176 protein-coding genes, 3 pseudogenes and 1 CRISPR repeat array (2 of these 180 cut by a window edge) are annotated in these 230,686 nt (G+C 71.0%); of the genes and pseudogenes, 106 read left to right on the forward strand and 73 right to left on the reverse strand.

From position 1 onward, the window contains the following. Both GTY96_RS15540 and GTY96_RS15545 read right to left on the reverse strand, forming a co-directional pair. Window positions 1-1,378, reverse strand: partial view of a TonB-dependent receptor domain-containing protein gene (locus GTY96_RS15540; protein ID WP_143903837.1) — the start only. 1,487 nt of this gene lie to the left of the window's left edge; 1,378 of the gene's 2,865 nt are visible here — the first part of the coding sequence; it begins with the start codon at window positions 1,376-1,378; its stop codon lies beyond the left edge, outside the window. Between the two features lie 93 nt (window positions 1,379-1,471). After that, window positions 1,472-1,915: an HIT family protein gene (locus GTY96_RS15545; protein ID WP_161665135.1), complete on the reverse strand. Its 444-nt coding sequence runs from the start codon at window positions 1,913-1,915 to the stop codon at window positions 1,472-1,474. Window positions 1,916-2,055: 140 nt separating this feature from the next. On the opposite strand from GTY96_RS15545, the gene GTY96_RS15550 reads away from it, so the two are divergent. The 10 genes from GTY96_RS15550 (at window position 2,056) to GTY96_RS15595 (ending at window position 21,210) form a co-directional block, all read left to right on the forward strand. Then, complete coding sequence (locus GTY96_RS15550) at window positions 2,056-3,696, forward strand: carboxypeptidase-like regulatory domain-containing protein (RefSeq protein ID WP_161665136.1); 1,641 nt, start codon at window positions 2,056-2,058, stop codon at window positions 3,694-3,696. Between the two features lie 306 nt (window positions 3,697-4,002). Beyond that, on the forward strand, window positions 4,003-5,832 hold the full coding sequence (locus GTY96_RS15555) for an Ig-like domain-containing protein (protein WP_161665137.1): 1,830 nt from the start codon (window positions 4,003-4,005) through the stop codon (window positions 5,830-5,832). 164 nt (window positions 5,833-5,996) lie between these two features. Further along, window positions 5,997-6,464 (forward strand): response regulator, encoded by a 468-nt coding sequence (locus tag GTY96_RS15560; protein WP_161665138.1) that lies wholly within the window; start codon window positions 5,997-5,999, stop codon window positions 6,462-6,464. A 120-nt stretch (window positions 6,465-6,584) separates the two neighbouring features. Next, window positions 6,585-10,400 (forward strand): nSTAND1 domain-containing NTPase, encoded by a 3,816-nt coding sequence (locus GTY96_RS15565; RefSeq protein ID WP_161665139.1) that lies wholly within the window; start codon window positions 6,585-6,587, stop codon window positions 10,398-10,400. 186 nt (window positions 10,401-10,586) lie between these two features. Next, on the forward strand, window positions 10,587-11,555 hold the full coding sequence (locus tag GTY96_RS15570; RefSeq protein ID WP_161665140.1) for an ADYC domain-containing protein: 969 nt from the start codon (window positions 10,587-10,589) through the stop codon (window positions 11,553-11,555). A 259-nt stretch (window positions 11,556-11,814) separates the two neighbouring features. Then, complete coding sequence (locus GTY96_RS15575) at window positions 11,815-13,692, forward strand: hypothetical protein (protein WP_161665141.1); 1,878 nt, start codon at window positions 11,815-11,817, stop codon at window positions 13,690-13,692. Between the two features lie 257 nt (window positions 13,693-13,949). After that, entirely contained in the window at window positions 13,950-15,212 is a 1,263-nt protein-coding gene (locus GTY96_RS15580) for an efflux RND transporter periplasmic adaptor subunit (protein WP_161665142.1), read from the forward strand. A 51-nt stretch (window positions 15,213-15,263) separates the two neighbouring features. Beyond that, complete coding sequence (locus GTY96_RS15585) at window positions 15,264-18,449, forward strand: efflux RND transporter permease subunit (protein WP_161665143.1); 3,186 nt, start codon at window positions 15,264-15,266, stop codon at window positions 18,447-18,449. A gap of 72 nt (window positions 18,450-18,521) precedes the next feature. Then, on the forward strand, window positions 18,522-20,480 hold the full coding sequence (locus GTY96_RS15590) for a 4-alpha-glucanotransferase (RefSeq protein WP_161665144.1): 1,959 nt from the start codon (window positions 18,522-18,524) through the stop codon (window positions 20,478-20,480). Window positions 20,481-20,802: 322 nt separating this feature from the next. Beyond that, window positions 20,803-21,210, forward strand: a complete 408-nt coding sequence (locus GTY96_RS15595) for a hypothetical protein (RefSeq protein WP_143903859.1) — start codon at window positions 20,803-20,805, stop codon at window positions 21,208-21,210. 14 nt (window positions 21,211-21,224) lie between these two features. Here the strand turns inward: GTY96_RS15595 and GTY96_RS15600 are convergent, their stop codons facing one another. Then, window positions 21,225-21,878, reverse strand: a complete 654-nt coding sequence (locus GTY96_RS15600) for an AMIN-like domain-containing (lipo)protein (RefSeq protein WP_161665145.1) — start codon at window positions 21,876-21,878, stop codon at window positions 21,225-21,227. Between the two features lie 173 nt (window positions 21,879-22,051). On the opposite strand from GTY96_RS15600, the gene GTY96_RS15605 reads away from it, so the two are divergent. From GTY96_RS15605 to GTY96_RS15650, 10 genes and pseudogenes are all read left to right on the forward strand, one after another. Next, window positions 22,052-23,350: a pyridoxal phosphate-dependent aminotransferase gene (locus GTY96_RS15605; protein WP_143903863.1), complete on the forward strand. Its 1,299-nt coding sequence runs from the start codon at window positions 22,052-22,054 to the stop codon at window positions 23,348-23,350. 66 nt (window positions 23,351-23,416) lie between these two features. Then, the gene (locus GTY96_RS15610; protein ID WP_143903865.1) at window positions 23,417-24,706 is read left to right on the forward strand and encodes an NTP/NDP exchange transporter; all 1,290 of its coding nucleotides are present in this window, start codon (window positions 23,417-23,419) and stop codon (window positions 24,704-24,706) included. Beyond that, window positions 24,703-25,872: an NAD-dependent epimerase/dehydratase family protein gene (locus GTY96_RS15615; RefSeq protein WP_143903867.1), complete on the forward strand. Its 1,170-nt coding sequence runs from the start codon at window positions 24,703-24,705 to the stop codon at window positions 25,870-25,872. The genes GTY96_RS15610 and GTY96_RS15615 overlap by 4 nt, the downstream gene beginning before the upstream one ends. A 116-nt stretch (window positions 25,873-25,988) precedes the next feature. Next, window positions 25,989-27,323, forward strand: coding sequence for an NAD(P)/FAD-dependent oxidoreductase (locus GTY96_RS15620; RefSeq protein WP_143904268.1), 1,335 nt, complete (start codon window positions 25,989-25,991; stop codon window positions 27,321-27,323). Between the two features lie 64 nt (window positions 27,324-27,387). Beyond that, window positions 27,388-27,659, forward strand: a pseudogene (locus tag GTY96_RS15625) (hypothetical protein); the annotation flags it as partial. Between the two features lie 653 nt (window positions 27,660-28,312). Beyond that, window positions 28,313-28,642 (forward strand): hypothetical protein, encoded by a 330-nt coding sequence (locus GTY96_RS15630; RefSeq protein ID WP_143903869.1) that lies wholly within the window; start codon window positions 28,313-28,315, stop codon window positions 28,640-28,642. A gap of 6 nt (window positions 28,643-28,648) precedes the next feature. Next, window positions 28,649-29,143, forward strand: coding sequence for a hypothetical protein (locus GTY96_RS15635; RefSeq protein WP_143903871.1), 495 nt, complete (start codon window positions 28,649-28,651; stop codon window positions 29,141-29,143). A 535-nt stretch (window positions 29,144-29,678) separates the two neighbouring features. Beyond that, window positions 29,679-34,577, forward strand: a complete 4,899-nt coding sequence (locus tag GTY96_RS15640; RefSeq protein WP_235685629.1) for a DNA topoisomerase 3 — start codon at window positions 29,679-29,681, stop codon at window positions 34,575-34,577. A gap of 534 nt (window positions 34,578-35,111) precedes the next feature. Continuing rightward, on the forward strand, window positions 35,112-36,506 hold the full coding sequence (locus tag GTY96_RS15645) for an MBL fold metallo-hydrolase (RefSeq protein ID WP_161665146.1): 1,395 nt from the start codon (window positions 35,112-35,114) through the stop codon (window positions 36,504-36,506). 325 nt (window positions 36,507-36,831) lie between these two features. Then, window positions 36,832-37,647 carry a M57 family metalloprotease gene (locus GTY96_RS15650; RefSeq protein ID WP_143903875.1) on the forward strand — a complete coding sequence of 272 codons (816 nt, stop codon included), beginning with the start codon at window positions 36,832-36,834 and terminating at the stop codon, window positions 37,645-37,647. 106 nt (window positions 37,648-37,753) lie between these two features. Here GTY96_RS15650 and GTY96_RS15655 read toward each other — a convergent pair whose 3' ends face one another. The 4 genes from GTY96_RS15655 to GTY96_RS15670 form a co-directional block, all read right to left on the reverse strand. Next, window positions 37,754-38,131, reverse strand: a complete 378-nt coding sequence (locus GTY96_RS15655) for a DUF5335 family protein (RefSeq protein WP_143903877.1) — start codon at window positions 38,129-38,131, stop codon at window positions 37,754-37,756. A 140-nt stretch (window positions 38,132-38,271) separates the two neighbouring features. Beyond that, on the reverse strand, window positions 38,272-39,420 hold the full coding sequence (locus GTY96_RS15660; RefSeq protein WP_161665147.1) for an AAA family ATPase: 1,149 nt from the start codon (window positions 39,418-39,420) through the stop codon (window positions 38,272-38,274). Window positions 39,421-39,520: 100 nt separating this feature from the next. After that, window positions 39,521-39,958, reverse strand: coding sequence for a hypothetical protein (locus tag GTY96_RS15665; RefSeq protein ID WP_235685630.1), 438 nt, complete (start codon window positions 39,956-39,958; stop codon window positions 39,521-39,523). 8 nt (window positions 39,959-39,966) lie between these two features. Then, complete coding sequence (locus tag GTY96_RS15670; RefSeq protein WP_328700896.1) at window positions 39,967-40,515, reverse strand: hypothetical protein; 549 nt, start codon at window positions 40,513-40,515, stop codon at window positions 39,967-39,969. A 437-nt stretch (window positions 40,516-40,952) separates the two neighbouring features. Between GTY96_RS15670 and treZ the strand changes: the two genes are divergently transcribed. The 4 genes from treZ to GTY96_RS15690 all read left to right on the forward strand — a co-directional run bounded on the left by treZ (window position 40,953) and on the right by GTY96_RS15690 (window position 46,509). Continuing rightward, on the forward strand, window positions 40,953-42,800 hold the full coding sequence (treZ, locus tag GTY96_RS15675) for a malto-oligosyltrehalose trehalohydrolase (protein ID WP_161665149.1): 1,848 nt from the start codon (window positions 40,953-40,955) through the stop codon (window positions 42,798-42,800). Between the two features lie 361 nt (window positions 42,801-43,161). Then, window positions 43,162-44,439, forward strand: a complete 1,278-nt coding sequence (locus GTY96_RS15680; protein WP_161665150.1) for a discoidin domain-containing protein — start codon at window positions 43,162-43,164, stop codon at window positions 44,437-44,439. 152 nt (window positions 44,440-44,591) lie between these two features. Next, window positions 44,592-46,022, forward strand: coding sequence for a M20 family metallopeptidase (locus GTY96_RS15685; protein WP_143903889.1), 1,431 nt, complete (start codon window positions 44,592-44,594; stop codon window positions 46,020-46,022). A 67-nt stretch (window positions 46,023-46,089) separates the two neighbouring features. After that, on the forward strand, window positions 46,090-46,509 hold the full coding sequence (locus GTY96_RS15690; RefSeq protein WP_143903891.1) for a VOC family protein: 420 nt from the start codon (window positions 46,090-46,092) through the stop codon (window positions 46,507-46,509). 92 nt (window positions 46,510-46,601) lie between these two features. On the opposite strand, the gene GTY96_RS15695 is transcribed toward GTY96_RS15690, so the two are convergent. The 3 genes from GTY96_RS15695 to GTY96_RS15705 form a co-directional block, all read right to left on the reverse strand. Next, the gene (locus tag GTY96_RS15695; RefSeq protein WP_143903893.1) at window positions 46,602-48,203 is read right to left on the reverse strand and encodes a serine/threonine protein kinase; all 1,602 of its coding nucleotides are present in this window, start codon (window positions 48,201-48,203) and stop codon (window positions 46,602-46,604) included. Between the two features lie 131 nt (window positions 48,204-48,334). Continuing rightward, window positions 48,335-49,096: an ABC transporter permease gene (locus tag GTY96_RS15700; RefSeq protein WP_143903895.1), complete on the reverse strand. Its 762-nt coding sequence runs from the start codon at window positions 49,094-49,096 to the stop codon at window positions 48,335-48,337. 24 nt (window positions 49,097-49,120) lie between these two features. Continuing rightward, window positions 49,121-50,062 (reverse strand): ABC transporter ATP-binding protein, encoded by a 942-nt coding sequence (locus GTY96_RS15705; protein ID WP_143903897.1) that lies wholly within the window; start codon window positions 50,060-50,062, stop codon window positions 49,121-49,123. Window positions 50,063-50,247: 185 nt separating this feature from the next. Between GTY96_RS15705 and ettA the strand changes: the two genes are divergently transcribed. The 3 genes from ettA (at window position 50,248) to GTY96_RS15720 (ending at window position 54,695) form a co-directional block, all read left to right on the forward strand. Continuing rightward, window positions 50,248-51,927 (forward strand): energy-dependent translational throttle protein EttA, encoded by a 1,680-nt coding sequence (gene ettA, locus GTY96_RS15710; RefSeq protein ID WP_161665151.1) that lies wholly within the window; start codon window positions 50,248-50,250, stop codon window positions 51,925-51,927. A gap of 25 nt (window positions 51,928-51,952) precedes the next feature. Next, window positions 51,953-53,410 carry a MocR-like pyridoxine biosynthesis transcription factor PdxR gene (gene pdxR, locus GTY96_RS15715; protein WP_161665152.1) on the forward strand — a complete coding sequence of 486 codons (1,458 nt, stop codon included), beginning with the start codon at window positions 51,953-51,955 and terminating at the stop codon, window positions 53,408-53,410. Between the two features lie 124 nt (window positions 53,411-53,534). Beyond that, complete coding sequence (locus tag GTY96_RS15720; RefSeq protein ID WP_161665153.1) at window positions 53,535-54,695, forward strand: ATP-grasp domain-containing protein; 1,161 nt, start codon at window positions 53,535-53,537, stop codon at window positions 54,693-54,695. A gap of 3 nt (window positions 54,696-54,698) precedes the next feature. Here the strand turns inward: GTY96_RS15720 and GTY96_RS15725 are convergent, their stop codons facing one another. Both GTY96_RS15725 and GTY96_RS15730 read right to left on the reverse strand, forming a co-directional pair. Continuing rightward, window positions 54,699-55,277: a DUF2378 family protein gene (locus GTY96_RS15725; RefSeq protein WP_328700897.1), complete on the reverse strand. Its 579-nt coding sequence runs from the start codon at window positions 55,275-55,277 to the stop codon at window positions 54,699-54,701. A gap of 10 nt (window positions 55,278-55,287) precedes the next feature. Further along, window positions 55,288-56,061 carry an alpha/beta hydrolase gene (locus GTY96_RS15730; RefSeq protein ID WP_143903905.1) on the reverse strand — a complete coding sequence of 258 codons (774 nt, stop codon included), beginning with the start codon at window positions 56,059-56,061 and terminating at the stop codon, window positions 55,288-55,290. A gap of 194 nt (window positions 56,062-56,255) precedes the next feature. Between GTY96_RS15730 and GTY96_RS15735 the strand changes: the two genes are divergently transcribed. The 3 genes and pseudogenes from GTY96_RS15735 to GTY96_RS15745 all read left to right on the forward strand — a co-directional run. Further along, window positions 56,256-58,457: a hypothetical protein gene (locus GTY96_RS15735; protein WP_201756101.1), complete on the forward strand. Its 2,202-nt coding sequence runs from the start codon at window positions 56,256-56,258 to the stop codon at window positions 58,455-58,457. A gap of 12 nt (window positions 58,458-58,469) precedes the next feature. Then, on the forward strand, window positions 58,470-60,236 hold the full coding sequence (locus tag GTY96_RS15740; protein WP_328700899.1) for a hypothetical protein: 1,767 nt from the start codon (window positions 58,470-58,472) through the stop codon (window positions 60,234-60,236). Window positions 60,237-60,238: 2 nt separating this feature from the next. Beyond that, window positions 60,239-60,673: pseudogene (locus GTY96_RS15745) on the forward strand (thermonuclease family protein); the annotation flags it as partial. A 63-nt stretch (window positions 60,674-60,736) separates the two neighbouring features. On the opposite strand, the gene GTY96_RS37205 reads toward GTY96_RS15745, so the two are convergent. Then, window positions 60,737-61,444: a hypothetical protein gene (locus GTY96_RS37205; RefSeq protein WP_201756140.1), complete on the reverse strand. Its 708-nt coding sequence runs from the start codon at window positions 61,442-61,444 to the stop codon at window positions 60,737-60,739. 450 nt (window positions 61,445-61,894) lie between these two features. Between GTY96_RS37205 and GTY96_RS15750 the strand changes: the two genes are divergently transcribed. Next, the gene (locus tag GTY96_RS15750) at window positions 61,895-64,156 is read left to right on the forward strand and encodes a PAS domain-containing protein (RefSeq protein ID WP_143904276.1); all 2,262 of its coding nucleotides are present in this window, start codon (window positions 61,895-61,897) and stop codon (window positions 64,154-64,156) included. Between the two features lie 162 nt (window positions 64,157-64,318). Next, on the forward strand, window positions 64,319-65,140 hold the full coding sequence (locus tag GTY96_RS15755; protein WP_143903907.1) for an erythromycin esterase family protein: 822 nt from the start codon (window positions 64,319-64,321) through the stop codon (window positions 65,138-65,140). A gap of 15 nt (window positions 65,141-65,155) precedes the next feature. On the opposite strand, the gene GTY96_RS15760 is transcribed toward GTY96_RS15755, so the two are convergent. Beyond that, window positions 65,156-66,079, reverse strand: coding sequence for a TerC/Alx family metal homeostasis membrane protein (locus tag GTY96_RS15760; protein WP_143903909.1), 924 nt, complete (start codon window positions 66,077-66,079; stop codon window positions 65,156-65,158). 206 nt (window positions 66,080-66,285) lie between these two features. On the opposite strand from GTY96_RS15760, the gene GTY96_RS15765 reads away from it, so the two are divergent. The 11 genes from GTY96_RS15765 (at window position 66,286) to GTY96_RS15815 (ending at window position 82,542) form a co-directional block, all read left to right on the forward strand. Next, a complete protein-coding gene (locus GTY96_RS15765; protein ID WP_143903911.1) occupies window positions 66,286-66,693 on the forward strand; it encodes an arsenate-mycothiol transferase ArsC in 408 nt (135 codons plus the stop codon). A gap of 283 nt (window positions 66,694-66,976) precedes the next feature. Further along, entirely contained in the window at window positions 66,977-67,885 is a 909-nt protein-coding gene (locus GTY96_RS15770) for a DUF2135 domain-containing protein (protein ID WP_161665154.1), read from the forward strand. Between the two features lie 43 nt (window positions 67,886-67,928). Beyond that, window positions 67,929-68,693 (forward strand): DUF1175 family protein, encoded by a 765-nt coding sequence (locus GTY96_RS15775; RefSeq protein ID WP_235685632.1) that lies wholly within the window; start codon window positions 67,929-67,931, stop codon window positions 68,691-68,693. Further along, window positions 68,690-70,285 (forward strand): hypothetical protein, encoded by a 1,596-nt coding sequence (locus tag GTY96_RS15780; RefSeq protein WP_186001982.1) that lies wholly within the window; start codon window positions 68,690-68,692, stop codon window positions 70,283-70,285. The genes GTY96_RS15775 and GTY96_RS15780 overlap by 4 nt, the downstream gene beginning before the upstream one ends. Then, complete coding sequence (locus GTY96_RS15785) at window positions 70,282-74,997, forward strand: alpha-2-macroglobulin family protein (protein ID WP_161665155.1); 4,716 nt, start codon at window positions 70,282-70,284, stop codon at window positions 74,995-74,997. The genes GTY96_RS15780 and GTY96_RS15785 overlap by 4 nt, the downstream gene beginning before the upstream one ends. A gap of 3 nt (window positions 74,998-75,000) precedes the next feature. Beyond that, entirely contained in the window at window positions 75,001-77,247 is a 2,247-nt protein-coding gene (locus GTY96_RS15790; protein WP_161665156.1) for a SpoIID/LytB domain-containing protein, read from the forward strand. A gap of 143 nt (window positions 77,248-77,390) precedes the next feature. Continuing rightward, entirely contained in the window at window positions 77,391-78,419 is a 1,029-nt protein-coding gene (locus GTY96_RS15795; protein ID WP_143903921.1) for a hypothetical protein, read from the forward strand. Between the two features lie 131 nt (window positions 78,420-78,550). Beyond that, entirely contained in the window at window positions 78,551-79,225 is a 675-nt protein-coding gene (locus tag GTY96_RS15800; protein ID WP_143903923.1) for a DUF4142 domain-containing protein, read from the forward strand. A 78-nt stretch (window positions 79,226-79,303) separates the two neighbouring features. Continuing rightward, window positions 79,304-80,284: a hypothetical protein gene (locus GTY96_RS15805; RefSeq protein WP_143903925.1), complete on the forward strand. Its 981-nt coding sequence runs from the start codon at window positions 79,304-79,306 to the stop codon at window positions 80,282-80,284. Between the two features lie 15 nt (window positions 80,285-80,299). Further along, the gene (locus GTY96_RS15810; protein ID WP_143904280.1) at window positions 80,300-81,049 is read left to right on the forward strand and encodes an ATP-binding cassette domain-containing protein; all 750 of its coding nucleotides are present in this window, start codon (window positions 80,300-80,302) and stop codon (window positions 81,047-81,049) included. Then, window positions 81,046-82,542 carry an ABC transporter permease/substrate-binding protein gene (locus GTY96_RS15815; RefSeq protein WP_143903927.1) on the forward strand — a complete coding sequence of 499 codons (1,497 nt, stop codon included), beginning with the start codon at window positions 81,046-81,048 and terminating at the stop codon, window positions 82,540-82,542. Before GTY96_RS15810 ends, GTY96_RS15815 begins: the two co-directional genes overlap by 4 nt. 6 nt (window positions 82,543-82,548) lie before the next feature. Here GTY96_RS15815 and GTY96_RS15820 read toward each other — a convergent pair whose 3' ends face one another. Then, entirely contained in the window at window positions 82,549-83,523 is a 975-nt protein-coding gene (locus GTY96_RS15820; protein ID WP_161665157.1) for a COX15/CtaA family protein, read from the reverse strand. Window positions 83,524-83,670: 147 nt separating this feature from the next. On the opposite strand from GTY96_RS15820, the gene GTY96_RS15825 reads away from it, so the two are divergent. After that, the gene (locus GTY96_RS15825; RefSeq protein ID WP_143903931.1) at window positions 83,671-84,804 is read left to right on the forward strand and encodes a coiled-coil domain-containing protein; all 1,134 of its coding nucleotides are present in this window, start codon (window positions 83,671-83,673) and stop codon (window positions 84,802-84,804) included. A gap of 6 nt (window positions 84,805-84,810) precedes the next feature. On the opposite strand, the gene GTY96_RS15830 is transcribed toward GTY96_RS15825, so the two are convergent. The 5 genes and pseudogenes from GTY96_RS15830 to GTY96_RS15850 form a co-directional block, all read right to left on the reverse strand. Next, window positions 84,811-86,217: an NAD-dependent succinate-semialdehyde dehydrogenase gene (locus tag GTY96_RS15830; protein ID WP_143903933.1), complete on the reverse strand. Its 1,407-nt coding sequence runs from the start codon at window positions 86,215-86,217 to the stop codon at window positions 84,811-84,813. Between the two features lie 106 nt (window positions 86,218-86,323). Further along, window positions 86,324-86,800 (reverse strand): SMI1/KNR4 family protein, encoded by a 477-nt coding sequence (locus GTY96_RS15835; RefSeq protein WP_161665158.1) that lies wholly within the window; start codon window positions 86,798-86,800, stop codon window positions 86,324-86,326. 23 nt (window positions 86,801-86,823) lie between these two features. Beyond that, a pseudogene (locus GTY96_RS38720) lies at window positions 86,824-87,081 on the reverse strand (HNH endonuclease); the annotation flags it as partial. A 207-nt stretch (window positions 87,082-87,288) separates the two neighbouring features. Continuing rightward, window positions 87,289-87,648 (reverse strand): Imm10 family immunity protein, encoded by a 360-nt coding sequence (locus GTY96_RS15845; RefSeq protein WP_143903937.1) that lies wholly within the window; start codon window positions 87,646-87,648, stop codon window positions 87,289-87,291. Window position 87,649: 1 nt separating this feature from the next. Further along, window positions 87,650-88,258, reverse strand: coding sequence for a polymorphic toxin-type HINT domain-containing protein (locus tag GTY96_RS15850; RefSeq protein WP_161665159.1), 609 nt, complete (start codon window positions 88,256-88,258; stop codon window positions 87,650-87,652). A 287-nt stretch (window positions 88,259-88,545) separates the two neighbouring features. Between GTY96_RS15850 and GTY96_RS15855 the strand changes: the two genes are divergently transcribed. From GTY96_RS15855 to GTY96_RS15890, 8 genes are all read left to right on the forward strand, one after another. Beyond that, window positions 88,546-88,962: an ExbD/TolR family protein gene (locus tag GTY96_RS15855; RefSeq protein ID WP_161665160.1), complete on the forward strand. Its 417-nt coding sequence runs from the start codon at window positions 88,546-88,548 to the stop codon at window positions 88,960-88,962. 11 nt (window positions 88,963-88,973) lie between these two features. Continuing rightward, window positions 88,974-89,414, forward strand: a complete 441-nt coding sequence (locus GTY96_RS15860) for an ExbD/TolR family protein (RefSeq protein WP_161665161.1) — start codon at window positions 88,974-88,976, stop codon at window positions 89,412-89,414. A gap of 68 nt (window positions 89,415-89,482) precedes the next feature. After that, window positions 89,483-90,211 (forward strand): phosphatase PAP2 family protein, encoded by a 729-nt coding sequence (locus GTY96_RS15865; protein WP_143904282.1) that lies wholly within the window; start codon window positions 89,483-89,485, stop codon window positions 90,209-90,211. Between the two features lie 100 nt (window positions 90,212-90,311). Continuing rightward, a complete protein-coding gene (locus GTY96_RS15870) occupies window positions 90,312-92,072 on the forward strand; it encodes a histone deacetylase family protein (protein WP_143903943.1) in 1,761 nt (586 codons plus the stop codon). 27 nt (window positions 92,073-92,099) lie between these two features. Beyond that, window positions 92,100-92,768, forward strand: coding sequence for an acyltransferase (locus GTY96_RS15875; RefSeq protein WP_143903945.1), 669 nt, complete (start codon window positions 92,100-92,102; stop codon window positions 92,766-92,768). A gap of 152 nt (window positions 92,769-92,920) precedes the next feature. After that, window positions 92,921-95,020 carry a PAS domain S-box protein gene (locus GTY96_RS15880; protein ID WP_328700902.1) on the forward strand — a complete coding sequence of 700 codons (2,100 nt, stop codon included), beginning with the start codon at window positions 92,921-92,923 and terminating at the stop codon, window positions 95,018-95,020. Window positions 95,021-95,257: 237 nt separating this feature from the next. Further along, window positions 95,258-97,363 (forward strand): neutral/alkaline ceramidase, encoded by a 2,106-nt coding sequence (locus GTY96_RS15885; protein WP_143903949.1) that lies wholly within the window; start codon window positions 95,258-95,260, stop codon window positions 97,361-97,363. 165 nt (window positions 97,364-97,528) lie between these two features. Next, on the forward strand, window positions 97,529-98,041 hold the full coding sequence (locus GTY96_RS15890) for a gluconokinase (protein ID WP_143903951.1): 513 nt from the start codon (window positions 97,529-97,531) through the stop codon (window positions 98,039-98,041). A 9-nt stretch (window positions 98,042-98,050) separates the two neighbouring features. Here the strand turns inward: GTY96_RS15890 and GTY96_RS15895 are convergent, their stop codons facing one another. Then, a complete protein-coding gene (locus GTY96_RS15895; protein ID WP_161665163.1) occupies window positions 98,051-98,677 on the reverse strand; it encodes a phenylalanine--tRNA ligase beta subunit-related protein in 627 nt (208 codons plus the stop codon). A gap of 81 nt (window positions 98,678-98,758) precedes the next feature. Here GTY96_RS15895 and GTY96_RS15900 point away from each other — a divergent pair, with 81 nt between their 5' ends. Next, window positions 98,759-99,121, forward strand: coding sequence for a cupin domain-containing protein (locus tag GTY96_RS15900; protein WP_143903955.1), 363 nt, complete (start codon window positions 98,759-98,761; stop codon window positions 99,119-99,121). 162 nt (window positions 99,122-99,283) lie between these two features. Then, window positions 99,284-100,906 carry an ABC-F family ATP-binding cassette domain-containing protein gene (locus tag GTY96_RS15905; RefSeq protein ID WP_143903957.1) on the forward strand — a complete coding sequence of 541 codons (1,623 nt, stop codon included), beginning with the start codon at window positions 99,284-99,286 and terminating at the stop codon, window positions 100,904-100,906. A gap of 46 nt (window positions 100,907-100,952) precedes the next feature. Here the strand turns inward: GTY96_RS15905 and GTY96_RS15910 are convergent, their stop codons facing one another. The 6 genes from GTY96_RS15910 to GTY96_RS15935 all read right to left on the reverse strand — a co-directional run bounded on the left by GTY96_RS15910 (window position 100,953) and on the right by GTY96_RS15935 (window position 105,835). Further along, window positions 100,953-101,210 (reverse strand): hypothetical protein, encoded by a 258-nt coding sequence (locus GTY96_RS15910; protein ID WP_143903959.1) that lies wholly within the window; start codon window positions 101,208-101,210, stop codon window positions 100,953-100,955. Between the two features lie 170 nt (window positions 101,211-101,380). Continuing rightward, window positions 101,381-101,986: a nucleotidyltransferase family protein gene (locus GTY96_RS15915; RefSeq protein WP_161665164.1), complete on the reverse strand. Its 606-nt coding sequence runs from the start codon at window positions 101,984-101,986 to the stop codon at window positions 101,381-101,383. Then, a complete protein-coding gene (locus GTY96_RS15920; RefSeq protein ID WP_143903963.1) occupies window positions 101,983-102,189 on the reverse strand; it encodes a hypothetical protein in 207 nt (68 codons plus the stop codon). The genes GTY96_RS15915 and GTY96_RS15920 overlap by 4 nt, the downstream gene beginning before the upstream one ends. 13 nt (window positions 102,190-102,202) lie before the next feature. Further along, on the reverse strand, window positions 102,203-103,642 hold the full coding sequence (locus GTY96_RS15925) for an aldehyde dehydrogenase family protein (protein WP_161665165.1): 1,440 nt from the start codon (window positions 103,640-103,642) through the stop codon (window positions 102,203-102,205). Between the two features lie 27 nt (window positions 103,643-103,669). Then, window positions 103,670-105,121: an aldehyde dehydrogenase family protein gene (locus tag GTY96_RS15930; protein WP_161665166.1), complete on the reverse strand. Its 1,452-nt coding sequence runs from the start codon at window positions 105,119-105,121 to the stop codon at window positions 103,670-103,672. 39 nt (window positions 105,122-105,160) lie between these two features. Further along, window positions 105,161-105,835: a TetR/AcrR family transcriptional regulator gene (locus GTY96_RS15935; protein ID WP_161665167.1), complete on the reverse strand. Its 675-nt coding sequence runs from the start codon at window positions 105,833-105,835 to the stop codon at window positions 105,161-105,163. A gap of 126 nt (window positions 105,836-105,961) precedes the next feature. On the opposite strand from GTY96_RS15935, the gene GTY96_RS15940 reads away from it, so the two are divergent. The 3 genes from GTY96_RS15940 to GTY96_RS15950 are packed head-to-tail and all read left to right on the forward strand — an operon-like array spanning window position 105,962 to window position 108,598. Next, window positions 105,962-106,588 carry a phospholipase D-like domain-containing protein gene (locus GTY96_RS15940; RefSeq protein ID WP_161665250.1) on the forward strand — a complete coding sequence of 209 codons (627 nt, stop codon included), beginning with the start codon at window positions 105,962-105,964 and terminating at the stop codon, window positions 106,586-106,588. Further along, window positions 106,585-107,193 carry a glutathione S-transferase family protein gene (locus GTY96_RS15945; RefSeq protein ID WP_161665168.1) on the forward strand — a complete coding sequence of 203 codons (609 nt, stop codon included), beginning with the start codon at window positions 106,585-106,587 and terminating at the stop codon, window positions 107,191-107,193. The genes GTY96_RS15940 and GTY96_RS15945 overlap by 4 nt, the downstream gene beginning before the upstream one ends. A gap of 40 nt (window positions 107,194-107,233) precedes the next feature. Further along, window positions 107,234-108,598: a sensor histidine kinase gene (locus GTY96_RS15950; protein ID WP_143903973.1), complete on the forward strand. Its 1,365-nt coding sequence runs from the start codon at window positions 107,234-107,236 to the stop codon at window positions 108,596-108,598. A 25-nt stretch (window positions 108,599-108,623) separates the two neighbouring features. On the opposite strand, the gene GTY96_RS15955 is transcribed toward GTY96_RS15950, so the two are convergent. Further along, window positions 108,624-108,998, reverse strand: coding sequence for a helix-turn-helix transcriptional regulator (locus tag GTY96_RS15955; protein WP_143903974.1), 375 nt, complete (start codon window positions 108,996-108,998; stop codon window positions 108,624-108,626). Between the two features lie 447 nt (window positions 108,999-109,445). Continuing rightward, window positions 109,446-110,327 carry an NAD(P)H-dependent flavin oxidoreductase gene (locus GTY96_RS15960; protein WP_161665169.1) on the reverse strand — a complete coding sequence of 294 codons (882 nt, stop codon included), beginning with the start codon at window positions 110,325-110,327 and terminating at the stop codon, window positions 109,446-109,448. A gap of 239 nt (window positions 110,328-110,566) precedes the next feature. On the opposite strand from GTY96_RS15960, the gene GTY96_RS15965 reads away from it, so the two are divergent. Genes GTY96_RS15965 through GTY96_RS37645 form a run of 3 tightly spaced genes read left to right on the forward strand, consistent with a single transcriptional unit; the run spans window position 110,567 to window position 115,879 of the window. Further along, window positions 110,567-112,975, forward strand: coding sequence for a HEAT repeat domain-containing protein (locus GTY96_RS15965; RefSeq protein WP_161665170.1), 2,409 nt, complete (start codon window positions 110,567-110,569; stop codon window positions 112,973-112,975). Window positions 112,976-113,023: 48 nt separating this feature from the next. Next, window positions 113,024-113,986 (forward strand): ParA family protein, encoded by a 963-nt coding sequence (locus tag GTY96_RS15970; RefSeq protein WP_143903980.1) that lies wholly within the window; start codon window positions 113,024-113,026, stop codon window positions 113,984-113,986. 9 nt (window positions 113,987-113,995) lie between these two features. Next, on the forward strand, window positions 113,996-115,879 hold the full coding sequence (locus GTY96_RS37645) for a hypothetical protein (RefSeq protein WP_235685633.1): 1,884 nt from the start codon (window positions 113,996-113,998) through the stop codon (window positions 115,877-115,879). 34 nt (window positions 115,880-115,913) lie between these two features. Here the strand turns inward: GTY96_RS37645 and GTY96_RS15980 are convergent, their stop codons facing one another. From GTY96_RS15980 to GTY96_RS15990, 3 genes are read right to left on the reverse strand one after another with little or no spacing between them, the layout of a single operon-like run. Then, window positions 115,914-116,909: a M48 family metalloprotease gene (locus GTY96_RS15980; protein ID WP_143903981.1), complete on the reverse strand. Its 996-nt coding sequence runs from the start codon at window positions 116,907-116,909 to the stop codon at window positions 115,914-115,916. Next, window positions 116,909-117,496: an SH3 domain-containing protein gene (locus GTY96_RS15985; RefSeq protein WP_161665171.1), complete on the reverse strand. Its 588-nt coding sequence runs from the start codon at window positions 117,494-117,496 to the stop codon at window positions 116,909-116,911. Before GTY96_RS15985 ends, GTY96_RS15980 begins: the two co-directional genes overlap by 1 nt. A gap of 30 nt (window positions 117,497-117,526) precedes the next feature. Beyond that, window positions 117,527-119,881 carry a CHASE2 domain-containing protein gene (locus GTY96_RS15990; RefSeq protein WP_161665172.1) on the reverse strand — a complete coding sequence of 785 codons (2,355 nt, stop codon included), beginning with the start codon at window positions 119,879-119,881 and terminating at the stop codon, window positions 117,527-117,529. Between the two features lie 254 nt (window positions 119,882-120,135). Between GTY96_RS15990 and GTY96_RS15995 the strand changes: the two genes are divergently transcribed. Further along, on the forward strand, window positions 120,136-120,666 hold the full coding sequence (locus GTY96_RS15995) for a TspO/MBR family protein (RefSeq protein ID WP_143903987.1): 531 nt from the start codon (window positions 120,136-120,138) through the stop codon (window positions 120,664-120,666). Window positions 120,667-120,693: 27 nt separating this feature from the next. Here the strand turns inward: GTY96_RS15995 and GTY96_RS16000 are convergent, their stop codons facing one another. From GTY96_RS16000 to GTY96_RS16010, 3 genes are all read right to left on the reverse strand, one after another. Further along, window positions 120,694-120,873 (reverse strand): hypothetical protein, encoded by a 180-nt coding sequence (locus tag GTY96_RS16000; protein WP_143903989.1) that lies wholly within the window; start codon window positions 120,871-120,873, stop codon window positions 120,694-120,696. A gap of 144 nt (window positions 120,874-121,017) precedes the next feature. Further along, on the reverse strand, window positions 121,018-122,961 hold the full coding sequence (locus GTY96_RS16005; RefSeq protein ID WP_161665173.1) for a PAS domain-containing sensor histidine kinase: 1,944 nt from the start codon (window positions 122,959-122,961) through the stop codon (window positions 121,018-121,020). 202 nt (window positions 122,962-123,163) lie between these two features. Then, the gene (locus tag GTY96_RS16010) at window positions 123,164-125,773 is read right to left on the reverse strand and encodes a M1 family aminopeptidase (protein ID WP_161665174.1); all 2,610 of its coding nucleotides are present in this window, start codon (window positions 125,771-125,773) and stop codon (window positions 123,164-123,166) included. 164 nt (window positions 125,774-125,937) lie between these two features. Here GTY96_RS16010 and GTY96_RS16015 point away from each other — a divergent pair, with 164 nt between their 5' ends. Next, window positions 125,938-126,798, forward strand: coding sequence for a J domain-containing protein (locus GTY96_RS16015; protein WP_161665175.1), 861 nt, complete (start codon window positions 125,938-125,940; stop codon window positions 126,796-126,798). 7 nt (window positions 126,799-126,805) lie between these two features. Here GTY96_RS16015 and GTY96_RS16020 read toward each other — a convergent pair whose 3' ends face one another. The 3 genes from GTY96_RS16020 to GTY96_RS16030 form a co-directional block, all read right to left on the reverse strand. Beyond that, window positions 126,806-127,777 (reverse strand): endonuclease/exonuclease/phosphatase family protein, encoded by a 972-nt coding sequence (locus GTY96_RS16020; RefSeq protein ID WP_143903997.1) that lies wholly within the window; start codon window positions 127,775-127,777, stop codon window positions 126,806-126,808. Between the two features lie 150 nt (window positions 127,778-127,927). After that, window positions 127,928-128,353, reverse strand: a complete 426-nt coding sequence (locus tag GTY96_RS16025; protein WP_143903999.1) for a DUF3037 domain-containing protein — start codon at window positions 128,351-128,353, stop codon at window positions 127,928-127,930. Beyond that, a complete protein-coding gene (locus GTY96_RS16030; RefSeq protein WP_143904000.1) occupies window positions 128,331-129,113 on the reverse strand; it encodes a HipA family kinase in 783 nt (260 codons plus the stop codon). The genes GTY96_RS16025 and GTY96_RS16030 overlap by 23 nt, the downstream gene beginning before the upstream one ends. Window positions 129,114-129,260: 147 nt before the next feature. Here GTY96_RS16030 and GTY96_RS16035 point away from each other — a divergent pair, with 147 nt between their 5' ends. Further along, on the forward strand, window positions 129,261-129,695 hold the full coding sequence (locus GTY96_RS16035; RefSeq protein WP_143904002.1) for a MarR family winged helix-turn-helix transcriptional regulator: 435 nt from the start codon (window positions 129,261-129,263) through the stop codon (window positions 129,693-129,695). 40 nt (window positions 129,696-129,735) lie between these two features. Further along, the gene (locus GTY96_RS16040; protein ID WP_143904004.1) at window positions 129,736-130,182 is read left to right on the forward strand and encodes an organic hydroperoxide resistance protein; all 447 of its coding nucleotides are present in this window, start codon (window positions 129,736-129,738) and stop codon (window positions 130,180-130,182) included. Window positions 130,183-130,244: 62 nt separating this feature from the next. Here the strand turns inward: GTY96_RS16040 and GTY96_RS16045 are convergent, their stop codons facing one another. Then, window positions 130,245-131,645 carry a rhodanese-like domain-containing protein gene (locus GTY96_RS16045; protein ID WP_161665176.1) on the reverse strand — a complete coding sequence of 467 codons (1,401 nt, stop codon included), beginning with the start codon at window positions 131,643-131,645 and terminating at the stop codon, window positions 130,245-130,247. Continuing rightward, window positions 131,626-132,522 carry a bestrophin family protein gene (locus tag GTY96_RS16050; RefSeq protein WP_161665177.1) on the reverse strand — a complete coding sequence of 299 codons (897 nt, stop codon included), beginning with the start codon at window positions 132,520-132,522 and terminating at the stop codon, window positions 131,626-131,628. The genes GTY96_RS16045 and GTY96_RS16050 overlap by 20 nt, the downstream gene beginning before the upstream one ends. 167 nt (window positions 132,523-132,689) lie before the next feature. Between GTY96_RS16050 and GTY96_RS16055 the strand changes: the two genes are divergently transcribed. After that, a complete protein-coding gene (locus GTY96_RS16055; protein WP_161665178.1) occupies window positions 132,690-134,519 on the forward strand; it encodes a patatin-like phospholipase family protein in 1,830 nt (609 codons plus the stop codon). 12 nt (window positions 134,520-134,531) lie between these two features. Here the strand turns inward: GTY96_RS16055 and GTY96_RS16060 are convergent, their stop codons facing one another. Then, entirely contained in the window at window positions 134,532-135,770 is a 1,239-nt protein-coding gene (locus GTY96_RS16060) for a DUF6068 family protein (protein WP_143904012.1), read from the reverse strand. A 313-nt stretch (window positions 135,771-136,083) separates the two neighbouring features. Between GTY96_RS16060 and GTY96_RS16065 the strand changes: the two genes are divergently transcribed. Continuing rightward, window positions 136,084-138,099 carry a hypothetical protein gene (locus GTY96_RS16065; RefSeq protein WP_161665179.1) on the forward strand — a complete coding sequence of 672 codons (2,016 nt, stop codon included), beginning with the start codon at window positions 136,084-136,086 and terminating at the stop codon, window positions 138,097-138,099. A gap of 21 nt (window positions 138,100-138,120) precedes the next feature. Here GTY96_RS16065 and GTY96_RS16070 read toward each other — a convergent pair whose 3' ends face one another. Then, window positions 138,121-139,827: an amidohydrolase gene (locus tag GTY96_RS16070; protein ID WP_161665251.1), complete on the reverse strand. Its 1,707-nt coding sequence runs from the start codon at window positions 139,825-139,827 to the stop codon at window positions 138,121-138,123. A 165-nt stretch (window positions 139,828-139,992) separates the two neighbouring features. On the opposite strand from GTY96_RS16070, the gene GTY96_RS16075 reads away from it, so the two are divergent. Then, a complete protein-coding gene (locus GTY96_RS16075) occupies window positions 139,993-140,649 on the forward strand; it encodes an HAD family hydrolase (RefSeq protein WP_186001985.1) in 657 nt (218 codons plus the stop codon). 9 nt (window positions 140,650-140,658) lie between these two features. Here the strand turns inward: GTY96_RS16075 and GTY96_RS16080 are convergent, their stop codons facing one another. Both GTY96_RS16080 and GTY96_RS16085 read right to left on the reverse strand, forming a co-directional pair. Beyond that, window positions 140,659-142,065: an NAD(P)/FAD-dependent oxidoreductase gene (locus tag GTY96_RS16080; RefSeq protein ID WP_143904018.1), complete on the reverse strand. Its 1,407-nt coding sequence runs from the start codon at window positions 142,063-142,065 to the stop codon at window positions 140,659-140,661. Between the two features lie 115 nt (window positions 142,066-142,180). Continuing rightward, the gene (locus tag GTY96_RS16085) at window positions 142,181-142,954 is read right to left on the reverse strand and encodes a rhomboid family intramembrane serine protease (RefSeq protein ID WP_143904020.1); all 774 of its coding nucleotides are present in this window, start codon (window positions 142,952-142,954) and stop codon (window positions 142,181-142,183) included. Window positions 142,955-143,168: 214 nt separating this feature from the next. Between GTY96_RS16085 and GTY96_RS16090 the strand changes: the two genes are divergently transcribed. Continuing rightward, window positions 143,169-143,693, forward strand: coding sequence for a hypothetical protein (locus tag GTY96_RS16090; protein ID WP_143904022.1), 525 nt, complete (start codon window positions 143,169-143,171; stop codon window positions 143,691-143,693). A 40-nt stretch (window positions 143,694-143,733) separates the two neighbouring features. Here GTY96_RS16090 and rnz read toward each other — a convergent pair whose 3' ends face one another. Beyond that, window positions 143,734-144,657, reverse strand: a complete 924-nt coding sequence (gene rnz, locus GTY96_RS16095; protein ID WP_161665180.1) for a ribonuclease Z — start codon at window positions 144,655-144,657, stop codon at window positions 143,734-143,736. 125 nt (window positions 144,658-144,782) lie between these two features. Here rnz and GTY96_RS16100 point away from each other — a divergent pair, with 125 nt between their 5' ends. The 4 genes from GTY96_RS16100 (at window position 144,783) to GTY96_RS16115 (ending at window position 150,588) form a co-directional block, all read left to right on the forward strand. Continuing rightward, window positions 144,783-145,484: a DUF2293 domain-containing protein gene (locus tag GTY96_RS16100; RefSeq protein ID WP_161665181.1), complete on the forward strand. Its 702-nt coding sequence runs from the start codon at window positions 144,783-144,785 to the stop codon at window positions 145,482-145,484. Between the two features lie 58 nt (window positions 145,485-145,542). Continuing rightward, window positions 145,543-146,301 (forward strand): TetR/AcrR family transcriptional regulator, encoded by a 759-nt coding sequence (locus GTY96_RS16105; RefSeq protein ID WP_143904028.1) that lies wholly within the window; start codon window positions 145,543-145,545, stop codon window positions 146,299-146,301. Further along, window positions 146,298-147,404: an efflux RND transporter periplasmic adaptor subunit gene (locus tag GTY96_RS16110; RefSeq protein ID WP_143904030.1), complete on the forward strand. Its 1,107-nt coding sequence runs from the start codon at window positions 146,298-146,300 to the stop codon at window positions 147,402-147,404. The genes GTY96_RS16105 and GTY96_RS16110 overlap by 4 nt, the downstream gene beginning before the upstream one ends. A 64-nt stretch (window positions 147,405-147,468) precedes the next feature. Then, window positions 147,469-150,588 (forward strand): efflux RND transporter permease subunit, encoded by a 3,120-nt coding sequence (locus tag GTY96_RS16115; protein WP_161665182.1) that lies wholly within the window; start codon window positions 147,469-147,471, stop codon window positions 150,586-150,588. 251 nt (window positions 150,589-150,839) lie between these two features. Here GTY96_RS16115 and GTY96_RS16120 read toward each other — a convergent pair whose 3' ends face one another. Together GTY96_RS16120 and GTY96_RS16125 are read right to left on the reverse strand one after the other, a co-directional pair. Further along, complete coding sequence (locus tag GTY96_RS16120; protein ID WP_235685634.1) at window positions 150,840-151,196, reverse strand: hypothetical protein; 357 nt, start codon at window positions 151,194-151,196, stop codon at window positions 150,840-150,842. 258 nt (window positions 151,197-151,454) lie between these two features. Then, the gene (locus GTY96_RS16125) at window positions 151,455-151,658 is read right to left on the reverse strand and encodes a cold-shock protein (RefSeq protein WP_120537647.1); all 204 of its coding nucleotides are present in this window, start codon (window positions 151,656-151,658) and stop codon (window positions 151,455-151,457) included. 279 nt (window positions 151,659-151,937) lie between these two features. Here GTY96_RS16125 and GTY96_RS16130 point away from each other — a divergent pair, with 279 nt between their 5' ends. Beyond that, a complete protein-coding gene (locus GTY96_RS16130; protein ID WP_143904036.1) occupies window positions 151,938-152,486 on the forward strand; it encodes a hypothetical protein in 549 nt (182 codons plus the stop codon). 94 nt (window positions 152,487-152,580) lie between these two features. Here GTY96_RS16130 and GTY96_RS16135 read toward each other — a convergent pair whose 3' ends face one another. Beyond that, window positions 152,581-155,088, reverse strand: a complete 2,508-nt coding sequence (locus tag GTY96_RS16135) for a sodium-translocating pyrophosphatase (protein WP_143904038.1) — start codon at window positions 155,086-155,088, stop codon at window positions 152,581-152,583. A gap of 250 nt (window positions 155,089-155,338) precedes the next feature. Continuing rightward, on the reverse strand, window positions 155,339-156,748 hold the full coding sequence (locus GTY96_RS16140; protein ID WP_328700905.1) for a hypothetical protein: 1,410 nt from the start codon (window positions 156,746-156,748) through the stop codon (window positions 155,339-155,341). A gap of 586 nt (window positions 156,749-157,334) precedes the next feature. Here GTY96_RS16140 and GTY96_RS16145 point away from each other — a divergent pair. From GTY96_RS16145 to GTY96_RS16160, 4 genes are all read left to right on the forward strand, one after another. Continuing rightward, on the forward strand, window positions 157,335-158,324 hold the full coding sequence (locus tag GTY96_RS16145; RefSeq protein ID WP_161665183.1) for a type 2 periplasmic-binding domain-containing protein: 990 nt from the start codon (window positions 157,335-157,337) through the stop codon (window positions 158,322-158,324). A gap of 119 nt (window positions 158,325-158,443) precedes the next feature. After that, window positions 158,444-159,484 (forward strand): Vgb family protein, encoded by a 1,041-nt coding sequence (locus tag GTY96_RS16150; RefSeq protein WP_143904042.1) that lies wholly within the window; start codon window positions 158,444-158,446, stop codon window positions 159,482-159,484. 196 nt (window positions 159,485-159,680) lie between these two features. Further along, the gene (locus GTY96_RS16155; RefSeq protein WP_255442424.1) at window positions 159,681-162,410 is read left to right on the forward strand and encodes a hypothetical protein; all 2,730 of its coding nucleotides are present in this window, start codon (window positions 159,681-159,683) and stop codon (window positions 162,408-162,410) included. 49 nt (window positions 162,411-162,459) lie between these two features. Then, the gene (locus GTY96_RS16160) at window positions 162,460-164,229 is read left to right on the forward strand and encodes a DUF4397 domain-containing protein (RefSeq protein ID WP_161665184.1); all 1,770 of its coding nucleotides are present in this window, start codon (window positions 162,460-162,462) and stop codon (window positions 164,227-164,229) included. An 81-nt stretch (window positions 164,230-164,310) separates the two neighbouring features. On the opposite strand, the gene GTY96_RS16165 is transcribed toward GTY96_RS16160, so the two are convergent. After that, on the reverse strand, window positions 164,311-164,811 hold the full coding sequence (locus tag GTY96_RS16165) for a hypothetical protein (RefSeq protein WP_143904046.1): 501 nt from the start codon (window positions 164,809-164,811) through the stop codon (window positions 164,311-164,313). A gap of 125 nt (window positions 164,812-164,936) precedes the next feature. Then, window positions 164,937-166,283: a short-chain fatty acid transporter gene (locus GTY96_RS16170; RefSeq protein WP_161665185.1), complete on the reverse strand. Its 1,347-nt coding sequence runs from the start codon at window positions 166,281-166,283 to the stop codon at window positions 164,937-164,939. A gap of 79 nt (window positions 166,284-166,362) precedes the next feature. On the opposite strand from GTY96_RS16170, the gene GTY96_RS16175 reads away from it, so the two are divergent. The 8 genes from GTY96_RS16175 to GTY96_RS16210 all read left to right on the forward strand — a co-directional run bounded on the left by GTY96_RS16175 (window position 166,363) and on the right by GTY96_RS16210 (window position 174,168). Beyond that, window positions 166,363-167,835 carry an ATPase domain-containing protein gene (locus GTY96_RS16175; protein ID WP_161665186.1) on the forward strand — a complete coding sequence of 491 codons (1,473 nt, stop codon included), beginning with the start codon at window positions 166,363-166,365 and terminating at the stop codon, window positions 167,833-167,835. Between the two features lie 14 nt (window positions 167,836-167,849). Continuing rightward, window positions 167,850-168,239: a response regulator gene (locus tag GTY96_RS16180; protein ID WP_143904052.1), complete on the forward strand. Its 390-nt coding sequence runs from the start codon at window positions 167,850-167,852 to the stop codon at window positions 168,237-168,239. 32 nt (window positions 168,240-168,271) lie between these two features. Beyond that, entirely contained in the window at window positions 168,272-169,093 is an 822-nt protein-coding gene (locus tag GTY96_RS16185) for a hypothetical protein (protein ID WP_143904054.1), read from the forward strand. Between the two features lie 127 nt (window positions 169,094-169,220). Next, the gene (locus GTY96_RS16190; protein WP_143904056.1) at window positions 169,221-169,628 is read left to right on the forward strand and encodes a hypothetical protein; all 408 of its coding nucleotides are present in this window, start codon (window positions 169,221-169,223) and stop codon (window positions 169,626-169,628) included. Beyond that, on the forward strand, window positions 169,621-169,878 hold the full coding sequence (locus GTY96_RS16195) for a DUF5985 family protein (protein WP_143904058.1): 258 nt from the start codon (window positions 169,621-169,623) through the stop codon (window positions 169,876-169,878). Before GTY96_RS16190 ends, GTY96_RS16195 begins: the two co-directional genes overlap by 8 nt. A gap of 13 nt (window positions 169,879-169,891) precedes the next feature. Further along, window positions 169,892-170,167: a DUF5985 family protein gene (locus tag GTY96_RS16200; RefSeq protein WP_255442427.1), complete on the forward strand. Its 276-nt coding sequence runs from the start codon at window positions 169,892-169,894 to the stop codon at window positions 170,165-170,167. 31 nt (window positions 170,168-170,198) lie between these two features. Next, entirely contained in the window at window positions 170,199-171,152 is a 954-nt protein-coding gene (locus GTY96_RS16205) for an aldo/keto reductase (RefSeq protein WP_161665187.1), read from the forward strand. Window positions 171,153-171,309: 157 nt separating this feature from the next. Then, window positions 171,310-174,168, forward strand: a complete 2,859-nt coding sequence (locus tag GTY96_RS16210; protein WP_161665188.1) for a GAF domain-containing protein — start codon at window positions 171,310-171,312, stop codon at window positions 174,166-174,168. 29 nt (window positions 174,169-174,197) lie between these two features. On the opposite strand, the gene GTY96_RS16215 is transcribed toward GTY96_RS16210, so the two are convergent. After that, entirely contained in the window at window positions 174,198-174,587 is a 390-nt protein-coding gene (locus tag GTY96_RS16215; protein WP_143904063.1) for a DUF779 domain-containing protein, read from the reverse strand. Between the two features lie 8 nt (window positions 174,588-174,595). Continuing rightward, window positions 174,596-176,122: an aldehyde dehydrogenase gene (gene adh, locus GTY96_RS16220; protein ID WP_161665189.1), complete on the reverse strand. Its 1,527-nt coding sequence runs from the start codon at window positions 176,120-176,122 to the stop codon at window positions 174,596-174,598. A gap of 213 nt (window positions 176,123-176,335) precedes the next feature. On the opposite strand from adh, the gene GTY96_RS16225 reads away from it, so the two are divergent. From GTY96_RS16225 to GTY96_RS16260, 8 genes are all read left to right on the forward strand, one after another. Then, window positions 176,336-178,639, forward strand: a complete 2,304-nt coding sequence (locus GTY96_RS16225; RefSeq protein ID WP_235685635.1) for a CRISPR-associated endonuclease Cas3'' — start codon at window positions 176,336-176,338, stop codon at window positions 178,637-178,639. Window positions 178,640-178,667: 28 nt separating this feature from the next. Beyond that, window positions 178,668-179,336, forward strand: coding sequence for a type I-C CRISPR-associated protein Cas5c (cas5c, locus tag GTY96_RS16230; protein ID WP_161665190.1), 669 nt, complete (start codon window positions 178,668-178,670; stop codon window positions 179,334-179,336). Further along, window positions 179,333-181,051 (forward strand): type I-C CRISPR-associated protein Cas8c/Csd1, encoded by a 1,719-nt coding sequence (cas8c, locus tag GTY96_RS16235; protein WP_161665191.1) that lies wholly within the window; start codon window positions 179,333-179,335, stop codon window positions 181,049-181,051. Before cas5c ends, cas8c begins: the two co-directional genes overlap by 4 nt. A gap of 60 nt (window positions 181,052-181,111) precedes the next feature. Further along, a complete protein-coding gene (cas7c, locus tag GTY96_RS16240; protein WP_161665192.1) occupies window positions 181,112-182,059 on the forward strand; it encodes a type I-C CRISPR-associated protein Cas7/Csd2 in 948 nt (315 codons plus the stop codon). Then, on the forward strand, window positions 182,056-182,715 hold the full coding sequence (gene cas4, locus GTY96_RS16245; RefSeq protein WP_161665193.1) for a CRISPR-associated protein Cas4: 660 nt from the start codon (window positions 182,056-182,058) through the stop codon (window positions 182,713-182,715). Before cas7c ends, cas4 begins: the two co-directional genes overlap by 4 nt. Further along, entirely contained in the window at window positions 182,712-183,740 is a 1,029-nt protein-coding gene (gene cas1c / locus GTY96_RS16250) for a type I-C CRISPR-associated endonuclease Cas1c (protein WP_161665194.1), read from the forward strand. The genes cas4 and cas1c overlap by 4 nt, the downstream gene beginning before the upstream one ends. A gap of 4 nt (window positions 183,741-183,744) precedes the next feature. Beyond that, window positions 183,745-184,035, forward strand: coding sequence for a CRISPR-associated endonuclease Cas2 (cas2, locus tag GTY96_RS16255; RefSeq protein WP_143904076.1), 291 nt, complete (start codon window positions 183,745-183,747; stop codon window positions 184,033-184,035). 183 nt (window positions 184,036-184,218) lie between these two features. Then, window positions 184,219-187,797: a CRISPR direct-repeat array (repeat unit 37 nt; unit sequence GTCGCTCCGCTCTCCGGGGCGGAGCGTGGGTTGAAAC). Between the two features lie 716 nt (window positions 187,798-188,513). Then, window positions 188,514-189,059, forward strand: coding sequence for a hypothetical protein (locus GTY96_RS16260; RefSeq protein ID WP_161665195.1), 546 nt, complete (start codon window positions 188,514-188,516; stop codon window positions 189,057-189,059). Between the two features lie 95 nt (window positions 189,060-189,154). Here the strand turns inward: GTY96_RS16260 and GTY96_RS16265 are convergent, their stop codons facing one another. From GTY96_RS16265 to GTY96_RS38270, 4 genes are all read right to left on the reverse strand, one after another. Further along, window positions 189,155-189,652, reverse strand: a complete 498-nt coding sequence (locus tag GTY96_RS16265; RefSeq protein ID WP_161665196.1) for a hypothetical protein — start codon at window positions 189,650-189,652, stop codon at window positions 189,155-189,157. A gap of 258 nt (window positions 189,653-189,910) precedes the next feature. Then, window positions 189,911-190,441 carry a cupin domain-containing protein gene (locus GTY96_RS16270; protein ID WP_201756103.1) on the reverse strand — a complete coding sequence of 177 codons (531 nt, stop codon included), beginning with the start codon at window positions 190,439-190,441 and terminating at the stop codon, window positions 189,911-189,913. A gap of 51 nt (window positions 190,442-190,492) precedes the next feature. Beyond that, a complete protein-coding gene (locus GTY96_RS16275) occupies window positions 190,493-191,326 on the reverse strand; it encodes an aldo/keto reductase (protein ID WP_161665197.1) in 834 nt (277 codons plus the stop codon). Between the two features lie 217 nt (window positions 191,327-191,543). Beyond that, window positions 191,544-192,509, reverse strand: coding sequence for a dioxygenase family protein (locus tag GTY96_RS38270; RefSeq protein ID WP_268903946.1), 966 nt, complete (start codon window positions 192,507-192,509; stop codon window positions 191,544-191,546). An 850-nt stretch (window positions 192,510-193,359) separates the two neighbouring features. On the opposite strand from GTY96_RS38270, the gene GTY96_RS16285 reads away from it, so the two are divergent. After that, window positions 193,360-195,219, forward strand: a complete 1,860-nt coding sequence (locus tag GTY96_RS16285) for a serine/threonine-protein kinase (protein WP_235685636.1) — start codon at window positions 193,360-193,362, stop codon at window positions 195,217-195,219. A gap of 75 nt (window positions 195,220-195,294) precedes the next feature. Beyond that, window positions 195,295-196,605: an ABC1 kinase family protein gene (locus GTY96_RS16290; protein WP_143904085.1), complete on the forward strand. Its 1,311-nt coding sequence runs from the start codon at window positions 195,295-195,297 to the stop codon at window positions 196,603-196,605. A gap of 15 nt (window positions 196,606-196,620) precedes the next feature. Here the strand turns inward: GTY96_RS16290 and GTY96_RS16295 are convergent, their stop codons facing one another. Then, on the reverse strand, window positions 196,621-197,016 hold the full coding sequence (locus tag GTY96_RS16295) for a response regulator (RefSeq protein ID WP_161665198.1): 396 nt from the start codon (window positions 197,014-197,016) through the stop codon (window positions 196,621-196,623). 291 nt (window positions 197,017-197,307) lie between these two features. Further along, the gene (locus GTY96_RS16300) at window positions 197,308-198,555 is read right to left on the reverse strand and encodes a sensor histidine kinase (protein ID WP_161665199.1); all 1,248 of its coding nucleotides are present in this window, start codon (window positions 198,553-198,555) and stop codon (window positions 197,308-197,310) included. A gap of 425 nt (window positions 198,556-198,980) precedes the next feature. Here GTY96_RS16300 and GTY96_RS16305 point away from each other — a divergent pair, with 425 nt between their 5' ends. Continuing rightward, window positions 198,981-199,670: a LuxR family transcriptional regulator gene (locus tag GTY96_RS16305; protein WP_143904091.1), complete on the forward strand. Its 690-nt coding sequence runs from the start codon at window positions 198,981-198,983 to the stop codon at window positions 199,668-199,670. A gap of 19 nt (window positions 199,671-199,689) precedes the next feature. Here GTY96_RS16305 and GTY96_RS16310 read toward each other — a convergent pair whose 3' ends face one another. The 9 genes from GTY96_RS16310 to GTY96_RS16350 all read right to left on the reverse strand — a co-directional run bounded on the left by GTY96_RS16310 (window position 199,690) and on the right by GTY96_RS16350 (window position 212,583). Continuing rightward, a complete protein-coding gene (locus GTY96_RS16310) occupies window positions 199,690-200,355 on the reverse strand; it encodes a dienelactone hydrolase family protein (protein WP_255442430.1) in 666 nt (221 codons plus the stop codon). A gap of 322 nt (window positions 200,356-200,677) precedes the next feature. Next, window positions 200,678-201,724 (reverse strand): methyltransferase, encoded by a 1,047-nt coding sequence (locus tag GTY96_RS16315; protein ID WP_143904093.1) that lies wholly within the window; start codon window positions 201,722-201,724, stop codon window positions 200,678-200,680. Further along, window positions 201,721-202,866, reverse strand: a complete 1,146-nt coding sequence (locus GTY96_RS16320; protein WP_143904095.1) for an aminotransferase class V-fold PLP-dependent enzyme — start codon at window positions 202,864-202,866, stop codon at window positions 201,721-201,723. Before GTY96_RS16320 ends, GTY96_RS16315 begins: the two co-directional genes overlap by 4 nt. Further along, window positions 202,863-203,804 carry a tryptophan 2,3-dioxygenase family protein gene (locus tag GTY96_RS16325; protein ID WP_143904097.1) on the reverse strand — a complete coding sequence of 314 codons (942 nt, stop codon included), beginning with the start codon at window positions 203,802-203,804 and terminating at the stop codon, window positions 202,863-202,865. The genes GTY96_RS16320 and GTY96_RS16325 overlap by 4 nt, the downstream gene beginning before the upstream one ends. A 212-nt stretch (window positions 203,805-204,016) precedes the next feature. Continuing rightward, a complete protein-coding gene (locus tag GTY96_RS16330; protein ID WP_143904099.1) occupies window positions 204,017-204,436 on the reverse strand; it encodes a response regulator in 420 nt (139 codons plus the stop codon). Continuing rightward, complete coding sequence (locus tag GTY96_RS16335; protein WP_143904101.1) at window positions 204,429-207,395, reverse strand: response regulator; 2,967 nt, start codon at window positions 207,393-207,395, stop codon at window positions 204,429-204,431. Before GTY96_RS16335 ends, GTY96_RS16330 begins: the two co-directional genes overlap by 8 nt. Window positions 207,396-207,401: 6 nt before the next feature. Then, window positions 207,402-208,565 carry an FIST signal transduction protein gene (locus GTY96_RS16340; protein WP_143904103.1) on the reverse strand — a complete coding sequence of 388 codons (1,164 nt, stop codon included), beginning with the start codon at window positions 208,563-208,565 and terminating at the stop codon, window positions 207,402-207,404. 28 nt (window positions 208,566-208,593) lie between these two features. Beyond that, on the reverse strand, window positions 208,594-210,462 hold the full coding sequence (locus GTY96_RS16345) for a cytochrome c3 family protein (RefSeq protein ID WP_161665200.1): 1,869 nt from the start codon (window positions 210,460-210,462) through the stop codon (window positions 208,594-208,596). A 270-nt stretch (window positions 210,463-210,732) separates the two neighbouring features. After that, complete coding sequence (locus GTY96_RS16350; RefSeq protein ID WP_161665201.1) at window positions 210,733-212,583, reverse strand: sensor histidine kinase; 1,851 nt, start codon at window positions 212,581-212,583, stop codon at window positions 210,733-210,735. Between the two features lie 368 nt (window positions 212,584-212,951). Between GTY96_RS16350 and GTY96_RS16355 the strand changes: the two genes are divergently transcribed. From GTY96_RS16355 to GTY96_RS16375, 5 genes are all read left to right on the forward strand, one after another. Continuing rightward, window positions 212,952-215,999, forward strand: a complete 3,048-nt coding sequence (locus GTY96_RS16355) for a helicase-related protein (protein ID WP_161665202.1) — start codon at window positions 212,952-212,954, stop codon at window positions 215,997-215,999. 103 nt (window positions 216,000-216,102) lie between these two features. Further along, window positions 216,103-216,897 carry a TadE/TadG family type IV pilus assembly protein gene (locus tag GTY96_RS16360; RefSeq protein ID WP_143904111.1) on the forward strand — a complete coding sequence of 265 codons (795 nt, stop codon included), beginning with the start codon at window positions 216,103-216,105 and terminating at the stop codon, window positions 216,895-216,897. Further along, window positions 216,876-218,414, forward strand: a complete 1,539-nt coding sequence (locus GTY96_RS16365) for a pilus assembly protein TadG-related protein (protein WP_143904113.1) — start codon at window positions 216,876-216,878, stop codon at window positions 218,412-218,414. The genes GTY96_RS16360 and GTY96_RS16365 overlap by 22 nt, the downstream gene beginning before the upstream one ends. Before the next feature lie 3 nt (window positions 218,415-218,417). Then, window positions 218,418-219,398, forward strand: coding sequence for a hypothetical protein (locus GTY96_RS16370; protein ID WP_143904115.1), 981 nt, complete (start codon window positions 218,418-218,420; stop codon window positions 219,396-219,398). Further along, on the forward strand, window positions 219,395-220,075 hold the full coding sequence (locus GTY96_RS16375) for a hypothetical protein (protein ID WP_235685637.1): 681 nt from the start codon (window positions 219,395-219,397) through the stop codon (window positions 220,073-220,075). Before GTY96_RS16370 ends, GTY96_RS16375 begins: the two co-directional genes overlap by 4 nt. Window positions 220,076-220,077: 2 nt before the next feature. On the opposite strand, the gene GTY96_RS16380 is transcribed toward GTY96_RS16375, so the two are convergent. After that, window positions 220,078-220,632 carry a hypothetical protein gene (locus GTY96_RS16380; RefSeq protein ID WP_186001986.1) on the reverse strand — a complete coding sequence of 185 codons (555 nt, stop codon included), beginning with the start codon at window positions 220,630-220,632 and terminating at the stop codon, window positions 220,078-220,080. Window positions 220,633-220,634: 2 nt separating this feature from the next. Further along, the gene (locus GTY96_RS16385) at window positions 220,635-221,399 is read right to left on the reverse strand and encodes a hypothetical protein (protein WP_143904119.1); all 765 of its coding nucleotides are present in this window, start codon (window positions 221,397-221,399) and stop codon (window positions 220,635-220,637) included. A gap of 209 nt (window positions 221,400-221,608) precedes the next feature. Here GTY96_RS16385 and GTY96_RS16390 point away from each other — a divergent pair, with 209 nt between their 5' ends. Next, entirely contained in the window at window positions 221,609-222,274 is a 666-nt protein-coding gene (locus GTY96_RS16390; RefSeq protein WP_235685638.1) for a hypothetical protein, read from the forward strand. Here GTY96_RS16390 and GTY96_RS16395 read toward each other — a convergent pair. The 3 genes from GTY96_RS16395 to GTY96_RS16405 all read right to left on the reverse strand — a co-directional run bounded on the left by GTY96_RS16395 (window position 222,258) and on the right by GTY96_RS16405 (window position 225,614). Further along, window positions 222,258-223,172 carry a hypothetical protein gene (locus tag GTY96_RS16395; RefSeq protein WP_143904123.1) on the reverse strand — a complete coding sequence of 305 codons (915 nt, stop codon included), beginning with the start codon at window positions 223,170-223,172 and terminating at the stop codon, window positions 222,258-222,260. The genes GTY96_RS16390 and GTY96_RS16395 overlap by 17 nt on opposite strands. 80 nt (window positions 223,173-223,252) lie before the next feature. Continuing rightward, window positions 223,253-223,648, reverse strand: a complete 396-nt coding sequence (locus GTY96_RS16400; protein WP_143904125.1) for a hypothetical protein — start codon at window positions 223,646-223,648, stop codon at window positions 223,253-223,255. A 202-nt stretch (window positions 223,649-223,850) separates the two neighbouring features. Then, a complete protein-coding gene (locus tag GTY96_RS16405) occupies window positions 223,851-225,614 on the reverse strand; it encodes an ABC transporter ATP-binding protein (RefSeq protein ID WP_161665203.1) in 1,764 nt (587 codons plus the stop codon). A gap of 159 nt (window positions 225,615-225,773) precedes the next feature. Between GTY96_RS16405 and GTY96_RS16410 the strand changes: the two genes are divergently transcribed. The 4 genes from GTY96_RS16410 to GTY96_RS16425 form a co-directional block, all read left to right on the forward strand. After that, window positions 225,774-226,214, forward strand: coding sequence for a hypothetical protein (locus tag GTY96_RS16410; protein WP_143904129.1), 441 nt, complete (start codon window positions 225,774-225,776; stop codon window positions 226,212-226,214). Between the two features lie 123 nt (window positions 226,215-226,337). Continuing rightward, window positions 226,338-227,459 carry a molecular chaperone DnaJ gene (gene dnaJ / locus GTY96_RS16415; RefSeq protein ID WP_143904131.1) on the forward strand — a complete coding sequence of 374 codons (1,122 nt, stop codon included), beginning with the start codon at window positions 226,338-226,340 and terminating at the stop codon, window positions 227,457-227,459. 176 nt (window positions 227,460-227,635) lie between these two features. Next, window positions 227,636-229,774 carry a penicillin-binding protein activator gene (locus GTY96_RS16420; RefSeq protein WP_235685639.1) on the forward strand — a complete coding sequence of 713 codons (2,139 nt, stop codon included), beginning with the start codon at window positions 227,636-227,638 and terminating at the stop codon, window positions 229,772-229,774. Next, window positions 229,771-230,686: the 5' portion of a WD40 repeat domain-containing protein gene (locus GTY96_RS16425; protein WP_161665204.1), read on the forward strand. The gene runs 734 nt beyond the window's last position; 916 of the gene's 1,650 nt are visible here — the first part of the coding sequence; the start codon lies at window positions 229,771-229,773; its stop codon lies off the right edge, out of view. Before GTY96_RS16420 ends, GTY96_RS16425 begins: the two co-directional genes overlap by 4 nt.

Here is a 230,686-nt window from a genome sequence, read left to right on the forward strand (position 1 = left end):
TCTCGCGCGGGACGACGTTGATGACGCCGAAGAACGCGCCCGTGCCGTACAGCGCGCTGCCGGGGCCGCGCACGACTTCGATGCGCTCCACCTCCTCCAGGTCCACGCTGAGGTCGTGCGCCGCGTAGCCCTGGCCGGCCCACACGTCATTCATCGCGTGGCCGTCCCAGAGGATGAGGATGCGCGTGTTGAGGTCCCCGGGCGGGGAGAAGCCACGCACGCCCACGTAGGTGTACGTCCGGTCGTCGGTGAGGAAGAAGCCGCGCACGCCGGCCAGGGCCTCCGCGAGCGTGCGCCAGCCGAAGGCGCGCAGCTCCTCCGGGGTGAGCACGGTGGTGGAGGCGGGGGCCTCGTCCACGGACAGGAGGCTCTTGGACGCGGCGCGGACCGGGGGCGGCTCGTAGCGCAGGGTGGCGTGGACCTTCACTTCCTGATCGGGAATGACGGTGACCTTCTGGCGCACCGGGCGCACGTCGCGGCTCTCCACCTCCAGGACGTGTTCGCCCTCGGGGAGGGTGACGACGGTGGGGGTGAAGCCGGCGGGCCGGCCGTCCACGCGCACGGTGGAGCCGTCGTGGTTGGAGGTGACGACGACGCGGCCGGTGGGGCGGGTCTGGGCGCTCAGGGTGACGGCGAGCGGCAGGGTGCCTTCCGCCGGCACGTCGATGACGTACTGGCCGGGCGCGTGGCCGGGCGCGCGCACGTGGAGCACGCGCTGGCCTGGCGACAGGCGCAGCTTCGCGGGGATGCGGCCCAGCACGGGGCCGGTGGGGTTGTCGCGGATCTCCGCGCCCTCGGGGGTGCCGCTGATGTCCACCACGCCGGTGATGAGGGAGAGGTCCAGATCCACGGGGACCTCGCGGCCCCGGGTGACGGTGACGGTGGATTCAGCGGGGCGGTAGCCGTCCTTGCGGACCAGGACCTTGTGGCGGCCTGGGGAGAGCGCGAGCGTCTGGGGCGAGCGGCCCCGGCTGCCCAGGTCGGTGCGGTCGACGAAGACGTCCGCGCCCCGGGGGTTGGTGGTGACGCGCACCAGGGCGACCTTGGGGCGCAGCCGCTCCAGGGAGCGGTTGACCTCCGAGGCGTCCTCGGCGGGCAGGTCCTCCCCGAGCAGGTCATTGTAGTAGCGGTACGCCTCGTTGAACTTGCCCAGGGCCTCGAAGCAGCGCGCGATGTTGAAGAGCACGTTGCGGTTGGGCACCAGCCGGTAGCTGGTGAAGTACGAGCGCAGCGCCTCCGTGTAGTTGCCGTGGGAGTAAGCGTCGTTGCCCAGTTCGAAGGCGATGTCGGCTTCGTCCGCCGTGTTGTCCGCGAGTGCGGGACTGGCGGCGAGGAGCCACAGGGAGAGCAACCAGGGACCGAGGGGGAACGCACGCATGAGGACCCCGGCATTCTTCCCCCGATACGGTGTCAGGTCCATGACAGTGGAACCCGGCGGGGAAAGTCGGGGTGGGAGCACGCCGGGAGTGGGTCAGCGGGCGAGCGCCGCCGCCAGCCGCCGGGCCGAGGCTTCCAGTGTTTCCGTTGAAAGGTGCTCGCCGGGGGCGGCGTCGAACGCGCCCCGCCCCCGCAGGTGGGGCGGCGTGTCCGCGAAGCGGGGGACGAGGTGCAGGTGGAAGTGGCGGAGCACGTCACCGATGGCGAAGGCATAGACATGCTCCGCGCCCAGGGCCTCCCGCTGGGCGCGCATCACCCGGGCGGCGAAGGGGCCCAGCTCCCGCGACACCTCCTCCGCCAGGTCATACCAGCCGCGCACGTGCTGATCGCTGGTGAGCACCACCCAGCCGGGGACGGGGCTGCCCGAGGCCACCCCATGGAGCACCAGGCCGGGGACGCGCGCCAGGACGCCACCCGGTGGGTGGACCTCTCCTCGAACGATGGCGCAGCCCAGGCAGGGGTCGTTCACGTCTGACATGGCGAGTCATCCTCCTCGAAGGCGTTGGGTCGAAACTACCCCACCTTGACGTCACCGCCCTGGGTCGGGGAGTGTCCGATATCCGCCCTTGGGAAGCAGCTGGGGTGTGAAAATTCCGTCATAAATTCAAGGTGGGGACGATGAAGAAGCATGTGCTGATGGCCGTGTTGCCGCTGCTGGCTTGGGGGTGCGGTAGCCCGACTGACGCGGACAACGATGGTGTCGCGGACGGCATCCGGACTCCGAACAACGTGTCGGTGGTGGTGCCTTCGACGCCGAAGGGGACCGTGTCGGGCCAGGTGCTGGGCACGAACCTGCAGCCGCTGGAAGGCGTCACGGTGGCGATGACGATTGGCAGCCAGGCCACTGGCAAGACGGCGACCACGGATCCGAGCGGCAACTTCGTGATGACGGACGTGCCGGCGGGCGCGCAGGTGCTGCTGACGTTCAGCAAGAGCGGCTTCGCGACGCTGCGTGCGACGTCGACGGTTCCGTCGGCGGCGGGCACGGTGCCCATCAACAACGGCAACGCGAGCTTTGGTCCCGTGACGCTGGCGCAGCTGAACAGCACGCTGCGCTTCCAGGTGGTGACGCCGCAGGGTCGCCCGGCGGTGGGCGCGAAGGGCACGCTGGAGGTGGACCGCGCGGGTTCCATCCTCCTGAGCAACTACGACCAGGCCTCCTCCGTGGTGAGCCGGGTCATCGTGGAGGCCACGTCGGACGGTGAGGGCGTGCTGACGTTCAACGGCGTGCCCAGTGGTACGGAGATGGCGCGGCTGAACGGCAACTTCAACCTCTACGTGGCCCCGCTGGATGCGAACGGCGATGGCATCCCGGAGTCGGGTGGCTACGTGAAGAGCTACTCGGGCGCGGCCATCGTGGGCACCAGCGTGACGACGCTCGTCCCGCTGCCGTACGCGAAGCCGTCGAACGTGGCGCTCGCGGTCGAGGGTGGCAACGTGGCCAGCCTGAAGGGCGTGGACAATGACCCGCTGCGGAACATGGTGCGTCCGGGCGAGTCCATCTACGTGTACTTCAACCAGCCGGTGCAGCCGGGCTCGCTGCTCGTGCGCCTGACGGACGAGTACGCGAAGGAGTCGCTGCCGGTGACCTCCTCGGTGACCCTGGGTGGCTACTCGGCGATCATCACGCCGACCGGCGGCATCATCCAGGAGGGCAAGGAGTACAACATCTTCGTGCGCGCGGTGTCCGCCGAGGGCGGCACCAACTACAGCCGCACGGGCTTCTTCTTCGGGGGTGATCAGTCCACCCCGAAGGCCGTGAGCATCGCGGAGCTCCGTTACCAGGAGCAGTCCCTGCCGCCCGCAGCTGCAGCGACGCAGCTCAACACCGGCGAAGTCGTCTACGTGAACTTCAGCGTGCCCATCACGAAGCAGACTGGGACCTCCGTTCAGGTCTTCTTCGGTTCGGACATCGACAACAATGGCACGGTGGGTGGTAACTCCTACGGCGAGATCGGCAACTACAGTGGCCAGGGCTTCCCCCTGGACATCGCGGAGCCCGTGAAGCCCTACGCGACGCGCACTCCCGCCGAGCTGCCTGTCTTCACGATCCAGCCGTCTGGCTACAGCACCCGTTACTCATTCACCTATGGTGGTTCCGTCGCTCTCAACCCGAGCCAGATCCGGCTCGTCGTCGCGTTCAGCTACCTGGGGCCAGTTCAGGGCATCAACGATGTCTACGAGACCATCTGGGGACAGCCCCTCAACGTAGACCTGGAGGCGACGGGCATCGCCCAGCAGGCCGCGCCGACCCTGTAATCCAAATCACGACATCGTGAAGTAGTCGGGTTGAGCCATCACGGATGCCCCTGCGAAGCCCTGACTTCGCAGGGGCATTTTCGCTTCAGAGAGGCTCTCCTCTTCAGTGATGAGTCGCTGAAGACAAGCTTTGCGACTCCTATGGACGCCTGGGTGGGCATCCTGGTGCCTGCCACCTCGCAGGGGAGTTCATTGCGTGTCACTGGACGGATGAGATGTCTCGCGGATAGGACGCCCAGTCCCCGCGTAGAGACCCTAGGGATTCATCCGCTGCGGTATGCTCCGGCGAGAGACGCTGGGAGCATCGTGGATACGATCTTGCTTCAGGTGGGATTCATGCTCCCAAATCGGCTTTGCCTCGCGTTGTTCCTGTGGCTCCTTTCGTGTGCCTGCATCCAGATTCCTGATCTGGTGCAAGGTACTTCGCCGGATGCAGGAAGCCCGTATACGGGTCCCGTGCAACTCGATTGGTTGTCGCCCGCCTCGGATACCACCACCAACGGAACGCTCCAGATTCAGGTGGAGGTTTCCGGGCCCGCCCCGAACCGTGTGGAACTGCTGGTGGATGGTGCTCCTGTCACGATGCTTGAATCCCCATACTCATGGAAGTGGGAGACTTGGCTCGTTTCAGAAGGCACGCATGTGCTCGCCGTACGCGCGCTGAGAAACGAGCAGGTCTTCCTGAGTCCCACGAGGACAGTGACTGTTGACAGGACGCGTCCCAGGATGATCGCCCAAAGTCCTACCACGGGTGCTTCTGCGGTTCCCGTGTCGACGCCCATTCAAGCAACTTTCTCCGAGCCGTTGGATGCCTCGACCGTGAACAGGCAGTCGATCCAGTTGATGACGAATCGTGGGAGCTTGGAGGCGGCTGTCCATCTTTCGGAGGACGGAAAGATGTTGACCTTGAGTCCCACCTCTCCGTTGCCGGTCGACCAGCGAGTTCGGGTGGTGGTAGCCGACACGGTGGTTGATTTCGCCGGCAATAAGCTCGAATCGATGTTTGGGGATTGGGAGTGGTTCGTTCCTCCTTATCTGCTCTTGGGCGACCCGTTGTTCGCAGGGAAAATTGAAGAGAGCAGCATCAATGACTCTGCGCTCCGTATGGGGAAGGATTCCCGTCCTGTGGTGGCTTGGACACAAGACAGGAGTGTTCATGCGAAACGTTGGAGTGGTGATGGCTGGGAGTACCTTGGCGGTCCCTTGGCTGGAAGCACGAGCTATAGCATCTGGGGACATGACTTACAGATAGACGCTGAAGGGCGCCCAATGTTGGCATGGCGGGAGTATTCCGAGAGTGCCCCGGATCAAATTCATGTCAGGCGATGGAATGGGGCTGCTTGGGATTTCATGAACTCCCCTATGGCAACCACGCTGTCCAAGGGGAATATCCGGTGGTTGGGATTTGCATCAGGCTCCCAGGGACTGCCTATTGTGGCATGGCGCGAAGAGAACTCCACGCAGGCGCAAGTTGTTCTGCGTCAATGGGACGGGAGTGCTTGGATTGTGAAGGCTGCGCCATTGCCTCTGAATAGAAACTTGGTAGTTAACTACATGGGGTTTGATGTTGATGGTTCGGGAAGGCCTGTTTTTGTGTTTCGCGAGACCGACTCGAACGCTAGCGAAGCCGGGCGCGTAGTACAGTGGAATGGATCCTCTTGGACGGATATCCCAGCGGGCCTACTGGGGCTCCCAACGACTTGTTTTGTTGATGGCAACGGGAATGTGTTGGTGGGTGTGACCGCTTTGGTGGACGGGGAATGGAGGAATCTTGTCAAAAAATGGGATGGGCGGAGTTGGCTTACAATGGGTGGTCCTCTGGAGAAGATCGCCAACGGGATAGACGGAACCGTCGAGTCTATTGAGCTTGACTCTCAAGGGCTGCCTGTCGTTTTGGCCAGTGTGGCGACGTCCTCTACGGATAGCTCGATCCGAGTTGGGCAGGCGCAACGCTGGACGGGAGTTCAATGGGAGCCCCTGGGTGGCGTCCTGATGCCGAGCCCTGGCAAAGCGACCTTGGGACGGCCCGCCTTTGCTCTAGCGGCGGATGGCGAGCCCGTCATTTCATGGACGGAGCGAATCCACCCAGCCACCACAAGCATGTCGATGGTCCACGTCTACCGCCTCAACCAATAACCCCAGTCCCATCGCCCACCTACACCGTCCTCCAGCGTTCCCATGTTTCACACCGGACACCGGGCTCACCCTCCCGTCCCGTCCAGGGAAATCTTGCGAGAACGGGCGCTTTGCCGGGGACGTGTTTAGATTCGCCCCTCCCCTGCATGCGAGGCCTCTGCTCCATGAAGAACGCGGTCACGACATCCCAGGAGGGCGAGCCGACCGCGAGCGGTGGGACGGCTCCCACGAACGCCAAGCAGCGCGTCCTCGTCGTGGACGACTTCGACGACGCTCGCGAGATGTACGCGGAGTACCTGGAGTTCTGCGGGTTCGAGGTCGACACCGCCCGCAATGGCCTGGAGGCCGTGGAGAAGGCCCAGGAGGGGGAGCCGGACATCATCCTCATGGACCTCTCCCTGCCCGTCATGGATGGCTGGGAGGCGACGCGGCGCATCAAGCAGGACACCCGCACCCGCGACATCCCCGTGATGGCCCTCACCGGCCACGTGCTCGCCGGCAACGCCGAGCACGCCCTGTCCGTGGGCGCGGACGAGTTCGTCGCCAAGCCCTGCCTGCCCCAGGACCTGGAGAACAAGATCCGCAACATGCTCAAACCCAGCAAGGCGAAGCCCCGCTCCAGTCAGGAGTAACCCCCAGCGCGTTCCCGGGAGTGTCCACGGGTGGACACTCGGGTGGGGCCCTCTGTGCTGGCGCGGCCTCGGGCGTGGCCCCGAGTTGACCCCCGGTCGCGGGATGCGTAGGCAGCCCCGGTGGGCTCCCCCGCATCGTCCCCACCCCCCGACGCGTGGACTCCCCCCGAGGAGTTCGACGAGTACCGCATCGTGCGGCCGCTCGGACGGGGCCGCACGGGCCGGGTGTACCTGGCCCATGACACGCTCCTGGAGCGCCCGGTCGCGGTGAAGTTCATCCCGTCGCTGGGCTCCAACGCGCTGGCGCGCTTCCTGGTGGAGGCCCGCGCCGCCGCCCGCATCCAGCACCCCAACGTCGTCACCCTGTACCGGGTGGGCCAGCTGGAGGATCAGCCGTACCTCATCTCGGAGTTCATCCGGGGCGTCAGCCTGGACCGGGTGGCCCGGCCCGTGCCCTGGGAGCGCGCGCTCGGCATTGGCCGGGACCTGGCGCGGGGCCTGGGCGCCGCCCACCGCCGGGGCGTGCTCCACCGCGACATCAAGCCCGGCAACGCCGTCCTCACCGAGGGCGGCGAGGTGAAGCTGCTCGACTTCGGCCTGGCCAAGCTGCTCGACCGGGCCGAGAGCGGTGAACCCTCCGCCCCGCGCGCGCCCATGCCCCCGCCAGAGCTGCCCGCGGACTGGGACCCGGAATCCAGCCCCGCCTTTGGCGCCCGCTCCCTGGACGGCGTCTTCCTGCCATCCCTGCCCAGGGGCGCGCTGGTGGGCACGCCCTATTACATGTCCCCGGAGGCCTGGGCCGGCGAGGAGCTCACCGCGCGCAGCGACGTGTACTCGCTGGGCGTCGTGCTCTATGAGCTGTGCGCGGGCCGGGGCCCCTTCCGCGACGTGCCCTGGCGCGAGCTGCCGGAGGCTGTCCGCACCCGCGACGTCCGGCCCCTCCTGGCTGTGGCCCCGTCGGTGGATCCCGCCTTCGCCGCCGCCATCGACAAGTGCCTCCTCCGCGACCCGGCCCAGCGGCACGCGTCCGCCGCGCAGCTGCTCGACGCGCTGGAGGCCCTGACGCGCGAGGAGCCGTCCGCAGCCGTTCCAGAAGGCAACCCCTACCGCGGCCTCCAGGCCTTCGAGGCCGAGCACCGGGCCCTCTTCTTCGGCCGCCGACGCGAGCAGCGCGCCGTGCTGGAGCGGCTCAAGGCGGAGGCCTTCCTGTTGATGACCGGCGACTCCGGCGTCGGCAAGTCGTCCCTGTGCCTCGCGGGCATCCTCCCCGCCGTGAGCGACGGGGCCCTGGAGGATGGTCGGCGCTGGCGCACCGCGCGGCTCGTGCCCGGACGCAGGCCCGTGTCCGCGCTCGCGGTGGCGCTCGCACCCGTGCTGGAGGTGGACGAGGAGCCGCTCGCGGAGACGCTGCGCCAGGACCCCACGTCGCTCGGCCGCAGGCTGCGCGCGAAGCTGGGCGCCCAGGGCGGGCTGCTCCTCTACATGGACCAGCTGGAGGAGCTGGTGACGCTGTCCCCGCCGGAGGAGGCCGCGCTCGCGGGCACCGCGCTGGGGTCGCTCACGGAGGCGGCCGGAGGGCTGCGGCTGCTCGCCACCGGGCGCAGCGACTTCCTCACCCGCCTCACCGCCGTGCCCGGCCTGGGACCGGAGGTGCCCCACGCGCTGTACCTCCTGCGCGCCCTCACGCCGGAGGAGACGCGCGAGGCCATCGTGGGCCCGGCTCGCGTCAAGGGTGTGTGCTTCGAATCCGAGGCCGTGGTGGACGCGCTCGTCGCCTCCACGGCGGCCTCCGACGGGGGCCTGCCGCTGCTCCAGTTCGCGCTGGCGGAGCTGTGGGACGCGCGCGACGAGGCCCGAGGGGTGATGACCCAGGCGGCGCTGGACTCGCTGGGCGGCGTGTCCGGGGCGCTCGCGCGGCATGCCGACGCCGCGGTGGCCCGCCTGCTGCCCGACCAGCGCTCGGCGGCGCGCGGGGTGATGCTGCGACTGGTGACGGCCGACGGCACCCGCGCGCGCAAGACGGACCGGGAGCTGGTGGGCGACGACCCCCGCTACCGCGCCGCGCTGGAGGCCCTGGTGCGCGCGCGCCTGCTCGTCGCGCGCGAAGGGGAGGGCGGCACCGCGTATGAGCTGGCCCATGAGGCGCTGCTCACCGGGTGGGCCACGCTGGCCCGCTGGCTGGTGGAGGCGGGCGAGCGCCGCGAGGTGCAGGCCCGGCTGGAGGCCGCCGCGGCGCAGTGGGAGCGGCTGGGCCATGCGCGCGAATCGCTCTGGGGCCCGCGTCAGCTGGCGGAGACCGCGGTGCTGGAGCCGTCCGAGCTCACCCAGCGCGAACAGTCCTTCCTGAACACCTCGCGCCGCACCGGCGTGCGCAGCCAGCGCATGAAGGTGGGGCTGGCGCTGGGCTTCCTCGTGTCGCTGGGCCTGGTGTACGTGGGCCTCCAATGGCGTGAGCGCCACATCCTGGATGCGCGCGTGCGGGGAGACCTGCGCGCGGCCCACGCGGACCTGGAGGCCGTGCGCCGCGAACGCGACGGGCTCCAGGCGGAGCGCGCCGAGGCCTTCCAGCTCTACGACACCGGGCACAAGGCGGACGGCGACCGCGGCTGGGCGAAGACGGCCGGGCACGCCTCCCAGCTCTCCCACCACTTCGACGCCGTGGCGGACCGGCTGGAGCGCGCCCTGGCCCTGGCGCCCGCCCGCGACGACGTGCGCGACGCGCTGGCGGACTTCCTCTACGAGCGCGCCTTGTGGGCTGAAAACGAGCGCGAAGCCGCGCTGCCCGCGCTGCTCCAGCGCCTGCGGCTCTACGACACCGACGGCGTTCGCTGGCGGCGCTGGAACACGCCCGCGCACCTGTCCCTCCAGGTGGACGCGCCCGGCGCCTCCGCGGAGCTCCGGCCCCTGACGCGCGAGCCCGGCGGCCCGGAGCTCGCGGGCGAACCCCTGCCCTCCGTCGACGCGCTGCTCGGCTCCGGTGTCGCCCTGCCCCCCGGGGCCTACCAGCTCACCGTGCGCGCGCCAGGACACGAGGAGGCAGTGCAGCCGCTGCTGCTCCAGCGAGGGGAGGCGCGTCGCGTCGCCGTGCCGCTGCCCCGCGCGGGCACGCTCCCGGAGGGCTTCGTCTATGTGCCCCCGGGAGAGGTGCGCTTCGGCAGCGCCGCCGAGTCCAGCGTGCGCGACTTCTTCAACGCCAGCCCGCTGCACGCCGTGCCCGTGCCGGGCTTCCTCGTCGCCCGTCATGAGACGACCTACGCGGACTGGCTCCAGTACCTGGAGGCCCTGCCCCCCGCGGAGCGCGCCCCGCGCCAGCCCCACGTGGGCACGGGCGGCTATGCCGGAGGTCTGTCCCTGGAGCCGGAGGGCAACGGCTGGCGGCTGCGCTTCCAGCCCGGCGGCGTGCGCTACACGGCGAGGACGGGCGAGCTCCTGAAGTACGCCCGGCGCACCCAGCGCACGGAGCAGGACTGGCGGCTGTTCCCGGTGAGCGGCATCTCCTTCGCCGACGCGGAGGCCTACGTAGGCTGGCTGTCCGTGTCCGGGCGCGTGCCGGGGGCGCGGCTGTGCTCCGAGCTGGAGTGGGAGCGGGCCGCGCGCGGGGTGGACGGCCGCGAGTACCCCCACGGTGGCCGCCTGGGCCCGGACGAGGCCAACGTGGACATCACCTACGGCAAGGACCCGGGCGGCTTCGGCCCGGACGCCGTGGGCAGCCACCCCGCGTCCCGCAGCCCCTTCGGCGCGGACGACATGGCGGGCAACGTGTGGGAGTGGACCCGCTCGTGGCTGGAGCCGGGCCGCCCGGTGGCTCGGGGCGGCAGCTACTCCTTCAACGTGACGACCGCGCGCTCCTCCAACCGCGAGCTGCCAGAGAGTTCGCTGCGCGACGTGACCGTGGGCCTGCGCGTCTGCGCGGACGTCCCCGTGTCCGAGCGCTGAGCACCACCGGACACTCGAACCCCTGGGAACCGCTGGCCTTGCCCCGCGGTCGCGCCCAAGTGGGAGCCACCGGACGCTGCAAGTGCCCGGTGTGACTCGCCGCGGTTGCCGCGCTCTGACTCCAGACAGACCTTGTGTCGTGGAAGACGGTTCGGGTCGGGGTCGGGGCAGGGAAGGGGCATCCAGATGAGGACGTTGCAGCGGCTGTTCGCGGCGAGTGTCGCCGCCATGGCGGTGGGATGTGGCGTGGAGTCGACGGGGCTCGAGGCGCCGACCCTGCGCACGCGGATGGCGGAGGTCGTGTCGCCGAACGGGCGCAACCTCAATGGACGGAACCTCAACGGGCGCAACCTCAACAACTCCGAGCTGGGCGGCATGCTGGTGTCCGTGGCGTACGCCGGAGTCCACGCCGCCACCGGCAAGCCGCTGACCGGCGTGCGGCTGGAGGGCTCCGCCTTCGTCGGCCTGGAGGGCGCCAACCCCGTCGTGGGCAACGGCTTCGCTGGCGCGCGCTTCGTCGGCACGCGGGGCGACGGCGCCTCCGTCGACCTGCGCGTGGACAGCATCACCCAGGGCAGCGGCGCCGACAGCGACCTGTGGTCCTACCGCGTCTCCTACCAGGACGAAGCCGGCGGCTGGCGCCCGGTGTGTCAGGACGCCAGCGGCGCGGCGGCCTCCGCCATCGCCGTGGCGGGCCGCTGGAACTATCTCCAGGGCGTGCGGGGCGGCGGTGAGAAGGTCGACGATGCCAGCGCCTTCACCTTCGCCTGCGAGGGCGCCGCCATCGCGAAGTGCATGCACTTTGGCTACAAGCCCTGGGCCACCGACGCCAGCGGCCAGAGCCTCGCGGGCCACCACCAGGCCTGCACCCGCATGGTGCGCGCGGACTTCTGTGGCGACGGCGAGTCCCACACCTCCGATGGCCAGTGGGTCAATCTCTACGACGGCGCGGGCATCCAGGCCGACTCCGAGTCCTGGGGCCTGGAGGCCGAGTGGAACGAGGCGGGCGCGCGCTGCTTCACCTCCGAGACCCGCGCCCATGTGCCCGTGACCTGCTCGGGCTTCACCGCCATCCCCGACTGCGGGGACACCGCCCACTTCCAGTCCGGCACCCGGCTCATCAGCGAGTCGCCGTACGGGGCCAGCGGCTTGTAGCCTGACAGGCTACGGCAAACCCAGACTTGTAGCGGATTACGCTACAAAATCTGCAAGTCGATAAATGTCAGTGATTCATGGTATGAGAAACGCCTGATTCGCCTCCGTGTCGCAAGGACCGGAGGGGGGTGGGGTGTTTTTCCGCATTCACGGAGGGGGGACGGGACCGGTGTGTCCGGAGCCCGGCGAACGGTGAGGGGGGAGGGGTGCCCCATCGATGCCTGTCGTCGCGGTATCCCCGTCGTGAGTGGAGCACCCCATGAAGCCTGAGCTGTCGTTGTGGTGGAAGTCTTCCTGGAGCGTGCGGCTGCGTCTGCCGTTCGCGCTCCTGGCCTCGTCGTTGGCGGTGGGCTGTGGTCAGCCCGCCCCCGAGTCCTCCGAACCCCCCGCGCCTTCCGCGCCCGTGGCGAATTCCTCCGCCATGGCCACGGTCCCATCCGGCAACCAGGAGGTGGCGCTGGCGGACTCGGAGGAGGAGGCGCCCGCGCGCCCCGTGGTGGAGTCGCTCTTCGCCATCCCGAAGGACGTGACCAGCAAGACCACGGCCACGGTGTTCGAGCTGAAGCTGGAAGAGAAGCGCGAGCAGAACGAGCAGTTCCGGGGGAAGACCCTGACGATGCTGGACGGCACCCAGCAGCTGCTCTTCCGCGACGACGGCGAGGGTGGCGACGCGGTGGCGGGGGACCTGCTGTTCACCGCGAGCGGCACCTTCGACTTCGTGGCGCTCCAGGCGGAGCAGGACCGCATCACCAAGGTGCAAGCCCAGTCGCAGGCGCAGCTGACGACCGATGTGTTCGAGGGCCGCGAGCTGGTGCGCACCGTCCCGGTGGTGGCGCTGTCCAAGCAGTTCCCGACGGGCCAGCGCGTGCCCATCCGTCCCATCGGGCTGGCGACGCTGGTGGACCCCGCGCGCTCGCTCATCATCCGGGCGCCCTCCGTGGTGAAGGACCCGACGCGCACGTGGGACCCGTGCACCAACACGGGCAACCCGAACGGGAAGTGGACGTTCAACTACCTGATGACGGAGATGGCCAACCAGCCGTTCACCGGCGTGGCCCCGTCCACCTTCGTGCGCGAGTGGCTGCGGCAGTGGGAGACCGCGAAGACGGTCAACTCCTTCACCACGCCGCCGCGCACGTCCATCGTGACCAAGCTCATCAACCCCTGGCCGAAGGTGGCCGGCGAGCTGGACCTGACGAAGTCGCCGTTCACGCTGGTGGCCGTGGTCAACCGGCTGGACCTGGCGGGCAACAACCCCGCGTACGGCTCCGGGCGCGCGGGCGAGGGGCGCTTCATCTTCGCCGCCACCGAGGGCACGGGCACCTCCTGCCACACGGTGCCCTTCCTGGTCATCCTGGAGTACGGGGTGGACAAGAACGACTGCGTGTCCATCAAGACCTATGCGCAGCAGTGGCAGGCCCTGTCGTCCATGACGCTGGGCAGCGCGTCGTACAACGCGGCGCTGGAGGCCCTCACGGAGCAGTTCGCCAGGCGCGACCTGTCTCCGCGCAAGCCCAACCGCAGCTCCATCAACCAGGTGCGCACCAACGAGAACTGGCTGCAGACGTCGCCCTGGGAGCTGAGGGAGTCCCGCCTGTGGAACGCGTCGGTGAGCCCGGCGTCGTTCGCCGCGCCCGGACCGGTGCTGGGCCTGCTCAACAGCCACACCGTGGCCCAGACGCCGGACCGCGCCACGAAGGCCTCCCTGTTCCCGGCGTATGTGAACGCCAACGTGCCGCCCATCGTCGCCGTGCCGCCCACGTACACCGTGCCGCTCGCGTGGGGCAGCGGGGCGTTCCGCGGGGGACGCGCCATCGTGACGTCCACGTCCGCCAGCCCTCCGTTCTGGAGCCAGCCCCCGGCGACCATCCCCAACCGTCAGGCCCGCCATGTGTTCTCGCTCAACACCTGCGACGGCTGCCACGGCGATGAGCTTGGAACGCCCTTCACCCACGTGAACCAGACGGGAGCGCTGTCGCCCTTCCTGAGCGGCGCGCTCGTCGTGCCGGACCGGGCGGACGGCGCGCCCACGCGCACCTTCAACGAGGTGCTCGCGCGCCAGACGTTCCTGGATCAGGTGGCGAACCAGAGCTGCCTGACGCTGCCGTTCCTCAGCACCAGCGCGGCGGTCCACTAGTCCTCCCGGGACGTGCCCCGCTGGAGGCGGGCCCGCGGCCTCCGTCCCCACGTCCGGGGGCGGAGGCCGTCGTCGTCCAGGGCCCCGTGCGCATGGCTCCCCGCCTGCCGTGAGGACGAGCCCGGGGTGTTCTCCATCCTTTCGGGTGGGCGCGGCGCGACTTCCCCGGGCGGGGGGGCGGCACCACGTTTACCCGGCCCCGGGGATGCCCCCGGGTGGGACCCTGGAGTGGCAGTGGGGGCCGGGGGAGGCACGCCGTGGGACGAGCCGAAACGACAACGGGACGCCGGGCCCCGCGCACGGGCCCGCGACTGGGGGGGCTGCTGGCCATCGCCTGGCTGGTCGGTGCCTGTGGGCAGCGCTCCGAGCAGGCGGTCGCCTCCACCGCGCCCGTGGTGGTGTCGCTGGGGCCGGAGAACGTGGTGCGCGTGGAGCCCCAGCGGCTGGAGACCGGTCCCGTCATCTCCGGGTCGCTCCAGGCGCGGCGGCTGGCCAGCGTCCGCGCGGAGGTGGGGGGCAGCATCGTGGAGGTGAAGGCGGACCAGGGGCAGGCGGTGAAGGAGGGGGACCTCCTGGCTCGCGTGGAGGAGGGCACGCTGCGCGAGCAGGTGCTGGCGGCCAGCTCCACCGTGCGCGTGGCGCGCAATGCCTTGCAGGTGGCGAAGGAGGATGAGCAGCGCAACCAGCTGTTGGTCAAGCAGGGCGTCATCACCCGCCGCGACTTCGACCGCATGCAGCTGGCGCGGACGCAGGCGGAGGGTCAGCTGGCGGACGCGCAGGCGCGGCTGAAGCTGGCGCAGGACCAGCTGGGCCGCACGAAGGTGGCCGCGCCCTTCGCGGGCGTGGTGAGCGAGCGGCAGGTGCACACGGGCGACATCGTCCAGCCGGGCGCGCCGCTCTTCACGGTGGTGGACCCCGGCACGCTGTGGCTGGAGGCCTCCGTGCCCGCGGCGCAGCTGGCCCAGGTGAAGGTGGGCACGTCGGTGGACTTCCGCGTCAACGGCTACGCGGACCGCGCCTTCCGGGGCCAGGTGGAGCGCATCAACCCGGCGGTGGATCCCGCCACGGGCCAGGTGCGCATCTACGTGAACATCCCCAACAGCGAGCAGGTGCTCCTGTCCGGCCTGTTCGCCCAGGGGCGCGTGGCGTCGCAGTCGAAGGAGGCGCTGGCCGTCCCCCTGGACGCGCTGGACACGCGCCAGGAGCCGCCCACCGTGCAGCGCATCGCCGATGGCAAGGTGGAGGAGGTGGCGGTGACGCTGGGCCTGCGAGACGACGTGGCGCAGACCGTGGAGGTGCGCTCGGGGTTGAAGGCCGGGGACGTGGTGTTGCTCGGCTCCGCGCGCGACCTGACGAGCGGCACGCCGGTGAAGCTCACCGCGGCGCCTGGAGCCCAGCGCAAGCCCGCGGCCCCGCGGGAGGGGCAGGGCGTGGGGGGCGCTGGCGGCGCGTCCGGCGCGCCCGTGCAGGCCCCGGATGCGGGCACGGCCGCGACACCCGCCCAGGCCCCGGCGAAGTGACAGCGGGCGCGGCCGCGCGCCCCCACCCTTGCATCAGCGCAGGAGTCGTCCGTGTTCATCTCCGACTTCGCCATCAAGCGTCCCATCATCACCATCACGGCGATGGTGGCGCTCGTCGTGTTCGGCATCGTCGCGCTCTTCAACCTGGAGACGGACGAGTTCCCGGACATCCAGCAGCCGGTCATCAACGTCACCATCGCCTACCCGGGCGCGGCACCCGACACGGTGGAGCGCGAAATCGTCGAGCCCATCGAGGACGCCATCTTCGCCATCTCCGGCGTGGACGGGAAGAAGACGACCTCCAGCTCCACGGACAGCCTGGCGAACTTCACGGTCTTCTTCGACTTCGAGAAGGACATCCAGGAGGCGTCGCAGGACATCCGGGACGCCATCTCCAGCAAGCGCGCGGACCTGCCGCAGGAGATGGAGGAGCCCATCCTCACGCGCTTCGACCCCGCGGACCAACCCATCGTGTCGCTGGTGCTCACGTCGGACTCGCTGGACGTGCCCGCGCTGTCGCTCATCGCGGACCCGCTGGTCGTGGGGGACCTGCGCTCGGTGCCCGGCGTGGCGCAGGCCACGGTGGTGGGCGGCGTGAAGCGGGAGATGACGGTGCAGGTGCGGCCCGCGGCGCTCCAGGCGGCGGGCCTCTCCGTGGCCCAGGTGGTGGCCGCGCTCCAGGCGCAGAACCTGGCGGCGCCGGTGGGCCGGCTCAACACCGAACTTCAGGAGCGCACCATCCGGCTCAAGGGCCGGCTGGAGACCCCCGTGGACTTCGCGCAGGTGCCCATCGCGGAGCGCAACGGGCGCATGCTGCGGCTGGGGGAGGTGGCGGACGTGTTCGCGGGCACGGAGGAGCCGCGCACGCTGTCGCTCTACAACGGCGCGCAGGCCGTGGGCATCGAGGTCATCAAGGCCAAGGGCCACAGCACCACCGAGGTCGCGGACGGCGTGCGCGAGCGCGTGAAGCTGCTCCAGCAGCGGCTGCCCGCCAACGCGAAGCTGGAGATCGTCCGCGACGCGGGCACCCGCGTGGAGAACTCCGTCGTCAACGTGCAGCAGGCGCTGATTGAAGGCGCGCTCCTCACGGTGCTGGTGGTGTTCCTGTTCCTCAACTCGTGGCGCTCGACGGTCATCACCGGCCTGGCGCTGCCCGTGAGCGTGCTGGCGTCCTTCGTGAGCGTGTGGGCGTTTGGCTTCACGCTCAACACGATGTCGCTGCTGGGGCTGACGCTGGCCATCGGCATCCTCATCGACGACGCCATCGTGGTGCGTGAGAACATCGTGCGGCACGTGGAGATGGGGAAGGACCACTACACGGCGTCGCGCGAGGGCACGAACGAGATTGGCCTCGCGGTGGCGGCGACGACGTTCTCCATCGTGGCGGTGTTCGTCCCGGTGGCGTTCATGTACGGCGTCGCGGGACAGTGGTTCAAGCCGTTCGCGCTCACCATCGCGTGCTCGGTGCTGGTGTCGCTGTTCGTCAGCTTCTCGTTGGACCCGATGCTCAGCGCCTACTGGCCCGACCCGCAGGTGGAGAAGGGCGAGCGGCGCAACTTCCTCTCGCGAGGGCTGGCGCGCTTCAATCACTGGTTCGACCGTCAGGCGGACCGCTACAAGCGGTTGATCGCGTGGGCGCTGGACCACCGGCTGGCCATGGTGCTGCTGGCGGTGGGGTCGCTGGTGGGCGCGGTGGCGCTGCAGGGCGTCCTGGGCGGCGCGGGCTTCGTGCCGGTGAGCGACCGCTCCGAGATCGAGATGCTGGTGGAGACGCCCGCGGGCTCCAGCCTGGACTACACGCGGCGCAAGGTGGAGGAGGTGTCCCGCATCACGCGCGCGCACCCGGAGGTCGCGTACACGTACACGACCATCGGCGTGCCGCTGCCGCTGCGCTCGCCGGGCGTGGACCAGGCGCTGGTGTACGTGCGGCTCAAGCCGAAGACGGAGCGCAAGGCGAGCCAGGAGACCCTGGGCAAGACGCTGCGCCAGGAGCTGCTCGCGGTGGGCGGCGCGTCGGTGTCGGTGTTCACCAGCGGCTTCGGCGGGGCCATCAAGTCCATCCAGCTGGAGCTGCGCGGGCCGGACGCCAAGGGGCTCAACCAGCTGGCGCAGCAGGTGATGAAGGCGGTGAAGCAGGTGCCGGGCGCGGTGGACGTGGGGCTGTCCACGCGCGGCGAGAAGCCGGAGCTGGAGGTGGAGCTGAACCGGGGCGTCGCGGGGCAGCTCAACGTGACGGTGGGGCAGGTGGCGCAGTCGCTGCGGCCGGCCTTCGCGGGCCTGGACTCCGGCGACTGGGTGGACCCCATTGGCGAGACGCGCAAGGTGATGGTGCGCCTGGCGCCGCAGTTCCGGGAGAACCCGGCCGACCTGGCGCGGCTCCCGCTGGTGGTGGGCACCGGGCCCACGGGCGTGCCGGTGGTGGTGCCGCTGGGGCAGGTGGTGACGGTGAAGCAGACCGTGGGTCCGGCGCAGATCGACCACCTGAACCGCGAGAAGGTCATCAACGTCCAGGCGAACGTGGCGGGGCGGTCGCTGTCGGAGGTGATGCGCGACGTGCAGGCGCGGCTGAAGGCCGTGAAGGTGCCGGCGGGCTACGAGGTGTCCACGGGCGGCGAGTCCGCGGACCAGCAGGAGGTGTTCAGCCGGGTGTTCCTGGCGCTGGGCGTGGCGGTGATGCTGATGTACCTCATCCTCGTCATCCAGTTCGGCTCGTTCCTGGATCCGCTGGCCATCCTGGTGTCGCTGCCCCTGTCACTCATCGGCGTGGTGCTGGCGCTGGTGCTGACGGGGGACACGCTGAACATCATGAGCCTCATCGGCGTCATCCTGCTGATGGGCATCGTGGCGAAGAACGCCATCCTGCTCATCGACTTCGCCAAGTGGCAGCACGAGAAGGGCATGCCGTTGCGCGAAGCGCTCATCGAGGCGGGGCGCATCCGCTTGCGGCCCATCATCATGACGACCCTCGCGCTCATCGCCGGCATGGTCCCGGTGGCGCTGGGACATGGCGAGGGGGGCGACTTCCGCGCGCCGCTGGGACGCGCGGTGATTGGCGGCGTCATCACGTCCACGCTGCTCACGCTGCTGGTGATTCCGACGGTGTATGAAATCCTGGCGGATGGCCGCACGTGGATGACCGGCAGGCTGCGCAGGACGTTCAAGGAGAAGGGCGGCGCGCACGAGCCGGTGCACGGGGGCGGTGAGGCGCGTCCCCAGCCGCAGGCCCGGCAGGACTGACGCCCGGAGGAAGCTCGCGTCATCCCAAAGGAACGGTTGGCGCATCGGGTCCGGAGCCATAGGGTCCGGAGTGTGGAGTCCCTGTTCCCCTGGCCTGATTCGCAGCGCTCGCTCATCGCCGAGGCCCTGGAGGCGCTGGGCGTCACCCGCTGGGTCCTGAGCATCCATGACCCCAGCTTCCCCGGCCTCCCTGGCGAGGACACGGGCCGGGGCTCGCCGTACTCCGAGGGTGCCGCCCGCTTCCTCGACTTCGCCCGGGCGCTGGGCTTCACCGGCATCCAGCTGGGGCCGCAGGGGCAGACCACCGCGCACAACCCGTCGCCGTATGACGGCACGCTGTTCTCCCGCAACACGCTCGACGTGGCGCTCGCGCCGCTCACGGAGCCGGACGGCCCCTGGGGGCGGCTGCTGTCCTCCGAGACGCTGGCCCGGCTCGTCGCGGGGGCTCCCGAGGGCGCGGGGCCAGAGGCGCGCTACCAGTATGCGAGCCGGTCCCAGGCGCTGGCGCTCCAGGAGGCCTGGGACACGTTCCGTCGCGAGCGCGACCGCGCGGAGGCTCCCGCGTCCATCCTCGCGCTCGTCCGGCGCTTCGCCGACTTCCGCCTGGAGCACCGCGAGTGGTTGGAGCCGGACGCGCTCTTCGACGTGCTCGGCGCCCAGAAGCACACGCCGGATGACTGGCGCGGGTGGGCGGATTCGTTGGAGGGGCGCCTCTTCGCTCCGCGCCCAGGGGAAGAGGCCGCGGCGGAGGCCCGCATCCGCGAGCTGCTCGCGAGCGAAGCCGACGCGGTGGAGGCGTACGCCTTCCGCCAGTTCCTCGTGCATGAGCAGCATGGGTTGCTCCGGGAGCGCGTGGCGGCGTGGGGCCTCAAGCTGTACGGCGACCTGCAGATTGGCTTCTCGCCTCGGGACACCTGGGCGCGGCAGGGGCTGTTCCTCCGCGACTACCTCATGGGGGCGCCGCCCAGCCGTACCAACCCGGAGGGCCAGCCGTGGAACTACCCCGTGCTCGACCCGGAGCGGTTCATCGCTCCGGATGGCAGCGGGCCCGGGCCGGTGCTCAGCTACATGGACGCGCGGCTGGGCAAGATGCTCTCCGAGTACGACGGGCTGCGCATCGACCACCCGCATGGGCTCGTGTGTCCGTGGGTGTACCGCGCGGGTACGTTGGATCCGCTGCGCGCCGTGCAGGGGGGCGCGCGCCTCTTCTCCTCACCGGACCTGCCGGACCACCCGGAGCTGGCTCGCTACGCCATCGTGGCTCCGGAGCAGCTGGACCGCACGGTGCCGCGCTACGCGGATGGCTGGGTGAAGTCGCTCACGCCCGAACAGGTGCGGCGGTACGCGCTCCTCTTCGACTCCGTGGTGCGCATGGCCCGCGAGCACGGCCGGGCCCGGGAGGACGTGCTGTGCGAGGTGCTGAGCACGCTTCCCCATGAGCTGTCGCGGGTGATGGCCCGCGATGGCCTGGGCCGCTTCCGCGTCACGCAGAAGGCGGACCTGAACAACCCCGCGGACGTGTACCGCAGCGAGAACGTGGCCCCCGAGGACTGGGTGATGGTGGGCAACCACGACACGAAGTCACTCTGGCGGCTGGTCGCGGAGTGGCAGTGGAGGCACGCCCTGCGCGCCCAGGCGGATTACCTCGCGGAGCGGCTGCATCCCGAAGGGGAAGGACGGGAGGCCTTCGCGCGACAGCTCGCGGAGGACCCGGGGCTGCTCGCGCAGGCGAAGTTCGCGGACCTGTTCGCCAGCCGCGCGCGCAGCGTGATGGTGTTCTTCGCGGACCTGCTGGGCATGCCCGACACGTACAACACCCCGGGCTCCGTGGACGCGCGCAACTGGTCGCTGCGCATTCCCCAGGACTGGGCCGAGCAGTACCAGCAGCGCCTGCGCGCGGGGGCCGCCCTCAACCTGCCGCAGGTGCTCGCGCTGGCCCTGCGCGCGGGGGGCGCCGAAGCCCGGACCCGTCACGCGCAGCTGCTGGAGCGGCTGGACCGTGCGGCGTCGCGGCTTCGTCATGGCGCCTAGCGCGCCATGCCACGACCGCGTCACGGCTCCCCGGGCTTCGCCGTCCACTTCGAGCCCGGAGCCCTCCGTCCGGCGTGACGCGGACGGACTTCCTCGCGCAGCGGTGGTCGTCGCTCCCGCGCCTCGCCCGCGTACCGCACCCGGTCACGACCCGGGTCCGCTGTGACAGACGTCGCGCTCGACCCGAGATGACGCGCTCGCTGTCACCCAGAGCAGGTCCCTTTTCACGGTGAGAGGAATCAGCCCAGGAACCTTTTTGAAATACGCGTTCTGAATGCTATCCGGCCTAAGCACTTCTTGATCTGGATGAGGAAGGGACCGCGTGGCGAATCTTCGTGAGTGGGAATTCGGGACGCATCGCGCGTACTTCGAAGCGCCGGACCTGTTGGTGATGAAGTTCAACGGGCCCTCGAAGCTGGAGGACTCGAAGAAGGTGTTGGAGATCTGCAAGGAGGTGTCGGCGGACGGGCCGGTGTACCTCATCTCCGACGTGTCGAACTCCAACATCGAGAAGGACTCGCGCGAGCTGCTGGTGTCACAGGCGAAGGCGGAGTGGTTCCGGGGCCACGTCTACCTGGGCACGGGGCCGCTCCAGCGCGCGGGCGCCAAGGCGCTGATGCTGGCGCTGTACTTCACCGGGAAGTGGACGGTGGACGTGGACTTCGCGGACTCGGAGCGCGACGCGCGCGAGCTCATCGCGAAGAAGCGCGCGCAGCCGCCGAAGAAGTAGCCGCTCGTCGCGCCTCAGTGCCGCACGTCCAGCACGAGGCGCATGGGGTCCTTCAGCTCCAGCACGCGGAAGGGGGCCCGGCGCGCGGTGCCCAGCACCCACGTCACCTCGCCCTCGAAGTCGCACAGGCGCTCCAGCGCCAGCACGGACGGCAGCACGGGCTTGAGCGTGCGCTGCGCCACCGTGGCCTGCCCCTGGTCGTCGTGCGCCCGGGCCGGAGTGAAGCGCACCTCCAGCGCGGCCTCCCCCGGGGGCGTCACGTCGTCTCCGGAGCCGCACTGCTGCACCGGGGTCTTCACGTACGCCACGTGGTAGCCCGGCAGGCGGGGGCCGTCGAACTCGAACACGGTGCGGTCGTAGCCCTCGTGGGTGCCGATGCGCACCGCGCGCAGCGTGACGGCGGGCGGCTCGCCGCGTGGTGTCTCCACCGGCTCCGTGGTCCACGTGGAGTCCGTCGCGCCGGCCGCGTTCGCTGGGGCCGCCACCGCGTCCAGCACCCGGTGCACCGGCGGCGCCGCGGCGGCCGGGCCCTCCCGGGGCACGGTGTTGGCGGGCGGAGGCACCGCCGGGACGTCCATGGGCACGGTCGGCGGCTCCTGTTTCTGGCAGCCCGTGCCCAGCAGTCCGCAAGCCAGCCCCAGCGCGTACAGCCCATGTCGCAGGCGCATCCCGTTCCTCCGGTCTTCCACCTCGGCCACGTCCCCCAGGGACTTCCCGCTTCCTCGCACACCGGGGCCGCTGGGAACATGGAAGATGCGCCGGCTTCGTCCGGTTGCGTATAGGGTCCGCCGGGCCCCGACCCCCGTGGGCCCCCCTCTCGCGCACTGGAGACCTCCGCCCCATGGCCCTCGACCTGACCTCCCTCCCGCGTCCCTCCCGCGACGACACCACCGTGGGCACCATGGTGCGCGGACTCGTGGGCAGCGAAATCCTCCGCATCGCCGCGGAGATCCGCGAGCTCGTGGCGAAGGGCAACAAGGTCTGCAACCTGACAGTGGGCGACTTCAGCCCGCGTGAGTTCCCCGTCCCGGACGGCCTGCGCGACCAGATTGGCACCGCGCTCCAGGCCGGTGAGACGAACTACCCGCCGTCCGACGGCGTGCTGGAGCTGCGCCAGGCCGTGCAGCGCTTCTACGAGCGCTCGCTGGGCCTGAAGTACCCGCTGGAGGGCATCGTCATCGCGGGCGGCGCGCGGCCCATCATCTACGCCACGTACCGCGCGGTGCTCGACCCGGGCGACGTCGTCGTCTACCCGGTGCCGTCGTGGAACAACAACCACTACGCGCACATGCTGGGCGCGAAGAGCGTGGTGGTGACCACGGACGCGGACGCGGGCTTCATGCCCACGCTGGCGCAGCTGGAGCCGCACCTGTCCACCGCGCGCCTGCTGTGCCTGTGCAGCCCGCTCAACCCCACCGGCACCATGGTGGATCCGGCCGCGCTGCGCGCCATCTGCGAGCGCATCGTGGCGGAGAACCGCGCGCGCGAGGGCCGGGGCCAGAAGCCCCTCATCCTGATGTACGACCACATCTACTGGGTGCTCAGCTTCGGGGGCACGAAGCACGTGACGCCCGTGGAGCTGGTGCCGGAGATGGCGCCCTACACCGTGTTCGTGGACGGCATCAGCAAGGCCTTCGCCGCCACCGGCGTGCGCGTGGGCTGGGGCGTGGGCGCGCCCACCCTCATCGCCCGCATGCGCGACGTGCTGGGCCACGTGGGCGCCTGGGCCCCCAAGGCCGAACAGGTCGCCACCGCGCGGTATCTGGACGACACACAGGCCACCGAGTCCTTCCTCGACACCATGCGCCAGCGCGTGGATGCGCGCCTGGAGGCCCTCTACAAGGGCTTCCAGCGCATGAAGGACGCCGGCTTGCCGGTGCGCGCCATCGCGCCGCAGGGCGCCATCTACCTCTCCGTCCAGTTCGACCTGGTGGGCCGGGATGGCCTCGCGACCAATGACGCCATCCGCAAGCGCCTCCTGGAGAAGGCCCGCTTCGCGGTGGTGCCCTTCCAGGCGTTCGGTCTGGCGGAGGAGTCCGGCTGGTTCCGCCTCTCCGTGGGCGCCACCTCCGTCGCCGAAATCGAGGAGGCCCTGCCCCGCGTGGAGGCCGCCGTGCGCGAAATCCTCGCCGCGAAGTAGCGCCCCCTCCCCAGCCGGGGGGACAGGGAATAGCCTGCCCACGCGGGCGTTGAGGGCGCCGCCATCATGCTCAAGCGCTTCGTGGACGTCCGTGACGAGGAGGTGGGGGCGGTCCTCGGAGCGTTCCTCTACTTCTTCACGCTGATGTGCGGCTACGCCATCCTGCGGCCCATCCGAAACGAGATGGGCACCGCGGGGGACGTGAAGCACCTGCCCTGGCTCTTCACGGTCACCTTCGTCGTGATGCTGCTGGCGGTGCCGGCCTTCTCCGCGTTGGTGGCGCGCTATCCCCGGCGGGTGGTGGTGCCGCGCGTCTACCGCTTCTTCCTCTTCAACCTGCTGGCGTTCTTCGCGCTGCTCAAGTGGGGCGTGGCGCGCGAGGGCGTGGCGCGGGCCTTCTACGTCTGGCTGAGCGTCTACAACCTGTTCGTCGTCTCCATCTTCTGGAGCTTCATGGCGGACGTGTTCGCCAGCGACCAGGGCAAGCGGCTCTTCGGCTTCATCGCGGCGGGCGGCACGACGGGGATGATTGTCGGGCCGTTCCTGGTGGGGCGGCTGGCGGAGGGCGTGGGGCCGGTGAACCTCATCCTCCTGTCCGCGGTGATGCTGGAGGTGAGCGCGCAGTGCGTGCGCCGCCTGGGCCACTGGGCGCGGGACGTCCAGCACCAGCCCGCCACGCGCGAGGGCCCGGTGGGCGGCGGGATGCTGGCGGGCCTGAAGCTGCTGGTGCGCTCGCCGTTCCTGCTCGCGCTGGGACTCCAGGTGTTGCTGTACGCGGCCACCTCCACGTTCCTGTACTACCAGGAGGTGCAGCTGGTGGCGTCGATGGCGAAGGACGCGGCGGCGCGCACGGCGGCCTTCGCGGACATCGACTTCTGGGTGCAGGTGCTGACCCTGGGGCTCCAGACGCTGGTCACCGGGCGGGTCATCTCCCGGCTGGGGCTGGGCGTGGCGATGGCGGTGGCGCCGGTGCTCACGCTGGTGGGCTTTGGCGTGCTGGCGTTCGCGCCGGTGCTCGCGGTGCTCATCGGCGTGAAGTCGCTGCGGGGCGCGAGCCACTACGCGCTGGAGCGCCCGTCGCGAGAGATCCTCTTCACCACCGTGGACCGCGAGGCCCGCTACAAGTCCAAGAGCTTCATCGACACGGTCGTGTACCGCGGCAGCGACACGGTGAGCGCGTGGCTGCAGGGCGGCCTCACCGCGCTGGGCCTGGGCATGACGGGCCTGTCCCTGGCGGCGCTGCCGGTGGCCGCGCTGTGGCTGGCGGTGGCCTTCTACCTGTCGCGCCAGCAGCGCGCGCGCGTCCCGGAAGCAGTGCAACAGCAGGCGACCCTCCCTGGAGGAACCACGGCATGAAGCTGTCCCGAAGAAGCGTGATGCAAGCGGCGGCCGCGTTGGGCGCGGTCCAGGCATTGGGCTGTGCGTCGTCCTCGAAGGCGGGCCTCGCGCCCAGCCCCGACAAGGAGGCGGACAGCGCTCCGGGCAAGCCCCTGCGCATCCTCATCCTGGGAGGCACGCGGTTCCTGGGGCCCGCGCTGGTGCAGGTGGCGCAGGCCCGAGGCCACACGCTCACGCTCTTCAACCGCGGCAAATCCAACCCGGGCCTCTTCCCGGACGTGGAGAAGTTGCAGGGCGACCGCGACCCCAACAAGGGCGAGGGCCTGAAGGCATTGGAGGGCCGCGAGTGGGACGCCGTCATCGACACGTCCGGCTATGTGCCGCGCATCGTGAAGGCCTCCGCGGAGCTGCTCGCCCCGCGCGTGGGGCAGTACGTCTTCATCTCCAGCGTGTCCGTCTACAAGGAGATGACGAAGAAGGACCTCAACGAGTCGGACGCCGTCGCCACCATCCCGGATGAGACCACCGAGGTGGTGAATGACGAGAGCTACGGCGCGCTCAAGGCGCTGTGCGAGAAGGCCGCGGAGGCCGCGCTGCCCGGCCGCGCCCTCAACATCCGCCCCGGCCTCATCGTGGGGCCGGACGACGGCTCCGACCGCTTCACCTATTGGCCGCTGCGGGTGGCCAAGGGCGGCGAGGTGCTGGCCCCCGGCGACGGAGAGGATCCGGTGCAGGTCATCGACGCGCGCGACCTGGCGGCCTTCATCATCCGGAACGTGGAGCGCCGCTCCATGGGCATCTTCAACGTCACCGGTCCCCTGAGGACCCTGAAGATGCGCGGCATGTTGGAGGACATCCGCGCGGCCACCGGGAGCGACGCGCGCTTCACCTGGGTGGACGCGGCCTTCCTGGAGCAGCAGAAGGTGACGGCCTTCGGAGACATGCCCGCGTGGGTGCCGCGCACGGGGCCGGAGAGCGGCATCGGCTGCGCGAGCATCGCCCGCGCCACCCAGGCGGGCCTGACCGTCCGCCCGCTCGCGGACACGGTGCGCGACACGCTGACCTGGTTCCATGCGCTGCCCGCGGACCGGCAGCAGCAGCTGCGCTCGGGCCTCTCCGCCGAGCGCGAGCGCGAGGTGCTGGCTGCCTGGCATCAGGCGAAGGGCACGGCTCGGGCGGGCTGAGGTCCCTGGGGGACGCCTGTCCGTGGGGTGGGCAGGCGTCCGGTCGTGGGCCGTGGGGCAGGCGGGGCCAGGGGAGGTGCTGGCCGGGCGCGTCATGCGTCCGCACCTTGTCCACCATGGAACGCGACCGGGACAGCAGGCATCACGTGGTCATCGTGGGGGCGGGCTTTGGAGGGCTCCAGGCGGCGAAGGCCCTGGGCAAGGCCCGCGGTGTGCGGGTGACGGTGGTGGACCGCTACAACCATCACGTCTTCCAGCCGCTGCTGTACCAGGTGGCGACGGCGGTGTTGAACCCGGCGGACATCTCCGCGCCCATCCGCAGCGTGCTGCAGTCGCGCAACACGCGGGTGCTGCTGGCGGAGGCGCAGTCGGTGGATGTCGAGCGCAAGGTGCTGCGCGTCGAGGGCGGAGAGCTCGCGTACGACTCGTTGATCATCGCGACGGGCGCGGCGCACTCGTACTTCCAGCATCCGGAGTGGGCGCAGGTGGCGCCCGGCCTGAAGACGCTGGAGGACGCGGTGCGCATGCGCGAGCGCATCCTCACGGCGTTCGAGGCCGCCGAGCGCGAGACCGACCCCGAGCGCCAGCGCGAGTGGCTGACCTTCGTCATCATTGGCGGGGGGCCCACAGGGGTGGAGCTGGCGGGGGCGCTCGCGTACATGACGCGGCACTCGCTGCCCCGGGACTTCCGGCGCATCGACACGCGCAAGGCGCGGGTCGTCCTGGTGGAGGGCATGCCGCGCGTGCTGACCGCGTATCCGGAGACGCTGTCCGAGGACGCGCGGCGCGACCTGGAGCGGCTGCACGTGGAGGTGCACACCGGGGCGATGGTGACGGGCGTGGACGCGACGGGCGTCACGATGGGGGAGGAGCACATCCCCACGCGCACGGTGCTGTGGGGCGCGGGCGTGGCGGCGTCTCCGCTGGTGCGCTCACTGGGGGGGCCGCTGGACCGGGCGGGGCGGGTGAAGGTGACGCCGCTCCTGACGGTGCCGGGCCGCGACGACGTGTATGTGATTGGGGACGTGGCGGCGGTGCAGCAGCATGGCAAGCCGGTGCCGGGCATCGCGCCGGCGGCGATGCAGATGGGGCGGCACGCGGCGAGGACGGTGCGGGACCGGCTGTCGCGCCGTCCGCTGCGCGCGTTCCGCTACCACGACAAGGGCAACTTCGCGGTGATTGGCCGAGGCTACGCGGTGGGGGTGCTCCTCGACCGGTGGCGGATGCGGGGCGCGCCGGCGTGGCTGGTCTGGGCGGGGGTGCACATCGCCTACCTGATCGGCTTCCGCAACCGGCTGTCGGTGATGCTCAACTGGGCCTACACGTTCCTCACCAAGGGCGGCCGGGACATGCGGCTCATCACCGGCAGGGTGGCCCCCCACATGCCGACCCTGCCGGCGCCCGTCGCGCGGCCGGAGCTGCCGGCCTCGCAGGTCGCGCCCGTGCACTGAGGGCGTGAGAAGAAACTAACGTCCCTGATGCGTCCGATGGATGCATGGGCGCCGCACTGCGCTCATGGGTCGCCATGGCGGGGGCAGACGGCCGCGAGTGCGTGTGCTTCAGCCGAAACGGAAGCAGGTGCTGGTGCGAAACGGAAGCAGGTGCTGGTGGCTCGGACCTACGAGCAGTTGGTTGACCGAGGTCATCCGGTACGCGCCATATTGGCGGCTGTCGAAGAGCTGGACATGTCGGACTTCGAGCGCTCCGTCCGTGCGCGTCAACATCACGTGGGTCGTTCGACGGTGGACCCGCGGCTGTTGCTGGCGTTGTGTGTGTATTGGCAGAGGTAGGGCCTCTCCAGCGCTCATGCGTAGCTCCTTGCTGGAGCCCATCGTGACAAACGAATCGCGAGGAGAGGAGGTTGTCGCTCGATTGGTGGGATGAGGCTTGACGGCATGGAATTGGAGCAGACGAGGGATATGTTGAGCGCGCAGGCGAAGGCACAGGCGGGAGTGCGAGTGCGGCTGTGATTCGATGGGACCTTCCGTGACCTCGGCCTGGCGGCCTCTCCCAGGATGAGCCGATGGACCTCTACGAGGTGGTCCGCCAGTGATATGAGCGTTACAGCACAGTCATCACCTCCACCACATCATTGAGAGAGGCCGCCCCTCCTCGGTGCCCCGCGGATGGCCAACGCCGCCATGGACTGGCTTCTCCACTACGCCCACGTCCTCGTCATTGAAGGCGACAGCCACTGCAATCCGCCCCCTGCCCGGCGTCGCAAGCCTTCAGCCGCCGACGCCAGGTCGTCCGCAGTGGATCCGTTTGCCGCCCCGACCGCGTCAGCGCTGCGAACTCGAATCGCTGCATCTCACCAGGGCGATCTGCTTGGCCGAACCTCATGCAATCCACGGCCCGGCCCCTACGGTCTCGGGCCACAATTCATCCCAGGCCCCGCACATCGAGAGACTTTTCTGTGTTTTAGAGTGTTTTCTTGACAATGTCCGAGAGGATCATGTTTAGGACTTCAGAAAATAGGAGGAGTCCGACCCCTGAGTTGCTGAACGGAAACCTCTTTTGCAAGGAACTCTATTCGGAGAAGGAGCTCAGAAAGAGGCCTGGAACTGACTCCATCATCTGGTGTGAGAGAAAGTTCGACAAGGACAGGTCGCGAATCAGTGAGCCTGAGTGCCTCATTAAGATCCTGGTTCATGAATTCTCCCACACCTGTGGCATGAAACATCTCAATGACGGTGGCGACCCAAGAAGAGCCCCTGGCATCCCCGGTATTGCCGGTAACGGTATTGAGGGCTGTTTTGCAAAGAACTAGGGTGGCATGAAAAAGTTTCTCGCTCTCTTGGCACTCCTCAGTGGTTGTTCTCACTCATCAATCCTCAAGCTCAATGAGTACGGACTTGGCCCGGCCGACACCGCACTGATCGACCTGACCTTCAGGGACGTCAAATACGATGGCTCCATGCTGGAGGGGCGGGTTGAGTTGTATGCAATGGAGGACGTAGACGTCCCGAACATCCTGGGATGGAAGACGCTCATCCTTGATAGGGCGTGGACATGCGACACGCATGAAGACATTGGCTTGGCACATGTCGACTACGCTGCGAACCCAGACGATCGACAGGATGTCCTGCGCCTCAGGAAGGGCGACATCTATGGCGGCCAGATGAACTTCCCTGTATCGCTTGCTAAAGAGGGCGGGCCCAATTGCATCCGCTACGAGATCGTGTATGCGCCGGACGGTCAGTTTCACGGCAACCTCGCCATTAAAGTCGCTGGCACGGCCAAGCGAGAGCCCACCGCTCCAAGCCCGTGAGGACTCCGACCAACACCAAGCCCGGTTGAGTGAAGGGCGGAGACTGAAGCATCCCCTCATTTTCGATTTTCCCTCAGAGCTTGCTCGCTCGCCCGCCGATGCGCTCTCCAAGGGGAATCCTCAAATGAGGGGATAGCTCAGAGGTGGAGGGGCAGTCGCTCACTGGCGATAGCCCCTCCATCAAGGCCAGGATGTAGTGGGCGAGCAGGCTTTCAAAGCCATCACGCCCCGGGAGGAGAAGGTCCCAACAGCATCTGCTACGTGTACGGTACTGCGTCCTACCTGTTCCTCCCATGGCGTCGTTTGCTCGGCACGTCAGTAGAGGCGGCAACTTCCCTGACACAGGGGGGCGGAGTGGATCGCGACAAGCCTGAGAGGCGGGTCCTTCTGGCTCCCCGGTGGGCATGCGGGCATGACGGAGCGGGACACGCGGGCCCTGGCCATGTCAGCCTGCCGCGATAGGGATGGGTAGGGACGCACGGCGTGGGGGGCCCGACCCCGCGGGTGGGCGGCCGGGGCGGGGAGGGGACAGGCCATGAGGTGGGATGCGATGGGCGAGTCGCCCGGATGGGACAGGACGGTGTCGCGGGACGGGGGCGCGGAAGGCGGCGCGGCTCGCGGTGGGCGGGGCTCCGTCCTCGCCGTGGTGGCGGAGAAGCCGGCCGTGGCGCGCGACATCGCCCGGGTGCTGGGCGCCACCGAGCGCGGTGAAGGCTGCCTGCGCGGCAACGGCTACGTCGTGACGTGGGCCCTGGGCCACCTGGTGGGGCTGGCCCAGCCGCATGAAATCCGGCCCGAGTGGAAGCGCTGGCACCGCTCGCACCTGCCCATGCTGCCGGAGGACTGGCCGCTGGTGGTGTCCCCTCAGACGAAGGACCAGTTCGAGGTGGTCCGCCGCGTGATGAACGCGCCGGAGGTGGCGGCGGTGGTGTGCGCCACCGACGCCGGCCGAGAGGGCGAGCTCATCTTCCGGTACATCTACGCCGCCGCCGGGTGCCGCAAGCCGGTGCGGCGGCTGTGGGTGTCGTCACTCACCGAGCGCGCCATCCGCGACGGCTTCCAGCACCTCAAGGACGGGAAGGCCTACGCGCCCCTGGCCGACGCCGCCATGGGCCGCAGCCGCGCGGACTGGCTGGTGGGCATGAACCTGTCGCGCCTCTACACGCTGGCGAGCGGCACCTACGGGAACATGCTGTCCGTGGGCCGCGTGCAGACCCCCACGTTGGCCATGGTGGTCGAGCGCGAGCTGGCCATCCGCGACTTCGTGCCCCGCGACTACCTGGAGGTCGTGGCCACCTTCGCGCCGCGCGGCAAGGGCATCCCCGCGGGGACGCGCTACCAGGGCACGTGGTTCCGCTCGGGGCCGGACGGCAAGCCCGTGATTCCCCCCGGGTTCGACAGCGTGCGCGAGGCGCGCCGGCTGGACGCGGACGGCGCGGAAGCGGGGCGCATCATCGACCGCGTGCGCGGCGGCAGCGCGGTGGTGGAGTCGCTCGACGCGGAGACGAAGCGGATGCCGCCGCCGCTGCTCTACGACCTGACGGAGCTCCAGCGCCACGCCAACCGCCTGTTCGGCTTCAGCGCGCAGCACACGTTGGAGGTGGCGCAGGCGCTCTATGAGAAGCACAAGCTCTTGAGCTACCCGCGCACCGCCAGCCGGCACCTGTCGGAGACGGTGGCGGACACGCTGCCGGAGGTGGTGCGCGCCATCCAGGCGCCCTACGCGGAGGACCTGGCGCCGGGCACCGGCGAGCGTCCCCTGGGCAAGCGCTACGTGGACGACGCGAAGGTGACGGACCACCACGCCATCATCCCCACGCTCACGCCGCCGTCCGGCGTGCGACTGTCGCCGGATGAGCAGCGCATCTACGACCTCGTGTGCCGGCGGGTGCTCCAGGCGTGGCATGAGGACCACGTCTGGAAGGTCACCACGGTCATCACCGCGGTGACGTCGAAGGGGGCCGCGGGCGCGGTCGTGGACCGCTTCCACAGCTCGGGCACGCAGGTGGAGCGGGTGGGGTGGAAGGTGCTGGACCTGGGCGGTGGGCAGAAGGCGCCTCGCTCCCGGACCGAGGGCCGCAAGAACGAGGACAAGGAGGAGGAGCCGGAGGATGAGCCGCAGACGCTGCCTCCCGAGCTCCAGCGCGGACAGGCGCAGACGGTGGAGGACGTGGAGGCGGTGAAGAAGCGCACGCGCCCGCCTCCGCGCTTCACGGAAGCGACGCTGCTCACGGCGATGGAGTCGGCCGGACGCACCCTGGATGAGAAGGAGCTCGCGGACGCCATGCGCGACACGGGGCTGGGCACGCCCGCCACGCGCGCCGCCATCATCGAAGTGCTCCTCGAGCGCGAGTACCTCATCCGTCAGGGCAAGCGGCTGGAGGCCACGGAGAAGGGCATCCAGCTCATCGGGGTGGTGCATCCGGACGTGAAGTCCCCCGTGATGACCGGCCAGTGGGAGGCGTGGCTCCAGCGCATCGAGCGGGGTCAGGGCGCGCTGGACGCGTTCCTGAGCGGCATCGAGGCCTACGTGCGGGAGGTCGTGGGGCAGGCGCCCACGTCGTTGCCCCCCGCGCCCGCCGCGAGCAGCGCCGGACCGGGCAGCCCTGGTGGTGTCAGCCGTTCCGCTGAACGAGCGCCGTCACCGGCGGGCGGACGCTTCGAGGCCACCCGGCAACATCCCGCGCAGGGCGCCGCCGAAGAACTCTTCCGGGCGCGGGAGGCCGCGTCCGCCACCGTGCGAAGCGCCACCCGCTCCACTGCGCGGAACGAAGTCGATGCGTCCGCGGGCCCGTCTCATGGAGGCGGCCCTGGCGCGCGGCATGAAGGGAGCACGGGCGGCACCTTCGGTGCTGGCGCCGAAGCTCGGACCATTCAGGGACCTCCCTCGGGACGCACCTTCGCTCAGGGAGCCGAGGGACACTCTCCGGTGGTGGGCCTCTCCTCGGCTCCGGTCGCTGGCGCGGCTCCGGCGCACTCCGCCCCGGTGGCCTCACGGCCCGCGTCGCTCCGGGGCCAGGAGCCTCCTCCCACGATTCCCTCCGCGGAGGTGCGCTCCGCGTTCGTGCAGGCCTCCTCCGAGGGCTTCGGCCGGGCCCGCCGCCAGCCCCAGGGTGTGACGCTGGGCAGCGGCCGTCCGGAGCGGGTGCACCGCGCGCCCACGCCGCCGGACCAGCTGCGGGGCCTGCTCAAGGCGGCGTTCGGCTTCTCCGACTTCCGTCCGTACCAGGAAGAGGTGTGCCGCGCGGCCACGTCCGGCGAGGACCTGCTGCTGGTGATGCCCACGGGCGCGGGCAAGTCGCTGTGCTACCAGCTCCCGGGGCTCGCGCGCGCGGGCACCACGGTCGTCGTCAGTCCGCTCATCGCGCTGATGGAGGACCAGGTGCTGCGGCTCCAGTCGCTGGGGTTCGCGGCGGACCGCATCCACTCCGGCCGGGACCGGGCCACCTCCCGGCAGGTCTGCGCCGAGTACCTCGAAGGCCGCCTGGACTTCCTCTTCATCGCGCCCGAGCGCCTGGGGGTCCCTGGCTTCGTGGAGCTGCTGGCCCGCCGCACGCCCTCGCTCATCGCCATCGACGAGGCGCACTGCATCTCGCAGTGGGGCCACGACTTCCGTCCGGACTACCGGCTGCTCGGCTCCCGCCTGCCGCTGCTGCGCCCGGCCCCGGTGGTGGCGCTCACCGCCACCGCCACGCCGGACGTGCAGAAGGACATCGTCCAGCAGCTGGGGCTGAGGGGTTCCCGGGGCGGCGCCGCGCACACCTTCATCCACGGCTTCCGCCGCACCAACATCGCCATCGAGGTCCGGGAGCTGAACCCCGGCGCGCGCGGCGACGCCATCCTGTCGCTGCTCAAGAACCCGGAGCACCGCCCCGCCATCGTCTACGCGTCCACGCGCAAGCACGCGGAGCAGTACGCGGAGCTGCTCGCGCACGACTTCCACACCGCGCCGTACCACGCGGGCCTCCAGCCCTCGGACCGCGACCGCATCCAGGCCGCCTTCCTGAAGGGCCACCTGGAGGTCATCGTCGCCACGACGGCGTTCGGCATGGGCATCGACAAGCCGGACGTGCGCACCGTCATTCACGCGGCGCTGCCCGCGAGCCTGGAGGGCTACTACCAGGAGCTGGGCCGCGCGGGGCGCGACGGGAAGGACTCGCGCGCGGTGCTGCTGCACGCGTTCGTGGACCGGCGCACGCACGAGTTCTTCCACCGCCGCGACTACCCGGACCCCTCGCTCCTGGAGCGCATCTACCAGGCCACGTCCAACGAACTGGAGCCCAAGGCCTCCATCCAGGCCCGCGTGCGGGGGGACCCGGAGCTGTTCGACAAGGCGCTCGAACAGCTGTGGATCCACGGCGGCGTGGAGATGACGCCGGACGAGGACGTGCGGCGCGGGCGCGCGGGCTGGGCGGTGGCGTACATCGCGCAGCGCGAGCGCAAGCAGCTGCACCTGGAGCAGATGGGTCGGTACGCGGAGGCGCACGACTGCCGCATGCGGCACCTGGTCGCGCACTTCGGCGATGTGCAGGACTCCGGCGCGGCGTGCGGCCTGTGTGACGTGTGCGCCCCGGAGACGTGCGCGGTGGTGCGCTTCGAGGAGCCCTCCGCGCTGGAGTCGCACGCGCTGGGCCGCATCCTGGAAGCCCTGCACGCGCGCGACGGACAGGCCACCGGACGGCTTCACCGGGAGCTGTTCGGGGAGCAGCTCCACCGGCGCGACTTCGAGCGGCTCGTGGGGGGACTGGTGCGCGCGGGGCTGGTGCGCCTGGACTCGGACTCCTTCGACAAGGACGGCCAGGTCATCCTCTTCCAAAGGCTGTCCCTGACGGACGCGGGCCGCCGCGCGCGCGTCATCGCGCCCGGACAGGTGGTGCTGCCACAGGCGCGCGAGGTCGCCTCCAAGAAGCGCAAGGGCCGCACCGCCTCCGCTGCCACGAAGCGCACCTCGCGCAAGCGCGCGGGCGCCAGTGCGGAGGCCGCGCCCCGGGGACGCGGGAAGCGCGCCACGGCCACGACGGCTCGCCGCGGGGCCGAGCCGTGGGCGCCGCGCGCCGTCCCCAGCGACGCGGACCTCCACCAGGAGGCCTTCCCCACGCAGGCGGGCCGGAGCGGCTGGAAGGCCCGCGCCACGCCGGAGTCCTCCGCCGGTCCCCGGGCCTCGTGGAACGCCTCCCGCCACACCCCCGAGCCGAACTACTCGGCACCGCCCGCGTCCCCCGCCCTGGTGGAGACCCTCAAGGCGTGGCGCCTCACGGAGGCCCGCAAGCGCAAGGTCCCCGCCTTCCGCATCCTCACCGACCGCGTGCTGGATGCCATCGCCAGTGCCCGGCCCTCCAGCGGCGCGGAGCTGCTGTCCATCCACGGCGTGGGCCCCGCCCTCACCGAACGCTACGGCACGCAGATCCTCTCCCTGGTGTCCCGCCGCCGCTAGGACGTCCGCCCCCAGACCCGCGTGTCGCGCCGCGGACAAGGGGTGGCCGGCCCGGGCTCACAGGGACGCCGATGGCTCGCCCAACATCCTCCCGGTGGCGCCACGAGGGGCGGTGCGCGTGCGCGACCTGGACACGGCGGCGCACTGGGTGACGCGCTCACGGTCCTCCTCGGACCCGAGGCCCGGCCCGGCGGGGAACAGCGCTCTCGACACGGAGGCGCTCGTCAGGGGCGAGCAAGGCTTCACCGTGCCCCTGGACGCGCCCCCTCCACACCCGGGTGACCTGCTCCCGCACCGCGCGCCGCGACCTCCGGCCTTGCGTGGGCAAGCACGTCGTCCGACAGGCCCCGCCCCGGGTTGGCCGCCCGCCGCGAACCACCTGGCAAGGGAAAGCCCTTTCCTGGGCCGCAGGCGCGGAGGGCGGCCAGCCGGGCGTGAAGGTTGTTTCCCAATCTTGTTGGCGGGTGAGCGGGTGCCACCTTCTCAACCACACGCGCAATGGAAGCGGCGTGAAGGCACAAGGGGGCGCGCACAATGGAACTGGGTTTCGAAACGATCGGCAACGCCACGCTCATCTGCCACGACAAGGGGCCCGTGCTGGTGACGGACCCCTGGACGGATGGGGACGCGTACTTCGGCAGCTGGACGCTGTCCCATGAGATTCCGGACGAGCAGCGCCAGTCCATCCGCGACTGCGCCTACGTCTGGCTGTCGCACGGCCATCCGGATCACCTCAGCATGGAGTCGTTGGAGAAGTTGCGGGCGAGCACCCTGCTGGTGCCGAACCACGTGGGCCACCGCATCCTCGACGACCTGCGCGGCGCGGGCTTCCGCGTCCAGGTGCTGACGGACCGCGAATGGACCCGGCTGTCCCCGCGCATCCGCGTGCTGTGCCTGCCGGACGTGAATCAGGACGCCGTGCTGCTCGTGGAGGTGGGCGGCCGCCTCATCGTCAACCTCAACGACGCCGGCGACCGCGGCCAGGGCCACTTCGTGCGCCGGGTCATCAAGGAGTACGACGAGACCTTCCTCCTGGCCCTGTCCGGCTACGGCGACGCGGACATGATGAACTTCTTCACCGAGGACGGGAACCGCATCCTCCCGTACGCGGCGGCGAAGACGCCCGTGGGGCAGACCATCGCGCGGCAGGCGGAGATGTACGGGGTGCGCTACTTCGTCCCCTTCAGCTCCATGCACAAGTACCAGCGCGCCGACAGCATCTGGGCCTCCGAATACACCACCACGCTGCCGGACTACTCGCGCGGCTTCGCCTCCACCACCTGCCAGATGCTCCCGGCGTTCCTGCGCCACGACTTCACCAACGACGCCTCGGTGTCCATCAACCCGAAGGAGCGCGTCCTCAAGCCGGTGGACCCCAAGCAGTTCGGTGATGACTGGAGCGAGTGCCTGGACGTGGACGAGGTGAAGGCGCTGGAGCGCTACTTCCGCGCCGTGGAGCACCTGGGCACCGTGATGGACTTCCTGCGCTTCCGCGTGGGCGGCAGAGAGCACGTCATCGAGCTCAACAGGCGCCGCTTCCACAAGGGCATCACCTTCGACGCCCCCCGCAACTCGCTGATGACCGCCGTGAAGTACCAGGTGTTCGACGACCTGCTCATCGGCAACTTCATGAGGACCACCATCCACGGTGGCTTCGGCAAGGGCAGCCTCTACCCGGACTTCAGCCCCTACGTGGCCAAGTACGCCGACAACGGCAAGGCCCGCACGGAGGCCGAGCTGCGCAACTACTTCAACGAGTACAGGAGCCGCGACATGGTCGGCTATCTGCGCCACCAGCTGGATGCCCACTGCGTCCGCCCCATCCAGCTCCAGTCCGCGGAGCTGCTGCGCACCCTCCTGCCCTCCGACTCCAACGCCTTCCGCATGGCCAAGGAGACCTATTGGAAGGTGCGCCGCGCCATACTCTAGGGAATTCAGGCAATTGCGGGCGATGGGTGCCCGGAACCAGGACACCTTGCTGTCCCTTTCTCAGACAGCAAGAGTCTTTCGTGTAAACCTTCGTGTTTCTAGGTATTTACGCACGAGGGTGTCACAGAAGGTGACAGTCAGGTGGCGGGACTCTGGAGCGCTGCTGCTCCAGCGGTCCCGCGTTTCCTGATTTTCTCCTCTAGGGAGACCCCTTCGGAGGGCTTGGCCCGGGAGTTGCTCAAAGGCCCGGCGCGCGACATCGCGGCTGGCGGGAAGGCCAGGCGTGGACGCGCATCCCCCGAAGAACGACAGGAAGAGTCTCCCGATGCTCAAGTTCCGCTCTGTTGCGATGCTGGCCGGTGTTTCGCTGCTCGGTGCTGCCTGTGGTGGTCCGGAGTCCGCGCCGGAGTCCGAGGCGAAGCCCACGTGGGAGGAGTTCAAGGCCAACGCCTACCGTGAGCCCTGGGAGGGCGGGAAGATCATCGTCAACGGTGACGAGGCGCTGGAGTCCGAGGAGGAGCTGGCGGCCTACTTCCACAACGTCGTCGAGTCCCAGCTGGGCCAGTCGCAGAACGGCCTCGCCGTGTACTACATCGGCGGCGACATCAAGTGGAGCAGCACCCAGAAGCTGAACCTCACCTACTGCATCAGCAACAGCTTCGGCACGAACAAGGCGAAGATGGTGAGCGCGATGGAGAGCGCCACGGCGGCCTGGGAGGCCACGGCGAGCGTCAACTTCACCTACCTGTCCCAGTACGACGCGTCCTGCACCGCGTCCCAGACGGGCGTGCTGTTCGACATCCGTCCGGTGAGCGGCCAGTCCTACGTGGCGCGCGCGTTCTTCCCGAACTCCGCTCGCTCCGGCCGCAACGTGCTGGTGGACAGCAGCGCGTTTGGCAGCCTGGGCGCCTGGACGCTCACGGGCGTGCTGCGCCACGAGCTGGGCCACACGCTGGGCTTCCGCCACGAGCACACCCGCTCCACCGCGAGCGGCTGCTACGAGGACAGCCAGTGGCGCGCGCTGACCAGCACCTACGACCGCGCGTCCGTCATGCACTACCCCCAGTGCAATGGCACCCAGACGGGCGACCTCGTGCTGACCAGCCTGGACAAGCAGGGCGCTCGCGCGCTGTACCCGTGAGCTGACGTCCGGCCCCGGCGCGGCGGCGAGCCGCGCGGGGGCGGGTGAGGCAGGGCCGGTGGGAGCGTCTTCGCTCCTGTCGGCCCTGGTTCGTTTCCGGTGGGCGCTAGAAGCGGGCGGAGGCGCTGTCGGACTCGGAGGGCCGTTCGAAGAACACCAGCGTCTTGCCGCCCTTCTCGCCAATCTCCAGGCACTCCAGCGCGCCGCTCTGCTCATCCAGCTCCGCGAAGAGGCGGTCTGGTTCGAGGATACGGTGGGTGATTTCTCCGCCCTCGCGGCCGACGATGATCTGCACCGCGCCCGCGTCGCTGCCCTTGGTCTCCAGGGAGATTTCGATGAGGGGCAGGCGGTCGGCCAGGGGCTGGTCGCCGGTGTCGGAGTCGATGGACTCCACGCGCACCCACTGGGTGGGGTCCTTCTTGCTGAGGTTGGCGAGGTAGCTCGCCCACTGCTCCCGGGGGATTTCCTGGTTGGTGTGTGCCATGGGCCGCCTCCACGCGACTGTCGTGTGCCTCAACCGTAAGGCGTCCGGAGCGCGGGTGAAGGACAGGCCCGGCTGACCGACGCTCCGGGGACCCCTCGGACCGGGCCCCGGCACGTCGGCTGCTGAAGGGCAGGCGTCGCTCAGTCGCGCAGGGCGTGGACCGCGTCGTCCTGGAGCACCAGGCGCACGGTGGCGGCGCGGCCGTGGCCGAAGTGTTCGTAGGCGGCCTGCTCCAGCACGGGGGCCAGGGCGGTGCGCAGGCCGCGGGCGCCCGTCTCGCGCTTGAGGGCGCGCGCGACGATCCACTCGCGCACGGCCGGGTCCACGGTGAGCTGGAGGCCCTCGTGGGTGAACTCGCGCTCCCAGGCGCGCAGCACGTTGTTCTGGAGGATGTCGGCCAGGGTCGCCGCGTCCAGCGGGGAGAAGGACACCAGCCGGCTGAAGCGCCCGATGAGCTCCGGGATGAAGCCGTAGCGGGAGAAGGCGGTGGTGTTCTCCAGGTGCTCCTCGGTGATGCGCGTGGCGATGGACTCCAGGTCCTTCTGGCCGCCCCTGCCGGGTTCGCGGCCGAAGCCCACGCGCTCCACGTGGGCGAGGGTCTCCGCGGTGCCGCGGAAGCCGCTGAAGGCGCCGCAGGCGATGAAGGTGATGCAGCCCATGTCCAGGGATTCGGGGCGGATCCGGCTGGTGAAGCCGAAGTCGGGCGGGAAGGTGGCCTGGGGGGCGGAGAGCAGGTGGAGGAGGCTGCGCTGGACGCCGAAGCCGCTCACGTCCTTGGTGGTCTGTTGCCCGGAGAAGCGGCTGTCGGAGCGGCTGGTGGCGAGCTTGTCGAACTCGTCCATGCAGATGGCGCCGCAGGCGGCCCATTGCGCGTCGCGCTCGGCGGCTTCGTAGAGGCGGGACAGGAGGGTGCTGACGTCGTCTCCCACGTAGCCGGTTTCGGAGAACTGGGTGGCGTCCGCGAGCACGGTGGGCACGCCGAGGACTTCGCGGAACAGCAGCTCCACGAGGAACGTCTTGCCGGAGCCGGTGGGGCCCAGGAAGAGGGCGTTCTCGCGGGTGCCGGGTTCGGGCTCCAGGCCCTCCAGGTAGAGGCGCCGGATGCGGCGCAGGTGGCGGTAGGCGAGGACGGAGGCCGCGCGGCGGGCCTCGGTCTGGCCGCGGTAGCCCAGGTCGCCCAGGCGCGCGTCGATGTCTTGGGGTGACAGCACCTCCAGCGCGGCCACGCGCTCCTGGATGGATGGACCTTCGGGGAGGGAGGAGGGTTCAACGCCAGAACGGGCAGACATCGCGAGGGGACTCCAGGACGGCGCGGACGCGCGCCGCGCCCATCATCCGGGACACCTCCAGGCGCGACAAGACACCCTGAAAGCGGGCGCATGGACGGTCCTAACGGATGTCGAGGATGCGGCCCTGTCCGTCGATGAGATAGGTCGCGCCCGCGTCCAGCACGATGGAGCCGGGGGGCAGGCCGCAGCGATCGAGGTTGGCCGAGAACGAGATGACGTACAGGTCGTCACTGGCCTTGTCGATCCGGACATCGAAGGCGTCACTGCGGTTGAAGCAGGCGACCAGCCGTTCGTCGTTGCCTGTCGCCTTCTGACCCGGAGGCATGAAGTCCGTCAGCGCGACCTGGAACGCGGCCAGGGTGGGACCATCCATCCGAAGCGATGTCACGAAGGTCTGAGGATCCCTGATGCGTTCGCCGACCTCGGGAGGAAGGCGCTCGGGCCGCTGGTACTTGTAATAGCCAAAGAAGCCGCATCCCTGCGTCAGGGCGGAGGGGGCCATCGCGAGGAAGGCCAGCGCCAGCCTCCTCATGCGCATGCGTCCTTTCATGGCGCCCAGTCCTGCCCTTCGTAGAGTTCGAGGGTGCCCTCGTCGTCGATGACCGCGCCGATGGGAACCCAGAGCCCGTCGCGGAGCGCGGCCACCACGCGTTGGGCGTAGTCGTATTTGTAGCTCCGGCATTCGCCCGCTCTCTCCCTGTAGAAGAGCAGGAGCTCCCGGTGGAGGACCTTCCCGGTGCGCCCATCGGCGATCCGGGTGGGGACCCATCTGCGCGCTTCGCTCATGTCCGGCCGGGAGAACCGCCGGTTGTGCGGATGATTGTGTCCTCCTCCCAGGATGATGGCGTCCAGGTGCTGGGGATCATCCAGGCTGGAGGGGATCCAGCAGGACTTCGTACGGCCGACGCGTGTGCCCTGGATGTCGGACAGGTAGCTGAGGAAGTACGCGTCCTCGGTGCTCGAGTAGTAGATCAGGGCGCAGTATTCGATCCCGTACTCGCCGGTCGCCGCGCCAGGCTGCCGCGTCATGATCTCGCAGGCGTTCTCCGCGAGCTCCGCCACCGACTTGAAAGGCCCCGCGAGCGGTCCCGCCACCTGGATCTGTCCGTTGGGCAGCCTGCGGACCCGGACATCGGGACTCGGTGTGGAGCAGGCCGCCATCACCGCGAACACGCTGGCGTACGCGCACCCGCGCCAGTGCCTCGCGCTCCCTGTTGCTCGCCACCTCGCCATCGCGCATGCCCGGGCAGAAAACAGCGAATCCAGACATGTGGATTATTTGTGCAAAACGAGAATGTCAAGCGAGCCCTCTCCGGGGGTCTTCCGCCATCGACGAGGCAGGGACACTACCCAGGAGATTTGGATGGGGCAACAGGACGTCATGGGTCCATGGCCTCCCAGGAAGGCGCCCCGGTCCACCGTCCGCCGGTCCGCACTCGCGGGCTCCCGGAGGTCGGCCCGTGAACAGCGCCGTTCCTCACGTGCGACAGGCGCTCCCCGTGTCCCCGTTCGCGCGTTAACAGGGACGCGACATGGCTCAATCGACGGAAGCACGGTCCCTCGCGCCCCGGCTGGGTGCCTGGGTGGAAGCAGGTCCCTCGGTGCGCTGGCGCGTCTGGGCGCCCGGTCACGAGCGCGTGGACGTGGTGCTGTACGACGCGAACGACCGCGCCCTCTCCACGCTGCCCTTGAAGCCCGAACCCGATGGCTGCTTCGGCGGCACGCTGGTCCGGCAAGGCGAAGGCGTGCGCTACAAGCTCCGCGTGGACGGGGGCGACCCCTTCCCCGACCCCTGGTCCCGCTCGCAGCCCCTGGGCGTGCACGGCCCGTCGGAGGTCGTCGTCGCGGACCATGGCTGGACGGACTCGCGCTGGAAGGGGCCGGATCCGCGCGCCCTGGTCATCTACGAAGTGCACGTGGGCACCGCCACGCCCGAGGGCACCTTCGAGGCGCTCATCCCCCGGCTCGCCCACCTGCGCGAGCTGGGCGTCAACACGCTGGAGCTGCTCCCCGTGGCCAGCTTCCCCGGCACCCGCAACTGGGGCTACGACGGCGTGGACCTCTTCGCGCCGCAGGCCACCTACGGCGGGCCCGGCGGCCTGCGCAGGCTCATCGACGCCGCGCACGCGCACGGGCTCGCGGTGCTCATCGACGCCGTCTACAACCACTTCGGACCGGACGGGAACTACCTGCGCGCGTACTCGCCCCACTACTTCACCGGCCAGCACCACACGCCGTGGGGCGACGCGGTCAACTACGACAGCGAGGGCAGCCGCTTCGTGCGCTCGCTCGTGCTCTCCAACGTGGAGATGTGGATCCGCGACTACCACGCGGATGGCCTGCGCCTGGACGCCGCGCACGCCCTGGTGGATGACGGCCAGCCCCACCTGCTCACGGAGATCGTCGAGCGCGCCCACGCCGCGGGAAAGGGCCGCCGCGTCGTCGTCATCGCGGAGGATGAGCGCAACGAACGCAAGCTCCTCACCCCCGCGTCCGAAGGCGGCTACGGCCTGGATGGCGTCTGGGCGGATGACCTGCACCACCAGCTGCGCCGCGCCTTCGCGGGCGACCACGAGGGCTACTACCAGGACTACACCGGCGGCACGGAGGACCTCGCCACCACGCTGCGGCAGGGCTGGTTCTACACGGGCCAGAGGTCGAAGAACCTGGGCCACGCGCGCGGCACGCCGTCCGAGGGGCTGGCGCCGTGGCACTTCGTCCACTGCATCCAGAATCATGATCAGGTGGGCAACCGGCCCTTCGGCGACCGCCTGTCGCAGGACGTGTCCCCGGCCGCCTACCGCGCCATGAGCACGCTGCTGCTCCTGTCTCCCTTCACGCCGCTGCTGTTCATGGGCCAGGAGTGGAACGCGCGCACGCCGTTCCTCTACTTCACCGACCATCACGCGGAGCTGGGCCGGCTCGTCACGGAAGGGCGCCGCAAGGAGTTCGCCGGCTTCTCCCGCTTCAAGGGCGAGGAGGTCCCCGACCCGCAGGCCCGCGACACCTTCACCCGCTCCAGGCTGGACTGGGGGGAGCTGGAGGCCCCCGAACACGTGGGCGTGCACACGCTCTACAAGGAGCTGCTGCGCCTGCGCGCCACGGAGCCCGTGCTCACCAGCCGCAAGGGCACCCACGACGCCCGCTCGCTGGGCCCGGACGCGTTCGTGCTGGAGCGGCGCGCGGAAGGGGACGCGCTGCTCGTCTTCGTGAACCTCCGGGGCTCGCTCGTGCACACCCTGCCGCCGCGCGCGAGCGCCGGCATCGTGATGTGGAGCGAGGCGCCGCGCTTCGGCGGCTCCGTGGAGGCGTCGCCGCTCACCGGCAGCATGGTGCGCCTGGTCGGTCCCTCCGCGGCGGTGGTGAAGCTGCGCGAGTAGTCATTCCAGACAGCCGGTCACAATCCCACACGCATCGCGAGACGGTGTTTCACGCGCGGCCCGTCACCTCGGAAGCGGGGCGGACGGGCCGTCGTGTATTCGTCGGTGAAACAACAAGTCACGGGGAATGGATGCGGGGGGGCTCCGGTACTCGGTGCGCCGCACCGAGCAGGACGCGTCCGGAGCCCTGCGGGATGACGTGGAGCCGCCTTGGAGGCTTCCGCGCGCCCTGGCCGTGAGGGGCCTCGGACGCCAGCAGGTCCACGTGCCGCGAGAGGCCGCGCGATGTCACGGGTCCGGCCTCTGTCGCCGTGCCCGTGGGGACGCGTGTCCCCTCATGGCCCCGTCGTGAGGAAGCACCTTGTCCCAATCCCATACGTCGAACCCGTCCCGGGGGGGATGGAAGCGCCATGTCACCACCACGAGCGCGCTCATGCTGCTCGTGTCCGCGGGGCCCGCGCTCGCCGCGTCTGGTTTCACCGCCGTCACCGCCAGTGGCGATGACGGCAACAAGCCGTCAGCCACCATCGACGGCAACCTCACCACGCGCTGGTCCAGCGACGGCGTGGGGCAGTGGCTCCGGGGCGACCTGGGCAGCGTGAAGTCGCTGTCCGCCGTGGACATCGCCTGGCACCGGGGCAACGAGCGCACCAACACGTTCGTGCTCGCCACGTCCACGGATGGCAGCACCTGGTCCACCGCCGTCTCCGCGAAGTCGTCCGGCACCACCGCCAACTTCGAGCGCTACAGCTTCAGCGCGCGCGACGCCCGCTACGTGCGCGTGACGGTCAACGGCAACTCCCTCAACACCTGGGCCAGCATCGCGGAGTGGGCCGCCATCTTCACGGACGCCACGCCGCCCGCGGGCACGGACCGCTTCGGCGTCACCATGCTCTACCCCTCCAAGCCCGGAGGCGAGGCGTGGACGCTCGCGGACAACGCCCTGGCGGACGGGCGCTTCGACGCGCAGAACCCCATCACCCGCAACAGCGACGGCTCCTGGAAGATGAAGGACTCGCAGGTGCGGATGAGCGTCTTCACGTCCACCGGCTACGACGAGCGGAAGATCCCCACCTACGACCGGGACGTGCTCGCCAGCCGCGGCTACATGCAGGCCGCGAACGACTGGAAGAACATCGAGATGACCGGCTTCGTGAAGCTGAACAGCGTGTCGGACACGTCGGACAACTTCGACTGGTACGCCCGGGGCGGCAAGCACAACGACGACCACTCCGGTTGTGAAGGCAGCAGCTACAAGGCAGGTCTCCACTACGACGGCCGCGCGCGCTGGCAGAAGGAGACGTGGCACGTCTCCTATGAGCAGGTGCCCTACAAGCCCGCCACCTCCGCGCTCAAGGGCCGCTGGGTGGGCTTCAAGTCCGTGATGCGCAACATCACCGTCAACGGGCAGATCGCCGTGAAGCTGGAGATGTACGTCAACGAGAACGCCGACAAGGTGACGTGGAAGAAGGTCTACGACTACACGGACGCGGGCCGGTGGGGCGGCGACGCCCAGCACTGCGGCGGCGCCGTGGGCGGCATGCCCATCACCTGGGGCGGCCCCATCGCCGTGTTCCGCTGGGACAGCGCGAAGGACGTGGACTTCAAGTGGCTGAGTGTTCGCGAAATCCAGCCCTGAGCGCCGGGTGAAACGGGCTTCGCGCGCGGTCTGACGCAGGACGGCAGGCCGCGTGCGGGGCAGCCGGGGAGGCCGGGGCATTCTGCCCCGGCGTCCTGGGTCGGGGGCTTTCCATCGACAGGGGACGCGGCGGTGGGCAGCATGGCGCCGCCATGAACGTCGACCAAGCCCTCGCCTCGTCCGAGCGCATCTGGGAGCAGGAGATCCTCCCGGCGCTGGAGCGCTACATCCGCATCCCCAACAAGTCGCCCGCCTTCGACCCGGACTGGGTGAAGTCCGGCCACATGGAGCAGGCCGTGCAGCTCATCTCGGACTGGTGCCGCGCGCAGGCCGCGCACCTGCCGGGGCTGACGGTGGAGGTGGTGCGGCTGAAGACGGCGGACGGCAAGGACCGCACGCCGGTCATCTACATGGAGGTGCCGGGCACGCGCGGCGACGACACGGTGCTGCTGTACGGGCACCTGGACAAGCAGCCGGAGATGACCGGCTGGCGCGAGGACCTGACGCCGTGGACGCCGGTGCGCGAGGGCGACAAGCTCTTCGGGCGCGGCGGCGCGGACGACGGCTATTCGGCGTTCGCGTCGCTGTCCGCGCTGCGGCTGCTCAAGGAGCAGGGCGTGCCGCACGCCCGCTGCGCCATCATCATCGAGGCGTGCGAGGAGAGCGGCAGCTACGACCTGCCCGCGTACATCGAGGCGCTGGCGCCGCGCATCGGCAAGCCGTCGCTGGTGGTGTGCCTGGACTCGGGCTGCGCGAACTATGACCAGCTCTGGATGACCACCAGCCTGCGCGGGATGGTGGCCGGCAACCTGCGCGTGGACATCCTCACGGAGGGTGTGCACTCCGGTGACGCGACGGGCGTGGTGGCGTCGTCCATGCGCATCATGCGGCAGCTGCTGTCGCGCGTGGAGGACGAGCAGACGGGCCACATCAAGGTGGCCGCGCTGCACACGGAGATTCCGGAGGGCCGGCGCGCGCAGGCGAAGGCCGCGGCCCAGACGCTGGGCGACGAGCTCTACACGAAGTTCCCCTGGGTGGAGGGCGCGCGCCCGGTGACGGTGGACGGCGAGGAGCTGGTGCTCAACCGCACCTGGCGTCCGGCGCTGGCGCTGACGGGCGTGGAGGGCGTGCCGGGGCTGGCGAGCGCGGGCAACGTGCTGCGGCCCTTCACCACGTGGAAGCTGTCCATGCGCATCCCGCCGCGCGTGGACCCCAAGGCGGCCTCGAAGGCGCTGAAGGAGACGCTGGAGAAGGACCCGCCGTACGGCGCGAAGGTGTCCTTCGACGGGGACAAGGCGTCGGTGGGCTGGGACGCGCCGCCGCTCGCGGGCTGGCTGTCGAACGCGGTGGAGTCCGCGTCCAAGGCGTGCTTCGGCAACCCCGCGATGGCCATGGGCGAGGGCGGCACCATCCCGTTCATGGGCATGCTGGGCGAGCGCTTCCCGGAGGCGCAGTTCCTCATCACGGGGCTGCTCGGGCCGGGCAGCAACGCGCACGGGCCCAACGAGTTCCTGCACATCCCCACGGGCAAGAAGCTCACCGCCAGCGTGGCGAGCGTCATCGCGGATCACTTCAAGCGGTAGCGACGTCACGGCGGGACGGGGCCCTGGATGCGCCCCGTCCCGGTGACACACGGCACCCGAGCACTCCATGCCCAGCAAGCCCCGCAGGACAGCCCACGTCCGGTCTCAGCCCCTCATCGCGGTGCGCGACGTCGCCGCGAGCAGCCGGTGGTATCAGGCGCTGCTCGGCTGCGAGAGCGGCCACGGCGGGGATGAGTACGAGATGCTGGTGAACAACGGCGAGCTCGTGCTCCAGCTCCACGCGTGGGACCTGGACGAGCACGCGAACCTGATGGGGGCGGACGCGGCCCCGCACGGGCACGGCGTCCTGCTCTGGTTCGAGACCACGGACTTCGACGCGTCCGTCGAGGCGGCCCAGGCGCTGAAGGTGGACTGGGTCGAGGAGCCGCACGTGAACCCGAACTCGCGGCGCTGGGAGCTCTGGGTGCGCGACCCGGACGGCTACGTCGTCGTCGTGTCAGCCGAGTCCCGCGCGCGGCGCTCCTGAGCCAGGGCCCCGGAGGGCCGTGGACTCGCGGCGGGGAGGCATCGTCGCGACAGTCTCCGTGGGTCCGCCGACCGGCGGCACGAGGAGGCGCCTCAACGCCCCGTCTTGATGCCCAGCGACGATGTCGAGGGAGGTTTCCTCGGCGGCGGCGTGGGCCGCGTCACCCGGCGTTGGAGCTCCACCGCCAGCGTGGGCGCGTCCGCCGCGGACACCTGCCGCGTCACCGGCTCGTAGCCATTGAGCGCGACCGTCACCGCCACCGACGGCTCCCCGGGAATCAGCGGCAGGGAGACAGGCGTCGTGCCGCGCTCCTCGCCGCCCACCTGCACCGTGGCGCCAGGAGGGTCGCTCTTCACCAGCAGCTGCACCGGCTGGGGCGCGACGGGCTCCGGGGCCGTCTCCGGCGGCGCGGTCCGTGTCTCGTCCGCGGGGCGCGTGGCCACCACGGCCGGCGTCTGGGGAACCGTCGCCCCGCTGGCGCCGCGCAGCAGCACCACCGCCGCGCCACCCGTCACCAGCGCCACGCCGCCCACCACGTAGGGGATCCAGGAGCGCCGCTTCGGCGCCTCCTGCACCAGGGCCGCGGTGTTCCGCGTCTTCTCCGGCTCCACGCGCGTGGGCGGACGGGACGGCGGGCCCACCAGCTTCGACGCCCGCGAGGCCACGTTCCCCCGCGCACCCGACGTGGGCACGCCGCCGCGCGACGAGTTGGACTGCGAATCCAGGTCCGCGTCCTCCGCCAGTTGGTCCAGCTTCGCCGGGTCGGACTCCGTGGCGATGCGCTCCGCGTACAGCTCCCGCAGGTACGCGGCCAGGTGCGCGCTGCTCGACGGCAGCCTCAGGTTGAGCGCCCAGTCCTCCAGCGCCAGCCGGAACGCGGCGCAGTCCGGATAGCGGGCGTCCGGCGAGGGCGCGAGCGCCTTGAGCACCACCTCGTCCAGGCCCGGCGGCAGCTTGGGGTTGAGCTGTGACGGCGGCGGCACCTGGCAGTCGCGCACCAGCCGCAGCGTCATCAGGTCCGTGTCACCCTTGAAGAGCCGCTTGCCCGTCAAGAGCTCCCACATCACCACGCCCAGCGCGAACTGGTCGCTGCGGCCGTCCACCGCGAGCCCGTTGGCCTGCTCCGGGGACATGTACGGGTACTTGCCCTTGAGCACGCCCGTCGCCGTCTGCTGTCCGCTGGTGGCCGCCTTCGCCACGCCAAAGTCGATGACCTTCACGCCCCCGTCGAACCCGACGAGCACGTTCTGCGGCGACACGTCCCGGTGCACCAGCTTCAGCGGCTGACCGTGACCGTCCCGCGCGCCGTGCGCGTAGGACAACCCCGCCGCCGCGTCCGCGATGATGCGCACCACCAGCCCCACCGGCAGCGGGCGCTCCTGCTTGCGCGCGAAGCGCTCCAGCCGCCGCACGTCCTCGCCCTGCACGTACTCCATCGCCAGGCAGTGCCGGCCTTCAATCTCCGTCAGGTCCAGGATGGTGATGAGGTTCGGGTGGGACAGGCGCGCCACCAGCCGCGCCTCTTCCAGGAACATGTCCAGGAACTCTTCGTCCTCGGCGAGGTGCGGCAAGATGAGCTTGAGGACGACCAGCCGCTCGAAGCCCGTTCCATGCTCGCGCGCGAGGAACACCTGTCCCATCCCGCCCGACGCGATTTTTCGCAACAGCTCGTATTTCCCGAAGCCCACCGCCATTGGTGTCCGGGAGGATACCGCGCTTTCTCATCGTGCGGGAAACAGCCGATCTCCAAAAAGACAGAGGCCCTGTCCGGCGGGGAGGGGCCCGCCTCCCTCCCCGAGAGGGAGTCAGGCGGGCCCCGGGCTGGCTAGGCCTTCATCTTGTAGCCGGAGCGCAGCACCCCGTAGGTGATGGCGGTGGCGACGGCGGCGGTGAGCGCGAGGATGGCGCCTCCGACGAGGGGCGAGAACAGGCTGCTGCCCAGCATGCCGTAGCGCAGGCCCTCCACCATGTAGACCATGGGGTTGAAGAGGCTGACGTGGTTCCAGGGGGAGGGCAGCTCGCGCACCGAGTAGAAGACGCCGCCCAGGAACGTGAGGGGCAGCATGACGAAGGTGGGGAAGAAGTTGATCTGCTCGAACTTCTCCGCCCAGACGGCGGCGAGCATGCCCAGCACGCTGAACACGTAGCTGGAGAGCACGAGGAAGTAGAGCGTCGCCAGCGGGTGCTCCAGGCTGAAGCCGGAGAAGGCGGCGGCCACCCCCCAGGTGAGCAGGCCCACCACCAGGCCGCGCACCATCGCGCCGCCGATGAAGCCCACCATCAGCTCGCCGGGCCCCAGCGGCGCCACCAGCAGGTCCACCACCGTGCCTTGAATCTTGGTGATGAACAGCGAGGAGCTGCTGTTGAGGAACGCGTTGTTGGCGATGCCCAGGAACACCAGGCCGGGCACGATGAAGTGCAGGTACGGGTGGCCCTCCACCTCGTGCACGCGACCGGAAATCGAATAGCCGAAGACGATGAAGTACAGCGTGGTGCTGATGAGGGGCGATAGGACGGTCTGGCCCGGCACGCGCATGAAGCGCCGGACCTCCTTCGCGAACAGCGTCTGCATCCCGAGGACGTTCATGAGGTGGTTTCGTGGAAGCGGGGTTCAGGCGGCCTGCGAGGGGCGGCCGCGGAGGATTTCGATGAGCACGTCTTCCAGGCGCGAGCGCCGCGTCTCCACCTCGGAGATGGGCAGCCCGTCGGCGTAGAGCGAACGGAGCAGCTCGCCGGAGGGGGCGCAGTTGTCGCGCTCCACGTAGGTGAGCGTGCGGCCCTCGGCGGACAGGCTCGCGGCGAAGCGCTGGCCAGCGGCGGGCATGGCGGCCTGCGCCTCGGAGAAGGTGACGACCAGGCGCTTCTCCCCGAAGCGGCGCAAGAGGGCGGCCTTGTCCTCCACCATCAGGAGGCGGCCCTCGTTGATGATGCCCACGCGGTCCGCCAGCTCCTCCGCTTCCTCCAGGTAGTGGGTGGTGAGGACGATGGTGGTGCCCTCGCTGGCGATCTTCTTCACGTACGTCCAGAGGTCGCGCCGCAGCTCCACGTCCACGCCCGCGGTGGGCTCATCCAGGAAGACGAGCTTCGGCTTGTGGACGAGCGCCTTGGCGATGAGCAGCCGGCGCTTCATGCCGCCGGACAGGGCGCGCGTGAGCGAGTCCTTCTTGGCCTGGAGGTTGAGGGCGGTGAGGACCTCGTCGATGCGCGCGTCGTCGCGGGGCTGGCCGTAGTAGCCCTGCTGGATGCGCAGGGACTCCCCGACGGTGAAGAACGGATCGAAGTTGATCTCCTGGGGGACCAGGCCCACCTGGTAGCGGGGGCCGTTGGGGTCCTGGTCCAGGTCCTTGCCGAAGACCTTCATGGTGCCAGCGGACTTCCGCACGAGCCCGCACACGCTGCCGATGAGGGTCGTCTTGCCGGCCCCGTTGGGGCCCAGGAGGGCGAAGATTTCTCCGGGGCGGATGGTGAGGTCCACGGAGTGGAGGGCGGTGAAGTTTCCGTAGCGCTTGGAGAGGCCCTGCAGCTCCAGGGCGGGGGGCGTAGGCTCGGACATGGGGGGCTTCCTCTAACACCTTCGAATTCGGTTCGCAGGGTGAGCGAGCCGGCGTTTTCGCTCTTGGGCGGGTGACGCGCCCCGTCCAACCGGACACGGCGGGCCGCAGGCGTCTTGAGCCGGATGGGGCTCCCTGCTATCCGCTCATGCCCGCTCACGTTCCAGCGAATACCGAGGAGGCCGCCATGGCCCAGAATTTCATCTTCACGATGCAGGACCTGCGCAAGGTCAAGAACGGCAAGGACATCCTCAAGGGGATCTACCTGTCGTTCTTCCCGGGCGCGAAGATTGGCGTGATTGGCCCCAACGGCTCCGGCAAGTCCACGCTGCTGCGCATCATGGCGGGGGTGGACACGGAGTTCTTCGGCACCGCGAAGCCGGACCCCACGGTGAAGGTGGGCTACCTGGCGCAGGAGCCCCAGCTGGACACGACCCTGGACGTGAAGGGGAACGTGGAGCTGGGCCTGAAGCAGATCCGCCAGGCGTTGGACCGCTTCAATGAAGTGAGCGCGAAGTTCGCGGAGCCCATGAGCGACGCGGAGATGGAGAAGCTGCTCGCCGAGCAGGCGAAGCTGCAGGACACCATCGACGCGACGAACGGCTGGGAGCTGGACCGCACGCTGGAGATGGCGATGGACGCCCTGCGTCTGCCTCCGGGTGACGCGGACGTGACGAAGCTGTCCGGCGGTGAGAAGCGCCGCGTGGCGCTCTGCCGCATCCTGCTGGAGAAGCCGGACCTGCTCCTCCTGGACGAGCCCACCAACCACCTGGACGCGGAGAGCGTCGCGTGGCTGGAGCAGGCGCTGAAGGCCTATACGGGGACCATCGTGTGCATCACGCACGACCGGTACTTCCTGGACAACGTGGCCGAGTGGATCCTGGAGCTGGACCGCGGCGAGGGGGTGCCCTGGAAGGGGAACTACTCCAGCTGGCTGGACCAGAAGCAGAAGCGGCTGGAGCTGGAGGAGAAGTCGGAGAGCCACCGCCAGAAGACGCTCAAGCGCGAGCTGGAGTGGGTGCGGGCGTCTCCGAAGGCGCGTCAGGCGAAGAGCAAGGCGCGCATCTCCGCGTACGAGGATCTGCTCAACCAGTCGCAGGAGAAGCGCGAGCCCACGGGCGAGGTGCTGATCCCGCCGGGTCCGAAGCTGGGCGGGCTGGTGGTGGAGGCGAAGGGGCTGCGCAAGGCGTATGGGGAGCGGCTGCTCATCGACGAGCTGAACTTCAAGCTGCCGCCGGGCGGCATCGTGGGAGTGATTGGTCCGAACGGCGCGGGCAAGACGACGCTGTTCCGGATGATGACGGGCGCGGAGAAGCCGGACGCGGGCGAGCTGCGGATCGGCGAGACGGTGGTGATGGCCTACGTGGACCAGAGCCGCGACGCGCTGAACGGCGACCAGACGGTGTTCCAGGAGGTGAGCGGCGGCCTGGACCACCTGGACCTGGGCAAGGCGGGGCAGGTGCCCAGCCGCGCGTACCTGGCGGGGTTCGCGTTCAAGGGGCAGGACCAGCAGAAGCGGGTGAAGGACCTGTCGGGCGGCGAGCGCAACCGGGTGCACCTGGCGAAGATGCTCAAGAGCGGCGGCAACCTGCTGCTGTTGGACGAGCCCACGAACGACCTGGACGTGGAGACGCTGCGCAGCCTGGAGGACGCGCTGCTCAACTTCGCGGGCTGCGCGGTGGTCATCAGCCACGACCGCTGGTTCCTGGACCGCATCGCCACGCACATCCTCGCGTTCGAGGGCGACAGCAAGGCGTTCTTCTTCGAGGGCAACTTCGAGGACTACGAGGCGGACAAGAAGAAGCGCCTGGGCCCGGACGCGCTGGAGCCGCACCGCATCCGCTACCGCCCGCTGCAGAAGAACTGAGGACGCGCCGTCCGGGGAGGCAGGCATGGCTCGCTGGACGCTGACGGTTCCGCTGGACGCAAGGTCGCCGACGCCGCGCTTCGTGCAGATCGCCCGGGCGCTGGCGGAGGACGTGCGGCGCGGCCGGCTGCGTCCCGGGGAGCCGCTCCCCGGCAGCCGCGCGCTGGCGGTGTCCCTGGGCGTGCACCGCAACACGGTGCTCGCGGCGTACCAGGAGCTGGAGGCCCAGGGGTGGATCATCACCACGCCGGGCCTGGGCACCTTCGTCGCGCGGGCTCCTCCGGATGGAGCTGACGCCACGCCCTCAGCGAGGGCCTCGCGGGAGCTGGGCTTCGCGTTGCCTCCGGCCGTGGAGGCCCGCGCGGTGCCTCGGAGGGCCGGGCCTGCGGGTGGCGCGTTGATGTTGGTCAGCGGCGGCCCGGATGTGCGGCTGCTGCCTTCGGACCTGCTCGCGCGCGCGTACCGGCGGGCCTTGAAGCGCGGTGGGCAGAAGCTGCTCGACTATGACGCGCCGCTGGGACACGCGGGGCTGCGTGAGGCCTTGGCCGCGATGCTGGCCTCGCTTCGCGGCATGGCCGTCACCCCGGACACGCTGATCATCACCCGGGGCAGCCAGGGGGCGCTGGACCTCGCGGCCCGTACCCTGCTTCGTCCCGGTGACACCGTGGCGGTGGAGTCCCCGGGCTACCTTCCGGCGTGGGATGCCTTCCGCCTCACGGGGGCGAACGTCGTGCCCGTCCCCGTGGACGCGGAGGGCCTTCGGGTGGACGTGCTGGAGCGCCTGGGGCCGGTGCGCGCCGTCTACCTCACGCCGCACCACCAGTACCCCACCACGGTCACGCTCTCCGCGGAACGCCGGCAGCGGTTGCTCGCGTGGGCCCGTGCCTCGAACGTCGCGCTCATCGAGGACGACTACGACCACGAGTTCCACTTCGAGGGTCCTCCCGTGCTGCCGCTCGCGAGCGAGGACCGGGATGGACTCGTGCTCTACGTGGGCACGCTGTCCAAGGTGCTCGCGCCGGGACTTCGCCTGGGCTTTCTCTCCGCGCCCGCGCCGTTCATCGCTCGCGCGTCCGCGGTGCGCGCCGCCGTGGACCGGCAGGGCGACCTGGTCACCGAGGCCGCCGTCGCCGAGCTGCTGGAGGAGGGTGAGGTTCAGCGCCACGTTCGCAAGATGCGCGCCGTGTACCGCTCCCGGCGGGATGTGCTGGTGGATGCGCTGCGCGCGTCGTTGGGCTCCGCGCTCGACTTCACCGTGCCCGCGGGGGGAATGACGCTGTGGGCGCGGTGTGCCCCCGGCGTGGACGCCGCCGCGTGGGTGGAACGGGGCCTCGAGGAAGGCGTCGGCTTCCTGCACGGGGGGCACTACACCTTCGACCGCGAACCCCTGGACGCGCTGCGCCTGTGCTTCACGCCGCTCCAGGAGGACGAGCTGCGCGAAGCCGTGCGCCGCATGGCCCGTGCGCTGACCGCCGTGGCGTGAGTGTTCCCCGGGAGCGCCGCGGGGGCGAACCTCCGCGGGTGGACACTGTTCCCCGCCGGGCTTCTAGGGCGAGGGTGGTGCCGCTATGGTCAGTCCCCAGCGGAGGACTCGCCCGCCAGGAGCCATGAACTTCGTCTTCATCTCCCCCCACTTCCCCTCCCAGTACTTCCACTTCGCCGCCGCCCTGCGCGAGCGCGGCGTGTCCGTGCTGGGCATTGGTGACGCACCCTACGAGTCCCTGCGCTCGGAGCTGCGCGAGTCGCTGCGTGAGTATTTCTTCGTCCCCAGCCTCAACGACGCCGACGCCCTCCTGCGCGCCACCGGCTACCTCACCTGGCGCCACGGCCGCGTGGACCGCATCGAGTCCCTCAACGAGTCCTGGTTGGAAGTGGAGGCCCGCCTGCGCGAGGACTTCCACGTCCCCGGCCTCCAGCCTCCCGACATCCTCAAGCTGCGCTCCAAGTCCGGCATGGCGGAGGTCTTCCATGCGTCTGGCGTTCCCCACCCGGACCTCCTGCGCGTGCGCGACGCGGAGCAGGTGAAGGCCTTCGCCGCCCGCGTGGGCTACCCGCTCGTGCTCAAGCCCGACGTGGGCGTGGGCGCCGCCCACACCTTCAAGGTCGCCAGCGACGCGGAGGTGGACGCCGCGCTCGCCCACCCGCTGCCCACGTCCTACGTCGCGCAGCCCTTCGTGCGCGGCACCATCGTCACCTACGACGGCATCGTGGACCGCCACGGCGTCATCGTCTTCAACCTCAGCCACGAGTACAGCGACGGCGGCATGGAGACCGTCACCGAGCGGCGCGACATCTCCTTCTGGAGCCTCCAGCACATCCCCGCCGCGCTCGACGTGCTGGGCCGTCAGGTCGTCGCCGCCTTCGGCCTGCGCGAGCGCTGGTTCCACCTGGAGTTCTTCCGGCTGCCCGACGGACGCTTCGTCGTGCTGGAGGCCAACCTGCGCCCGCCCGGCGGCTTCATGACGGACATGATGAACTATACGTGCGACATCGACGTGTACCGGCTCTGGGCCCGCGTGGTGACGGGCGACCCGGTGGCGGACTTCCAGTACACGCCGCGCCACCACGTCTGCCACAGCGCCCGCCGTCACGGCCGGCGCTACCTCCACTCCCATGCGCAGATCGTCGAGCGGCTGGGGAGGTCGCTGCTCGTGCACCGCGAGCTGCCGCCCATCTACCACAGCCTCCTGGGAGAGGAGATGTACCTCACCCGCCACGCGGACCTGGAGTCCATGCAGGACGCGGTGCGCTTCATCCAGGCGACGTGAGCGCTACGGCTCCGCCGTCCAGGTGAGCGACAGCACCGTGCGGCCTTCGCCTTCGTGCAGCTTCGTCGCTCGGGGGGCCTTCGCGCCGCCCGCGCCCAGCAGGGCCTCGAACAGCGCCTCCGTGTAGCCGGGCGCGTCCATCACCGAGTTGAGCTCCAACTCGTAGTGCGCCGGGCCTCGCTCCGTCAGCGTCACCTCCGTGTAGTTGTCCGTGCCGCGCAGCACCTCCGGCAGGCGGCGCACGACGTGCGTGGGCCCCAGCACGCGCATCACGCCCATCACCGCGCGCCCCAGCAGCGTGGCGCCGTAGCCCTCCACGTGCGCGTGGGCGAGCCGGCTGAAGGCCTCCGTCCGGGGGAGGCCGGGATAGACCTCCTCGATGACGATGTGCAGGCACCGGCTCCAGAGCGGCACCGGGTAGAGCGGGAGCAGCGGCCGGTCCAGGTCCACGCCCGCCTGGCGCAGCCGTTCCCGCAGCCGGGGCGACAGCTGGCCGCGCAGGCCGTGCTGGAGGAGCCCCTCCACGACCTGGACGTAGACCTGCCGCTCTCCCAGCGGCACGGACCGGGGGCGGTGGGTCACGGACGCGGACTCACCCGAGCAACCACTGCATGGCGCCGGGCAGTCTGCGCTGCCAGTCCTTCTCGTGGTGCTCGCCGCCCGGCTCCAGCACCAGGGACACCTCGTGGTCGGCGTAGCCCAGGTCCTTGAGGTGGCGGAAGAAGTCGCGCGTGCCCCGGCCATAGTCCAGGGGCAGGCCGCCCGCGTGGATGTATTCGGTGTCGCCGGCGTCCAGGTAGATGCGCGACCAGCGCCGGCTGTGCGCACGCCACGCGTCGAACAGGCGGCCCTGGCTCCACATCACCGTGGGCGACAGCGCGCCGATGCGCCCGAACACCTGCGGGAACTTCCATCCCAGGTACAGCGAGATGAGCCCGCCCAGGGATGACCCCATCGTGGCCGTCCACTCGCTGCCCGCGCGCGTGCGGTACGTCTGGTCGATGTATGGCTTGAGCTCGTCCACGAGGAAGCGCCCATAGGCCTCGCCGCGCGCGGCCACGCCGTTGCGAGGCTCGTCCCACGGCGAGTACTCCTGGAAGCGGCCCGGTCCGGAGTCCACCGCGACGATGAGCCACGGCTCCATCCGCCCCGCGTTCACACTGTCCTCCGCGACGCGGTTGGCGCACCACGTGTCGAAGACGGCCGACTCGGGGTGCGCGAAGACGTTCTGCCCGTCGTGCATGTAGAGCACCGGGAAGCGGTGGTCCTGCCACGCGTCGTAGGTGTCCGGCGTGTAGATGCGGACGGTGCGGTTGAACCCCTCCTGGGGAGAGGGGAAGTGGCGAAGGATGTGGACGTGGCCCATGTGCTGTTCTTGGGGCCGGGAAGGCCGACCCTCGCGAGATGTGGCCCGGAGCATAGCCGCACCGCCCGACGCCATCGTGGTGGGGAGGGCGTGCCCGTCCCTCGCCTGGACGCCGCGTCCCGGGAAGGGACGGGCGATTCGGCTGGGGCTTCCTGTAGGGAAGGGTGGTCCCACTCGTGCAGAGGGCCCGCCGCGTGCGTCCCGTCCTCTGCTGCCTGTGGCTGTACCTGCTGGGTGTCCCTGCCGTGGCGCGCGCCGCGTCCTATGAGGTCGAGCCCGAGGACACCGGGGAGGCCGCGTTGTTCGCGCTGCGGGAGGATGGCGCCATCACGGCGGAGACGCTGGCGGCGCTCCTGGTGCTGCGGCGTTCGGGAGTGGATCCGGCGCATGCGTCGCGTGCGGCGCTCTATGCATTGCCCGGGCTGACGTACGCGCGGGTGGATGGGCTGCTGGAGGGCACGGGGAGCGCAGGGGTGGTGCCGAGCGGGCTGGCGCCCCTGGCTCGCGAGGAGCGCACTTCAGCGGCGGCGGAGGTGCGGCCAGAGTCGTTGGCTTTCGAGTCGCGCACCGCGTCGGAGGCGAATGAGCGGCGACGCCCTCCGTTGGTTTCAGGAGGACGGGCGGGGCTGACGGCGGAGGAGCGGCGGAAGCTGGCGCCGTTCTTGATGATGGCGCCTTCGGACCGGGTGTCAGGGGACGCGCGGCTGCTGACTGCGTTCGCCGTATCGGATCCGGTGCTGCCGCCGTTGGCGCTCCAGGTCCGCGTGGCGGGACCGGAGGGCTGGCGTGTGGGGCTGCTCACGTCGATGACGCGGCGGCGATTGGGCACGGTGCACCGGGATGCGAGTCAGCGGAGGCTGGTGGCGGAGGCGCCCGGCGTCTCGGTGGTCATGCCCAAGTTCCACGGACAGTGGATGGGCGAGCGAGCATCGGTGCTGGTGGGAGCGTACCGGCTGGGCTTCGCGCAGCGGCTCACGTTGGACACCACGGGACTGCCCACGCCGGACGGCTTCCTTCCCGACGACGCCGTGCGCGTGCCCGGGGACGTGGAGCGGTGGTGCTTCCTGGGGGAGGGCGCCTGCACACCCGAGGAGCGCGCCGTGGACGTGACGCCAGACTTCCACTGGGAGGAAGGCTTTCGGGGCGTGGTGGGCACGGTGCGCGGGGCGGTGGGGACGGACGCGGAGCTCTCCGCGACGGGCTTCGGTTCGTATCAGTCCCGCTCCTTGCTCTCGCACGCGCTGATGGACAGGGCGTCATGCGAGGGGAGCCGCTGCAAGGCGCCCGCGGTATGGCTCGCGGGAGAGAAGACGCCCATGGGGCGCGTGGTGTCTCGTTCGCTTCCTGGCGTGTTCCGTGAGTGGGCGGGAGGAGGTCACGCGACGCTCTCATGGACGCCGCGAGCGCAGGTGGGCGCGACGGCCTGGGGGGCTCTGCCGGTGTGGAGCGTGGAAGGGGCTTCGCTCGATTTCCGCTCCACCGCGGGCTACCCGGCGGGCGGCGCATTCGGCGCGGTGGGAGTCGACGGCGCGTGGGGGCACGGCCCGGTGGACCTCTTCGTGGAGGCGGCGCGTACGTTCGATGCGGCGCCAGGTGGGGGTGGCGGGTTCGGCGTGCTCCAGCGCACGGTGGTGGCGGGTGCCGCGCAGGAACTGGAGGTGTCGCTGCGCGCCTACGGTCGAGGCTTCGCCAATCCCTACACGGGGGCGATGTCCGGGCCGGACGAGCTGGAGGGCTCACGGGCTCGGAACGAGGTAGGTGCGCGCGTGCGCTACCTGCACCGGCTGGAGGGTGCGTTGCGGCTGCGCGGAGAGGTGGATGCGTGGACGCTTCCCTCCGACGGCGCGGTGGTGGGCAGCGCGGGCACGGTGAACCTGCGGGCCTCCGCCCGTGTGGACTGGCGGGTGCATGCGCTCTTCCAGCCGTCGCTGTGGGGCGAGTACCGGGACAAGGACGTCGGCGTGGCGGGCGACTGCTTCGACGGCTCCGCCGAGGCGCCCTGCTCGGGGTCGCTGCTGCGCATGACGGCCCGTGTGAAGGCGGAGCTTCACGACGCCCTGACCGTGGCCGCGCAGTACGCGCATGCACGCGTGGATGATCCCGTGAACGCAGGCGTGCGCGTGGACGCGCAGGCCGTGGTGGAGGCCCAGGTGCGGCCTTGCGAGGCCGTGCGGTTGCGGGGGCGGGCCGTGTGGAAGGACGAGGACCTGTCGACGCGCCACCGGCTGGAGCAGTCCTTCCGGGCGACGCTCGACGCGAGCTGGGCGGCGGGGGACGCCGTGACGACGCGGGCCCGGTACGCGTGGCGGATCGACCTGAAAGACGCACGAGGTGCCCGGACGCCGCCGGATGCGCCCCGGCACCTGTTCGCGCTGGAAGTGGAGACGCGGTTCTGAAGGGAGCGGAGTGTGGCGGCTTGGGCAGTGAGGGGATGGGGCGTGGGGCTGGGGTTGGGATGGGCGCTGGGGGTGTTGGGAGGTTGTGGGTTGCCCACGTGGGAGGAGGAGCCACCGGCCTGCGCGGCCCTGTTTCCGGGCGCCCTCGTCATCACCGAGTACCTCAACGACCCCACGGGCGCGGACACCGGGAAGGAGTACGTGGAGCTCCACAATCCCTCGCGGGAGACCGTGGACCTGCTGGGGGTGACGCTCTTCACCGCTCGCGACGAGGCGGCGCAGGAGCGGGCCTATACGTTCACCACCGCGTTGCCCGTGGATGCGGGCACCTTCGTCGTGCTGGGCGATGTGCGGGACGGGCCGCTGCCCGAACATGTGGACCAGACGTATGGGGATGCGCTCGGCGCGCTGGGGAACAGCGCGGGACTGCTGGGTCTGCGGTGTGGGACGCGTGTGCTCGACACGGTGGCGCTCACCGCGCCGGAGAAGTCGGGTGTGGCCCGGACCTATGACGGCCGGCTCGTGCCAGAGGCGGAGGGCAATGACGACCTGTCGCGCTGGTGTGACGCACCGGAGACCGTGCCGGGCGGGACCCGTGGCAGTCCGGGGAGCGCGAACGCGCCGTGTCCTGCTGTGGCGGACGCTGGCGCGTCCGGCGTGGATGGTGGTCGTGTCGTGACCTGTCTGCCCCCGGGGGCGCTCTCTCCCCGGGAGGTCCAGTCACCGCGTCCAGGTCAGCTGATCATCACGGAGGTGATGGCCAACCCGCGAGGCGATGACACGGTGGGCGAATGGCTGGAGGTGCGCGCCACCGCGCCCGTGGACCTCAATGGTCTCACGGTGGGAACGGACACGTCGGGTACCCGGCTGGAGTCGGAGCGCTGCATGTCCCTTGCTTCGGGAGAGACGGCGCTGCTCGCCCGCAGGCGCGAGTCCGACGTGAATGGGGGCCTCCCGGAGCCACTGGCCACCTTCTCGGTGGACCTGCGCAACACGGGCGGCGCGGTCTCCCTGCGCGTGGGAAGCGTGCTCATCGACAGCGCGGTGTATGGCCCGGCACAGGATGGCGTGGCCACCCAGGTGTCCGCGCCGCTCACCGAGGATGCGAGGGGCAATGACGTGCTGACGTCCTGGTGCGCGGCCACGGAGCCCTACGGTGACAAGGGCAACCTGGGCACACCCGGACGGCCCAACCGCGTCTGCGTGAGCGCGGACGCCGGTGTCTCCCAGGCTGGCTGCATCGACCGGACGACCGGGCAATCGCGCGCGCTCCGCGTCCCGGCCGCGGGCTCGCTGGTGCTCACCGAGTTCATGGCGGACCCTTCCGCCGTCCCGGATGCGCTGGGCGAATGGGTGGAGGTGCTCGCGCTGCGAGAGGTGGACCTCAACGGGGTGACGCTCTCCAACGAGACAGGCAGCACGGTGCTGGAGTCGCCGCTGTGCCTTTCGATGAAGGCCGGGAGTCACGCCGTGCTCGCGCGCAGCGAGGATGCTTCGCTCAACGGGGGACTGCCCTCGGTGTTTGGCACGTTCGGGTTCGGCCTGGGCAACGGCGCGGGAGCGCATGTCCTGAAGCTCGCGATGAGGGGAATCCTGTTGGACTCGGTGGCCTTCACGAGCGCCGCGATCCCCGGTGTGTCGTCGCAGCTGGATGCGCGCGCGCGGGACGCCTCCGCGAATGACGCGGCCGGAGCCTTCTGTCCGACGCCCGCGGGCGTGACGTACGGCGTGGGGGACCGGGGCACTCCGGGCCGTGAGAACCGGAGGTGCGCGCCATGAGGATGCACGTCGTGGGATTCCTGCTGCTGCTGGGCGTCCTGTCCGCGTGCGGGGGCGAGGAGGGAGAGTGCGGGCCGCGTACGGGCGTGGTGACGCAGGTCATCGACGGAGACACGGTGGTGCTCCAGGACGGCGAGCGGATCCGCTACCTGCTCGCCGACACTCCGGAGACGACGCGCGGCCACCACGACTGCTTCGGTGAGGAGGCCGCGGCGTTCAACCGCTCGCTCGTGGAGGGCCGCGCGGTGCGGCTGCGGGACGCGGAGGCGTGCACGGACCGCTTCGGACGGAGGCTCGCCTACGTGTCCGTGGACGGCCAGGACGTGAACGCGCTCCTCGTGGAGCGTGGCTACGCGTGCACGCTGTTCATCCCCCCGGCCGGAGCCTCCCGGCGCGGTGAGTTCGAGTCCCTGGAGCTGGAGGCCCGCCGCGCCCGCCGGGGCCTGTGGGGGCGCTGCCCGGCGCCGTGCCCGCGGGGACGGCGCCCGGAGGGGTCCACCCTACGGAAGCGCGTCCGTCACCGCCTGGGCCAGCTCCGAGTCCAGCGGCCAGGCCGCGGGGTGGCGCGACGTGGTGAGGTCCAGCGTGCTGTCCGTGAGCTTCGCCTGGAAGGAATCCCCCACGAACAGCCGCACCTTGCGCACCTTCTCGCGGAGCACGTCGCCCACGTCGGGCGTCCTGGCGAGCTTGCCCAGGACCTCGCCCGTGCGCTCGACGAGCCACGCCAGGGGCTGGATGAAGGCGTCCTGCTCCAGCTCCGTACCCGTGCCGAACTCCGCCGTCACCGGCGTGCCCCAGGCGCTGGACAGCTTGTCGGCCATCGCGGGCAGGTGCCTTCGCAGGTGCATCGGCGAGGACTCGGGCATCGACCTGGCGGGCGTGTCCAGCATCGTGGCGTCGTGCAGCGTGAGCGCCTCGATGACCCCGTCTGGCACGAACGTCACGTCCAGGCCTTCGCCGCGCGAACCGTAGCCCCCCGAGGTGATCAACAGCACCCCCCGGCCGTGGCGGAACTCGCCATACTCCCGGACGAAGCCCGTCAGCTCGCGGCCACTGCGCAGGAACACCGTCACCTGCGGCAGGTTCAGCGGCAGGCCCGCGGCGCGGCGGCGCATGAGCGAGCTCATCGCCTCCAGCACCTCCCAGGCGCTCCGCACGTTCCCCCGGCCCAGGGACTCCAGCGGATCCACTGGCTGGGGCGCGCTCATGGCTGGGCCTCCCCCGTCAGGGCGGGTCCCTGGGGCCATGCCCCCGGGGGCAGCCGCCCCGTCGTCGTCGCGCCCGCGTCCTGCCCGCCGGTCCTGCGTTCCGCGAATGCCATGCGCTGTGTCCTCCCGTGTGCCTGGGCGCCAGTCTCTCTCATGTCACTGGCGGGACCCAGCGCCCCGCGAGGGCCTCCCATGGCCGCCTGCCACCCCCCGGGGGTCCACCCCAGCGGTGGACAAGCCACCCCACCCCCTCCCGCAGGCCCCATCCTGCGCGCGGGGGACCATGACCATCTTCCCTCCACTCCGGGCGCGTCCAGGGAGCAGGGGCACGGTGACACACACTCTTCCGACAGCAGGCGGCCTGCCTTTGCTGACCGGTGTCTCCGGAGTGCCGGAGGCGTGCGCTCCCTCCCTGGTCCCCGAAGCCTCGGGGAAGGCGCGGGCGGTGGCATGAACCCCTTCGCCTCCACGTCGGATTCGCTCGCGGACCTCGTGGAGGGCCTGCGCGACGACATCATCCGGCGCTGGGGCGCGCGCGTGCGGCCGTCCATCGGGGACATGCACGAGGAGTTCCAGGAGCGGTCGCGCGGGATGCTCCAGCTGGTGGATGCGCTGGTGCTCGTGCTGCGCCAGGGCGGGGCGACGTGGGACGCGGAGCCGGTCCGGGCCCAGGCCCGCGAACTCGGGCAGCGGCGCTTCCTGGCCGGCGCGCGGGTGGAGGCGCTGGTGGAGGAGCATGGCCTCCTGCGCGAGGCCATCCTGGAGACGTTGGATGACTCCCACCACCCCCTGGGGGTGTACGAACTGCGGGCGCTCTGGCGCGCGCTGGATGGCAGCCTGACGGAGGCCGTGGCCCGCTACGTCCACGAGCACGAGCAGGCGCTGCGGGCGCGGGAGCGGCGGCTGCAGGCCATCCTCGACCATGCGCCGGCCGCCATCTACGCGAAGGACCTGGGCGGGCGGTACCTCTTCGTCAATCGCCCCTTCGAGGCCCTCTCCGGACACACGCGGGCGGAGGTGCTGGGGCACGCGGACCGGGAGCTGTTTCCGCGGCGCACCGCGGAGCGGTTCCAGGAGAACGACCAGCAGGTGCTGACGGTGCGCAAGCCGCTGGTGTTCGACGAGGAGGTGCTCCAGCCCGACGGGCTCCATGTCTACCACACGGTGAAGTTCCCCCTCCCCACCATCACGGACGGAGAGGCGTGGGCCGTGTGCGGCGTGTCCACGGACATCACCGCCACGCGCATGCTGCGCCAGGAGCGCGACGAGGCCCGTGAGCAGCTCCAGCGCGTGCTCACCCAGCTGCCCGTGGTGCTGTGGGCCTTCGACCCCCACGGCGTGTTCACCCTCTTCGAGGGCGAAGGGGTGACGACCACGAGCCTGCCCTCCCAGGCGATGCGCGGGCGCTCCGTGTTCGAGCTCTTCCGGGACCGGCGGGACGTGGTGGAGGTCGTCCAGCGCGCGCTGGCGGGGGAGCGGCTGTCCACGGAGCTGTACTTGATGGGCGTCTGGTTCGAGGTCCGCCTCATGCCGATGCTCGACCCGGGGGGGCGGGTGGTGAGCGTGTCGGGCGTGTCGCTGGACATCACCGACCGGCGCCGAGCGGAGCAGGAGCTGCGCGCGTCGGAGACGCGCTACCGGCTGGCCACCCTGGCCACCCGCGACATCATCTGGGACTGGGACCTGGTGACGAATGAAATCCACTGGAGCGAGCTGGCCGCGCGCATCCTCCGGCTGGACACGTCCCCGGGAGCGCCCCCCATGGACATGGCGTGGTGGACCGACAGCCTGCACCCCGACGACCGCGACCGGGTGACCCACGAGCTTCAGGAGGCGCTGGACAGCCGCGAGGGCCACTGGCTGGCGGAGTACCGGCTGCGGCGGGGTGACGGCACCTGGGCCTTCGTCGAGGACCGGGGCCGCGTGGTGAAGGACCTCCAGGGCCGCGCGGTGCGCATGGTGGGCGCCATGCAGGACGTCACCGGCAGGCACGAGGAGGAGGCGGAGGCGCGGCGCCGCGCGGAGTTCGAGCAGCTGCTCATCGGCATCGTCGGACACGACCTGCGCAACCCCATCTCCGCCATCACCATGGCGGCCACGATGCTGGCGAAGCGCGAGGAGGCCGACCCGCGCGACCAGAAGGCCATCGCCCGCATCCTCTCCAGCGCGGAGCGGGCCCACCGCATGCTGCATGACGTGCTGGACTTCACCCAGGCCCGCCTGGGCGGCGGCATTCCCATGGCGCCCCGCGAGGTGGACCTCATGGAGCTGGTGCGGCAGGTGGTGGACGAGGTGCAGCAGGCCCACCCGGACCGACGCCTGCAGGTGGACGGCCCGGGCGCGGCGTGGCTGTGGTGCGACCCGGACCGGCTGGCGCAGGTCATCACCAACCTGGTGAACAACGCGCTCGCCTATGGGGACGCGCTCTGCCCCGTGCGCGTGCGGCTGCGCGGCCAGACGGGCTCCGTGACCCTCGCGGTGAACAACCAGGGGCGCCCGATTCCGCGGGACCTGCTGCCGCACCTGTTCGAACCCCTCAAGCGCGCGGAGGCCCGCGAGAGAAGCCATCCCGCCCACGGGCTGGGCCTGGGGCTGTTCATCGTGAAGCACATCGTGGATGCGCACTCGGGCCGGCTGCGCGTGCGCTCCACCGCGCAGGACGGCACCACGGTCCTCGTGCTGCTGCCGCGACGCCCCCTCTTCGAGGGCTGACGGCGGCCCTCCGGCCGTCGCGGGGCCTGCACGTCCGCCTGGACCCGGGCGGCAAACTCCGCGGACCGCCGTGGCGCGCTTGCCCTGGGCGGACGGCCCGGATAGCAACGGGGCTCCGGCGCGGGATGGCCTTGCCTTCCGGATGGGGAGCGGAGCGTGGCAATGAACAAGAAGTGGGTCATCGGTCTGGGGCTGGGCTGCGGCGGGGTGCTCGTGCTGGGCGTGGTGGGGCTGGTCGCGGCGGGCTACTGGGCGAACGCCAACATGGGCGGCTCCGGCGTGGACGCGGTGATGGACGCGCAGGCGCGCACCCAGCGGTTCGCCGAACTCAACACCCTCCATCCCTTCACGCCGCCCGCCACGGGCGGCGTGCTGAAGCTGGAGGAGGCCCGGCTGGAGACCTACCTGACCGCGCGCGAGGCGACCCTGCCCGCCTTCCACATCATGGAGAAGGAGTCCGTCGCCTTCGTCGAACAGCATGGCGCGGAGCTGGACCGCCGGGACACGCGCTCCCTGCTCAAGGCCGCGGGCGCCTCCATGCGGATGGTGGGCAAGGTCCAGGCCGCCCTCATCCAGAACCTGGAGGCCCACGCCATGTCTCCCCTGGAGTTCCAGACCCTCACCACCGTGGTGTACCCACCGCCCCCGTCGGCCCAGCCCCTGGACGCGGGCGTGGCGGCGGTGTCCCGGCCCACGGATCCGGAGAACATCGCGGCCCTGGAGCAGCAGCTGGCCGCGCTCACGCCCCAGCTGGAGGATCCGAAGCTCACCGAGGCGCAGCGGCTGCAACTGGAGCAGCGCCGCGCGGGGCTGCGCAAGTCCCTCACCCAACTGGAGCAGGCTTCGGGCAAGGACGTGAAGGACGCCAACGCCGCGCTCCTGAAGAAGCACGAGGCGCGCATCGCCCAGGCGGCGAACCCGCTCTTCGACCAGCTCCTGGTCAACCCCAAGCCGCCCGGCACCGCGCGCCGGCCCTCGCCCTGAGGAGGCGGGCTTCGCTCAGACCTCCACCTCGCGCCCGGCGCGCCGGTGCGCGAGGCTGGCCCACACCGCCGCGCCAATGACGACGAGGATGATGGCCACGGAGAGCAGCGGCGGGATGCGCACCCACTTCTCCACCACCAGCTTCACGCCCGCGAACGCCAGCACCCCCGCGAGCCCGTAGTGCAGGTACTTGAGCTGCCCCACCGCCCCGGCGATGACCAGGTAGAGCGCGCGCAGCCCCAGGATGGCGAAGGCGTTGGAGCTGTAGAGGACGAAGGTGTCGGTGGTGACGGAGAAGGCCGCCGGCACTGAGTCCACCGCGAACAGGATGTCCGTCACCTCCAGGCCCACGAGCGCGAGCAGCAGCGGCGTGGCGAGCCTGCGGCCCTGCTGCTTCACCACGAAGTGGGGGCCCTCCACCTGGTCCGCCACCGGCAGCCGGTGCGACAGCCAGCTCACCACGCGGTTGTCCTGCTCCTTCGACGGGTCCTCGCGCAGCACCCGCCACGCCGTGACGAGCAGGATGGCGCCGAAGACGTACGACACCCAGCCCCAGCGCTGCAGCGCCGCCGCGCCCACGAAGATGAACAGGGCCCGGAACACCAGCGCGCCGAAGATGCCCAGGAAGAGCACCTCGTGCTGATAGCGCTGGGGCACGTTCAGGCTGCGGAAGATGACAAGGAAGACGAAGACGTTGTCCAGGCTCAGGCTCTTCTCGATGAGCCACGCCGCCAGGTATTCGTGGCCCTGCTCGCTGCCCAGCGCCACCCACACGAAGCCGCAGAAGCACAGCCCCAACCCCACCCACGCCAGACTCCACAGGAGGGCCGCGCGGCGAGACTGCCCCCTACCTCCCCGGTGGGCCAGCAGGTCCACTCCCAGCAACGCCAGCAGCAGCGTCCAGAAGACAATCCAGGCCCAGGCAGGGGTGCTTTGCATGACGCCTCCAACCTAGGCATCCCCCTCCCATTCGCCTGGGAAAGGGTTCGCTGGGAGTCAAATCCTACCCATATCCGCGGTCATGACCCACCGTGCGGCTCGGGCAGCGGAGGAGCGGGCGAGCGTTGTCTTCTCCCACACCCAGGATGTGATACTTCCCAGGAAGCCCAGGACCTCATGATTCTCAACACTCCAAAGGCGGTGCGATGAACACGGTCATCTTCGCTTGTACGCAGAACGCGGGTCGCTCGCAGATCGCGGCGGCCTTCTTCAACCTGCTGGCGGACCCCACCAAGGCGCGCGCGATCTCCGCGGGGACTCAGCCGGCCGAGCGTCTGCATCCCGAGGTGCTCGCCACGATGAAGGAGATGGGCGTGGACCTGGGGGACGCGAAGCCCCAGCGCCTGACGCCAGAGCTGGCGAAGAACGCGCAGATCCTGGTGACGCTGGGCGGGCTGTCGGACGCGCCGGTGGTGGCGGACCAGAAGCGCGAGGACTGGCCCATGGAGGACACCGCGGGCAAGTCTCCGGCGGACGTGGAGAAGATTCGCGACACGACGGCCGCCATGGTGTCGGACTTCGTGAACCGCCACGGTTGGGAGCGCCCGCAGTAGGCCGTTGCTGGAGGCAGGGCCTCGCGGGTGCTGCCCGCGGGAGGGCTTGAAGCCAGCGTTCCTTTGGTGCGTGGACCGTGGGTGTCCGGGCCCGAGACGGGCGGACGGACGGGCACGCGGACGAAGGGACGGCAGCCCGCGACGCGCGGCATCGCGGGTGGGGGGGCCGCCGGGCCGCGCGCATCCGCTTGGGGCGGATGGCTTGAAAGGGGGAGGGGCTTGTCGCACGCTGTGTTCCTTCGCGGACACGCGGTTCGCGGTTTCCCATTCCCAGGCTCCCCTGATGCTCTCCGTCCTCCTCGCCGGGCTGCTGACGCAGACGGCGCCGCCGGTCCCCGCCCGCCAGCAGGGCGTGCCCATTGGGCGGGGCGACAAGGTTCCCACCGTGGTGTTGAGCGCGCCGTCCGGCGGATGGACGGTGGACCGGATGCTGCGCATCGAAGGTCAGGTGAGCGACCCCACGGTGGATCCAGTGGTGGTGTCCATCAACGGCGACCGCTACCTGATGCGCACCGCGGGCGGGCGCTTCAGCCGCAAGTTCCCGGCGGCCAGCGGCAAGAACATCGTGACGGTGATGGCCACCAACAAGGGCGGCACGGCGCGCGCGCAGGCGACGAGCTACGCGCAGGTGCCGCCGGTGCCGCTCAAGGCCATCCTCACGAGCGACACGGACGGCGTCTACACGGACCTGCACATCTACGAGCCCACCGACGCGAGCAGCGAGGGGGACACGCTGGACGTGAAGGCGATGGCGCACGTGTACTGGGCGGACACGAACAGCCCGTCTGGCGGCACGTTCTTCCTGAACGAGCAGGGGGGCGACTTCGACCAGCCGGCGTACGGTCCGTACCTCTACATCCACCGCGCGCCGCCCAAGGGCGTGTACCTCATCGCGACGAACTACTGGCCCAGCGGGGACAAGGCGCACACGGTGGCCACGCTCAACCTGGCGCTCTTCGAGGGCACGCCGGGCGAGGTCCGCCGCCGCGTGCGCATCCCGCTGGCGACGCCGGGCACCACGCGCGTGCTCGCGTGGGTGAACATCCTGGGCGACGGGCAGGCGGAGGTGTACGTGCCCTCCGCGGATCCAAAGCCCACGGGCAAGCGGTGGCCCACGAACCTGGACGCGGCGCTCAAGGAGCTCCAGACGAGCGGCGACTCCGGCGAAGGCGAAGGCGAAGGCGGCTACTGACCCGCTCGCCGCTCCCGGCCCGGCCCTCGCCATGCGCGTCCTGATGCTCGCACTGTCGCTGCACGTCGTCCCGGCTCCTCCGGTGGAGCAGGGGGCGGCGTTGCCGTCGCAGGCGCGGCGGTCCACGGAGTCCGGGGTGGCTTCCGCGACGCCCTCGGCCGCTTCGACGCCCCCGGCCCGCGCAGGGGCATCCGCCCTGCCCGTGTCCGCGACGCCATCGACGGCCGCGATGCCCACGTCCCGCGAAGGGGCCGCCGTCCCAGCCGAGCCCGGTTCCGCGGAGACGCGCGCCCGGTTGTTGCGCCGCGAGGTCGCGCAGGTGTCGCTCGCGCAGGTGCGGGCTCCGGATGCGGAGTGGCAGCCCGCGCAGCGCGACTGCGCGGGCCTCATCCGCTACGCGTACCGCACGGCCTACCGGCGCGTGGCCTCGGAGCGGCTCGCCACGCCGCTGTGGCAGGACGCGCGCGGCGTGCCCTCCGACTTCGCGGACGCGGAGACGCTCCTCACCCGGAGCTTCCTCCCGCTGGGCCGGGGAAGCTCCGCGCGCGAGCAGCTTCGCACCGGCGACGTGGTGGCCTTCCGCCAGGACCACGACGCGGGGCCCGTCTTCCACTTGATGCTCGTGGTGCGCCCGGAGGACCGGGCCCATGCGCCCGCGCGCGTCGTCTACCACCCCGGTGAGCCGGGCGCCCGCGTGCGCACCGGCGTCCTGGACTCGCTCGCCACGGAGGCGCCGCTGGAGTGGCGCCCCGTGCCGGCCAACGCCGCCTTCCTCGGCTTCTTCCGCTTCAAGGAGTGGATGTCATGACGTCTCCCGTGAGCCCGCCTCCCGCACCCAAGCGGCCAGGGCCCTCGTCCGCCGCGCGCATCGCGCTCATCGGCGCCCTCGTGGTGGGCGTGGGCGTGGGGGCCTTCGTCCTCGGCCGCCGGGGCGCTGGCGGAGAGGACCGCACCGGCCCCGCCTTCTCCTCCGGCGACCCCAAGGGCCCGCCGTCCGCCGGCGCCACCGTGGAGGGCATGCCGGAGGTCCCTTCGGAGCCCACCAAGATGGACGTGCCCGGCGCCTCCGCCACCGCCGCCATCTGGGTGGACGTGCACGCGCCCGCGAAGGTGCGCGACGCGCTGATGCGCAACGCGTGGCTGAAGTCGCAGTGGGACCAGCCGCTGGGCCAGGGCTTCGTCAGCGGGTGGGCCGCGTTCCTCGGCTCCACCGGCACCGACCTCAAGGCGTCCTTCAAGGGCGCGGTGCTGGACGTGGTGGCGGGCCCGCTGCTCGACACGCCCTTCCGCACCGTGTGGTTCAGCGGTGACGCGCGCGCGGGGACCCCCGCCCTCATCGTCCCCAAGGCGAACAAGGCGTCGCGCGCGGCGTGGGAGGCGCTGGACGCGGTGGCCCGGCGCGGGGGGATGACCGCGGACAGCTGCCCGGCCCAGACGGAGAAGGCCCCCGAGGGCGGCTTCCAGCTGTCGCGGTGGCTGGTCGCGGAGCAGACCGTGTGGGCCGCCCGCACGAAGGACCGGCTGGTGCTCGCGCGTCACCCCGTGGTGGTGCTCCAGGGCCTGTGCGCGCCGCTGCCGGAGCTGGAAGCGAAGGACGGCGTGGACGTGGAGGTGGGCTTCGATCCCGAGGCCTACGGCCGCGACGCGCAGCTCTTCACCCACGTGCTGGGGCTGGGGGCGGACACGCGGCTCCAGTTCGGAGTGGAGGGCGACCGGCTGGTGGGCCGGGGCATCGCCGGGAAGCTCCTGGAGAACGTGGCGCCGCTCGACAGCGCGCCCCTGTCCGACGAGCTGCTCAAGCTGGTGCCGGAGGAGACGCCGGTGCTGCTCGCGTTCCAGCTCAAGCTGCCCGAGTCGCTGGAGCCCGCGCGGCTGAAGACCTTCTGGACGGAGGGCGGCGGCGCCACGCGCACGCGTCAGGTGGCGCTGGTGTGGACGCCTCGGGGCAGCCGGTCGCTGGAGCCGGAGCTGGCCCTGCTGTGGGGCCGCGAGGAGGACGCGGACGGGCTGGCCGCGCTGTTCTCCGGCGGCTCGCGGACGCTGACGCGCGCCACGCTGTGCCGGCACGTGGTGCTGGCCACCAGCGCGGAGGAGGTGGAGCGGCTGAAGAAGGCCTGTGAAGGCCGCGCGCCCAACCTGCTGAATGCCGCGGGCCCGGTGGTGACGGGGCTGCGCACGCCCGCGTCGGTGGTGTTCGGCGTCAACACGGGAAGGCTGTTGAGTGGGCTCGCGATGGACGGCTACACGTCCGAGGCGCGCGTGGACCGCGCGTCGCCCCTGCCCAAGGTGGCTCCGCCGGAAATCGAGGCGGCCCGCCGTGACCTGGAAGCCCTGCCGTACCTGGGGCTTCGCGGCACCGTGAAGGGCGACGCCCTGGTGCCGGGAGGATTTGGAACATGAAGACGTCCCTGCGTTTCGCGGCCCTGGCCGCGCTCCTGCTGTCCGGCGTGGCGCTGGCCAAGCCGCTCTACATCACCGTTCCCCGCTCCTACGGCAGCGGCGAGCCGGTGGCGGTGGACGTCGCCTTCGAGGACAAGGGCCCCGTCGAGCTGCGCGTGCTCAAGCCCGCGGACCTGGACGCGTTCATCCGCGCGCAGGGCGACCTGCGGCGCGCGTACCAGGCGCCGCCCACGCTGCTCAACCCGGGCCGCGCCCTGAGCCGCGGCCTCAACGCCGTGCGCCTGCCGGGCCTCACGCTGATGGAGTCGCTGTCGCCGGCCTTCCGCCAGGAGGTCAGCGACGCGCTGCCCCATGCGCCCGCGGAGACGTCCTCGGGCGAGCCGCTGGCGAAGGTGGCCGAGGGGCCGGAGAAGCTGGTGGGCACGCCGCCGGGCTTCACGGTGGTGCGCAGCCAGTGGCTCAACCTGGACCTGGGCGGCGCGGACCGGGACTTCAACGTGCCGGGCTTCGACACCGGCAACGCCAGCGGCGGCTTCCAGGAGCGCCGCGTGCTGCTCGCGCCGCTGCCCGCGGGCACCTACGTGCTCCAGCTGGTGCAGGGCCGCGTGGAGGGGCAGGTGGTGCTCGTCGTCAGCGACGTCACCGTGCAGCTCAAGCAGACCGACGGCCAGGTGCTGGTGCGCGTGGCGGGGAGGGACCAACAGCCGCGCAAGGGCGCTCGGGTGCAGGTGTACCTGCCCACGGGCAAGGGCCCGGAGGGCACGACGGACGACCAGGGCGAGGTGACGCTCGCGGTGGCGGAGCCGCGCATCATCGCGACGGTGACGGCCGGGCAGGACACGGCCATCGTGGACACGGACTTCTACTCCGCGCTGGCGGTGGCGCCGGACGTGTTCATCTACAGCGACCGGCCCATCTACAAGCCGGGCAACGAGGTGAAGTTCCGCGGGCTCGTGCGCCAGCCGGACACGTTCCTGGCGCGGCTGTTCACGCCGAAGCAGCGCGACGTGCGCGTGAAGCTGGTGTCGCAGGAGGGCCGCGAAATCACCACGCGCGCGGCGGTGGATGAGTTCGGCGCGTTCAACGGCACGCTGAAGGTGCCGGACGACCTGGGCACGGGCGTGCTGCGCATCGAGGCGGCCCTGGACACGCGCCCCTACCAGGGCGAGGCGCGCGTGCAGGACTACGTGAAGCCCACGTTCTACCTGGAGGTGCAGCCGGCGTCGGAGACGGTGGTGCCCGGCTCGACGGTGAGCGTGACGGTGCGCGCGCGCCGGTACGCGGGCGGCGTGCCGAAGGGCGCCAGGTACGAGGTGTTCCTCTACCGCAGCCTGCTGGACGCGCCCGCCTGGGTGGACGACGCGGGCAAGGGCGGCCAGGGCAGCGCGGTGACGTACGGCACCGCCTCCAGCAGCGAGGGCAAGCTGAGCGTGCCGGAGCGGCTGTACTCCTCCGTCGCGGAGCGCGAGGCCAGCGACGACCCGTGGTCCACCGCGAGCGCGTTCGACGCGGAGGGCGCGGCCGAGGTGACGGTCGCCGTCCCCGCGCTCAAGCCGGGCGAGGAGCGGCTGCCGTACCGCTACAGCCTCACCGTGCGCGCGCGGGATGACCAGGAGACGTTCGCCACCGGCACCGCCGCCTTCTTCCTGTCGAAGGTGGAGGTGCTGGGCGTGGCGCGGTACTCGGACGCGGTGGTGGCGAAGGGCTCGGACGCGCAGCTGTCCGTGCGCGCCACCACGCTGTCCGGCAAGCCCTACGGCGTCACCACCGGCGAGGTGGCCTTCGTGCTGCGCCGCGCGGACGGCAGCGAGAAGACGCTGGGCACGCAGGCCTTCACCACGCAGCAGGACGGCACGTCGCGCCAGAAGGTGCCCACCGCGGACGTGGGCACGGTGCTCGCGCGCGTGACGGTGAAGGACAAGAAGGGCGAGGCGTGGACGGGCGAGGAGTCGCTGCTCGTCATCGGCGGCGCGGACGAGCCCGTGGCGCAGGTGCCCAACCTCACGCTCGCGTCGCTGTCCGGCACGCTGGCGCCGGGCGACAGCGCGAAGCTGGTGGCGCTGCTGCCGGATGGCTGGGGGCAGGGCGGCCGGGACGCGGGGCCCGTGTGGGTGACGCTGACGGGCGCGAGCCTCTACGGCACCACGGTGGTGCAGCTGAAGGGCCGCACGCTGGTGCACGCCTTCCCGGTGGAGAAGCGCTTCGGCAGCGCGGTGTACGCGTCCGTGGCCTACCCCACGGCGACGGGCCGCTGGGAGGAGCGGACGGTGGCCTTCCGCGTGGTGCCCAAGGAGCGCACGCTCACCGTGTCGTTGCAGCCGCGCCGCGCGGAGGCCCTGCCGCTCACCGAGCAGGCCGTGGACGTGCGCGTCACCGACAGCGACGGCAACGGCGTCTCCGCGCAGCTGTCCGTGGGCGTGGTGGACAAGGCCGTCTACGCCATCCAGGGCGAGTTCCGCCCGGGCGTGCTGGACTTCTTCTATCCGCCGGCGCGCGACAACGTGACGAACTTCTATTCGGCGGAGTTCCAGGGCTACGGCTACGGCGAGCAGCTGGCGCGCAAGCTGGCGGGGCTGCCGGACCACGCGTTCGCGTCCATCAAGCCGCCCAGCCGTCAGGCGAAGGACCTGGAGAAGGACACCGCGCACTGGGACCCGGCGGTGGTCACGGACCGCGACGGCCGCGCGACGGTGCGCTTCACGCTGCCCTCCAACCAGACGCTGTGGGTGGTGACGGCGGTGGCGGCGGACACGTCCGGCCGCTTCGGTGAAGGCACGGCGGAGTTCGCCACGCGCGGCGGGCTCAACCTCTACGCGGCGCTGCCGCAGTTCCTGCGCGAGGGCGACGAGGCGCTGGCGTCCGTGCGGCTGGCCGCCGGTGAGAAGTCCAAGGGCAGCCAGGTGCTGGACGTGCGCCTGCAGCCGGGCGGCTCGCTCCAGGCGGAGGTGCTCCAGCGCAAGGTGGAGCTGGGCCAGGGCGGCGAGCAGGTGGTGCCGGTGACGCTGCGCGCGGCGAAGACGGGCCCCGCGCAGCTGGCGGTGGACGTGACGGGCGGCAGGGATCCGCTGCGCGACCTGAAGCGCTTCGACGTGGCGCCGGCCGCGGTGGAGGACGCGGTGCAGGTGAGCGCGTGGGGCGGTGGGGCGCTGGCCCTGGAGGCGCCGGACACGTCCGCGCTGACGCGCGTGGAGCTGGTGCTCCAGCCGTCCACGGTGGACGCGGCGCTCTCCAACGTGCGCGAGCTGCTCACGTACCCGTACGGGTGCCTGGAGCAGCTGGTCTCCACGACGGTGCCCAACGTGGCGGTGTACCAGGTGCTCCAGAAGGCGGGCGCGCTGGACAAGCTGGACCCGGAGTCGCAGGCGCTGCTGGCGGAGGCGCGCAGCCGCTCCGTGCAGGGCACGGCCCGCATCCTGGGCCTCGCGGTGAAGGGCGGCGGCTTCACCTGGTTCGGCGGCTACAGCGAGCCCAGCCTGCCGCTCACGCTCATCGCGCTGGACGGTCTGGCGTACGCGTCCGAGGCGGGGCTGGTGGACCGCGACGACGCGCGCATCGCGGAGAGCGCGAAGTGGCTGGAGGCGCAGGAGGGCCTGTCGCCGGAGTACGACGCCACCCGCGCGTACGTGCTGGCCCGGCTGCAGGGCCCGCGTCAGGCGGCGCGGGTGCGCGCGCTGGTGGAGGGCGCGAAGGTCGGGGACCTGTATCCGCTGGCGCTGGCGGTGCTGGCCGCGGAGAAGGCGGGCGTGATGAAGGAGCCCGCGCTCCAGGGCCGCGTCCAGGAGCTGGTGAAGCAGAGCGGCGAGGGCTTCGCGAAGCTCGCGGGCCTCAAGGGCGAGGCGGAGACGTCCGAGGCGTTCTACCGCTTCCCGCTCCGCCGGGTGGGCCTCACGGCCATCACCGCGCACGCGGCGTCGTTCGGGACGCTGGACGTCACGCGCGCGCGCAAGCGCATCCTGGAGATGCTGAGCGAGCCGGGCCTGTCCACCTTCGATCGGAGCACCGCCCTGCTGCACTCGCTGTGGCTGGTGGAGCGTGACGCGAAGGCCTTCAAGGGGATGGCGTCGCCGGAGGTGAAGGGCGCCGCGTCGCCGGTGAAGTTCGCGCCGCGCGGCATGGGCCTGGTCGCCGCGCTGCCCGCGGGGACGCGCACGGTGGACGTGGGCGGCTTCGACGGCGTGGCCACGCTGCGCGCCGCCGCGACGACGCCGCTCAAGGACGTGCAGCCGCGCGTGAACGGGATGTCCGTGGAGCGCGCGTACTACGTGCTGCGCGAGGGCGGGAAGGTGAAGCTGGAGGCGGGCGCCACGGTGACGCAGGGCGAGGAGGTCTACGTGGAGCTGAAGCTGGACGCGCGCGGCGAGAACCGGGCGCGCTCGGCGTACTACGTGGTGGAGGACGCGGTGCCGGCGGGCTTCGTCCCGCTCCAGGAGGACAAGGTCTTCCGCGGCCCGCCGCACTCGCTGCCGCTGGCCCCGGAGGCGCTCAAGCGCCGGCAGTTGGACCCCTCCCACGCCACGTTCTTCTTCGAGGAGCCGTCGTGGTGGAGCGACAGCCCGCGCACGGTGGGCTACGTGCTGCGCGCGCAGTTCGCGGGCACGTTCGCCGCGCCGCCCGCCACCATCGAGGACATGTACTCGGCGCGCATCCGGGGCCGCACGGCGCCGGACCTGCTGAAGGTGGTGCCCTCGAAGACGTCCGTGAGCGACCTGTAGCCCATGGGGTGGGCCGTCGCCGTCGCCGTGCTGCTGTCGGCCGCGCCCACCTTCGTCACCCGAGGGGACGTGACGCCCGAGGCGGACCTGCGCCGCGAGGCCCAGGCCGCCTGGACGTCACTGGAGGCCGAGTACACGGCGCGGGCGGGCGGCCTCCCCCAACGGGCCCCCGCCACCCTCGCGCTCCAGAAGGGCGCGGCGCTGCCCCCCGAGCGCAACGCGCAGGGGCGGCCCGGCGTGGTGGAGCTGCGGCAGAACGCGGCCGGCGTGCTGGACGCACGGCTGCGCATGGCGCTGCGGCACGAACTGGCGCACCAGCTCCTGTGGTGGGCGTGTCCCGCGTCCAGCGAGGACCGGCTCTTCCATGAGGCCTTCGCGCTGACGGTGAGCGGCGAGCTGCCCGCGTGGCGCGACGGGCCCTACCTGTCCCTGTCGCGCGCGGCGAAGGAGGTGGCCAGCGCGCCGGCGGTGGACACCGCGCGGGCACGCAGGGGGCTGGCGCGCATCCTGGGCGAACACCCCGGGTTCCCCGCCGCGCTCACGCGCAGGTTGCGGCAGTGCCATGACGGGACGCGGTGGGCCGCGCCCCTGTCGTTGGAGGAGCTGGCGGACGTGGCGGTGCTCGCGCCCGAGGCGGCCACGGTGGTGGTGAGCCGTCACTCGGGGGAGGTGCTGCTGTCGGAAGGGGACGTGCGCCGGGCGGTGCCGTACGGCTCCGCGCTCAAGCCCTTCCTCTACGCGGCGGGGACGGGCCCTGGCGCCGCGGCACCGCCGGGGCTCGCGCCGCGCCAGGACGTGCAGGAGTGGGCGTGCGGCGCGGGGCTGCCACCGAAGGTGGACGCGCGGCTCGCGCTCCTGCGCTCGTGCAATGGCTGGTTCCTGGACTGGGAGGCCACGGGGCTCGCGCCGAAGGCGTTCGGTGATTGGGGCGCCGTGCTCTCCGCGGTGGGGCTCACCGGCCTCCCCGAGGACATGACGGAGGCCATCGGGCTTCGCTCCGCGCACGGCCTGTCGCCGTGGGGCATGGCGCAGGCGTACCGGCTGCTCGCGGAGGCGCGGCCGGACGTGCTCGCGCTCCTCACCGGCAACGTGGAGGAGGGCACGCTCAGCGGCCTGTCCACGTCGAAGGCGCTGCGGGGCGTGGCCACGAAGACGGGCACGGTGCGCGACGCCGCGAGCCGGCCCCAGCTGGGGTGGATCGCCGCCGTGGACGCGGACCTCGTCCTGGTGGCCGTGCGGCCCGGCAAGATGCCCCGGCACTTCGCGGATGAAGTCGCCGCGCTGCTCGCTTGGGCGCGGAAGCGGACGGCGGGGCTGGAGGCCGCGCGCGTGCAGGTGCTCGGCCTGTTGCCGTCCACGTCCGTGGAGGCCCGCTGCGCGGGCGCGGGCTTCGCGCTGGAGGACGGGACGCCCCGCGCCGCGCCCCCGGACTTCTCCCGCCTGGATGCGCTCACCGCGAGGGGGCCAGCGGTGTGTCTGGGCAGTCCCTGGCGCGTGCGCTTCCCGGACGGGCCCGACGGCGGACGGGACTACGCGGGCGTCTTCACCGCCTCTCCGCCCCCGCCGTACCGCCCTCCACCGGGGGTGCCCACCACGCCCAGCGCGCTCAAGGCCCGGCGCGGCTCGGACTTCGTCTTCCGCACCACCCGCCTCCAGTACACCGCCGGCGTCGTCGCCGCCGAGGACGTCACCCTGCGAGGCGAGCCCCGCGTCGCGCTGGCCCGCGTGGCCGCCCACAACGAGCGCCACGGCGACGCCCGCCACCCCGGCCGGGCCCTCTGCGACACCACCCACTGCCAGGCCTTCCGGGGCACCGTCCGCGTCCGCCCCGAGGAGTCACGCGCGCTCAGCCTCCCGCCGCTGAAGTGGGACACCTGGCTGACCTTCTCGCAGGGCGGCGACACGCCCTGGCGCGAGCCACGCCCCCGCGCCCAGGTGGAGGCGCTGCTGGGCGCGAACCTCGTGTCCCTGCGCTTCGAGTCCGGCCGCGTGCGCTACCTGCGCACCGAAGGCCCCCCCGGCGCCCCCTACGAGGACGCGCGCTCCCTGCCATGTGACACGCTGCGTGCGGGTCTCCAATTGCCCGCCTGTCCCCAGCGCGCCTCCTTCGACGGGCCCCAGGTCCTCTTCGAGGGCCAGGGCCGGGGCCATGGTGAGGGCCTGGACGTCGAAGCCGCCAAGGCCGCCCCCCACCTCTCCAGCGACGCCCTCCTGGAGCGCGCCTACGGAGCGCGCACCCCCACCCCCTGAGTCCACCCGGCGCCGCTGCCTACCCGGACGCACCGGGTTCCCTCCCACCCATCCGGGAAACCACGAAAAACCTACTGACACGGGCCGTGAAACACAGTTATTACGGAAGAATACCGTAACGCTGTTTGGTTCGAGGGGCCCCAATGGCGGAGGGAGTGAGCGAGGCGGAGGCCACGCGGCGCGCTTTGGACGCGTTGCCCGAAGGCCTGCGGGTGCGCTGGGTCCAGGAAGGCCGCGGCGCCTGGGTGCTGGGCTGCCAGGACTCGAAGCCGAACCTGCACGCGCCCCGGGGCGAGGACGTGCTCATCCAGGGGGAGCTGCTGCTGCTGGGCGCGCGCTACGTGGAGGGCGCGGTGCCGCGCGGCGCGCTGCGGGTGTCCCTGCTGGAGGGCCCGGTGCGCCACGTGCTGGCGGCGCGCGTGGCGGTGGGCGGGGGCGACCTGACGCTGGGGCTGGGGCCGCCCGGCGCGAGGGTGCCTTCGGCGCGCGTGGTGTGTCAGCGGGTGGAGTGGCGGCCGTACTCGGTCGCCAACGCGGCGCCCCTGGCCGCGGCCTTCATCGACCTGTGGCGGGGCCTGGGCCGGGGCGCGCGGCTGGAGCGGCTGGGGCTGGAGGTGGAGGGCGTCGTGGAGGGCCGCGCGCGGGTGGCGCCCTTCGTGGAGGTGGAGGCGGACCGCAAGGGAGGCCGGCGTCCCGCGACGCGCCACCCGCTGCCGGTCTTCGAGGTGTCCACGGCGGAGGTGCTGCACGACTGCCGCCTGTGGCTGCGCGCGACGGCGCATGCGCTGACGCGCGAGCCGCCCTTCCTCCGCGAGGTGTACCTGCCCCGCGAGGACGCCGGGCCCCTGGACGTGGGGGCGCAAGGGGCGGTCGCGCACGAATCGCTGGGCGCGGTCCTGGAGCGGAGGCTGCGCTGGGCCGAGGCGTGGCTCGCGCCCTCCGCGCTGCTGGAGCTGGAGGTGTCGCGCACGGTGCCGGAGGGGGGCGCGGCCGGGGCCTGCTGGTTGACGGCGCGCTTCGAGCAGGCGCAGACGGGCGGCACGGCCACCACCGTCACGCTGCTGGACACGCCGGCGTTCTCCACGGCGGCGCTGGCGCTCCTGCGCGGCTGGGCCCTGGCCACGGCGCCGGGGCGTGGCGCGGGGGTGCGCGGCCTGCTGTCCATGGAGTGACGCGAAGTCATCCCCGGGGGACTCGCGCCCGAGGGGGGGGCGCTCAGCCAGACGGCACTGGCAATGGGCTTCCGCGTCACCACCTTGCACTCGTCAAACTTTCATCCGCGGAGGCGGGGGAGGCTGGGACCATGGGCAAGAAGAGTTGGAAGGCGCGTGCGGTGACGGCGGTGGTCATGACCGGGCTGATGGGCTTCTCCGCCCATGCTCAGGACACCATGTCCGCGCAGGACAAGGCGCAGATGAAGCAGGGCAAGGCGGTGGGCGAGGCGGCCGCCAAGCGGACGAAGTACGTGGGCAAGGTGGCCCTCTTCAACAACCGGCAGATTGAACTGGCCCGCGTCGCGGAGGAGCAGGCGTCGGATCCGCGCGTGAAGCAGTTCGCCACGCAGCTGCGCGAGGACCACGAGAAGAGCCAGGAGTCGCTGCGCTCCTGGGCCAAGAGCAAGCAGATGGAGGTCAGCGCGCTGAGCGAGAACACCTCCGCCGGCCAGGGCATGGGCGGCTCCGGCATGCAGCAGGGCTTCAACGAGAACATGGAGAACGCCGGTGAGAAGGTGGGCCGGCACTCCGACGAGACGCGGGCGGAGGTCAACAAGCTGCGCTCGATGCATGGCCCCGAGTTCGACAAGGCCTTCCTGTCGCGCATCGCGGATGACCAGAAGAAGGGCAAGAGCCTGCTCGAGGAGGGTCGCAAGGACTACAAGAACGACGCGACCTTCCTGGCGCTGCTGAGCGACACCGAGGGCATGGTGAGCAGCAACGAGACGAAGGCGAAGGAGCTCGAGAAGCAGGTGAAGAAGTAGTCCTGCGTGTGTAGTGCGGTGGGCGCCGGGCCGACGTGCCGGTTGACTCGGCCGGGTCCGGCGCCTATCCCCTCGCGGATGCGCAAGGCACTGGAGGCGGTGGGGGTGGGGCTCCTGGCGCTGCTGGGCGCGTGTCAGGCGTCCGTGCCGGTGTCCCCCGCGGTGCCGCTCGTGGGCGCGACGCCCGCGGGCCCCTTCGTCGCGGACGCGCGCGCGCTCTTCGACGGGTGCGTCTCGCTCCCCGACAGCATCACGTCGCGCACGTACCGGTGCGGCGCGCTCTCCGTCTGGTTGGATGAGCGGACAGGCCAGACCGAAGCACAGGCCGTGGCGGTGGGACTCTCCCGTGTGCACGCGCGCCTGGGCCCGGTGCTCACGGAGTCCGCGGGGGAGCTGCCGCTCGCGGGCCAGCCGCACCCGTCCCTGCGCTTCGCGAAGTGTGCTGGCGCGAGCGGTGAGGGGCCCTGCGCCGCGGGCGGCTACCTCACGGCGGTGACGCCCTTCGCGGGCCGCGTGCGGCTGCTGGGCTGCCTGGCGCGCGGCAACGCCCGGCCGGAGCTGGGCCGGTGTCTGGAGTTGTTCGCGTACCTGGCCACGCGGGGCAACCCCGAAGGGGACGTGCTGGACCTGGCGTCGCTCATCACGCCGCCCCGGCTGCCGTGGCGGGTGCTGGAGGTGCCGGAGGGCTGTCAGCTCGCGGACTCGACGTCGCGCGCGGGGCGGATCCGCTGCCCGGCGTCCACCTTCTCCTGGAGCGTCTTCCAGCCGGTGGAGCAGGGCACGTCCCAGGTGGAGCTCTGGCGCGACTCCAGCGTGGAGGAGCTGCGCGACGCGCTCCCCGGCGCCAGCCCGGTGGAGCCGCGCGACTGCTACCTGGAGGGCGTGGCCACGCGCTGTCTGCGCTTCACCGCGCCCTCGCTGGAGGGGGGCGGCGACCTCCAGGTGTGGGCCGGGGGGCTGGACTGGCAGGGCCGGGGCCTGTTCGAGGCGTGCATCCTCCCCGCGAGTGCATCCTTCCCCTTTCCAGCCTCCTGCAACGGCGCGTTCGCTCCGCGCTGAAGGGACGTGGCGCCCGTGTTCATCCTGGAAGGCGTGTCCAAGCGCTTCGGTGGTTCGCAGGCCTTGCGACCGCTGGACCTGAGTCTGCCGAAGGGCGCCACCTCCGTGCTCATCGGCCCCAGCGGCTGCGGGAAGTCCACGCTGCTGCGGCTGCTCAACGGCCTCTTGCGGCCGGACACAGGCCGCGTCCTCTTCGACGGGCAGCCCCTGCCGGAGGAGGAGGGCGCGCTGCTCGCCGTGCGCCGCCGCGTGGGCTACGCGCTCCAGGGCGGAGGGCTGTTCCCGCACCTCACCGGCGCGCAGAACGTCACGCTGATGGCGCGGCACCTGCGCTGGCCCCAGGCGCGCATCCGGGAGCGGCAGGGGCTGTTGATGGAGCTGACGCGCTTCCCCGAGGAGGCGCTGGAGCGCTTCCCCGGCCAGCTCTCCGGAGGCCAGCGGCAGCGGGTGGCGCTGATGCGCGCGTTGATGCTGGACCCGGACGTGCTGCTGCTGGATGAGCCGCTGGGCGCGTTGGATCCGCTGGTGCGCCACGACCTCCAGGCGGACCTGCGCGGCATCTTCGAGCGGCTGGGCAAGACGGTGGTGCTCGTCACCCACGACCTGGCGGAGGCCGCCTTCCTGGGCAACGTCATCGTCCTGATGCGCGAGGGGCAGGTGGTGCAGCAGGGCACGCTGGACGACCTGGAGGCGCGGCCCATGGACCCCTTCGTCACGCGGTTCATCCAGGCCCAGCGCCCGCTGCCCATGGGGAGGTCCGGATGACGCGCGCGGGAGGGAGGCTCGCGCTGGCCCTGGTGCTCCTGCTCGGGGCCGCGTGCGCGGAGTCGTCCGGGGAGGGGCCCTCGGTGCGCGTGGGGTCCAAGAAGTTCACCGAGTCCGTCATCGTGGGGGACATGGTGACGCAGCTGGCGCAGGCCGCCGGCGCGCGGGCCTCGCACCGGCGCGAGCTGGGCGGCACCACGGTGCTGTGGGAGGCGCTGCGCCGGGGCGAGCTGGACATCTACCCCGAGTACACCGGCACGCTGCGCCAGGAGCTGCTCGCGGGCCGCGCGTTGCCGGATGACGCCGCGCTGCGGAAGGCGCTCGCGGAGGAGGGCCTGAGGATGAGCGCGTCGCTGGGGTTCAACAACACCTACGCGCTGGGCATGAAGGAAGCGGAGGCCGAGCGGCTGGGCATCCGCCGCATCTCCGACTTGAAGGCGCACCCGGAGCTGCGCGTGGGCTTCAGCAACGAGTTCATGCAGCGGGGCGACGGCTGGCCCGCGCTGCGCGACGCGTACGGCCTGCCCCAGCGTGACGTGCGCGGCCTGGACCACGACCTGGCGTACCGGGGCATGGCGAGCGGGGCCATCCAGCTCACGGACCTGTACTCCACCGACGCGGAGATCGCCGCCTATGGCCTGCGCGTGCTGGAGGACGACCGGCACCACTTCCCCGTGTACGAGGCCGTGCTCCTCTACCGCGACGACCTGGAGGCCCGGGCGCCCCTGGCGCTGAAGTCCATGCTCCGGCTGCAGGGCACGCTGACGGAGGCACGGATGGTGGACCTCAACGCCCGCGCGCGGCTGGAGCGCGTGCCGGAGGCGCGGGTGGCGTCGGACTTCCTCCGGGAGTCGCTGGGCGTGTCCACGGAGGTGCGCACGCAGGGCCGGGCCTCGCGCATCTGGCAGCGCACGCGGGAGCACCTGTTCCTGGTGACGCTGTCGCTCGCGGCGGCCATCGCGCTGGCCATCCCGCTGGGCGTCCTGGCCGCGCGCCGTCCGCGCCTGGGGCAGGGCGTGCTGGGGCTGTCCAGCGTCATCCAGACGGTGCCCTCGCTGGCGCTGCTGGTGTTCATGATTCCGCTGCTGGGCATCGGCTCGAAGCCGGCCGTCGCGGCGCTGTTCCTCTACAGCCTGCTGCCCATCGTGCGGAACACGGCGGCGGGCCTGGGAGGGATTCCGTGGGAGGTGCGCGAGTCCGCGGAGGCGCTGGGCCTGCCGTCGCGCGCGCGGCTGTGGCGCATCGAGCTGCCCATGGCGGCGCCGTCCATCCTCGCGGGCATCCAGACGGCGGCGGTCATCAACGTGGGCACGGCCACGCTGGGCGCGCTGGTGGGCGCGGGGGGCTACGGCCAGCCCATCCTCACCGGCATCCGCCTGGACGACGTGGGGCTCATCCTGGAGGGGGCGGTGCCCGCGGCGGTGCTCGCGCTGGCGGTCAGCGGCCTCTTCGAGCTCGTGGCGCGGTGGGTGGTGCCCCGGGGGCTGCGGTAGGGGCGGCTACACGGGCTCCGCGCGGGACTCGGGGGCCGACGCGGGCTGGAGGCGCGGCGCGTCCTCCGCGAGCCCCGCGGCGCACAGCCGCACCACGCACATCCAGACGCAGTCCGCGAGCAGCAGGTGGACGAGCTGCATCGCCACCGGCGCCAGCAGCACCAGGTTGATGACGCCCGCGCACAGCTGCGCGACGTACACGCCGGTGAGCAGCGTGGCCGCGCGCCGCACGTCCGGGGACGGCCTCAGCCGCGCCACGCTCCGGCCCACGAACACCAGGAGCGCGCCCAGGCCCACCGCGAACACCGGGTGCAGCACGCGCAGGCGGAGCAACAGGTGCGCCGTCTCCGACAGGTCCTGTTCGAAGCCGTGCGCGAGGCTGGTGGCGGGGAACAGCGTGTCGCCCAGCGCGGCCACCGCGCCGCTGACGCCCAGCACCAGCATGCCGACCACGCTCGCGCCCAGGAGCGCGGCCACCGCGCCCTGTCCCTGGAACGTCATGCGCGCGCGCCCCTTGGAGGCCCACACCACCAGGGTCTGCGCGCCCACCAGCAGGAAGGTGTTGGTGAGGTGCACGCCCATCCACACCGCGCGGCCCACGCGCGCGTCCTGCGCCACGTACTTGAGCAGCACGATGCCGGCGCCCACCAGGCCTTCGGTGAGCATGAACACCAGCGCCCAGAATGCCGCGCGGCGCCCGGGGTGGCCCTTGGGGAACACGCGCCGGCCCCACGCGTAGAGGGCGACGGCGAGCACCGTGGCCAGGCCGCTGGTGAGACGGTGGGTGTATTCGATGAGGGTCTGGAGGGAGGGCGCGCGCGGCACCACCTCGCCGTTGCAGACGGGCCAGTGGTCGCCGCACCCGGCTCCGGAGCCGGTGGCGCGCACGAAGGCGCCCCAGAGGATGACGCCCAGGCTGTAGACGAGCACGCCCTGGCTGAACCACTGGAAGCGGCGGGTGGCGGCGACGGGAAGGGTCATCGTGCCCTCCCAGTACCGCATCCCACCCGGAGGGGCCACCGCCCGGCGCTGGCCGCCTGCCTGCCGTGGGCCAATGGCTCAACACCTGGGCTTATGGGGCGGCGCGCGACAGTCCCCAAGGCCGGGAGAAGTTGTTAGCGTCACCGCGTGCCCCGAGACCGCGAAGCGCCGCCTGACTCCCCGTCCTCTCACGACGCGGCCGAGCGCCTGCGCCGGCTGGAGGCGGCCATCGAGGAGGGGCGGGCGCGCAAGGACGCGGCCCTGGAGGCGTGGGTGCGCCGGATGGGCCGCCTGCCCACCGACAAGGAGCGGGACCGCTGGGAGCGGGAGTGGGAGCGCGGCGCGGAGCGGGAGCGCCAGCGCTGGGAGAAGCAGTGGGAGCGCGAGTCCAAGGACGCCCTGCGTCGCGCGGAGCGGCAGGCCAAGCGCGACGCCTATGTCGCCCAGCAACAGGCGCACCGCGACGCGAAGCGCGCGGAGAAGGCTGCCCGCGAGGAGGCGTCGCGCAACCCGGTGGTGGGCGTGGGCCTGCTCGTCGTGGCGCTGGCGTGCGTGGCCACGGTGGTGAAGTCGCCGCAGCAGTACTGGTGGCTCCTGTTCGTGGCGCTCGCGTTCTTCAAGCGGGCGGCGAAACACCTGCGCGCGCACAACAACCCGCTGCTGACGCGCGTGGAGGAGCCGACCGCGCCGGTGCCGCGGCGAGCGGAGGTGCCAGTGGCGCCGGTGGCGCCGGTGGATCCTCGCCTCACGCGCGTGGACGCCGTCTGCGAGAAGCTGCTGGCGGAGCTGCGCAAGGGGCCGGGGGTGTTGCAGGAGATGGTGCGCTCGCCGGAGCGCACCGTGCAGGACCTGCGGAAGAGCTGCCATGAGCTGGTGCGCCGCGAGCACGAGCTGCGCACGGTGGCGCCGCCGGAGGACGTGCAGCGGCTGGCGGAGGAGCGCAAGAAGCTGGAGACGCGCTGGGCCGCCGAAGAGGACGTCGTGGTGCGCGACCGGCTGCGCGCGGCGTTGCAGGTGTTGGACGAGCAGGTGCGCCAGCGCGCGGAGCTGACGAAGGCGGCGGACCGGCTGGAGGCCGAGTTCATGCGGCTGTCGTACACGCTGGAGAACCTCTACGCGCAGGTGCTGCGGGTGCGCTCGGCGGACGCGGCGGACGCGGACGTGGCGGGCGCGGGCCTGCGCGACAGCGTGGAGCAGCTGGGCGCGGAGGTGGACGCCGTCACCACCGCGCTGGAAGAGGTGCACGGCGCGCCCATGGATGGCCGGGTGCGCACGCGCTGACGGGCGTTATTCGCCCGCGTGCTTCGGCGGCGGCGCGCTCCCGGCCGCGCCGCTGATGCGGACGGTCTTCGCGTTGACGAACTCGCGGATGCCCAGGTCCGCCAGCTCGCGGCCGTGGCCGGAGTGCTTCACGCCGCCGAAGGGCAGGCGCGCGTCGGAGGCGACGAGCGCGTTGACGAACACCATGCCGGCCTCGATGCCGTCGATGAACCGGCGCTGCTCGTTCGCGTCCTGGGTCCAGACGCTGGCGCCCAGGCCGAAGGGGGTCGCGTTGGCCAGCTCCACGGCGTGCTCCAGGTCGCGGGCGCGCAGGAGCGTGGCCACCGGGCCGAACAGCTCGTCATGGAAGGCGGGGGCCTTGGGGGGCGGGTCGGCCAGCACGGTGGGGGGATAGAAGTTGCCGGGGCCGCTCAGGGGCTCGCCGCCCAGGAGCAGCCGGGCGCCGGCCTTCACGCTGTCGCGCACCTGGGCGTGCAGGCCTTGCAGGATGCCGGGGGTGGCGAGCGGCCCCACGTCCGTCTTGGGGTCCATGGGGTCGCCGACCACCATGGTCTTCATGCGCTCCACGAAGCGGCGTTCGAACTGCTGGGCGATGGGCTCCGCGACGATGAAGCGCTTGGCGGCGATGCAGGACTGGCCGTTGTTGATGAGGCGCGCGGACACGGCGGTCTGGACGGCCTTGTCCAGGTCCGCGCTGGGCATGACGATGAACGGGTCGCTGCCGCCCAGCTCCAGCACGACCTTCTTGATGGCGCGGCCCGCGGCGGCGCCCACGGCGCGGCCCGCGCCCTCGCTGCCGGTGAGGGTGACGGCCTTCACGCGCGGATCCTCGATGACGCGGTTCACGTCCGAGGTCTCGATGAACAGGGATTGGAAGGCGCCTTCGGGGAAGCCGGCGGTGCGGAAGAGCTCCTCCAGGGCGATGGCGCACTGGGGCACGTTGCTGGCGTGCTTGAGCAGGCCGACGTTGCCGGCCATGAGGGCGGGGGCGGCGAAGCGCACGACCTGCCAGAAGGGGAAGTTCCACGGCATGATGGCGAGCACGGGCCCCAGGGGCTGGTAGCGCACGAAGGCGGTGTCGCCATCCACGTCGATGGGGGTGTCGCGCAGCAGCTTCTCCGCGCGGGTGACGTAGTAGCGGCACGCGGTGGCGCTCTTGATGGACTCGGCCTTGGCGGCTTCGAGGGGCTTGCCCATCTCCTCCGTCATCATGCGGCCGAAGCGGTCGGCCTCGACTTCGAGGATTTCGGCGGCGCGGCGCATCCAGCGGGCGCGGTCGGCGAAGGACGTCTCGCGGTAGGCGCGGAACGTGTCCGCGGCCCGTTGCAGCTTGCGCTCCAGTTGCTCGGCGGAGAGCGCATCGAACGTGCGCAGCGTCTTGCCCGTGGTGGGGCTGATGGTGGCGATGGCCATGTGCGGGTGCCTCCCGGGTGCGAGGCCCCGGTGATAGCAGCCCGCACGGCGCGGACAATGCCCACCGCACCCGAGCGTCCAGGGGCGTACGGCGGGCGCCACGGGCTCAGGACTTCAGGACGATGGGCGACAGCGCATCCGACTGGAGCGCCAGCATGAAGGCGCCGAAGTCCTCCGCGAGGAGGTGGAGGCTGTTCGTGCCTGTCCGGGCATGCGCATCCCAGTAGAACACCCGCCCTGCTTCAGCACCGGCCACCGACAGGCAGAGCTTGTCGGCGCCTTCCGTTGTTGCGATGGGGAGCAGCCCGGGCGGAAGGCGGTCTTGGAAGACCTGGAGGTTCCAATCGAGGTTGCTGGACTCGACGGGGTCGTTCAGTCCGAAGAAGAAGTGGATCCGGCCGACCGGGTTGCCGGGCAGTCCCCGGAGCTTGAAGAGATCGCGCTCGGGCCGGCCGCCGTTGGTCGCCAGCAGGAACTCCCGATGGGGAAGCGGGAGCGCGAGTTTGTAGCGCTGCTCGAACGCATCGACGTCGCGCGCATCCAGCGGGGGCCCGCCCTCGGTTGTCCACACGGGCTGAGCCATGAGAGACCTCCCGAGAAACCACCAGTGTGTCCCGTCCGGGCATGAATATCCGTGGGAACCAGTTGGAGCGTCGTCCGGTCCTGATGGTGATGCCAGGTCATTCTCTTGGGCGTCTCTCTCAAGCCTGCGGCCTTGTTCGCGGCGGCGAACTCCCCGGCACGGGAACCAGGATCGGGAATCTTCACTTCGGCCTTCACGACTCCGGCGGCCCTGAAGTCCGGATATCCCTCCGCGTCGAATGGAGCCCCCGTCGCAGGGTGCTGCTTGCCCGCCAGATGCACGTTCCGGATGGGGGCGTCCGTGGAGTACCCATTCGTGGGAACCCTTGAACCAGGCTTCGTCGCAGGAGGCCGTCGTCGCTCGCGATGCGCCTCCGCCAGGAGCGCCTGGGCTTTCGTCCCGTTGCCCCGGGCCTCATGGAGGGCAAGGACTCCCGCTTCGCCCCACTCCGCGGCGAGGTATGCGCTCTCCCGGCGGGAAGAGCATGGTCAAGTCCCTAGCAGCCGCTGAAGGACCTCTCGGAGCGTAGGCAGGTACTGCCCTGAAACCTCCACATGGAATCCACCGTCGACGCCAAGCGCATTCGATGCCTGTTCGTCGAGTTGGACTTCGATTGAGTTTTCACCGACCCTCCACTTTGTTACGCCACCATAGTGACAAGCCCCGCTCTCCGTACACAGGCAGTAGGTATCCATTCCGTTTGCTCGATCTTGCTCGTCGAACGAGAGGGCTTTCTGGATCTCAAGGCGCATGCCAGTCCCGTCGTGCCGCTCCGCAAGAACAACTGCATATGTGTTGATATCCTGCATCTCATCGGCACTGACTGCATCTGCATGGAATCTCCGCATGTCATCTTCCTCCTGTGGTCCAGATTTTCTGTTCCCAGAGGGAACGGCTCGTCGCTCCAGACTCCGATGTCGCCTTGTTTATCGCCCCCTTGCAAGACAGATAAGATGGATGTGAGTCATCAATAATTATCGCATCATCCGACTGGAGCGGAATGCCGCGTGCCGCACGAGCCTCCGTATGTGTAGCCACGGCAGATAAAGAAAATCCGAGCGCAGATCCTTCTGCGGTCATTCCTCCGCTGGTCAGGGTATCTGCATGCGCAACGTGTCCATCTCGATACACCGTCACGTTGGCGACGTGAGGACCACGGCCCGAGCGAAACCCGATGCGCGACTGGTTGTGAACCCACGCAGCCACCTGCCCAATGAAGTAGGTATGGGCTTGCTCCACCTCGAAGTTGAAGACCGTCGTCAGGTCAGAAGCCGTGCCGATAGACACCACCCGCGCCGACGCTCCCGAGGCAGTGTAGACCCTGTCGCCGGACTTGAGTTGCTGGGCCTCCGTCCAGCCTTGGCCCTCGACGCCGAATGGGTGCTCCGCCGTTACGCCAACTTCCTCACGAACTCTGTCTTTCCCCTCCAGTACAGCGGGTCGCGCTGCCCGGGCCATGCGCTGCCTGAATCCGTTTCGAACGGCGCGGAGGCGCAGGTCAGGGGCAGCGTGAGAATGCATGCCAGCGACCACGCCTCGTGTCGCTGGGGAGTCCACGGTCCCTTCGCCAACATGGGTGCTCCTGGAGATGCCTCGGGAAAGCCAGCCGCGTGCATCGTGCGCAGGCCATGCCTTCGGGCGCGCCGTGACCGAACGATGACCGAACCACCGGGTGCCCACGGCCAATGTCCTCCCGGGCCCGTGGTCCCATGGTGTCCAACTCGCGGACGCAAGGGAGGCATTGCATGGGCATGGCCGTGGGAGGCCGGGGCGGAGTGAAGGCGGACATCAACGTCACGCCCCTGGTGGACGTGGTGCTGGTGCTGCTCATCATCTTCATGGTCGTGACACCGCTGTCCCAGCAGGGCCAGGACGTCGCGCTGCCCGCCGCCGCGCAGGGTGAACACCACGACACCCCTCCTGAGCCGCTCGTCTTCTCCGTCACCGCGGACAAGGCGCTGTACGTCGGGAAGGACGCCATCCCGGACGCCGCGCGCTTCCAGGCCCGCGTGCGGGAGGAGCTGCGCACGCAGCCCGAACGCCGGCTCCTCCTCAAGGCGGATGAAACCCTGACGTGCGGTGACGTGCTCGGCGTCCTTCAACAGTCACGGGATGCGGGAGCGCGGAAGGTGTCCCTGGGCGTCGCGGTGAAGAAGAACTGAGGAACACGTCCATGCACAGACTCTCCAGACGACCGGTCGTCGTGAAGCCCCAGTCCGGACTCCAGTCGGACATCAACGTCACGCCCCTGGTGGACGTGGTGCTGGTGCTGCTCATCATCTTCATGGTCGTCACGCCGCTGATGCGCCGGGAACTCCCGCTCCAGCTCCCCACCCAGGACACCGCCCCCGCGGACGCTCCGACGTCAGCGGAGCCCGCCCCCGGCCTCGTGCGCCTCACCGCGGAAGGAACGCTGCTCCTGGAGGGCGAGCCCGTGAGCGAAGCCGACTACGTGCCTCGGCTGCGCCGCTTCCTGGAGGCCCGCCCGCGCGGCCAGCGCGGCCTGTTCTTCCAGCCTGACGCCCGCGCCCCCTACGCGCGGCTGGTGGTGGCGCTCGACGGCGCGAAGTCCGCCGGCGCCGAGGCGCTGGGGCTCGCCGTGGACTCCCCCTGAGCCGCGTGTTCGACACTCCCGCGTGAATGCCGGTGGCCCGCACGCGCGCCGCGTCCTATGTCACCGCCATGGCGCGCAGGCCGTGGCGGTGGCTGTCGGGTTGGGACGTGATGGTGACGCGGCCGCTCGCGCTGCTGTTGCTCGTGATGGCGTGCGTCCTGGGCTTCGTCGCCCTGTCCGACGAAGTGACCGAGGGCGAGACCCAGGACCTCGACGAGCGCATCGTGCGCGCCCTGCGCCGCCCGGAGGACCCCGCGCTTCCCCGGGGCCCCTGGTGGCTCGCGGAGACCGCGCGCGACGTGACGTCGCTGGGCGGCGCGCCCGTGCTGTCGCTCATCACCGTGGCCGTGTGCGGCTTCCTGCTGGTGGCCCGCCGCTACCGCACGTGCCTGTTCGTCTTCACCGCGACCGTGACGGGGTGGCTGCTCAACGGCCTGCTCAAGAACGTCTTCAACCGCCCGCGCCCCTCCGTGGTGCCCCACCTCACCGAGACCCTGTCCACCAGCTTCCCCAGCGGCCACGCGATGCTGTCCGCCATCACCTACCTCACGCTGGGCTCGCTGCTGGCCCAGTTCGCTGAACAGCGGCGCGTGAAGGTCTACCTGCTCACCGTGGCCCTGCTCCTGTCCATCCTCGTGGGCTGCACCCGCGTCTACCTGGGCGTGCACTACCCCACGGACGTGCTGGGCGGCTGGGTGGCCGGCCTCGCCTGGGCCCTGTTCACCACCGTCGCCGCCCGGGGCCTGCGCCGCCGCAGCCCCGCGCTGCGCGAGGAGGCCCATCGCCCCGTGGAATGAGGCTTGCGCCCACGGCCCCCTCGCAGGATGAAGGGCCCGTGCCTCCCGTGTCCCCGTCTCCCGTGAACGCCCGCCCTCCTTCCCCGTCCCCGAGGCGCGCATGATTCAAGCGTGGCTGTGGCGGCTGGGCCTGGGACGCGGCCGGGTGCACGTCTTCTACGACGAGTCCTACCGCCTGCCCCTCTCCGGCATCGAGTCCTCCGTGGGCATCGAGCCGCGCGGCACCGACTTCACCACCTGGTACCTGCTGGAGGCCGGCGTGGTGCGCGCCGCGGACGTCCGCCACCCCGTGCCGGTGTCCTACGCCCAGCTCGCGCGCGTGCACGACGCCCGCTACCTGGAGTCCCTCTCCGACCCCGCGACGCTCGCGCGCATCTACGCCACCGACCCGTCGGAGGTCCCCGTGGACGCGCTGCTCGACAGCGTGCGCACCGTGTGCGGCGGCACGCTGGGGGCGGCGCGGCTGGCGCTCGCGCGGCAGGGCCCCGTGGTCAACATGGCCGGCGGCTTCCACCACGCCCGGCCGGACCGGGGCGGCGGCTTCTGCACCGTCAATGACATCGCCGTCGCCGTCGCGGACCTGCGCGCCGCGGGCTTCGACGGCTCCGTGGCCGTGCTGGACCTGGACGCGCACCCGCCGGATGGCACCGCCGCGTGTCTCGCCGGACAGCCGAAGGTCTGGATCGGCTCCGTGTCCGGCAGCGACTGGGGCGTGCTCCCCGTCGGCGTGGACGAGACGCGCGTGCCGGATGGCTGCGACGACGCCACCTACGTGCAGAAGGTGAAGGAGATGCTGGCGCGCATGCCCCACTCCGACATCACCTTCGTCATCGCCGGCGGAGACGTGTTGTCCGGGGACCGCTTCGGCCGCGTGGGCATCACGCTCCAGGGCGCGCGCAAGCGCGACGTGGCCATCGCCTCGGCGCTGCGGGGACGGGCCAGCGTGTGGCTGCCCGGCGGCGGCTACCACGCCGAGTCCTGGAAGCTGTTCGCGGGCACGGTGCTGGTGCTCGCGGGCCTGGGCCACCAGCGCATCACCGCCCGGTATGATCCGCTGAGCGCGCGCTTCCAGCGCATCGCGCACCTGCTGGACCCGGAGACGGCGCACTCCCCGAGCGCGACCCCCGGCTGGGAACCGCTCACGCTGGAGGACCTGGAGGGCCCGCTGCGGCTGGGCCCGGAGGTGCAGCCGCGCGTGCTGGGCCACTACACCGCCCAGGGCATCGAGTACGCGCTCTTCCGCTACGGCCTGCTGTCGTACGTGGAGCGCCTGGGCTACAGCCGCCTGCGCGTGGAGGTGTCCTCCACCGGCGGCACCGGCGACCGCATCAAGGTGCTGGGCCACGCGGGCGGCCGTGAGCACCTGCTGTCGGACGCCGTGCTGGAGAAGAAGGTCCTCCAGGGGGAGACCTTCCTCTTCGCCAACTGGCTCTCCCTGCGCCACCCGCGCGCCCGCTTCAGCGACACGCGCCCGCAGCTGCCCGGACAGGAGGTGCCCGGCCTGGGCCTGTCTCGCGAGACCACGGAGGTGCTGCTCGCCATGGCCCAGCGCCTGGGGCTCGCGGGCGTGGCCTTCCGGCCCATGTGGTTCCACCTGGCCGTCGTCGCGCGGGGCCGCTTCCACTTCTCCACCCCGGAGCGCCAGGGCCGCTTCGAGGCGCTGATGCGCGACCTGTCCGCGCTCTCCCTCGTGGAGGCCACCCACGCCGTCGCCGATGGCCGCGTGCGCCTGGACGGCCAGCCGTACCCGTGGGAGCCGGACGACATGCTCTGCCGCCTGCTCCCCACGCCCCTGGACGCGGACGCCGTGGCGAGGGAGCGCGAGCGCTGCCACTTCACCGTGGCGCCCGCCTCCGGCTGAACCCGGCGCCGTGGTAGTCAGGACGGCGTGGACCTGGAAGCGCGACGCCGTGAACAACACAAGCTGCGGCTGTCGTGGATGCCGTGGCTCTACTTCAGCCTCAAGCCGCGTCACCGCGAGTGGGCGGAGGCCTGGCAGCGCGAGGTGCAGGACCGCCTGCGCGCGCTGGAGACCGTCGACATCGCGGAGGGATGTTTCATCGCCCCGGAGGCGCGCATCTTCGCGGAGCCCGGCCGCACCGTGCGCATCGGGCCCGGGTGCAGCATTGGCGCGGACGCCTTCGTGCACGGACCGGTGGTGCTGGGGCCGCGCGTGAGCCTCAACGCGCGCGTCAGCCTGGACGGCGGCGCGTGCGGCATCCGCATCGGCGAGGGCAGCCGCGTCGCCACCGGCGCCACCCTCTACGCCTTCGACCACGGCCTCGCGCCGGACCGCCCCGTGCGCGACCAGCCCGTCACGTCCAGGGGCATCGTGATCGGCGACGACGTCTGGGTGGGCGCCAACGCGGGCATCACCGACGGCGTCACCGTGGGCGACCACGCGGTGATTGCCATGGGCGCCGTCGTCACCCGCGACGTGCCCCCGTGGGCCATCGTCGGGGGCGTGCCTGCTCGCCTGCTCGGCGACCGTCGTCAACGCCCTCGTTCTGGAATCCCAGGGGGTTGGGAGCCCCCGGACTCCGATGGAAACCCCTGAGTCCTCGGTGGGTCCATTGACTTTGAAACATTCGAGCGCCCTATGCTTCGGTCCGCGCTGAAACGGAGAGAGGGCGGACACCCGGACGGACCGGCTGGGTCGGCCTCTTTTTCATGTATTGGCCCGTTTCATCCGTGATGAAGGAGGCCGCGGTGTCGCAGGAGCAACGCGAGACGGGGAGCGCCGCTGCTCCGGAGCAGGCCTCCATGGCGAGCGCCCTCGTGGACACCCGCCGCTTCCAGCGGGCCGGTTCGCTCCTGCGCGAGGTGCTCTTCGAGCTGGATGCGGCCGGCCGCCTGGTCCTCGCGAGCCCCGCGTGGGAGCGGCTGGTCGGAATGTCCGCGGGCGCGTGGACGGGCCGCGCGCTGGTGGACCTGTTCCACCCGGAGGACCGGGATCAGGCGCGCGCGCTGCTGCGCACGGCCACCTCGCGCATCGACGTGCCGACGCGGCTGGAGCTGCGGCTCGCGGGGGGCGCGCAGCCGCGCTGGGTGGAGGTGTCCGCCACGGGAGATCCCGAGCACCTGGGCGGTGTGTTGGGCACGCTGGTGGACGTCACCCCGCGCCGGATGGCGGAGGAGGCCGCCACCACGCGCGAGCGCTACCTGGGCGCGATGGTGGAGGTGCAGCGGCGGTTGCTGGCGCCGGAGACCTCCGGGGATTTGTACAACGCCATCCTGGAGCCGCTGGGCCGCGTCGCGGGCGCCAGCCGCGCCTACGTCTTCGAGTTCCACCGCGAGGCCAACGGCCGGATCCTCCAGTCCCAGCGGGCGGAGTGGGCCGCGCCCGGCGTCTCGCGCGAGCTGGAGAACCCGGACACGCAGGCCTGGCCGGTGGACGAGGCCTTCCGGCTGCACCAGCTGGAGCAGCTGCACCGCGGGGAGCCGGTGCAGGGCCGGCCGGAGGACTTCGGGGACGGCACGGCGCCGGTGCTGCTGGCGCAGGGCATCCGCTCGCTGCTGGTCCTGCCCCTGTTCGTGCACGGGGAGCCGTTCGGCTTCATCGGCTTCGACAACTGCGACGACGCGCGGCCCTGGTCGCACGTGGAGGTGAACCTGCTGTCCGGCGCCGCGGGCGCGCTGTCGCTGGCGCTGGAGCAGCACACGACGGACGCGCTGCGCGTGCGCACGGAGACCGCGCTGCGGCGCACGGAGGCGGGCTTCCACCTGCTCATCGAGGGCTTCCCGGATCCGGTGGTGGTGCACACGACGGACGGGATGCTCCTGTCGGTGAACCCGGCCATGGCCAAGTACCTGGGCTACCAGGACCCCGCGGAGCTGCTGGGGCGGCACCTGCTGGGGCTGGTGCGGCGCGAGGACCAGGAGGTGGCGCGCCGCCACCTGGAGGAAGCGCAGGACGGGGCGCTGGCGGCCCGCTCGCACGAGGTGCCGCTGGTGCGCCGCGACGGGCAGGTGGTGAGCGCGGACCTGGTGACGCTGGGCGTGCTCTTCGACGGCGTGCCCGCGCGCGTGACGGTGGCGCGCGACTTCACCGAGCGAAAGCACATCCAGGCGAAGCTCATGCTGGGGGACCGGCTGGCCTCCATGGGCATGCTGGCCGCGGGCATCGCGCACGAGCTGAACAACCCGCTGTCCTACGTGCTGTCCAACCTGGAGTTCCTGCACCGCGCGCTGGGCCCCATGCCCCGGCCCCTGGGGGCGGAGGAGCTGCTGGAATACCAACAGGTGCTGGACGACGCGCGCGAAGGCTCCGAGCGGATGCGGCAGATCGTCCGCCAGCTCAAGGTCTTCTCCCGCGTGGACGACGCGCACGACGAGCCGGTGGACCTGCACCGCGTGCTGGACTCCGTCACGCAGATGGCGGCCAGCGAAATCCGTCCGCGCGCCCGGCTGGTGAAGCAGTACGGCGCGGTGCCGGCGGTGCGCGCCAACGAGGGCAAGCTGTTCCAGGTGTTCCTCAACCTGGTCATCAACGCCGCGCACGCGATCCCCGAGGGCCTCACGGACGAGCACGAAATCCGCCTCGTCACCCGCGTGGACGGCGACGGCCGCGTGGTGGTGGACGTGCGCGACACGGGGCGGGGCATCGCGCCGGAGCTGATCCGCCGCATCTTCGACCCGTTCTTCACCACCAAGGCGCCGGGCCAGGGCACCGGGCTGGGCCTGTCCATCTGCGACACCATCGTGCGCGCGCTGGGCGGCAGCATCGGCGTGGAGTCCACTCCGGGCCACGGCGCCACCTTCCGCGTCACCCTGCACGCCGCCGCCTCGCGCCCCGCACGCGTGGCCTGAGCCCGCCCGCATTCCGCGTCCGGGCGGGGGAGCGAGCCTCCCGGGCGCTGCCTCGAAATGGACTGAAACCGGCGCGCCTCCGTGTTCGAGTGTGGAGCGCCGGACGGCCTGCCCTCGCGTGCGCTGCCTTCCCAGGCCCGGTGGAGCCACGCTGGGCCTCGCGCCGCGGTGAGGAGTCCAGGTCCCGACGGCGCCTTGCCGCAAGGGCATTTCCGCCCGGAGGCCGTGGAGGATGCCATGCGCACGCTGACCGCTCGCCTCGCCCCGGTGTTGGGGCTGCTGTTGGGCAGCGTGCTGGCGCTGGGGCCCGCGGGGTCCTCCCTGGGGCCCTCCCTGGCGGGCGCGGAAGAGGCTCCGGCTTCGGTGGAGGCCGCCGCCGGGCCGGGGGTCGACGCCTGCTCGGGCTCCGCGAACTTCCTCATCGGCGCGGCGCGCTCCGACATCACCGGCCCCGCCGCGGAGGTGGGGATGATGGGCTACGCGCAGGTGGCGCAGAAGACGGAGGGCATCCACCTGCGGCTGTACTCGCGTGCGTTCGTCATCGCCTCGCCGTGCAATGGCCGCCGCGTGGCGTTCGTCAGCGCGGACCTGGGCATGGTGTTCCAGGCGGTGCGGCAGCAGGTGGTGGAGCGGCTGCGCGCGAAGCTGGGCGACGTGTTCTCCGACGACAACGTGCTGCTCAGCGCCACGCACACGCACGCCGGGCCCGGCGGCTACAGCCACTACACGCTCTACAACCTGACCACCTTCGGCTTCATCCCCCAGAACTTCGAGGCCATCGTCTCCGGCATCACGGACTCCATCGTGCGCGCCAACGCGCGGCTGGCCGAGGGCTCGCTGCGGTTGGCCTCGGGGGACCTGCGCGGCGCGAGCGCCAACCGCTCACCGGAGGCCTACCTGCGAAACCCCGAGGCCGAGCGCGCCCGCTACCCGGACAACGTGGACCCCCGGATGACGCTCCTGCGGCTGACGCGCGCGGACGGGCACGAGGTGGGCCTCATCGACTGGTTCGCCGTGCACGCCACGTCCTTCGGCAACACCAACACGTACATCAGCGGGGACAACAAGGGGATGGCGTCGCACGCCTTCGAGGTGGGGGAGGGCGGGCTGCTGCCCGGGGGGCCGGACACCTTCGTCGCGGCCTTCGCCAACTCCAACGAGGGCGACGTCACGCCCAACATCCTGGGGGGCACGAACGGCGGCGGCGCGAACGACTTCGAGGACGCGGCCATCTCCGCGAAGAAGCAGTACGACTTCGCCGCGCACCTGTGGGCCACCGCCGGGATGCCCGTGATGGGCGGCGTGGACTACCGGCACACCTACGTGAAGATGGACGCGGTGGACGTGGCGCCCGCGTACACGGACGGCGCCCCGCACCGCACGTGCCCGGCGTCCATCGGCCTGTCGATGCTGGCCGGCGCGGAGGACGGGCCCGGCTTCGGCTCCGAGGGCGCCACGTGCGAATCCGTGCACGACGTGTGGAACCAGTTCACCTGCGCGGCCGTCACCACGCCCTGTCAGGGAGAGAAGCCCATCGTCCTGGAGATGGGCACGATGAAGCCCTACCCGTGGACGCCGGAGGTGCTGCCCCTGCAGCTGGTGACGGTGGGGCCGCTGGCGCTGGTGGCCGTGCCCTTCGAGCTGACCACCATGGCGGGCCGCCGGCTGCGCGACACCGTGCGCGCGCACCTCCAGGGCGCGGGCGTGACGGACGTGGTCATCGCGGGGCTGTCCAACGCCTACTCAGGCTACGTGGCCACGCGCGAGGAGTACGCGCGCCAGGACTACGAGGGCGCGTCCACGCACTTCGGCCCGTGGACGCTGGCCGCGTTGCAGCAGTCCTTCGCGGGGCTCGCCAGCGCGCTGCGCGACGGGACGCCCGTGCCGCACGGGCCCCGGCCCCGCGACCTGCGCCGCGCGGTGGTGGGCCTCCAGCCCGGCGTGGTGTTCGACGACAAGCTGCTGTGGGTGGACTTCGGCGCCGTCGCGGAGGAGGCGAAGCCTTCGTACGCGCGGGGCGACATGGCGAGCGCCACGTTCTGGGGCGGCCACCCGCGCAACGACCTGAAGCTGAACGGCACCTACCTGCGCGTCCAGCGGCGACAGCCGGACGGCACGTGGCGGGACGTGGCGCACGACGGGGAGGGCGGCGCGCTGTACCACTGGCAGCGCGAGTACTGCGTGCCCACGCTCGCGTGTTCGCTGGTGCGGATCGACTGGCCCATCCCCCTGGACACGGCGCCGGGCACCTACCGGCTGGTGCACGAGGGCAACTGGAAGTCCGGCTGGGACGGGCGCGTGCACCCGTACTCGGGCAGCTCGCGCCCGTTCACCGTGCGGTAGCGGGCGCTTGTCGCGGGGGCCGAAGGCGCGGCGTCGGGCAGTGGACGCTCCCCTCCAGGCTCGGGATGTCCGGTGCGCCACCGGCCATGCATCTCGCGTGGCGCGGGGCGCGGGAAGGTCGCAGCATCAGGGGACGGGCGCGGGGCGCTGGGAGGCTTCAACCGCATGGTGGTCATCGTCATGGGGGTTTCAGGCACCGGAAAGTCCACGGTGGGCCGCGAGCTCGCGGACAGGTTGGGCTGGGGCTTCGTGGACGCGGACGACCTGCACTCGGTGGCGAACCGCCGGAAGATGGCTTCGGGAACGCCGCTGACGGACGTGGACCGGCAGCCCTGGCTGGAGCTGCTGCGCGCGCGGCTGGAGAAGGCGATGGACGAGGACGAGGACCTGGTCCTGGCGTTCTCCGGCCTCAAGCAGCTCCACCGCGCGCGGCTCACGGTGGACGCCGCGCGCCAGCGCTGGGTGTACCTGCACGCGTCCGCGGCCATCATCCGCGAGCGCCTCCAGCAGCGGCTGGGGCACTTCATGCCGGCCGCGCTGCTGGGCAGCCAGCTGGCGGAGCTGGAGCCGCCCGAAGGCGCCCTCTCCGTGGACGTGACGCCGCCCGCGGAGGGCGTGGTGGAGCGCATCGTGGCGGGGCTGGGGCTGGAGCCCGAGGCGCCCGCGCCGAAGCCGTAGGGGCTGCCTTCAGCGGACGGCTTCGACGGTGGCGCCCAGGCGCTCCAGCAGCTCGCGATACCAGGCGAAGGCGCGCCCGGTGTGGCCCTGGAGCTCCTTCGTGCCCCACAGCAGCGTGAGGGTGCGGCGCGTGGTGCCGTCCGTCTTGGTGCGCTGCGCGTCCTTCACCGCGTTGGCGCAGGGGCCCTCGGCGTCGAAGAGGCACAGCAGCCCCTCCAGGTCGATGGTCTGCCCGGACGCGTTGAAGACGTAGCGGTCGCCCTGGATGGCGGTGGCGACGCGGAAGGGCGCCCGGGCGCGGTCCAGGTCCACGACGCTGATGGGCAGGCCGCTGTGCAGCGACACCGCGTTGCATGCGTCCACCGCGGCGTTGATGGTGCCCAGCGTCCCGTCGCCGGAGGCGCGCACCAGGTACTCGGACGCGGGCTTGCCCCGGCCGGTGGGCTTGTAGCCGCCGTGGCGGAGCAGGTCCCGCACGGCGCCTCGCACGGCGTCGTCGCTCTGGAGGGGCGCGGTGGCGCCGGGCTTCAGCAGGGCCTGCAGCCAGTCAGGCGCGGGCAGCTCCCCCAGGGGGGCAGGGAAGGAGGAGGTGAAGGCAACGAGGTCGAGGAGGGGATGGGCGTCGACGGTCAGCACGGCGGCACTCTACGCCACGCGCTGGTAGGGTAGGGGCGGCCGCTGTTCCCCCCTCGTGTCCCCCCCTCCTGGAGCCTCCGCATGCCCACGCTCATCCCGAAGCCCATCCGCGTGACGGCGGTGGGCAACAAGCCGAAGCTCATCGACGAATACGTGGGCCGGGTGAACTCCAAGACGTCGAACATCAGCGTGGCGCACATGCGCAGCCCGGGCGGGTGGGAGGAGCCGGGGCAGACGCCCGAGTTCCGTGAAATCACGCTGGTGCTCGCGGGCACGCTGCGGGTGGAGCACAAGGGCGGGGTGATGGACGTGCACGCGGGCCAGACGGTGGTGTGCGAGCCGGGCGAGTGGGTCCGCTACAGCACCCCCGAGGAAGAGGGCGCGGAGTACGTGGCCATCTGCACCCCGGCGTTCTCCCCGGGCACGGTGCACCGGGACACCTGAGGGCGGAGGGGCTTACCGGCAGGGCGGAATCCCGGACGGGGGCCTGCCTGCCCGGCCGCGGGGATGGGGCCAGGGGTGCCGGGGGTTCGGAAGCATCCCTCGGGCGGGCGGGTCGTGGCATAAGGGCGCGCCGCCTGATTCCCGGGCCCTTTCGGTACGCACATGATCCGTCTCGACAACATCGGCAAGCAGCACGGTCAGCAGCTTCTCTTCGTGGAGGCCTCGGCCGCGCTCCACAAGGGCGAAAAGGTGGGCCTGGTGGGCCCGAACGGCGCGGGCAAGACGACGCTGTTCCGGATGATGACCGGCCAGGAGTACCCGGACGAAGGGCAGGTCTCCATCGACCGGGGCGTCACCATCGGCTACTTCAGCCAGGACGTGGGGGAGATGGCCGGCCGCAGCGCGGTGTCCGAGGTGATGGACGGCGCGGGCCCGGTGAGCACCGTCGCGGCGGAGATGAAGACGCTGGAGGCCGCCATGGGGGACCCGGACCAGGCGGACGAGATGGAGAAGCTCGTCGAGCGCTACGGCGTGGTGCAGGGCCGCTTCGAGGAGCTGGGCGGGTACGCGCTGGAGGGACGGGCGCGGGAGATCCTCGCGGGCCTGGGCTTCAGCGAGGAGATGATGGACGGCGACGTGGGCGCGCTGTCGGGCGGTTGGAAGATGCGCGTGGCGCTGGCGCGCATCCTGCTCATGCGCCCGGACGCGATGTTCCTGGACGAGCCCTCCAACCACCTGGACCTGGAGTCGCTCATCTGGCTGGAGGGCTTCCTCAAGGGGTACGAGGGCGCGCTGCTGATGACGTCGCACGACCGCGAGTTCATGAACCGCATCGTGACGAAGGTGGTGGAGATCGACGGCGGTTCGCTGACGACGTACTCGGGCAACTACGACTTCTACGAAGGCCAGCGCGCGCAGAACGAGGCGCAGCAGCAGGCGCAGTACGAGCGTCAGCAGGCGATGCTCGCGAAGGAGATCAAGTTCATCGAGCGGTTCAAGGCCCGCGCGTCGCACGCCGCGCAGGTGCAGAGCCGGGTGAAGAAGCTGGAGAAGATCGAGAAGGTGGAGCCGCCCAAGCGCCGCTCCACGGTGCTCTTCGAGTTCCAGCCGCCGCCGCGCTCGGGTGACGACGTGGTGAACCTGAAGAACGTGGTGAAGGGCTACGGCAAGCGGACCATCTACGACGGCCTGGACTTCCTGGTGCGGCGCGCGGAGCGCTGGTGCGTGATGGGCGTGAACGGCGCGGGCAAGTCCACGCTGCTCAAGCTGGTGACGGGCACGACGCAGCCGGATGAGGGCTCGGTGGCGTTGGGTGGCAGCGTGAAGATGGGCTACTTCGCGCAGCACGCCATGGACCTGCTGGACGGAGAGAAGACGGTCTTCGAGCAGCTGTCGGACGCGTTCCCGCGCGCGGGGCAGGGGTCGCTGCGGGCGCTGGCGGGCTGCTTCGGGTTCAGCGGCGACGAGGTGGAGAAGAAGTGCCGGGTGCTGTCGGGTGGAGAGAAGGCGCGTCTGGTGATGGCGCAGATGCTCTACGACCCGCCGAACTTCCTGGTGCTGGACGAGCCCACGAACCACCTGGACATGGGCACGAAGGAGATGCTGATCACCGCGCTGTCGCGCTACGAGGGCACGATGTTGTTCGTGTCCCACGACCGGCACTTCCTGGCCGCATTGTCGAACCGGGTGCTGGAGCTGACGCCGGACGGCATCCACAAGTACGGCGGCGGCTACACGGAGTACGTCGCGCGCACGGGCCAGGAAGCGCCGGGCCTGCGCAGCTAGCGCGCTCCAAGGCCCCCGGGCATCCCCGAGGGCCGGAGGCAGGGGTTCAGCCGCAGGCCCAGCTCTGCTCCTCCCATTCGCCGCAGAGCGACTTGCGGCAGAGGGTGTAGCTGCAGGTCTCGGTCTGGTAGCCGCAGCAGGCGTAGGCGTCGGTGGCCTGGCCGGAACAGGCCGCCTTCCTGCCGGACTTGTAGGTGTCCGGGGCGGAGTTGTTCGAGCAGGAGTCCGGCGACGAGTCGTCGTCGGAGCCTCCGCAGGCGGTGAGCAGCGGGACCACGATGAGCAGGCGAAGAAGGGTGCGCATGCCTGCGAGGTGAATCATGACCCATGGGTCGTGGACCATGGAACGTGAGTGAAACAGCGTGTTTCACCCACGTGAACCACACCGTTTTCGCCCTGTATCCGGGCAACCCCTGAGCCGCTGAACACGACTCGTGGGAATTATTCGAACAGCTTGCTCGCGAGCCGCGCCCGCTAGGAAATGCCGAGCTCTTGGAGCAGGGGCTGGAGCTCAGGCCAAAGCTTGTTGCGCTCGCAGACGTCACGAAGCTCCGCGACATCCAGATGTGGCCGGTTGCGCTCCAGCAACTCCATGACGTCGGCCTTCGACTTCCATCCGCCCGCGAAGAGCTTCAAGGCGATGAGATGCGCGAGGCCGACAACTCGAAGACGGCTGCCCGCGTTCAAGGGCAAGGAGGCGGACTGGATTGCCTCCTGCGCGAGCAGGGTGTTGTCCTTCGCGCCGGGCCAGGGGTTCTGGAAGTTCACGATCTCGATGGTTTCGAAATCCGCTCCCGAAACGCGTAGGACGCCGCCCAGGGGATCATCCGCATCGGGGTAGCTGAGGTCGGTCTCGAAACCCTCCTGCCTCAGGACTTCGTCGAGCTGACGAAATCGCGGGAAGGGGTTGATGTTGATGGCCAGATCGAAGTCTTCCGTCTGCCGGGGGTAGTAGTGAACGGCCAGCGCGATTGCGCCAATGACCGCGGCGTGGATGCCATGCTGCTCCAGGACTCCGACCACGTGCTCCGCGACCTCGAGCGTCCGCTCCTGCCTGTTGGCACCCACTGCGTCACTCATCGGGGAGCACCAGGGTCCGGCTTCTCGGTACGCGCAGGCGTGATGTAACGCATCCGCTCCTTGAGGCTGAGCGCGAGCAGCACGCGCTCCCGGGGCGTCATCGCGGCCAGTCGCTCGAACTGAAGCCTGCGGGCCGCGTCCGCGCTCTTGCTGGGTCGCTGCCCATACAAGCCTCGAGGTGGTGGTGCGTGTTCGGAGCTCATCGTGCCTTCCATCCTATTCGAACAGCTTGCTCGCGAGCCGCGCCAGCCGCTGCGCCTTGCCCCGGTACGGCGGGAAGAACAGGTTCGTGAAGGCCGTGCGGCCCTGGCGCACCACCGCGCGCTCGTGGCTGAAGGCCTTGAAGCCCGTCTCGCCGTGGTACGCGCCCAGCCCGCTCTGCCCGACACCGCCAAACGGCAGGTGAGGGTTCACGTTGTGCAACACCACGTTGTTCACCACCGTGCCGCCCGCGCTCGTCTCCTTCAGCAGGCGCTCCACCGTCGCCTCCTGCTGGCTGAAGACATACAGGGCCAGCGGCTTGCCCCCCGCGCGCACCTGCGTCACCACCTCATCCAGTGACTCGAAGCGGAGCACCGGCAGCAGCGGCCCGAAGATCTCCTCCTCCATCACCGGCGACTCCGGCGTCACATCTGCCAGCACCGTGGGCGCGATGTAGCGCGTCTCCGCGTGCACGCCGCCGCCCACCACCACCCGCGCCCCTGCCGCCACGGAGGCGTCCATGAGCCCGCACACGCGCCGGAACGCGCCGTCATCCACCATCCGGCAGAAGTCCGGCGTCGCCCGCCGCGCCTCCTCCGTCTTCCCGTAGAAGCGCTCCAGCGCGGCCTTCAGCCCCGTGAGCAGCGCCTCCTCCCTCGACGCGTGCACCCAGACATGGTCCGGCGCGATGCACGTCTGCCCCGCGTTGAGGAACTTCCCCCAGACGATCCGCTCCGCCGCCGCGTCCACGTCCGCTGACGCATCCACGATGACCGGCGACTTCCCACCCAGCTCCAGCGTCACCCCCGCCAGGTGCCGCGCCGCCGCCTCCATCACCCGCCGCCCCACGCGCGGTCCCCCCGTGAAGAAGAAGTGGTCGAACGGCAGCCGCAACAGCGCCTCGCCCACCGCGGGACCGCCCTCCACCAGCGCCACCTCGTCCGCCGGGAACACGTCCCGCAGGAGCTGCGCCAGGAAGCGCGCCGTGCCCGGCGTCTTCTCACTGGCCTTGCACAGCACCGCGTTGCCCGCCGCCACCGCCGCCACCAGCGGCGACACCAGCAGGTGGAACGGGTAGTTCCACGGCGCCAGGATGAGCACCACGCCCTTGGGCTCCGCGTGCACCTCGCTCTTCGTGCCCGCGAGCAGCAGCGGCGCGCCCACCTTGCGCGGCTTCATCCACGCCTTCAGGTGCTTCTGCACGTGCGCCAGCTCCAGCAGCACCGGGAGGATCTCCGTCGCCTCCACCTCCGCCGCCGGCTTGTGGAAGTCCTCGTGCAGCGCGTCCGCCAGCTCCTCCCGCCGCTCCAGCAGCAGCGTCTTGAGCTTCTCCAGTCGCGCGAGGCGCTCCTTCGGCCCTGTCTTCGCCAGCTCCCAACGGCGCGCCTGCAAACGGTCGAACACCGTCTGCAGGTCGCTGGGGACCAGGGCCTCTTCCACTGACACCACGCGCATGCCGGTCCTCTCTTCCCGCTCCCGGACCTACTCCAGCATCCGGGTCGCGCGGGAGGCCCACTCCTGGGCCTTTCCCCGATACGGCGGGAAGAACACCGAAGCCAGCGACTTCATCCACTGGACCATCACCGCCCGCTCGTGGCTGAACGTCTTGAAGCCGTAGTGCCCGTGGTAGTTCCCCAGCCCGCTCATCCCCACCCCGCCAAACGGCAGGTTCGGGTTCGCCACGTGGATGAGCACGTTGTTCACCACCACCCCGCCCGACGTCGTATGGGCGAGCACCTCCTCCACCACCTTCGAGTCCTGCGCGAACACGTAGAGCGCCAGCGGCTTCCCGCCTTCGTGGATGTGCGCGTAGATCTCCTCGCGCCGCTCGTACGTCAGCACCGGCAACACCGGCCCGAAGATCTCCGCCTCCATGATGGGCATCGCCGTCGTCACCCCGGACAACACCGTGGGCGCCACGTACCGCGACGGCCCGTCCGCCGTGCCGCCCGCCTCCACCCTCGCCCCTGCGGCGACCGTGCGGTCCAGCACCTCCTTGAGCCGCTTCCAGGCGGCCGGATCCACCACCCGCGCGAAGTCCGGGCTGGCCTGCCGCTCCGCCTCCGTCGCCCCGTAGAAGCGCGTCAGCACCGCCTTGAGCGCCTCCAGGAACGCCTGCTGCTTCGACGCCGGCACGTAGATGTAGTCCGGCGCCACGCACGTCTGGCCCGCGTTCACGAACTTGCCCCACGCCAGCGCCTCCGCCGCCGCCGTCAGGTTCGCGGACTCGTCGATGATGACCGGCGACTTGCCCCCCAGCTCCAGCGTCACGCTGGAGAGGAACTTCGTCGCCGCCGCCATCACCTTGCGGCCGATGTGCGGGTTGCCCGTGAAGAAGAAGTGGTCGAACGGCTGCTGGAGCAGCGCCTCAGCCACCTCCGCGCCCCCCTCGAACGCCGCCACCTCGTTCTCCGGGAACACGTCCCGCACCAGCTGCGCCAGGAAGCGCGAGGTGTGCGGCGTCTTCTCACTGGGCTTGAGCATCACCGCGTTGCCCGCCGCCACCGCCGCGATGAGCGGCGCGGCCAGGAGCTGGAACGGGTAGTTCCACGGCGACAGGATGAGCACCACGCCCTTCGCCTCGAAGCGCACGTGGCTGGACGCGCCCTTGAGCGTCAGCGGCGTCGCCACCCGCTTGGGCTTCATCCACGCCTTCAGGTGCTTCACCGTGTGGTTCAGCTCCTCCAGCGTCGGGTGGATCTCCGTCAGCTCCACCTCCACCGCCGGCTTGCGGAAGTCCTGATGGATGGCCTCCGCCAGCTGCTCGCGGCGCGCGATGATGGCCTCGCGCAGCTTGCGCAGCCGCGCGATGCGCTCCGCCGCCGTGCCGCGCGACAGGTTCCAGCGGTTCGCGCGCTGCGACTCGAACACCGAACGGATGCGGTCGATTTCAGCGGTGGGCTTCGGAAGGAGGGACGCGACGGCTTCCAGCATGACGGGCTCCATTTTGGATTCGGAAGAAGACGGGTGGGGTCAACGGGCCTCGAGCCCGCGAAGGAGGGTGGTGATGGCCGCCGTCAGCTCGGCGGTGAAGTCCACGCGCAGCGGCGCCATGTGCGGCAGCGTCAGCACCTCGCGCGCCACGGGCGCGATGTCCGCCATCTGCCGCAGCCCCGTCATCAGCGCGTGCACGTGGCGGATGAGCCGCCCCGCCGTGTCCGGCGTGAGGAAGGGCAGCCGCTCCTGGAGCAGCGCCGCCGTCGTCCCCATGGACACGAGCACCCGCTCCTTGAACGCCTGGGCCTGCTCCACCGACACGTTCTGCTCCAGCACCGTCTGCATCAGCGCCAGCAGCCGGGTGAACGTCTCCTCCCCCTCCAGCGACGCCGCCACCGTGCGCGCCAGCCGGGGCCCGGTCCATTCCCCCCCGCCTTCGGAGAGCCGCCCGTTCAGCTTCGCGAACCACGCGGTGAGCAGGTCGTCCAGGAGCGCCAGGAACAGCGCCTCCTTCGTCGGGAAGTAGAGGAACACCGTCCCCTTCGCCAGCCCCGTCCGCGCCGCCACGTCCGCCATCTTCACCTCGGCGAAGGACGTGGCCTCGAACAGCGCCCGCGCCGCGTCCAGCAGCTCCCGCCGCCGCGCTTCCTTGTCCGAGTCCCGCCGCGCCCTCGGCGGAACCCCCTTCTTCGCCGCCAGTGCCGCCACCATGACCCTCGGTTAAATGACCGCCGGTCATTCGTCAAGCTGACCGCCGGTCATCCATCCACCGGTGGACGGTGCAAGGGCACGGGGGGATGGAGTCATGTAATCCAATGTGAGACTCTGGGTGACATGATGAGACCCATCGACGCGGAGCTGCTGGCGGGGCGCGCGCTGTACCAGGAGGTGGTGCTGCGCAAGCTGGCGCACGCCCGCGAGTCGGTGTGGATGGCCACGGCCAACGTGAAGGCGATGTACGTGGAGCGGGCGGCGGGGCGGTTCGTGCCGCTGCTGGAGGTGCTGGACGGGCTGGCCGCGCGGGGCGTGGCGCTGCGGCTGTTGCACGCGGAGCTGCCCAGCCGTCCGTTCCGGGCCGCGTTCGACGCGCGCTCGCGGCTGGTGAAGGGCGGGCTGGAGCTGAAGGTGTGCCCGCGCGTGCACTTCAAGGCGGTGGTGGTGGACGGGGCGTGGGTCTACCTGGGCAGCGCCAACCTCACCGGCGCGGGGCTGGGCGCCAAGGGGGAGGACGTCCGCAACTTCGAGATGGGCTTCGTCACGGAGGACTTCGACACCATCGACCGGACCACGGCGCTCTTCGACGCGGTGTGGAGCGGCGCCGAGTGCCGAGGCTGCCGGCTGCGCTCGGTGTGTCCTGACCCCATCTTGCCCTCCGGCGTGGGACAGGCGAAGAAACGGGGGCGGGATGCGGTGCGCCTGGGCAAGGCCCGGCGCCTGCGTCGCCCACGGGAGGACTCGACATGAAGCTGTACTACGCGCCTCGCACGCGCTCGACGCGTCCGCGCTGGCTGCTGGAGGAGCTGGGCGTGCCGTACGAGCTGGTCCGCGTGGACCTGGCCCAGGGCGCGCACAAGCAGCCTGACTATCTCCAGCACGTCCACCCGCTGGGCTTCGTGCCCGCGCTGGAGGACGGCGGGCAGGTCTTCATGGAGTCCACCGCGCACCTGCTCCACCTGGCGGACCGCTTCCCGCAGAAGGGCCTGGCGCCGGAGCCCGGCTCCCCCGAGCGCGCCGCCTACTACCAGTGGATGGCCTTCGCGATGACCACGCTGGAGCCGCCGCTGGAGGCCTTCCTCGAACACACCCAGTCCCTGCCGGAGGCCCAGCGCGTCCCCGCCCTCGCCGAGCGCGCCGTGCAGCGCTTCACCGACGCGGCGCGGGTGCTGGACGCGCGGCTCGAGGGACGTGAGTTCGTCGCGGGTTCGCGCTTCAGCGCGGCGGACGTGCTCGTGGCGTCCATCCTCGCGTGGGCCGGCTCCCTGGGCCGGACGAAGGACTTCCCGGGGCTGCAGGCGTACGCGAGGCGCCAGCTCGCGCGTCCCGCCGCGCAGCGGGCCCGCGCGGACTAGGCCCGGGGTGACGGCTTCGGATCCACAAGCGCGGGAGGCCGTGGACGGCGACGTCCTGGCCCGGCAGCGGGTGCGACGGCGCACCTATTGGTGGTGCGCGCTGCTCATCGCCCTGGGCGCCCTGGCGCATCCGCTGGTGCTGGGCGGCGTGCATCCTCCGTTCTTCCTGGCGCACCTGGTGTGGGCCGGGACGTTCGTGGTGCTGGGCGCGCTCGTGGGCGTGGGCCGGCTCCGCCCTCCGCTGAGCGGCATCGCGGCGGGCGTGGTGAGCCTCTCCGCGCTCACGGCGAGCATCCACGCCACCGGCGGCCTGGAGAGCCCGCTGTTCTCCGCCTTCTACACGGTGCCGCTCTTCGTCACGGTCTTCACCCCGGGCCAGCGGCTGCCGGTGTGGACCGCCATCGGGGGCACGCTGGCGGCGGTGGTGCTGATGACGTGGCTGGCGCACGCGCCCGTGTCGGCGGTCATCAGCCAGTCCATCAGCCTCAGCTTCGTGTTCCTGGTGGCCGCGCACGGCGCGGAGACCTTCCGCCGCCTGCGCGGCGCCGAGCGCACCGCGCACCAGGAGCGCGTGGAGGCCCTGCGCCAGCTGGCGGACAGCGAGTCGCGCCGCGCGCGCGTGGAGCGGCAGCGCGCGGAGGTGGAGCGGCTGGTGGTGGTGGGGCAGTTGGCCGCGGGCGTGGCCCACGAGGTGAACAACCCGCTCGCGTACGTGAAGTCGAACCTGCGCTACCTCCAGGAGGAGTGGGCGGAGGGCGCCCCCGAGGACATGGACGACGTGCGCCGCGTGCTGGAGGAGACGCAGCAGGGCGTGATGCGCATCCAGCAGATCGTCACCGACCTGCGCCAGTTCTCCCGCGAGGCCCCCGACGGCGCGGAGTCCTGCGACGTCGCGGAGACGCTGGCCGAGGCGCAGCGGCTGGCCTCGGTGCGCCTGCGGAGCCTGGGCGTGGTGGAGCGCGACGTGGCGCAGGGCCTGGCCCCCGCGCGCGTCACGGCCCGCCACCTGGTGCAGGTGCTGGTGAACCTGCTGCTCAACGCCGCGGACGCGCTGGAGTCCGCGCGCCCCAGCCGCCCCGCGCGCGTGGTGCTGCGCGCGCGCATGGACGACGGCCGCGTGAGGGTGGAGGTGGAGGACAACGGTCCGGGCATCCCCGAGGCCGCGATGGCTCGCCTCTTCGAGCCCTTCTTCACCACGAAGCCGCCCGGCAAGGGCACCGGCCTGGGGCTGGCGCTGTGCCGCGACTACGTGGCCCGCGCGGGCGGGACGCTGGAGGCGGAGAACCGCGCGGAGGGCGGTGCGCGCTTCATCCTCCGGCTGCCCACCGCGGGCACGGCGTGCCCCCCGGTCCGCCGCGAACCGCCCGCGCCCGTGGAGGCGGACGCGGAGCCCGTGGCCGAATAGCGCTCCCCCCGGCGCGAGCCTTCGCTCATCGCTCCAGCGCGTGCGCCACCTGCCCCAGGAGCCGCAGCCGCGGGGAGTCCAGCTTGCGCACGGTGCGCAGCAGGCGGCGCACCTCGGGGCGCTCGCGGTACTCCGGCGGATCCTCCGACAGCTGCGGCGCGCCGTCCTCCGTCACCGCCGCCGTCGCGCTCAGCCCGAGCAACACGTCCGACGAGCAGTTGAGCACGAGGCACAGCTTCCGCAGCGTCCGGACGCTCGGCAACATGTGCCCGCGCTCCAGCCGCCCGTACACCTCCGTGGCGATGCCCACGCGCTCGGCGACATCGGCCTGCGTCAGCTCCAGGCGCTGCCGGGAGGCGCGCACCGCGTTTCCAATAAGGGTTGCCAGTCGTTGTTCCATGGCGTGGAAAACCTGTCGAAAGAGGAGCTTCTCCCCCCGCTTTTCAGACGGAGAGGTACCGGGGAGAAGTCGCTGCCTTGCGTGACCTCGTGAGACACAGATTACGAGTGGGGTCTGACATCTCCGGGCGTACGGACAGGCCCCGCAAACCCGCGACAATTCGCTGTTTCCGCCGTTCTCGCGCACGCGTTTCGCAAGGCTTCCCGGGTGCGTTTTTCTCACGTGCTGAGCGCGCCGAACCGGGGTGGTAGGCGCGCGCGCTCTGGCCCCTCCCAACACGTCACGGGAAGGCCGTGCGAGGTCGCCCGACGTGCCGGGTCGCTTCGTGCGGTGGACGACTTCTTCAAGGGTCCGGGGAGACCGCGCGCTCCAGCGGGACAGGCTGGAGCGGGGCTCGAACCCGGACGTTCTTTTCGCGCGCGGGCGGACTCGCGCCGCGGCCCGCGTTCAGCCTCCGGACGGCAGCGCGGCGCGCGCTTCGGTGTACTCGCGCACCATGCGCTCCACGACGGTGGCGGCGGGCAGCACGTCCTTGACGAAGGCCACGCCCTGGCCCGCGCTCCAGGTGTCCTTCCAGGCCTTGCCCTGGCCCGCGCGGAAGCGCTCCAGCGCGGTCTTGAGGAAGTTGCCGTGCACGCCCGTCACTTCCTTCGTGTACTCCAGGTCCTCCGGGCTCGCGTCCACCAGCGCCTGCTTGTAGTCGGGCGCGGCGCCGGCCTCCTCGGTGGCGAGGAAGCGCGTGCCCACGTACGCGCCATCCAGGCCCAGCGCGAGCGTCGCGGCCAGGTGGCGCCCGGTGGAGAGCGCGCCCGCGAGCACCACCGGCACGCCCAGCTCCTCCTTGAGCCAGGGCCCGAGCACCAGAGGGCTCAGGTTGCCGGCGTGGCCGCCCGCGCCCGCGCCCACCGCGACGAGCGCGTCCACGCCCGCCTTCGCGGCCTTCTCCGCGTGGCGCAGGGAGATGACGTCGCTCCACACCTTGCCGCCGTACGCGTGCACGCGCTCCACGATGGGCGTGGGGTCGCCCAGGCTGGTGATGACGAGCGGCACCTGGCGCTCCACGGTCGCGGCCACGTCCTCCTCCAGGCGCTCGGCCCACTTGAGGATGAGGTTCACGCCGAAGGGCACGTCCCTGGGGAACGCGGCGAGGAAGTCCCGGTAGGCCTGCGCGGTGCGGTAGTTGAGCGACGGCACCGCGCCAATGGCCCCCGCGCGGCCGGCCGCCTCCAGCAGCGCGGCGTTGGACACCAGGAACATGGGGGCGGCGATGATGGGATAGCGGATCCCCAACATCCGGGTCACCGCGGTGTCGATGCGCGAAGGAGCCATGCGCGCATTGGACCATGCGTGCACGCGGGCGCGAGGCCGAAAAATCGGCCTGGGCGGCGTTGTCAATCCTGGCGTGCCTTCGCGGGGGAAAACCCCTGGTGTTTCCGTGGTTTACGTAGCACGTAGGGCTGACGTAAGGTGCGCCCCCCGACGTCAGGTCGGGAAAGCCGGGGAGTCCCTTCGGTGATGCGAACCGGGGAGCGCCGCCGAGCGCCTTCGCGGGGAGGCCAGAGCCAGTCGTGAGTGACGAGCGTCCGGACGCGCTGCTCAAGAGCGCACTCGAAAAGATCGTCTACTTCGAGGCCCGTGCGCAGCAGTTGCATGGCGAGCTGGCGAGCGCGCGCGACGAACTCTCGCACCTCAAGGAGGACCTGGCGGAGGCGCACCAGCGGGAGCTGGACCTGCGCCGGGAGCTGGCGGAGCTGGAGGTGCGCGGGGGCCGCGCGCAGGCGGAGCGCGAGGAGCTGACGCGGCTGAACCACGCGCTGCGCCTGGAGCGCAACCAGCTGATGGAGAAGCTGCTGGATGCGAGCCGCATCCACTCCTCCGGGCAGGCGCGCGCGGTGGCGGACGACGATGACGACGAGCTGGGGTTCGACCTGGCGTCGTTCATCTCGCAGCTGCGCAGCGAGGTGATCCTCCGGGGTGACGCGGTGCCTGCGGTGCGCTCGCGGGTGAGCGGGCCGGCGGTGCCGCTGAAGGCTTCGGAGCCGAGCGTGCCGTGGACGGACCGTCCCGCGCCGCCCATTCCTCCGCGAGCCTCGGCGCCCTTGCATTCGGGGCTGTCGCCGGTGGCGCGCGAGGCGCAGCGGCTGCAGGACGAGGGGCGGCTGCGGGTGAGCCCGGAGCAGATGGCGGAGCTGTCCGGTCATGCGGGCAGCCCGACGGACGAGACGCTCTTCGGGTTCTCGGTGCGGGAGCTGTCGGCGGCGGACGCGGCGGCCCGGGTGCGCGCGGCGGAGCGGCTGAAGGCGCTGGCGCATCCGGCGGCGGCGCCCGCGTTGGCGGCGGCGCTGCATGCGGAGACGGACGCGGTGGCGCAGGTGGCGCTGGTGCAGGCGTTCGCGGGGCTGTGCCGGGAGGAGGGCGCGTCGGTGGTGTCGCCGCTGCTGTCCTCGCCGGTGCCGGAGGTTCGCATCGCGGCGTTGAAGGCGCTGCTGGTGTTGGCGCCGAAGGACGCGGCGCCGCATCTGGCGCAGGCGATGAAGGATTCGGACCGGTCGGTGCGCCGGCGCGCGTCGTTGTTGGCGTTGGGGTTGGAGGGGGAGACGGCGCGGCGGCTGGGCGAGGACGCGATCCACGACACGGATCCGGAAGTGCGCGCGCTGGCGGCGCTGGCGTTGGGGGCGGGCCGGGGCGAGAACGCGCGGACGTTGTTGCTGGAGGCGCTGGACGACGACGAGGCGCGCGTTCGCAAGGCGGCGGCGCAGAGCGTGTCGCGCATCCTGGGGCAGGACGTGTCCGCGGTGGTCGCGCTGGATGATGCGCACCGTCGGCGGGAGATCCGCCGGCTGGCGACGCTGCCGGTGAAGCCCGTGCGCGCGACGCTGGATGTGAAGCCCGCGGTGGCGCAGGCGCAGCAGCCTGTCGCGGTGAATGGCGCGCATGCCGCGGTGGCGCAGGCGCAGCAGCCTGTCGCGGTGAATGGCGCGCATGCCGTGGCGACGCAGGCGCAGCAGCCCGTCGCGGCGAATGGCGCGCATGCCGTGGCGGCGCAGGCGCAGCAGTTCTTTGTGGCGAACGGCGCGCAGGCCGTGGCGGTGCAGGCACAGCAGCCCGTCGCGGCGAATGGCGCGCAGGCCGTGATGGCTCAGGCGCAGCAGTTCGTCGCGGCGAATGGCGCACAGGCCGTGATGGCGCAGGCGCAGCAGTCCGTCGCGGCGAATGGCGCACAGGCCGTGATGGCGCAGGCGCAGCAGTCCGTCGCGGCGAATGGCGCGCAGGCCGTGATGGCGCAGGCGCAGCAGTTCGTCGCGGCGAATGGCGTTCAGGCGCAGCAGCCCGTTGCAACGAATGGCATGCAGGTTTGGGCGGCGCATGCACCGCGGCCTGTCGCGGCGAATGGCGTGCAGGCCGTCGCGGCGCAAGCCCAGCGGCCCGCGCCCCCGATGACGGCTCACGCCGCGCCGATTCCACGTGCGGACGATGCCGCGAACAGCTCGCAGTGGACGGTGGTCCCCGTGGCCTCCCCTGCGCACGTCGTCGCCACCGTGGGCGTGGCCCGCTCCGCACCCGCCGTGATGAACGGCGCCGCCCCCGTGAGGGTCGCGAACGGCGGGCCGGTGTCCTTCGGCTCAGGCCCCGCCGTGCCGCCCGTCTCTTCGGTTCCGCCCGCCGCTCCCGCGCAGCCCGCCGTGCGGCGGACGCCCGTGCAGGCCGCGCTGGTGGCCATGGGTGCGCCTCCTCCGGCTCGCGCGCCGGTGGCCGCCCCCGTCACGCCTCCGGTGCCTCCGCGCCGGGGCCCTTCTCCCGTCGAATCGCTGTGTGGGGCCATGTTGCAGGAGGTGCGGGTCGCCGTCCGGGGACGCTCGCTCGCCGAGCTGACGGCCGGACTCTCCGCTCCCCCGGAGCTGGCCCAGGAGGCTGTTGCCCTGCTGGTGGCCCGAGGGGCCATCGTGCGAAGGGGGCACAAATACTTCGCCGCTTGAGGCAAGGTGCAGCGCGCCGGGCCTCACACGTCATCCGAAGGGTCGTTCATGGAAGCGCCGACGTACAGCTCGAAGCAGGTGGCCGAGATGCTCGGCGTGACTCCGAAGGCCATCCCCTCGGAGCTGCGCAAGGAGACCTACGGCCCGGAGGACGTGTGGGAGCTGCGCACGACGCTCGACCGCTTCCCTCCCACCGCGGGCCACCGCCGCCAGCTCTTCCTCAACTTCAAGGGCGGCACCGGGAAGACGTCCCTGTCCACCTCGTACGCGTGGCGGCTCGCGGAGATGGGCTACGCGGTGCTCCTCATCGACCTGGACAGCCAGGGGCACGCCACCAAGTGCCTGGGCTACGAAGGCGAGGACTTCGAGAAGACGCTCCTGGACGTGCTGGTGCGCAAGACGCCCCTCGTGCAGGTGGTGCAGAAGTCCACCCTGCCCAACCTGGACTTCATCCCGTCCAACCTGAGCATGTCCACGGTGGACCTGGCGCTGATGCCCATGGCCGGCCGTGAGTTCAAGCTGCGCAACGCGCTCAAGGACGTGGAGGCCCAGTACGACTTCATCGTCTTCGACGCGCCCCCGTCCTTCGGCCTGCTCAACCTCAACGCGCTGATGGCCGCGAACGACCTGTTCGTGCCGGTGCTCGCGGACTTCCTCTCCTTCCACGGCCTCAAGCTGCTCTTTGAGACGGTGCAGAGCCTGGAGGAGGACCTGAACCACGTGCTGGACCACGTCTTCATCGTGGTGAACTCCTTCAACGCCACCTTCAAGCTGGCGAAGGAGGCGCTGGAGGCACTTCAGACGCACTACCCCGAGTACCTGCTGCCCACCATCATCCGGCAGTGCACCAAGTTCGCGCAGGCCTCCAGCGAGGGCCGCCCGGTGTTCGTGGCGGACCCCACGTCCAAGGGGGCCAGCGACATCCAGGCCATGCTCGACAACGTGCTGCCCCGCCTGGTGGCCGCGCACGCCGCCGCGTCCAAGAGCGGCACCGCGACGAAAGCCGGCTGAGATTCCGCCATGAAGAAAGCCTTTGAACAGAACGTGTCCCGCGCGAAGCCGCGCCTCCGCCTGGGGGCGCTGACGGGCGCACTCGACCCGGCCGACCCGACGGGGACCGCCGCCGCCAACCCGGAGCCCGCCGCGCCGGCCGCGCCGCCCGTCGCGGAGGCCCCGGACCTGTCCGCCGAAGTGCGCGCCCGCATCGAGCGCCGCGGCGCCCCGCGCCCCACCGCCGCCGAGGCGCTGGAGGCCGCGCTGCACGCCCCCAAGGCCGCGTCCCCGCAGGGCCTGCCCGCGGTGACGGCGCCGACGTTCTCGCCGGTGTCCCACGCGCTGTCCGCCCTGGTGTCCCCGGAGGCGCGGCGCGAAGAGGAAGAAGCCCCCCCGGCGCCGTGGTTGGAGCAGGACGCTCCGGAGGCCTCGGCCGACTGGAACGTGGCGCAGGCGCCCGCGCCCGAGGAGTCCGCCTGGGACGCGGACGCCGTGCCCCCCGTCTCGCACCGGGAGGTCGCCGAGGCGGTGGCCGCGTCCGCATGGAGCGTCTCCGCCGCGCACGTCGCGCAGCAGCGGGAGTCCGCGGTCGAGGCGTTCGCCCGGGAGCCGGTGGCCGCCGAGCCGACGCCCACGTTCGTGCAGGCCGCGCCGCCGGAAGCCCCGGTCCCCGCCGCCGCGCGCTGGGATGCGCTCACGGCGCGGCCGGAAGCCGCCGTGCACGTGGACGCGACGCGCATCGCACCCCTGGCCCACTCCGCGACGCACAGCGATGCTCCGCGCGCCTCCGCCCAGCCGGAAGCCGCCTGGGGAGCCCCTGCCACCTCCGCCTCGCAGCCTCCGGTGGCGCGGATGGACGCCGCCCATGGCACGCCGGCCACGTTCGCTTCACCGCCTCCCGCCATGGCGCAGCCGGAGGCTCCTCGGGGCGCGCCGGTCACGTTCGCCTCGCCGCCTCCGGTGGCACAGGCCGACGCGGCCCGGGGTGCGCCGGTCACGTTCGCCTCGCCGCCTCCGGTGGCACAGGCCGAGACGGCCCGGGGCGCTCCGGTCACGCTCGCGGGCCCGCCGCCCGGAGTACAGTTCGATGGACGGATGGGCGTTCAGGCCCTCCGCATGCCTGCCGAGGCCGAGCCCATGACGACGTACGCTGCCGTCCAGGCCTCCACCGTCACCACCACCGAGCCGGTGGCCCGACAGGACACCCCGCCCGCGCAGGTCGAGGTGCAGACCCCCGCCCCTCCTCGCGAGGAGCTGGACTCGGAGTCGCGCCGTGAGCGCCTCAAGGCCCGCCTCAAGGCCGTGCGCGAGAACCCGCGTCCGGAGCCGCTGCCCGCCACCGTCGCCGAAGCCGGACAGCGCGCGGTGGAGCGCATCACCCACCTCCAGGCGGAGCTCACCAAGGTCAAGGCGCTCAACCTCACGCTCACCCAGGACCTGGAAGTGGCCCGCCGTCAGGCGGAGAAGGCCACCGAGGAAGCCCGCCTGCGCATGGACGAGGCCCGCCGCCTGTCCGCGGAGATGGAGGGCCGCGTGAAGCTGCTCGCCGACCTGGAGCGGGAGCTGGCCGCGCTGGAAGGCGAGCGCGACGAAGCGCTCCTGTCCCTCCAGGAGTCCCGCCAGGCCCTCCAGGCCGCCGCGAAGGAGCACGACTCCCTGGCGCAGGTCGTCACGCGCGGCAAGCAGGCCCTCGCGGACAGCCTCGCGGAGGAGGAGCGCCTCGCCGTGGAGCTGGAGGGCGCCAAGGACGAGTCCTCGTCGCTGCGCCGCGCGGTGGAGACGCTCCAGGGCGAGCGCGACGTGCTCGCCCAGCAGGTCGCGTCCCTCACCGCCGAGCGCGCCGAGCTGCTGGAGGCGCGCAAGGCCCTGGAGTCCGTGCACCGCGCCCTCAGTCAGGCCACGGTGCGCTGAAGTCACGGGGACCCGCGCGGGTCCCCGTCCGGCCCTACTTCGTGTCCTTCGCCACGCCCCGGGCCTTCCCGCCCGGCGCGGGGCCCACGATGGCGAAGGCGGTGGGCAGCGCGGGGCTCTGGAGCGACGCGGGATCCAACCGCGCGAGCGCGTCCTCGTCCCGCTCCCGCGCCGCCAGGATGCGGGAGATCTGCGCCATGCGCTCCTCCTTCTTCGGGTGGTTCTCCAGGATGCCGCCACCGCCCGCCGTCTGTTCGAGCAGCCGCGAGTACTCCCGCGGGTCGTAGCCCGCGGACAGCAGCAGCTCCACCGCGAGCGCGTCCGCCGCCATCTCCTCGTCCTTGCGGTTGCCCTTGCCCAGGGCCTCCACGGTGCCTTCGGCCATCTTGGCCATCAGGCCCGTGTCCGAATCCAGGTCCAGCCGGCCATCCCGGCCCCCCGCGTCCAGCACCTTCGCGGCGACCGCCGACACGACCGCGTTGCCCACCGTGGCGAGCTGGCAGGTGTTCACCTTCACGGAGACATACTGGTGCAGGGCGTGCTTGAGCACGACGTGGGCAATCTCATGCGCCAGCACGCCCGCGAGCTGCGCCTCGTTGTCCACGCCCTGGAGCAGCCGGCGCGTGACGAAGACGTAGCCTCCCGGGGCGGAGAGGGCGTTGAAGTTCTTCGGGTCCTTGAGCACGGCGAACGTCCAGCCCAGCTCCGGCCGCGGTGACTGCATCGCCAGGTTGCGGCCCACCGTGTTGACGTAGGTGTTCAGCCCCTCCTCCGCGGCGCTCGCGAGCATCAACCCGCCGCCCTGCTGCGCCCAGTGGATGGCCACCGCGCTGCCCAGCGCGTACTCCTCCTGGATGGCGGGCTCCACCTTCAGCTTGTCGCACGCCTGCACCTTCTCCGACGTGGCCACGGCCGCCCGGCCCACCTCGCCGCCCAGGTTCGTGGCCTTCAGGCTCTTCGTCACCTGGGCGCAGGACGTCAGACACAGGCCCAGGCCCGCCACCGCGAGCATCCCCATGCGCGAGCGCATCACTTCGCCCCCTTCGTCGGCTTGTTGGAGCCCTTCGCCACCTTCTGCGGACCCACGGCGGTGTTGGGCGCCACCACGGGGAACAGCCCGGCCTGCCTCACGTGCGCGTCGATCTCCACCGGAGTCACCCGCCTGGCGATTCCCTCCACCTTCTGGATCTGCGCCACCGCGTCCGCGTAGCCACCGCCCTTCTCGCGGCCGTACTTCTCCGCGCCCGGGCTCAGCGCCTTCACCGCCGCCCCGCTGGAGACGAAGGCCGCCGGGTCGATGCTTCGCGTCTTCCCGTCCTTGGCCACCAGCTCCATGTCGGGCGGCTTCGTGGACAGGTTCGTCTGGAACACGTAGCCGGGCTTTCCTCCGGGCTCCGTCACCTGGTGCCATTGCTTGTTCGTGGGGTCCGCGCCCTTCCACGTCACCTGCTGGCCGGGCTGGAGCACCGCCACCACGTCCGCGGTGGGTACCGCGCTCTTGAGCACGCGCGTGTTGCGCGCCTTCACGTAGAGCTTCTCGTCCTTCTTCACCGCCCACGCGGCCGTCACCGGCACCCCCAGCGTCAGCAGCACCAGGCCCCATGTCAGTCGCTTCATCGTCGTCGTGCTCCCAACGTCATTACGCCGTCACTTCTCCAGATTCGCGACGCCGTCGAACTTTTCCGGAGGCGCTTCCAGGTACTCGCGGCAGCGCTCCAGCAGCTTCCCGGTGGGCCCGTCCTCCGGCGCCCGCGCCGTCTCCGCCTCCAGCACCGCCACCGCCTCCGCGAAGCGCGCCTCCCGGTACAGCCCCAGGGCCTCGTGGTAGCGCGCCACCGTGCGCTGGGTGCCGGCATCCAGCTGCCCCTTGAGCGCGAGCAGTTCGTAGACCGTGACGGCCTCCGTCTTGCCCGCCACCCGCACGCGGTCCAGCTCGCGCACCTCGATGTGCTCGCGCGCCAGCTCGTACGTGCGCGGGCCAATCATGATGACCGAGCCGTAGGCCTTGTTCGCGCCCTCCAGCCGCGCGGCCAGGTTCATCCCGTCGCCAATGGCCGTGTAGCTGAAGAGCTGGTCGCTGCCGAAGTTGCCCACGAAGTTCACCGCGCTGTTCACGCCGATGCGCGTGTACACATCCGGGAAGCCCTTGCGCCGGAAGTCCTCGCGCAGGACCTCCACCGCCGCCTTCGCCGCGAGCGCACCCCGGCACGCGCGCACCGCGTGGTCCTCCTGCGCCATGGGCGCGCCGAAGAGGCACACCACCGCGTCGCCAATGTACTTGTCCAGGCAGCCGCCCTCGCGCAGCAGCGCCCCGCTCACCGTCGTGAGGTACGTGTTGAGAATGCGCACCAGCTGGCGCGGGTCCTCCTTGAAGCGCTCGCTGAAGGTGGAGAAGCCGCGGATGTCGCTGAAGAAGGCGGTGATCTCCTTGTTCTCCCCATCCAGGCGCGGCAGCTGCCGCGAGCGGATCATCTGCTCCACCAGCTTCGGCTCCATGAAGCGGTGGAACGCCTGCCGGATGAACTGCGTCTCGCGGTTGGCCACCAGGTGGTTGAACGCCAGCGCCGCCACGCTGGCGCCAATGCCCGCGAGCGCCGGCATCGCCATCAACACATGTGTCTGGGTCGTCCGCAGCAACAGGCCCGTGAACCCATACAGCCCGAGCACGAGCACCAGCGGCCAGCCCACCTCCAGCGGCGTCCAGCGCGCCGTCATCAACAGCACCGCGGACACCAGCGCCACCAGGAAGGTGATGCCCAGGTCCACGCCCGCCGGCGCCCGCGTGATGAAGGCGCCGGACAGCAGCGCGTCCACCACCGTGGCCTGCTTCACCAACCCCGGCTGCGTGGGAGAGAACGGCGTCGCCTTGATGTCGTTGACGCCCACCGCCGTGCCGCCGATGACCACCACCTTGTCCCGGAAGGTGTCCGCGCCCAGCGCCACGGGCTTGTGCGCGCTTCGGCGGATCCAATCCTCCAGCACGTCCAGCAGGGGCACCAGGGTGAAGCGCTCATGGAGCGGGCCGCCGTAGTCCAGCGCCGCGCTGCCGTCCGCGTCCACGTGCCACGCGCGCTCGCCCAGCTGGAGCGTGCGGCCGGAGAGCGTGAGCTCCTTCGCGCCCACCAGGTCCGCCAGCATGCGCACCGGCAGCGTCACGTAGGTGTTGACGCCATCCGAGTAGGCGAAGTGCGTGCGGCGCATGAAGCCGTCCGTGTCCGCCTCCGTGTCCACCAGCCCGAAGCCGGTCACCGACCCCACCAGCGCGGTCGTGGGCGGCACCGGGTAGCGGGGCCGCCACTCCCCGCCCTGCGCGCGGTACCGCAACGCCGGCAGCGCACCCCCATCCGTCCGGCGCGCGGGGAACGCGAGCGCCCGCGCCAGCGCCCCGGGCTCCAGCGTGGGCGTGGCCGTGGCGGGGGCGTCCTCGAACTCCTCGGGGAACGCCTCGTCAGCGGGGGGGGCGTCCGTGGGCGCTGGGGAGGGCGCGGCCTCCGGGGCGGTCAATGGCACGGCGGCGGTGAAGTCCGCGCGGGGCAGGGGGCTCGCGGTGCCGCTGGTCACCATGCCCACGTAGAAGGGCAGCCCCGTGTCTCGCAGCACCTGGGCGAAGCCGAGGTCGGCGGACTCGTCCGACGCGCGCTCGTCCATCACCGCGTCGAAGAGGACCGCCTTCGCTCCCGCGGCCTTCAGCTCCTGCGCGATGCGCGCCCACAGCGTGCGCGTGTACGGCCAGTTGCCGAAGTTGGTGCGCAGCTGCTCATCCTGGTTGATGCCATCCAGCGTGCGCTGGTCGATGGCCACCACCACCACGTGGGAGGACAGCCCCCGGCCGCCGGTGAACGTCACCAGCGCGCGGTCGTATGCGATGTGCTCCACGTCCTGGAGCACGCCGCTCCACTCGCCCGCCCACGCGACGAGGGTGGCCACCAGCGCGACCCCGAGCATCTGCGACCCGTGGTGGCGCCAACGCTCCTGGATGCTCTTCCACAGCTCACCCGTCACGGACCCTCCCCGCGAGGCCGGCGCCGGCACGCTACCCCGGGACGCGCCTCCGCGACACACCGCCTCCAGGCTGTTTCAGCCCGACGGGCATGTATCAAGGTCAGTGATAGCAGGAGTCCCTGTGATGCCGGAGGGCCCCCCGTGGGGCGGGCGTGCGAGCGCCCGCGTCACACGGGCAGGCAGGCGCGCATGGCGGCCCACTGTGGGAGGACACAGCTTGTGGCTTCGCACGTTCACACGCGGGGAGGAATGCCATGCGGATCAGCGCGCTGGGAGGCTCCGAGGGTCTGGAACACAACCCCACGCTCAACCGCGAGTCCGCGGTGGCGCTGGGCGCCTTCGCCGCCCTCACCGCCGGGGCCGTCTACGTGGGCGCGCGCAGCACCCGCGAGGCCGTGTCACAGGGGTGGTACAAGCGGCTCCGGAAGCCGCCGTTCCAGCCGCCCCGCGAAGCCTTCGCGCCGGTCTGGACCGCCCTCTACGCGCTCATCGCCGTCTCCGGCTGGCGCATCTGGGGCTCGCCCGCGGGCGCTGAGCGCTCTCGCGCCCTGGGGCTTTGGTTCGTCCAGCTGGGCCTCAACGCCGCGTGGTCCCACCTGTTCTTCGGCAGGCGCCAACTGACGGCCGCGGCGGTGGAGAACGGGGCGCTCTTGGGCAGCATCGTGGCCTACACCGTCGCCGCGAGCCGCGTGGACCGCAAGGCCCCGTGGCTGATGGCCCCGTACCTGGGCTGGGTGTCCTTCGCCAACGTGCTGTCCGCCGACATCGCCCGCCGCAATGCCTGACGGCGGGTGCCGCTGGTCCGCGGTGTTTCAGTTGCGCAGGCGGGAGGGCCGGGCCGCGTTGAAGGAGAGCACCGCGGCGAAGTAGCGCGCCTGGTTCTCCGACGTGCAGCGCACCTCCTGGACGCGTCCCGCGACCTTCACTCGGACGACCCATCCCTCGTTGTCGCGGCTCACCGGGGTCTCGCTCGGCATCGTCAGGTTTTCCATGTGTGCTCTCCCTCCCGTGCGGCCATCCAGAGCAGGGGGCGTGCCAGGGCCAGTGAGCGTGAGATTCCAGCCCTTTGCATGCGGCTTGCGACGGGGGGGAACAGCCGGGGCTGAAGTTCTTTCAGCGCGCGCCGGGTGACCGCTTCAGTGCAGGTGGCGGTCCGCCCAGGCGAGCGGGAGGGCGGGCCGCGCGGCGGCGAGCGTTGGCAGCGCGACGTAGAAGGTGGACCCCTGGCCCGGTTCACTCTCCACCCAGATGCGGCCGCCATGGCGCTCCACGATGTCGCGGCTGATGTAGAGGCCCAGCCCCAGGCCCCCGTAGGAGCGGCTGGAGGCGTTGCGCGCGCGGAAGTAGCGGTCGAAGAGCTGCCGCTGCTGGTCCTCCGGGATGCCGATGCCCGGGTCCTTCACGGACAGCACCGCCACGTCCTCGTCCACCGACAGGCGCACGCGGATGGTGCCGCCATCCGGGCTGTACTTGAGCGCGTTCTCCAGCAGGTTGAGGACGACCTGCTCCAGCCGGTACGCGTCGCCGTGCACGGAGATGGTGCGCGGGGGCCGTTCGAAGTCGAAGACGTGGTTGCCCCTCTGTCCTCCCAGGCTGGCGAGCGTGTGCTCCACCAGCTGGTCGAAGCGGGTGTCCTCCGGGTGCAGGGCCAGCCGGCCCGCTTCGATGCGCGACGCGTCCAGCAGGTCGTTGATGAGGCCGGTGAGGCGGGTGAGCTGGTGGCGCGCGTGGCGCAGCACGCTCGGGTCCAGGTGCTCGCCGCGCTCCAGGCGGCGCTCCAGCGTGGCCAGGCGCAGGCTCAGGGGCGTGAGCGGCGTCTTCAGCTCGTGGCTCGCGATGGAGAGGAAGTCGTCGCGCACGCGGACGGCCTCCTGGGCCTCGCGGTACAGGTGCGCGCGCTCCTCCTCCGCGCGCTTGCGCTCGGTGACGTCCTCCAACAGGACCCCCACGCCCAGCACGCGGCCGTCGGGCGTGCGCACCGGGTAGAAGCTGCCTGAGAAGGAGCGCATGGGGCCGGGCGCGCCCAGGTCCTCGGTGGTGGCCTCCTGGCTCACCATCGGCTCGCCGGTCCGCAGGACCTGCCGCGGGCCCAGCTCCGCGACGGCGCCCGGCGCCCCGAGCAGCTCCGGCAGCGTGTGGCCCACGTGCGCCTCCGCGGGCAGGCCGTTGATGCGCGCGAGCGTCTCGTTGATGCGCACGTAGCGCAGCTCCGTGTCCAGGAAGCCGATGCCCACCGGGGCGCCGCGGAAGAGCAGGTCGAGCTGGGCCATGTTCTCCTCGCGCTCGGCCTCCACGCGGCGGCGGTCGGTGATGTCCTCCACGATGGCCACCCCGCCCTCCACCGAGCCGTCCTCGGCGTAGCACGGCGCGAAGCGCACGCGCACGGGCGTCACCTTCCCGGTGCTGAGCGCGCGGTAGTCCCCTTCGTAGTCGCAGCGCTGTCCGCCCAGCGACTCGCGCACGCACGCCATGATGTTCTCGTCGCGCAGCGTGAGCAGGTTCACGCCCACGAGGTTGCGCTTCGACGTGCCCATGAGCTGCGCGAACTGCTCGTTGCAGGCGGTGAGGATGGGCACGCGGTCGAAGTGGAAGATGCCCTGGGGGGCGTTCTCCACCACCAGCTGGTAGAGCCGATCCCCCGTCTCCTCCGGACGCACCGGCGCTTCAGGGCCGTTGGCCACGTGCTCCAGGGGCTCGTCCAGCGTGTCGATGACCTCGTGCAGCCGGCGCATCGTGAGGACGATGCGCTCCTCCTCGTTCACGCCAGCGGCGCCCACCGTCAGCTCCACCAGCAGCTCCACGCCGTCCTTGCGCCGGGCGAAGACGCGGGTGGGGCGCCCGCTGAGCAGCTTCCTGCGCGACAGCAGGTAGCGCACCAGGCTCACGCCTTGGAAGGAGTGCAGGCGAGAGGGAAAGAGCTTGGTGACGGGCTTGCCCAGCAGCTGCTCGCGGTCCCACCCCACCAGCCGCTCCGTCGCCGTGTTGACGTGCAGGATGTGCTCGCCGGAGTCGCACGCGATGACGGGATCCACCGCGGCGTCCAGGACGGCCTCCAGCTCCCGTATGGCTCCTCCAGCCATGCCTCGCTCCTGGTGGGAACCGTCCGTGCGCACACGGCGCGGACGGTCCTGCCGGGACAGGGGACCCCCGGCGTTGGCGGGTGCGCGGAGTGGCACCCGTGCGCGTTCCCTTTGCCTACAGATGCACACTGTGGGCTGGGATGGCGCGGCGAAGCCGGAAACCCCGGCGCTGGCGGGACCCCTGGTGGGCGGTCGGGCGGGCCTAGCGCTTGCGCTTCGGGGCCGGTGTGCGTCCGCGCTTCGCCGAGCGCTTGCGCACGGCCTTCCGGGGCGCGGTGCGGGGCGGCGCCGCGCCCAGGGTGAGCGCCTCCAGCTTCTCGCGCAGGGTCCGCGTCTCCTGCTTGAGCGCATCCAGCTCCTCGCGCAGCGCGGAGACCTCACGGGCCTGGGGCGCGCCGTCGCGCAGGGCTCGCACGGCCTCGCGGGCATAGCGGCGGGTGCGCGGGTCGCTGAAGGTCGTGCCCTCCAGCGCGGGCAGCAGGCGCCGGTCGCCCAGGGTGGAGGCCGCGTCGCACACGGCCAGCTGCACGCGGAACTGCGGGTCGCGCAGGAGCTGCGCGAACAGGTCCACCGCCTCGCGCTTGCGGTTCGCGACCTCCGCCAGCTTCGCCACCGCGCCCACGGCGGCGCGGCGCAGGAACGCGGGCTGTCCGTACGCGGTGCGCGCCACCGCCACCGGGAACGCGGCCGGGTCCTGTGACTCCGCGAGCCCGTCCATCGCGCCCGCGCCAATGACGTCCTGGAACGAAGGCCGCGCGGCGGCGGCCTCCAGCAGGGGCAGCGCGTCCGGAGCGCGCACGCGCCCCAGTCCCCGCGCGGCCTCCGCCTCCACGAAGTAGCTGGCGTCCCCGGCCTCCAGCAGCGCCCGCAGGCGGCCGGCCACCTCCGCGTCGTGGCGGAACTCGCCCAGCGCGGCCACCACGGCGCGGCGCACGCGCGGGTGCGGGGTGGTGAGCGCGCCCAGCAGGCTCGCGCGGGCCTCCGGGGTGCGGATGCGCCCCAGCGACTTCGCGCACGCGGCGCGGGTGGCCCAGAACAGGCCGGTGTCCGTCAGCGCGCGGCCCAGCGCCTCCACCGAACGCAGGCCGCCGTCCTTCCCCAGCGCGTGCGCCGCCTCCGTGCGCGCGCGGGCCTCCGGCGCGCGGGCCAGCTCCTCGCGCCATAGCCCCACGGCCTTGTCCACGTCCAGCGAGCCCAGCACGTCGCGGCGCGGATCCACCCGCACCTGAGAGGGCGCGGCGGCGCAGGGCAGGTGGAAGCGGTGCTCCGCGTCGGTGACGTCCAGCCGGTGGCGCGTGTCCTGGCCGTTCACGGTGACGACCACCTCCAGCGGGAGGCGGAACACGGGCGTGCCCGCGTCGGTGCGCTGCGCCTGCCGCACGGCGATGCGCAGGCGCGCGTCATCGGCCTCGTAGCGGACCTCCACCTTCAGCTCCGGATGGCCGGGGGCGTGGACGTACTGGTCGAAGACCGGATCCAGGTTGTGCCCCGTGGCCTGCTCGAAGGCGCGGGCCAGGTCCACCGTCTCCACCACCCCGTGACGGTTCGACGCGACGTAGTGGCGCAGGGCGCGCACGAAGAGGTCGTCCCCCACGCGGCGGCGCAGCTCGTGGAGCACCAGGCCGCCCTTCTCGTAGAGGTGGCGGTCGAACAGGTCCATGGGGGCCTGGAACTTCCGCGCGACGATGGGGCGCGCGTAGCGCTCGCGCGTCTCCGTCAGGTAGGCCTCCAGGTCGAGCGCGCGGTGGTGGTCCGCCTCGTCCCGGTCGTCGCCCTGCTCCTTCCACAGCACCTCGAAGTAGGTGGCGAAGCCCTCGTTGAGCCAGCCGTGGGGCCAGTCGCGGCAGGTGAGCAGGTCGCCGAACCACTGGTGCGCCAGCTCATGGGAGACGAGCGGCTCGGCGGTGAAGTCCAGGTGCGCCCGCGCGTCGTGTAGCACCGTGTCCACCATCGTGGTGGCCGTGGTGTGCTCCATGCCGCCCAGGATGAACTCCGTGACGAACACCTGCGCGTAGCCGCTCCACGGGTACGGTTCGCCGGTGAGGGCTTCGAACGCGGCGATCATCCTCGGCGTGCGCGCCACGCACCGCAGCGCGTCCTCGCGGCGGCCCTTGGGGAACAGGTAGCGCAGCGGCGTGGTGCCGGCGGTGTCGGTGGCCTCGTCGAACTCGCCCACCACCAGCGTGACGAGGTAGGGCGCGTGCGGCTGCGCCATGCGGTGGTGCTGCGTGCGGCGCTCGCCCAGGGTGACGTCGCTGACGAGCACGCCGTTGGACAGCGACGTCATGTTCGCGGGGAAGGTGGCGATGACCTCCGACGTGGCCTTCTGCGCGGGCGTGTCCAGGCAGGGGAACCAGCACCGCGCGTCGATGTCCTGGCCCTGCGTCCACGCCTGGAGGGGCCGGTCGGGGTAGCCCGCGTCGGGACCCCAGAAGTAGAGGCCCCGGCGGGGACGGGCGCGGTAGCTGAGCGCGATGTCGCACGCCTGCCCCGTCTCCAGCGCGCGGGGCAGCTCCACGCGCACGTGGGACCCGGAGTTGGAGAAGGGGACGACGCGCCCGTCCACGCGCGCCTCCGTGATGTCCAGGTCCACCGCGTCGAAGCTGACCGTGGACACGGCGCGGACCGCGGACACACGCGTGGTGCAGGTGCCGGTCAGGGTGCGCTGGCCGAAGTCCAGGTCCAGCTCGATGCGCACGTGCTCGGCGCGCACCGGCCGCGGCGCGGCGTAGTGCTCGGTGGCGCCGGGGAGGCTGAACGGGTGCGGGTCGGACAACCCGGCGGCGGGGGCGTGGCGGTGGCAGCAGCGCATAGGAGGGGGTGACTCTTCCGCAAGCCCGCCCCCGGGTCGAGCCGCATCGAACCGGGTCTTGTCGGAATTCCTGGGGCAGGACCCGCCGGGTCGGGCAGGGGAGGGGGGCCTGGGAGCCCGCGGTGGTTGAGAAATGGCGGGGGGTTCCCCAGGATGGGCGGACCGTGCAGGCCGTCCTCTACTTCTCCGACAAGCAGGTGCGAGAGAAGCTCTTCGCGTTCGTGGACGCCGCCGGGGGGCTGTTGCTGGTGGCGGGGGTGCATCACGACGCGGGGATGACGCGCCCGCCGCAGGCGCGCGAGCCCTTCGCCGCGCTGGAGGACGTCTTCGGGCACGTGCTGTCCCAGGTCATCGTGGCGGACGAGGGCACGGCGGAGGGCATGTGGCGGGACCCCCTGGGGGACCTGGGGGACCGGCTCTACCCGGCCGACAAGAAGCGCGCCTACGCGGTGGCCACGGGCTACGTGCTGCTGGAGGACGGCGAGCCGCGCGCGGTGGTACGCAAGCACGCCAGCCCCGCCGAGGACCTGTGGTTCCTGCAGGAGGCCCTGAGCCGGCTGTCCCCGAGCGTCCCCGCGCCGGACCCCGAGAAGCGCCCCGGCCACCGCCGCCCCGAACCCGCCCCGCGCGCGCCGCCGCGCTACGGGCCCGCCAGCGCGGGTGGGAGCGCGCGCTCCGACGAGCCCCGTGAAGAGGCGGGGGCCCGCGACGGAGCCGGCAGGGCCGGGAGGGCGGGGTGGGCGCGTGACGGCGCCGGGGCGCGGACGTCCGACGAGACGCCGCCGCGAGGCCGCCGTGCCGTGGAGCCGCCGCCCGCCGAACCCGAGGCGAAGGACCCCTGGGTCGTGCTGGGCATCGAGCGGGGCACGCCGAGGGACGAAGCACGCAAGGCGTTCCGCGTGCTCATCGCGCAGTACCACCCGGACAAGGTGGCGCACCTGGCGCCGGAGTTCCACGTGCTCGCGGAGCGCCGCACGCGCGAAATCCTGGACGCGTGGGAGGCGCTGGAGCGCGACGCCGGGTGAGCCGGCGTCAGGTCGCGAGCACCAGCGGCGGGGCCTCCAGGCGGAAGCGCGCGATGAGGGGCACGTGGTCGGACAGGCCGTGGAAGCGGCTGGTGAGGTCGCCGAAGGGCCGGGTCTCGTCCGCGTCCAGCCAGCTCACGCCGCCGCCGGAGAACAGGTGGTCCAGGTGCATGCGCAGGCGCATGAAGCCCGCGGTAGGGAACGCGCGGGACAGGCTCGGATTGATCTGCCCCACGGCCACTTGCGCGCACGTCAGGTGCGCGTCCCCCGTGAGGTAGCGGTACACCGGCGACGACGGCGGCGAGTTGAAGTCCCCGCACACCACGAACGGCTCCCCCCGGGCGTGCAGGCCGATGAAGTCCGCGAGCTTGCGCGCCTCGTGGAGCTGGTTGACGCCGCAGCCCATCTTGTCGCGCGTGGCCCAGAACTCGCGGGCGAACGGCGTGGGCAGGCTCAGGTGCGTGTTGAAGATGTGGAAGGCGCGCTGGTCGGCGCGGCGGAAGACGCGCATGTGCGCGCAGATGCGGCTCTGCTTGCGCTCCTTGAGGCCTTGCACGTGGTGGTGCGTGATGTGCTCGGGCGACCCCACGTTGTGCCGGTCCACCTGGAGCGTGCGCGTGTTGATGAGCATCGCGAGCCCGGTGGTGTAGAGCGACAGCTCGCCCACCTTGTAGTGGTGCGCGGGAAAATAGAATGCCTCGTAGGGCAGCTCTCTCCCCTGGAGGGCGAACGTCTCCTCCACGCGGGTCATGAAGGCCTCGAGCTGCGTCTCGCCAGGGCGTGTCGGCCGGTGGACGATGTTGCTGCGCAGCGACGAGGTCTCCACCTCCTGGAGGCACACGACATCCGGCAGCGGGTCCAGGGTGGCCAGGGCGGCCGCCACCCGGCGCTTGGGGCCCACGGTGCTCGCGAGCCCCCTCAGCATGTGTCCGAAGTAGCGGACGTTGTATGTGACGATGCGCAGCGCTGACGGCTCCATGGTCCGGTCGCCACCTCCCGTGGCCTCGCGGCGAAAGGTGGGAAGCCCCGAGGCGAACGTCCAGGGCTGCCCACCCCCTTCAAGCTGGGATTCGCGAGCGCCGCCCGCGATGTGCCGACAAGCGGACGAAGCCGCTGCTCGCCTGGCCGCTCACGGAGGAGGTGCGTCCAGGCCCGGTCCCGTCGCGGGCTTCACCCGCACCATCGTGTCCAGCAGGTGCTCCAGCGCGCGGTCCGGGTCGTCGCAGAGGCCCGCGTGCACGGGGCCCGTCTGGAGCATGGTGCTCCGGGGCGCCACCAGCCAGTGCCAGCGCTCCTTCTGCGGCAGCCGCCCGATGGGCCCCGCGTCCTTCCCCCCCACGCACACGCGGCGGAAGCTCTCCAGGTGGCCGCTCAGCAGCTCCACGTCCGCGTCCGGCGACAGCGCCTTGAGCCGCGCCACGTCCAGGTCCACGCGCGCACCCAGGAAGCGGTGCTGCACGCAGAAGAGCACGACGCCCACGTTGATGAACTCCTCGCGCTCCACGCGAGGCACCAGCCGGATGATGGCGTAGTCAAACGAGCTGGGCGTGGGCACGCGTCGCCTCCTCGATGAACGCCGGCGCCGCTTCCAGCCTGCGCAGCAGCCACGTCACGTACGCCGCGCGGTGCTCCGACGCGGACGCGAACGCGGGCTCCTGGCCCAGCCACGCCTCCGGAATCGCCCCCACGATGCGCTCCACCACCTCCGGCGTCACCTTGCGCCGCAGCAGCTCCCCGGCCTCCGCGAGCGCGTTCGCCCACGGCAGCAACACGTGGTCCTTGATGGGCGCGAACCGCCCCTGGCTGCGCTCCTCCCACCCGTCCCACGAGTGGTGGAAGTACAGCGCCGCCCCATGGTCGATGAGCCAGAGGTTGCGGTGCCACACCAGGAGGTTGGGGTTCTTCGGCGTGCGGTCCACGTTCGTCACGTACGCGTCGAACGCCACGATGGCGGAGGCCACCTGCGCCTCCGGCACTGGCACCGCCAGCGGGTCGAACGTCACCGAGCGCGGCAGGTAGTCCAGCGCCAGGTTCAACCCCGCGCTCGACTTGAGCAGCTCCCGGATCTCGCTGTCCGGCTCGTTGCGCCCCAGCGACGTGTCCAGCTCCACGAACACCAGCTCCGGCACCCGCAGGCCCAGCACGCGCGCCAGCTCGCCCGCCAGCAGCTCGGCGATGAGCGCCTTGGCCCCCTGGCCCGCTCCACGGAACTTCACGACATAGAGCCCCGCGTCGTTCGCCTCCACGATGGCGGGCAGCGAGCCCCCCTCGCGCAAGGGCGTCACGTAGCGCGTGGCGGTGACCGTCCTCAGCATCCCTCGTCCTCGACAGTTCCCGGGCACTCCGGGGGTGGCGGCTGTACCACGGCCCTGCCCGGCGGGAAACACGCCGCACCCCCTCCCACCTTCCCGCCGAACTCCGATTCAGTTGCGCGCAATTCAATTGCGCACTACATATTCTCCATGTCGTCGGAAGACCTCCTCCGCCTGGACCTGCAGCTGTGCTTCCCGCTCTACGCCGCGTCGCGGGCGATGGTGCAGACCTACACGCCGCTGCTGGCGAAGCTGGGGCTGACGTACCCGCAGTACCTGGTGATGCTGGTGCTGTGGGAGACGGACGGGGTGTCGGTGAAGGAGCTGGGGGAGAAGCTGTACCTGGATTCAGGGACGCTCACGCCGCTGCTCAAGCGGCTGGAGACGCTGGCGCTGGTGCGCCGCGAGCGGTCCACGGAGGACGCGCGGTCGGTGCGCGTGTCGCTCACGTCGCAGGGCCGGACGCTGCGCCGCAAGGCCGCGGCCATCCCGGAGGCCATCGCCTGCCGCACCGGCCTCTCGCTGGAGGAGATGACCCGGCTGCGCCGGGACATCCAGCGGCTGTTCGAAAAGATTTCAAGGTAGTTCCCAGACACGCAGCAATCACTCACGAAGGAGCAACGCCATGGCCCAGGTCACGATCGCGCAGAAGCTCTACTCCACCACCGCCGTCACGCACGGCGGCCGCAACGGCCGGCTGCTGCTCACGGACAGCCCGCTGGACGGCCTGGAGCTGGCCATGCCCAAGGAGCTGGGCGGCTCCGGCAAGACGACGGCCACCAACCCCGAGCAGCTCTTCGCCGCGGGCTTCTCCTCCTGCTTCGAGAGCGCGCTGCGCCTGGTGGCGGGCAAGGCCGGCAAGAAGCTGGATGAGAAGGCCGGCGTGAAGGCGACCGTCACCATCGGCAAGACGCCCGAGGGTGGCTTCGGCCTCGCGGTGGAGCTCCAGGGCATCCTCCCGGGCATCCCCCACGAGGAGGCGCAGCAGCTGATGGAGGCGGCCCACCAGGTGTGCCCGTACTCCAACGCCACGCGCGGCAACATCGAAGTGAAGGTCTCCGTCGCGCAGTAGTCGCGGGACGCGGCCACCGGGCCCCCTCCAACGAGCGAGGGCGCCCGGGCCCGCTGGCGGGGCTACACCTTGCCCGCCTCCACCACGCGCACCCGGTCGGTGCCCTCGAAGCGCGCCTCGAAGAGGGGCAGCCCGTTGGCCAGACTCTTGAGCGTGTGGCCCAGCTGCGTGGCCGCGATGGCGTTCATCTCCGTGCGCAGCGGCTCCACCTGATGGGGCTCCAGCTTCACCCACCGGGTGAGGCGCCGGAAGAACTCCACGTAGTGGTCGCGGTGCTTGGCCGCCACCTGCGGGTGCGCGACGAACACCTGCTTGGGACCCACGGACGGCGACACCAGCGGGATGGACGTCATGTCCCAGAGGTCCTCCTCCACGTACACCGTGAGCACCGCCGCCTCGTCGTGCACGCCGGAGAGCGTGACGAACTCCAGCTCCGGCACGCCCTGCCAGCGCAGGCCGTGGTACGCGCGCAGGAACGCGCGCACCAGGTCCGGCCGCACGCCGTAGTCCTGGGGCCGCGTGAGCATCAGCTTCAGGTGGCCGCAGCCCAGGTGCGCGGGCTCCAGCAGGCGCTCCAGCACCGTGGGGCGCAGCTCCACCGGCGGGTGGTCCACGAAGGCGTGCCACCCCGCCTCATCCTTCAGGTCGGGCAGGCGGTGGGCGGAGAGCCCCGGGTCGCTCGCGAGCGCCGCCACCAGCGTCTCCCACGCGTGCGTGTCGGTGTGCATGTAGAAGCGGCCGAACACCTCCAGCTCCTGGAAGAGCACCTCCTCCACCGTCTTGTCGTCGAACAGGGCGCCGGTGACGCGCTCCACGGCGGCGAGCGCCAGGAGGAACTCGCCCGCGTCGCCGCCCGGCGTCCCGATGACGCCCTGCTCGTCGCGGCCGTCCACGCACGAGCGCCGGCCCGTCATCAGCAGCGCGGACAGCCGCGCCCACCGCACCTGGCTGGGGTCGCCCACGTGCCGCTCGAGGTGCTCCTTCGTCAGCGGCCCCGCGCTGGGGCCCTCCTCCGGTGCGAAGGCGGGCGCGGTGAGGCTCCGCTCGAAGGGGGCCGCGCGGCGCGAGGTGGAGTAGCCCGCGGTGCGCCAGGCAATCATCCCGCCCGCCAGCGCCGCCACGTACCGCATGCCCAGCGCGTGGAGGTACTGCGCCGCGAGCCCCGCGCGCCGCCCGCTGTGCGACACCAGCACCACGGGCACGTCCGGGTCCAGGTGTCTGGCGACCTCCGCGATGCGCTCCAGGGGCACCCACAGCGAGCCGGGGATGTGGCCCATGATGCCCGTGAGCTCCTCCTTGTCCCTCAGGTCGATGACGCGCAGGGCCCGCCCCTGCTCGGCGACGAACTGCACGGGCACGCGGGGCGTCATCGCGCCGCTGGCGCGCAGCTCGGCCTTCCACTTGAGCTGGAAGAGGACGGTGTTCACGTGGGGGGCCGGGGCTTCAGGTGGCGGAGTCGTCATGGGCTTTCAGGGGAGGCTCCGGCAGGAACGCCAGCAAGGTGGACTGGATGCCCTGGCAGATGCTGTCGAGCGGCAGGTCGTTGTCGTCGACGCCGAAGGGGTCTTCGATTTCGACGCCAATCTCCTCGATGCCGAAGAAGACATACGCCACGAGGAAGGTGGCCAGCACCGTCACCCAGCCGAAGGTGTCCACCAGCGCGAAGGGCAGGGTGAAGCAGTAGAGGATGAGCGCGCGGCGCAGGTGCACCATGTACGCGAAGGGCATGGGGGTCTTGTGGATGCGCTCGCACCCGCCCAGGTAGTCAATGAGCAGCTGCACGTTCTGGTCGAGCTGCATCTGCACGTACTCCGGATACAGCCCCTGCTTTCGTCCTTCGTCCAACACGGCCGTCATCCTGCGGGCCACCGCCAGGGGCACGTGCTGGCCCGCCAGCGTCTGTTGGACGTCGGACGGGGGCAGCAGGTCCGCCTGGCTCCCCAGGTGCCGCTGCTGGCCGCGCAGCCACGCGGCGGTGGCGAAGGGGAACGTCGCGGTCCAGCGCACCAGCGGCGCGAAGAGCGGCGTGGGGCCCAGGAAGACCTCCGCCGCACGCAGCAGGTTGCGCGTCTCATTGACGATGCCGCCCCACAGCTTTCGGCCCTCCCAGAAGCGGTCATAGGAGGCGTTGGTGCGGAACACGAGCAGCAGGCTCAGCGCCATGCCCGAGAGCGTGTGCACCGTCGGGGCGACGCCCACGTTTCGCACGTTCTGGGAGAAGGCCACCACCGCGACCGCCCAGACGACGCACAACAACACCCGGCCGACGATTTCCCTCACCATCGAACCACGGAGGTAGTGGAAGTAGCTCCACCAGCGATGCGGGTCATACTCAACCATCTGTCTTTTCCGCCTCCCAGATGGGGGCGCATGCTAGCCGCACCGCGCCGCGTCGCGAGCGGCGCTTTGCGCGATTGCGGATGACAGACGGTTCAAGTGATGGCCGGGGCTCGGGCGGTTCGATTAAGGAGGAGGCAGGCTCGGTCATCCCAGAAGGAGGCGTCCTCATGCGCCGTCACCCCACGCTCCTGTTGACGTTCCTCCTCGCCACGGCGAGCGGTTGCAGCTTCCTGCGGACGGACATCGTGTTGGACACGCTCAACGCGCCCTCCAATCCCGCGGACGCGCCCACGCGGGTGCCGGCGGTGGAGCGCGTGGCGGGGCTGACGTACGCGCAGTTGACGGACGCGTACGTGGACACCGGGCGCGCGGGCACGTGGATGGAGGCGCTGGGCGCCTCGCCGGACGTGGTGCTGGACATGACGGCCTGTCTCGTCCAGCGCGCCGGAGGCGACACGGCGTCCTGCTATGAGAATGACGCGCGCACGGGCTTCGTCGACCGGGTGGTGAAGGCGTCGGCGTGGGGCGTGCCGCTGCCGGTGCAGTCCTTCTCCGTGGCGGCGCCGTCCGAGGAAGAGGTGGACGCGGAGCGCTTCCTCTCGAACGCGATGGGCATCGGGCCGTCGCTGGCGGCGTTGCAGCAGACGCTGCAGGTGCCGCTGCCGCGCGAGGTGCTCGCGCAGGGCATCCAGCAGGGCGCGGCGTCCGCGGCGGCCTACGTGCGGGCGCGGACGTGGCGCAGGGACCTGCGGCGGCCCACCAACGCGGTGGTGTTGAGCGGCGGCGGGGCCAACGGCGCGTTCAGCGCGGGGGCCATCTGGCGGCTGCTGGGCATCCTGGAGCAGTGCCGGGGCAAGCCCGCGCCGGAGGGGTGCGGGGACGCGCGCATCGACCTGGCGGCGGGGACGAGCACGGGCGCGCTCATCAGCACGCTGGTGGACCTGTTCCACACGCCGGGCCAGGAGGCGAACGCGCGCCGGCTGTTGATGGGCAACTACACGTGCACGGTGGAGTCGGACCTGTACTGCGTGAACTCCACGTGGCTGTGGAACCTGGCGGACGACACGCGGGGCCTGGTGCGCTTCGACGGCATGTACACGAAGCTGGATCAGGTGGTCCACCCGGGGATGTTCCACAACGGCACGGAGCTGGTGTCGGTGTCGGTGGACTTCCAGACGGGCGACGTGTTCGGGGTGAGCGACCAGGACCCCGCGGACTTCAAGGCGGGGGCGACGGACGCGGAGCGCAAGCGGGGGATGACCCGGGCCATCGTGGCGTCCATCGTGGAGCCGGTGCTGTCGGATCCCGTCACCCGGCTGCCGTCGGCGTCGGGTCATCGCACGGGGACGTATTACGACGGCGGGGTGCGCTCGGGGCTGCCGCTGCTGCAGGCGGTGCAGCGCGGGGCGGAGCGGGTGCTGGTGATCTCGACGGGCGCCCCGACGCCGGCTCCGGCGAATGACCCGAAGAACGCGGTGGACGTGCTGCTGCGCACGATTGAGCTGTTCTCGGCGCAGCCGCGGGTGGCGGAGGTGCAGCAGGCGGAGCTGCTCGCGGTGACGCGGCGGCTGGGCGAGTACAACGTCTGCACGCTGCGCGGCGCGACGGAGGACTTCTGCCGCCGCAAGGGCCCGGGCTTCCAGCCGCCGACGCTGGTGGCGCCGGAGCCGGGGCAGGCGGTGTGGATGGGGGCGGCGCGCTTCGACCAGGTGGCGACCAGCTGGCGCAGCGCGTGGATGTTCAAGCCGGAGTCGGGGCTGGAGACGGCGAGCGGCTACGCGTTCTCGCCGGAGGTCATGCAGCCGCTCTTCGTGGCCGGGGTGGAGTCGTTCCAGAAGCGGTGCCGCGAGGTGATGGGCCTGTTCGGCGTCCAGGGCACGCTGGCGGCGCACGAGTGCGCGCGTCAGGTGGAGGAGGTGGCGGACGAGGCGCGCGACGCGCTCCCGTCCGTGGCGCAGTGCCGCGCGAACAAGCCGGCGCGCCGCACGTGTGACTGACGACGGCGGGGCCTACTTCCCGCCGTCCACGACCCACCGCCCCCAGCCCGCCAGCGAGGCGCCATCCTCGGCGACGCGCGGGCCCTTGGCTGGGGCGCGGAAGACGGTCTCCGACAGCGCGGTGAAGCGGGCTTCATCCGCGAGCCCGTGGAGCGCGGCGCCCCACGGTTCGGCGGCGTAGGTGGCGACCTGCGCGCGGCGCTCGAGGCCCTCTCCCAGGGGGGCTTCGAAGACGACGGCGGGGATGGGGTGCTGGCCCACGGTGAAGGTCTCGCGGCGCGCCGGCGGGGTGCCAGCGGCGACGGGGGGCCACTGCCGCGGCAGGCGGATGGCCTCGCTGACGGTGGTGAGCAGGGCCTCTTCCAGGGGCGTGGCTTCGGCCTCCAGGAAGTTCGCGCACGGGGCGTCGCCGGTGGGGCCGGTCGCTTCCTTGCGCAGGAGGAAGCCGCGCTCGGCGCCCAGGCAGACGCGGCGCACGGAGGGCGTGCCGGAGACGTCCTGGCGCACGTCGTACCAAGTGCCGGGGCCCCAGGGCCGCTCGAGCGCGGGGAGGGCGCCCACGGCGTCGGTGCCCTGGCGGAAGGACACGAGCGTGAGCTGCTGGCTGCCGCTCACGCCGAAGCCGGAGAGGGTGGTGCTGGCATCGAGCAGGCCGTGGGTGAGGTAGAGCGGCCCCGGCTTCGTGGCATAGAGGCGGTTCTCGAGAGGGCCGTCGCTGGGGCGGCGGTCGTCCAGGAAGCGCTGCGCGTCCCAGTCGCGTCCGGCGGCGGTGGTCTGTTCGGTGGAGCGCTGGCCCCGGTGTTCGGTGTCCCAGGGTTGTGTCTGCTCCATGCGCATGGGCAGGACGCGGGGCTGGGACAGGCGCGGGTGGGGCAGGGGCTTGCCCTGATCATCCGTGAACGTGACGGTGAGCCATGCCCACGGGGCCTGGACGGCGACCACCTCCAGGCTGACGTGGCCGGCCACGCCCGCGCCGCGCTCCGCGCCGGGACGGCCCCGGTGGGCGGAGAAGGCATACTCCACGCGGTCGCCCACGCGGGCGCGCTGCCATGGCGAGGCGCTGGTGACGGAGGAGACAGTCCCCGCGTCCTCCTGCTGCGCGACAGCGATGGGCGGTGGCGCGACGTCGGGCTGCTCGGTGGCGGTGGTGCCATTGGCGGGGGACGTCGCGCGAGGCTTCATGCTCTCGCAGCTGGTTCCCAGCGCGAGCGCGGCGCACAGGAGGAAGGGCCTGAAGGAAGTGCGGTGCATGCGGTGGTCCTCGGGAGGGACAGGCACGCTAGATAACCGGAGCCCGATGCGGTCCCGCGCGGACCGTGGGTCGCCGTGCGGGGACAACGTGTCCTTGTCGACAGGAGTGGGCCGTGGGCGACGCCGTGAAGTCCCCGCCACGGAGGCGGCGAAGCGCTTGGCGAGGGTTTGCTCGAACCGGGCCTTCGCGGCGCGCCTTGTCTGCCATTGAGGCATGGAGAGGCGTTTCCGCCAAACAATGCCTCCTGGTGGCAACCATCGCCCCAGCGCTGTTAGACCCTCACCCCTGTTCCCCGCTTCCGGAGCCCCGCGCATGCCCACGCCCCTGTCCATCCGCCGAGTCGTCCTCTACAAGCACGGCGTCGGCTACTTCGAGCGCCGGGGCAAGGTGACCGGCAGCGAGACCGCGCACCTGGACTTCAAGGCGCGCGACATGAACGACGTGCTCAAGTCCATGACCGTGCTGGACCTGTCCGGCGGCTCCGTGTCGGCCGTGAGCTACGACTCCACCAAGCCCCTGGAGCAGCTGCTCTCCGAGGCCACCATCCGCATCCCCGAACATGGCAGCCTCACCGCGCTGCTCGGCCAGGTGAAGGGCGCCCGCGTCCGCGCTCGCGTCGGAGGTGCCCAGGTGGAGGGCGCCATCGTCGGACTCGAATCCCTTCCCGTCGTCCAGGGTGAGGCCAGCGTCGTGCGCCCCTTCCTCACGCTGCTCGTCGGCGCCTCGCTGCGCACCTTCGACGTGCTGGAGCTGGGCGAGCTGGAGTTCCTCGACGAGGCCGTGCGCAAGGATCTGGAGTTCTACCTGGCCACCGTCATGTCCTCGTACAAGAAGGACTCCAAGCGGCTGTCCATCCTCACCGCCGGAGAGGGCCCGCGCGAGCTGTTCGTCAGCTACGTGCTGGAGTCCCCCGTGTGGAAGACCAGCTACCGCATCCTCCTGGACGAGGCGAAGCCGCCCCTCCTCCAGGGCTGGGCCCTGGTGGACAACACCGGCGACGAGGACTGGGTGGACGTGGAGCTGTCGCTCATCGCCGGCCTGCCCGTGTCCTTCGTCCACGACCTCTACAACCCCCGCTACCTGCGCAGGCCCATCGTGGAGGTGCGCTCGGAGACCGGCGTCGCGCCCGTCATCCCCGAGGAGGCGCACGAGAGCGCCTTCGCACCCGACATGGACTCCGAAGGCGGCTTCGGCAGCCGGGGCGAGGCCCCCATGTCAAGCATGGGGCCCGTGGCCGCGTCTCCCGCGCCCGCCCCGCGGCGCAAGGGGGGCCCGGGCGCCGTGGGGGGCGGCGGTCCGCGCATCATGCGTGAGCGGCTGGAGCAGAGCACGCAGGTGAAGACCGTGACCAAGGAGGTGGGCGACCTCTTCGAGTACGGCGTGGACCGCCCCGTGACGGTGCACCGCAACCAGAGCGCGCTCGTGCCCATCCTGCACCGCCCCTTCGCGGGCCGCCGCGTGCTGCTCTACAACCGCGCCACGCGCGAGAAGAACCCGATGGCGTGCATCGAGTTCAAGAACACCACCGGCCTCACGCTGGAGGGCGGCCCCGTCACCATCACGGAGGACGAGACCTACGTGGGCGAGGCGATGCTCGACACCCTCAAGCCCGACGACGTGCGCTTCGTCCCCTACGCCGTGGAGCTCTCCTGCACCGTGTCCGTGGAGGAGGACCAGGAGGACGGCCCGGTGTTCCGCGCGCAGCTCCACCGGGGCACCCTGGTGGTCGAGTTCTACCACCAGCGCCGCACCAAGGTCCTCGCGCGCAACAAGGCGAAGCGCCCCCAGGTGCTCTACGTGGAGCACCCGCGCACCGGCTGGGAGCTGAAGGACACGGATGTCCCCGCGGAGACCACGGACGGCTTCTGGCGCTTCAAGCGCGACCTGGCGCCGGGCGCCTCCGACACGCTCACCGTCACCGAGCGCACCCGGGGACAGCGCCAGTACCACATCGGCAACCTGGGGTTGGACCAGGTGGCGTTCTTCCTCGACTCGCGCTTCATCGACCCGCGCGTCGCCCAGGTGCTGCGCGACGTGGTGGCGGTGCGCGAGACGCTGGCCCAGCTCACCCGCGACGGCCAGCGCTTCAACGAGGAGCGCACCCAGCTCTTCAAGGACCAGGAGCGGATCCGCGCGAACATCGACTCGCTCAAGAGCGGCGCCTCCCAGCGCGAGCTGGTGGAGCGCTTCGTCACCAAGCTCAACGCGCAGGAGGACCGGCTGGAGACCATTGGCCGCGAGCTGGAGCGGCTGGAGCAGGAGCGCGCCCGCCTGCAGGAGGACGTCAACCAGCGCATCCAGTCGCTCGCCTACGAGGCGGACCTGTAGGCCCGCCCCGGGGCGCCCGCGCTACTTCGCGTCCGCGCGGAACACCTCGCGGCCCGCGACCACCGTCATCCGGACCTGCGCGGTGAGCAGGTCCGCAGGTGGCGCGTCCACCGGATCCACCGACAGCGCCACGAAGTCCGCGTCCTGGCCCTGCTTCAGCCGGCCGCGCCGGTCCTCCGCGAACGACGCGTAGGCCGCGCCCACCGTGAAGCCCTCCAGCGCCTCCATTCCGCTCAGGCGCTGGTCGGGCTGCCATCCCCCGGGCGGCTGGCCGCTGGCGTCCTGCCGCGTGCGCGCCGCGTACAGCCCCGCGAGCACGTCCGGCCGCTCCACCGGGAAGTCGCTGCCCAAGGTCAGCACCGCGCCCGCGGCCTTCAGCTTCTGCCACGCATAGGCGCCGTGGATGCGCTCCGGGCCCACGCGCGTCTGCGCCCAGGGCATGTCGCTGGTGGCGTGCGTGGGCTGGACGCTCGCCACGAAGCCGTTCGCGCCCAGCCGGGCGATGTCCTGCTCCGTCATGATCTGCGCGTGCTCCACGCGGTGGCGGCCGTCCTTCTTCCCGGTGGCCTCCATCTCATGCAGCAGCGTGTCCAGGACCAGCGTGTTGGCGCGGTCGCCAATCGCATGCGTCGCGACCTGGAAGCCCCGCGCGACGAAGGCGTGCACGCGCGCGGCGTACTCCTCCGGCGACAGGAGCAGCAGTCCCTGGTGGCCGGGCTCGTCGCTGTAGGCCGCGTGGAGCGCCGCGCCGCGGCTGCCCAGCGCGCCGTCCAGGGTGAGCTTCACCGCGCGCATCGTCAGGAGCTTGCCTTGGAAGGGACCGTCCTTCAGGTACTGCTCGCGGTCCGCCGTCTGTCCATCCGCCATGGCGTAGATGCGCAGGGGCAGGGTGCCCGCCTTGTCCCAGTCCTGGAGCAGCCGGAAGGTGCGCAGGTCCATGCCCGCGTCGTGCACGCCGGTGAGGCCCACGCGCGCGCAGTGCTCCAGCGCCGCGGTGAGCCGCGCCGCGCGCTGCGCGTCCGTGGGCGCGGGCAACGCCGACGCCGCCAGGTCCATGGCGTTGTCCACCAGCACGCCGGTGGGCTCGCCGTCCGGGCCGCGCAGGATGCGGCCGCCTCGTGGATCCTTCGTGTTCCGATCGATGCGCGCGCGGCGGAGCGCCTCGCTGTTGAGCCACAGCGCGTGGCCATCCACGCGCCCCAGCGCCACGGGAGTCCGGGGGAACGCCGCGTCCAGGTCCGCGTGCGTGGGGAAGGCCTTCTCCGGCCAGTGATTCTGGTCCCAGCCTTGTCCCAGCAGCCACTCGCCCTGGTACGCGGTGGGGGGCGCCTTGGACAGCCGGTCGCGCACCTCGTCCCGGGTCGCGGTGCCTTCCAGCCGCACGCCCACGAGCGCGCTCGCCAGCCCCGCCAGGTGCCCATGCGAGTCGGTGAGGCCGGGCACCACCGTCGCGTCGCCCAGCTCCACCACCCGAGCGGTGGGGCCCACGGCCGCCAGGACCTCCTCACGGGTGCCCACGGCGAGCACCTTGCCGTCACGCACCGCGAGCGCCTGCGCCTCCGGCCTCGCCGCATCCAACGTGCGGATGCGCTTCGCCACGTACACCGTGGGCACGCCGGGGACGGCCGGATGCTCCGAAGCCGCCGCCTCTGGCACGCGCTTGGAGCAGCCCGCCGTGCCCACCAGCAGGAGCAGGGCTCCCAGGGTCCAACCGAGACGTCCTCGCATCATCCGCGCACCCGCTCCTAGCAAGCGGCCCCGGGCATCCGTCCCGGGGCATCGCGCGCGGCACTCTGACGCACGCGGTGCGCGCCGGCCAGTCCGGACGCCTGCCCGGTGGGCCTGGATGAGGACCGCGCCGCACAACCCGTGCACGACGCTCGCGGACGGCGTATGGAACGGCGCGTGAACACGGTCATCTCGCGCGGAATCCTCTTCGACCTCGACGGCACGCTGGTGGACTCGCTGCCGGACATCATCGACAGCTTCCTCCACGGCTTCACGCACCATGGCCTGCCGGCGCCCTCCGTCGCGGAGGTGCGGGCGCTCATCGGACAGCCGCTGGAGGCGATGTACGCGCGCTTCGCGCCCGCGCACGTCACCTCCCTCTGCGTGGCCTACCGCGAGCACTACCCGCTCCACTTCCACAAGCGCTCGCGGCCCTTCCCCGGCGTGGAGCGCGTGCTGCGCACCCTGCGCGAGCGGGGCTACCTGCTCTCCGTCGCCACCACCAAGCGCGGCGACATGGCCCGCCGCTTCGTGAACGCCATGGGGCTGGCGGACCTGCTGCACCACGTGCAGGGCACGGACGGCTTCCCGCACAAGCCGGCGCCGGACGTCCTCCACCACGCGCTCGCGGCGCTGGGGACCGGCGGGCTGTGGATGGTGGGGGACACCACGCTGGACCTGCGCGCGGGGCAGGCCGCGGGCCTCAAGACCTACGCCGTCACCTGGGGCACCCACTCCCACGAGGAGCTCGCCAGCGCCTCGCCGGATGAGCTCCAGCCCGACCTGGAGCGGCTGCTGCACCACCTGCCCCCGCTCGGCTGAGCGCGGGCCTCAGTGCTGGGGCCGGGGGTGGAGCGCCTGCACCTGACGCGCCTGTCCCCGGCTGGGCAGGGGCCCGGCGGGGAGCGTGAGCTGATCCAGCTCCCGGGGGCCAATCAACTGCACCACGTCCTTGCGGAAGAACAGGTCCAGCGTCCAGCCCATCGCCACGCGGAGCTTCGTCTCCAGCTTCGGCAGCTTCGCCAGGTAGATGGTGCGCCAGAGGAACCACGCGAAGGTGCCGGAGAACTTCAGCCCCAGGATGCGCGCCACGCCCGCGCGCTGGCCAATGGCCGCCAGCTGCCCCAGCATCTTGTAGCGGAACACCTTGCCCGGCTGGCCCTTCAGCGCCGCGCACACGTTGAGCGCCGCCTGCTTGCCCTGGCGCATCGCGTGCTGCGCGGTGGGCGGACAGGGCTTGCCGCCCTGGGTGAGGTCCGGGACCGACGCGCAGTCGCCCAGCGCCCACACGCCCGGGAAGCCGGGCACCTCCATGCGCTCGTTCACCTTGAGGCGGCCGTGCACCTTCTCGCAGGGCAGCTTCTTCAGGAGGGAGGGCGGCGTGACGCCCGCGACCCACACCACCGTCTTCGTGGGCACCACGGAGCCATCCGGGAGCAGCACGCCCGTCTCCGTCACGTCCTCCACGCGAGTGCCCGTGCGCACCTCCACGCCATGCTCGATGAGCTTCTTGCGCGTGTACGCGCCCAGGTCCTGGCCCAGCTCCGGCAGCACCTCCTCGCCGCCGTGCACCAGCATCACGCGCACGTTGGCGTGCTGGATGTTCGGGTAGAAGGGCAGGGCGCCATGGACGAAGTCGTTGATGGCCCCCGCCGTCTCCACGCCCGCGAACCCGCCGCCCACCACCACGAAGGTGACGATGGCGTTGCGCTGCCCCGCCGTCACGCAGTCCGCGTCCGCCTCCTCCAGCCGGTCGATGAGGGAGTTGCGCAGGAGCATCGCGTCGCCCAGCGTCTTCATGGTCAGCGAGTGCTCGCGCGGGCCCTGCCTGCCGAAGTAGTTCGTCTCCGAACCCATGGCCAGCACCACGTAGTCGTACGGCACCGCGTGGCTGTGGCCGTCCAGTCCGCCGTGCGCCACCAGGGCCTGCTTCGCCTCCAGGTCCAGCCCGGTGACGTCGCCCTCCACGAACGACAGGCGCGGCAGCAGCTTGCGCAGGGAAATGACGATGGCGCTCGCGTTCAGGTCGCTCGCCGCCACCTCATGGAGCATGGGCGTGAAGAGGAAGTAGTTGTCGCGGCTGACCAGCGTCACCTCCACGTCGTCGCGCCCGCCCAGCCGCCGCTCCAGGTGCAGCGCCGCGTACATCCCCGCGAAGCCCCCGCCCAGGATGAGCACCCGCTTGCGCCGGGCCGGCGTCTCGACGCACATGCCTTCCGGCTGGTTGTCCGCCCCCATGCCCGCCTCCTCACGATGCGAAGAACATCACCCACCAATCTCGGGGCGCTCCGTCGCATCGGCACCTGTCACCAGCGGGGGCCCGCCTCCCCGGCCGCCGGGCGGGCCAGGGACATCAGGGGTGGTTCGGGTGCAGCCGGTGCCGCCACGTCGTGCGCTGGGACGTGTAGCGCGGGTTCTCGAACAGCTTGATGAGCACCATGCCCGCCACGAAGCCGCCGATGTGCGCCCACACCGCGACGCCGCCGGACACGTCCGGCCGGAGCGTCATCAGCTGCGGCAGGCCGGTGATGAGCTGGAGCACGAACCACCACAGCAGCACGCCCCACGCCGGGATGGGGATGACGCGGATGAAGAGGAAGAGGATGAAGAGCATGTTCACCCGCACGCGCGGGTAGAGCACCAGGTACGCGCCCAGCACCCCCGCGATGGCCCCCGACGCGCCCACCGTGGGCACCGGCGACGTGGGGTCCACCGCCACGTGCGCCGCCGCCGCCACCAGCCCGCACACCAGGTAGAAGACGAGGAAGCGCAGCCGCCCCATGCTGTCCTCGATGTTGTTGCCGAAGACCCAGAAGAACAGCACGTTGCCCAGCAGGTGCCCCCAGCTGCCGTGCAGGAACATGGACGTGAGCGGCGTGACGCGGTTGAGGGCGTCGTGGTCCACGACGCAGGCGAGCCCGTCTCCCAGCGGCACCGCCTGGCCCAGCGGCGCGCGTCCCGTGAGCTCCCCCGGCACCAGCCCCAGCTCGCAGATGCTGGTGGCCAGCGTCACCACGTTCAGGCCCGCCCCCTGGAAGAACACCCAGGTGAGGCCCAGGGCCGCCAGCAGCAGGTACGTCATCACCGGGGTGCGCAGGGTCGGGTTGTCGTCGCTGATGGGAATCATGGCTGCCCGCCAGCATGGCCCCGCCGCCGCGCCCGCCGCCACCTCCCGTGCGCGGATGTGCGACGTCTCACGCATCACCGGAGCGTGGCGGGGCTCCTAGGAAATGAAGGTTGCCTGTTGGAGGCAATCCCTTTCACGGACCGTCCGGGACTTGGCTTCAAGGCCGCCCCGGGTGATGTTCCGCAATCGCCTTCCCTTTCATGGAGTCTGGAGCATGAATTCCTTGAAGTCGTCGTCCCGCATCCCGGCGTTGCTCGTGGTGTCCGTCCTCGCCCTGGCCTTCACCGGCTGCGCAGCGCGCCGGCAGCAGGCGTACCTGGAGGACAAGGCCATGACGCACGTCTACCGCAAGCCCATCGCGGAGGTGTGGCCGGAGGCCCTCGCCGTGCTCAAGGAGAAGGGGTTCTCCATGATGAAGGGCCAGGAGGGCTACGAGGGGACGACGGAGTGGCTCATGACGAGCGCGCCGTCCTCCCTGGGCACGTCCTACGCGCGCTACCACGTGCGCGGCACCGAGCGTGGCCCTGGCCAGTGCTCCGTGGAGTTCCGCCGCCAGGACCGCACCGAGTCCCGCGGCGCGGACAACACCGACGGCCGCCCCCAGCAGCAGGGCGAGTCCGTGGTCGGCGCCGGCAACTCCCAGATGAGGCGTGACTCGGAGCTGGAGTGGCAGCTGCTCCAGAAGGTGGACCCCGCCGCCGCCTCCTCCCTCCAGGCCGAGGCGAAGAAGATCGAGTAGCCCCCCCACGCCCACCGGCCGCCCGCTGCGCGAGGCAAGCTCAGTCGCGCAGCGGCAGCTCCACGGTGAGGCCGTCGAAGGCCACTTCCACCGGCCCCTTGAACGCCTCGCGCGCCTGCGTGAGCAGCCGGCCGGGGTCGGTGTCGTGGCGGCTGGACAGGTGGGTGAGGATGAGCCGCTTCGCCCCCGCGGCCTGCGCCACCTGTCCCGCCTCCCGCGCCGTGGAGTGCCGCGTCTCCAGCGCGCGCGCCTGCTCGTCGTCGGAGAAGGTGGACTCGTGCACCAGCAGGTCCGCGTCCTTCGCCGCCAGCGTCAGCGCGGGGCAGGGCCGCGTGTCGCCGGAAATCACCAGCCGCCGCCCGGCCCGTGACTCACCCAGCACGTCCTCCGGCTTCACCACGCGCCCGTCCGGCAGCGTCACCGGCTCGCCCTTCTGGAGCTTCCCGAAGGCCGGCCCCTCCGGCACGCCCAGCTCCCGCGCCTTCTCCAGGTGGAAGCGCCCCGGACGCCCGTCCTCCACCAGCACGTAGCCCAGCGCGTGGATGCGGTGGTCCACGCCCACCGCGTGCACGGAGTAGCCACCCCGGCGCACCACGTCCCCGTCCTTCAATTCATGGATTTCCACCGGGAAGGCCGTCGACTCCAGCCCCAGGTGCACGGCCTGGTGGAGCAGCCGGCGCGCGGGGGGCGGCCCATACAGGTGCATGGGGGCCGTCCGGCCCATCATCCCCAGCGTGCGCAGGAACCCGATGATTCCCAGGTAGTGGTCGGCGTGGAAGTGCGTGAAGAAGGCCGCGTCCACGGTGAAGCCCGTGCCGAAGCGCACCATCTGGCGCTGACTGCCTTCGCCACAGTCGAACAGGAGCAGATCCGCGTCCGCCTTCACCGCCAGGCCGGAGAGCCCTCGATGCAGCGTGGGCTGCGCGGCGGAGGTGCCGAGGAAGGTGAGCCTGAGAAGGGACATGCCGGCGCTTCCCACGAAGAAAGGGGCCTCCTCGCGCGCGCTCCGTTGCGTCGGGCGCGCACCCGGGGGCATTTACCAGGGTGTGAAGGGGCGTGCTATGCAGCCGGCCCTTTCGGACACCCGACATGCCTGATTCCTTGACGGTCGGCCCCACGGCCGACCCCCGCCGCGTGCGCGCCCAGGACGGCCGCCTCCTCTCCGTTCCCGAGGGCTGGGCCCTCCTCCCCCCTGGCGACGCCGGCCTGACCCGCCGCGTGAAGGCCGCCGGCCCCTCCTGGACCGTGGTGGAGAAGGTGGGCCGCAAGCTCTTCTCCCGGGGCGTCTGGGCGCCAGCGGCCCACATCGCCCACGCCCGCGCCGCCCTGGAGGGGGAGCGCGCCACCCCCGCCTACGCGAAGAAGCTGGCCCAGGGCCGTGAGCGCCGCGCCCGGGAGCAGGAGGTCTACGAGGTCGACTTCGCCAACGCCGTGCTGCGCTTCCTCGCCTTCAGCCCCGCGTGGCTCCCCCACGCCAAGCGCCTGGCCGTCCTCGTCGCCGGCCACGCCACCCCCGTGGGCAGCGGCACCGTGGCCCGCACGGAGCGCATCCCCATTGAACGGCGCGCCGAGGCCGCCGTCATCGCCTGGATGCGCCACCAGACCACCGGCTATGACGACATGCGCATCCAGCGCGTGAAGGGCGCCCGCCGCGAGGTGCGCCGGGAGCTGGCGGAGGTCTCCCGCGCCATCCTGGACCTCCACCGCCGGGACACCCCCCACGCACCTCCCGCGTGTCCGCTCTGCTCCGCCCTCCTGCGCCCCGCGCCGACACGCCCCTCGGATTCCTGACCCGGCGTTCAGGAATGGTTGTTTTATTTCTGACCCGCGGGTTAGGAATGCGTCCGCCATGCCCCGCCCCGCCGACCCCAAAGCCCGAAGCGCGCTCATCGCGGCCGCGCGGACGGAGTTCGCGCGGCGGGGGGTGAAGGGCGCGCGCATCAGCGACATCACCGCCGCCAGCGGCCTGTCCAAGGGCGCCTTCTATTTGCACTTCCCCTCCAAGGAGGCCCTCTTCGCGGCGCTGGTGGAGGACTTCGTGCAGGAGCTGGAGCGGCTGAGCCTCCAGCGCGTCGCGAGCATGGACTGCTTCCGCGCGGAGCACGGCCAGCCGGGCCCCGCGGACTTCGCCACGCGTTCGGAGCGCTACTGCCACTTCCTCCACATGGAGGCCTCGCTCGACGTGGAGATGCTGGAGTTCATGTGGGACCGGCGCGAGCTGGTCACCACGCTCATCGTCGGCAGCCAGGGCACCCCTTTTGAATCCGTGATGTGGGACGTGGTGGACCGCGAGGTCGACCGCATCGCCCGGGAGTTCCACCAGCTGCGCGGCCAGCACCCGGACACCCCGGACGTGGACCCCAGCCTCTTCGGCTCCTTCGTCGTGGGCACGTACCTGCTGCTGGCCCGGCGCATGGGGCGGCTGACGCACAAGCCGGACCTGGCCTCCTGGGCCGTGGGCATCCAGCGCCTGATGCACGAAGGCACGCTGCCCCGCGAAGCCCTGCCCCGGTCCGCGTCCGTCGCCCGCACGCCTTCCCCGCCTTCCACGCGCCGGCGCCACGCCCGCGCGGCCAACCCGCACCGTCCGCCAAGGAAACGCCCGTGAAACCCTCCACGAAGCCCTCCGCCTCCCGTGCACTCGCCGCCGTGGGCATGGCCGCCGCGCTCGCGCTCACCGGCTGCGACAAGGCGAACGCGTCCGCTCCGCCCGCCACCCCGGCCGCCGCGCCGGACAAGCCGGTGCCCGCGGTGAAGGTCGTCGCCGCCCGCGGCGTGCAGGCCTCCCAGTCGGAGGAGGTCACCGGCACGCTGTACCCCGCCCAGGGCCTCCAGGTCGGCTTCGAGGTCGGCGGCCGGCTGGAGACGGTGCGCGCCCAGAAGGGGCAGACGGTGAAGAAGGGCGACGTGCTCGCCCAGCTCAACGCCGAAATCGTGGACGCGCAGGTGGCCGGCGCGGAGGCCGCCGTCGCCGCCGCGGAGGCCGCCGCCTCCATGGCGAAGGACGCGGCCGACCGCACCGAACAGCTGAGCGCGGGCGGGGGCGTCAGCGAGCAGCAGCACAAGAACGCCGTCGCCGCCGCCGCGCAGGCGCAGGCGCAGGTGCTGGCCACCAAGGCGCAGCTGGCCCAGGTGCGCGCGTCGCGCCGCCGGCATGACCTGAAGGCGCCCTTCTCGGGGACCCTCATCGAAGCGCCGGACCAGACGGGCGCCACGGTGGGGCCGGGCTCGCCGCTCTTCACCCTGGAGCAGCTGGACACGCTCACCTTCCGCACCACCGTGGCGGAGTCCGCCCGGGCGCTGCTCAAGCCGGGCGTGAAGGTGCGCGTGGCGGCGCTGGGCAACGGCGCCTCCACCGACGAGGCGGTGGTGCGCACCATCCTGCCCTCCGCGGACCCCACCACCCGCCGCATCCCGGTGGAGCTCACCGTGCCCAACGCGGACGGCCGCTTCGTGGCCCACACGCTGGCGCGCGCGGTGCTGAAGCTGGGCGAGGCGCGGGACGCGCAGCTGTTGCCCACGACGGCGCTGTCCTCCTCCAACGGGGACCATGTCCTCATCGTCAGCGACGGCGCGCTCCAGCGCGTGGACGTGCAGGTCCTGGAGCGCCGCGACCGCGAGGTGGTGGTGCGCGCCGCGTCCGCCCTCTTGCAGGTGGTGGACTTCCCCACGCCTTCCCTGTCGCCCGGCACCCGCGTCTCCGTGAAGTAGACGTCGCCGTCAAGGCACCCCTTTTCGCCACGGCCTCCCCGGCGCGGCGTGCGTGAGTCCTTCCATGATTCTCAGTGACGTTTCCATCCGACGGCCGGTGTTCACGGCCATGGTGTCCCTGCTGCTCATCGTGCTGGGCGTGATGGGCCTCAAGCGCCTGGGCACCGACCTCTACCCGGACGTCAGCTTCCCCGTGGTGGTGGTCAACACCCTCTACAAGGGCGCGGGCCCGGGCGAAATCGAGACCCAGGTCATCAAGCCCCTGGAGGACGCGGTCGCCGGCATCAGCGGCGTGGATAAAATCCACTCCTTCAGCCGTGAGAACGTGGGCACCGTGGTGGTGTCCTTCACGCTGGGCACCGCCCTGGACACCGCGGTCCAGGACGTGCGCGACAAGGTGGGGCAGGCCGTCAACAAGCTGCCCACCGACGCGGAGGCCCCCATCGTCAGCCGCGTGGACCTGTCCGCCGCGCCCATCCTCACCTACGCCATCTCCGCGGACATGAAGTCCCAGGCGCTGCGCAAGCTGCTGGATGACCGCATCAAGCCCGCGCTCGCGCAGCTGGCCGGCGTGGCGGAGGTGCGCATCACCGGCGGCGACACGCGCGAGGTCCAGGTGGACATCGACCTGGACAAGGCCCGCGCGGTGGGCATCACGCCCTCGCAGGTGGCCCAGCGCATCGGCTCGGAGAATTTGAACCTGCCCGCGGGCCGCCTCCAGCTGGGGCCCAATGAGCTCACCGTGCGCGCCATGGGCGAGTTCACCAACGTGGACGACCTGCGCCAGCTGCCCATCGCCCGCAGCAGCACGGGCGCCCAGGTGCGCCTGGAGGAGATCGCCACCGTGACGGACGGCGTCGCCGAGCGCCGCACCACCGCGCGCCTCAACGCCCGCGACGCCGTGGTGCTGGAACTGGTGAAGCAGCCGGGCTCCAACACGGTCAGCGTCAGCGACGCGGTGAAGAAGACGCTCGCGCAGATGGGCCCGGTGGTGGGGCAGGGCTTCCAGGCCACGCTCCTCATCGACCAGTCGGACCTCATCCGCGCCAACACCCACGAGGTGTGGGTCGCCCTCATCTTCGGCGGCCTGATGGCGGTGCTCATCATCCTGATGTTCCTGCTGGATCCGCGCGGCACCTTCATCTCCGCGCTGGCGCTGCCCACCTCCGTCGTGGGCACGTTCTTCGTGATGTACGTGCTGGGCTATTCGCTCAACCAGATGACGCTCCTGTCGCTGTCGCTGGCCATCGGCCTGCTCATCGACGACGCGGTGGTGGTGCGTGAGGCCATCACCCACCGGCTGGAGCAGGGCGAGGACCCGATGAGCGCCGCGTCCAACGGCACCCGGGACGTGGGTCTGGCGGTGCTCGCCACCACGCTGTCCCTGGTGGCGGTGTTCATCCCGGTGGCCTTCATGCCCGGCATCGTGGGCCAGTTCTTCAAGCAGTTCGGCATCACCATCTCCGTGGCGGTGCTCATCTCGCTGTTCATCTCCTTCACCCTGGACCCCATGCTGTCCGCGCGCTTCGCCAAGGCGCGCAAGCCGGGCGAGGAGCACCAGGAGGCCGCCGTCTTCCGCGCGCTGCGCCGCTTCCTGGAGGCCACGGAGGCCGTCTATTCGCGCATCCTGGGCTGGGTGCTGCGCCACAAGTGGGCGACGGCGGGCCTCACCCTGCTGGCGCTGGTGCTGTCCTTCGGCGCCGCCAGCCGCCTGGGCGTGGAGTTCATGAGCGCGGAGGACCGCTCGCAGCTCATCGTCGAATTGCAGCTGCCGGACTCCGCCAACCTCGCGCAGACGACGGAGCGCGCCGCGGAGGCGGAGACGCTGCTCAAGCAGATTCCGGAGGTCACCGACATCTACACCACCGTCGGCCCCAACGGAGACGTCTACAAGGCGCGCCTGCGCGTGCTCACGGTGGCCAAGGACAAGCGCAAGAAGACGATTGGCGTCCTCAAGGAGGAGGCCCGCGCGCTGCTCGTGCCCAACCTGGTCTCCACCGCCATCACCCTGTCGGACCCGCCGTCCATCGAAGGCCTGGGCGACTGGTTCCCCATCATGGTCCGCGTGGTGGGCCCGGACCTGAAGCGCGTCAACGAGGAGGCCGAGCGCATCGCCGGCATCCTGCGCACCCTGGGCACCTCCGACGTGCGCGTGGACTCCAACCCGGCCAAGCCGGAGCTCCAGATTCAAATCGACCGCGCGCGCGCCGCGGACATGGACCTGTCCGCGGGGGCGCTCGCCCTGCAGCTGCGGCTCGCCATCGACGGTGACGTGTCCGCCAAGCTGCGGGAAGGCACCGACGAGACGGACATCCGCGTGCGCCTGCGCGAAGCGGACCGCGCCACCCCGGAGCGCGTGCGCCAGCTGATGGTGGCCACGCCGCGCGGGCTGCACCAGGTGACGGACGTGGCGGACGTGGCCCTGAAGGACGGCCCCAGCGTCATCGAGCACGAGAACCGCGAGCGTCAGGTGGCCGTCGTGTCCCAGCTGGCCAAGGGCGCCGCGCTGGGGGACGTGGCCACCAGGCTCAAGGCCGCCATCGCCCAGAAGCCGCTGCCCCCGGGCTACGCCATCGTCTACGACGGCCAGATGAAGAGCCTGGACGAGCAGAACGACGCGTTCGGCATCGCGTTCGGTCTGGCGTTCGTCTTCATCTACATGGTGCTCGCCAGCCAGTTCGAGTCCTTCAAGCACCCGTTCACCATCATGGTGTCGCTGCCGCTGGCGCTGGTGGGCGCGCTCCTGGGCCTGGTCGTCACGAACTACCACGTCAGCATGGGCGCGATGATTGGCGTCATCCTGCTGATGGGGCTCGTCACCAAGAACGCCATCCTCCTCATCGACGGCGCCCTCCAGCACCTGCGCGAGGGCGACTCCGTGGACGAGGCCCTGCTCAAGGCCGGCCCCCGCCGCCTGCGCCCCATCCTCATGACGAGCGCCGCGATGGCCATCGGCATGGTGCCCACCGCCGTGGGCACGGGCACCGGCTCCGAGTTCCGCGCCCCCATGGCCATCTCCGTCATCGGCGGCGTCATCACCTCCACCTTCCTCACCCTGCTGGTGGTGCCGGTGGTGTTCGCGGCCATGGAGAAGCTGACCTTCCGCCGCAAGAAGCCCCGCGCGCCGGACACGGTCGCGGCGCCGCCCGCGGACGCGCCCGCCGCGCACGGCCGCGCGGCCTGACGCGGAGGGCCCGGTGACGGGCGCCACGGTTCACTCGGGGCGCGAGGGCATACAGCCTTCGCGCCCTTCTTCATGCCCGGGCAATCGCAAACACAAAGACACGGATGACGGAGCCGTCACCCGTGTCTTGGATGCTTGGAGCCTTGAATCCAGGGGATGGAGAAACAACCCCGGGGGTCGCCTTCCGCGGGGCAGCCGGCTCCGGGCCATGCCGGAGACGGGGCGCGCGCGGGGGCCCTCCCGGGGGGACTTCAGCGGCCGGCGGCCGCGTGGGTCTCGCCGTTGAGCAGGCGCACGCGCGCCTTGGCGAGCTGGTTCTGCGCTTCCTCCAGCGACACACAGTCCACCGTGATGTCGTCGTTGGGGGATGCTTCCGACGCCACCCGGGCCGTCTGCAGCCGCGCGATGGTGGAGTCCGACACGTGCGCGCACATCACGCAGCCATTCTTGCGCCCGTGGTTGATGACCTCGGAGAACAGGTTCGCGGATTCCGGCTCCAGCGGGCGCAGGCCCCGCATGTCCGCCAGGACCAGGTGCCGCCCCCCGCCGTAGCTGTCCGTGGCCTTCTTGTAGACGGCCACGTACTCCTTCATTTCATTCGGTCGCATGAAGCCGCTCATGCGCGCGGTGATCGTTCGACGGCTGACATCGTTGGTGACTTCGAACATGGTGCGCCCTCCCTCGCGGAACAAAGACTAACAGACGTCTTTCGGACTTTCACCAGCCCCCCCTTGATTCCTTGGACGGTGGAAGGTTTGAAAGGAATTGCGCGTTTTTCCTTCTCGGTGGGTTGTAAAAATGAAGAAGCCCGGCCTCGCGTGAGCGAGACCGGGCTTCCGGACCCCGGGGTGACCCGGGAGGGTGGATCAAGCCGCCCGGACGTTCTGGGCCTGCAGGCCCTTGGGGCCGCGCGTCACCTCGAACTCCACCTTCTGGCCTTCGGCCAGGGTGCGGAAGCCGTCCATGTTGATGGCGCTGTGGTGGCAGAACACGTCCTCACCACCACCGTCCTGCGTGATGAAGCCAAAGCCCTTCGCATCGTTGAACCACTTCACCGTTCCAGTAGCCATGAATCGTCTTCTCTTTGTTGGGTGGGGCGCGGCACCCACCGCCCGGGGGCGGTCGGTCCTCTCGAAATGTGAGGACCTGAGTGCGAACACCAGTCTGCCCCCGGGGGCGGGGTAGGTGGAAGCCCCCCTGCCCACCTGTCAACAGTTCGCCGGGTAGTCAGCAGGCCTACCCTTGGATGGCGCGGGCGGGCGTGCAGGGGCCGGCGCTCGGGTCCCAGGGCGTGGCTACCGTTGGCTCCAAGGGTCCCGCCCCCACGACGGCGGGAGAGGAGCCATGTCATGTACGAGGTCCGAGCCCCGGAGCCAGTGCTGCCCCCCGTCCCCCCGCGCCCGGAGCGCGCCGCCCACCGCGAGTGGCGCCGGCTGGTGGACCACAGCGCCGCGGCGGGCATCCTGTCGCGGCCGCTGTTCGGCCGGCTGCCGCTGCGCCGCTGGGGGGCGCCGGACGTGCACTCGGTGATGGACTACGTGAACGGCGCCGCGATGGTGGCGGTGGGCCGGCTCTCCGGCGACCGCGCGGCGAAGCGGGCCGGCCAGGTCCTGGGCGGGGCGCTGGTGGGCGTGTCGCTGCTCACGGACTTCCGGCTGAGCCTGACGAAGCTCATCCCCATCGAAGCGCATGAGCTGGTGGACTACGCCTACGGCCTGGGCGCGGTGCTGGCGCCCTTCGTGTTCGGGTACGCGCGGCGCGCGCCCCTGGCGGCCGGGCTGCACGTGCTCCTGGGCGTGAAGACGCTGACGGTGGCGCTGCTCACCGACTACCGCTGCCAGACGGGCATGCACCTGGGCGGGGAGCTGGCCACGGACCCCGAGGGCATCGGGGGCTGAGCCGCGGTCCCATGAAGAAGCGGCGGGGCGCCTGGGGCACCCCGCCGCTCGGGTTCCTCCCGCCTTCCCTCGCGTCAGGGACGGGCGGGGGCCCTCAGGCCGTCTTCACCTGCGCCGCGGCCTTGGGCTCGCTGGCGCCGGCGCTCTCGATGCGCATGCCGTAGAAGCTGCGGTAGACGAACACCATCGACAGGACGAAGAACACCGCGGAGAAGACGCGCAGCAGGGTGCCCTGGCCCGCGGCCTCCAGCTCCACGGACAGCTCCACCGCGAGCAGGCCGAACAGCGTGGTGAACTTGATGACCGGATTCAGGGCCACCGACGAGGTGTCCTTGAACGGGTCGCCCACCGTGTCGCCCACGACCGTGGCGGCGTGCAGCTCCGTGCCCTTGGCCTTCAGCTCCGTCTCCACCAGCTTCTTCGCGTTGTCCCAGGCGCCGCCGGCGTTGGCCATGAAGAGGGCCTGGTACAGACCGAAGATGGCGATGGAGATGAGGTAGCCCACGAAGAAGTAGGCCTCGAAGCAGGCGAAGGCGAGGGTGCTGAAGAAGACGCCCAGGAAGATGTTGATCATCCCCTTCTGCGCGTACTGGGTGCAGATCTCCACCACCTTCTTGGAGTCGGACACGCTGGCCTTCTCCACGCCCTCCAGCTTGATGTTCGCCTTGATGAACTCCACCGCGCGGTACGCGCCCGTGGACACCGCCTGCATGGACGCGCCGGAGAACCAGTAGATGATGGCGCCGCCGGTGATGAGGCCCAGGAGGAAGGGGGCGTGCAGCAGGGACAGGTTCTGCGCGCTGGCCGTGTTGAGCACCTGCTGGCCCGCGGCGTTGGTGGTGATGCCCACCAGCAGCACGATGATGGAGAAGATCATCGTCGTGGCGCCCACGACCGCCGTGCCAATGAGCACCGGCTTCGCGGTGGCCTTGAACGTGTTGCCCGCGCCGTCGTTCTCCTCCAGGTACTCCTTGCCCTTGTCGAAGTCCGGGGTGAAGCCGAAGTCCTTCTTCACCTCCTCCTTCACGTTGGGGACGTTCTCGATGAGGGACAGCTCGTACACGCTCTGGGCGTTGTCCGTCACCGGGCCGTACGAGTCCACCGCGATGGTGACCGGGCCCATGCCCAGGAAGCCGAAGGCCACCAGGCCAAAGGAGAACACCGCCGGGGCAATCATCAGCGTGCCCACGCCCAGGGTGCTGAACCAGTAGGCCGCGCCCATCAGGCCCGCGATGATGAGCCCCATCCAGTAGGCGGAGAAGTTGCCCGCGACCAGGCCGGAGATGACGTTGAGCGACGCGCCACCCTCGCGGCTGGCCGTGACGACCTCGCGAACGTGGCGGCTCTCCGTGGAGGTGAAGGCCTTGATGGCCTCCGGGATGATGGCGCCGGCCAGGGTGCCGCAGGTGATGATGGCGGACAGCTTCACCCAAAGGCTGTCATCCCCGCCGATGTTCGGGATGAGCAGGTAGCTCACCAGGAACGTCAGGCCCACGGACACGAGCGACGTCAGCCACACCAGCGCGGTGAGCGGCGACTCGAAGTTCATGTGGTCCGCCGCCTTGTAGCGGGCGCCCTGGACGGCGTTGTTGATCCAATAGGACACCAGCGAGGCCACCACCATCACGATGCGCATCATGAAGATCCACACCAGCAGCTGGACCCGGTACTCGCCGCCCACCGCGAGCAGGATGAACGTGATGAGCGCCACGCCGGTGACGCCGTAGGTCTCGAAGCCGTCCGCGGAGGGGCCCACGCTGTCGCCCGCGTTGTCACCGGTGCAGTCCGCGATGACGCCGGGGTTGCGCGCGTCGTCTTCCTTGATCTTGAAGACGATCTTCATCAGGTCGGAGCCGATGTCCGCGATCTTCGTGAAGATGCCGCCCGCGATGCGCAGCACGGACGCGCCCAGCGACTCACCGATGGCGAAGCCGATGAAGCACGCCCCCGCGAAGTCCGCCGGCACGAACAGGAGGATGAACAGCATCAGCATCAGCTCCGTGCTGATGAGCACCATGCCAATGGACATGCCCGCCTGCAGCGGGATGGCGTACGTGGGGTAGGGCTTGCCGCGCAGCGACGCGAACGCGGTGCGGCTGTTGGCGAAGGTGTTCACCCGGATGCCGAACCAGGCCACGCCGCAGCTGCCGGCGATGCCCACCAGGCTGGCGAAGAGGATGATGAGCACCCGGCCCACTTCCATGTGCCTCAGGAAGCCGAAGTAGCCCACCATCACCACGGCGATGAGCGCCCAGAGGACGCCAATGAACTTCAACTGCGTCATCAGGTACGTCTTGCACGTCTCGTAGATGAGCTCGGAGATCTCCAGCATGGCCCGGTGCACGGGCATCTTCTGGAGGCTCGCGTACTGCAGGAAGCCGAAGATGAGGCCAAAGACGCAGACCGCGATGCCGGACATCAGCAACTGCTGTCCGTTGAGGCCGCCGACGAAGGTGACGGAGCTGAAGTCGGGGAGGACCAGGTCCGCCTCGCTCGCGCTCGCGGTGGTGCCTGCCAGCAGCGCCAGGAGCCCGAGGGCTCGCGCCGCCGGTCCGGTGACACTCTTCCGAAGAGTGTCCAGCCGTGGAACGGTGGGTGTCATGGGGTGCAACCTCTCACAGTGACTCAAGGGAGTGATGTCGAGGGGTTGGCCGCCTGCGACCGAGCACTTCCGAGCGCAGACGCTTCAGCGCAGCCTCGCCCTTCAAGGCAAGACATGCCCTTGAAGGCAGCTTGCATTGAATCACGCTCCAAAGTTGGAAGTCGAATCCCGCAAAGACTTGCCGCACCCCGTCAACCAGGGGAAAGGTGCAAATGCTGACGCAACCCTCCAAGGAGGGTGGCGGGATGTGTCAGGGATTCAACCGGAGGACGAAGCCGTCCTGCAGGCGCGGGGCGGGGCCGCCGTCCGAAGCGGGCCGGTCGAGGCCTCCCGCGAGCAGCACCCCACCGGAAGAATCCACGCTCACGGTCCGGGCGTTGGCCTGGGTGCCGGGGCTGGCAAAGCCTCGCACCCACAGGGACGTGCCCTCGTCTGGGAGCAGTTTGGCGACATACAACCCGGGAGGCAGGTCCCCGCCGCCCAGGGCATGGCCGCCGTCGTGGGCGCCGGCCACCGTCACCTGGCCCGCCTCGTCGGTGGCGACCATGGGCGCGCTGGTGGGGAAGGTGCGGGCCCAGCGCTGAGCGCCGTGGGCGTCGTAGGCCAGCAGGAAGCCGTCGCGGGAGTCCGCCTGGTGGAAGGTGTCCTGGAAGTAGAGCCGCCCGCTGAAGCCGCCGCCCACGAAGACGCGGTCCGGCCCCACCGCCACGGACACCGCGGTGCCGTCCGTGCCGCGCACGTCGTGGCTCCAGAGGTGGTCGCCGTCGCGGTCCAGCTTCACCACGAAGGGCGTGTGCTGGCGCACGGTGAGGAAGGTGGCGTCGCCGAAGGACACGGCCCCCGCGTAGCCGCCCACCACCTGCACGTCGCCGAAGACATCCACCGCCACGGCGCGCGCGGAGACCTCGCCTTCGCCCACGGGCAGCCACACGCGGCTCCAGCGCTGTTCGCCCTGCGGGCCCACGCGCAGCGCGAAGCCCGCGTGCCTCGCCCCCGGGGCTGTCTTCAGCCCCTCTCCAAAGTCCCGCGTGCCGGAGAAGTCTCCCACCAGCACCGCGCCGCCATCCGGAGCGGCCGCGACGGCGTTCACCGCCACGGGGCCCTCACCGGGCAGCGAGCGCACCCAGTCCAGCGCGCCCGCGCCGTCCAGGCGGGCCAGGAAGGGGCCCGCCGGCAGCGTGGCGCCGCCACGGGTGAAGCCCGCGGACAGGCCCGACAGGAAGAGGTGGTCCGTGGCGTCCACGGCCACGCCGCCCACGCGAGCGCGCGCCGGGCCCCGAGGCGTCCAGCCCTGGGCCCACTTCAGCGCGCCGTGCGGCGAATAGCGCGCCACCAGCAGGTGGGGCGCGGCGACGCCGCGGTCGAAGGGCAGGGGCCCCGCCCCCAGGTCGATGGGCTCCTGATAGGTGGCGGCCACGAGGACGTCCCCGTTGGAGGTCATCACCGCGTGCGGAGCCTGAGGGTCCCCCACCCTCAAGGTCCGCGACCACACGTGGGCCTCCACGCCCTCCCGCGCCACCTGTCCCCCCACCTCGCCGAGCACCGGGATGCGCGGTGACGCGGTTCGGGCCTCCTCGCACCCCACGAGGAAGAACCACCCCACGCACACCGCCATCCGAAACCACGCCACCGCCGCCACCCCGTCCCGGTCTCGAGCCACCAACCCCGACTCCCCCGCCCTTCGAACCGCGCCCCGGCCCTAGTGCAAGCGCGCGGCCAACGTGTCCCGGCAAAGGTGGCCCCTCCGGAACCCGAAAGAACACCGCCCCTGGGGCGGGGGAGACTGTCGTCCTTCCTGAAAAAACTTCCTCGGCCCAAGGCGGCCGGGATGAAAAAACACCCAGACGTCCCGGCCGCCGGGATGACTGCGTGAAAGTCATCACTCCGGCCCAGGCGCCCTGGCGGCGCGCGAGCGCTCGTGCCTTCGCGGAGGCGGTGATGCGCTTTCGTGACAAGGCTGCTCGCGCAATCCCGTTGCGAGAATGTCAGGGATTGCCCTGGAACAATCCACTCGCGCGGTGTGACCTGACCAACGCGGAAAGTTGACGCGTTTGAGGCAGCTGGCTGTCTGCCATTGGGGCATCTTGCCTTTCGTCGAATCCGGGACGCGCCGGGTTCGGCGGCTTCACCGCCATCGCCACGTCTTCGTGACCGCGTGACGCGGCAGGGCCGGAGTCCGCCCGGGAGCGCCCGGGCGTCGTTCCAGGGCTGTTCAACCTGCATCAAGCACCAACCAGGAGCTGTCCATGAAGATGACGACGTGGGTGATGTCCGCCGCGGTGGTGGCGATGTCCGTGGTGGGTTGCGGTGGCGCGACCGATGGCGCGGTGGTGGAGGGGCCGGCGTCGGCGGCGCAGGCGCTGGGGCCGAACCGTGAGTTCTACGGGTCTGACACGTTGAAGGACGCGATCATCGCGGCCAGCCTCGCCTCCAGCGCCAACCTGAACGTGCAGGGCAAGGGCTCCGGCGTGGGCGAGGGCTGTCTGCGGGACGGGTCGACGGGCTTCTGCACCGCGCAGCAGCAGGCGCTGGCCCCCATGTCGCGTGACTTCAAGGCGCCCTGCCGCACGGGCGAGCGCAGCAACATCATCGCGCTGGACGCGGTGAACGCGTTCGTGAACTCCGCCAACCCGCTGACCGACATCTCCCTGACGGACCTGCGCAAGGTTTTCTTCGCCACGGACTCCGCGGGCGCCCCCGTCAGCGGTTCCTGCACCAGCACCCTCACCAAGTACCGCCGCGACGACCTGTCCGGCACGACGGACACCTTCAAGACGCTGGTGGGCGGCGGCACCTTCTGCTCCGACGTCGTGGTCATCTCCGACGGCACGCTGCCGGCCGCCTGCGCGGGTGAGACCAGCGCCACCAAGTGCATTGGCAAGCTGACCGCGACGGACGCCAACGCCATTGGCTACTCCGGCGACTCCGCGGGCCGCACGGGCAACCGCGCGCTCACCGTGAACGGCATCGCCCCGTCCACGACCAACGTGCGCAAGTTCCTCACGGACAAGGCCAATGCCTACCCGCTGTCCCGCGCCCTGTTCCTGAACGAGAGCACCACCAACGCCCGCTCGAGCAACGAGCGCATCCTCTACGCCTGGGCCTACAGCGCCGCCAACAAGCAGGCCTTCGAGAACATCCTGGTCAACCAGGGCTTCATCGCCTGCGACCCCACGGGCCCCCTGAAGTGCGGCGGCGCGAACAACGACGGCAAGGGCGCGGGCCTCTGCCAGTAGTCCGCCGCTGATTGCCACGCAGGACGCGGCACCGGGCTGGGAGGGGGAACCCTCCTGGCCCGTCGTGCCGTGGGCTGTCCGCCGTTCACCCCCCCGCTGTCCCTGGAGAACCCGAAGCCATGCGTTCCATCGCCACGCTGCTCGTCGCATCCTCGTTCCTCGCCAGCGCGCCCGCGCTCGCCGAAGCCCCCTCCTTGAGCGCGTCCTCCCTGGGCCCGTCCTGGGTCTGCCGTCAGCCCCGTGGCCCCGTGGGAACGCAGCGGGAGATCGCGCTCGCCCCGGGCTCGGAGCCGCTGGGCATCACCGTGGGGCCTGACCTGAAGGTCTGGTTCACCCTGGCCGGGGGCAACAGCATCGGCCGGGCGACCCGCGAGGGCCAGGTGACCCTCTTCGCGCTGCCCACGCCCGCCGCCTCGCCCCAGAACCTCACGCCCGCGCTGGATGGCAACGTCTGGTTCACCGAGTTGAGCGTGGACCGGATTGGCCGCATCACGCCCCAGGGCGTGGTGACCGAGTTCCCCCTGCCGGAGCGGGGCGCGTCCCCGTTTGGAATCACCGCGGGCCTGGACGGCAACGTGTGGTTCACCGAGGTGACGGGCAATCGCATTGGCCGCATCACGCCCGCGGGCGTGGTGACCGAGTACGCCATCCCCACCCTGGCCTCCCAGCCGCGAGGCATTGCCACGGGCGTGGACGGGAACGTCTGGTTCACCGAACTGGCCGGCAACAAGATTGGCGTCATCTCCTCCAAGGGCGTCCTGCGCGAGTTCAGCGTGCCCACGCCGAACAGCGGCCCCTCCGCCATCACCGCGGGCCTGGACGGCGCCATGTGGTTCACCGAACAGTTCGCCAACAAGGTGGGCCGCATCACGCCCCAGGGCGTGGTGACCGAGTACGCCATCCCGACCGCCGACAGCGGGCCCGCCGCCCTCACCGTGGGCGCCGACGGCAACGTCTGGTTCGTCGAGCAGTTCGGCAACAAGCTGGGCCGCATCACCCCCGCCGGCGACATCACCGAGTTCGACCTCGTGACGCCTGAGGGTCTGCCTTCTGGCATCTCCTTCGGTCCGGCTGGATTCTTGTGCCTGGACGGCAATGTCTGGTTCACCGAGCGCTTCGGAGACCGGATTGGCAGACTCCAGGTCGTCGCGACGCCGTGAGGCGAAGCCTCTGTCACGGAATGTCTGTGCTTCCGTGACGTAAGGTGTTGCGGGGAGTTGTCAAAGAAAGACATGCCCTGGGCGGTAGGGTGCCAATCCATTCCCAGGCGCCTGCCGTCGTGTCTTGTCAGACAGGCCCTGGTCGCCGCCATCGATGAACGGGGTCCAGCACATGAGGATGACACGCCGGGGGGCCGTGCCAGGCTCTCCTTGGGGAGGGCTGCTGCTGGCCGTGCTGTTCGCGGCGGGGTGTTCGGAGTCCCCGACCCCGCCGCCTCCGCCCTCTCCGCCCCCGGTGGTGACGTGCCAGCCGGCGCGCTCGGGGGAGCGCATCCCGATGCGCGCCGGGGCGCCCGCGGTGACCTTCACGGAGACCTTCGATGGGCTGAAGGCCCGGGTGGACGCGCAGTGCTCCCAGTGTCACGCGCCACCGAATGCCGTGGGCGGCTTCCAGTATGGCCCCGACCTGGAGGGTTTGAAGAAGGATGGGGCGCGGCTGGCGCTGAAGGCCTCGCAGGGTGAGATGCCGCCGCTGGCCACGCCGGAGCAGACGAAGAAGGCGGTGGAGCTGGCGTGCGTGCTCCAGTCCTGGCTGGGGCAGGGCGCTCCGGCGGGGACGTTCCCGGTGCGCTGCGAGTCCCAGGCCCCGGGCGGCGTCGCCGTGTCCGCCAGCGTGGCGGAGGCGATGACCGACCTGGGCAACTGCATCCCGGACGTGGCGGCGACGGAGCGGCTGGGCAGCGACCCGGACAAGGACGCGGTCTTCGCCGCGCTCACGAAGCTGCCGCCCCTGCTGTCGGACACGGACACGGACATCTCGACCTTCGACGCGGAGAAGCTGGCGGCACGCGGCACCTTCGCCTTCGCGCCCACCTACCCGCTCTTCTCCGACTCCGCGAAGAAGCTGCGCCAGGTGCATGTGCCGGCGGGCCAGTCCATCCGCTACGATGTCCAGACGCGCGCGTTCCACATCCCGCCCAATACCCGCTTCTACAAGACGTTCTTCAAGGCGGTCGCGGGCAAGGACGGCGACGTGCGCTATCAGCGCATCGAAACGCGGCTCATCGTCGTGCGCGAGCCCTGGAACCAGTCGCTCTTCGGTACCTACCTCTGGAACTCCGAGGGCACCGTCGCCGAACTGCACGACCTGCGCTACCGGAACGGGGAGTCATTCTCCGACCGCGTCGTCGTCTACACGGAGAACGAGGTCACGGGGAAGACGCGCAACTACGCCATCCCCGGGGCGCACCGGTGCGTGAACTGCCACTCGGGCTCCGAGGGCCAGAACTTCGTGCTCGGCTTCACGCCGCTGCAGCTCAACCGCCGCGCCCCGGGGGAGGCGGGCGTGGACCCGAACGCGAGAATCCAGGAGGACGAACTGGGGCAGGTGGAGCGGCTGGTGCGCGCGGGCGTCATCACGGGGCTGCCGGCCTCCGGGTCGCGCCAGGAATTGGCGGACCTGCTTCCCAAGCTGGAAGTGATTGCCCGGCAAGCGGTGCCCTCGGGCCAGCCGGCGCCGGGCCGGGAGGTCCTGGAGCTCCAGGGGTACTTCGTCGGCAACTGCGCGCAGTGCCACAACCCGAATGGGTTCGCCGTGCAGAGCAACCCGGCCATCGCCTCGCTGGACTTCTCCGCGCGGGGCATCCTGTTCGGCTGGAATCCGTGTGGGGTGAAGGAGAGCAATGGGCTGCGCAGCTACGCCGTCTGTGATGCTGGCACCCAGTCCGACTTCTTCCTGAAGGACCTGCTGCTCAAGACGCCCGGCAGCACGCTCTACCAGCGCGTCGCGCGCGACACGGATGCCCGCGTCATCCACATGCCCGCCAACGTCCCTGGCCTGGACTGCCGCGCCGCGCTGCTGATGGCGCGCTACCTGGCATCGTTGGAATGGAAGGGCGAGGCGGGCCTGCCGGCGGAGCAGCAGGCGGCGATGAAGCAGGAGCGCCTGCGTCAGGCGGCGCTGGCCGTGAGCTCTTCGTGCGCGAACCCCACCGACGTGCGGTGGATCACCGAGGACTTCACGGACAAGGTGCCCTACGAGCCCCGGAACACGGGCTGGAAGGAGGCCATCGGGAAGCCCCCCTACGAGCACCTGATCCGCTACCCCATCACCGCCGAACACGAGGCGCTGGCACGCGAGCCCTTCCCCACGAACTGGTGGGTGGGCAAGACGGGCTGCGCCTTTCCGACCCGGTCCGCCCCGGACCCCATCGAACCCTGGATGCTGGATTCGCTGGGGCGCCCCCGCAACAGCTGGGGGCGACTGTATGAGTCCACGCCGGGCGCCACCACGTTCCAGGGCATCTGCGCCAACTGCCACGGGCGCGCGGGCGACGGTCAGAGCGGCGCGGCCAAGACGCTGGTCGCCCTCAACGGCGCGCGGGTGGCCAACCTCACCGCGGGGCTCTTCGGCACGACGGACGGCCGCCCTCACCTGGCGCCTTTCGAACAGGCGTACGGCCCGCATGGCGGCGCGCGCTACCTGCTCTGGATGGCGAGCGGCGGCACGACGGTCCACTTCACGGAGGAGTTCATGCAGGCCTGGGTGAAATACGGCGAGGTCGACATCGACTTCTCCGCGGACACGCGGGACTGGGCGTCGTGGGGGGCGAACATGTTGGGCGCGGCGCGCGGCGCCTGCGACCTCATCCGGCTGGGGAAGTTCGGCACCGCCACGCCGCCCAGCGCGAACATCACCGCCCTGGGCGGGACGCGGATGTGGACCCGGGTCTGCACCGTGGACAACCCGCTGACGGACGGCATCCGTGACGGCTCGGACACGGCGGGGCTCCAGGAGTGGCTGCGCCACGCGGAGTTCAACGTCGGCGTGATGGCCTACTTCTTCCTCAGGGACTCGCTGTCGAAGAACCCGCCTGGGTGGATCTATCCGCTGCGGACCGAGTGCGAGAAGCGCGCCGCGCCCTGAGCCCACCCATGACCCCGCAGCACCTGCTCCCGGAGGGAGAGACCGCGTGATGAAAAACCGCTTGAGGGCGTTCCTGTTGTGGGCTGGCCTGGGCTTGCTGCCCGTGCTGGCCGGCTGCGATGCAGAGGAGTGCAAGGACGCGTTCGACTGCCGCGACCAAGGGACGGCCCCCGCAGGACAGGCATGGACGTGCCAGGAGTCCCTATGCGTCGCCGTCACGCTGGTCCCCGCGAAGGACGCGGGCACGAACGCGGACGCGGGCGTGGATGGTGGCCCGGGCGTGGATGCGGGTGCGGACGGGGGCGTGGATGCGGGTGTGGACGGGGGCGTGGATGCGGGTGCGGACGCGGGGCCCGTCGCCTATGTCCGCTTCGTCAACTCGCTCTACGAGGGCAACTTCGACGATGCGAACACGCCGTGGGACGCCGCCCGGTACCGGATGGAGGTCCACTCCAGCGCGGCCTCCCAGCCGCTGTTCACCGGCGTGGAGCCGGGAGCGGCGGGCGCGAAGGCGTTCATCGCGGTCACGCCGGGCGCGAAGCTCACCTTCACCCTCCGCCGCACGGGCGCCGCTCCTTCGCAGCCCGCCGTGGCGACGAGCGCGGAGGTGTCACTGGCGGAAGGCGGTCGGCTGACGCTGCTGGCGATGGGTGGAGTGGCCAGCCAGGGCACCTCCGAGGTCAACGCGCCGAAGCTGCTCGTGCTGGATGACTCCGCCTTCGGTGCCGTGCCTCCGGGCGAGGTGCGGGTGCGGCACGTGACCGCGGATCAGGTCATCGCGGACTTCTTCCCCCGCTTCCTGAAGACCGACTCGGGCGACGAGCTTCCGGAGGTCACGCCCTTCACCGCGGATCCCGAGGTGAAGGGGCGCGTCATCCCGGAGGCGACGACTCGCCTGCTGGTGCGTGGCAGCATCGACACGCCGGAGCCTTCGCAGAGCGGGGAGCTGGGCTACACGCTGCCGGCCGGCGCGCTGGTGAAGGGGCAGGCCTACTACGTCCTGTCCTCCGGCGACGACCGGCGCGCCATGGACGACCCGGGCGCGTCCACCCTGTGGCTGATTCCCGCGGGGAAGGACGGCGCGGTGCGCATGAAGCGGGACCCGCTCCTGTACTTCTTCCACGCGCTCGACTCCGGCGCCCCGCTGAAGGCGCTCAGCCAGGGCGTGCCCGTGGCGGCGGACTTCCGCTACGGCTCCGACCCGAAGCCGGGCGACCTCCCCGCCAGCGCGGCGGGCCACACGCTGTCGTTCGTCCTGCAGTCGGATGGCGCCACGTCCGTGCTGGGCGGCGTCCAGACGGGCCCGCTGGAGGCGGGGCGCCGCTACCTCGTCGTGGTGTCGGGGCAGGCGGGAGGGACCGGGGCCCTGGCCCCGCGGGCCTTCGTCGTGCCGGACACCTTCCCGTCGGAGGCGCAGGACGCGCGCGTGCGGTTCGTGAATGCCTGCGCGGCCTCGCCCGCGACGGGCGCCAGCCTGGGCTACTTCGACGTCGCTCCGGATGGCTCCAGCCGGGGCACCACCTTCACGCCCGTCATCCAGGACGTGGCCTACGGCACGGCCGGTGGCGCCACGGGGGGCGTGGCCTTCCCCGCGCCCACGGGCACCGACGTGACGGGCTCCTATTTCTATTACGCCGTCCGGGGCACCGTGAGCGGCGCTCCCACGAACCGCTCCGTGCAGGGGCTGCCCATCGTCCGGCCCCACCTGTTCCTGCTGATGGGGAACTGGGACAGCGGCCCCACGTTCCGCGCCTTCAACCTGCGCTCCAACACCTGGAGCGTCCTGACGCCGCGAGGTGACGACGTCTTCCGTCCGTAGCCGCCCCCGAAGACAACGGCGCCCGCCCCGGAGTCCTTCCCGGGCGGGCGTCGGCGCGACCGGACTTCCAGGCGCGAAGGGCTACAGCACCTTCACCGGCACTTCCTTGAGCACCTGGTCGCCGCGCATGATGACGACGGTCCAGTTGCCGGGCTTGGCCAGCTTCACGCCGGTCCACTGCCGCGCGCGCCAGCCCTCGCCCTTCACCTTCACGTCCTTCGTCTCACGCACGGTGTTGCCCTGCTTCACCTGCACCGTGAGGTCCTCCACGGAGTCGCCCTGGGGCACCAGGTAGCTCTGCCACAGCATCACGGAGGCCCCCGCCTTGACGCCCTCGGGGCCCACCTCGGCGGTGCACTCGTACTTGTTGGGGCCGTCCTTGGCCACCTCCGTGCACAGCTTGGCCTCCACCAGCACGGGGCCCTGGCCCTGGCCCTTGTAGAAATAGTTCCAGGTGTCACGCACGGCGTCCGCGCTGGGGGGCTTCACGGACTCGGCCGCCGGGGCCGCCTCCTGGGCTCCCGCCACCGTCGCCATTCCCAGCACCGCGCACAGCACGCTTCCTTTGAACACGTTCATCATGTCTTGGGGTCCCCTCGTTGATGTCATGGGGGGCCGGCCCACATCCGGCCCTTGGGTGTGCGTGTCTAGCATGGAACAGCGCGCGCCCCTGCTTCCCTCCCGGCCCCGGCGCATGGCGTGCCGCGCTATCCGAAGAGGAAGAAGGCCAGCGTCACCAGCGGCAGGTACGCGAGGAACGCGACCAGGAGGAAGCCGAGGATGTCCTTGAACTCCAGCCGCGCCACGGCCAGCAGCGGCAGCGCCCAGAAGGGCTGGATGAGGTCGGTGGCCATGTCGCCCCAGGCGTACGCCAGCACCACCTTCTCCGGCGCCACGCCCAGCCGCCCCGCCGCCTCCAGCAGGTAGGGCGCCTCGATGGCCCACTTGGAGCCGCCGGAGGGCACGAAGTAGTTCACCACGCCGCTGTACAGGTACACGACGGCGGGGAAGGTGTCGCGCGTGGACAGCGACACGAAGAGCTCCCCGATGCGGTCCGTGAGCCCGGTGGCCTTGAAGATGCCGTAGATGCCCGCGTACAGCGGGAACTGCAGCACGATGCCGTGCAGCACGCCCGCCGCCTCCTCGCTGGCCTTGAGCAGCCGCGCGGGCGTGCCGTGCAGCAGCACCGCCAGCGTGAGGAAGGTGAAGTTCACCCCGTTGAGGTTGAGCGCCTTCCAGCCGCCGTTCAGCCACAGGTGCCGGGCGAACCACACCAGTCCCAGCACGCCGAAGACGGCGTTGAGCAGCCAGGCGTTGTCCAACCACTCGGCGGGGCTCAGCGGCCCTCGGGGCTTCTGGGGCGGAGTGAAGTCCCCCAGCTTCTCCAGCACCGCGGGGTCCACCCGCACGGTGCGCGCGGGGGACGGGTGCAGCGCCCACGCCAGCCCGGTGAGCAGCGCCACCGCCGCCAGCGTGAGGCCCACGTTGAAGGGGGAGAACAGCGTCCGGCTGATGGGGATGAGGCCCAGCTGCTTCTCCAGGAAGTGCCCTGGCGTCGCGACCAGCAGCGGGGCGGAGGCGGACAGGCCCGCGTGCCAGGTGGCGCCCAGCCCGAAGTACGCGCACGCCACCAGCAGCCGGTAGTCCACGTCCGGGCGGCGCCGCGCGATGAAGCGCACCAGCATGGCGCTGGCCACCAGCGACAGGCCCCAGTTGAAATACGCGAGCGCCATGGACACCGCCGCCATCAGGGCCGTGGCGCCCCGCGGGCTCCTGGGCAGGCTCGCGACCTTCTCCAGCAGCGCCTTCACCGGCGCGGTGAGCGCCAGCAGGTAGCCCGTGAACATCACCAGCGCCATCTGCATGGAGAAGGTGAGCAGCTCCCAGAACCCGCCGCCCCAGGCGTCCAGCACCGCGGGCGGCGCGGCGCCCCCCCAGCCCATGGCCAGCGCCATCGTGAGCAGCGTGAGCAGCACGGCGATGGCGAAGGCGCTGGGCACGAAGCGCGCGGAGAATCGGCCCAGGCCTTCGGCGAACCGGACGAGGGTTTCCACGGTGGCGGGCTCCAGGCGGTCAGGCGACCCCAGAAACTCCCAGGGCGGCACGGGGTGTTTTACGGTAAGAGCGGTCGCCATGTCCCCTAGCGAGCAGCACCCTCCCGTCTTCGAGCGCATCGCGACAGGCGTGCCCGGACTGGATCCCATCCTGGGCGGTGGCCTGATGGCATCGGGCGTCTACATCGTCGTGGGGGAACCGGGGGCGGGGAAGACGCTCTTCGCCAACCAGCTCTGCTATTCGCAGGCGCGCCAGGGGACGCGCTGTCTCTATGTGACGCTGCTGGCGGAGTCCCACTCGCGCATGCTCTCGAACCTGCGAGGCATGGCGTTCTTCGACGCGTCCCAGCTCCCCCAGCGCATCTACTACGTCAGCGGCTTCCGGATGCTGGAGGAGCAGGGCCTGCCGGGGCTCCTGGAGCTGCTGCGCCGGGAGATGCGCAACCACGGCGCGGGCATCCTGGTGCTGGACGGGCTGGTGCAGGCGCAGGAGGCCGCGGGCAGCAGCCGCGACTTCAAGAAGTTCATCCACGAGCTCCAGGTGTCCGCCGGCCTGTCGCGCTTCACCGCGCTCCTGCTCACCAGCAGCGTGGGCCCCACCGTGCATCCGGAATACACGATGGTGGACGGCATCCTGGAGCTGCGCGAGCGCACGGCCGCCATGCGCTCCTGGCGGGAGCTGCAGGTGCGCAAGTTCCGGGGCAGCGCCAGCCTCGGCGGTTCGCACCACTTCCGCATCTCCGAGGCGGGCGTGGAGGTGTTCCCCCGCCTGGAGTCGATGGTCAGCCGCGCGCAGCCGCCGGACTGGGGCGCGCAGCGGGTGCGCTTTGGCGTGCCCACGCTGGACGCGATGATTCCGGAGGGCATCGCCGCCGCGTCCACCACGCTGGTGATGGGGCCTCCGGGCTGCGGCAAGACGCTGCTGGGCGCCAGCCACCTGGCGGAGGGCCTGCGGCTGGGCGAGCCCGGCCTGATGGTGAGCTTCTACGAGGGGCCGGAGCGGCTGCTGCACAAGGCGGCCAGCGTGGGCCTGTCGCTGGGGGGCGCGGTGAAGGATGGCCGGCTGGTGCTCCAGTGGAACATGCCCGCGGAGTGCAACCTGGACATGGTGGTGCACGCGATGATGGAGGACGTGCGCAAGCGCGGCGTGAAGCGCCTGTTCGTGGACGGCCTGAGCGCCATGGTGGAGACGACCCACGAGCCGGCGCGCATCAGCCCCTTCTTCGCCGCGCTCACGCAGGAATTGCGACGCCACGGGGTGACGACCGTCTTCACGCTGGAGACGCCGCGCCTCTTCGGCCCGGACATGGATGTGCCCCTGGGCACCGGCCTGTCCGGTGTGGCGGAGAACCTGCTGTTCATGCGTCACCTGGAGCTCAACGGACGGCTGCGGCGGCTGCTGTCCATCTTCAAGCTGCGCGACGCGGACTACGACCCGACGCTGCGCGAGTTCCTCATCACCTCCCAGGGAATCGAGGTCCAGCCTCCCTTCCAGCCGTCGCCCGAGCTGCTGCTCACCGGCATCGCCCGCTTCCCGGGCAACCACTCCTGACCCCCTGAGGACCCGTGGTTCCCGCGACCGAGACCGTGCTGGTGGTGGACGACGAACAGGGCATCTTGGAAGCGCTGGCGGACCTCTTGCGTGAAGAGGGCTACCGCGTGCTCACGGCGTCCCATGGCCGCGAGGCCCTGGAGCGCCTGGCGGAGGTGAAGCCGGACCTGGTCCTCACGGACTGGATGATGCCGGTGCTGGACGGCCCCGCGCTCATCGAGCGCCTCCAGCAGGACCCCGCGCTCCGCGGCATCCCCGTGCTGGGCATGAGCGCCGTGGACGTGAGCGGCCTCAGGCGCCAGCACCCCGGCATGGAATTCCTCCAGAAGCCCTTCGACATCCGCGCCCTGATGAAGCTGGTGCGCAGGGCCCTGGACGCCACCCCCTCCGTCCAGGGAGGGTGAGGCGAAGCGCCGCGCGTCTGGAGGGTCCCGCCATGTTCCACCTGCTGAAGCTGGGTCCGGTGCCCCTCTCCGTGGGCACCACGGGTGTGTACCTGCGCATTGGCGAGACGGGCGACCCGTCCGCCCCCGTCTTCGAGCAGACGGACGCCGCCGGGGTGCGCGCCCTCATCGCCGGGCTGGAGCCGTCCCAGGTGTCCTGCGAGCCCGCGCTGGCGGACGCCGCCGCCGAGCTGGGCCTGGCCGTGGCGCCCCCCTCGCCCGCGGCGCTCTCCGCGAGGGCGGCCATCGCCACCTTCCTCGCGTGGGGGCAGCTGGGCGTGTCCGGGCTGGGGTCGGACAAGGCGCTGCTCTTCGTCCAGGCCGCCACCGAGTTCTGGGACGCGAAGCCCTGGACGCACTGGGATGACAGCCAGCCCTTCGTCGTGGAGGTGACCGGCGCGCACGCGCACACCTACGAGGGCTGCGTCTTCCACGGCGACGACGAGGGGCCCTCGGGGCTGGCCCTCTACCTGGCCCCCGGCGCGCTCGCGTGGCTGCTGGAGCTCCAGGTGCACGGCGACGACCAGGAGGCGAAGGCGCTGCCCGCCATCACCGTGTCGCTGGAGGCCCGCCCCCCCTACGCCGTGGAGGCGCTGTCCGCCGCGGGCCGCCTGCCCCGGCTGCCCCTGCCCGTGAAGGCCGGCCCCCAGGGCCTGACCGTCCCCTCCAGCCTGGAGGCCCTCATCCTGGTGGCCGCCCTGCGCGCCGTGGCCCGCCTGTCCCCCGCGCAGCCGGAGGCCCTGAGCAGCATGGTGGCCGGCGATGCCCGCATGGACGTCCGCGTGCGGGCCCCCGCCCCCCGCGTGCGCAACTAGGCGGAACCAGGCACCCCCTGCCGTGACGCCCCCGCGCCAGGCGGGGGAACGGGCTGTGTGGAACTGTGAACAACCTTCGTCATCGTAAAGGTTGATTCACAAAGTATCTGGGTCCATAGGTGGAGACGTGACTGACGCCGGCCTCACTCCTCGGGTCCAGCGCTTCCTCACGACGCACATCGATTCCATCGAGAAGCTGGAGGTGCTCCTCCTGCTTCGCGCCCGGACCGACCGGGCGTGGACGGCGTCAGCGGTGGCACTGGAGCTGCGCATCACCGAAGCCTCCGCGGCCCGCCGACTGGCGGAGCTGAAGACGGGAGGGCTCCTGCTCCAGGATGGCGAAGCCTCCTTCCGGTTCAGTCCTGGCCGGTCGGACGACGTGCAGGCCACCGCGGAGCTGGCGACCGCGTACGCGGCGCGCCGCGTGAGTGTGATTTCGTTCATCTTCTCCCGGCCCATGGACCGGGTGAGGGGCTTCGCGGACGCGTTCGTGCTCAAGCCGGACACGGACAAGGACGGCGACGGAAATGGCTGAGGCGGTCTACATCCTGTGCGCGCTGACGAGCGCGGCGTGCGCGGTGCTGCTGCTGCGGGCGTGGCGGCGCACGCGGATGAAGCTGCTGCTCTACAGCGGGCTGTGCTTCGTGTTCTTCACCGTGAACAACGTGCTCTTGTTCGTGGACCTGGTGCTCATCCCCGCGGGAGACCTGACGATGGCGCGCACCGTCACCTCGCTGGTGGCCAGCGGGGTGCTGCTCTTCGGCCTCATCTGGGACGTGTCGTGAGGAAGGGGGCGCGGTGTTGAAGACCCTGCTCGATGGCGCCGTGCTGATGGCGTACCTGGCCTGCGCCCTGTTCTTCCTCCGCTTCTACCTCCAGTCGAAGGACCGGCTCTTCGCCCTGTTCTCCCTGGCCTTCACGCTGATGGGCGTGCACAACCTGCTGGGCGCGCTGGTGGCGCCGGACCTGGACGCCGAGCGCGTCTATTATCTGTACGTCGTGCGGCTGGTGGCCTACCTGCTCATCCTGGGAGCCATCTGGGACAAGAACCGCGCGGGGCGTGCTTCGCGGTGAGATGCTGTTCCTCCTCCAGGAGGACCCTCGCATGGCAGACACATCGCTCCCCCGCTTCCCTCCTCGCCGGGGGCTCGGGCGCACGGGCTTCACCGCGACGGCGGTGGGCATTGGTGACGTGGCGGACCGCACGGTGCCGCGCGCGGAGCTCGTCGCTACGCTGGCGCGGGCGCTGGACGCGGGGCTCAACGTCATCGACACCGCGCCGGGCTACGAGGACGGCCTGAGCGAGGAGGTCGTGGGCGAGGCCTTGAGGGGCCGGCGCGAGGGCGTCTTCGTCATCGACAAGGTGGATGTGCTGGACGCGCCGGTGGCGCCGCAGGTGGAGGCGAGCCTGGCGCGGCTGGGGCTGCCGTCGGTGGACCTGTTCGCGCTGCACGCGGTGAGGTCGCTGGAGCAGTGGGAGGCGGTGGCCCGGCCGGGCGGCGCGCTGGAGCAGCTGGAGGCGTGCGTGGCGAAGGGGCGGGCGCGCTTCAAGGGCATCTCCTGCCACCACCCGGACGCGCTCGTGGCGGCGGTGCGCTCCGGGCGGTGCGACGTGGTGATGTTCCCGCTGGGGCCCTTCGTGGACGCGCGCTACGTGGAGGAGGTCTTGCCCCTGGCGCGCGAGCGCGGCGTGGGCGTGGTGTCCTTCAAGACGTTCGGCGCGGGGAAGCTGCTGGGCGACACGGAGGGTTATGGCCGGCCACTCCAGGCACGCCCGCGCGGCAAGGTGAGCTCCGGCGGCGAGGCGCGCGACACGCCGGTGTTGCCGCACCTGACGGTGGCGGAGTGCGTGCACTACACGCTTACGTTGGATCCGGACGTGATGCTGATGGGGATGGGCTTCGCGAACGAACAGGACGCCGCGCTGCAAGCGGCCGCGGCCTTCCGGCCCCTGGATGCTGCCGGGCTCCGGACGGTGCGCGAGCGGGCGCGCGAGGCCATCCAGGGCAAGGGCGAGGTGTGGTGGAACCCGCCTTCACCGGAGGCTGTCGCGGGCTGAGCCTCCGCGCGTGGGCAGGCGGGCAGTGGCGGGTTGCCTGTCGGACACTCGATTTGAATCCCGCGGCGATGAAGGCTCGCGAGGCATCGGGGCTCGTCATTATCGGGGCGTCCCCTGGGTGAAAGGGCGTCCTCCCATGGCGCCGTGATCGCGCTCCATGCCCGAACCTTCCATCGAGCCCCTGACCGAGCCCGCCGGTGAGCCGTCGCGGCCCCGCGCCCCGACAGGGGAGGGCGCGACGCCCCGCTCCCCGGAGGTGTTCCTGGGGGCCGGGGACGCCCCCTCCGCGCGGGAGCCGGGGCCTCTGGAGTCCGTGGCGCCTCGCATGGCGGAGGGGCGCTTCGCGTTCCTGGCCCGCGCGGGCGAGGTGCTGTCGTCGTCGCTGGATGAACCGACCGTGCTGCGCCAGCTGGCGGAGCTGGTGGTGCCGGAGCTGGCGGATTGGTGCACGGTGGACCTCCTCACCCCGGCCCGGACCGTGGTGCGCCGGGCCGCCGCGCACCGGGACCCCGCGCGGGTGCCCGCGGTGTATGCGATTGCGGAGCGCTGGCCGCCCCGGGCGGATGAGCCGCGGTCCGTGGGCTACGTGCTGGGGACCGGTCAGTCCCTCCTGGTGCCGGAGCTCACCGAGGCCCGGATGCGGGAGGCCGTGGCGCAGGGGAACGAAGCGCTGGCCGAGGCGTGGCGCCTGGGCTGCCGCTCCGTGATGCAGGTCCCGCTGGCGGCGCGGGGGCGCGTGTTGGGATGTCTGTCATTGGTCGCCGGCGAGTCCGGCCGCCGCTACGACGAGCACGACCTGGAGCTGGCGCGGGAGCTGGCCCGCCGGGCCGCGCTGTCGCTGGACAACGCGCTGCTGTACGGCGAGGCCCGTCAATCCCAGGCGCGCGCCGCGCGGCTGCAAGCGGTGACGGCGGCGCTGTCCCGCGCGGCCACCGAGGACGCGGTGGCGCAGGTGCTGGCGCGCGAGGTGTGGGATGCCAGCGGCGCCACGCGCGTCGCGGTGCTGGCCCTGGAGGAGGACGGCCTGCTGCGTCCGCTGCGCCTGCTGGGCTATTCGCAGGAGGCGCTGACCCGCTTCACCCGGCCTCCCCATGAGCCCTCGCGCCCGGAGGTGTGTCAGGTCCTCCGGCGGGAGGCGGCGTGGTTCTCCTCGTTGGAGGAGTTCATCGCCCAGCATCCCCGGGACGAGGCGTTCGCGCGCAGCCTGGGCCCCGGGGCGCGCGCGGTGGTGCCGCTGTGGTGCGAGACGCGCGTGCGGGGGTTGCTGCTGCTCGCGTGGCCGGAGTCGCGGGTCTTCTCGGCCGCGGAGCGAGGCTTCCTGGAGGCGCTGGCGCACCAGTGCGCGCAGGCGCTGGAGCGGGCCGCGCTCTACGAAGCGCTGCGCGAGCGCACGGAGCGGCTGCGGCAGGCGCTGGTGACCGGCGACATGGGGACGTGGCGGGTGGACCTGTCGCACGGCAGGGAGCTGCGCGACGCGGCGCTCAACCACATGCTGGGGTTGCCGGCGGTGGACTCCGCGTCGTCCGTGGGGGACCTGTTGGAGCGCGTGTACCCGGAGGACCGTCCGCACGTGGAGGCGGAGTACCTGCGTTACCAGCGGGAGGTGCCGGGCTTCTTCGAGCTGGAGTTCCGCGTGGTGCGCCGCGACGGCGGCGTCCGCTGGCTGCACAGCGTGGGGCAGTCCTTCGCGGGGCCGGATGGGAAGGTGGCGGAGCTCACCGGCGCGATGGCGGACGTCACACGGCGCAAGGAGGCCGAGGAGCGGCTTCAGCTGCTGCTGGACGCGAGCCGCGTGCTGGCGCCGCGCCTGGACGACGTGGAGGAGGCGCTGCCCAGCGTGGCGCGGCTGGTGGTGGACCATGTCGCCACCGGCTGTCTGGTGGACCTGGTCGCGCCGGACGGCACCCTGCGGCAGGTGACGGCGGCGCACCGCGTGCCGGCCCATGACGCGCGGCTGAAGGCGTCCCTGTCGGCGGAGGACCGGGGGCCGGCGCACCCGGCGCTCCAGTGCTTCGAGTCGGGGGAGGTCTGCTTCGTGTCGCGCCTGGACTTCAAGCACCGCGACGCTGTCTCCGCGAGCGAGTCCCACCGGGCGCTGGTGGCCAGCCTGGAGCCCACGTCGGTGCTGTCGGTGCCGCTGCGCTCGCGGGGCCGCACGCTGGGCGTCATCACGCTGTTCACCGCGGCGCCCCAGCGCGCGCTGGTGGCCGCGGACGTGACGATGGCGGAGGAGCTGGCGTTGCGCGTGAGCGTGGCGCTGGAGAGCGCGCGCCTGTTCCATGACGCCCAGTCCGCGGTGCGCCTGCGCGACGAGTTCCTCTCCGTGGCGAGCCACGAGCTGAAGACGCCGCTCACCAGCCTCATCCTCCAGCACAACCTGATTGGCCGGGCGCTGGAGAGCTCGGGCACGCCGGGGCCCGTCATCGGACGGCTGCACACCGCGCAGCGGCAGGTGTTCCGGCTGACGGCGCTGGTGGACAACCTGCTGGACGTGAGCCGGATGTCGTTGGGCAAGCTGTCGCTGGAGCGCGCGGAGGTGGACCTGACGCAGGTGACGCGCGACGCGGCGGAGCGGCTGGGGGAGGTGTTCGCGCAGGCGCGGTGCCCGCTCCAGCTGGAGCTGCCGAGCACGCTGACGGGCCAGTGGGACGCGCTCCGGTTGGACCAGGTGCTGGTGAACCTGCTCACCAACGCGGCGAAGTACGGCGCGGGCCGGCCGGTGTCGGTGCGCGCGGGCGTGAACGCTCGCGACGAGGCCTGGCTGGAGGTGCGCGACGAGGGCATCGGCATCGAAGCGGACGCGCTGCCGCGCCTCTTCGGCCGCTTCGAGCGCGCCGTGTCCGACCGGCACTACGGCGGCATGGGGCTGGGGCTCTACATCAGCCGCCAGATCGTCGACGCGCTGGGCGGCCGCATCGACGTGACCAGCCAGCCGGGGATGGGCGCCACCTTCACGCTGCGGCTGCCCCGCGCGGCGCCGGGGGGAGCGGCGCGGCCCCGTCCCCCCTCGAAGTGAGGGAGGACGGGAGGCGGGGGCGCTTCACGTCAGTGATGGGGTCCCTTGGGTGGGGGCCCTTCGGCTTCCAGCGCGCGGTACTCGTCGTCGGTGAACAGGCGCGAGCGGATGAGGAAGCGCACGCCTTCGGGGGCCTCGACGGAGAAGCCGCTGCCGCGACCGGGCACCACGTCCACGGTGAGGTGGGTGTGGCGCCAGTACTCGAACTGCGGGCCGGACATGTAGAAGGGCGTGTCGGCGATCCGGCCCAGGTACACGTCTTCCTGGCCCACGCGGAAGTCGCCGCGCGGGAAGCACATGGGCGCGCTGCCGTCGCAGCAGCCGCCGGACTGATGGAAGAGCAGCGGGCCGTGGAGGCCCTGCATCTTGTGGAGCAGGGCCTCGGCGGCCGGCGTCAGCTCGACGCGCGGCACGGTCATCGTCGTCCCTAGAAGAAGCCCATGGGCTTCGGGTCGTAGCTGACGAGCATGTTCTTCGTCTGCTGGTAGTGATTGAGCATCATCTTGTGCGTCTCGCGGCCGATGCCGGACTGCTTGTAGCCGCCGAACGCCGCGTGCGCGGGGTAGAGGTGGTAGCAGTTCACCCAGACGCGGCCCGCCTGGATGCCGCGGCCCATGCGGTAGGCGGTGCTGTTGTCGCGCGTCCACACGCCGGCGCCCAGGCCGTAGAGGGTGTCATTGGCCTGCGCGAGCGCGTCCGCGGCGTCCTTGAACTTCGCCACCGCGACGACGGGGCCGAAGATCTCCTCCTGGAACACGCGCATCTTGTTGTGGCCTTCGAAGATGGTGGGCTCCACGTAGAAGCCCTCCGACAGCGCGCCGGACAAGGACTTGCGGCCGCCGCCGGTCAGCACCTTGGCGCCCTCCTTCTTGCCGATGTCCAGGTAGGAGAGGATCTTCTCCAGCTGATCATTGGAGGCCTGCGCGCCAATCTGCGTGGAGACATCCAGCGGGTTGCCCTGGATGATGCGCTTCGTGCGCTCCACGGCCTTGTGCATGAAGTCGTCGTAGATGCGCTCGGCGACGAGCGAGCGGGACGGGCAGGTGCACACCTCGCCCTGGTTGAGGGCGAACATGGCGAAGCCCTCCAGCACCTTCTGGGCGAAGTCGTCGTCCTTGGCGAAGACGTCCTCGAAGAAGATGTTGGGGGACTTGCCGCCCAGCTCCAGGGTGACGGGGATGATGTTCTCGGAGGCGTACTGCATGATGAGGCGGCCGGTGGTCGTCTCACCCGTGAAGGCGATCTTCGAGATGCGCTTGTTGCTGGCGAGCGGCTTGCCGGCCTCGATGCCGAAGCCATTCACGATGTTGAGCACGCCGGGGGGGAGCAGGTCGCCCACCAGCTCCGCGAACTTGAGGATGGTGACGGGGGTCTGCTCCGCGGGCTTGAGGACGACGCAGTTGCCGGCGGCGAGCGCGGGGGCCAGCTTCCACGCGGCCATGAGCAGCGGGAAGTTCCAGGGGATGATCTGCCCGACGACGCCCAGCGGCTCGGTGAAGTGGTAGGCGACGGTGTTGTCGTCCAGCTGGCTGAGGGAGCCTTCCTGGGCGCGGATGCAGCCGGCGAAGTAGCGGAAGTGGTCGATGGCGAGCGGGAGGTCCGCGGCGAGCGTCTCGCGGACGGGCTTGCCGTTGTCCCACGTCTCGGAGACGGCGAGCATCTCCAGGTTCTGCTCCATGCGGTCGGCGATCTTCAGCAGGATGTTGGCGCGCTCGCCCGCGGCGGTGCGGCCCCACGCGTCCTTGGCCTTGTGCGCGGCATCCAGGGCCTTCTCGATGTCCTCCGCGGTGGAGCGGGGGATTTCACAGAAGGGGCGGCCGGTGACGGGGCTGATGTTCTCGAAGTACTGGCCCTTCACGGGCGGGACGAACTCACCGCCGATGTAGTTGCCATAGCGGCTCTTGTATTCGACCTTGCTGCCCTTCTGACCCGGCGCTTCATAGACCTTCGACATGGGGGACTCCCTGCGTTGGGTTTTGACGCACTCCTGAGGGGTTTGGACGCGGAACAGACCATAGGCAGGTAACGCTCCGCGTTATGTGAGAAGAGGAGGATGTAAATGTCTGTTAATGGTTGGTCGCCCAGACAGGTGCCGACAAGGCATACATGGGGAGGTGAGACCATGCCTCTTCCGGGGGATGTCGGAGCGCGTGGGCAGTAGGGCACGTTGCCGCCTCTCCTTTGCCTGGGGGGCATCCTGTCCGACGACGCCAATCGCACATCCGCGGACCTGAGCGCATGGGCGCACGTGGATGCGCGGGGTCGGCCGCACCTGCTCGAGGAGCACCTGGAGCAGGTAGGGGAGCTGGCGGGGCGGTTCGCGCGGAGGTTCCAGTCAGAAGGCTTCGCGCGGCTGGCGGGGCGATGGCACGACCTGGGGAAGTACACGGTCGCGTTCCAGAACCTCATCCGGCGGGAGAACGGGCTGGAGGCCCACCTGGAGCAGGAGGGGCCGGTGGGGCCCCGGGACCACTCCACGGCGGGGGCGCTGCATGCCAGGGAGGTGCTGGGCGGGGAGCTGGGCACACCGCTGGCATTCGTCATCGCTGGCCATCATGCGGGGCTGGCGAACGCGGAGGCGCTGGCGGACCGGCTCCAGCAGGAGCCTCGGCAGCGGCTGTATGCACAGGTGCTGTCGCGGCCGGTGCCGGAAGCGTTGCTGCGCGCGGAGGGGACGCTCGTGCTGCCGGAGTTCCTGGCCACGCGCCCGTCGTCACCTCGTGAGCTCAAGGTCTGGCGCCGGCGGATGGAGGTCTGGACGCGGATGCTGTTCTCCGCGCTCTGTGACGCGGACTTCCTGGACACGGAGGCGTTCTTCAATGCCGAGCGCGCGGCGCTGCGCGGGGAGTCCCCTGCCATCCCGGTGCTGCGTGACAGGCTTTCGCGGCACCTGGAGGCGTTGGGGGAGCGCGTCCGGGCGCAGGGGCCGTTGTCGGAGGTGAACCGCGTTCGCGCGGAGGTGCTGGAGGCGTGTCTGGCGAAGGCGGAGGAGCGCCCGGGCGTCTTCAGCCTCACGGTGCCCACGGGGGGAGGCAAGACGCTGGCGTCGATGGCCTTCGCGTTGGAGCACGCGGCGAGGCACGGGTTGGAGCGCGTGGTGGTGGCCATCCCGTTCACCTCCATCATCGAGCAGAACGCGGCGGTGTACGCGGAGGCGCTGGGTGGGGACGCGGTGCTGGAGCACCACTCGGGGGGAGACCCGGAGCGGGAGACGGCGCGCAACCGGGTGGCGGCGGAGAACTGGGACCGGCCCGTCGTGGTGACGACCACGGCGCAGCTCTTCGACAGCCTGTTCGCGAACCGGCCGGGGGCTTGTCGGAAGCTGCATCGGCTCGCGGGCAGCGTCATCGTGCTGGACGAGGCGCAGACGCTGCCGCCGGGGCTGCTCGCGCCCATCCTGGATGTGCTGCGCACGTTGGTGTCCGACCACGGGGCGTCGGTGGTCATCTGCACGGCCACGCAGCCGGCGCTGGGACAGCGGCCGGGGTTGGCGGAGGGCTTCGAGCAGGTGCGGGAGATCCTTCCGGATCCGCGTGAAGCCTTTCGGCGTCTTCGCCGTGTACGCGTGCGCTGGCCCGCGGAGGATGAGCCCTGGACACCGGAACGGCTCGCGGAGGACCTGGCCGGGGAGTCGAGCGTCCTGGCCATCGTGCACCGTCGCGACGATGCGCGGAGGACGTGCGAGGCATTGGACGCGCGGCTGGGGGACAAGCGAACGATTCACCTGTCCGCGCTCATGTGTCCGGCGCATCGGAGCGACGTGCTGGAGAAGGTGCGAGTCCGGCGCGTGCGAGGGGAGTCCGTGCGGCTGGTGGCCACGCAGCTCGTCGAGGCGGGCGTGGATCTGGACTTCCCGGTGGTCTACCGCGCGCTGGGGGGACTGGATGCGCTGGCGCAGGCGGCGGGCCGGTGCAATCGCGAGGGGCGGCTCGACAGGTTGGGGGAGCTGCGGGTGTTTCTGTCGTCCACGGAGCCGCCGCCCGGGGTGCCGTCCACGGCGCTGGGGGTGACGCGTGAGCTGCTGGGGGCGAACCCGGAGCTGGAGCTGTTCGAGCCTTCGACGTTCGCGGCCTACTTCAAGCGCCTCTACGGGTCGAAGTCCCTGGATGCGAAGGGAATACAAGAGCAGCGAGAGCGATTGCGTTTCCGGGAGACGGCGGAGCGTTTCCAGCTCATCGAGGACGGCTGGTCCGCGCCGCTGGTCGTGCCCTACGGAGAGTCCTCCGCGTGGGTGGCGGAGCTGGAGCGCGAAGGGCCTTCGAGGGACCGGCTGCGCTGGCTGCAACGCTACACGGTGAATGTCTCCCGGCGGCAGCGCGACGACTGGCTCGCGCGAGGGTGCGCGCGCTGGGTGGCGGAGACGGTGGTGGTGCTGGGGGAGGGGTTGGGGGCCGCCTACAGCAAGCGGCTGGGATTGGTTCCCGAGCGAGTGGGGACGTGGAGTCCCACGGCGCTGCTGGTGGATGGATGAGCGAACACGCGATGCATGGGGGTGACACATGAAAGCGCAGTCAGGCCGTGTCTTCCGGCTCCGGGCCCGGGGGCCGGTGGCGTGCTTCAGCAGGCCGGAGATGAAGGTAGAGCGGGTGAGCTACGAGGTGATGACGCCCTCCGCGGCGCGCGGCCTGTTGGAGGCCGTGCTGTGGAAGCCGGCCATCCGCTGGCAGGTGCATGAGATCACGGTGCTGGCGCCCATCGCGTGGACCAGCTTCCGCCGCAATGAGGTGAAGCAGCGCATGTCGGAAGGGGTGACGTTCTTCGCGGACGACTCGGACCGGAGGGCGCAGCGGAACACCGTGGCGCTGAGGGACGTGGACTACGTGGTGTCCGCGTCGTTCCATCTGACGGAGAAGGCCGGGCCGGAAGACTCAGTGCGCAAGTTCGAGGAGATGTTCGAGCGGCGTCTGGAGAAGGGGCAGACCTTCCAGGCGCCGTATCTCGGCTGCCGGGAGTTCGTCGCCGCGGTGGAGCCCGCACCGGAGCAGGTGCGGCCCATCGAGCCGGAGTTGGACCGGTCACTGGGCTGGATGTTCTACGACTTCGACTATCGCGGGGAGGAGACGGTGCCCCTCTTCTTCGAGGCGCGTCTTGAGAGAGGGCGGATGAAGGTGCCGACCTTGGAGCAGGTGCTCAAGGCCCAGGTTGGAGCGGGGGAGGAGCGCCGATGATGCTCAACGCGCTGTATGCCTATGCGCAACGAGAGGGTCTGCTGGAGGACCCCGACGTCGAGCTGCTGGCGGTGGATGCGCTCATCGTGGTGGGGAGCGACGGGCGTTTCCTGTCGTTGACGCCGACGACGGACGAACGAGGCCGGGGGCTGAAGCGTGCGGTGCCGCGCATTCCCAAGAGGACCGTGGCCATCCAGCCGGGCTTCTTCGTGGACAACGCCCGGTACGTCCTGGGGTGGGGCGGCGATGCGGCGAAGGCGAAGAAGAACCCGGAGCGCGCGGAGGCGTTCCAGGCCGTGGTGCACGCGGTGGCGAAGGAGACGAACGACCCCGGTGCTCAGGCCGTGGCTGCGTTCTTGTCGAAGCTCGAAAAGCAGCTCCCAAAGGTGGTGGAGCAGCGTGAGGAGTGGACAGGCGAGGAGCGTCTGGCCTTCCGCTGGTCGGGGGATGAGGAGGGGACGCTCGTGCACGAACGCCCCGCGTTGCGCGAGGCGTGGGCACGACGGAGAGGCGCGGAGGGGGTGGGAGATAGGGCCGCGCGCAGGATGCGCTGTCTGGTCACGGGAGAGATCGGTCCGGTGGCGCGCTTGCATCCCTCCATCAAGAACGTGCCTGGCGCGCAGTCGTCGGGTGCCGCGCTGGTGTCATTCAACGAGGAGGCATTCTGCTCGCAGGGGCTGACGCAAGGGGAGAACGCCCCCGTCTCCCGGGCCGCGGCGGAAGGGTATGCCACGGCGCTCAATCACATGTTGTCGCGAGATGGAGACCGGCGCTACCGGCAGGGCGTGTCGCTAGGCGAAGGCGCGGTGGTGGTGTTCTGGACGCGTGAGCCGGACCCGGTGGTCGACACGTTGTTGAACGTGCTCGACTTCCCGCAGCCGGCGCAGGCGGTGCATTTCGCGGAGTCCCCGCTGCGAGGGCTTGAGCCCGGAAAATTCGACGCGACGCGCTTCTACGCGATGACCCTGGGGGGCAACGCCGCACGCGTGGTGGTGCGCGACTGGTTCGAACTCGCCATCCGAGACCTCAAGCACAACGTCCTTGGCTACTTCGACGAATTGAAACTCGAGGGGAGACGCGAGCGACCGTTGTCCGTCTGGGACGCGGTGAGGGCGGTGGAGCCGCCAGGGGCTCGGGGGATTCCGCCGGACCTGGGGACGAAGTTGATCGGTGCGGCGCTGGGGGGCCGGCCCTTTCCCCGCGAGCTGTTGGCCGCCGCCCTGCGACGGCTGCGAGTCCCAGACAAGGACGACGGGGCGTCCTTCCTGCTGCATACGCGTTGCGCACTCATCAAGGCCACGTTGCGGCGACCGCCGCATGGCATCAAACCCATGGAGGTGTCCGTGTCGTTGAATCCAGACAGTCCTGAGGTGCCGTACCAGTTGGGCCGGTTGTTCGCCGTGTTGGAGCGGCTCCAGTGGATCGCGCTCGAGGGAGTCAACACCAGCATCAAGGATCGCTACTTCGGCGCGGCGATGGCGAACCCTGGAGTGGTGTTCCCGCGCTTGCTCCAGCTGTCCAACCATCACCTGGCGAAGCTGTTGGGGCGGTCGAAGGGCAGCGCCCGGTGGGTGGAGAAGCTGATCGCGGAGGTCATGGGCAGGCTTCCCCCCAGGGGGTGGTCGACGACCCTGAAGTTGGAGGAGCAGGGCCAGTTCGCCATTGGCTACTACCACCAGCGTCAGGACTTCTTCACGCGGCGGGATGAGGACTGATCGCTGCTCACGATGGATGGGTTGTTCTCACGAAACGGTGTGTCATCAGGAGTGGAATCCATGTCGCTCATCAAGAATCGCTATGACTTCGTCCTGCTGTTCGATGTGAAGGATGGAAACCCCAACGGGGACCCGGATGCGGGCAACCTGCCGCGTCTGGACCTGGAGACGGGGCATGGTCTCGTCACCGACGTGTGCCTCAAGCGCAAGGTGCGGAACTACGTGCAGCTTGTGCACGGATGCGCGGACGGCCAGGACATCTACGTGAAGGAGCGGGCGTTGCTCTCCGCGCTCCACGCGGAGGCTTACGGCCGACTGGGGTTGAAGGTGCAGGAGGACAGCGAGGAGTCCCCGGCTGAAGCCGAAGCCGAGAAGGCGGAGGCCAAGGGGAAGGGCAAGGCGGAGAAGAAGCGCAAGTCCTCGGATGGAGAGGTGGTGCGCAAGGTGCGCGACGAGATGTGCCGGCGCTATTTCGATGTGCGCACGTTCGGGGCGGTGATGTCGCTGAAGGAGGCGAACGCGGGGCAGGTGCGTGGGCCGGTGCAGCTCACCTTTGGTCGCTCGGTGGATCCGGTCGTCGCGGCGGAGCACACCATCACGCGGATGGCGGTGGCGACGCGCAAGGAAGCGGATCAGCAGCAGGGCGACAACCGGACGATGGGGCGCAAGAACACGGTGCCTTACGGCCTGTACCGCGCGCACGGCTTCGTGGCTCCGGCGCTGGCGAAGCAGACGGGGTTCGGGGAGGAGGACCTGGGCTTGCTGTGGAAGGCGCTGTTGGAGATGTTCGACCATGACCGGAGCGCGGCGCGCGGGCTGATGGCGACGCGGCGGCTCCTGGTGTTCCGCCACGCGAGCGAGCTGGGCAATGCGCCCGCGCACAAGCTGTTCGACGCGGTGACGGTGCGGCGCAAGGACGAGTCCCGGCCGCCGCGCGACTTCACGGACTACGCGCTGAGCGTGGGGAGCGTGCCGCCGGGCGTGGAGGTGATGGAGCTGGGCGGATGAGCGCCGGGCCCAGTGAATCCGACGCCTTCGTACCCATCTCCGGTCTCCAGCATCTGGTGTATTGCGAGCGGCAGGCCGCGCTCATCCACGTCGAACGCATCTGGGAGGAGGACGCCGCGACGGTGGCGGGCAAGCTCTTCCACGAGCGGGTGGACCGGGTGGGCAACGACCGCCGTGAGACAGGGAGGGTGGCGAGGGCGCTGCCGCTGCGCTCGGAACGGCTGGGCCTGGTGGGGCAGGCGGACACGGTGGAGTACCACCCGGACGCGACGGCACCGGGAGGGCTGCGGCCCTTCCCGGTGGAGTACAAGCGGGGAAGGGTGAAGTCGGAGCGCGCGGATCGAGTGCAGCTCTGCGCGCAGGCCCTGTGTCTGGAGGAGATGCACGGCGTGTCGGTCCCGGAGGGCGCGCTCTTCTACGGAGCGAGCCACCGGAGGGTGGGGGTGGTGTTCGACGTGGCGCTGCGCGAAGCGACGGAGTCCGCGGCGCGGAGGCTGGCGACGCTCATCCTGGAGCGACGGGTGCCGCGCGCGGTGTACGACGCGCGGTGCGCGCCGTGCTCATTGAAGCCCCGCTGTCTGCCCGAGTCGGTGTCGGATCCGGGCCGTGCGGTGAGGCATCTGGCCCGGATGCTGAAGGTGGAGGAGGAGGCATGAGTCTTCAGCTCAACACGCTGTTCGTGACGACGGAGGGGGCGTACCTGCGCAAGGACCACGAGACGGTGGTGGTCCGAGTGGAGGAGGCGACCCGGGTTCAGGTGCCCTTGCAGCATCTGGCGTCGGTGGTGTGTTTTGGGCGGGTGGGGGTGTCACCGGAGCTGATGTCGGCGCTGGCGGAGGCGGGGGTCCACGTGGCGTTCTTCTCCCCCACGGGGCGGTTCCTGGCGCGGGTGGAAGGAATGCCAGGTGGGAACGTGGTGCTGCGCCGGGGGCAGTTCCGGTGCGCGGATGATGGGCCGCGCACGCTGGCGTTGGCGCGGGCGATGGTGGCGGGCAAGGTCTACAACACGCGGCAGTTCCTGCTGCATGCGAAGCGCGACGCAGCGGATGCGCGGAGGCAGGGTCTGGCGGAGGCCACGGAGCGGCTGGCGTCGAGCCTGCGGACGTTGGGGAGCGCGGAGACGTTGGACGCGGTGCGAGGCGTGGAGGGGAACGCGGCCCGTGAGTACTTCGCGGTGTTCCCCTTGCTGGTGAAGCGCGAGGAAGAGGCGTTTCGGTTCGAGGGGAGGAGCCGGCGGCCGCCGAAGGACCGGATCAATGCGTTGCTGTCTTTCGGGTATGCGCTGTTGGCGCAGGACTGCGCGGGTGCGGCGGCGGGGGTCGGGTTGGATGCGGCGGTGGGATATTTGCATGGGGAGCGCCCAGGCAGGTTGTCGTTGGCATTGGACCTGATGGAGGAGCTTCGGGCGGCGGTGGTGGATCGTCTGGTGTTGTCGCTGGTGAACCGGGGGCAGGTGGGGGCGGGGGACTTCGTGGAGGATGCTGCGGGTGGCTGGAGGATGAGCGACGCGGCGAGGAAGACGTTCCTGGTGGCGTACCAGGAGGCGAAGCAGGTGCAGGTCCAGCACGAGTTCCTGGGGCAACAGGTGCCGTGGGGGCGGGTGCCGCACCTTCAGGCCCTGTTGTTGGCGAGGGTCATCCGAGGGGACCTGGAGGTGTACCCGCCCTTCAGGATGAGGTGAGGCGATGCTGGTGCTGGTCTGTTACGACGTGGCGAACGACGACGCAGCGGGGGCCCGGCGGTTGAGGAGGATCGCGGAGGCGTGCAAGGACCGCGGGGTGCGGGTGCAGTATTCGTTGTTCGAGTGCCGCGTCGGGAAGCGTGAGTGGGTGGCTTTGCGCCAGCGGTTGTTGGATGAGGCGGACCTGGCGAAGGACAGCCTGCGTTTCTATTTTCTACACGCGGATGAAGAGACCCGATGTGAGCACCACGGGGTTCGACCCCCGATGGATCCCACAGGCACCCTCATCGTTTGAGGGGCCGCGCGAACCCTTCCCAGTGGAGGGCTGCCCTGAGGTTCGCGCTCGGGAAACTCCGGGGAAGAACAGGGGGTTGTTGGGAGGGGATGGCTTCGCGAGGGAGGTGGAATGGTGCCGATGGAGGGGTTCGCGGAAAGCTTCGAATTTTCTTTGGAAACTTCATACGTTAGAGCCAGTAGGGTCGCTCCGCTCTCCGGGGCGGAGCGTGGGTTGAAACCTCGACCAGGGCGCGGCGCTGGCGAGCGCGGCGGTGTCGCTCCGCTCTCCGGGGCGGAGCGTGGGTTGAAACAGCGTCACAGGGTCGAGCTTCGGCAACGTGTCACGTCGCTCCGCTCTCCGGGGCGGAGCGTGGGTTGAAACGCCTTCGCAGGTTGTTCGCTGGGCGCCGTGGCCTCCAGTCGCTCCGCTCTCCGGGGCGGAGCGTGGGTTGAAACTCCCCGCCTCCAGTCGCGGTCTGCACCTGAAACAAGTCGCTCCGCTCTCCGGGGCGGAGCGTGGGTTGAAACGTAAGACCTACCCTGTGGGCCTTGAGCAGGAGGGTCGCTCCGCTCTCCGGGGCGGAGCGTGGGTTGAAACCACAAGCAGGTTCGTCCCCTCAGATGCCTTTATGGGTCGCTCCGCTCTCCGGGGCGGAGCGTGGGTTGAAACTCCTTCCGCCTGCGCTTGCTGCGGCGATTTTCTTGTCGCTCCGCTCTCCGGGGCGGAGCGTGGGTTGAAACCGAGCGGGACGCGGAGCCGGACGATACGCCTTATCAGTCGCTCCGCTCTCCGGGGCGGAGCGTGGGTTGAAACAAGACAAGACTATGGGAAAGGCTGAATTAGACAAATGTCGCTCCGCTCTCCGGGGCGGAGCGTGGGTTGAAACTTCAGGGCCGGGAAGTTCTTGAGGAATCGCTTCCGGAGTCGCTCCGCTCTCCGGGGCGGAGCGTGGGTTGAAACATCTTGGGGCCCAAGAGGACCGTGGCCATCCAGCCGGGCTTCTTGTCGCTCCGCTCTCCGGGGCGGAGCGTGGGTTGAAACATCTTGGGGCAGGAACCCGCGTACCTGGAAATGCGCCGGTCGCTCCGCTCTCCGGGGCGGAGCGTGGGTTGAAACGTGAGAGGGCACCACTGCCGTCTGCCGGATGACGTCGCTCCGCTCTCCGGGGCGGAGCGTGGGTTGAAACTGCTCCTGGATGTCGCGCAGGAGCGAGCTACGCTCCGTCGCTCCGCCCTCCGGGGCGGAGCGTGGGTTGAAACTAGGCACCAGCGGGGCTTGTTTTGGGGTCGCCATGGGTCGCTCCGCTCTCCGGGGCGGAGCGTGGGTTGAAACCTCACCGTCACGCTCAGCTGCGCAACGCCGTAGGTCGCTCCGCTCTCCGGGGCGGAGCGTGGGTTGAAACATGGTGCAGCACTGGCCGAACTTGGTCGCGAAACTGGAGGTCGCTCCGCTCTCCGGGGCGGAGCGTGGGTTGAAACCAGAGGGAGAGGAGGCGCCCCTGATCAGCACTGCGTCGCTCCGCTCTCCGGGGCGGAGCGTGGGTTGAAACTCGGCGCCCACGCCCCACATCGCCGAGCCGGGCCACGGCGTCGCTCCGCTCTCCGGGGCGGAGCGTGGGTTGAAACAATTCGCCACGCCACGTCTCTAGGCAACACGTCGTCCGTCGCTCCGCCCTCCGGGGCGGAGCGTGGGTTGAAACTTATGCCTGCCCGTCAACTTTCTGACTGTTATTTTGTCGCTCCGCTCTCCGGGGCGGAGCGTGGGTTGAAACGGCGTGAACGTCCCGGGGTTCGAGCGCGCTCCATATGGTCGCTCCGCTCTCCGGGGCGGAGCGTGGGTTGAAACATCGCTTCGCGCAGGGCCGCGATGGCTTCCAGCACGTCGCTCCGCTCTCCGGGGCGGAGCGTGGGTTGAAACATGGCGCCATCAACACCCAGGCCCTGCTCGATGAGTCGCTCTGCTCTCCGGGGCGGAGCGTGGGTTGAAACCCCCTCCCGGGGCCGCAGAGCGCACGGCTCATGGTCGCTCCGCTCTCCGGGGCGGAGCGTGGGTTGAAACTGGGGGTTCATCTTGTCCCCGCCACTCCACCGATGCGTGTCGCTCCGCTCTCCGGGGCGGAGCGTGGGTTGAAACTAGTAACCCTTGAATCCCCGCGCCCTCATCAGTCGCTCCGCTCTCCGGGGCGGAGCGTGGGTTGAAACTCCGCTGAGACCCGAGGGCGTTCGGGCACGGCGGGGTCGCTCCGCTCTCCGGGGCGGAGCGTGGGTTGAAACATGGCTCACCTGGAGAAAGAGGACGGCCCGTAGTCGCTCCGCTCTCCGGGGCGGAGCGTGGGTTGAAACGCGGTAACGGTGGGACACTCACGCCAGCTGGTGGTCGCTCCGCTCTCCGGGGCGGAGCGTGGGTTGAAACCGTGATCTCGCGCGCGCCGAGGGGCGCGCGCACTGTCGCTCCGCTCTCCGGGGCGGAGCGTGGGTTGAAACAGCTTCGATTTTCGCGATGGCCTGCTGGATTTTGTCGCTCCGCTCTCCGGGGCGGAGCGTGGGTTGAAACCCCAAGGGCGTGAGCAGGAACCCGGGCGGGCGCCGTCGCTCCGCTCTCCGGGGCGGAGCGTGGGTTGAAACTTCGGCACCGAGACGAAGGGCGCGAAGGCAAGGCTTGTCGCTCCGCTCTCCGGGGCGGAGCGTGGGTTGAAACCAGCTCTGCAAGGCCAGCGACAGGTCGCTGCTCACGTCGCTCCGCTCTCCGGGGCGGAGCGTGGGTTGAAACATCAAGTCGTCAATGCCTATCTATGGCGACTCTCGTCGCTCCGCTCTCCGGGGCGGAGCGTGGGTTGAAACCGCATCGCCCGGCTTGGCTACTACATCGTCCAGAGTCGCTCCGCTCTCCGGGACGGAGCGTGGGTTGAAACACAGCTGCGGACGGACCTGGTCGCGATGCTCCGTCGCTCCGCTCTCCGGGGCGGAGCGTGGGTTGAAACACCTGACACTTGTAGGTGATCTTCAGCGTCTTGCCGTCGCTCCGCTCTCCGGGGCGGAGCGTGGGTTGAAACCTCCGGTGATCGTCCAGGTGATCGCCGTTGGATTCGTCGCTCCGCTCTCCGGGGCGGAGCGTGGGTTGAAACCCGAGTTGACACCGCACCTCGGCAAGGCGCTGTCGGTCGCTCCGCTCTCCGGGGCGGAGCGTGGGTTGAAACAAGATGCGTACATGGCGCACCCCGGCCCCTGCGGCATCGTGTCGCTCCGCTCTCCGGGGCGGAGCGTGGGTTGAAACCAGGCCACGATGAACGCGAAGATGAGCATCACCACGTCGCTCCGCTCTCCGGGGCGGAGCGTGGGTTGAAACTCATGCTCGCCACTGTCGTCATAGACTGCGTGCATGTCGCTCCGCTCTCCGGGGCGGAGCGTGGGTTGAAACACCAGCAGCCGCCAGGAGTTTTCCCCCTCCACCTCGTCGCTCCGCTCTCCGGGGCGGAGCGTGGGTTGAAACTCGCGGACGAGGCGATCCTCGACGCGCCGGGTTACTGTCGCTCCGCTCTCCGGGGCGGAGCGTGGGTTGAAACGAGAAGCCGGACGCTCCGCGTGACGCGCTTGCTGCCGTCGCTCCGCTCTCCGGGGCGGAGCGTGGGTTGAAACCTGTCTTACTGGTGGATCGGCGACCGCGCTCTCGTGTCGCTCCGCTCTCCGGGGCGGAGCGTGGGTTGAAACTGGGTGGACTTCGGCTGGCGCGGCCCCGCGGCAGGGTCGCTCCGCTCTCCGGGGCGGAGCGTGGGTTGAAACCGCCGGTATGTCGTGCTCGCGCAGCACCCGGGCTCCGGTCGCTCCGCTCTCCGGGCGGAGCGTGGGTTGAAACGACGTGCCGCGCGGAGATAGCAGCGTCGAGTGCGGTACAGTCGCTCCGTTCCCTGGGGCGGAGCGTGGGTTGAAACTGGCCCCTCTTCGGCGTGCCCTCCTCGGACGCGTGTCGCTCCGCTCTCCGGAGCGGAGCGTGGGTTGAAACTCAAGTACGGCGTCTCGTTTACGAACGCGGAGCAGGTCGTTCCGCTCTCCGGGCGTGGCGTGGATTGAAACGGCGTTCGGTCTTTGCGTGTCGCAGCCATAGGCAAGGTCGCTCTGCTCAATGGGGCGCAGCAAGGGTTGAAACTCTCGACGATTTTGAATCTAGCCGGTCAGCGTGGATTCACCTGAGTCCCTGCGGTATGCGAGCGCGGAACGAATCAAATGGGTCATCACCGCGGACGGCCAGCTGAGAGTCATTCCACATACATGGCAGGGGGTTGAGCTTTCTCATGCGGTCGCGAGCGGAGGTCGCCCCGTGTGGGCTGTCGGTGAAGCAGAACTCTCGATTCACGGCACCACTCGCTTCGGAATCCAGTTGACGTCTCGCAGCGGCCATTATCTGAACGGGGCTTCCCAGGCCGCGAGCGAGAGTGTCCTGGAGCTCGGTCGGCGGGCATTTGCCAGATTTGGAATCACGTTCGCTCCGTGACGGTAACTATGGAAACGAAGACTCCTCTTCTGCAAACCGTCCTGAAGTGGCCGCTCCCGCAGGTGCGAGCCTGGCTCGACGGGCTTTCTATCGGCGAGCCAGTGGGCGGCGAGAACTTCAATTGGGATGGATTCGCCTTCACCGCCGCAGCCCGAGCCAGAGAGGAGCGGAGCGTTCCATGGGCGCATATCGCACTCCTTGTCTATGGAGTGCTCGCAGGGCGTTCGGCTGGCGGCGATACCCACTCCATCATGCTCTCAGCGATGAGTCTGCGGGCCTGGATGATCAGGGAGCTTGGCGCGCAGGAAGGGGATGCTGTCTTGGAGCCGGAAGTCATCTTTGACTGGTTCCAGGAACTTGCCTCCATCCCCATTGAGGAGGCAGCCAGGATCGTGTCCCTTCAGGACTGGAGCCTGATTCCAACAGCTCTGCTCCTCAGGCTGCGCTACATCAAGAGCGCGCTCAATACCCTTGTCCTCATCTCTGAGACAGGACTGGTGCAAAAGCATCCCGAGTTGAATGACTGGTTTCAACTCAGGAGTCGCTTGCCGTGATGTTGCCGCGCACGCTCTCCGTGGAATGTGCGAGCGCAAGCCTCGCATCGTCCTACGTGCACCCGACCAGTTGCAGGACCTTCACACGTCCTGAATCAGTCGTAGGGCCCCGGGGGCCTCCCGGCCGTAGCGAGCGGACAGAGCTGCGGGATGATGAACGCGTCACGGGTCATCCTCAGCCCCATCACCAGCAGGACGGATGAGAGGGCCAGGCTCGCGAGGGCGACCCCACGCTTGTCACCGAGCAGCTGTTTGCCCGTACCCTGGAAGAACGCGGCCTGCAGGATGAGCAGCACCGCGGGACTGAGCACCAGCGCCAGAATCAGGGGACCGCTCCCCGTGCACCTGTCGAAGTCCGCCGAGGTGAGGTCGACGAGCGGCCCGCCCGCCGAGATCGTGGTCAGCACCAAGAAGATCACGGCACCGACAAGCAGGAAGAAGGCCTGTCGGAACCAGGACGGCTTCGGTCGGTCCATTGCAGCCGGCCCCCGGACGTTGACGAGGACGACGCGGTTCAGGACCACCGAGCCAATGGTCCAGGGGATCAGATCGGCCCACAGGGGAACGGTGACGTCCCTGGCGATGCGGTCCATCGAGTTGATGCAAGCGAACGCCCACAGCGGCCAGAGAGCCGTGGCGCAGAGCACGATAGGGGCAAGGGCGCGACGAAGCATCCGGTGAGGGTAGCAGATGCCGCACCCTGGAACCGGCGACCTCCCATCTCTTCGCAGTGCAGCCAACCCATCACAGACGGTCGCTCACGTCTTCCTTTGCCGCTCCAACGCCTTCCGCACGCGCTCTTTCTTCTCCGGATGCCATCCATCTGGACCTGAGCGCCATCCGCGCCTCCCTCACTTGAACCGGCACGGTTGATTGACCGTGGCCTGCTCCTCCAACTGTACGACCATCAAGGTCACCGGCCCGGGACCGACGTTGCCGGAGAGGTGCCCCTTGTGCCCCTGCGCGTCCGGCCGCGTGTTCAAGTCCTCGCCCAGGGACACGTCCCCCGGACCCAACTCCACGCGCGTGCCGTCCATCGCTTCGACGAACCACGTCCCGGAGAGCGGGATGATCCACTGGACCTTCGGGTCCTCGTGCCACGAACCCTTCCATCCGTCAGGCTGGACCGTGAAGAGGACCTGCGCCTGCCCGGGAGGCTGGCGCGCCTGCCATTGCGGAGCCGCGGGCGGCGACATGCTCTTCAAATCAAAGCTCCGCACGGGACACCGGGTCATGTGGCTGACCCCGTGGTCGTCCGTCCAGTTGTGCCAGTAGCTGAACTCCGGAGCCGGCTCTCGTGCCCGCGCCGCTCCACCCCCGCCCAGCACGACCGCCAGTCCGCAGCCCACCAGGAACGGACCCGCTCCAAACCGTGAACGCATGACACGACTCCTTCCGCCGGGCCCCCACCCAATCCCAGCCTGGGACCGTCCCTACAACTCGACGTACACCTTCGGGTCGCCGCCCAACCGGTGGCCTTGGTCCAGCGTCGCGAGCGCGGCCAGGTCGTCCGCGTCCAGCCGGAAGTCGAAGACCTCCAGGTTCTCGCGCATGCGCTGGGGGTTCTGCGACTTGGGGATGGGCACGTCTCCCAGCTCCACGTGCCACCGGAGGATGATCTGCGCCGGACTCCGGCCGTGCTTCTTCGCCAGCCGGGTGATGACCTCGCGCTTCAGCAGGTCCCCACCCTGTCCCAGCGGGCTCCACGCCTCCACCAGGATTCCCCGCGCGGCGGCGTCCTCGCGGAGCGCCTGCTGCGCGAAGTCCGGGTGCAGCTCCACCTGATTCACCACCGGCATCACGCCCGTCTCCATCACCAGCCGCTGGATGTGCTCCGGCTCGAAGTTGGACACCCCGACCGAGCGCACCCGGCCCTCCTCCCTCAGCCGCACGAACGCTCGCCACGAATCCACGTAGAGGTCCCGCCCCGGCAGCGGCCAGTGGATGAGGTACAGGTCCACCGACTCCAACCCCAGCCTTCGCGCGCTCGCATCAAAGGCCCGCAGGGTCGCGTCGTAGCCGTGGTCCGCCCCGCGCAGCTTCGTCGTGACGAAGACCTCCGAGCGGGCAATGCCAGACGCCCGCAGCCCCTGTCCCACCGCCTCCTCGTTGTCGTACCGCGCCGCCGTGTCGATGAGCCGGTATCCCGCCCTCAGCGCCATCTCCACCACCCGGGCCGCCTCGTCGCCCTTCAGCGGCCAGGTGCCGAAGCCCAGGGGAGGAATCGAGTTCCCGTCGTCCAACTCGCGCGGAGCCTGCGTGGCCATGACGTCTCCTTGAGTGAGGGGCCTTCCCAGCGGCGGGCACGCCCGACACCACCCGGCGCCATCCCAGCCCGTGACGGTGAAGGTCCCCGCATGACCGCGTTCCACAGCCGCATCCCGAGAAGGGTGGGCATCCCCCGGCGCCGTCCGCCAACCGCGGGCCCAGCCCCGGCACCGTTCACCCGGCCGGCTGCTCTCCTGTCCTCGAGCCGCCTGCCGCTCAGGGCGCCGGTGGCGCACCCCCATCGCCCGGTGGCGGGATGAAGCCCCCATCGTCGGGCGGCGGGCTGCCTCCTGGCCCCGGCCCGCCCTCGCCGCCGTCCGTCGAACCCGAACCGCCGGGCGCGTCGCACAGCGCCTCGGACGTGGACGCACGCAGGATGAGCGTCTTCGCGCAGAGCAGCGACCCGTCGTCCATCACCGTCTCGTTGAACAGGTACGCATCCACCGCGGACGCGGCGATGACCGTGTCGTCCGTGTTGTTCGTGTCCCGCGTCTCCGTCCGGGCATACGTCGCCACGGTGCCGTAGATGTCGTCCGACAGCGCGTCGTCGAAGAACAGCTGCGTCGTCAGGAACTCCGTCTGCTCGCTGTAGCCCCCGTCGGGGGTGACGCCCCGCCGCACCGTCAGGTGCAGGTGCACCGTGCGGCTGGAGTACCAACCCGGGTAGCACGAATAGAAGTCCACCCGTCCCCGCGAGTCCGTGAACTGCACGCCCCGGAAGTACTGGAACGGCTCGACCTCGCTGGCCGCGCTGCCCGCGCAGAACGCCAGGTTCTCCGACTCGCCCGAGTAGACCCCCGTCGGCATCGCGTGCCAGATGTCCACCGACGCATCCGTGATGGGCTGGCAGTCCTCATCCAACAGCTGGAACGCGAAGCGCACCGGCACGCCCGCGAGCCCATCCGTGACGTCCTGGGCCACCCGCGTCGGCGCGTAACACGGCCCCTGTGTCATCGCGCACGTCAACGTGCACGGCGCGCTCGGCGCCTCCGTGAATGGATCAAAATCCCGCGTCGCCTGGGTGATGGCCGCCGTCCCCGTGGTCGCCCACGTCGGGTGCGTCCCCGCGTCCGGCGTCCCCGTGTCGTCGTCATCGCCGCACTCGAGCTGCGTCAGGAACGGCAACGCCACCAGCCCCGTGCCCAGCACCCGCAGCACCCTCCGCCGCGAAAACGCCGCCATGACCGGCATTCCCACGGGCCCCACCGCCGCGCCTCGTTCATCCCGCATGTCGTTCCCCCCGTCGCCGCCCACAGGGTCCACGAACCGGGCGCGGTGTCCGCGCGCTTCTCCCTCCCTGTCCGGTGGATCACGCACCCCCTGTTCCAGCCCCGACGCCTCCGCCTCCGCCCAGGCCAGAAGTGGACGCCGCGCGCCCCAGAGCCCGCGTCCCCGCCGCACGCGGCTGCGTTCCAACTGGAGCCCCGGAACCCCGGTCATCCGCGCAGGACACTTCAGCCCGGGGGCTTTGTCCGGCCCCCAACACGCCGTGGATCCGCGCCCTCCTCGCACTCCTCAAGGGCTTCCCGGTGCCCACCGTGAGACTGGCAAACGCGGCTTTCTTCGAGAGTGAACGAGATGTTTTCCAGCCTCGGTGTTCGTGTTGTCACGCACTGGAAACGCGCGGGGGCTGCTGTCATCGTTGAGGGACTGCGCGGTGCGGCAGCGACGTTGAAGGGGAATCAGGGCGGAAGTGCTCAAGGTCTGGCGGACCCAACGTATTGGGATGGGCAGGACGGAAAACAGTTCCGTCCCGGGGCTGTAAAAAATCCCCGAAACCGAGGGGTGTCTTCGGATGAGCTGGAACCCACGCCGCATTCGAGTGTCGCGAAGACGAAGCGGATCAACCGGTTGGCGGGTCCGCCCGCGTGAGCCGGAAAATCCCGGCTCCTGGCACATCCCTCGCATCGGCCGCTGACGCTGTTCCACCCCCGCTTCGCCTCCCAGGTCCGGTCCCCTCGTGCTCGCCCCGTCGCCTCACATCTGCTCCTGCGGTCAGCCCCACTCCGAAGCGGAGGCGTGTCCCACGCTGATGCGCGGACTGGATGCGACCGGCGGCACGATGCTCTACGCCGGCACGCCGCCGCCGGGACCGGCCGGGGTGGTGCCCGTGACGCCGTCGCCCATGTCGTCGCCCACGCCCGTGGTGCCGTCGCTGGTGGGCCAGGAGTTCGGCCGCTTCCGCATCGTGCGCGAGCTGGGCCGCGGCGGCATGGGCACCGTGTTCCTCGCGGAGCACACCCTCATCCAGAAGCGCGTGGCCATCAAGGTGCTCCACGCGCACCTGGCCCAGGCCCCGGAGCTCATCGCGCGCTTCCTCTCCGAGGCCCGCACGCTCACGCTCGTGCAGCACGAGAACGTCGTCACCCTCTATGACCTGGACTCGCGCGACGGGCGCCCGTACCTCGTCATGGAGTACCTGGAGGGGGACAGCCTCGCCAACTTCGCCCGCGGCCCCATGGCCCCGGCGCTGGTGGTCGACCTGATGACCCAGGTCTGTGACGCGCTGGGCGCCGCGCACGCGCACGGCATCGTCCACCGCGACCTCAAGCCCGCCAACGTCTTCCTCGTCCCCGGCCCCAACGGTCGGCACCGCGTGAAGCTGCTCGACTTCGGCATCGCCAAGCTCCTGTCCCGCCCCGCCGGGGAGATGACCACCGAGGTGGGCGTCCTGCTGGGCACCCCGGAGTTCATGGCCCCCGAGCAGTGCGGCGATGGACTGGTGGACGCGCGCAGCGACATCTACGCGGCCGGCGTGCTCGCGTACCTGCTGCTCACCGGCCAGGTGCCCTTCGTCGGCCGCACCGCCGCTGAAATCCTCGTGGGTCACCTGCAGAAGGAGCCGGTCGCGCCGCACGAGCTGAACCCCGCCGTGCCGGAGGCCCTGTCCCGCGTGCTGCTGCGCGCCCTGGCCAAGCGGCCCGAACACCGCTTCACCTCCGCCATCGAGCTGCGAGCCGCCCTGGAGGCGGCCCTCGCGCCGCCGCCCGCGCCGTCCGCCGCGCCGCTCACCGCGCTCCTGCGCGGCACCGGCGCCCTGGCCTCCGTCGAGCTCAAGGGCGAGTGGGTGGGCCGCTCCGGCCTCTTCTTCCAGCTCACCGCCCCGCCCCCCGCGCTCCTGTCGGACGTGTCGCTGGTGCTGCGGCTGCCCGGGGGCGACCTGCCCTGCGCCGCGCAGGTGGTCCGCCACGTCACCGCCGAGCAGGCCCAGTCGTGGCACATGTCCCCGGGCTTCGGCGTGCAGCTGCGCGACTCCAGCCCCGCCTTCCAGGCCCAGCTCGCCCAGCTGCGCACCGGCACGCGGCCGGGGGCCTCGCAGCCCACGGCGGCGGGCGGCTTCCCCACGCCCGAGGACGCGCAGGCGGAGGCCGTCCTCCAGGGCTTCCGCCGGCGGCTCGCCGGGGACCCCTACGCCGTCCTGGAGCTGCCTCGGGACGCCACCCTGGAGGCCGTGCGCACCGCCGCCCAGCGCTCGCGCGGCGCCCTGGAGCTGCTCAAGGCCCGGCAGCTGTCGGACGCCCAGCGCAACCAGGTGGACCGGGCGCTGGAGCGCGTGGCCGGCGCGCTCCACACGCTGGGGCATGTGGAGCGGCGCGTGGAGTACGACGCCACGCTGGGCAACGTGGAGGGCATCGAGCGCTGCCTCGCCGCGGGCCTCACCGCCACCATGCTGGAGCAGTGCCGCCGCCGCTTCCTCGCGGGCAACACCGGCCGCGAGGGCCGCGCCGCCGTGCACCGGCTGTCCGGGGACGCGCTGGCGTCCGTGGGCCGGCTGGAAGAGGCGCTCGCCGCGTATGAGCTGGCGGTCCGCGCGGACCCGCTGGACCTGGAGGGGCTCAAGCGCTGGCGCTTCCTCCGGGCCCGGGTGCGGGGCTCGACCGTCACCCGGTAGAGGGACCGGACACACATCCGTCCCCGGGTCGTCTTGCGTATGGGAGAGGAGTGCCCGTTAACTCTCTGCTCTCCCATGGCTTCCGAACCCGACGACAAGCTGCCGCCCCAGGGGCGCTTCAACCGCCTGCGCAAGCTGGCGGGCCTCTCCATGCAGGTGGGGTCGGAGGTGCTCAAGACGGGGGCCCGGCGCCTCTCCGGGGGAGACCCCTCGGACCTGCTCACCCTGGGGGCCGCGGAGAAGCTGGTGGCCACCCTGGGGGAGATGAAGGGCGCGGCCATGAAGCTGGGCCAGGCGCTCTCCATGGACCCGGACCTGCTCACGCCGGAGGTGCGGCAGATGCTGGCCCGGCTCCAGAACCAGGCGCCGGCCATGTCCTACGCGCAGGTGTCGCGCGTGGTGAAGGAGGAGCTGGGCGCGCCGCCGGAGGAGCTGTTCCGCGAGTTCTCCCCGGACGCGCTGGCCGCCGCGTCGCTCGGCCAGGTGCACCGCGCGGTGCTGCATGACGGCCGTCACGTGGCGGTGAAGGTGCAGTACCCCGGCATCGACGCGTCCATGGGCCATGACATGGACAACCTGGGCCTCCTCGTGAAGACGGTGTCCAAGACGTCGCGGATGATGGACGGCACCGCGTACTTCCGGGAGTTCCGCGACGAGCTCATGCTGGAGCTGGACTACCGCCGCGAGGCGAAGCTCGCCGCCGGCTTCGCGAAGAGCGTGGCGACGCTGCCGGACCTGTACGTGCCCCAGGTCATCGAGGACCGGAGCGCGCGCCGCGTCCTCACGCTGGAGCTGCTGGAGGGCCAGACGCTCAAGGACTGGGTGACGACGTCACCGGACAACGCCGCGCGCTTCCGCGTCGCGAGCCAGCTCATCCGCGCCACCTACGGCCCCTTCCTGGTCGCGGGCGAAATCCACGCGGACCCCCACCCGGGCAACTTCATGGTGATGCCGGACGGGCGCATGGGCCTGCTGGACTTCGGCTCCATCAAGCGCTTCAGCCCGGGCTTCGTCACCTCCAACCGCCGCATGTTCCAGCAGGCGCTGCGCCTGGAGATGCTGGACGTGCTGGGGCTGTGCCGCGAGGTCGGCTTCTCCATGGAGCTGCCGGAGGCGGAGGCGGAGGAGCTGCTGCGCGAGGTGCTGCACATCGCCGGGCGGCCCATGCGCGCGTCCCCGTTCGACTACGGCACCAGCGACATCAACCGCGACCTGCGCAATCACTTCACGCGAAACGCCGCGCGCTTCCTGCGCATCAAGCCGCCCCCGGAAGCGATGATGTTCTTCCGCGCCACCGGAGGCCTGTCCCAGAACCTGCGCCTGGTGGGCGCGAGCGGCGACTTCCGGCAGGTGTTCCTGGACGTCGGCGCGCTCGCGGGCGACTGAGCCTTTTGCGCGCGCTTACGTCCCGGCGGCGACGCGCGGGCGCTTGTGCAGCCGCTCCAGCTTGCGCGCCAGGTCCGCGCCCTGCGTGCTCTTGGACAGGTAGCCGTCCGCGCCCGCGGCCAGCGCCAGCGCGCGCAGCTTCGACTCGTCGGAGGCGGAGTAGAGGACGAAGCGCGTGTGCTCCGGGGCCTGCTGCCGGGCCAGCGTCAGCACCTTGTCGCCGCTGAGCGCCGGGATGTTCACGTCCAGCAACACCAGGTCCGGCGCCGTGGTCCGCACCAGGTTGGAGACCCCCAGCGACGAGCGGTGCGTGCGCACCTCGAAGTTGTAGGAGGACAGCGTCCGCTCCGCCAGCGCGAGCTGGTCCGCATCATCGTCCACGATGAGGACGCGAATCTTCATCTCCGACATGGGTGGCTCCCCCTGGAACCGAACCGGCGAAATGGGGTGTCTCGGACACGCCGCCCCAGGAACCTGCGACCCGAGCACGCCCGGAGTATCGCCCAGGGCTCTCCCCACTGGCCAGCCTCCCTGGAATTTTCTGGATTCTTCCGACCGATATCTCACCCTCACCCATCCCCGCGGGTGGGCACGCCAGGACAGCCATGCCCCTGCTCCAGGAACCCGGACGCGGCTGCGTGGAGAACGAGGCCCTGACGCGGCGGGGAGGCAGCGACCCTGCGCGGATGGGGACGTGGGGAGCTAGGAGGCCTTGAGGCGCCCGGGCGACTTCAGCGCGGGGAAGCTGAGGGTCATCACCGCGCCCCCCTCGGGACGGTTGGCCGCGGTGAGCCGGCCGCCCGCGCGCGTCACCACGCCGTGGGCCATGGCCAGGCCCAGGCCCGTGCCCTTGTCTCCCTTGGTGGTGAAGAAGGACGTGAAGAGGTGGGGCAGGGACTCCTCCGGGATGCCCAGGCCCTCGTCCTCCACGGTGATGCGCACCGACCTCCCCGCCTTGAAGGCGCGCACGCGCAACAGGCCGCCCCGGGGCATCGCTTCGCGCGCGTTGATGAGCAGGTTGATGATGACGTACCGCAGCTCCATCGCCGAACCGGAGACCTCCGGAAGCCGCTCCTGCGTCTCCACGTCCAGGCGCAGCGCCTTGCCCCCCTTCCGGGGCCGGTGCTCCAGGCCGCTCCGGGCGAGGTCCACCGCGTCGCGGACCACGTCCGCCAACTGGATGCGCTCCAGGACGGCGCCCGTCTTGCCGCGGGAGAAGTCCCGCAGGCGGTCCACGCGGGCGCTCGCGTCGGACACGATGCGCTCCATCGCCTCCAGGTGATCCCGGCCGGATGGCGAGGGGGCCGCCTCCGCCTGGAACATCTCCAGCCGCATCCGCATGGCGTTGAGCGTGTTGCGCAGGTCGTGCGCGATGCCCGCCGTCAGCTCTCCCAGGGCGCGCAGCTGCTCGCGCTCCCGCAGGGCGGCGCGCGCGCTCGTCAGCTCCTCCTCGGCGCGCGCCTGGGCGGTGATGTCGCGCACCTGGAGCAGCACCTGTCCCCGCGCGGTGCCGGCGACGCGCTCGGCGCGCACCTCCAGCAGCCGGGGCCGGACGTCGCCCTCCTGGCGGTAGCGCGTGACGCGCGGCCCCTCCGCCGCTTGGGCTCGCACCGCCGCCGCCTCCTCCTGGCCCACGTCGCGCAGGGCCATCCACCGCCCGGCTTCGCCCTCGCGCCGCCACGGCCCGCGAACGCGTCCCAGCGCGTGCCAGCGGGGGTTGGCCAGCACGACGGTGGTCGGGGTCAGCACCGCGAGCGCGGTGTCGTTCAGCTCCAGCGCCCAGCGCGCGAGCTCGAAGATGATGGCCTGCCTCCCGGTGCCTGCCCCCAGCTTGCGCACCAGGGCGGAGTGACTGGCCAGCGGCTCACGGTGCTTGCGCGGCAGCTCCGGCGCGTCGGGAACTCCAGCGCTGTTGGGGGGAGGCGGATGGGTGGCGGCGCGCGGGCTCATGCCTTCAGACGGGCCTGGAGACGGCGGTGCTCTTCCTGGAGCGCGGAGGCGCGAGGCGTGTCCTCGGAGCGGATGCGGGAGCCCGGCGCGTGGCCGTCCGTGGCCCGCATGGCGCGCTCGTCGTGACGGACCTGCCTCCTCTTCTCTGGGATGGCTTCGAGCGCTCGGTCTCGGGGGGCTGGGTCGCCATGCGGAGGGGAAGTAGCCCAGCGGATATAGCCGGGCAAGACCTGCATTCTCCTACAGATGGAAGAGTCGCGGACACGCCATCTGTCCGAAGCGTCGTGCGTTGAAACGTTCGGTGAACATCCTCCGGTGTGCTCCACCGGAGGCCCGGTTCCATTCGGTGCGGGGGAGTGACATAGGCTCCGCGGGTCCCTTCCCAGGGGGGAGTTCGATTCGATGGGAAGAGAAGGGTGCCAGCCATGGAGCTGAATGCAGTGGGGCGGGAGATCCGTGTGGCGCTGTTGGAGGATCAGCAGTTGTTCCGGGAGAGCCTGGTGGCTCTGCTCGAAGGCGCGGGGATGAAGGTGGTGGCCCGCTGCGCGGAGACGGGCGCGTTTCTGTCCAACATGCGCGCCGCCGCGGCCGACGTCGCCGTGGTGGACCTGCGGCTGGAGCACGTGGGCCGCGCTGGCGCGGAGGATGGGATGAGCGCGCTGAAGTACCTGCACGACTTCCATCCGCAGGTGCGCGCGCTGGTGTTGTCGGGCCATCAGGAGCCGGACGTGGTGGAGCGCTGCTTCCAGGTGGGGGCCGCGGGCTACCTGTGCAAGCTCACGGTGGGGTGTGACGACGTGGTGCGAGCCGTGGGCCGCGTGGCCCGGGGCGAGCGGCTGCTGCCCGTGGACCTGCTCCACGCGCAGGCCCTGCACCTGGACGGCGGGGACATGCCGCCTTCGGTCCTCACCCAGCTCACCTTCCGCGAGCGCGAGGTGCTGGGCTACGTGGCGGCCGGCGCGGACAACCTGAAGATCGCCGCGCACCTGGGCATCACCGAGCGCACCGTGAAGGCCCACCTGACGAGCATCTACCGCAAGCTGGGGCCGGAGAACCGCGCCCAGCTCGCGGTGATGGCGTGCGAGCTGGGCGTTCCCCGCCCCGTGATGGCGTAGGGCGGGGCGCGGCGCTGGCTCACGGCGCGGGGCCTTGCTCCGCGCCGTCCCGGGGTGCGCCCAGGTGTTGGAGGAACCACTCGCCCGCGAGCTCCGCCACCTGCTCCAGCTCCAGGTCCTCCTGGAAGTGGTGGGTCGCGCCCGGGATGATGTCCATGCGCTTCTTTGCGCGGAGCGCTTCGTAGGCCCGGCGGTTGATGTCCAGGCCCAGCGCGTCCGCGCCGCCCACCAGCAGCAGCGTGGGGGCCCGCACCCGGGGCAGCACCGCGCCGGCCAGGTCCGGACGTCCGCCGCGCGAGACGACGGCCTCCACCTGATCAGGCCGGAAGGCCGCGGCCGACAGCGCCGCGCCCGCGCCGGTGTGCGCGCCGAAGTAGCCGACGCGCAGGCCCGCGGTGGGGGCCTCGCGTTGCAGCCACCGCGCCGCGCCCGCCATGCGCATGCCGAGCAGGCCCACGTTGAAGCGCAGCTGCCGCGTGCGGCGCTCCTCCATCTCCTCGCGGGTGAGCAGGTCCATCAGCAGGGTGCCCAGCCCCATCGCCTGGAACAGGCGCGAGGTCTGCGCGAGCCGGGGACTCTGGAGGCTGCTGTCGCTGCCGCGCGCCAGCACCACCACGCCCCGGGCCCCCGCGGGCACCGCCCACCGCCCCCTGACGAGGACGGAGTCATCGACCGGAACCTGCACCTCACGCTCCAGATGCGTGCGCGCCGCCGGCCTTCCTCCACGCTGCGCGGGGGCTTCCCGCGCCTCCTCCAACCCGTGGTCCTGCCCTGCAACCGCCTTCAACCCCGTTCGTGACCGGGGACCTGGCATACAGGCTCCTCCCGTCTGCGTGTGGCTGGGTACCGCGTGTGGCTGGGGACAAGTTGAGCACCGCCCCTGCCGCCGAGACCTGGCGGAAGCTGCGGCCTGTCCAGCGTACGACACGGCGCCGGTCGGCGCGCAGGACGTCCCGGGGGGGCACCCCCTCCCCGGAGGGTGGGGGTTGTGTCCGGCGCGCGGCGCTTCAGGGCTTCGTGGCCACCACCAGCTCGAAGGGGCCGGGCAGCACGTGCGCGTTCGCGAAGCCCGCGGCGGTGAGCCCCTCCAGGTAGAACTCCACCTCGCGCAGCCGGCTCACGCACGTGTCCACGCCGATGAGGAAGTACGACCAGAAGAACTGCGCCGCCAGCCGCTCCGGGGTGCGGAACTCCTCGCAGATGAGCACGCGGCCGCCGGAGGGCAGCGCGGCGAAGGCGGCCTGCATCAGCGTCCGCGCCACCTCCGCGGGCCAGTCGTGCAGCACGCGCACGAACGACAGCGCGTCGTAGTCCCGGGGCAGCGGTTCGCGCAGGAAGTCGCCGCCCACGAAGCCCAGCCGCTGGGCGGGCAGGCCGGCGCGCTCGCGAGTGCGCGCGACCAGCGGCTCCGTGGCGGGCAGGTTGTAGACGTCCACGGCCAGCGCCGGGTGCTGGCGCAGCAGGTGCTCGGCGAGCGTCCCGTCCCCGCCGCCCACGTCCAGCAGCCGGGCCCCGGAAGGCCACAGCGTGCCCGCGTGCGCGCGGAACGTCTCCAGGATGGGGCCCAGGCCCGCGGCCATGCTGGCCTCGAAGCCCTCCACCTGCTCGGGCGTGCGCGGAGGCCAGTCGAAGGACGCGGCGGACATCGCGTGCTCTCCGCGCAGCACCTCCGGCAGCCGGCCGTGGAGGGCCTTCCAGTCGTACTTCTCCCGGTCGCGCTCCAGCGAGCGCGCGCCCAGCACGGCCTCCGCCGCCGCGCGCAGCCCCGGCACGCCGCGGTAGCGCGCGGCCTCCAGCGCGTCGGAGGTCTGCTCGCGCTGCACCAGCCCCAGGCTCTCCAGGCAGTCCAGGAACTTGTAGAGCCGCTTGGGCAGCAGGCCGTGCCGCGTGGCCAGCTCCCCCAGCGTCACCGGGCCGGGCTCCAGCGCGTCCAGCAGGCCCAGCCCCAGCGCGGACTCCACCACGTCCAGCGCGCGCGCGCCGTTGAACAACAGGTGCAGCAGGGCGCGGGGCGAAGGGGCCTCGCGAGGGGAGGGGAGGGGCGCCGCGCTCATGCGGCCTCCTTGCGCTGCTCGTGGAGGAGCGCGTCCATGAAGGCGTCCACTTCCTCCAGCGTGTTGTAGAAGTGCGGCGCCGCGCGCAGGAAGCCCCGGTGGCTGCAGATGAAGCCGCGCGCCACCAGCCGCTGCGTCACCTGGGCGTCGCCGGGGAAGCGCAGCGCCACCACGCCGCCGCGCCGGTGCGGCTCGCGCGGCGTCACCACGTGCAGCCCGGCCTCGTCCGCGCGCGCCATCAGCCGGTCCGTAAGCTGCAGCGAGTGCTCGCGCACCGCGCCCATGCCCACGCCCTTGAGCAGCTCCAGCCCCGGCCGCGACAGCAGCACCATCAGCGGCGCGGGCGTGCCGCCCATCATCCGCCGCGCGTCCGGCGCGTAGTCCGACGTCTGCTGGAAGCCCAGCGGCGACGCGCCGGCCAGCCACCCGGTGGCCGCGGGCCGCAGCGTGGGCAGCAGCTCCGGGCGCACGTACATGAAGGCGGTCTCCGAGCCGCCCAGCCACTTGTGCGCGCCGCCCAGCAGGAAGTCCACGTCCAGCGCGCGCACGTCCACCGGCACGGCGCCCACCGTCTGGTACGCGTCCGTGGCGATGAGCGCCCCGGCCGCGTGCGCCGCCCTCGCCACGCGCGCGACGTCCAGCAGCGCGCCGGTGGCGAAGGCCCCGTGCGACACGCAGACCAGCCGCGTGCGCGCGTCGATGGCCGCCTCCAGCGCGGCCTCGTCCACGCGGCCGTCCTTCGAAGGCACCACCACCAGCTCCGCCCCGTAGCGCGCGAAGCCCTTCCAGATGAAGGGCACCGTGGGGAACTCCAGGTCGGTGACCACGACGCGGCGGCGCTCTCCGGAGAAGTCCAGGCACGTGCCCAGCCGCGACAGGTGCGCGCTCAGGTTCGTGTCCAGCGCCACGCAGCCCGCGGGCGCGCCGATGAGGCCCGCCACGCCGTCCGCGTACGCCTGCATCTGGGACAGCCACGCGTCCCAGGTGTCATCGCGCCACGCGCGCATCGTGCGCCAGTAGTCCGCCAGCACCTGCTCCGCCGCCCGGGGCAGCGCCCCGGTGGAGTTGCTGTTGAGGTACGTGCAGCTCTGGAGCAGCGGGTACTCCGCGCGCAGCGCTCCCGGGAGCACCGCCACCGTCACGACTGGCTCCGCAGCTCCTGGGCGTGCGCGAACGCCGACGCGTGCGCATGCGGCGCCGGGTGCGGGTGCGGCACGTGCGCCGCGTGGGAGGAGTGCATCGCGTGCATCGGGCAGCCGCCGCCGACGCGGGGCTCATGCGCGTCCGTGCTCGGACGGTGCGCGCCCGGCGCGTAGCCCCCCTCGCGCTTCCAGCCCGCCGTCAGCTCCACGCGCACGTCCCACAGCGCGCGGAACAGCGGCAGGTTCATCCGGGCCGCCAGCACCTGCGAAGGCAGGCCGTCCAGCGCCTTCACGGAGCGGTCCACGCCAATCGTCCGGCGCACCAGCTGGAAGTGCGCGTACAGCCACCCCTGGAAGCCCTCGTCCACCGTCACCAGCTGCTCGCACACGTGCCTCAGGTCCGCCGGCCCCCCAGCCGAATAGACCTCCAGCAGCGTGACGCCCCGGCGCTCCAGCATGCGCTCCATCGCGGACTCCAGCCCGTCCGCCGCGTGCCGGAGCGTGTTGTAGCCCGGCGACTCCTGGCCGCTGCCGTTGCCCAGGCTGCGGCGGATGACCTGGTAGTCAGACGGGGTCATCGTCTCCAGGATGGCCATCTCCGCGCTGATGCACTGGAGGATCTTCTGCACCCGCGCCAGCCGCGCCACCACGGCCCACAGCGCGTCGCGGTCCATCTCCGCCACCACCTCCACCATCTCGCGGGACGCCAGCTTCAGGTACAGCTCCTGCGACTGGTGGACGATCTGGAACATCAGCTCGTCGTGCGAGACGCGCTCGTCCTCGGGCGACTGAAGCGCCAGCAGCGTGCCGGTGTGCAGGTACCGCTCGTAGTCCAGCTCGCCCTTGCCGACCCACTTCTTCAGCATCGGGTTGAACAGGGGCTGAGTCAGTTCCTGCTTCAGCTTTTCCGCATGGCTGTAATCAGTCGACGTGTGCAAGGTGCCTCCGGGGGGACGCAGGCATTCGTGGTGGGTGGTGCGCGCCCCAGTCCGGGGAGAACAGTGAGCGCGTAAAACTCTAGAAGCGACTACCTTACAGGCCTTTTTGTGAACTTCAAGTCATACCGGGCTTGCGGGTTATCGATTCTTGAGATTCCACTCGTCCCAGAGGACGGGGTAGCCCGAGGGGTCGGGCGTACCCCGGAGGCGGGTCAGCTCTCAACAGGTGAGGGATTGCGGTTCGGCGACGCCGGCCTGGGCTTCAGACGCATGGCGTTGAGCTTCTGGGCCAGGTCGGCGCCCTGGACGCTCTTGGAGATGTAGCCGTCCGCGCCGGAGGCGATGGCCAGCGAGCGCAGCTTGGCCTCGTCGGAGGCGGAGTAGAGGATGAAGCGGGTGCCGGGGGGGGCGTACTGGCGCGCCAGGCCCACGACCTTGTCCCCCTTGAGGGCGGGGAAGTTCACGTCAATGAGCACGAAGTCCGGCTCGGAGGCGCGCACGATGTTGGACACGCCCAGGGCGGACGTGTGGGTCTGCACATCGAACCCGTACGCGCTCAGCGAGCGCTGCACGAGGTCGAGCAGGTCCGGATCGTCGTCCACCACCAGGACGCGCGGTTTTGCTTCAGCCATGGCTTCTCCCTAGGTACTGGCGAATCGTCTCGATGAGCTGCTCGCGGTCCAGGGGTTTGGTCAGGTAGGCCGTGCAGCCGGCCGCCTGGGCCTTGTCCTGGTATTCGCGACCCGCGTGCGCCGTAACAGCGATGACGGGCACGTTCTGCCCATCCGGAAACGCCCGGAGCCTGCGGGTGACTTCCCAGCCGTCGAGTCTCGGCAGGGACAGGTCCATGAGGATGAGGTCCGGCGTGTCGTTGCGGGCGCGCTCCAGGCCCTGTTCGCCGTCCTCCGCCTCGATGAGGTCATACAGTCCGCCCAGGTAGCGGCGGACGATGTCGCGGTTCTGCTCACTGTCTTCCACGTACAGCACGCGGGGCAGCTTCCCGGCGGAGGCGGCCCGCTGGGACATCAGCAGCCCCTTGGCCTGCGCGATGACGTCCTCCAGCGCGTGGCCGCCCTTGCGCACGAAGCCGGCGAAGCCGTCGCGCAGGAGCGCCTCCTCCTCCGAGGAGAGCGTCTTGCCGGTGAGCACCACCACCGGCACGGACAGCTTCTCCGCGCGCAGGCGGCGCAGGACCTCGAAGCCGTCCAGGTTCGGCATCATCAGGTCCAGCACCACCAGCGACGGCGGCGACACGCGCGCCTTGAGCAGCGCGTCCTCGCCGTTGCGCGCCTCGTTGGTGGAGAAGCCCGCGCGGCGCAGGTTGCGGCTGACCAGCTCGCGCGTGGCCGCGTCGTCGTCCACCACCAGCACGTCGCCCGTGGCGGCCGTGGCGCCCGCGGAGGCCAGGCTCTTCTGCACCACCTCCACCAGCCGCTCCGGCTCCACCGGCTTCACCAGGTACTCGCACGCGCCCAGGCTGAAGCCGCGCGCGCGCTGCTCCTCCACCGACACGAGGATGACCGGGATGCCCGCGAGCGTGGGTTCGCTCTTCAGCTGGCTCAGCACGGACCAGCCGTCCATGCGGGGCAGGTGGATGTCCAGGAGGATGGCCTGGGGCTTCAGCTCCCGCGCCAGCTTCAGCGCGGCGATGCCGTCATCCGCCGTCACCACCTTGAAGCCCGCGGGCTCCAGTTGCCCGGTGACGAGCTGCTGGATGAGCACGTCGTCGTCCACCACCAGCACCGTGCTGCCCGGCCGCGCCATGGGCGCGAGCCGCTGGGCCACGTCGTGCACCGGCACCAGCCGCTCGGTGGCGTGCGGGCTGTCCGCGCCCACCGTGCGCGCCAGCACGTCCGGCAGCCGCACGGTGAAGGTGGAGCCGCGCCCCAGCGTGCTCTTCACGTCCACGGTGCCGCCCAGCACGCGGGTCAGCTCGCGCACGATGGCGAGCCCCAGCCCCGTGCCGCCCACCTTGCGCGTGGTGGAGCCGTCCACCTGGCGGAACTTCTCGAAGATGAAGGGGAGCTGATCCGACGGGATGCCCACGCCGGTGTCCTCCACCGTCATCAGCAACTCCCCCGAGCCCGCGGGCACCACCGTCAGGGCCACCTCGCCCGTGTCGGTGAACTTGGCCGCGTTGCTCAGCAGGTTGAGCATGATCTGCCGCAGCTTGAGCGCGTCGGTGCGGATCTCCTTCGCGTCGTCGTCCACCTGCACCGTGAGGGCCACGTCCTTGCCCTTGAGGTACTCCTTCACCGTGGCCATGCACTCGTCGGCCAGCTCCTGCACGTCCACCGGTTCGGTGACGACCTCCACGCGGCCCGCTTCGATCTTCGACAGGTCCAGGATGTCGTTGATGAGCGCCAGCAGCGTCTTGGCGTTCGTCTTCACCACGTTGAGGTCGCGCCGGCCGTGCGGCGTCAGGCGGTTGCCCTCCTCGCGCATCAGGAGGTCGCAGTAGCCGATGATGCCGTTGAGCGGGGTGCGGATCTCATGGCTGAAGTTCGCCAGGAACTCGCTCTTGAGGCGCACGGCGCCCTCGGCCTCGCGGGCGCGCTCCTCTTCGTTGCGCTTGGCGACGGAGAGCTCCTGGGCCAGCCGGTCCAGGTCCTCGTTCTGCTGGCGGATGATCTCCATCTGGAGCGCGCGCTGCTGGTAGCTCGCCAGCGACCGGGCGGACACCGCGCGCGTCTTCTTGATCTCCTCCAGGCTGGCGGCCAGCTGCTTGTTGGCGGCCTCCAGCTCCTCCTTGGAGGCGCGCAGCATCGCCTCGTTCTGCTTGCGCTCGGTGATGTCGTCCGTGACGCCCATCACGAAGCGCGCGACGCCCTGGTCATCCACCAGGGGAATCTTGCGCGTGGCGAAGATGCGGTCCTGGCCGTCCGCGCGGGCGACCTCCTCGAACGTCTTCATCTTGCGCGTTTCGAGGATTTCCGTGTCGATGGCGATGAACGACTCCGCCTGCTCCGCCGGGAAGTAGTCGTGGTCCAGCTTCCCCAGCAACCACTCCTTGGTGACCTTGAAGGCGTCCGCGAACGTCTTGTTCACCACCACCAGCCGGCGCGTCTCCGCCTCCTTCACGAACAGCACGAAGGGCAGCGCGTCGATGATGTTGCTGAGCAGGTAGTTGGTGCGCTTGAGCTCCACGCCCGTCACCTGGTGCTGGGCGCGCTCGGCGTGCAGGCGCAGCTCGCGCGCCACCACGAAGGGCAGGTGGCCGTAGCGGTCCTCGGTGACGTAGTCGCGCGCGCCGGCGCGCATGGCGGAGGCCAGCGTGTCCACGCTCCACGTGGGCGCGCTCACCACGAAGGCCAGCTCCTTGCCGCGCTTCACCCACGCCGCCTGGATGTCCTCCCAGGTCATGCCGGGCACCTCCGCGCCCGCCAGCACCAGGGCCCAGGGGCGCTCCATCGCCTGCTCCAGGGCCTCGCGCGTACAGGCGGGCTCCAGCGTGAGCATGGAGAGGATGTCCTCCCGCTCCAGCGCGTCGCGCATGGCGCGCGTCTCGCGCTCGCTGCCCACCAGCAGCAGGGACAGGGTGTAACCGAGGGGTGCTTCCGCGAGGGCCACGTCGAACGGGTGAGGGGCCATGGTCTCTTAGTTGGAACCGAACGCGAGCACGGTCAGCGTGGTGTTGATGTGGAACCCCGAGTAGATCTCGAAGTGCACGTTCATCCCAGCGGCGGCCGGCGCGAGCTTCATGGCCTCGGACAGCTTCGGGACCGTGCCGGTGGCTCCGGCGTACCACATGCGTCCGCTGCAGTGGAACAGGAGGGCCGCCTGGGGGTTCTGCACCCGCCGGGGCAGCTCTTCCGTGAAGAAGTCGCGGGTCATGCCCGCCAGGTCCCCGGCCTTCATCAGGTCCAGCTCGCTGCCCTCCTCCAGGAGGTTGGCGAAGAGGATGGAGCCGTCCTCCAGGGGGCGCCACGCGGCGCGGATGAAGTACTCGCGGCCCACCTTGAGCGCGGTGGGGCGCGACGCGAAGCCGCCGGGCCGGCCGAACTCCAGGTCGGCGATGTTGTCCACCCCCAGGATGTCCGCGTAGCGCCGGGCCGCGGGCAGGCCGTCGATCTCCAGGGCGCGCGTGTGCGTCTCATCCACCTTGGTGATGGTGAGCCGCTCGCCGGTGGGCACGTACCAGTGGGAGCGCAGCGCGGCCCAGGGCGCGTTCGTCTTGAAGAGGGCCACCAGCACGCCGTCGCCGGCCACCTCCCCGTCCACGTGGATGAGCGCGGACTGGCGCGCGGGGTCCGTCTCCGAGTCGTTGGCGCCGCCGCCCACCAGCACCAGCGTCTGGTTCTTCTCCAGGATGCCCAGCAGCAGCTCTTCCTTCTTGTAACGGAAGCCGTCGTCAATCACGAGGCCCACGTACCGGCGCGCGTCCAGGTCCTGCTGGCGCACGCCCAGCTCCTCGCAGGCGCGGCGGATGGCCTGCGCGCCCGCGGCGATGGCGTCCCCGGTGAGGCCCGAACCCAGGCCCAGGCCCACCTCGAAGTCGCCGGACAGCGCGCCCAGCACCACGCTGTTCTCGTGGATGCCGTTGTTGTCCAGCTCGCCGGCGGTGGTGGCGCCGACGAGCCGGGTCTCCTTGGGCAGCCGCTCGCGCACCGCGCGGTTGAGCGCGCGCTGGTCGCGCTGGCGCGACGCGAACAGCGTCACCAGCTTCGGCGCGGGGCCGTGAAGCTGGCGCAGGAGGTCCTCCGCGGCGGCGACGGGGTCCGTGAGGGTGGAGCGAGCCGTCTGCATCTTCACGTGTGCCATGGGGGACCTCCGTGCGAACCGGCGGCGGCTAGAAGCCGCTGCCGGGGTGTGTCTTGTGGCAACTGCCGGTGCACTGCTGGAACGATTCCCGGCCGCCACCCACATACATGCTTTCGATGGGGCCGAAGGATGCCACGTGGCTGGCCGGGTAGCTCTTGTGGCACGACAGGCACGCGGCCTTGCTGGTGCGCTGCGTCGTGTCCGGCTTCAGGTGGCACGAGGAGCACTTCTGCAGGGGCGCGTCGAAGCGGTTGGAGCGCGAGTGGATGAAGTGCGTGCGCACGAAGATGGGGCCTTCCAGTTCGAAGCCCAGCGGAGCATGGCACGACGCGCACGCGGCGCGGTTGTCGTTCGCATGGAGGACCTCGCCCAGCTCGCCGCCCTTGCTGTGGCAGCTGTTGCAGGGGCCGGTGGTCAGCGTGGCCTCCGTGTGCGTCTTCGTCCCCACCTGGATTTCGATGGTGCGCGACGCGGGCTCGTCCTCGCCCAGGTAGACGCGGCGGGCCTTGGCGGTCACCAGGTAGGTGCCGGACTTCGCGTCCGCGGGGATGCGGTACGTCCACGTGTCGCTCACGGGCGCGTCCCAGCGGCCGTCGTTGGGGAAGAAGGCGCCGCCGAAGAGCTTGTTGGCCGGCGGGAAGGTCATGAACTGCGCGTAGACGCCGTCGCGCGCCTGGGTGGCGATGGTCTGCACGTCCTGCGAGTCATCCAGGAAGGCCTCCAGGTCGACGATGCTCCGGATGGGCTGGATGTCCTGCGCCGGCCCGATGAGCTGCGTCATCATCATCCGTTCCCGGTGCTTGCGGCGGTAGTAGGTCGTCGTCGGGTCGAAGAAGGCCTGATAGTACTGGATTCCCGCCGGATTGCCGGGAGCGCCCGGAGGTGCGACTTCATTGTAGGTTGGAAGGCTGCCCGCCGGGTGCAGCCGCTTGCCCTTGCCGTCCTTCAGCGTCATCTGGAAGGTGACGTTGGACCCAGGGGCGTAGGTGCCGTCCTTGCGCGCCGCGGTCAGCGGCTTGATGTCGATGGCGAAGCCGTAGTCGAACTCCGGCTTGGAGACCTGCGTGACGGGGATGTAGTACGGCGAGAAGGGGCGCAGGCTCCAGCGCAGGCGCAGGCCGCGCGTCTGGGAGGTGAAGGTGAGGGTCTGCTTCTTCGCGTGGTCGTACGCGTTGCGCACCTCCACCAGCGCCTCTTCCTCGTAGGCCTTCGCGCCCTTGCAGTCCGTGAGCGAGCGGCAGTCGCGCGTCCACTGGATGGCGCGCAGGCGGCGGATGAAGAAGTCGTCGCGCTCCGTGCGGCGCGTCTCGTCGCTGCCGATGTTCAGCAGCACCGGCGGGCCCGTCAGCACGCCCCGGGCGTCCACCGGCTCCACGGTGAAGAGGCTGGTCACCTTCATCCAGGCCGCGTCGCGGTAGAACCGGCGGCGGGTGAAGGTGCCGTCCGCGTTCGACAGGCCCACGAACTCCTGGTCCGCCTGGCGCACACCGGACCACCCCAGCGCCACGAAGTCGCTGTTGCGCTTCAGGCCGTCCACGCCCTCGTCCTTCGTGGCGAAGAGGGAGGCGCGCAGGTCAATCTGGTTCACGTAGAAGGTCTGCCCCGCCTTCACCTTCAGCGGGATGCCCAGGCCGTTGTCCACCTCCAGCGCCAGGCCCACGGCCGCGCTGGAACCGCTGGTGCCCTTGCGCGCGTCGTCGTCCGACAGCGCCTGGCCCTGCGTCGCGAACGCGGCCTCGGCGTCCTGCGCGGAGGCGCTCTCCAGCTCCGGGGCGTCCGGACCGCCACACGCCAGCGTCAGGCTGGTCAGCGCCGCCAGCAGGCTCGCGCGGCCCGCCGAACCCAGGCGGGGGGAAGTGCGAGTACACCGCTCCCGAATCGTGTCAGCTCCAAACATGAGGGGACTCCTCCGAACGCGTATTTGCGGACGCTTGCCGGAGCAGCGTCGCGGCCAGTGGACCCAGGTGCCCTTGCGTCGGGGGGACGGTGGCGGGAGGGGCCGCGCTCAATGCCGGTTTTTACCGGGAGTGAGCATTTCTAGCCGTACGGAGAATATCCATAATCAACAGAGCGATTCAACTTCTGAGAATAATTCTACTCAGAGGAGAATTCGGACTGTTGGCGACTGAATGGGAAGGCGGTGTAGAGCGCAACCCACCCGGGAGGGTCATGCACGAATCGAGGATGCGACAGCGACCCCGGATTCCGGGGTGAAAGGGAGTTCTACCGTGAACTCGGCGCCTTCGTCCTGGCGGCTGTGGACGCGGATGGCGCCGCCGTGGGCCTCCACGAGCTGGCGGACGATGTAGAGGCCCAGGCCGAAGCCAGGGGTGCGGGTGTCCGTGGTGACTCGCTCGAAGCGGGTGAAGAGCCGCTGCTGGGCCTCCAGGGGGATGCCGGTGCCGTGGTCGCGCACGATGAGCCGGGCGCGGTGGGCGTCCTGCTCCACCCGCACCTCCACGGGCTTGCCCCCGCCGAACTTGAGGGCGTTGCTGACCAGGTTGGTGAGGACGCGGTCCAGGCGCTGGCGGTCCCACCGGCCGCGCGCCTCGCCCCGGGCGTGGACGGTGACGGGGCAGCCGGCGGCGGCGGCCTGGTCCTCGTGGCGGGCCACCACCTCGTGCGCCAGCTCCGCCAGGTCCATGGGCTGGGTCTCCAGCACCATCCGGCCTCCGGACAGGCGCGACAGGTCCAGCAGGTTGTGCACCAGCCGCCCCAGGCGCTTGGTCTCGTCCTCGGCCAGGAGCAGGCCCTCGCGCAGGCGGGCGTCGTCGCCGTGGGGGGGCGCGCACTGCAGGCGCACGCGGCGCAGGCGCAGCTGCAGCGAGCTCAGCGGGGTGCCCAGGTCGTGCGCCGCCACGCCGATGAGCTCCAGCGCGTTCTGGGTCGCCGCCATCAGGCGGGCGTTGTCCAGCGCCAGCGCGGCCCGCGCGGACAGCTCCTCCAGGAAGGCCTGGTCCACCGCGCCGTAGTGGCGGTGCGGCCGGGTGGACAGCAGGCACAGCGCGCCCAGCACGCGGTTGTCCACGACGAGCGGCACGCTCAGCGCGGAGCGCACGCCCAGCGCGCGCCACAGCTCCGCGTAGGTGCTGTCGCTCACGGAGGGCGGGAGCCGGTCGGGATCCACCTCCGCGAAGCGCTCCGCGCGGCCGGTGTGGACGACGCGCGCGGGGCCGGGCTCGTCCGACGACGGCCTGCGCAGCAGCGGCTCCCACAGCCGCGTCTGGGTGGCCGCGTCCGCGCACGCCACCGCGCCCGGGCGCACCAGCCCGTGCTCGTCCGGGAGGTAGAGCACGCACGCGTCCGCCACCTCCGGCACGCACAGGCGGGTGAGCGCGGCGCCCAGGGCCTCCGCGCCCGCCTGGGGCTGCAGGACGCGGCCGGCCTCCGCGAGCAGCGCCTGCATGCGCTCGGTCCGCTTGCGCTCGGTGATGTCGCGCGTCACCTCCGCGAAGCCCTGCAGCGTGCCGCTCTCCGTGTACAGCGCGGTGAGCAGCGTCTCCGCCCAGAAGCGCGAGCCGTCCTTGCGCATCCGCCAGCCCTCGGACTGCAGGCGCCGCTCGCGCGCGGCCCGCTCGCGGTAGGACGCCGGCAGGCCGTGCAGCACCGCGTCCGGCACGTGCAGGCACTCCACGCCCTGGCCCACGATGTCCGAGGACTCCCAGCCCGTGAGCCGCTCCGCGCCGGTGCTCCAGCAGGACACCGTGCCGTCCGGCTCCAGGAAGCACAGCGCGTAGTCACTCACGCCATCCATGAACAGGTGCAGCCGCTGCTCACTCTGCAGCCGCTCCGCGTGCATGGGGCCCAGCGCGTTGCGCAGCACCATGCCCAGCGCCGCCAGCGCGCCCAGGCCCAGCAGCCCCGCCAGCAGGTCCGACACCTGGTGCGGCCACGGCTGGCCCTCCACCGCCATCGTTCGGGCCGCGGACACCAGGGTGGCGAGCAGGATGAGTCCGGCCAGCAGGCATACGGACAGACCCGCCCCGACCCGCTGAGCGAAGGTCCAACGACGCAACATGTGGCACTCCCCCCCGACGGCACCGAGCGCTTCTGTGCAGAAGGATCCTCAACATCACCGAAAGGGTGGGGTGAGCGACATCGCACTGTCGGGCAGGGTATCCAATTACCCGGTTTTTACCTGAAAGTCACGAAATGATGGTTCCTACCCAGGAGGGTGGGAAGTCCGGCGGCCCGCGGAGGAGGTGGGGCCGTCCGTGGGTGGACGGAAGTCCCCCTGGGTTCTGGGGGTCGGGGCCTGGAATCAAGGGGTTGGCGGGAGGGTGGGGGAGGAGGGGGCAGGCGTTCCGGCTGCCCGTGAAATGGCCTTCCGGGCGCCGGGACGTTATGGAGCGCGCCCCTCTTCGCACCTGGGTGTTGCACTCGCATATGGCGTCTCTCGTCGAAGGTCTGAAGGTCCGCTACCTCCCGCAGCCCGAATGGGGTGTGGGACATCTGGTGTCGCTCCAGGAGCAGGGGGCGAAGGCGCTCATCGCCTTCCCGTCCCGCGAGGACGCGCCGGTGCTGGTGTCCACCCGGGGCGGCGCGCTGGTGCCCTGTCAGCTGCCCAAGGGCGAGCCCATCCAGACGCCGAAGGGGCGCAAGGCGACCATCCTGGGCGAGGAGCCGGGCGCGCGCGGGCTGCGGCGGTACGTGGTGCGGTACGAGGACTCGGGCGAGGAGGACGAGCTGCCGGAGTCCGAGGTGCGCGCGCTGGCGCCGCGCTCCGACCTGCTGTCCACGCTGCGCGACGGGCGGGTGGGGGACGCGAAGGCGTTCATGCTGCGCAAGCAGGCGCTGGTGCTGGATGACGAGCGGCGGGGCGACGCGCTGGGGGCGCTCCTGGCCAGCCGGGTGATGGTGAAGCCGCATCAGGTGGGCGTGGTGCAGCGGGTGCTGTCCGCGCGCCGGCCGCGCTTCGTGCTGGCGGATGAAGTGGGCTTGGGCAAGACGATTGAAGCGGGCATGGTGTTCAGCGCGCTGCGGCTGGTGGGGCTGGCGCGAAGGTGCCTGGTCGTGGCGCCCAGCCACCTCACCGTGCAGTGGCTGGTGGAGCTGTTCCACAAGTTCAACCAGCTCTTCACGCTGATGGACTCGGACCGCTACGAGCAGTCGCTCAAGGAGGCGCCGGACGTGTCTCCGTGGGCGCGCTTCCCGCTGGTGGTGACGAGCCTGGAGCTGCTCAGCCGCACGCGCGAGCACCGCGAGGAGGTGGCGGCCGAGGACGCCTTCTGGGACCTGGTCATCATCGACGAGGCGCACCACCTCAAGGGCGAGAAGGCCTTCGCCGCCGCGAAGGGGCTGGCCGCGAACTCCTGGGGCCTGCTGCTGCTCACCGCCACGCCCATGCAGCTGGACCCGGCGGAGTACCACGGCCTGCTCACCCTCATCGACGCGGCCACCGCGCCCACGGTGAAGGGCTTCGAGGCGCGGCTGCAGCGCCAGGAGGAGCTGTCCGCCGCGGTGCGCGCGCTGAGGGAGGGCAAGGACGCGAAGGCGGCCGTGGCCGCGCTCGCCAGCCGCTTCCCGGAGGACGCGCGCCTCCAGACGCTGAAGGAGAAGGAGGCGCTGCTCGCGCACCTGGCGGAGACGTACAGCCTGTCGGACCGGCTGGTGCGCAACCGGCGCGCGGTGGTGGGCGGCTTCTCCACGCGCCGGCTCCACCGGCACCCGGTCCAGCTCACGCCGGAGGAGCTGAAGGCGCGCGACGCGGCGCTCGCCACGCTGGCGCAGGGCACGCTGCGCGGCGCGCCGCTGGCCAACGTGCTCCGGCGCCTGGAGTCCAGCCCCGCGGCGTTCGCGGGCGCGGTGAAGGCGAACCCGGCGCTGAAGGGCGCGGACCTCAAGCTGACCGGCCGCGACGCGAAGCTGCTCGTGTTCGTGGACGTGCTGCGCGGCATCTGGAAGGCGGAGCCGCGCGCGAAGGTGCTCGTGTTCACGGAGAGCCGCGACACGCTGGAGTCGCTCCAGTCGGAGCTGTCGCGCGAGGGCGTGGAGGCGCTGGGCTACCACGGCGACCTGCCGCTCGTGGAGCGCGACCGGCAGGTGGCGCGCTTCCGGGACCCCGAGGGCCCCCGGGTGCTGCTGTGCACGGAGGTGGGCGGCGAGGGCCGCAACTTCCAGTTCGCGCACCACCTGGTCCACTACGACCTGCCCTGGAGTCCCTCCACGGTGGAGCAGCGCATCGGCCGCCTGGACCGCATCGGTCAGACGCACCCGGTGGAGATCCACGTGTTCGACCCCGCGGGCACGCTCGCGGCGGACGTGCTGATGCTGCTGGCGGACGCCGTCGGCGTCTTCGGTGAGACGGTGGGCGGCCTGGACGCGGTGCTGGAGGAGGTGGAGGACCGCATCGCGGAGCTGGCCCTGCTGCCCCGCGAGGCGCGCGTCGAATACGCGGCCCAGCTGAAGGCCCGCGTGGAGGCGGCGCGCGAACAGGTGAAGCGCGCGTATGATCCGCTCCTGGACGTGCGCAGCTTCGACAAGCCCGCGGTCGCGCGGCTGGTGGCGCGCGCGCAGGAGCGCATGGGCGAGGAGCCCCCCGACGAGGACTCGGACGAGGAGGCCCCGCCGCTGGAGGACGGGCTGTGGAGCGTGGCCCGCGACCTGGACGAGCGCCTGGAGGAGACCGTCACGGAGCTGGCGCGCCGCGTGGGCATTGGCGTGGACACCGACGAGCAGGTGGAGGCCTTCCAGGTGGCCTTCCAGTTCGGCCACGCGCTCAACGTGGAGGGCCTGCCCGGCATCGACGTGATGCAGGACCGCACGGTGCTGGGCACCTTCTGGCGCGACACCGCCGTGGAGGCGGAGGAGCTGGAGTACTTCGCCACCGGCCACCCGCTGGTGGAGGCGCTGTTCGGCTTCCTCAAGGACGGCCCCTACGGCCGCAGCGGCTTCCGCCTCATCGAGAAGCGCGGCCTGAAGAAGCCCGCGCGCGGCCTGGAGCTGCTCTTCCACATCCAGCTGCCGGAGCCCGAGGACACCTCGCCCGGCGCGCGCGTGCCCAGCCGCCAGCTGGCGCGCTTCCTGGAGCGCACCCTGCTGCCCGTCGCCGTGGTGGACGGCCCCCAGGGCCCCGTGGCGGACGACTCCGTCCTCTCCGCGCTGGAGGCGGACGGCAAGGCCCTCAAGGGCGACGAGGTCCACCAGGCCTTCCCCGGCTTCGGCGCCTTCGTGGACGCCGCGCTCCCCGTGGCCCAGGCCGCCGCCCAGGCGGAGCTCCAGCGGCGCGCGAAGAAGGCCCAGGCCGCCCTGGAGGCCGAACGCGATGCCGCCGCCGCCCGCCTGCGCCTCTCCCTCGCCCACCAGGGGCTGCCTCCGGAGGCGGTGGAGGCCCAGGTTGACGCGGAGCGCCATCACTCGGCACGGCTGCTCCAGGCGCTCGCGGGGGCCACGGTGGTTTTGGACGCGGCCTGCGGCTTCACCCTCAACCGCTGAAGCCAAACCATTGAGTCACAATGGAATCGGTCCTGACGGGGCTTCGGCCATTTGACCGATTCCCCAATCACCGAGAATCTAGGAGGAAGGCACCCTGCCCCCCATGGCCTTCCCCCGCCCCCCACGTCGGCAGCTCGAGTCCGGTCAGGCCGCTGTCGAGGCGGCGCTGTGCATGCCGTTGGTGGTGTTCATGGTGCTGGGCACGCTGCAGCTCTTCATGCTGCTGCAGGGCCGCATCCTGGCGCAGGTGGCGGTGTACCGCGCGGTGCGCGCGGGCAGCCTGAACCACGGCAGCTGCGAGGCGATGACGCACGCGGCGATGGTGACGATGCTGCCCACGGTGGAGCACACCCGGACGCCCGCGCAGCTGGCGAACGCGTTCGAGCCGCGCCGGCGCAACTACCTGCGCGTGCGCGGCTCGCGGGGCACGCTGTTCACGGAAGGGCCCATGGTGGAGATCGTCCGGGAGTCGCCGGACGTGGCGTGGGTGCGGGGGCTGGGCGAAGAGGACCTGATGTTCGACGTGCCCACGGACAACGCCGCGGAGCTGCGGCGGCACACGCTCGAGATCCGCATGGTGGCCTGGTACTACATGCGCGTCCCGTTCGCGGACTGGGTGATGAGCCGGATGTTCCTGGCCCAGTTCCACCTGAAGAACTACACGGCGGACAACCCGCTCAGCCCGGCGCAGAAGGAGTCGGACTGGTGGGCGGACACCGACGTGGAGCTGGGGCCGGATGACTGGCCCGGCGGGGACCTGGGCGACCGGATGGTGCGCTGGAGCGCGCAGGGGCACTACCTGTTCCCCATCCAGGTGCACGCGACCATGCGGATGATGACCCCGGTGCGGGCGGAGAACTTCCAGGGAGGTGCCGGATGCAGCCTGCACGGCTTCTGAGGCATGGCGGACGTGGACAGGCGCTGGTGCTGTTCTCGCTGTCGCTCCTGCTCCTGACGTTGATGGTGTTGATGACGCTGGGCTTCGGCATGCGCGCCAAGGAGCGCGTCGAAATCCAGATGGCGGCGGACGCGGCGGCGTACAGCCAGGCGGTGTCCACGGCGCGCACGTTCAACGCCATCGCGGTGATGAACCGCGCGCAGATCGCCCACATGGTGGCGATGGCGGGCACCCAGTCGATGATCAGCTACGGCAGCCAGCAGTACGCCGCCCGGCAGGCGTCCCCGTGCCCCCTGCCCTCCACGGCCTGGTCCGGCCTGGACCAGGCCGCGGCCACGCAGGTGCAGCAGCTGCAGGGCCGCGCGGGCGACATGTTCCGGGCGGAGCTGGTCATGTACAACCGGCTGGTGGGGACCCACCTGGCGGGGCAGGGGCTCACGAAGCTCATCGCCCGGCAGATCAACCCGGAGCTCGACGCGCCTCCGGAAGGCTCAGGCAAGTCGCTGTCGGAGGTGTCCGGCGGTTCGTCCGCGGGCACCAGCTACGAGCAGTACATGGAGCAGGAGCGCACCGGCGGGGTGCCGTCCAGCTCCGGCGCGGTGGCGCTCGCCGGAGGCCATGGCACCGTCACGCTGAACGCCACCATGGGCAGCCTGGGGTGGACGTGGGTGCACAACCGGGGGAGCGGCAGCGCGGGCTTCGGTTCGGGCGCCGCGGCGAACAACCCCGGCTTCCGGCGCTACGCCAGCGCGTCCTCGATGGACTCCTCCACCTACCAGACCATCTCCGGCCGCAACTCGTGGGCGCACGACCACGGCCGGGCCACGCCCGTCATCTGCCCGGACGGCAACACCTATCCGGGCGCCGCGTCCGACGCCTGGGTGATGTCCGACGAGCTGCAGTCCACGCAGGACCAGCACGTGTACGGCGCGGGCAAGCCGCCGCCGGGCCAGGGCGCGGAGGACAACACCACCGTGGATGAGCGCCACACGCTGGGCGCCTGCAACGTGTGCCCCGGCATCTGGCCCTACTCGATTGGCTTCAACGCGGGGCTCCTGCAGGGCAACGCCGACGAGAATGACTACGGCCAGCCCAAGCTGTACGCGGTGCTCCTGCGCGACTACGCCAGCCCCTCGCGCCGCGCGCGGCCGGATCCCTGGAACCTGCTGTTCACCTTCAAGTTCGCCAACCAGGACGTGGAGTTCGACAACTCCGCGCCCCTGGGCCGCATCCAGCCCACGGGCCGCGAGGACGTGCAGCGCAACCAGGTGGCCCTGGCCGCGGGGCTCGCCTACTACCACCGGCCCCGCCCCGCGGCGGTGGGCGGCGGCTGGGAGGAGCCCCCCAACTTCCTCAACCCCTTCTGGCGCGCCACGCTGGTGAGCGCCGAGGGCGCCCGCGACGACAAGCCCGCGAGCAGCCTGGACCAGGCGGGCTTCACGGAGCACGCGGACGCGCTGCGCAAGCTGGACGGCGCGGGCTACCGCGGCGGCAGCCACACGGGCGGGAGGTACTGACCCATGGCCTCGCGCACTTCCGCTTCGCGCCGGGGACAGGCGCTCGTCGAGACGGCACTGGGGTCGCTGGTGTTCGTCACCGTCCTGATGTTCGGCATCTACTTCGCGGAAGTGGCCGCGCTGACCCTCAAGGTGCAGGAGGCCGCCAACTTCGCGCTGTGGGAGGCCACCGGGCACGTGATGCACGACCCGGAGACCGGCGTCTTCCAGCGCTCCAACGCGGAGGCGCTGGCGTCCTCGGAGGCCGCCGCGCGCTACCAGGACTTCGACGGCCGGGCCGGCCGCACCAGCGGCGCGATGACCTTCCAGCTGGCCCTGGCGCGCGCCACGCGCGTGGAGGTGGACTGCGAACCGACGCGGCCTCCGGGCAGCGACGTGGCCATCCTGGGCACGCGCCCGCAGGACGCGGATCCAGGCTCGGAGGCGCTGCGCAAGGCCATGGACATCCAGTCCGACGGCATCTCCTGCACGGCCTCCACCACGCTGCGCGCGGAGCGCCTGGGCAACTTCATGGAGCCGGAGTTCTTCAAGGTGTCGCACCGGCTGGCCAGCGACCAGTTCCGCGTGTGCGCCGCCGGTCGCGCGTCAGGCGGGCGCTGCACGCGGCGCTTCTTCATGCTGCTGGACGACTGGGGGCTGGCTGGCGTGGCGGAGGGGCGCGCCTGCGGGCTCAACATCAACGGCGCCGCGACGTGCGCGAACCCGGACTACTACGAGTGGGCGCAGCGCGTGTACCGCGAGAACGGCGCGGCCGGGGGCGCGGGCAGCGCGCTGATGGCGGGGGTGGGCGCGCTGGGCGGCGTGAACGAGGACCAGTTCTTCATGAGCTTCCGCGGCAAGGAAGACAACTACGAGGAGAACATCGGCGCGTCGCACGCGGGCAACCAGTCCGTCTGGGAGACCACGCCCTTCAAGGCGGAGAACATCTCCCCCAAGTACGACATCCCGCGGCGCAACAAGTGGCTGGGAGGCGTGCCGCATTGAGGTGGGCCGCAGGCGTGCTGGCGCTGCTGCTGGCCCTGTCCGCTGGCGCCCAGGACGCGGGCGTGCCGGACGCGCCGCGCTTCGCGTGGCCCCGGCTCCAGGTGCTGGAGCAGGTGGAGTCGAGCAACCTCGTCGAGGCGGGCGGCATCCCCGTGGCGCTGCGCGCGGTGCACGTGAAGGAGCCCGTGCGCGTCCTGGTCCAGCGCTTCGCGGACGCGTTCCGCGACGGCGGCCTCTACGTGCCGCCCGGCAAGGAGCAGGCGCAGTACGCCAACAACGCGGTCATGCTCACCGCGTTGGATCCACGCCGCCGCATCACCTACACGGTGGTCCTGATGCCGCAGGTGGATGGCACCACCCAGCTGTACCTGGGGGAGGCCAACCACGCGCTGGCGCGCCCGCCCCAGGCCGACGGGGACTTCGCGCCGCTGCCGCCGCAGGCCACCGGCGTGCTGCGCGTCAACGCCGAGGGGTCGCGCACGCTCACGTTCCAGGTGCCCCTCGCGGGCTCCCAGGTGCAGGCCTTCTACGACGACGCGCTGGCGAAGGCCGGGTGGAAGCGCGGCGACGAGCCCGGCCTGTATTCGCGGCCCGGCGCGGAGCTGCGGCTCACGCACCAGCCCGGGTCACCGGGGCAGACGTCCGTGGTGCTGCTCCACCAGCAGCGCGCGCGCTGAGGTCAGGCGCGCAGCTTCTCGCGCAGCGTCTTCGCGCGGCCCTGCATGTCGGGGTCCAGGCCGGTGAGCTCGATGGACTTCAGGCGCTGGTCCAGGCTCTTGGGCAGCTTCTTCTGGAGCGTGCCGGCCTCCTGGAGCGCCTCCAGCTTCGCCAGCGCCTTGTCCACGATGCGCTCGCGCGGGTGGTCCAGCAGGCTGTCCAGGAAGTACGCGTCCTCGGGCATGTCCGGGTACTTCTCCAGGTAGTCCACCACGCCCTTCACCCAGTCCGCGCGCGTCTCCGAGTCCTGCACCTTCTGCAGGGCGGCCTTCTGGGCCTTGCGCTTGCCTTCGGGGTCGAACGTCTTCGCCAGGCCTTCGGGCAGCTCGCCGCCGGTGAAGAGGGCGTCCGCGGCCGTCTTGTATTTCTGGTAGCTGGCGCTGCGCTCCAGCTTCTGCTGCGCCGGGTCATCCTGGCGCGAGTGGTACTTGCTCTTGCCGCGCTGGGCGTCCAGCTCGCGGTAGGACTTGTTGCGCTTGCCGGTGAAGCCGCCACCGTCGTTGTCGTCTCGGGCCATCTTCATCTCCCCTTGCGGGCGCGCCACAGCGCCGCCAGTCCCCGCCGGACGAGGGTGCGCACCTGCGCCAGCTCCTCGGGGGCGAGGGGGTGCTCCTCATCCTGCTCCGCCTCGAACAGCGCTTCCGTCACGTATTCCTGGAGGGCTTCGGGCGCGGGCGGCGCGTCCGGTTCCCTGTCCAGGGCCTTCGCCTCCGCGGCCGTGAGCCCCGGTGGCCAGCCCAGCTCCAGCATGGCGTGCAGCTCGAAGAGCAGGTGGCGGGCGACCCCATAACCTTCGTCCGTGAGGCCAGCGGCGTCAAGCGCACCCAGCAGGCTGTCCTGCCGGTTCTCGTACGCATGCATCAGCCGCGTGCGCGCCTTGTCGTCGTCCTCCAGGTAACGCCAGGCGGCCTCCACGAATTCGCCGGACGGCTCGCCGGGGTGGAAGGGCGCGGGCGGCTGCAGCCGCTCCTTCTTCGGGCGCGGCGGGCGCGGGCCGTCGTCCTCCAGCCGCACCGCCTTGCCCTCCAGCACCAGGTCCCAGAGGCCCAGCAGGTTCTGGTACAGGCGGCGCGCCAGCTCCGGGTCCTGGAAGCGGGGCTCCTCCTCGAAGAGCGTGGGAATCACCTCGCCGGCGTCGGCGCCCTCCGCGCGCGCCTCGCGCATGCGCTCGAGGACCTCGGGGGTGTCGCAGGGACTGCCAGCCAGCTCCAGCAGTCCGTCGAGCGTCTGGGCTCCCTCGAACTGGCGGACGAAGTCGGGGGCTCGGTTCTTGGAACGGCTCATCGTGGGGGCGACGGTAGGCACAAGGCGGGCGTCCGCGCACGGGCCATTCACGCGCGGGTGCGCGTGCGCCGGACGGACGACAGCGGGCGGGGGCCGGGCCGGGGAGCGGACGGCCCCCGGGACGGGCTTGGCTTCCGTTTCGGACGGGGCGCCCCTACTCTGCGCCATTCATGGCCGTGGAACCCTCGTCCGACCCCTTGAAGTCCGCGATGCAGGAACTCTACCGGGCGCGCGCGGTGGAGGGGCCCCTGGGGGAGAACGGCCTGCGCACCGTCTGGCACCTGTCGCCCCAGGGCGCGGAGCTGATGTCGCTGGTGGACGAGGACGGCCGCGTGCGCCGGCAGGAGCTCACGCTCCTGGACGAGCACTGCATCTGGGCCAGCGGCCAGGGCGTGCGCACGGGCCGCGTGGAGGCGGGGGAGTCGCGCCGTCCGCCGGTGGCCACGGAGGTTCACGCGGATCCAGAGCTGGTGCCCCAGCGGCTGGTGCGCGCAGCGCAGGCGCTGGCCACCTACGAGGGGCAGGACCGCTACATCCTGCACATGCAGCGGGTGCTGGCGCTGGCGCGCGAGGGCCTGGAGATGTCCAGCGTCACGGCGCCGGACTTCCTGTCGCGGGAGTCCTCCACGCGCGACACCGTCACCACCCGGACGGTGACCTTCACGCCGGTGACGCCGCCGGAGCCCGTGGCCGCCGCGGAGCCGGAGGCCGCGCCGGAGCCGGAGCCGGTGCTGCTGCGCTACGGTCAGCCGCTGCCCAACGAGGTACCGCCGCCGGTGGTGCGCCGCTCGGAGGGGCTGGTGATGGTGGGCGTCTTCTGCGTGGCCATCGTGGTGGCCATCCTGATGCTGGTCGTCCTCATGCGGGGAGGCTGAGGCGCGCGGGCGAGTCCGCGCGCATCAGGTGCGTCACGTCCGCGTCGGTGGGCACCGGGGCGGAGGTCCTGCGCCCGGTGGTGATGCGCTCCGGGCCCAGCGTGGTGTGCAGCGGGTGCGCGTCCAGCACCAGCAGGACGGCCACCGCGACGGTGAGCACCAGACCGCCCACCCACTCCAGCGCGTGCGTGCGCCGGGCTTCGCGCGCGCGGTACGTCATCAGCCACGTGAAGCCCAGCACCAGCAGGCAGCCCAGGCAGCTCCAGCGCACCGTGCGCAGCCGCGCCGCCTGCGCCATGCCCTCCGCCATCAGGTCCGGCCGCAGCGTGCCCGGGGCCCGCGACAGCCGCGACAGCAGCGTGAACAACTGGTGCGCCTCCAGCGTGCCCACCACCGCCATGCCCGCGAGCGCCGCGGAGACGAGGCTGCCCAGCAGCAGCCCGCGCCGCGCGTCGTGGCCCAGGCGCTCCGCGCTGAAGTGCGCCATCCCCAGCGCCACCGACAGCGACCCCAGCAGCACCGCGCTCGTCCACGCTCCCAGCAGCCGGGGCGCCATCGCCTTGCCCATGCCCGCCGTCAGCGCGACGCCCGCGTCGGTCGCGGCCACCAGCGGCAGCGCCGCCTGCATCCGCTCCAGCAGCACCTCCGTGCCCAGCAGGCCCAGCGTCCACGGCACCGTCGCCATGCCCACCATCACCGCCAGCGGCACCGTCCGGCCCACCAGGGTGGTCCCCGCCGCCACCGTCAGCAGGGGCACCTCCACCAGCAGCGCCAATCCCACCAGCACCGCGAACGGCCCCGCGGAGACCACCACGCTCAACAGGCTGGCGGGACTGCCCAGGAGCACCGGCAGCGTGCCGGCCAGCACGCACGCCGTGGCGGGAACGGCCAGCGCCACGAACAAGCTGGGCGCGACGTGGGGTCTGACTGGAACAAGCATTTCCAGTAAGAATAGGGTCTCTGGCTATTCCTGGTAATTCAGACGGGGGGACGACCCACGAGCCAGTAGACGACAGTGCAGATGGCGCCGGCCACGGGGGCGAGGACGATGCCCCAGAGCAGCAGCTGGTGACAGTCCGCGCCCTGACAGCCGATGCGCCCGTAGGCGAGCACGCCGCCGGTGAGCATGGGCAGGTGCATGCCGGCGATGAACAGGCCCAGGCCGCGCAGCACGAGCCCGCGGTACCAGGGGCGTGTCCACAGCCGGAAGACGAGCGGGACCAGGACGAGGGTGCCGGTGGCGGCGGCGGCCAGCGCGAAGTGCCGGGCGGCCACCGCCACGCACGCGCCCGCGGCCAGGAGCAGGGCGGGCGCCAGCAGGAGCGCGTTCAGGGACAGCGGCTCTCGTTCGCGGGGCGGCGGCGTCGGAGGCATGGGCCTGGGCCGAAGGCTCGCAGGGCGTGCCCGGTCGCGCAAGCAGGTCCGGGGCAGGTGGGCACGGGCTCCAAGGCTCTCGCATCCTCGCGGACGGAGGCATGGCCCCGCGGTGCCGGCTTCAGGCGGCGACGGCGCCCTCGCCCAGGAGCCGGGCGTAGCGGCCGCGCGGCGCGAGCAGCCGGTCGCGGGTGCCGGCGCTTCAGGCGGCGACGGCGCCCTCGCCCAGGAGCCGGGCGTAGCGGCCGCGCAGCGCGAGCAGCTGGTCGTGGGTGCCGGACTCCACCACCCGGCCGCCCTCCACCACGGCGATGAGGTCCGCGTCGCGCACGGTGCTGAGCCGGTGCGCGATGACCAGCACCGTGCGGCCCTTCATCAGGGCCGCGAGCCCCGCGCCCACCGCCGCCTCGCTGGTGGCGTCCAGGGCGCTGGTGGGCTCATCCAGGAGCAGCAGCGACGGCCGGCACAGGAAGGCGCGCGCCAGGGCCAGCCGCTGCCGCTGACCGCCGGAGAGCCGGCTGCCGCGCTCGCCCACGGGCTCATCCAGGCCGCCGGGCAGCGCCCGCACGAAGTCCTCCGCGTGCGCCAGCCGCAGCGCTTCCCACAGCGCGTCGTCCGGAGCGTCCGGCTGGCCCAGGCGCAGGTTGTGGCGCACGGTGCCGGAGAAGAGCACCGGCTCCTGGGGCACCCACGCCACCTGGCCGCGCACGCTGGACGCCTTGAGCGACGACAGGGGCTGGCCGTCCCACCGCACCTCGCCGCCGCTGGGCGACAGGAAGCCCAGCAGCACGGAGAACAGCGTCGTCTTGCCCGCGCCGGAGGGCCCCACCAGCGCCACGCGCGCGCCCGCGGGGATGGTCAGGTCCACGCCCTTCAGGGCCTCGCGGCCGTCCGCGTAGGTGGCCCTCACTCCGGACAGCTCCAGGGCGCGCGACAGCGGCGGGGCGTCCGCGCCCACGTCCGGAGGCACCGGCGCGTCCGCGAGCGCGAAGAGGCGCTCCGCCGCCGCGAGGCCGGTGAGCACCTGGGACAGCGTGCCGCTCAGCGACTTCACCGGCTGGTAGAGCAGCAGCGCCGCCGCCATGAAGGACAGCAGCCGCCCGGCGAGCGAGGGGTCCATGGACACGGCGCGCGCGCCCCACGCCACCGCCACCGCCACGCCCACGATGCCCAACAGCTCCACCGTGGGGCTGAAGGCGCCGCGGATGAAGAGCGAGCGGCGCATCTCCTGGAGGTACGCCTCCGCCTCCGCGTCGAACGTCTCCAGCGCGCGCGGCACCGTGCCGTACGCCTGCACCACGGGGAGGTTCTGGAGCTGCTCGGCGGTGATGGCGCTGAGCGCGCCCAGGTTCGCCTGCGAGCGGGTCGCCACCTTCTTGAGCGAGCGGGCGAAGCGGCTGACGGGCACCACCGTCACGGGGACGACGACGAACGTGAAGAGGAAGAGTTTCGCGTCGATGAGGAAGCAGGTCGCCAGCAGTGAGCAGATCTGCAACCCATCCCGGACGTACGATGACAGCGCCTGGGTGACGGAGAACTCCACCAGCGGTACGTCCGAGGTGAAGCGGGCCACCAGCTCCCCCGAGTGGCGCTGCTCGAAGAAGGCCGGGGGTTGGACGAGCAGGCGGCCGTAGAGAAAGCCCCTCAGGTCCGCCATCACCCGCTGGCCCAGGCGCTGCATCAGGCCGCCTTGGAGGAACTGGGCGGTGGCCTTCACGATGGCCACCGCGACGACCAGGAGGGGCAACCGGGACAGCAGCAGCTCTGGCGCCAGGGTCATCCCCGCGACCGTGACGGGGGCGCCCGTGAGGACGGCGCGCAGCAGCGGTCCGACAATCCAGGCGTACGCGGCGGTGGCGGCCGCGGCGGCGACCGACGCCAGCGTGCCCGCGGCGAGCAGCCGGCGGTACGGGCTCAGGTAGGCGAGGAGCCGGCGGTAGACGTGGGCGGAGGGACGGGGGGCCACGGGAGGGGGCGCACTCTGTCACCGAGCCAACGGTGACGTCCAAGCGAAAGGGGCGTGGGGCGCGGCCGTGCATGTCCGGCTGCCCCACGGCCAGCCAGGGAGCGCTCGTGCCTGCCTGCGTTGCCGCATCCCACACATGCGGACAGCTTGAGATGCGCCATGGAAACCAACTCCGAGAAAGAAGTCCTGTTCAATCCCGGCTGTGAGTCGGTCGTGGAGGACGAAGAGCGCCGCCGTCTGCTCTGGCTGATGGCCGAGTACTTCCGGACCATCGGTTACTCGGACATCAAGGCCCGGCTGCCTGGTTTCATGCCGCCGCCCGTGCTCTCCGGCACCATCGAGGACCACCGCCCGGACTTCACCTGCCGTCAGTCCGACTCCGCCCGCACGCCCATCATCCTGGAGATCGTCACCCCGGGCATGGTGGATGATCCGACGGCGGAGAACCGCTGGAGCCTGCTCGCGAGCGCCGCGAAGCTCTACAACGCGGAGCTGCACTTCGTGGTCCCCAAGTGGAGCGTCAACGGCCCCGTGGACCCGGCCCTCAAGCGCCGGCTCGCCCGCATGGAGCTGACGGTCAACCGCGTCTGGACCGTGTAGCACCCCCACGGGCTTCACCCGGGGGAACCCGGGCCTGGATTGCTGGCGAGTTTCGCTGCGTTATAGTGACTCGGATTCTCAACGCAGCTTGAAAACGCCAGCAAATTCCAGGGGTTCGATTCGATGGCAGGGGCCGCAGGGCAGAAGCGCGACTACTACGAGGTCCTGGGCGTCCAGAAGACTGTCTCGGCGCAGGACCTGAAGAGCGCGTTCCGCAAGGTCGCGTTGCAGTACCACCCGGACCGCAACCCCGGGAACCACGAGGCCGAGGAGAAGTTCAAGGAAGCCTCGGAGGCCTATGAGGTCCTGAGCGATCCGGACCGGCGCACGAAGTACGACCGCTTCGGGCACGCGGGCAACCCCTTCGGGGACGCGGGCGGTGGCTTCCAGGGCGTCAACATCAACGACATCTTCGGGGAGATCTTCGGAGACATCTTCGGGGGCGGCGGCGGCCGGGGGCGGCGGCAGACCAGCCGCGGCGCGGACCTGCGCTACAACCTGGAGATCTCCTTCGAGGAGGCGGCGTTCGGCTGCCGCCCGAAGGTGACCATCCCGCGTCCGAAGAAGTGCGACACCTGCTCCGGCTCTGGCAGCAAGAGCGGCGCGGCGCCCCGGCAGTGCGCGGCGTGCGGCGGCAGCGGGGAGCTGCGCTACTCGCAGGGCTTCTTCGCGGTGTCCCGGCCGTGCGGCGACTGCGGCGGCACGGGCGCCACCATCCCGGATCCCTGCGGCAAGTGCCGGGGCTCCGGGAAGATTCCGTCGGAAGAGGTCATCGAGGTCGCCATCCCGGGCGGCGTGGACAACGGCACGCGCGTGCGGCTGTCCGGCATGGGCGAGCCCGGGGACCGGGGCGGGCCCGCGGGCGACCTGTACGTGACGGTCATCGTGCGCGAGCACCCGCTGTTCCAGCGCGAGGAGTACGAGGTCTTCTGCGAGGTGCCGGTGTCCTTCACGCAGGCGGCGCTGGGCGCGAAGATCGACGTGCCCACGCTGGACGGCAAGGTGAAGATGACCATCCCGCAGGGCACCCAGTCCGGCAAGGTGTTCCGCCTGCGCGGCAAGGGCATCCCGCATCTGCACAGCCAGCAGCGCGGGGATCAGCACGTGCGCGTCATCATCGAAACGCCCACGGAGCTGTCGTCGAAGCAGCGCGAGCTGCTGGAGCGCTTCGCGGAGGTCTCCGGCGAGGAGACCCACCCCCAGTCGAAGTCCTTCTTCGACAAGGTGAAGGAACTCTTCGGCTAGCTGGCCGGGCGTGCGTCCCGGGCCGCGCGTGGGCGCGGTCCCGGGGCCACGGCGCGAGGGCTTCCCCTCGGTGACGCACGCGGGCACGCGCGGTGCATTGAAGCGGACGTTCCAGGGGAATCTTCCCCCCGCTCAAGTGTCGACGGAGCCGCACCCGCGCTGCTATGCACCTCGCCATGGAAGTCCTCTCCGCATCGCGCCGCGCGCTCGTCGCCGCGCTGGCCCTGACGTTGACCGCCTGCCCCAGGGCGCCCTCCCAGACGGATGGAAGGGACACCTCCGGGGGTGACACCTCCCAGGGCCGCCCCCGCGTGGAGGCGAAGCAGGACGCGACCGCGAACGCCGCGCTCGCCCAGGCCCGCACGCAGGCGCAGGCGAACCCGGACAAGAAGCAGGCCGCGGAGGCGTACCTGTCCGTGCGCAAGGCCTACCCGGCCACCACCGCCGGCCAGGACGCGCTCTACAACGCGGGCGTCCTCTTCTACGAGGCGAAGGACTACGCCAACGCGCGCAAGACCTTCAACGAGCTGCTCTTCGAGAACCCCCTCTACGACCAGGCCGAGGACGCCAAGCACAAGCTGGCCCTCTCCGCCATGGAGGTGGGCGCCTACCGCGACGCGTACCAGACCCTCACCAGCCTGGCGGAGCGCGCGGAAGGGGAGCAGAAGGAGCAGCTGCTGAGGGAGGCCTCGCGCGCGGCGGAGGGCGCGGGCCTGTACTCGCAGGCGCTGTCGTCCGCGGTGGCCGAGGCGGGGGACGCCCGGACGCCGGAGGAGAAGACGGCCGCCGTGCAGAAGGTGGAGAAGCTGGTGGAGGGCCGCGCCAGCTTCCTCGACATCGCGCGCGTGCAGGAGGGCCTGTCCTCGGCCAACCCCGCGTGGCCGGTGCTCCAGTTCAAGCTGGCGCGCATCTACTACCACCTGCGCGACTGGACCCGCCTGGAGGAGACGCTGCAGCGCTTCCTGCGCGAGGCGCCGGACAGCACCTTCGCGCCGCAGGCGAAGGAGCTGCTCGCGCGCGCCACCCGCCGCGTGGAGGTGCGCCCGCGCACCGTGGCGGTGCTGCTGCCCATGACGGGCCGCTACCAGCCCATCGGCGAGGCGGTGCTGCGCGGCGTGAAGCTGGGCCTGCAGGGCAGCGACATCGAGCTGGTGGTGAAGGACACGCAGGGCGACGTCAACAAGACGGGCCAGGCGATGGAGCAGCTCGCGTTCGACGACGGCGCCATCGCGGCGATGGGGCCGCTCCTGGTGGACGACACCAAGCGCGCGGCGCTGCTGGCGGAGGAGCTTCAGGTGCCGCTGCTGACGCTGAGCCGTCAGGAGGGCATCACGGACATCGGTCCGTACGTCTTCCGCAACATGCTGACGAACTCCGCGCAGGCGCGCGCCATCGCGGACTACGCGATGAACGTGAAGGGCTACAAGCGCTTCGCGGTGCTCTACCCGAACATCCCCTACGGCGTGGAGCTGGCGAACGAGTTCTGGGACGACGTCGTGTCGCGCGGCGGCGCGGTGCGCGGCGCGGAGTCGTACTCCTACGACCAGACCACGTTCACCGGCGAGGCCAAGCGCCTGGTGGGCCGCTACTACCTGGAGGACCGCGGCGACTACGCGGAGGCCGTGCGCGACGTGCAGGACGAGAAGATCACCGACGCGTACCGCCGCCGCAAGGCGATGGAGAAGGCCCGCAGCGGCGTGGAGCCCATCATTGACTTCGAGGGCCTGTTCATCCCGGACGACTGGCGCCGGGTGAGCCTGGTGACGCCCGCGCTCGCGGTGGAGGACATCGTCACCAACGCGTGCGACCCGCGCGACCTGGAGCGGATCCGCAAGACGACGGGCAAGAAGGACCTGAAGACCGTGACGCTCTTCGGCACCAACCAGTGGTCCAGCCCCAAGGGCCGCTCGGGCCTGCCGGAGCTGCTGGAGCGCGGCGGCAAGTTCGTCACCTGCTCGGTGTACGTGGACGGCTTCTTCGTGGACTCGCAGCGGCCGGCCACGCAGAAGTTCGTGAAGTCCTACCGCGAGGCGTACCGCGAGACGGGGCGCGACCCCGGCCTGCTGGAGGCCATCGGCTTCGACTCGGCGCGCATGGTGCGGCAGGTGATTGACAAGCAGCGGCCCAACACGCGCGCGGCGATGCGCGAGGCCATGGCGGGGCTGAAGGACTTCGACGGCGCCACCGGCCGCACGTCCTTCAACGACAAGCGCGAAGCGGACAAGCAGCTGTTCCTGCTGTCCGTGGACAGCAAGGGCGTCAACGAGATCAACGTCGAGAAGGAAAAGGCCGCCGCCCGCGGCTCGGGTTCATGAGCCCGCGCGCCGGGGCCTTCGTCCTCGCGGGGGTGCTGGGGCTCGCGGGCTGCGCGCACGCGCCCTCGTCCCTGTCGCCGTGGACGCTGTCGCAGCTGGAGTCCATCGCGGGGAGCTACCTCGAGGGGCCCGTGGAGGGCTTCGACGGGACGCCCACCGTCCTCAACCGCAAGGACTTCATCTGGGCGCTGGACTTCGCGCCTGGTGGCGACCGCGTGGCGTACACGCGCCTGGGTGACAAGGCGTACCACGTCTCTGTCTGGGACCTGGCGCCCGCCACCGCGAAGCCTGGGGACGCGAACGCCCCCGTGCTCCGCGCGGATCCCGCCGTCAACGCGCAGCAGTTCGATCTGGAAGGCGTGGCCCTCTCGCGGGAGGGCTCGCGCGTGGCCACGGTGAGCCGCAGCGGCGCGGTGCAGCTCTTCGACGCGGTGACGGGCGCGGCGCTGGCGGAGCTCGCCACGGAGGAGCCCCTGGTGTCGGTGGCCTTCCATCCGGATGGCCGGTGGATGGCGGTGGGCAGCGCGCAGGGGCTGGTGTCGGTGCTGTCGGTGCCGGACCTGGCGTTCAGCGCGGAGGCGAGGCTGCACTCGGGACCGGTGAGCGCGCTGGCGTTCGCGGAGGACGGGACGCTGTATTCGGGTGGCTGGGACGGCCACGTGCGCGCGTCGGACCTGCCGGTGCAGTCGCTGCGGCCGGACGCGGCGCGCACGCACTTCGAGCGGCGCGGCGGATTCGCGGCGCTGCAGGGCCGTGTGGACGGCGGTCCGCCGGTGGTGCTGGCGCTGGACTCGCGCTCGCCGGTGGTGGTGCTCACCACGGCGGCGGCGACGGCGGTGGGCATCGACGTGGCGTTCCTGAAGGACACCGTCACCGTGCCGGGCGCGCTGGGCAACACCGTGGCGCGGCTGG

The organism is Corallococcus silvisoli (assembly GCF_009909145.1).
Taxonomy (GTDB): Bacteria; Myxococcota; Myxococcia; order Myxococcales; family Myxococcaceae; genus Corallococcus; species Corallococcus silvisoli.

Excerpts from the sequence above, each read along its gene's own strand:
- GTY96_RS15545 (WP_161665135.1), bottom strand. The coding sequence starts at position 1,915 with ATGTCAGACGTGAACGACCCCTGCCTGGGCTGCGCCATCGTTCGAGGA.
- GTY96_RS15550 (WP_161665136.1), top strand. The coding sequence starts at position 2,056 with ATGAAGAAGCATGTGCTGATGGCCGTGTTGCCGCTGCTGGCTTGGGGG.
- GTY96_RS15560 (WP_161665138.1), top strand. The coding sequence starts at position 5,997 with ATGAAGAACGCGGTCACGACATCCCAGGAGGGCGAGCCGACCGCGAGC.
- GTY96_RS15570 (WP_161665140.1), top strand. The coding sequence starts at position 10,587 with ATGAGGACGTTGCAGCGGCTGTTCGCGGCGAGTGTCGCCGCCATGGCG.
- GTY96_RS15575 (WP_161665141.1), top strand. The coding sequence starts at position 11,815 with ATGAAGCCTGAGCTGTCGTTGTGGTGGAAGTCTTCCTGGAGCGTGCGG.
- GTY96_RS15600 (WP_161665145.1), bottom strand. The coding sequence starts at position 21,878 with ATGCGCCTGCGACATGGGCTGTACGCGCTGGGGCTGGCTTGCGGACTG.
- GTY96_RS15605 (WP_143903863.1), top strand. The coding sequence starts at position 22,052 with ATGGCCCTCGACCTGACCTCCCTCCCGCGTCCCTCCCGCGACGACACC.
- GTY96_RS15610 (WP_143903865.1), top strand. The coding sequence starts at position 23,417 with ATGCTCAAGCGCTTCGTGGACGTCCGTGACGAGGAGGTGGGGGCGGTC.
- GTY96_RS15615 (WP_143903867.1), top strand. The coding sequence starts at position 24,703 with ATGAAGCTGTCCCGAAGAAGCGTGATGCAAGCGGCGGCCGCGTTGGGC.
- GTY96_RS15620 (WP_143904268.1), top strand. The coding sequence starts at position 25,989 with ATGGAACGCGACCGGGACAGCAGGCATCACGTGGTCATCGTGGGGGCG.
- GTY96_RS15630 (WP_143903869.1), top strand. The coding sequence starts at position 28,313 with ATGTCCGAGAGGATCATGTTTAGGACTTCAGAAAATAGGAGGAGTCCG.
- GTY96_RS15635 (WP_143903871.1), top strand. The coding sequence starts at position 28,649 with ATGAAAAAGTTTCTCGCTCTCTTGGCACTCCTCAGTGGTTGTTCTCAC.
- GTY96_RS15640 (WP_235685629.1), top strand. The coding sequence starts at position 29,679 with ATGAGGTGGGATGCGATGGGCGAGTCGCCCGGATGGGACAGGACGGTG.
- GTY96_RS15645 (WP_161665146.1), top strand. The coding sequence starts at position 35,112 with ATGGAACTGGGTTTCGAAACGATCGGCAACGCCACGCTCATCTGCCAC.
- GTY96_RS15650 (WP_143903875.1), top strand. The coding sequence starts at position 36,832 with ATGCTCAAGTTCCGCTCTGTTGCGATGCTGGCCGGTGTTTCGCTGCTC.
- GTY96_RS15655 (WP_143903877.1), bottom strand. The coding sequence starts at position 38,131 with ATGGCACACACCAACCAGGAAATCCCCCGGGAGCAGTGGGCGAGCTAC.
- GTY96_RS15660 (WP_161665147.1), bottom strand. The coding sequence starts at position 39,420 with ATGTCTGCCCGTTCTGGCGTTGAACCCTCCTCCCTCCCCGAAGGTCCA.
- GTY96_RS15665 (WP_235685630.1), bottom strand. The coding sequence starts at position 39,958 with ATGCGCATGAGGAGGCTGGCGCTGGCCTTCCTCGCGATGGCCCCCTCC.
- treZ (WP_161665149.1), top strand. The coding sequence starts at position 40,953 with ATGGCTCAATCGACGGAAGCACGGTCCCTCGCGCCCCGGCTGGGTGCC.
- GTY96_RS15685 (WP_143903889.1), top strand. The coding sequence starts at position 44,592 with ATGAACGTCGACCAAGCCCTCGCCTCGTCCGAGCGCATCTGGGAGCAG.
- GTY96_RS15690 (WP_143903891.1), top strand. The coding sequence starts at position 46,090 with ATGCCCAGCAAGCCCCGCAGGACAGCCCACGTCCGGTCTCAGCCCCTC.
- GTY96_RS15695 (WP_143903893.1), bottom strand. The coding sequence starts at position 48,203 with ATGGCGGTGGGCTTCGGGAAATACGAGCTGTTGCGAAAAATCGCGTCG.
- GTY96_RS15700 (WP_143903895.1), bottom strand. The coding sequence starts at position 49,096 with ATGAACGTCCTCGGGATGCAGACGCTGTTCGCGAAGGAGGTCCGGCGC.
- GTY96_RS15705 (WP_143903897.1), bottom strand. The coding sequence starts at position 50,062 with ATGTCCGAGCCTACGCCCCCCGCCCTGGAGCTGCAGGGCCTCTCCAAG.
- ettA (WP_161665151.1), top strand. The coding sequence starts at position 50,248 with ATGGCCCAGAATTTCATCTTCACGATGCAGGACCTGCGCAAGGTCAAG.
- pdxR (WP_161665152.1), top strand. The coding sequence starts at position 51,953 with ATGGCTCGCTGGACGCTGACGGTTCCGCTGGACGCAAGGTCGCCGACG.
- GTY96_RS15720 (WP_161665153.1), top strand. The coding sequence starts at position 53,535 with ATGAACTTCGTCTTCATCTCCCCCCACTTCCCCTCCCAGTACTTCCAC.
- GTY96_RS15730 (WP_143903905.1), bottom strand. The coding sequence starts at position 56,061 with ATGGGCCACGTCCACATCCTTCGCCACTTCCCCTCTCCCCAGGAGGGG.
- GTY96_RS37205 (WP_201756140.1), bottom strand. The coding sequence starts at position 61,444 with ATGAGCGCGCCCCAGCCAGTGGATCCGCTGGAGTCCCTGGGCCGGGGG.
- GTY96_RS15750 (WP_143904276.1), top strand. The coding sequence starts at position 61,895 with ATGAACCCCTTCGCCTCCACGTCGGATTCGCTCGCGGACCTCGTGGAG.
- GTY96_RS15755 (WP_143903907.1), top strand. The coding sequence starts at position 64,319 with ATGAACAAGAAGTGGGTCATCGGTCTGGGGCTGGGCTGCGGCGGGGTG.
- GTY96_RS15760 (WP_143903909.1), bottom strand. The coding sequence starts at position 66,079 with ATGCAAAGCACCCCTGCCTGGGCCTGGATTGTCTTCTGGACGCTGCTG.
- GTY96_RS15765 (WP_143903911.1), top strand. The coding sequence starts at position 66,286 with ATGAACACGGTCATCTTCGCTTGTACGCAGAACGCGGGTCGCTCGCAG.
- GTY96_RS15770 (WP_161665154.1), top strand. The coding sequence starts at position 66,977 with ATGCTCTCCGTCCTCCTCGCCGGGCTGCTGACGCAGACGGCGCCGCCG.
- GTY96_RS15775 (WP_235685632.1), top strand. The coding sequence starts at position 67,929 with ATGCTCGCACTGTCGCTGCACGTCGTCCCGGCTCCTCCGGTGGAGCAG.
- GTY96_RS15780 (WP_186001982.1), top strand. The coding sequence starts at position 68,690 with ATGACGTCTCCCGTGAGCCCGCCTCCCGCACCCAAGCGGCCAGGGCCC.
- GTY96_RS15785 (WP_161665155.1), top strand. The coding sequence starts at position 70,282 with ATGAAGACGTCCCTGCGTTTCGCGGCCCTGGCCGCGCTCCTGCTGTCC.
- GTY96_RS15790 (WP_161665156.1), top strand. The coding sequence starts at position 75,001 with ATGGGGTGGGCCGTCGCCGTCGCCGTGCTGCTGTCGGCCGCGCCCACC.
- GTY96_RS15795 (WP_143903921.1), top strand. The coding sequence starts at position 77,391 with ATGGCGGAGGGAGTGAGCGAGGCGGAGGCCACGCGGCGCGCTTTGGAC.
- GTY96_RS15800 (WP_143903923.1), top strand. The coding sequence starts at position 78,551 with ATGGGCAAGAAGAGTTGGAAGGCGCGTGCGGTGACGGCGGTGGTCATG.
- GTY96_RS15805 (WP_143903925.1), top strand. The coding sequence starts at position 79,304 with ATGCGCAAGGCACTGGAGGCGGTGGGGGTGGGGCTCCTGGCGCTGCTG.
- GTY96_RS15815 (WP_143903927.1), top strand. The coding sequence starts at position 81,046 with ATGACGCGCGCGGGAGGGAGGCTCGCGCTGGCCCTGGTGCTCCTGCTC.
- GTY96_RS15820 (WP_161665157.1), bottom strand. The coding sequence starts at position 83,523 with ATGACCCTTCCCGTCGCCGCCACCCGCCGCTTCCAGTGGTTCAGCCAG.
- GTY96_RS15830 (WP_143903933.1), bottom strand. The coding sequence starts at position 86,217 with ATGGCCATCGCCACCATCAGCCCCACCACGGGCAAGACGCTGCGCACG.
- GTY96_RS15835 (WP_161665158.1), bottom strand. The coding sequence starts at position 86,800 with ATGGCTCAGCCCGTGTGGACAACCGAGGGCGGGCCCCCGCTGGATGCG.
- GTY96_RS15845 (WP_143903937.1), bottom strand. The coding sequence starts at position 87,648 with ATGCGGAGATTCCATGCAGATGCAGTCAGTGCCGATGAGATGCAGGAT.
- GTY96_RS15850 (WP_161665159.1), bottom strand. The coding sequence starts at position 88,258 with ATGGCCCGGGCAGCGCGACCCGCTGTACTGGAGGGGAAAGACAGAGTT.
- GTY96_RS15855 (WP_161665160.1), top strand. The coding sequence starts at position 88,546 with ATGGGCATGGCCGTGGGAGGCCGGGGCGGAGTGAAGGCGGACATCAAC.
- GTY96_RS15860 (WP_161665161.1), top strand. The coding sequence starts at position 88,974 with ATGCACAGACTCTCCAGACGACCGGTCGTCGTGAAGCCCCAGTCCGGA.
- GTY96_RS15865 (WP_143904282.1), top strand. The coding sequence starts at position 89,483 with ATGGCGCGCAGGCCGTGGCGGTGGCTGTCGGGTTGGGACGTGATGGTG.
- GTY96_RS15870 (WP_143903943.1), top strand. The coding sequence starts at position 90,312 with ATGATTCAAGCGTGGCTGTGGCGGCTGGGCCTGGGACGCGGCCGGGTG.
- GTY96_RS15885 (WP_143903949.1), top strand. The coding sequence starts at position 95,258 with ATGCGCACGCTGACCGCTCGCCTCGCCCCGGTGTTGGGGCTGCTGTTG.
- GTY96_RS15890 (WP_143903951.1), top strand. The coding sequence starts at position 97,529 with ATGGTGGTCATCGTCATGGGGGTTTCAGGCACCGGAAAGTCCACGGTG.
- GTY96_RS15900 (WP_143903955.1), top strand. The coding sequence starts at position 98,759 with ATGCCCACGCTCATCCCGAAGCCCATCCGCGTGACGGCGGTGGGCAAC.
- GTY96_RS15905 (WP_143903957.1), top strand. The coding sequence starts at position 99,284 with ATGATCCGTCTCGACAACATCGGCAAGCAGCACGGTCAGCAGCTTCTC.
- GTY96_RS15910 (WP_143903959.1), bottom strand. The coding sequence starts at position 101,210 with ATGCGCACCCTTCTTCGCCTGCTCATCGTGGTCCCGCTGCTCACCGCC.
- GTY96_RS15915 (WP_161665164.1), bottom strand. The coding sequence starts at position 101,986 with ATGAGTGACGCAGTGGGTGCCAACAGGCAGGAGCGGACGCTCGAGGTC.
- GTY96_RS15920 (WP_143903963.1), bottom strand. The coding sequence starts at position 102,189 with ATGAGCTCCGAACACGCACCACCACCTCGAGGCTTGTATGGGCAGCGA.
- GTY96_RS15925 (WP_161665165.1), bottom strand. The coding sequence starts at position 103,642 with ATGCGCGTGGTGTCAGTGGAAGAGGCCCTGGTCCCCAGCGACCTGCAG.
- GTY96_RS15930 (WP_161665166.1), bottom strand. The coding sequence starts at position 105,121 with ATGCTGGAAGCCGTCGCGTCCCTCCTTCCGAAGCCCACCGCTGAAATC.
- GTY96_RS15935 (WP_161665167.1), bottom strand. The coding sequence starts at position 105,835 with ATGGTGGCGGCACTGGCGGCGAAGAAGGGGGTTCCGCCGAGGGCGCGG.
- GTY96_RS15940 (WP_161665250.1), top strand. The coding sequence starts at position 105,962 with ATGAGACCCATCGACGCGGAGCTGCTGGCGGGGCGCGCGCTGTACCAG.
- GTY96_RS15945 (WP_161665168.1), top strand. The coding sequence starts at position 106,585 with ATGAAGCTGTACTACGCGCCTCGCACGCGCTCGACGCGTCCGCGCTGG.
- GTY96_RS15955 (WP_143903974.1), bottom strand. The coding sequence starts at position 108,998 with ATGGAACAACGACTGGCAACCCTTATTGGAAACGCGGTGCGCGCCTCC.
- GTY96_RS15960 (WP_161665169.1), bottom strand. The coding sequence starts at position 110,327 with ATGGCTCCTTCGCGCATCGACACCGCGGTGACCCGGATGTTGGGGATC.
- GTY96_RS15970 (WP_143903980.1), top strand. The coding sequence starts at position 113,024 with ATGGAAGCGCCGACGTACAGCTCGAAGCAGGTGGCCGAGATGCTCGGC.
- GTY96_RS37645 (WP_235685633.1), top strand. The coding sequence starts at position 113,996 with ATGAAGAAAGCCTTTGAACAGAACGTGTCCCGCGCGAAGCCGCGCCTC.
- GTY96_RS15980 (WP_143903981.1), bottom strand. The coding sequence starts at position 116,909 with ATGCGCTCGCGCATGGGGATGCTCGCGGTGGCGGGCCTGGGCCTGTGT.
- GTY96_RS15985 (WP_161665171.1), bottom strand. The coding sequence starts at position 117,496 with ATGAAGCGACTGACATGGGGCCTGGTGCTGCTGACGCTGGGGGTGCCG.
- GTY96_RS15995 (WP_143903987.1), top strand. The coding sequence starts at position 120,136 with ATGCGGATCAGCGCGCTGGGAGGCTCCGAGGGTCTGGAACACAACCCC.
- GTY96_RS16000 (WP_143903989.1), bottom strand. The coding sequence starts at position 120,873 with ATGGAAAACCTGACGATGCCGAGCGAGACCCCGGTGAGCCGCGACAAC.
- GTY96_RS16005 (WP_161665173.1), bottom strand. The coding sequence starts at position 122,961 with ATGGCTGGAGGAGCCATACGGGAGCTGGAGGCCGTCCTGGACGCCGCG.
- GTY96_RS16010 (WP_161665174.1), bottom strand. The coding sequence starts at position 125,773 with ATGCGCTGCTGCCACCGCCACGCCCCCGCCGCCGGGTTGTCCGACCCG.
- GTY96_RS16020 (WP_143903997.1), bottom strand. The coding sequence starts at position 127,777 with ATGGAGCCGTCAGCGCTGCGCATCGTCACATACAACGTCCGCTACTTC.
- GTY96_RS16030 (WP_143904000.1), bottom strand. The coding sequence starts at position 129,113 with ATGCTGAGGACGGTCACCGCCACGCGCTACGTGACGCCCTTGCGCGAG.
- GTY96_RS16035 (WP_143904002.1), top strand. The coding sequence starts at position 129,261 with ATGTCGTCGGAAGACCTCCTCCGCCTGGACCTGCAGCTGTGCTTCCCG.
- GTY96_RS16040 (WP_143904004.1), top strand. The coding sequence starts at position 129,736 with ATGGCCCAGGTCACGATCGCGCAGAAGCTCTACTCCACCACCGCCGTC.
- GTY96_RS16045 (WP_161665176.1), bottom strand. The coding sequence starts at position 131,645 with ATGACGACTCCGCCACCTGAAGCCCCGGCCCCCCACGTGAACACCGTC.
- GTY96_RS16050 (WP_161665177.1), bottom strand. The coding sequence starts at position 132,522 with ATGGTTGAGTATGACCCGCATCGCTGGTGGAGCTACTTCCACTACCTC.
- GTY96_RS16055 (WP_161665178.1), top strand. The coding sequence starts at position 132,690 with ATGCGCCGTCACCCCACGCTCCTGTTGACGTTCCTCCTCGCCACGGCG.
- GTY96_RS16060 (WP_143904012.1), bottom strand. The coding sequence starts at position 135,770 with ATGCACCGCACTTCCTTCAGGCCCTTCCTCCTGTGCGCCGCGCTCGCG.
- GTY96_RS16065 (WP_161665179.1), top strand. The coding sequence starts at position 136,084 with ATGCCCACGCCCCTGTCCATCCGCCGAGTCGTCCTCTACAAGCACGGC.
- GTY96_RS16070 (WP_161665251.1), bottom strand. The coding sequence starts at position 139,827 with ATGCGAGGACGTCTCGGTTGGACCCTGGGAGCCCTGCTCCTGCTGGTG.
- GTY96_RS16075 (WP_186001985.1), top strand. The coding sequence starts at position 139,993 with ATGGAACGGCGCGTGAACACGGTCATCTCGCGCGGAATCCTCTTCGAC.
- GTY96_RS16080 (WP_143904018.1), bottom strand. The coding sequence starts at position 142,065 with ATGGGGGCGGACAACCAGCCGGAAGGCATGTGCGTCGAGACGCCGGCC.
- GTY96_RS16085 (WP_143904020.1), bottom strand. The coding sequence starts at position 142,954 with ATGATTCCCATCAGCGACGACAACCCGACCCTGCGCACCCCGGTGATG.
- GTY96_RS16090 (WP_143904022.1), top strand. The coding sequence starts at position 143,169 with ATGAATTCCTTGAAGTCGTCGTCCCGCATCCCGGCGTTGCTCGTGGTG.
- rnz (WP_161665180.1), bottom strand. The coding sequence starts at position 144,657 with ATGTCCCTTCTCAGGCTCACCTTCCTCGGCACCTCCGCCGCGCAGCCC.
- GTY96_RS16100 (WP_161665181.1), top strand. The coding sequence starts at position 144,783 with ATGCCTGATTCCTTGACGGTCGGCCCCACGGCCGACCCCCGCCGCGTG.
- GTY96_RS16105 (WP_143904028.1), top strand. The coding sequence starts at position 145,543 with ATGCCCCGCCCCGCCGACCCCAAAGCCCGAAGCGCGCTCATCGCGGCC.
- GTY96_RS16115 (WP_161665182.1), top strand. The coding sequence starts at position 147,469 with ATGATTCTCAGTGACGTTTCCATCCGACGGCCGGTGTTCACGGCCATG.
- GTY96_RS16120 (WP_235685634.1), bottom strand. The coding sequence starts at position 151,196 with ATGCGACCGAATGAAATGAAGGAGTACGTGGCCGTCTACAAGAAGGCC.
- GTY96_RS16125 (WP_120537647.1), bottom strand. The coding sequence starts at position 151,658 with ATGGCTACTGGAACGGTGAAGTGGTTCAACGATGCGAAGGGCTTTGGC.
- GTY96_RS16130 (WP_143904036.1), top strand. The coding sequence starts at position 151,938 with ATGTACGAGGTCCGAGCCCCGGAGCCAGTGCTGCCCCCCGTCCCCCCG.
- GTY96_RS16135 (WP_143904038.1), bottom strand. The coding sequence starts at position 155,088 with ATGACACCCACCGTTCCACGGCTGGACACTCTTCGGAAGAGTGTCACC.
- GTY96_RS16145 (WP_161665183.1), top strand. The coding sequence starts at position 157,335 with ATGAAGATGACGACGTGGGTGATGTCCGCCGCGGTGGTGGCGATGTCC.
- GTY96_RS16150 (WP_143904042.1), top strand. The coding sequence starts at position 158,444 with ATGCGTTCCATCGCCACGCTGCTCGTCGCATCCTCGTTCCTCGCCAGC.
- GTY96_RS16160 (WP_161665184.1), top strand. The coding sequence starts at position 162,460 with ATGAAAAACCGCTTGAGGGCGTTCCTGTTGTGGGCTGGCCTGGGCTTG.
- GTY96_RS16165 (WP_143904046.1), bottom strand. The coding sequence starts at position 164,811 with ATGATGAACGTGTTCAAAGGAAGCGTGCTGTGCGCGGTGCTGGGAATG.
- GTY96_RS16175 (WP_161665186.1), top strand. The coding sequence starts at position 166,363 with ATGTCCCCTAGCGAGCAGCACCCTCCCGTCTTCGAGCGCATCGCGACA.
- GTY96_RS16185 (WP_143904054.1), top strand. The coding sequence starts at position 168,272 with ATGTTCCACCTGCTGAAGCTGGGTCCGGTGCCCCTCTCCGTGGGCACC.
- GTY96_RS16195 (WP_143904058.1), top strand. The coding sequence starts at position 169,621 with ATGGCTGAGGCGGTCTACATCCTGTGCGCGCTGACGAGCGCGGCGTGC.
- GTY96_RS16205 (WP_161665187.1), top strand. The coding sequence starts at position 170,199 with ATGGCAGACACATCGCTCCCCCGCTTCCCTCCTCGCCGGGGGCTCGGG.
- GTY96_RS16210 (WP_161665188.1), top strand. The coding sequence starts at position 171,310 with ATGCCCGAACCTTCCATCGAGCCCCTGACCGAGCCCGCCGGTGAGCCG.
- GTY96_RS16215 (WP_143904063.1), bottom strand. The coding sequence starts at position 174,587 with ATGACCGTGCCGCGCGTCGAGCTGACGCCGGCCGCCGAGGCCCTGCTC.
- adh (WP_161665189.1), bottom strand. The coding sequence starts at position 176,122 with ATGTCGAAGGTCTATGAAGCGCCGGGTCAGAAGGGCAGCAAGGTCGAA.
- cas5c (WP_161665190.1), top strand. The coding sequence starts at position 178,668 with ATGAAAGCGCAGTCAGGCCGTGTCTTCCGGCTCCGGGCCCGGGGGCCG.
- cas8c (WP_161665191.1), top strand. The coding sequence starts at position 179,333 with ATGATGCTCAACGCGCTGTATGCCTATGCGCAACGAGAGGGTCTGCTG.
- cas7c (WP_161665192.1), top strand. The coding sequence starts at position 181,112 with ATGTCGCTCATCAAGAATCGCTATGACTTCGTCCTGCTGTTCGATGTG.
- cas4 (WP_161665193.1), top strand. The coding sequence starts at position 182,056 with ATGAGCGCCGGGCCCAGTGAATCCGACGCCTTCGTACCCATCTCCGGT.
- cas1c (WP_161665194.1), top strand. The coding sequence starts at position 182,712 with ATGAGTCTTCAGCTCAACACGCTGTTCGTGACGACGGAGGGGGCGTAC.
- cas2 (WP_143904076.1), top strand. The coding sequence starts at position 183,745 with ATGCTGGTGCTGGTCTGTTACGACGTGGCGAACGACGACGCAGCGGGG.
- GTY96_RS16260 (WP_161665195.1), top strand. The coding sequence starts at position 188,514 with ATGGAAACGAAGACTCCTCTTCTGCAAACCGTCCTGAAGTGGCCGCTC.
- GTY96_RS16265 (WP_161665196.1), bottom strand. The coding sequence starts at position 189,652 with ATGGACCGCATCGCCAGGGACGTCACCGTTCCCCTGTGGGCCGATCTG.
- GTY96_RS16270 (WP_201756103.1), bottom strand. The coding sequence starts at position 190,441 with ATGCGTTCACGGTTTGGAGCGGGTCCGTTCCTGGTGGGCTGCGGACTG.
- GTY96_RS16275 (WP_161665197.1), bottom strand. The coding sequence starts at position 191,326 with ATGGCCACGCAGGCTCCGCGCGAGTTGGACGACGGGAACTCGATTCCT.
- GTY96_RS38270 (WP_268903946.1), bottom strand. The coding sequence starts at position 192,509 with ATGGCGGCGTTTTCGCGGCGGAGGGTGCTGCGGGTGCTGGGCACGGGG.
- GTY96_RS16285 (WP_235685636.1), top strand. The coding sequence starts at position 193,360 with ATGCGCGGACTGGATGCGACCGGCGGCACGATGCTCTACGCCGGCACG.
- GTY96_RS16290 (WP_143904085.1), top strand. The coding sequence starts at position 195,295 with ATGGCTTCCGAACCCGACGACAAGCTGCCGCCCCAGGGGCGCTTCAAC.
- GTY96_RS16295 (WP_161665198.1), bottom strand. The coding sequence starts at position 197,016 with ATGTCGGAGATGAAGATTCGCGTCCTCATCGTGGACGATGATGCGGAC.
- GTY96_RS16300 (WP_161665199.1), bottom strand. The coding sequence starts at position 198,555 with ATGAGCCCGCGCGCCGCCACCCATCCGCCTCCCCCCAACAGCGCTGGA.
- GTY96_RS16305 (WP_143904091.1), top strand. The coding sequence starts at position 198,981 with ATGGAGCTGAATGCAGTGGGGCGGGAGATCCGTGTGGCGCTGTTGGAG.
- GTY96_RS16315 (WP_143904093.1), bottom strand. The coding sequence starts at position 201,724 with ATGAGCGCGGCGCCCCTCCCCTCCCCTCGCGAGGCCCCTTCGCCCCGC.
- GTY96_RS16330 (WP_143904099.1), bottom strand. The coding sequence starts at position 204,436 with ATGGCTGAAGCAAAACCGCGCGTCCTGGTGGTGGACGACGATCCGGAC.
- GTY96_RS16335 (WP_143904101.1), bottom strand. The coding sequence starts at position 207,395 with ATGGCCCCTCACCCGTTCGACGTGGCCCTCGCGGAAGCACCCCTCGGT.
- GTY96_RS16340 (WP_143904103.1), bottom strand. The coding sequence starts at position 208,565 with ATGGCACACGTGAAGATGCAGACGGCTCGCTCCACCCTCACGGACCCC.
- GTY96_RS16345 (WP_161665200.1), bottom strand. The coding sequence starts at position 210,462 with ATGTTTGGAGCTGACACGATTCGGGAGCGGTGTACTCGCACTTCCCCC.
- GTY96_RS16350 (WP_161665201.1), bottom strand. The coding sequence starts at position 212,583 with ATGTTGCGTCGTTGGACCTTCGCTCAGCGGGTCGGGGCGGGTCTGTCC.
- GTY96_RS16355 (WP_161665202.1), top strand. The coding sequence starts at position 212,952 with ATGGCGTCTCTCGTCGAAGGTCTGAAGGTCCGCTACCTCCCGCAGCCC.
- GTY96_RS16360 (WP_143904111.1), top strand. The coding sequence starts at position 216,103 with ATGGCCTTCCCCCGCCCCCCACGTCGGCAGCTCGAGTCCGGTCAGGCC.
- GTY96_RS16365 (WP_143904113.1), top strand. The coding sequence starts at position 216,876 with ATGCAGCCTGCACGGCTTCTGAGGCATGGCGGACGTGGACAGGCGCTG.
- GTY96_RS16370 (WP_143904115.1), top strand. The coding sequence starts at position 218,418 with ATGGCCTCGCGCACTTCCGCTTCGCGCCGGGGACAGGCGCTCGTCGAG.
- GTY96_RS16380 (WP_186001986.1), bottom strand. The coding sequence starts at position 220,632 with ATGGCCCGAGACGACAACGACGGTGGCGGCTTCACCGGCAAGCGCAAC.
- GTY96_RS16385 (WP_143904119.1), bottom strand. The coding sequence starts at position 221,399 with ATGAGCCGTTCCAAGAACCGAGCCCCCGACTTCGTCCGCCAGTTCGAG.
- GTY96_RS16390 (WP_235685638.1), top strand. The coding sequence starts at position 221,609 with ATGCAGGAACTCTACCGGGCGCGCGCGGTGGAGGGGCCCCTGGGGGAG.
- GTY96_RS16400 (WP_143904125.1), bottom strand. The coding sequence starts at position 223,648 with ATGCCTCCGACGCCGCCGCCCCGCGAACGAGAGCCGCTGTCCCTGAAC.
- GTY96_RS16410 (WP_143904129.1), top strand. The coding sequence starts at position 225,774 with ATGGAAACCAACTCCGAGAAAGAAGTCCTGTTCAATCCCGGCTGTGAG.
- dnaJ (WP_143904131.1), top strand. The coding sequence starts at position 226,338 with ATGGCAGGGGCCGCAGGGCAGAAGCGCGACTACTACGAGGTCCTGGGC.
- GTY96_RS16420 (WP_235685639.1), top strand. The coding sequence starts at position 227,636 with ATGGAAGTCCTCTCCGCATCGCGCCGCGCGCTCGTCGCCGCGCTGGCC.